Raw genomic sequence first — 226,480 nt, forward strand, 5'->3', positions numbered from 1 at the left:
CAAGTCGACGTTACCGGTGCGCTCGCCGTTGCCGAACAGGCAGCCTTCGGCGCGATCGGCCCCGGCCATCAGGCCCAGTTCGGTGGCAGCGATGCCGGTGCCGCGGTCGTTGTGGCAGTGCAGGCTGATGATCACGCTGTCACGACGGCTGACGTTGCGGCAGAACCACTCGATCTGGTCGGCATACACATTAGGCGTGGAGACCTCCACGGTAGCCGGCAGGTTGAGGATGATCTTGTGCTCAGGCGTCGGGTTCCACACCTCGATGACGGCGTCGCAGACTTCCTTGGCGAATTCCATTTCAGTGGCGCTGAAGGTTTCAGGCGAATATTGGAAGGTCCATTGGGTGTCCGGCTGCTGGGCTGCGTATTTGACGAACAGTTTGGCGGCGTTCACTGCAATGTCCTTCACGCCCTGCTTGTCCTGGTTGAAGACGATGCGGCGGAACGACGGGCAGGTGGCGTTGTACAGGTGGACAATGGCTTTCTTGGCCCCGCGCAGCGACTCGAAGGTGCGCGCGATCAAGTCTTCACGGGCCTGGGTGAGCACCTGGATGGTGGTGTCGTCAGGAATGTGACCCTCTTCGATCAGCGTGCGCACGAAGTCGAAGTCGGTCTGCGAGGCCGATGGGAACGACGCCTCGATCTCTTTCACGCCCACCTGCACCAAGGTCTTCCAGAAGCGCAGCTTCTTCTCGGCATCCATCGGCTCGATCAGCGACTGGTTGCCATCACGCAGGTCCGAACTGCACCAGATCGGCGCCTGGGTGATGGTCTTCGATGGCCAGGTACGGTCAGGCAGGTCGATGGTTGGGAAGGCGCGGTATTTCTGCGAAGGGTCTTTGAGCATGGTCATGGAAGCGTTCCTGTTGTCTGCGGCCGAAAATCGGGCCTGCCGTGTGCTGACGAGATAAAGAGGCGAGGCGATGCGATTTAGCCTGGTAGTCGAGCGCTGACCAGGCAGAGGCTGCGGTGTTGTCGGAGCAGAATGAGGGTTTCGAGGGTTTTCATGCCCTCAAACTTAACCAGTGGGGTAGGGGAAGGCAAGCGTTGCGGAAAAATTGAGATAAATGCTTAAAAAAAGCGTATTTGCAAGATTTTGTGGCTGTTAGTTACTTGATAGGTAGAAATTTTTGCGCTGTCTTTTTCGATGGCGCAACTTGGGAGAAGTCGCGCCAGCAGCTCGGATTTCCGCCTGGTTCACGGCTGGAAAGCGCCGATAAAGATCGCCGGGTCGACCCGCGCGTCATTGAGGCTAACGTTCCAATGCATGTGCGGACCCGTCGCCCGTCCGGTAGAACCGACCCGGCCAACCACTTCGCCGCGACGCAACTGCTGGCCGACCTGCACGTCGATCTTCGACATGTGGCAGAACATGCTGATGAACCCCTGGCCGTGGTCGACGAACACCGTGCGGCCGTTGAAGAAGTAGTCGCCTACCAGGATCACCTTGCCATTGGCAGGCGTCTTGATCGGCGTACCAGCTGGTACGGCGAAGTCCAGCCCGGCGTGGGGGTTGCGTTCTTCGCCGTTGAAGAAGCGGCGTACGCCGAACTTGCTCGACAGCGGCCCGTTGACCGGTTTGTCCAGGATCAGGTTGCTCGGCAGCACCTGGCTGAAGCTGCGGTAGGCCTTGATCTGCTCCGCCAGCTCGCGGTCGATGCGCTTGAGGTCGGCCGGGTTCGGGTTGACCTGCCGGGTGTTCTTGAGGGTGATGCGCTGTTCGGGGTACTGCTTGCTGCCGACGTTGAAGGCCAGGTTGCGCCCGCCCTGAGTCAGCACCGCAGTGCCCGGCTTCTGGGTCAGTGGAATGCCGACGATGGCCAGCCAGTTGTCCTGCTCCTTGACCACCAGCACCGGCTTACCGTCGAAGCGCGCACTGGGCGCTGCCGCCGCCGGTCCGAGGTCGACCACCGCCACGCCACCGGGTACGGGCTTGTTCAGTGTGCGGGTGATGTAGCTGGCCTGGGCACCTGCGGCCAGCAACAGGAGGGAAAGGGCGAGCAGGGGCGTGAACAGGCGGGGCATGTGTCAGTCCAGTAGCGAGAGGGTGACCGGAGTCAGGTGATTGTCTTCGACGCGCACCTGCAGTTCGCCTTCGTTCAGGCGGGCTGTGAGGCGCTGGCCGTTGCGCGTCTGCTCGGCGCTGCGGATGGCCTGGCCATGCTCGTCGAGCACGATGCTGTAGCCGCGCGCCAAGGTGGCCAGCGGGCTGACCACCTGCAGCGTTTGCAGCTGCGCCTGAAAGCGCTGGCGGCGATCCTTGAGCGCGTCGCGCATGGCCCGTGGCAGGCGTTCGGCCAGGCTGTCCAGGCGTTGCCCGAGGAGCTTCAAGGTGCGCCCAGGATGCTGCGCGGCCAGGCGCGTATCGAGCCGGCCGAGGCGCTCGCGGCGCTGGTTGAGGCTGAGCAGGAAGGCCCGGCGCAGGCGCATGTCCAGATCGTCCAGGCGCTGCGCCTGCTGACGCAGCCGTTCGCCTGGATGGCGTAGGCGGCGGGTCAGCGAATCGAGGCGCAGGCGGTCATGGGTGATGCGGTTGCGCATGCGCAGCAGCAGGCGTCGCTGCAGGCCGTCCAGGCGCTGTTGCAGGCCGCTGCTGTCAGGGGCCAGCAGCTCGGCGGCAGCCGAGGGCGTGGGCGCGCGGACGTCGGCGACGAAGTCGGTGATCGAGACATCGGTTTCGTGGCCGACGGCGCTGACGATCGGCGTGACGCAGGCCGCCACCGCGCGCGCCACGGCTTCTTCGTTGAAACACCAGAGGTCTTCCAGCGAGCCGCCGCCACGGGCCAGGATCAGCGCATCGAAACCTTGGCGATCGGCCTGTTGCAGGGCGTGGACGATTTGCCGGATCGCTTCGCGGCCTTGCACGGCAGTGGGAATCAGATTGAGCTCGACCTGCGGTGCGCGGCGACGGAACACGCTGATGATGTCGCGGATCACCGCGCCGGTGGGCGAGGTGATGATGCCGATGCGCTGCGGGTGGGCCGGCAGCGGCCGCTTGCGCTCGGCGCTGAACAGCCCTTCGGCGCCGAGCTTCTCCTTCAAGGCCTCGAAGGCCAGGCGCAGTGCGCCATCACCGGCAGGCTCGACGGTGTCGAGGATCAATTGATAATCGCCGCGCCCTTCGAACAGCGAAACCTTGCCGCGCACCCGCACCGCCAGGCCATCACGCAGGGCCTGGCGCACACGCAGTGCATTCTGCCGGAACAGTGCACAACGCACCTGGGCGCCGCTGTCCTTGAGGGTGAAGTACAGGTGCCCGGAGGCCGGACGGGCGAGGTTGGAGATTTCGCCTTGCACCCAGACACTGCGGAACACGTCTTCGAGCAGCACGCGAGCGCGGCCGTTGAGTTGGCTGACGGTGAGGACGTCGCGGTCCAGGCCGAGTCGTTCGAACGGGTCTTTGATCATCGGCGCATGATACGCGGCTGGCGTGCGATCTGATAGACGTTGCAAAGCGCGCCCGGCCCCTTTCCACCCTTGGCCATTGTCACTACGATGCAGCCTTCAAAGGAATGAGAGGCCAGTGACATGCTCGCCCAGTTACCCTTCGCCGGCCTCGACTGGCTGGCGATCCTGCTGGCCGTCGGCGCGGCCTACATCGTCTTCGGCATTGCCGGCTTTGGCACCGCGCTGGTCGCAGGCCCCGTGTTGATTCACTTCATGCCGCTGTCGCGGATCATCCCGCTGCTGGTGCTGTTGGACTTCGTCGCCGCCTTCGGCAACCTGCTACCGTCACGGCGTGACGTGGTGCGCGGTGAGCTGCTGCGCTTGCTGCCGTTCATGGCCCTGGGCTGCACCCTCGGCGTGCTGTTCCTGCTGCACTTGAAATCCGACGTGCTGTTGTTGCTGATGGGGCTGTTCGTCACCGGCTACGCCCTTTATAGCCTGGCAGTGAAGGTGCGCCCGTCGAACCTCTCTGGCTTCTGGGCCGTGCCGATGGGCACGGTGGGCGGGCTATTCGGGGCGTTGTTCGGCAGTGGCGGGTTTCTCTACGCGATCTACCTGAGCGCGCGACTGCAGGCCAAGGAACAGGTACGCGCCACCCAGAGCGCGCTGATCAGTTGCAGCACGATGGTGCGCCTGTCGCTGTTTTTGCTTGCCGGGGTGTATGCCGACGTCAGCCTGTTGCTGCTCGCCGCGTGTCTGCTGCCGTGCATGTTCGTCGGCCTGTGGATTGGGCGACGGGTGACCTTGAGGCTATCGCGCGAAGCCTTCGTGCGCCTGGTGACCTGGCTGGTGCTGGTCAGCGGCCTGGCGCTGATCGGTCGCTACCTGAGCGGCTGAGCTGTAGAATCGGGTGATTACCGCAGTCTGCAGGCCCGCCTCGTCCATGAACAGCAAAAGCATCATCGTCCCCAAACTGTCCACCGTCCCTGCCCACGAAGCCCGCGCGCGGGCCATCGTGCGCTGGTTGGTGCGCGAGAAGATCGTCGAGGAGCCGCTGAGCACCTGCGCCAGCACCGGCAATCGCATGGGCCACGCCCTGGCTGAAGGCGCGCGCAAGGTCGCACTGCACCCGGAGAAGCTGCCGTTCGGTCAGCCGGTCAATGGCCTGGAAGTGGTGCTCAAGCGCTGCATCTATACGCCGACCGAACACTTTCTCGAAGAAGCCGGCTGCCCGCAGTGCCGCCGCGAAGTCGGCGAGCCGCTGTTCGAAAGCCTCGAAGAGTGGATGCCCGGTGTGAGCGACAATTTCACCTGCCCGCTGTGCGGTCACGAAGACGACATCAACGGTTTCATCTTCTTGCAGCCTTGCGCGTTCTCCAACCTGGGCTTCATTTTCAACAACTGGGGCGAAGCCGGCTTCACCCCGGCCTTCCTCGCCAGCTTCGCCGACTGGCTCGACCAGCCCGTGGCGGTTGTCCATGCTGGGGCCTGACGGCAGCTTGCCGCTCGCAGCGTGCCGCTCGTAGCGTGGGCGTCGATTTGCGTTGAGTGGAACGGGGTGGATGAGTATAATGGCGCGCTTCCATTTTTCCCGCCCGGGAGCCCCCGCGATGCTGCGTATCAGCCAAGAAGCCCTGACCTTCGACGATATCCTCCTTGTACCTGGCTACTCCGAGGTACTGCCCAATGAAGTCAGTCTCAAGACCCGTTTGACTCGTGGCATCGAGCTGAACATCCCGCTGGTTTCCGCTGCCATGGACACCGTCACCGAAGCGCGCCTGGCCATCGCCATGGCCCAGGAAGGCGGCATCGGCATCATCCACAAGAACATGACCATCGAGCAGCAGGCCGGCGAAGTGCGCAAGGTCAAGAAGTTCGAGGCTGGCGTGGTCAAGGACCCGATCACCATCGACGCCGACGCCACCGTGCGCGACCTGTTCGAGCTGACCCGCCTGAACAACATCTCCGGCGTTCCGGTACTGGAGAACGGTGACCTGGTCGGTATCGTCACCTCCCGCGACGTACGCTTCGAAAACCGCCTGGAAGCCCAGGTGCGCGACGTGATGACGCCCAAAGAGCGCCTGGTCACCGTCCGCGAAGGCGCGGACAAGAACGAAGTCCGCGAGCTGCTGCACAAGCACCGCCTGGAAAAAGTCCTGATCGTCGACGACAAGTTCACCCTCAAGGGCATGATGACCGTCAAGGACATCGAGAAAGCCAAGGCCTATCCCCTGGCCAGCAAGGACGACCAAGGTCGCCTGCGCGTCGGTGCTGCGGTCGGTACCGGCAAGGACACCGGCGAGCGCGTCGCTGCCCTGGTTGCCGCTGGCGTCGATGTGGTGGTGGTCGACACCGCCCACGGTCACTCCAAAGGCGTGATCGATCGCGTGCGCTGGGTCAAGGAAACCTACCCGCAGGTGCAGGTGATCGGCGGCAACATCGCCACCGGCGCTGCGGCCAAGGCCCTGGCCGAAGCCGGCGCTGACGCGGTCAAGGTCGGTATCGGCCCAGGCTCGATCTGCACCACCCGTATCGTCGCCGGTGTCGGCGTGCCGCAAATCAGCGCCATTGCCAACGTCGCCGCAGCCCTCGCAGGCACTGGCGTGCCGCTGATCGCCGACGGTGGTATCCGCTTCTCGGGTGACCTGTCCAAGGCCATCGTCGCCGGCGCGTCCTGCGTGATGATGGGCTCGATGTTCGCCGGTACCGAAGAAGCACCGGGCGAAGTCGAGCTGTTCCAGGGTCGGTCGTACAAGGCCTACCGCGGCATGGGCTCGCTGGGCGCGATGGCGCAGGCGCAAGGCTCCTCCGACCGTTACTTCCAGGACTCCTCGGCTGGCGCCGAGAAGCTGGTCCCGGAAGGTATCGAAGGCCGCGTGCCGTACAAAGGCGCACTGGCCGCGATCATCCACCAGCTGATGGGCGGCCTGCGTTCGTCCATGGGCTACACCGGCAGCGCCACCATCGAAGAGATGCGCACCAAGCCGGAATTCGTGCGCATCACCGGTGCCGGCATGGCCGAGTCCCATGTGCATGACGTGCAGATTACCAAAGAAGCGCCTAACTACCGCGTCGGCTGACGCCATCAGCGGCAAGCTTCGAGCTACAAGCTATAAGCGGTGGTCGCGTTGTCGCGACTGCCGCGTTTTCCCCGATCAACTTGCAGCGTGCAGCGTGAAGCTTGCCGCTGCACCAGAGATTGAGTCATGGCCCTCGACATTCACGCCCACCGTATCCTGATCCTCGATTTCGGTTCCCAGTACACCCAGTTGATCGCCCGCCGCGTGCGCGAGATCGGCGTGTACTGCGAACTGCACCCGTTCGACATGGACGATGAGGCAATCCGCGAATTCAATCCGCGCGGCATCATCCTTGCCGGTGGCCCCGAGTCGGTTCACGAAGCCAACAGCCCGCGTGCCCCGCAGGCCGTGTTCGACCTCAACGTGCCGGTGCTGGGCATTTGCTACGGCATGCAGACCATGGCCGAACAGATGGGCGGCAAGGTGGCAGGTTCGGAGCTGCGCGAGTTCGGTTACGCGCGCGTCGACGTGGTCGGCAAGAGCCGTCTGCTCGATGGTATCGAAGACCACATCGACGCCGATGGCGTACTGGGCCTGGACGTGTGGATGAGCCACGGCGACAAGGTTACCCAGATGCCGGCCGACTTCCATGTGCTGGCCAGCACCCCGAGCTGCCCGATCGCCGGCATGTTCGATGATGCCCGCGGCTACTACGGCGTGCAGTTCCACCCGGAAGTGACCCACACCAAGCAAGGCGGTCGCATCCTGTCGCGTTTCGTGCAGGACATCTGCGGCTGCGAAGCCCTGTGGACCCCGTCCAACATCGTCGAAGACGCCATCGCCCAGGTGCGCGAGCAAGTCGGTTCGGCCAACGTCCTGCTGGGCCTGTCCGGCGGCGTCGACAGCTCGGTGGTTGCCGCGTTGCTGCATCGCGCCATCGGCGACCAGCTGACCTGCGTGTTCGTCGACAACGGCCTGCTGCGCCTGCACGAGGGTGATCAAGTGATGGCCATGTTCAAAGAGAACATGGGCGTCAAGGTGATCCGCGCCGATGCTGAAAAGCAGTTCCTCGACAACCTCGAGGGCGAAGCGGACCCGGAGAAGAAGCGCAAAATCATCGGTCGCACCTTCATCGACGTGTTCGACGCCGAAGCCAGCAAGCTTGAAAACATTCAGTTCCTCGCCCAGGGCACCATCTACCCGGACGTGATCGAATCGGCCGGTGCCAAGAGCGGCAAGGCCCACGTGATCAAGTCGCACCACAACGTCGGTGGCCTGCCTGAAGAAATGAACCTCAAGCTGGTCGAGCCGCTGCGTGAACTGTTCAAGGACGAAGTGCGCAAGATCGGCCTGGAGCTGGGCCTGCCGTACGACATGGTCTACCGCCACCCGTTCCCAGGCCCAGGCCTGGGTGTGCGCATCCTCGGCGAAGTGAAGAAGGAATACGCCGACATCCTGCGCCGCGCCGACCACATCTTCATCGAAGAGCTGCGCAAGGCCGACTGGTATCACAAGACCAGCCAGGCCTTCGTGGTGTTCCAGCCGGTCAAGTCGGTGGGCGTCGTAGGCGACGGCCGTCGCTACGCCTGGGTCGTGGCCCTGCGCGCGGTGGAAACCGTGGACTTCATGACCGCACGCTGGGCGCACCTGCCCTACGAGCTGCTGGAAACCGTCAGCGGCCGTATCATCAACGAGATCGAAGGCATTTCGCGCGTCACCTACGACGTATCGAGCAAGCCGCCAGCGACCATCGAGTGGGAATGATCCCGCGTCCGGTCTAGGCCGTCAGCGCAACGCGCTTATCAATAGCCCGCCTAACAGCGGGCTTTTGCTTTTCCGGCATAGCGCACTCACTGCATGCCAGGCGGATGACCGAAATACGCTTTGTAGGCATGGCAGAAATTGGCCGGGTTGGCGTACCCCACCTGATACGCCACCTGCGAAACCTGCCAGCGGCGCTCGAGCAGCAGCAGGCGCGCCAGCTCCATGCGCTGCTCGCGCACGTACTGCAGGATCGAGCGGCCGAATGCCTGGCTGAATGCCCGGCGCAGGGTGCTTTCGCTCACGCCCAGTTGGCGGGCCAGCGCGGCGGCGGTAGGCGGGTTGGCCAGGTTGCTGTCGAGCACATGGCGGGCTTCGAAGGCCAGGTCCCGCAGCCCGCGCGTGGCCTTGCCAGGGCTCGGCTGCTCAGCACCGAAGTGCCTGGCCAGTTCCAGGACGATGGCCAGGCTCACGCTCTCGCAGTGCAGGCGCTTGAGTCCACCGGTGTAGGGGGACAGGTACAACTGTTGCAACAGGCGGCCAACCGTGGGGCACTGTGGCAGTTGGCTGAAGTGCATGCCGTCTGTAGCCAGCTTGAGCAGCGCCAGCAGTCGAGGCTCATCGGCTACCAGCTCACTCAGATAGCCGGCGGCAATGCGTACCCCGGCCATGCGCGCGTGGCTGTGTGCGGGCAGATGGTCCTGGGCTTCGCAGCGCTCACCCAGGCCCAGCAGGTGCAACTGGCCGCTTTGGTAGGTATTGAGCGTGCCATCGACCCGGTGCTGCCAGGTGCCATCGAGTACCTGCACCACGCACAGACTGGGCGGCAGCACCTTGTCGATGCGCAGTGGCTCGGGAAACTGCAGGTTGCAATCGAAGTACTGCAGGCCCTGGTGCACGGTCTGCGCCCAATAGTGGCCCGTGGCGCTACCCATGACCCGCGCCGAGCGCGCATCCAGCACTCCGGCGCTGGCCAGTGAGCCGGGGCGATCATAGGAAAAAGCGGTATCCAGGTAAGGACTGGTCGATGGCATGTGCGCTGGGCGTCCAGGTTGTCGGCGGCATGATGGCAAATGGTAACGCGTGCACATTTTTGGCAACAGGTTTTGTGCGCAGTGGGCTATCTGTTGTGCGACCCGGTCAAGGGGGTTGGCAGTGGCTACCGTGCTGGCTTCAATGTTCGATTGTTTCGCATCAGGACCGAGAAAAGCCATGTTCAACTATCGCAAATGGGTCGCCTTGGCAGTGGCCATGTTCAGCCTTTGTGCAGGTCAGGTACATGCTGAAGAGCGCCCGCAAGTCGCCGAGCAGGTGGTCGCGTATATCGGCGAGCAGGGCGTCAAGGTGTGGACGCTGCGCATTGGCGAGCGCGCTGCCAACGAGGCGCTGGTCCAGGTCGAAGGTGTCGACCACGACTGGAACATGCGCATCCAGAAGATGCAGGTCGAGAAGACCGCCAAGGATACTCGCTACTACACCACCGTCGATGGCCAGAAGTTCGTGACGCTGATCGTCCAGGGCATGTGGGGAGGTGAGTTGTACCTGCCAGGTGAGCCGCAGCCACTGAGTGTGGGCTATTCCGAAGGTGTGTCGCGTCAGGGCAACGCGCAGGCGTTTCTCACCGACTACCTTGCAGCGCAAAAGTGATCGAGGAGCGATGCCATGAGTGAATCCACCGAGCCGCTGCATGAGCTGTCAGGGTCGCTGGGCGCCGACTACGATCAGTCTCGTACGGCCCAGTGTGAGCGAGTGATCACCGAGCTCAAGCAGGTGATCGAGCGCGTGCCTGAGCAAAGCGAGTTCACCAATTCGCGGCGCTACCGCCTGTGGGGGCCTGTATTGCTGGTGGCTTCGCTGGTGTTGCTGGTGACCACCTTCGATCCCCAACGCTTGGGCGTGGTTGCCTTCTGCGGCGTGCTGGTCCTGATCACTGCAGGCTTGACCTGGCAGCACCGCAACGCCGGTACGCAGGTGTTCATGCGCCTGAGCCGTCGGCAGCTGTGGGTCGACACGCTGGATGCACCGGTCGATCTGGCTGAAGTCGAGGACGTCGCGGTCAAGGACGAGGGGCTGGTGATGATGCAGACGCTGGAGATGAGCAGCGAGGCTGCTTTGCCCAAGCACCGGGTGAAGAAGCTGCAGTTCTTCGGTAATCAGGCGATGGTCCTGAAAAAGCCGCGCCCGCAGATTCGTATCCTGTCGGCCGGATTGGCCAGCAATGGTCGCAAGCTGGATAACGACGAAGTGCTGGCGATCTTGGCCGCCTATCGCGACGCCGCCCATGCGCAGCGGCAACTGGAGCTGATGCAGGCAGCCGGATGAACCAGCAGTTGGCTGAAACAGGCCGATGAGCCGGCCTGCAAGCGCCGCCGCGACGCTGCTCAAACGACTCGGCTGGGGCCTGGCCCTGCTGCTGTTGCCGTTGGCGCTGATGGGCTGGAGCCTGGTGCAGCAGTGGCGGGCCGAGCAAGGGCAGGCGCAGACCCAGATCATTCGTCAATGGCTGGTGGCGCCCGAGGATGAACTGCTGCAGGCATTGCCCTGGGCTACGCGCGAGCAGTTACGCGGGCGCGTCGACCCACACGCGGTGTTACAGCGAGAGCTGACCCAGCTCGATGACGACCGGCCTTGGCTCGCAGTGCGCAGCTGGCTGGCTGCGGGGAGCTGCTGGCTTGCCCTGGGTGCGTTGCTCAGCGGCCTGGCTACCGCGCTGAACGTGCGCATCGATGCCTGGCGGGCACTGCGCTCGGCGCGCTACCTGCAAGCGCGCATGGCCGCCAGCTGGCACGCTTTGGGCTGGGGGCTGAGCGTTTATCTGGGCCTGCTGGCAAGTGCGCTTGGCCTGTCGTTGCTCTACGAAATCAGTGCCGGCGTCAGTCACGCGGCAAGCGGCGGGTTGACCGTGCTCTTCGTTGTGCTGCCGCTGGCGACAGTGCTGTTCGCCTGCCTCGGCACGCTGTGGCGTGTGCGCCGGCAGTGGCCAGTCATGCTCGCGCCGCAGGCGAGCTTTCTTGGGCGCACGCTGGATCGACAAGCCGCACCGGCGTTGTGGCAGTGGATCGAGGGTTTGGCCGCGCACTTGCAGGCGCCCGTGCCTGAGCACGTGGTGGTCGGGCTTGATCAAGGCTTGTTCGTGACCAGTGTGCCGATCGTGCTACAGCCCAGTGGGGTGCTGCTGCAGGGGCGTACCTTGTACCTGCCGCTGCCTTGGCTTGGCGCTTTGAGCCAGGACGAGGCTGCCGCGCTGGTAGGGCATGAGCTTGGGCATTTCCGTAGTCGCGACACCGAGCGCGGCAGTGAGATCAATGCGCAGTACAGCCTGATGTGCGCACACTTTGCCGTGATGCTCGGCGCCGAGCAGGGCCCGCACTGGGGGGTACGTCCAGCGCTATGGATGGCCGCGCTGTTCCTGCAGCAGTTTCGCGCCGCGGTGCACCGCTGGGGCCGTGATCAGGAACTGCTGGCTGATCAGGCAGGCGCGCAAGTGGCGGGTGCCAGGCAGTTTGCCCAGGCGCTGCTGCGTGCCATCGCCCTTGCGGGCGTGGTCGAGCGCCTGCTTGACCAGTGCGGTGGTGGCGGCCTGCTGGAGGGGCTGGCGCTCGAGTTGCAACAGGCACCGCTGCAACTGGACGAAACCGTGCTCGAGCTGACCAGCACCCATCCCTTCGATACCCATCCTGCGGTCGCCACACGCCTGGACAACCTCAATGTGCTGCTGGACGCGTCGCTGGTGCAGGCCGCCATGCGCGTGCCAAGCGTTGATGACCGGCGATGGTTCAACCGATTGTGCCAGGCCCTGCCCGCTGATGATTAGCGAGCAATGCGCCGCATACCTTTGGCTTGCAGGCGCGTGTGCAGGTCGCTGACATCAGGCATGCGCCGGCCGTTGATCCACGGCCAGTCGCTGCGCTCGAGGTAGAGAAAGCGGCCGTCGTGCTTGATCGGGGTGCGCCGCAGGGCGCCGTCACGGCCGCGGTGCACCAGCACCTGCTGTCCGTCCACGGCGTCGATCAGGTAGTCGCCAGCGCTGATCAGGCGTAGTTCGATACTGGCCGCGGCCTGCTCGGGCGTGCGCACGGCGGCACGCAGGCGCAGGTTGCTTTTCACGCTCAGCTGACCCTGGTTGGGCAGGGTGATCTGCAGCCCAGGGTCGATATCGAGCATGTCCGGCTGCCCGATGGCTACATCCTCGCAGCGCAAGGTGATAGCGCCTTGCAGGTCGCCGATGCCTGGCACACCTTGGTAGAAGTCGCTGTGGGAATTGCCCACCAGGGCGACCCATTTGCTGGGGCCTCTGAGTGCCTGATCGGCTTCTATCACCTTGTGGGCATAGAAGTTCATCATCTGCTGACGTAAGTTCGCAGGTGTCGCTTCCGCCCACGCCTGCCGGTAGCTGGCCATGCAATCGATCGATTGAATGAAAATGCCGTTCTTCTGCGCTTGCTTGAGCAAGCGGCGGAAGGTGTAGCGTCCGCTCGGGTCGGTGGCGTGACCGATGTCCTGGGCATTCACATAGCGGTCCAGGGCCTGGGGCATACGCCCGGTGCGATTGAACGTGTCCAGGTCGGCCTGCTGGAAATCGGTCATGTAGTGTTCCAGGTAGAGGGTGCGCACCTTCTGCTTGCGCAGGGTGCCCATGTTCTCGATCAGCAAGCGCTTGCTGCCGATACCGCTGTGCGCTTCTGCCACCACCAGCCCGTCGGCGTTCTGATACACACCTTCAAGCATGACTTTTGCCGAGCTGGACGGGGCGAGTTCGGGCACTGCCGGACGCTCGGGCAAGGTCGGGTCGGCAAGGAACTGCGCTGCATCTGTCGCCAGCTGCGTGCGCCTGGCGCGAAACTCGGCCAGGGCGGCTTCGCGCTCAGGGTGGCCGATATCGACATGGGTGCCGCTGAGCACGTTGGAACTCGACGGGCTATTGGCCAGGCTGCTGAGGTCCGGGCGCAGGGCTTCGGGGATTTCGTAGGGCGAAAGTGGCAGCGGCGCCATTCGGCTGCTTGTCGATGAGCGACCCCAGACCTTCAGCCAACTCATCCCGCCGCCGTCGAGTTTGGGACGCGGCACCAACTGCCAGTTGCCTTCGCCGTCCAGGCGAATGATGTGGCAGTTATAGAAGGAGTAGGGGTTGGCGGGGTCGACGATCACCCAATGCTGCAATTCGGCGACGTAGCGCACCTGGTAGGGCAGCGAATCGACCAGTGCGTAGAACTTGCCTTGCTGGGCGTAGATGCCGGCCAGCCTGCCGCTGCCCGCCTGGGTGCTGAGCAGGACATTGGTTTCGAAGGGGGCCAGCAGACGCGAGGTCTGCGTCGGCCAGAACGGCTTCGGTACCCAGGCCTGGGTTTCACTGTGCGCGGTGGCGTCAGGTTCCAGGGGCGCAGGCTCCTGCGTGTCAGTGAAGGGGATTTCGCCGTCCGGCGGCGCCGGACGCGGGGTTTGCGAGGGTTCGGCAAGCTCGCCGGGCGCGCCCAGCAGGAACGTGGCGTTAAACAAGGTTCCGACCGCGGCGAGGATGGCGCCGGTGATCGCAGCTTTGCGCTGCGCGGTAGTCCGAGCATGCACCGCCTGGTCGATGTCCAACCCGACTTCGGCAAGCCCCGCCCCTACAGCCACCAGCGCCACGGGCCAATCAAGCGCAGCGAGCGGGCCGAACACCTGGTCGAAGGCACCCAGGTAGCCGATCCACAGTTGTTTGCGCAGGTCGGCATTGGACTGCAGGGCATGCTCGGCATCATCGCGCATGCGTTGCCGGGCCTGGTCGCGCAGCCAGGTGAACGGGTCTTCGTTCAAGGTCTGGTCGCGCAGGTTGAGCCCGGCATAAGTGTGTTTGCCCCAGCCCTCGTAAAGCAGGTCGGTAAGGTGGTCGAGCCCGACCAGGTCGCCACGTTGGCCGCGGTCTTTCAGGGCGAAGTGGCTGCTGAAACGGGCGCGGTTTTCATCGTAGTTGTTGTTGATCAGCACCCACCAGTACAGCTCGGTGCTGTCGGCGAACAGGTGCAGTGCATCTTCGGCGCCTGGGGTATAGAGCAGCTGTCGCCCGTCCTGCAGGACGATGCGCAGGATGTCGGTGGCCACATACCCACCGATGTCGAAGGTGCACAGGCGCATGCCTGGCGGCGCGGTCACCGAAGCCTGCAACTGCGCCAGCGAAGGCGGCCACGGGGCCCCTGCGAGCAGCGCCTCGGCGACTTCGCCGCAGCACTTGGCAAGCGCGCTGCCAGGCGCCTGGTGTCGGACTTCCAGGACTTTACTCAAGAAGTTGACCTTGCTCAGCGTGCGAAAATCATCCGCATGACTGGCCCAGAAGCTGTCCACCCGCTGGTTGTAATCGGTGCAGAAGTCGATCTGCCAGAAATAGGCGAGCACATCGGCAGGCTTGAGCGCCACCTCGTTATGGGCGTCATAGCTGGCCGCGCCTGGCCCGTCCAGGTAAAAGCCGCTGAGGTAGCTGAGCAAGTCGGCGTTATCGGCGTCTTCGGCGTTGAAGCGGTGCAGGACCAGCTGCGGCAGTGTGAAGGATTGTATGGGCTGCTGGCTGTGGGCCCAGCCGCTGAACGTCGAGGCGCTGTGGGCATTGGCGAAACGGTGCAGGTAAACGCTGTCAGGCTCCAGGTGGCCGAGGCGGTGCTGACGCAGAATGTCCAACGCGACTTCCCGCGCCTGCTGGCGCATGTCCGGACAAGCAGTTACCAGGTCGTTGGCCAGTTGCTGCAAGGTGTGTCGGTCGCTTGGAGAGACCATCGATGTTTGGCTCATGGGGGCGTTGCCTTGGCGGTGAGGAGGGCGCCAGCGTAGGCAGCGCGCCGGGTCGGCGCGCTTCAACTATGTAGTGCCTGGCGGCCGTTGCGCCGTGCTGTGACAACACTTCACTTAATCTTTCGCATTTGCAGGTGTATCGTATTCGCCCTTCATCGCCAGCCAGCTGGCCGCTTGATTGCACAGCACACGAGGTACCCGCACCGATGTCCTTCACCCGTCGACAAATGCTCAAAGGCCTGACCGGGCTGGTAGTGGTGGGCCTGGGCGCCGGTGGCGCCGCGCGCTATTGGCTGGGCAAGGTCGAGGACGACAACGCTGGGCACGACTACGAGCTGATCGCCGCCCCGCTGGACGTCGAGCTGGTGCCCGGCTACAAGACCGAGGCCTGGGCCTTCGGTCCCTCGGCGCCCGGCACCGAATTGCGCGTGCGCCAGGGCACCTGGCTGCGGGTGCGCTTCATCAACCACCTGCCGGTGGAAACCACTATTCATTGGCACGGCATTCGTCTGCCGCTGGAAATGGACGGCGTGCCCTATGTATCGCAGTTGCCGGTCAAGCCGGGCGAGTACTTCGATTACAAGTTCCGCGTGCCGGATGCCGGCAGCTACTGGTATCACCCCCACGTCAGTAGCTCCGAGGAGCTGGGGCGCGGCCTGGTCGGCCCGCTGATCGTCGAAGAGCGCGAGCCGACCGGTTTCGCCCATGAGCGCACCCTGAGCCTGAAAAACTGGCACGTGGACGAGCAGGGTCGCTGGCTGCCGTTCAGCATTCCCCGCGAGGCGGCGCGCAACGGCACCGCCGGGCGCCTGATCACCATCAACGGCCAGGCCGATGCGGTCACCGAATTGCCGGCGGGTCAGGTGGTGCGGGTGCGCCTGCTGAACCTCGACAACACCTGGACCTACCGCATCAACCTCAAGGGCAACTGCGAGGCGCGCATCTATGCGCTGGACGGCAACCCGGTGACCCCGCGGCTGCTGGAGGACGACTATTGGCTGGGTCCTGGCATGCGCGTTTGCCTGGCCATCCGCATTCCCCAGGCAGGCGAGGAGATTTCCTTGCGGGACGGCTTCGTGCGTTTGGGCACCCTGCGCTCGGTGGCCAGCAACCAAGCGCCCGGCCCTTGGCCACCTGCTCTGCCGGCCAACCCCATCGCCGAGCCTGATCTGGAAAACGCCGAGAAGCTGAACTTCAATTTCGAATGGGCGGCGAAGGTGTCGGTCACCACCGACCAAGACCGGCCACCGAGCCTATGGCAGATCAATGGGCAAGCCTGGGACATTACTGACAAGACCTGCGCCGACCGGCCGATCGCCACGCTCAAGAAGGGCCAGAGCTACATCTTCGAACTCAAGAACATGACCCAATATCAGCATCCCATCCACCTGCACGGCATGAGTTTCAAGGTAATCGCCTCGAACCGCCATGACATCAAGGAACCGTGGTTCACCGACACCTACCTGCTGGGCAAGAATGAGCGCGCTCAAGTCGCATTGGTGGCGGATAACCCGGGTACCTGGATGTTCCACTGCCACGTCATCGACCACATGGAAACCGGCCTGATGGCCGCGATCGCGGTGGTCTGATGCGCCCGCGGATCGTCGATCGCAGCCGCGATCAGGAATTCATGCGCATGGCCCTGGCCCTGGCCGCCGAGGGCGCGGCCTTGGGTGAGGTACCGGTTGGGGCGGTGCTGGTGCAGAATGGGCAAGTGCTGGGGCAGGGCTTCAACCGGCCGATCATCGACAGCGACCCTAGCGCCCACGCGGAAATGGTGGCAATTCGCGCAGCGGCAAACGCCGTCGGCAATTATCGACTGCCGGGTAGCACGCTGTATGTGACCCTGGAACCGTGCAGTATGTGCGCAGGGTTGATCGTGCATGCGCGGGTGTCCAGGGTGGTATTCGGCGCTCTGGAACCCAAGGCGGGTATCGTGCAGAGCCAGGGGCAGTTTTTCGGGCAAGGATTTCTCAACCATCGGGTAATGGTCGAGGGCGGGGTGCTTGCCGAGGAATGCGGCCAGGTGCTCAGTGACTTCTTCAAGGCTCGACGCGCCAGCAAGTCAGGCAATGCCGCTGGCGACTGACGGCGCCATGCTCACATCGGCGGCGATTGCTCCGCCGGTTTGTCTTTGTTCACCCCAGGCACATGCAGGTTGCCTTCGGCGACCTCGCCTTCGAGCTGTGGCTGGGTCACCCAGGTGAGGATGTCGTAGTAACGGCGAATGTTGGCGACGAAGTGCACCGGCTCGCCACCACGCGCATAGCCATACTTGGTCTGCCGATACCACTGCTTCTGCGCCAAGCGTGGCAGCATCTTCTTCACGTCGAGCCATTTGTTGGGGTTGAGCTTTTCGCGCTTGGCCAAGGTCCGGGCGTCTTCCAGATGGCCTGAGCCAACGTTGTAGGCGGCCAGGGCGAACCAGGTGCGGTCCGGCTCCTGAATGCTGTCATCGAGCTCGGCCTTGATCTTCATGAAGTACTTGGCGCCGCCTTGGATGCTCTGCCGCGGATCCAGGCGGTTGGACACGCCCATGGCCTGCGCGGTGCGCTGGGTCAGCATCATCAAGCCGCGTACGCCGGTCTTGGAGGTGACCTCCGGCTGCCACATCGATTCCTGGTAGCCGATCGCAGCCAGCAGCCGCCAGTCCACCTGTTCGACCTTGGCGTAGCTCTTGAAGTGTTTTTCGTACTTGGGCAGGCGCTGCTGCAGATGCTGGGCGAAGGTGTAGGCACCGACATAGCCGAGCACATCGACATGGCCGTAATAACGGTCCTTGAGGCGCTGCAAGGTGCCGTTTTTCTGCGACTTGTCGAGAAATTCGTTGATCTCGTTGAGCAGGCTGTTGTCTTCGCCAGCAGCCACCGCCCAACGTTGATCGCGGCTTTCGCCGAGGTCGAAGGCGACTCGGACGTTGGGGAAGTACACCTGGTTCATCGCCAGTTCGTTGGAGTCGACCAGGGTCAGGTCGATCTGGCCCTCATCGACCATGCGCAGCAGGTCGACCACCTCGACGGCGTCGGACTCTTCGTATTGCAGGGCGGGATACTGTTTTTTCAACTCGGCCAGTTGGTCGGCGTGACTGCTGCCCTTGAGCACCATGATCTTCTTGCCGACCAGGCCCTTGGCCTCGGTTGGCCGCGGGCGGCCGTTGCGGTAGATGACCTGCGGCGTCACTTCCAGGTAGGGGTGCGAGTACTTGACCTGGGCCTGGCGCCGCGCACTGCTGACCAGCCCTGCGGCTGCCAGCACCGGGCCGGCGGGCTTACCCAGCGAGCCGTACAGTTCATCGAGGTTGTCAGCGGTTTCGATCTGCAACTTGACGCCAAGATCGTCAGCAAAATGCTGCACCAGTTCGTATTCGAAGCCGGTTTCGCCGTTGCGGTCCTGGAAATAGGTGGCCGGGCTGTTGCGGGTGACCACGCGCAGCACACCGTCCTCCTTCACGCGCTCGAGGGTGCTGGGTTTTTCAACGCAGGCACCGAGCAGCAGAAAGAGACCGGTTGCGAAAAGCCATTTGGCGCAACGCTGGCGCAAAGCAGTGTGGGCGAACATAGGGTGCAGTATACGCAAAGCACTGCCCAAGCCATATCTCTGAATACCAAGCTGCAAGAAACGGCAGGTCGAGAGGCGGACGGCGTTTCCCGAAGTTTGCGCTGAGCCAATTGCCTTTTTTTTGACCTGCAAGTCCGGTTCTGCCGCCCGGCAGCCGTGGCGTAGAGCGGGTGCCGAAAGCTTGCGAATTAGGCTAGAATGCACGGCCTCTAAGCACACCCCTTCCTGAGGCTGTCCCGACGATGTTGATCCTGCGCGGCGCTCCTGCCCTTTCTGCCTTTCGCCACGGTAAATTACTCGAGCAACTGAGCCAGAAAGTTCCCGCTGTTACTGGTTTGTATGCCGAATTCGCCCACTTTGCCGACGTTGACGGCGAACTGACCGCCGACCAGCAGCAGGTGCTGGGCCGTCTGCTCAAATACGGCCCGAGCGTGCCGGTGCAGACGCCAACCGGTCGCCTGTTCCTGGTGGTGCCGCGCCTGGGTACCATCTCGCCATGGGCCAGCAAGGCCAGCGACATCGCCCACAATTGCGGGCTGCAGTCGATTCACCGCCTGGAGCGCGGTATCGCCTATTACGTTGCCGGTGACCTCAGCGAAGCTGACGCGGCGCAGGTCGCCGCCGAATTGCACGACCGCATGACCCAGCGCGTGCTCGCCGAGCTGGAGCAGGCAGCCGACCTATTCAGCCACGCCCAGCCCAAGCCGATGACCTCGGTGGATATCCTCGCCGGTGGCCGCGCCGCCCTGGCCCAGGCCAACATAGACCTGGGCCTGGCCCTTGCCGAAGACGAAATCGACTACCTGGTCAACGCCTTCCAGGGCCTCAAGCGCAACCCGAACGACATCGAGCTGATGATGTTCGCCCAGGCCAACTCCGAGCACTGCCGCCACAAGATCTTCAACGCCAGTTGGGACATCGACGGCCAGGCCCAGGAAAAGAGCCTGTTCGGGATGATCAAGAACACCTACCAGATGCACAGCGAAGGCGTGTTGTCGGCTTACAAGGACAACGCTTCGGTGATCGTCGGTAATGTCGCCGGGCGCTTCTTCCCGAACCCTGAAACCCGTCAGTACGGCGCGGTGCAGGAGCCGGTGCATATCCTGATGAAGGTCGAAACCCACAACCACCCGACCGCCATCGCCCCGTTCTCCGGCGCCTCCACCGGCTCCGGCGGTGAGATTCGCGACGAAGGTGCCACCGGCCGTGGCGCCAAGCCCAAGGCTGGCCTGACTGGCTTCACCGTGTCCAACCTGCGTATCCCAGGCTTCGAACAGCCATGGGAGCAGGCCTACGGCAAGCCCGAGCGCATCGTCGACGCCCTCGACATCATGATCGAAGGCCCGCTCGGCGGCGCGGCGTTCAACAACGAATTCGGCCGCCCGGCGCTGACCGGCTACTTCCGTACCTTCGAGCAGTCCATCGAGACCCCGCACGGTGAAGAAGTACGCGGTTACCACAAGCCCATCATGCTCGCCGGCGGCATGGGCAACATCCGTGAAGACCATGTGCAGAAGGGCGAGATCACCGTCGGTGCCAAGCTGATCGTGCTCGGCGGCCCGGCCATGCTGATCGGCCTGGGCGGCGGCGCGGCCTCGTCGGTGGCCACCGGCGCCAGCTCGGCTGACCTGGACTTTGCCTCGGTACAGCGCGAAAACCCGGAAATGGAGCGCCGCTGCCAGGAGGTCATCGACCGCTGCTGGCAGCTGGGCGACGCCAACCCGATCGCTTTCATCCACGACGTGGGCGCTGGCGGTATCTCCAACGCCTTCCCGGAGCTGGTCAACGACGGCGGCCGCGGTGGCCGCTTCGAACTGCGCAATGTGCCCAACGACGAGCCGGGCATGGCTCCGCACGAAATCTGGAGCAACGAATCCCAAGAACGCTACGTGCTGGCCGTCAGCGCCGCCGACTTCGAGCGCTTCCAGGCCATCTGCGAGCGTGAGCGTTGCCCGTTCGCCGTGGTTGGCGAAGCCACCGAGGAGCCGCACCTGACCGTCAGCGACAGTCACTTCGGCAATACCCCGGTCGACATGCCGCTGGATGTGCTGTTGGGCAAGCCGCCGCGCATGCACCGCTCGGTCACGCGCGAAGCTGAATTGGGCGACGATTTCGACCCCAGCCAGCTGGACCTGGACAACGCCGTGCAGCGCGTCCTCAGCCACCCGGCAGTGGCCAGCAAGAGTTTCCTGATCACCATCGGCGACCGCACCATCACCGGCCTGGTCGCGCGCGACCAGATGGTCGGCCCTTGGCAGGTCCCGGTGGCTGATTGCGCGGTCACCGCCACCAGTTTCGACGTCTACACCGGCGAAGCCATGGCAATGGGCGAGCGCACCCCGCTGGCCTTGCTCGATGCCCCGGCTTCCGGGCGCATGGCGATCGGCGAAACCCTGACCAACCTCGCCGCCTCGCGTATCGACAAGCTGTCCGACATCAAGCTGTCGGCCAACTGGATGTCTGCCGCCGGTCACCCCGGTGAAGATGCCCGACTGTACGACACCGTCAAGGCGGTAGGCATGGAGCTGTGTCCGGAGCTGGGCATCACCATCCCGGTCGGCAAAGACTCGATGTCGATGAAGACCAAGTGGAGCGAGGAGGGCGTCGAGAAGAGCGTGACCTCGCCGCTGTCGTTGATCATCACCGGCTTTGCCCCGGTCACCGATATCCGCAAGACCCTGACCCCGCAGTTGCGCATGGACAAGGGCGAAACCGACCTGATCCTGGTCGACCTTGGCCGTGGCAAGAATCGCATGGGCGCCTCGATCCTGGCGCAGACCTACGGCAAGATCGCAGCGCAAGCCCCGGACGTCGACGACGCCGAAGACCTCAAGGCCTTCTTCGCCGTGATTCAGGGCTTGAACGAAGACGGCCACCTGCTGGCCTATCACGACCGCTCCGACGGTGGCCTGATCACCACCGTGCTGGAAATGGCCTTCGCCGGTCATTGCGGCCTCGATCTGCAACTCGACCCATTGACCGACGACAAGGCCGAAGTGCCGGCCATCCTGTTCAACGAAGAACTCGGTGCGGTCATCCAGGTGCGCCAGGACGCAACGCCCGACGTGCTGGCGCAATTCAGCGCCGCTGGCCTGGGCGAGGAGTGTGTGGCCGTCATCGGTAAGCCGGTCAACAACGCTGAAGTCTCGGTCAGCCTCAATGGCGAAGTGCTGTTCGACGACGACCGTCGCATGCTGCAGCGCCAGTGGGCGGAAACCAGCTACCAGATCCAGCGCCTGCGTGACAACGCCGACTGCGCCGATCAGGAATTCGACCTGCTGCTCGAAGAAGACAACCCGGGCCTTTCGGTCAAGCTCGGCTACGACGTCAACGACGACATCGCCGCGCCCTACATCAAGAAAGGCGTGCGCCCGCAAGTGGCGATCCTGCGGGAGCAGGGCGTCAATGGCCAGGTCGAGATGGCTGCCGCGTTCGATCGCGCAGGCTTCGCCGCCATCGACGTGCACATGAGCGATATCCTCGCTGGTCGTGTCGATTTCGAAGCCTTCAAAGGCCTGGTCGCCTGCGGTGGTTTCTCCTACGGTGACGTGCTCGGTGCCGGTGAAGGCTGGGCCAAGTCGGCGCTGTTCAACAGCCGCGCGCGCGATGCCTTCCAGGCCTTCTTCGAGCGCACTGACAGCTTCGCGCTGGGCGTGTGCAACGGTTGCCAGATGATGTCCAACCTGCACGAGCTGATTCCAGGCACCGAGTACTGGCCGCACTTCGTGCGCAACCGCTCGGAGCAGTTCGAAGCGCGTGTGGCGATGGTCGAGGTGCAGAAATCCAACTCGATCTTCCTCGACGGCATGGCCGGCTCGCGTATGCCGATCGCCATTGCCCACGGTGAGGGGCATGCCGAGTTCGCCAGCGAAGAGGCACTGCTGGAGGCCGATGTGTCCGGTTGCGTGGCGCTGCGTTATGTCGACAACCACGGCAGGGTCACCGAAGCGTATCCGGCCAACCCGAACGGTTCGCCGCGCGGGATCACCGGCCTGACCAGCCGCGATGGCCGAGTGACGATCATGATGCCGCACCCGGAGCGGGTGTTCCGCGCCGTGCAGAACTCCTGGCGTCCAGATGAATGGCAGGAAGATGCAGCGCTGATGCGCATGTTCCGCAACGCACGTGCCTGGGTGAACTGATTGCGTGCACAAGCTCGCGTTCTTCGTTCCGGCCAGCCATGTCGAGGTGGTCAAGGTCGCCGTGTTCGCCGCTGGTGGCGGGCGTATCGGCGACTACGACCACTGCGCCTGGCAGGCCCTTGGCCAGGGCCAGTTTCGCCCGCTGGACGGCAGTCAGCCGTTTCTCGGGCAGGCCGGTGAGGTTGAGGTGGTCGAAGAATGGAAGGTCGAGCTGGTGGTAGCCGACGACCTGATCGTTCAGGTCGTCGCTGCGCTCAAGCAAAGTCATCCGTATGAAACGCCGGCCTATGAAGTCTGGCGTTTGTTGGATCTATGAGTGTGAAGCGCGCAGGGCATGGCTTGGCCAAGCCTGCGCTTCAACCGAGTGGAAAGAGGCCGGTCAATGTCTCGCGTTGTTTGATGAACGATGCCGCATTATCCTTTCCCAGCTCCTCCAGCCTTTTTCGAGCCGCTTGCAAATAGTCCCTGCGCCTTTCACTGAAGCTTCCGCTCGAAGAGCCTTCGCGAATGTTGTCTTCATTGGTCATTGCCCAGGCTTGCACGATGTCGTCTTGCCAGTCAGAAACTGCCGGGTGGACAAAAAAGCTCTTGGCCAGTGTCGCTGGGTCTCTTCCAGTATCTCCATGCCAATACTCATACATGGCCCGACCTACCTGTTCAATCGCATATTGCGCCAAGTACACCGCCAATCCATGAAATGGATGGGTGTCGTGATCTTTAGCCAATTGTGAGTGGGTCGGGTGGACGTCTTCGTCGATGTTTGGGTCTTGGCCTACCAGCAGTTGTAGGTCATCGACGTTATCACCTGCCCATTTCATCAGTTTCTGGAAGACCACGTCGACCAGATAACCCAAGGTCTTGAGTGGCAGGTCGGTGTAATGATTGGCCAGACTGATCGCTTCATACCAAGGGGATGTTGCCGCTTCGTCGCGCACTTGCAGATAGCTCTCCAGTAGTGCCAGCCAGTCAGGATCCTCGTGCTCCCTGAGCAGGATCAGAAGCATCCGCTCGGTGTCACTGCGATCTCCCGGACGCGTAGGCTTGAAGTCAATCGCCTTGGCGGGGAAGAGGAACTTGCCAATCGGCTCGAGCAAACTGCCGAGTACGTCGCTGCTGGAGAACCGGCCTGTGACCAACGGCCATTTATGCGCACAGTCTTTCTCCCTGGTCCATACCAGCACGTCGCCGTGACCCATCTTGCGCAAGCTGAGTTCGAGGAAGTTGGAGTGTGCAAACAGGTCCTCCAGGACATGCAAGCCCTCCCCGAACAGACGCATCCCTTCAGGCGTAGGTCCGGCTATCGAGGCGTCGACGAGCTTCTGGTACATGTAGGACTGGGCGTTGTCGAAATAGCGATACATCGACGTTTCATGCGTCAACTCCATCCACGCATGCTCGGGGCCAACCAGCGGCTCAAAGTCTGGGTCGATCAACTGTGGATCGCCGCCTGTGTCGTACGACAGTGGATTGTCGATATGCTCAGAAGGGCGATAGACGCCCAACACGTGCTCGGTCACCCGAAAGGTATTGCGACCTTCTGCGGTTTCCTGAAGGCTGGTAAAGGCTTTCAAAGCGAGCAAGTCCGCCACTTCGGTGAGTGAGGCTCGGGAGAATTTACTGGGAAAATCTTTTGCAGCATCGGGTGCGCGGGTCAATTTGGGATCGACCAATTGAGAAAAATCCCGCAGCCAATTGCCGAAATAGATCATCTTGCGCTGTTCTGGCGTAAACCCTGCGGAGGCCAATGCCCGTTCTATCGATTCATGGCCATGCGAGTTAGCGGCGCCGCTGCCTTCTCCTGCTGGAAACATTACTCATCCTCCGATTTGGTGCTTGTTGCAGCGGTGGCACTGGGCAGTGCGAGGGTAATGGTTTCCGTAGAACCGTCAGCATCGATGACCGCGATCACCGTGCCGGGCTTGGTCTGCCGATCGAACAGCGCCAACGTGCCGACGTAATTTTTTGCAACTTCCGGCCAGCTGTCATCGGCAACGTTCAGCTGGGCAAAGTCTGCGACGTAGTGGGCAAAGCTCTGCAACAAATCGACCAGAAACGGAAAGCTGGAAGATGCCTGGCTCAGCGCTTGCTCGACGGCGGCAGCGCTGACTTCAATGGTCTGGGAGTTCTGATCGTAACGCGCGCCGGCACTCAGTTCGCTGACGATTCTATAGCGCGGATTATTGAGCCTTTCGCCACGTAGATCGTCGTGTAACTTGGTAAAGTCCGCGGTGGACGAAGCCCCGAAAATAACGCGTAGCACGTACTGAAAGCGTTTTATTTCTGTCGTCCTGGCAAAAGCGGCCAATTGCTCGAGCGGGTGGGTGCACTGGATCGACGAATGGATGAGCACATCTCTGGAAAGCGGCATGCTGTACTCCATGGACAGTAGGGGGAGCAGCAGCATGCTCACTTCGCTGAGCGGCAGGCATTCGGGACGCCTTCCAGTCGCAATGGCTTCCCCTCAGCGCGTATGGGCGCTCCTCAGGCCGTTCCGATTGGCCCACCGTCGTTACGCTGGATGACCACCGTCGAGGCGCGCGGGCGCAGCGTGGTAGCGGCGGGTGTAGGCTCGGTTGCATCAGCGCTGCAGGGCCAGTTTTCCGGGTGTTGAATGTTCACGAACATCGTCTTGTTGTCCGGGGTGAACGTGATTCCGGTCACTTCACAGCCGTTGGGCCCGACGAAGAATCGACGCAGGGCGGCCTGGTTGTGCGCGTTCAATGCAACCTGCTCACCCGTGGCATCGACCAGTTCGCTCGGAATCACTGCCAGCAGTTGGTCGTTGGTGTAGGCGCTGACGCTCTGCTCACTGTTGTCGGTCTGGAACCACAACACACCACGGCTATCGAAGCGCATGCCGTCGGGGCTGGCGAACTGGTTCAACTCGGTCAGCCCCGAGCGATTGATGTCGGCCGTTGCGCCAGCATTGGCTCCGAACACGAAGATGTCCCAGCGCAAGCTCAACTGATCGTCGCTGTCGTGCCAGCGAATGATATGGCCATGACGGTTCGGCCCGCGTGGGTTGGCGGCATCGACCTGGTGGGGCGTGCGCACGCTGTTGTTGGTCAAGGTGAGGTAGGCATCGCCATTGAGTGGGTTGACGGCAGTCCATTCTGGGCGATCCATGGGGGTAGCGCCCACGGCATCGGCCGCCCCGCGGGTATTGAGGATGATGCCTGGCAGATCACCGTACAGCTCGCCCAGCGTGCCGCCGCCAGTGGTCACACTGTCGACGTCGAGCAGCAGCCATGCGCCGCTGCCGTCGGCGTCGAAGCGGGCCACATACAAGTTGCCGTGGTCCAGGTACTTTGCCCCGGTCTGCAGGCGGTCGGCCGGGTGAGCATCGGCGCTGTCCCACACGGCTTCGGACACCCATTTGTAGAGGTATTCGTTGTTCGAGTCATCGCCCATGTACCACACCAGCGGCTTGCCCGGCACTGCCAGGCCTGGGCAGCAGCCTTCGTGGCGCATGCGTCCCAGCGCCGTACGCTTGGTCGCCAGGGTGCTGCTGTCGTAGGGGTCGATTTCGACGATGTAACCGTACGTGCTGGCCTCGTTGCGATAGTCGTCGGTGGCGCTGGCAGCGTGGGCCGTCACATCGAAACGGGCGAATTCATCGGCCACTTCGGTGCTGTCACCGGCTGCGCTTTCCCAGCCGAATTGGCCGCTGGAGGTGCCGACGCCGATGCGACGCTGATCTTCGGGGCGCGAGCCCTTGTTGACGAAGATGCCCGGCCAGTTCTCTTCGCAGGTCAGATAAGTGCCCCATGGGGTGAAGCCGTTGCCACAGTTGTTGTTGGTGCCGCGGCAATGGGTGCCGTCGGCTGAATAGCGGGTTCTGACATGATCGGTGCCGCGCAGTGGGCCGCTCAACGCCATGCGTGAAGCGCTGGTGAATCGGCGGTTGAGCGGGTCGTTGTCGACCACCTGCCAGCGGCCGTCGACCTTGCGCAAACGCACCACGCCAGCGCCGTGGGCGTTGACCTCCTTGCGCACTTCTTCGGCGGGTCGCTTGCCGTTGGCATCCAGCGTCGGGCCGTTGGGGTGCAGGGCTGCCTGATCGATGTACTCGAAGTTGATGGCCAGCAGGCCATCCTCGGAGCTGCCGTCGATGGGGAAGAAGTGCATGCCATCGTGGTGCATGCCCATGGCGTTGGCCTGGTCGGTGGCGCTGTTGCTGCCGTCGGCTTGCCAAGGGCTGGCGGCGCTGTTCAAGGGCGTACCCCATGGCGCCAGTACATACGCGCTGTAGCCTGCGGCGACGACGCAGGCGTCGGTTCGCGAGCCGGCAATGGACGTGAAGCCCAAGGCCAGTTTCGCCTGCTCGGGCTTATGGGGCGGTGGTGCGCCAGCCGAATCGGCATGGGCGGCGCTGCTGTCGATGCAGCCACCCAGGCCGCCTGCGGCAATCATGGCGATGGCTGCGCCCAAGGTGCCACGCATCATGCTCCGGCGACTCAGGTAGGCGTCCATCACGCTGGCCATTGGCAGGTTGCCGCTGTGGTTGCGGTCCAGGTTATCGCCAGTGTCTCGACTCATCGGGTGTCCTTGAGGTGCTGAGTAGAAGACCCGCAACCTTAGGGATTAAATGTGACGTTCATTTGGCATTATTGTGAATGGCCCTGCAGACCTTGAATCTCAATGCCGCGCGCGTGCCGCGATCGCTCGATGTCGAGCGCGGGGCCACGCGCGGTAGTTGCGCTGGTCGGACGGGTGCGCGCGCGTTTACTCCCCCCGGCCTTGCACACTCGAAGCCCACTGCTCACTGCGGCTATGCCCGCTGGTGCGCAGCAAGCCAAGGTCGAGGGCATTTTCGCCGCTGGCCGCGCCTTTGCCTTTGGCAATGTCGGCAATGGCGCTGCCCAGGTCGGCCAGCGAGTTCGAGCCATCGACCGAAACATCACGGCGATAATCCGTGCCGCTCAGGGTTTCCCGGCGGGTGGCGGCAGCGTCCAGTGCCACCGTGCCCTGGGCCGATTGCAAGCGCGCGCCAACCAGGTGCGCCTCGCCGCCGACGCTCAGGGCAATGCCATCACTGGCCTTGAGCAGTGTCTGCTGGGCGACGCTATCGCGCACCTGGTGCGAGACCTCAAGCTCCAAGGTCGGTGAGAACCCCGGGTCGGCCTTGCCCAAGGCTGAGCCGGCCTTTTCCTTGACCTTGCCGCCCAACGGCCCGGCTACCGCGGCGGCAGCATTGATATAGCCCTGCGGGTTACGCTCGTGACTCAGCCGCGCATCGCCTGCAACGGTCACCGTGTTGACATTGTCCTTGCGGCTGGCGACGCGCAGATCACCATCGATGGCGCCAGTGATGCGCCCGGCTTCAAGATTCGCCGCCTCGATACGGGTGTCGCCCAGGCTCTGCAAGGCGATGTCGTCGGCGCGCAGGGTGCTGTTGTTCCAGGTGAGGTTGTCGCGCTTGTCCAGATCGACCTTGGCCCGGGCATGCAGGCCGCGCGTGTCTGTGCCGCCTTTGGCCATGTCGAAGCCTGCGCCGGCACTGATCTCCAGGTTGTCGACCCGCTGCTGATCCGACGAGCCTTCGATCAACATGCCACCGGCGCCGGCGTCGAGCTCGATACGCTCGGCCGACGCCTGCAGGCCTTGCAGGTGGACGGCGATGTCGTCGCGGGCAGCGCTGCTGACGGTCAGCGTGGCGCGGCTGTCGAACAGAGCATCGACCGCTTGTCGCGCGGCTTCGTCCTGCTTGCCGTGGGTGAAATGGCCGCCTAGTGCGCCACCTTTGGTCTCGCCCAGCTTGGCCGACAGCTCAAGGCCACCGCCCAGCTTGCCGCCGGAGGCCGTCTGGCTGTTGCTGGCAGCCAGGACCTGCACACGGGCTTGGCTGTGCAGCGCGATATCGCCTACCTGGGCTTCCCGGCTGCCAATGCGTGTGCCTTCGAGCACCAGGTCGCCGACGCTGCTCAGGCGTACGTCGCCCTTGGCATCGATTTGCGCGACCTGGGCGCTCTGTTGCGCGGCCTGCTGCTTCTCCTGATCCAGGTAGCCTCGAGCGTCCAGCCCGGTGCCGGCAGGGCGGTTGCCGACCTTGGCCCAGGCGTTGCCGTCGAGCTGGCTGGCTTGTCGCTCGGTGCTGTCATTGGCCTGGGACAACGAGAGGGTCCCGCCACTGTGCACCACCACGTCCCCGGCACCGCCATCGAAGCGGGTGCCTTCATAGCGGCCATCGCTGCCCAATTGGATCTGGATCCCCTGTTGGCCATACAGACTGCCGGGCACTGCGGTGCTGCTGGCCGTTCGCTGATCCAGCGAGCCGCCTTTGCCGGTGGCGCGCACGTTGACGTCACTGCCCGTGCTGGTGTCGACGCGCAGATCGCCAGCGAAGGCCAAGCGGTCGATGCCATGGCCCTGAGTATTCTCGGCGGCGCGCATGCTGTGCTGGTCGGCTGCGATCTGCAACGTGCCGGCATTGGCCCGCCACGCGGTGCCCTGGTCGTCGATGCTGCTGGCCTGCACGTGCACCTGCGCACCACCCAGTTCGCTGACTTGGGCAATACCGCGGCGTTGGTTTTCCAGGCGCTTTAAGTGTTCGACCGTCATGTCGGCGCCGACGCTGGGCGCGACCATGGCATCTTCGGGCGCCGCCTGCTGGAAGCGGGCCGCTTCTTCGCCCATGACCAGCCGTTCGATCGGCCGGGTCACGTCGCGGTATTCGACGCTGGCGCCAAGGCTGGCGGACCAATCGCTGCGGACTTCTTCGCGCTCGTGGGTGTCCTGCACCGCGCGGTTCTCGATGCGTTTGGCATTGACCTGCAAAGCCTCGCCTGCGTTGACACGCGCCGCTTCGGTCAGCAACGCATCGGTGTCGATCGTCAGGTTGCCACTGGCCTGCACTTCGCTGCGCTGGACGCTGCTGTCACGCTCGGTCAGCTGGGTACTGTTGTGATGGCCCTCGAACAGGCTGCCCAACCGGTCGATACCGCCGGTCACGGTCAGGCCGCCGCCACTCTGGCTGGTACGAGTGACTGCCTCGCGTTCGTTGCGCGTCGCGCCCAGGGTCACCTGCTGGCCCTTGAGCGCCAGATCGCCAGCGCTGGCCTCAACCTTGGAACCGTCGATGCGCAAGTGCGCTTGGCTGGCGAGCGCCACCGTAGCGCCTTTGAGCACGCTGGCGGTGTGCGTGGTCTCGCGGACCTGCCCGTTCTGGTTCGTGACCTCATAACCGACGCTTGCCGCGTATTGCCGCGAGTCAGGCTTGCCATCTTGTGCCGATTGGGTCTGCTTGGCGCTGGCAGTCAAGCCTCGCTGATGATCGCTGCTCAGGCGTTCAGTGACTGCCTGCGCGTTGCCTAGCGACACATCGCCCTTGGCCTCGACCTGCAGGTGCTTGCCGGCTTCGACCTTGGCGCCATGGATGCGCAGCTCCTCGGCACTGGCCAGGCGCAGGTTGCTCGCCGAGCCAACGTCGCTGACCAGCAGCTGCTGTTGCGCCTGGGTGTTCTCGCGCTTGCTCGCGAACAGGCCGAACAGCTTGCTGTCGCTTTCGCGTGCGGTGGTGCGGCTGTTGGCGTGCTCGGCCTCGATGGCCAACGCGCCTTGCTTGCTGTACAGCACGGCGTCCTGCTGGCCATGCACGGTGCTGCCACTGATGGTGACCTGGTCTGCGCTAAGGTCCAATTTGCCACCGACGTTGATGCTGCTGCCGGTCAGGCTGTTGCCTTCGCTGTCGTTGCCCTTGCGGGCGCCGAAGAAGGTCCCGGAGAGCAGGTCGCCGCGATAGCTCGTGTCATCGCTGCGGTGCTGCAAGGACGTCGCGCCGACCTTCACCTGCTGGGCCTCGAGGGTCATGTCGCCGTCGCTGTGCAAGCGACTGCCTTCGAGGTTCAGGGTGTCCTTGGCGCTGATGTTCATGCGCTCGGCCGTCAGGGTGGTGGGGCGGGCGAACTCGGTATAGCGTTCGGTATCTCGGTCGCCGCGCCACAGGTCCTTGCGGTGACGCAGCTGCTCGCTGACGTGCGCGCTGTCGACGCCCGCGACGATGTCGAGGTTGCCGCCGCTGGTCATGGTCAGCCCGGCACCGGCCCGCACGTCCGCGGCGCGCAGGCGCATATCGGCACCCGACCGCATTGCCAGGCTGTCGCTGGCCTGCAGTTGCACGCCGTGTTGCTGGCGCTCGGTCGTGGCGGTGTCGCGCGCGTAGGTTTCGCGGGTGATGAAAAGGAATTTCTTGCTCCAGTTGTCACGATCGTGGGCGATGTTTTCCCGGGTCTTGGCATCCAGGGTCAAGGCCTTGCCAGCCTTGACCTCGATGGTCCCAGCCCGGCCTTGCACGGCACTCATGCGCAGGTCGTCGGCAGCACTGAGCTGCAAGGCGCCGTGGTCGCTGAGCAGTTCGGCGGCGTCACCCGCGTCTCCTGCGATTTCCAGCAAGCCCGCCGAATGAATGGCGATGCCGTCGTCGGCCTTTAACTTCACCGCACCGGTGCGCACCCCAGCACCCTCGGCGGTGCTGACCACACGAATGCGCCCCGCCCGCATGGCGCCGAACAGGCTGGCATCGATGCTGGAGGCCGTGCCCGGCAAGTGCTCGAGGACCTGCCCGTCGGCGTGGGCGATGCGATTGCGCCCGGCGACCAGGTTCAGGTCATCCTTGGCGCTGAGCAACCCATGTTGGGTCACTTGCGGGGCGATCAGATCGAGTGCGCCCGCGGCGTTGCTCTGCCCGCCGTGCAACACGTGCAGGGCGCCAGTGGCGCTTAGGGTCGAGAAATGCCGCAACTGTTCTTCCTGCAGCTCCGGCGTGCCGACCACGAACCCGGCCCGGGTGGTGTTGATGAAACTGCCGCCGTTGAGCGTGATGCCATTAGGGTTGGCCAGAATGTAGTCGGCCGGGCGGCCGAAAATTTCCTGCGGGCCGGCGATCAGCGAGGCGTTGCTGCTGATGACTTCGTTGAGAATGGTCGAGGCCGCCTGGCCCTGGAACTGCGGGTTGGCGGCCAGCGCCCCGGCCAGTTGCGACTGGCCGTCATGCAAGGCGTTGTTGAGCACCACGCCGGCCTGGGCCACGTTGTAGTCATGGAACTGGTTATGCGAGAGCCCGCTGGCGTTGGGCGGAACGATGTCGATTACCGGCACGCCGTGGTCGTTGTTGATCAGCGGGGTGCCCGCAGGGCCGGTGGCGGGCTCCAGGCCAGCCTCGGCGAACGCACCGGCAGGGGCAAGCAGGGCGAGGAAGATGGCCCAACGCAAGGTATCGGGGCGAACGGCCGGCAACGGCGAATGGTTGTGCATGGTGCGCTTCTCTTTGTTGTTGTGTGGATCAAATGCTCAAGGTGCAGTCGAGCACCCAGAAACCGGGTTCCAGGGCGGCGCGGGGTAGGTCGCTGGACCACAAGGCGCGCTGGTAGTCCAGGCGCAGGCGGGCCTGGGGCAGGGTGAGTTCGACGCCGATCGCGGCGCCGGCAAGGCGCTGTGAGGGTTTGTCTGCGGCCAGCTGAGCCCAGCCGAGATCCAGGCCAAGGTAGGGACGGATGTTCACGGCGCCGGTCCTGGTCGCCGGCAGCGGCCGGCTGAAGGTATTGCGCCAGGCCGCGCCATTGGCGCCGGAGTAGGTGCGCTGGCGGTAGCCGCGCACGGTCGAATCATCACTGACCAGAAGCTGCTCGACCGCAGGCAAGGGTTGCTCGCTGTACTGCAGGGCCAGCTCGCTCTGCCAGCGCCAAGGGGCTTCGGCCGGCCCTTGGCGCAGGTGCAGAAGGTTGGCGCGGTACTTGCGAAAATCCGGACGCAGGCGCTCCACGCCCAGGGGCGCCTGGTCGGCGGCGAACCAATCCACACCTTGGGCAACGCCGATGTAGCCGTTCCAGAGCCCGCCTTCGAGCCACAGCAGGTTGAGGCCGGCCTCGATGCTGGTCAGGGTCGGGCTCTGCTGGGTGACCACGGCGCCGGCACTGCGGTTGACCAACTGCTTGCGGTCGAGCCTGAGGCTGGCGCTGAGCAGGCCCTGCTGGTTGCGCCACAACAGTCGCTCGGCGCTCAGGCCCTGGTAGCTGCTGTGGCCATCGCTGCGTTTGCGGCTGTGGGGCAGGGGAGCGCGATAGCGCAGCTGGCTGGCGTTTAGGGCAAAGGTCCAGGCGCCGTAGGGCACGCTGTAGTACAGGGTGACACCCTGACTTTGCCCGGGTGCGTACAGCACGCTGGATTGCAGCGACACCCGTAGATCGTCATTGATGCCCAATGGGCTGTCCACGCCGAGGCTCAGGGACATCCGGTGGCGGCCGGTCAAGTCGCTGCCACGGTTGTCGAAACGGCTGTCCAGATGCCAACGTGACGCCACCGTGCGTGGTCGCAGCAGCACCCGTGTGCCGCCTGGCAGACTTCCAGGCAGCAAGTCCAGGCTGAGTTCATAGGCGCGCAGGCGGTTGAGCTGGTCCAGGCCTTGTTCCAGCTTGGGAAGATACAGCGGCTGGCCGAGCACGCCAGGAAACGCGCCACCGAGCGAGAGCGGCAGCGAAGGGTCGGCAAGGGCGATGGATTCGACGAAACCCTCGACGATGACGATGTCCAGGGGCGCATGATCCTGGGGCTGCTGGCGCAAATAGGGGCGGCTGGTCGGCAAACCTGCCCGGACATACAGCTCGGTGATGCCGCGCAGCAGGCGATTGATGTCGCTGACGCCCATGCACGGCTGCATCCACTTGCGCAGCTGCGGCGCCAGGGCCTGATCGCTCACCAGCCGATTGCCAGCGACGCGCAGCCCCGACACCGCCCAGCACGGGCTATCCGGCGCCGCAGCGGAGGCCGGTGCGTGGGGCTGGGCCGTGGTTGGCCACTGCCAGCGCTGTAGCCGTTGCCGTTGCTCGAACTGGCGCTGCGACTGCTGCTGGTCGCGCAGTTGCAGGCTGGCCGGATCGTCGGCCATGGCCCTGGCGCTACACAGCAGCGCCGCAAGGGCACAGGCGCGCAGCGCGCAGCAGGCCTGGTCGAAACGGCATGGCATTGAACACCCCGGCAATTGGCGTACGGATCACGTACTCGATTGCATGGATGCTAGGGAAATACCCACCTGTTTAGATGCAGGATTCGGCCTACACAGCGCGTAGGGCAAATGTGTATTTTGGGTATGAAAGGTCTTACAGCACAGCGTCGCTCGCGCGACTCGTCAAGGGCGAATCTCGATCAACGTGCCATCGCGCACCAGGCTCCACACCTCGCGCATGTCCGCGTTGCGCATGGCGATGCAGCCGTCGGTCCAATCGAGCGTATGGAAGTACCACTCCGGGTAATTCTCGTCGATCGGAGTGCCGTGGATCATGATCATGCTGCCGGCGCTCCAGCCCTCGCGAGTAGCACGGGCGGCGTCGCTGATGTTCGGATAGGTGATGTGCATGGCCAGGTTGAACCGGTCGCTCTGCTTGCGCCAGTCCAGCCAGTAGAAGCCTTCGGGGGTCTTCTTGTCGCCCTCGCGCTCCTTGGCGCCCTTGGGTTGTTTGCCCAGCGAGATGCGGTAGGTCTTCAATGGCTCGCCACGGCTGATCAACTGCAAGCGGCGTTCGGACTTGATGACCAGCACCTTGTCGATCAGCGGCTGCATGGCCGTCTGCGATTGCGCCTGGAGCGGCGCCGCCGCTTGCGGCTTGCGAATGATCACTTCGGTGAAAGCCGCTTGGGTCAGCGTGGTGACGCAAAGGCAGCAAAGGGCGAACAACCAGCGCATGAAACAGTACCTGCAAGCTCAAGGGGTGGGCACGACGTTCATCGGCGGCAGGTACTCATGGCCTATCGGGTAGTGCTGCCTGACGCGGTCGCGATAGTAGCATTCTAGTGTGCGGGTGACGGTGCGAAAAGCCAGCTCGCCCCAGGGGATCTCATGCTCCTCGAACAAGCGCACTTCGAGGCTCTCGACTCCGACCGCGAAATCCCGATCGGCCAGCTCGGCGCGAAAGAAGACGTGCACCTGGTTGATGTGCGGCAGGTCGAACAGCTGATACAAGGCCATGTCGCCGACCTGGGCGCAGGCCTCTTCGACGGTCTCGCGGCGAGCGGCCTGATCCAGAGTTTCGGCGTTTTCCATGAAACCTGCCGGCAGCGTCCAGAAGCCACGGCGCGGCTCGATGGCGCGGCGGCACAGCAGCACCTGGCTACCCCAGGTCGGCAGTACCCCGGCGACGATATTCGGATTCTGGTAATGAATGGTCTGGCAAGACTCGCAGACAAAGCGCAGGCGGCTGTCGCCTTCGGGGATTCGCTGGGTGACCGGGTGGCCGCAGGCGCTGCAGAATTTCATGCTGTTCTTCCCTCTGTTTCAGCTTATCTTGGCGTGCCCGGCAGGCTTGCCGCAAGCGCGCAGGGCTTGGGTGCCGCGCAGCTTTTGGTGCATCATGCACGGCAGGCCTTGGAAACGAGAGTGCGCGATGCTGGACGAGCTACTTCGCCGAATGAGCAATCATCAACCTGCTTCGTTGGAAACCGACCGACGGTTCCCCGAGGCAGCGGTACTCTTGCCCATCACCCGTAGCGAAGCGCCCGAACTGGTCCTGACCCTGCGCGCCCAGGGCCTGTCGACCCATGGCGGCGAAGTGGCGTTCCCCGGAGGGCGTCGCGACCCCGAAGACCCGGACCTGGTGTTTACCGCCCTGCGCGAAGCCGAAGAGGAAATTGGCCTGCCGCCAGGCTTGGTCGAGGTGATCGGCCCGCTCAGCCCGTTGATTTCGCTGCATGGCTTGAAGGTAACGCCATTCGTCGGGCTGATCCCGGATTTCGTCGAGTACCGCGCCAATGACGCCGAGATTGCCGCGGTCTTCAGCGTACCGCTGGAATTCTTTCGCCAGGACCCGCGCGACCATACCCACCGCATCGATTACCAGGGCCGCAGCTGGTATGTGCCCAGCTACCGCTATGGTGAATACAAGATCTGGGGGCTGTCGGCGATCATGATCGTCGAGCTGGTCAACCTGTTGTACGACGCGCGAATCAGCCTGCATCATCCGCCTGAGCGCCACATCGAGAAATGAGCAGGGCCGACCCTGCCGTCTGCGTGAACCCTGAGGAGCAACCATGAAATACCGCCTGGGCGACCACCGCGTCGAATGCCATGCCACCAGTTGGGCCGCACCTAACGCGACCTTGATCGGCAAAGTCCGCCTGCAGGCGCGTGCCAGTGTGTGGTTCGGCGCCGTTCTGCGCGGCGACAACGAGCTGATCGACATCGGTGAAGACAGCAACGTCCAGGACGGCAGCGTCATGCACACCGACATGGGCTCGCCGCTGACCCTGGGCAGGGGCGTGACCATTGGCCACAACGCCATGCTGCACGGTTGCCAGGTCGGCGACTACAGCCTGATCGGCATCAACGCGGTGATCCTCAACGGCGCGCGCATCGGCAAGCACTGCATCATTGGCGCCAACGCGCTGATCCCCGAAGGCAAGGAAATCCCCGATGGCTCGCTGGTGATGGGGTCTCCCGGCAAGGTGGTGCGCGAGCTCACCGAGCAGCAGAAGCGCATGCTCGAAGCCAGTGCCGCGCACTATGTGCACAACGCTGAGCGTTATGCCCGCGAGCTGGTGGCGGACGATGAGTGAGGCTGTCCGGGAGCGCCCGGTAGCCTCGCCTTGCGTGAGCATCTGCGCGCTGGACGAGCAGGACGTGTGCACCGGCTGCCAGCGCAGCGTGGCCGAGATCGGCGCTTGGGGACGCATGAACAATGCCGAGCGCCGGCAGGTGCTCGAGCGCTGTCATCAGCGGGCGCTGGCCGCCGGGCTGATAATCGGCGCTTGAACCTCGCCGCGTGGCGAACGGGCTTGTCCGACTGGGGGGCTCGCCGTTAATCTAACGGGCTTGCCCACAGATCACTCGCCATGTTCTATCTCATTGCCTACATCAGCAGCGTCGTGCTGATCAACTACGCCTTCTCCAGCGCCCCGCACCTGGACATCATCTGGTCGTGCTGGGGTGGCCTGGTGTTCATCCTGCGCGACATGGTGCAGACCCGTTATGGTCACGGCGCGCTGGTCGCCATGCTGGTGTCCCTGGTGCTCTCGTATGTGACCTCGGAGCCGGCCATCGCCCTGGCCAGCGCCACGGCTTTCTTCGTTTCCGAGCTGATCGACTGGCTGGTGTTCACCGTCACCCGCCGGCCATTGCGCGATCGCCTGTGGTTGAGCTCGGCGTTGAGCATTCCGGTGGACACGTTGATCTTCTTCGGCATGATCGGCGCCCTCACGCCGGTGGTGATCGGCACCGCCATGGCCTCTAAATTCGCCGGCGTCACCGCGGTCTGGCTGGCCATGGCATTTCGTGCGCGGCGGGCTGCCGTAGCGGGCTGATGGTGTAGAATAGCGGTCCTTTTTCAGCGGGCCATGCCGTGCCTGGCATGGCCCCGGATGCCTTCGAGGACCTGAAATGACCCGTATCGGAACCCCATTGTCGCCAACTGCGACCCGTGTACTGCTCTGCGGCTGTGGCGAGCTGGGCAAGGAAGTGGTGATCGAGCTGCAGCGCCTGGGCGTCGAGGTGATCGCCGTCGACCGCTACGCCAACGCCCCGGCCATGCAGGTGGCGCACCGCAGTCATGTGGTCAACATGCTCGATGGCGTCGCCTTGCGGGCTATCATCGAAGCGGAAAAACCGCACTACATCGTCCCCGAAATCGAAGCCATCGCCACCGCGACCCTGGTCGAACTGGAGAGCGAAGGCTTCACCGTGGTGCCTACCGCTCGCGCCACCCAGCTGACCATGAACCGCGAGGGCATCCGCCGCCTGGCGGCTGAAGAGCTGGACCTGCCGACCTCGCCCTACCACTTCGCCGACACCTTCGCGGACTACGCCAAGGCGGTGGCCGATGTCGGCTATCCGTGCGTGGTCAAGCCTGTGATGAGCTCCTCGGGCAAGGGCCAGAGCCTGCTGCGCAGCGACGCCGACCTTCAGCAGTCGTGGGATTACGCCCAGGAAGGCGGTCGCGCCGGCAAGGGCCGGGTGATCATCGAGGGCTTCATCGATTTCGACTACGAGATCACCCTGCTGACCGTACGCCACGTCGGCGGCACCACGTTCCTCGAGCCCGTCGGCCACCGCCAGGAGAAGGGCGACTACCAGGAGTCCTGGCAGCCGCAGGCAATGAGCGCGAAAGCCTTGGCTGAATCGCAGCGGGTGGCCAAGGCGGTGACCGATGCCTTGGGCGGTCGCGGCCTGTTTGGCGTGGAATTGTTCGTCAAAGGCGACCAGGTATGGTTCAGCGAAGTCTCGCCTCGCCCGCATGACACGGGCCTGGTCACCCTGATTTCCCAGGACCTGTCGCAGTTCGCCCTGCACGCCCGCGCCATCCTCGGCCTGCCGATTCCAGTTGTGCGCCAGTTCGGGCCGTCGGCTTCGGCGGTGATTCTGCCCGAAGGCCAATCGCAGCAGACCAGCTTCGCCAATCTCGGCGCTGCGCTAAGCGAGCCAGACACCGCCATTCGCCTGTTCGGCAAGCCAGAAATAAACGGCACCCGGCGCATGGGTGTGTGCCTGGCGCGCGATGAGTCGGTGCAAGCCGCCCGCGCCAAGGCGACCCGTGCTTCGCAGGCGGTCAAGGTCGAGTTTTGAGCGTGAAGCGGCAAGCTGCAAGCAAGTGCCTGCGCTTGTAGCTTGCCGCTTGCCGCTCAAAGTTCCGTGTCGCGGGTCTCTTTCAGGCACAGCACTGCGATCAGGCTGATCACAGCCGCCGCCGAGACATAGCCGCCCACCCAGCTCAAGCCACCCATGCTCACCAGCTTCTGGGCGAAGAAAGGGGCGGCCGAGGCGCCGACGATGCCGCCCAGGTTGTACGCCGCCGATGCGCCGGTGTAGCGCACATGGGTCGGGAACAGCTCTGGCAGCAGCGCGCCCATTGGCGCGAACGTCACGCCCATCAGGAACAGCTCGATGGCCAGGAACAACGCCACCCCGGTGGTCGATCCGGATGTCAGCAGCGGCTCCATGAGAAAGCCCGAGGCCACCGCCAGCAACCCGCCGACGATCAGTACCGGCTTGCGTCCATAGCGGTCGCTGAGCCAGGCCGACAAAGGCGTCGCCAGGGCCATGAACACCACCGCAAAGCACAGCAGGCCGAGGAAGGTTTCCCGGCTGTAGCCCAACGTGCTTACGCCGTAGCTCAGCGAGAACACCGTCGAGATATAAAACAGCGCATAGCACACCACCATGGCCGCTGCGCCCAGCAGGGTCGGTAGCCAATATTTGGCGAACAGGTCGACCACCGGCATCTTCACCCGCTCGTGGCGGGCGACTGCCTTGGCGAATACCGGGCTTTCTTCAAGCTTCAGGCGCACATACAACCCGACCAACACCAACGCGGCGCTGAGCAGGAACGGGATGCGCCAGCCCCACTCACGAAATTGCTCGTCGCTCAGCGACAAGGCCAGGGTCAGGAACAGCCCGTTCGCCGCCAGGAAGCCGATCGAGGGGCCCAGCTGCGGGAACATGCCGAACCAGGCGCGCTTGCCTTGCGGGGCGTTTTCCGTGGCCAGCAGTGCAGCGCCGCCCCACTCGCCACCCAGGCCCAAGCCCTGGCCGAAGCGCAGCAGGCAGAGGATGATCGGCGCCCACACGCCGATGCTGTCGTAGCCAGGCAGCACACCGATCAGCGTGGTCGACACGCCCATCAGCAGCAGCGAAGCCACCAGGGTCGACTTGCGTCCGATGCGATCGCCAAAGTGACCGAACAGCGCCGAGCCCAGCGGGCGTGCCAGAAACGCGATGCCGAAAGTGAGGAAGGCTGCCAGCATCTGCGCGGTGCCCGACCCGGACGGGAAGAATACCGGGCCGATCACCAACGCGGCGGCGGTGGCATAGACATAGAAATCATAGAACTCGATGGCGGTGCCAATGAAACTGGCAGTGGCGACGCGCGCGGGCGAGTTGACCGGCGCGGTAGGCGCCTGGGCATAGGTGCTGCTGGTTGTCATCAGTAGGTCCCTAACAGTCTGGTTCGCTCCATGGCACTGCGCGCAGGCATAGCCTGGCTTGGCGCTGGAGCGTCTTGTTGTTGTGTCGCTGGACTGACGATAGCCCAAGGGGGATAGGGGCGGGGGCGGGGACTGTTCGGGGTGGTGAAGCAGCGCCGCGGGGCGTGTCAGTACAGCGGACTGGCCGTGTGACGCCGGGTGCGGGTAGCAGGCGGTACGGCGGGGCTGGGTAAGCGTGACCGGAGTATAGCTACCGGGTCACGGTCCACACCAGTACCTTGCTCGCGCAATTGTCCTCGGTTTCGAGGATTTCCAGGCGATAGCGGCCGATTTTCAGGCATACGGCGCTCGCAGGGATGCTCTCCAGGGCTTCGGTGACCAGGCCGTTGAGCGTTTTCGGGCCGCCGTCGCAGGGCAGGTGCCAGCCCAGGGTGCGGTTGATTTCGCGCAGCGAGGCATTGCCTTCGATGACGAAGGTGCCATCGGGTTGTGGCTGTACGTGCGGGTTGTCAAGGCTTTGCTCGTCCTCGAACTCGCCGACGATCTCTTCCAGGATGTCTTCGAGGGTGACGATGCCCAGCACTTCGCCATACTCGTCCACCACCACACCCAAACGCCGCTGTTGCTTGTGGAAATTCAGCAGCTGCATCTGCAGTGGCGTGCTTTCCGGTACGAAATACGGCTCGTAGCAGGCGCCGCGCAGTTGCTCCAGGGTCAGTTCGGCCTTGGGCAACAGGTGGCTGATGAGCTTGGTGTTGAGTATCGCTTCGACCTGGTTGATGTCGTTATGGTAGACCGGCAAGCGGGTGTGGCGGCTGACGATCAACTGCTCGATGACCTGTTCGATCGGGTCGTCGAGGTTGATGCCATCGACTTCGTTGCGTGGCACCAGGATGTCATTGACGGTGATCTTGTCCAGCGACTGCAGGCCATCGAGCAGGCCCGGGCGTGGCGGCTCGGGGTCATCGTCGGCATCGAAGCTGTCATCTTCCTGGGGATGCAGGGCGACTGCCGCAGGCTGCGCGCGCAACGGGCGCTGCAGCAGCTTGGCGACGCCGTCGAACAGGCAAGCGAAGGGCTGCACGATGGCCAGTGGAAACAGGCGCAGGCTCAGGCCCAGGTTGATGAAAGCGTGCGGGTTGCGGCGGGCCAGGCGTCGCGGCAGGAATTCGGTGAATACCAGCAGGGCTGCCACCGCGGCGCCAGACGCCAGCCAGAAGCCGTGCTCGCCGCCCTGGCGCTGGCCGACCAGGCAGGCCAGGCCCAATACCGCCAGTTTGCCCAGGCTGGCGCACAGCACCACGGCTTGCGCTGGCAGCCTGGGTTGGGGTTCATCGCTGCTGCGCGGCACGCCGTGCAGATACAGGCGCGCAGCATCGACCGCGCTGAACAGCGCCGCCCATACCAGCGCCAGCGCCAGGGTCCCGAGTAACGGTGCGTATGGCAGTGTATCCATGGCCTTCGATCAGATATGCAGGATGAATTCGCGGACCAGCTTGCTGCCGAAATAGGCCAGCATCAGCAGGCAGAACCCCGCCAGCGTCCAGCGGATCGCCTTGTGTCCGCGCCAGCCCAGGCGGGTGCGGCCCCACAACAGCACGCTGAAGACCACCCAGGCCACGCAGGCCAGCGAGGTCTTGTGCACCAGGTGCTGGGCGAACAGGTTTTCAAGGAACAACCAGCCTGAAATAAGCGACAGCGACAGCAGGCACCATCCCGCCCAGAGAAACCCGAACAGCAGGCTTTCCATGGTTTGCAGCGGCGGGAAGTTGCGGATCAGCCCTGAGGGGTGCTTGTGCTTGAGCTGGTGATCCTGCAGCAGCAGCAACAGCGACTGGAATACGGCGATGGTGAACAAGCCATAGGCAAGGATCGACAGCAGGATGTGCGCGAGAATACCCGGCTCTTCGTCGATCAGCGGCACCGTGCCGGCCGGGGCGAATTGCGCCAGCAGGGCGGTGATGGCGCCCAGCGGGAACAACAGCACCAGCAGGTTTTCCACCGGAATGCGCAGGCAGGCCAGCAGGGTGAGGGTGATCACGGCCACGGCGATCAGGCTGGCGGCGCTGAAGAAGTCCAGGCTCAGGCCCAGTGGGGTGATCAGTTGGAAGAACAGCGCGCCGCCCTGGGCGAGCACTGCAACCGCACCGAGCAGGCCCAGCAGGCGTTTGTCGGCCTTGCGGCCCTGGGCCAGATTGGCGCCTTGATACAGGGCCGCCGCCATGTACAGGCCGGCAGCGATCAGATTGGGGATGAGGCTTGGAGAAGAGACCATAAGTCCTGGGGTGCAGAGCCCATAAAGGAGTGGAGTTTGGCATAGAGCGCCGCGAGCGGCTAGCGGCTAGCCGCTCGCGCGTGGCTTGCCGAACGGTTACCGCTCGCGGGCGGACTCGGCTATAATCGCCGCCTTGCTGTGCCTTGGGGGTGTGCATTTCCTTCCGCGGCGCCTGACAAACCTCGGCTTTACTGGGCCTGAAAGGATCACCATGTTCGAAAACCTGACCGACCGCCTGTCACAGACGCTGCGCCACGTCACCGGCAAGGCCAAGCTGACCGAAGACAACATCAAGGACACCCTGCGCGAAGTGCGCATGGCCCTGCTCGAGGCCGACGTTGCCCTGCCGGTGGTCAAGGATTTCGTCAATAGCGTTAAAGAGCGCGCCGTCGGCACCGAAGTGTCGCGCAGCCTGACCCCCGGCCAGGCCTTCGTCAAGATCGTCCAGGCCGAGCTGGAAAGCCTGATGGGCGCAGCCAACGAAGACCTCGCGCTGAACGCCGCACCGCCAGCCGTGGTGCTGATGGCGGGCCTGCAGGGTGCCGGTAAGACCACCACCGCCGGCAAGCTGGCGCGCTTTCTCAAAGAGCGCAAGAAAAAGAGCGTGATGGTGGTATCCGCCGACGTCTACCGTCCAGCGGCCATCAAACAGCTGGAAACGTTGGCCAACGACATCGGCGTGACCTTCTTCCCGTCCGACATCAGTCAGAAGCCGGTGGCCATCGCCGAGGCGGCGATCCGCGAAGCCAAGCTCAAGTTCATCGACGTGGTGATCGTCGACACTGCCGGTCGCCTGCACATCGATGCCGACATGATGGACGAGATCAAGGCCCTGCACGCCGCGGTCAAGCCGATCGAAACGCTGTTCGTGGTCGACGCCATGACCGGCCAGGACGCCGCCAACACCGCCAAGGCCTTCGGTGAAGCACTGCCGTTGACCGGCGTGGTGCTGACCAAGGTTGACGGTGATGCCCGTGGCGGTGCTGCGCTGTCGGTACGCGCGATCACCGGCAAGCCGATCAAGTTCATCGGTATGGGTGAGAAGAGCGAAGCCCTCGAACCGTTCCACCCCGACCGCGTCGCCTCGCGCATCCTCGGCATGGGTGATGTGCTCAGCCTGATCGAGCAGGCCGAGCAGACCATCGACAAGGCCAAGGCCGACAAACTGGCCAAGAAGCTCAAGAAGGGCAAAGGCTTCGATCTCGAAGACTTCCGCGACCAGTTGCAGCAAATGAAGAACATGGGTGGCCTCGGCGGCCTGATGGACAAGCTGCCGAGCATCGGTGGGGTCAACCTGTCGCAGATGGGCAATGCCCAGGGCGCGGCAGAGAAACAGTTCAAGCAGATGGAGGCGATCATCAACTCCATGACCCCGGCCGAACGCCGCGATCCCGACCTGATCAGCGGCTCGCGCAAGCGCCGCATCGCCCTGGGTTCCGGTACCCAGGTGCAGGACATCGGCCGGCTGATCAAGCAGCACAAGCAGATGCAGAAGATGATGAAGAAGTTCTCCACCAAAGGTGGCATGTCCAAGATGATGCGCGGCCTCGGTGGCATGCTGCCAGGCGGCGGCATGCCCAAGCTGTAAGCGCTATTCCGGGTGCCTGCCTGCTGTGCGGGCAGGCCCCAGAACCCCCGCCCCGGCGGGATAACCGCCGCCAAACGCGCGGCTCAACCGGCAAATCTGGACGCCACGGCAGGGCCATGGCGAAAAAGGCATTTGCAAATGTCCGTGTATTCCCCGAGAATATGCGGCCTTTTGGGCACCCATGTGCCTATTTGGCATTCAGATTCGCAGTACCGACTATAGGAACAATGTTCACATGGTAACCATTCGTCTTGCCCGTGGCGGCTCGAAAAAGCGCCCGTTCTACCACCTGACCGTGACCAACTCGCGTAACGCCCGTGACGGCCGTTTCGTTGAGCGCGTAGGTTTCTTCAACCCAATCGCTTCTGGCGCTGAAGTCAAGCTGTCGGTCAACCAAGAGCGCGTCACCTACTGGCTGAGCCAGGGTGCACAGCCGTCTGAGCGCGTTGCTCAGCTGCTGAAGGACGCTGCCAAGGCCGCTGCCTGAACAGTATGAACGCGACGCCAGAAAAGGCTGACGACCTCATCGTTGTCGGCAAGATTTTTTCGGTTCACGGCGTTCGCGGCGAGGTGAAGGTGTATTCCTTTACCGATCCGATTGAAAACCTGTTGGATTATCCACGCTGGACGCTTCGGCACGAAGGCACGGTAAAACAGGTCGAGCTGGTCAACGGTCGTGGCTCCCAAAAGGGCCTGGTCGTGAAGCTCAAAGGCCTCGAGGATCGCGACGAAGCCCGTCTTCTGAGCGGTTACGAAATCTGCATACCGCGGAGCCTTTTGCCCAACCTGGCCGCTGACGAGTACTACTGGTACCAGTTGGTAGGTCTGAAGGTCATCAACCAGGACGAACAGCTGTTCGGCAAGGTCGATCACCTGTTGGAGACCGGCGCGAACGATGTAATGGTGGTCAAGCCCTGCGCAGGCAGCCTGGATGATCGCGAGCGTTTGTTGCCCTATACGGCGCAGTGCGTGCTCGGTATCGACCTGGAAGCAGGCGTGATGCGAGTCGAATGGGACGCGGACTTCTAAACGATGGGTAACCTTCGCGTAGACGTCATCACGTTGTTCCCCGAGATGTTCTCGGCCATCACGGAGTACGGCATTACCAGCCGCGCGGTGAAACAAGGGTTGCTTCAGGTGACCTGCTGGAACCCGCGGGACTACACCACAGATCGCCACCATACCGTGGATGATCGGCCGTTTGGCGGTGGTCCGGGCATGGTGATGAAAATCAAGCCTCTGGAAGACGCCCTGGTTAGCGCCAGGCAGGCGACCGGAGCATCGGCGAAGGTGATCTACCTCTCGCCGCAAGGCCGCAAGCTGACTCAGCAGGCGGTCAAAGGCCTGGCCGAACAGGAATCGTTGATCCTGATCGCCGGTCGTTATGAAGGCATCGACGAGCGCTTTATCGAGGCTCATGTCGATGAGGAGTGGTCGATTGGCGACTATGTGCTTTCCGGTGGCGAGCTGCCGGCCATGGTACTGATCGATGCGGTTACACGGCTGCTGCCCGGAGCTTTAGGGCATGTGGACTCGGCGGAGGAAGACTCCTTCACCGACGGTCTGCTCGATTGCCCGCACTACACCCGGCCTGAGGTGTATGCGGATCAGCGTGTTCCCGACGTGTTGCTAAGTGGCAACCATGCACATATCCGGCGTTGGCGGATGAAGCAGTCCCTTGGTAGGACCTTCGAACGGCGCGCCGATCTTCTGGAAAGTCGCTCGCTTTCTGGAGAAGAGAAGAAGCTGCTCGAGGAATATCTCCGCGAGCGGGACGATAGTTAAACGTATCGATGGTGGATCACGTATCCATCTTAGGAGCACAGCATGACCAACAAAATCATCCAGCAGCTCGAAGCCGAGCAGATGAGCAAGGAAATCCCGACCTTCGCACCAGGCGACACCGTTGTCGTTCAGGTTAAAGTGAAGGAAGGTGATCGTTCCCGTCTGCAGGCGTTCGAAGGCGTTGTCATCGCCAAGCGTAACCGCGGTCTGAACAGCGCCTTCACCGTGCGCAAGATCTCCAGCGGCGTAGGCGTTGAGCGTACCTTCCAGACCTACAGCCCGCAGATCGACAGCCTGGCCGTGAAACGTCGTGGTGACGTGCGTAAAGCCAAGCTGTACTACCTGCGCGACCTGTCCGGCAAAGCCGCTCGCATCAAGGAAAAACTGTCCTGAGTACAGTTTGCCCGGTGGCCGAGGCCGCCTAGCGAGAAAAAGCAGCCTTCGGGCTGCTTTTTTGCGTTTGAAAACCTGTTAAAAGTGACAGCCATGACCCCTCGAGACCTGGAAATTCAACGCCGCACCGCGTTGTCGGTAACGCGCGTGACCAAGGCGGTGTTCCCCAATACCACCAACCACCACAACACCTTGTTCGGCGGTACCGCACTGGCGTGGATGGATGAAGTGTCATTCATTGCGGCCACGCGCTTTTGCCGACTGCCGCTGGTGACCGTGTCCACCGACCGCATCGACTTCAAGCACCCGATACCCGCGGGCTCGATCGTCGAGCTGGTAGGTACGGTGGTGAAAGTCGGCAATACCAGTTTGCAGGTCGAGGTCGAGGTGTTGGTCGAGAACATGTACCTGGACGGGCGCGAGCGGGCCATCCATGGCGTGTTCAGCTTCGTCGCCATTGACGAAGACAAGCGCCCGGTGCCGGTGCTGCCACAGCGCTGAGCCAGACGCGGGCCTTGCAGAGCCGCGCCTGCGGTGCAAGGCCCGATTGATCACGACAGCCCCAAGCCGCTGTGAAACACTACGCCCCTCTCCAAGAACCAGCTGCCCCGAATGCCTGCCCTAGACCATCCTCTGATCGACCAATTCCTCGACGCCCTGTGGCTTGAAAAAGGCCTGTCCGACAACACCCGCATGTCCTATCGCAGCGACCTGGCCCTGTTCAACGGCTGGCTGGAGGAGCACGGGATAAGCTTGCCCGATGCCGGTCGCGAGCTGATTCTCGATCACCTCGCCTGGCGCCTGGAGCAAGGCTACAAGCCGCGCTCGACGGCCCGTTTTCTGTCCGGTCTGCGTGGCTTCTTTCGCTATCTGCTGCGCGAGAAGCTGATCGCCGTCGACCCCACCTTGCAGGTCGACATGCCACAGCTGGGTCGGCCGTTGCCCAAGTCATTGTCCGAGGCCGATGTCGAAGCGCTGCTACAAGCGCCGGAGCTGGGCGAGGCGATCGGCCAACGTGACCGCGCCATGCTCGAGGTCCTCTACGCCTGCGGCCTGCGGGTCACCGAGCTGGTCAGCCTGACGCTCGATCAGGTCAATCTGCGCCAGGGCGTAATGCGGGTCATGGGCAAAGGCGGCAAAGAGCGCCTGGTGCCGATGGGCGAGGAGGCCGTGGTGTGGCTGGAGCGCTACCTGCGTAATGGCCGCGCCGAACTGCTCAATGGTCGTCCCAGCGACGTGCTGTTCCCCAGTCAGCGAGGCGAGCAGATGACGCGCCAGACGTTCTGGCACCGTATCAAGCACCACGCGCGGGCCGCGGGAATCGACAAGCCGTTGTCGCCGCATACCCTGCGACACGCCTTCGCCACCCACCTGCTCAATCACGGCGCAGACCTGCGGGTGGTGCAGATGCTGCTCGGCCACAGCGACCTGTCGACCACGCAGATCTATACCCATGTGGCCAAGGCCCGCCTGCAGCAACTGCACGCCCAGCATCACCCACGTGGATGAATGTTTTTCATGTTCCGCCGACCGGTCCATGCCGAGCCCTTCATCGTCAGCGCGATGTGGTAGGCTTGGGCGGTTTGCACCAGGGCCCGTACGGTTGCCGCGTTTTTTCCGCAGGCAACACCCTCCGGCCCTGTTCGCCCTCAGGAGTTTCCCATGCGCGTGACCCAGTTGTTCGCCGCCGCCGCGTTGGCGCTGGCCAGTACCTTTGCCTTTGCCGCAGCCGACAGCACTGCCGGTGCCGAACAGGCAATCCGCAAGTCGTTGCAGAACCTGGAGCTCGACGTGCCGGTGGAAAGCGTGGCCAGCAGCCCGCTCAACGGCCTGTATGAAGTCAAGCTGCAAGGCGGGCGCGTGCTGTACGCCAGCGCTGACGGCCAATACGTGATGCAGGGCTACCTGTACCAGCTGCAGGATGGCAAGCCGGTCAACCTCACCGAGAAGACCGAGCGCGCCGGCGTTGCCAAGCTCATCAATGGCATTCCGGCAGCCGAAACCGTGGTTTACCCGGCCAAGGGCCAGACCAAGTCGCACATAACCGTCTTTACCGACACCACCTGCCCGTACTGCCACAAGCTGCACGCCGAAGTGCCTGAGCTCAACCGCCGCGGTATCGAAGTGCGCTACGTCGCCTTCCCGCGCCAGGGCCTGGGCTCGGCAGGTGACCAGCAGTTGCAGGCGGTATGGTGCTCCAGCGACCGCCGCGCAGCCATGGACAGCATGGTCGAAGGCAAGGAAATCAAGGCCGCCAAGTGCGCCAACCCGGTTGGCAAGCAGTTCGAGCTGGGCCAGCAGATCGGGGTCAACGGCACGCCGGCCATCGTTCTGGAGAGCGGTCAGGTGATCCCGGGTTATCAGCCGGCGCCGCAGGTCGCCAAACTGGCCCTGGCCGGCGCTCAGCAAGCCGCCAAGTAATCAATTCAGTACGCCGTCGTCATGGGGTGACGGCATGTTTCACGGCCGGCGAAGGCGCCGTCCGTTCAATGGGGAGTTCACAGTGAAACCGGTCAAAGTAGGCATCTGTGGGTTAGGGACCGTCGGTGGCGGTACCTTCAATGTACTTCAGCGCAACGCCGAGGAGATTGCCCGCCGTGCCGGGCGCGGTATTGAAGTGGCCCAGATCGCCATGCGCTCGCCCAACCCGAACTGCCAGATTACCGGTACCCCCATTACCGCTGATGTGTTCGAAGTGGCGTGCAACCCAGAGATCGATATCGTCATCGAGCTGATCGGTGGCTACACCGTGGCCCGTGATCTGGTGCTCAAGGCCATCGATAACGGCAAGCATGTGGTCACCGCGAACAAGGCGCTGATCGCCGTGCATGGCAACGAGATCTTTGCCAAGGCTCGCGAGAAAGGCGTCATTGTCGCCTTCGAGGCCGCTGTCGCCGGTGGCATTCCGGTGATCAAGGCAATCCGCGAAGGCCTGTCGGCCAACCGCATCAACTGGCTGGCTGGCATCATCAACGGCACCGGCAATTTCATCCTCACCGAAATGCGTGAAAAGGGCCGCGCGTTCCCGGACGTGCTGGCCGAAGCCCAGGCCCTGGGTTATGCCGAAGCCGACCCGACCTTCGATGTCGAGGGCATCGACGCCGCGCACAAGCTGACCATCCTGGCATCCATCGCCTTCGGTATCCCGCTGCAGTTCGACAAGGCCTACACCGAGGGCATCACCCAGCTGACCACCGCCGATGTGAACTACGCCGAAGCCCTGGGCTATCGCATCAAGCACCTGGGCGTGGCTCGCCGCACTGCCGAGGGCATCGAGCTGCGCGTGCACCCGACCCTGATCCCCAGCGACCGCCTGATCGCCAACGTCAACGGCGTGATGAACGCGGTGATGGTCAACGGCGATGCAGCAGGTTCGACCCTCTACTACGGCGCGGGCGCCGGCATGGAGCCAACCGCTTCGTCGGTGGTTGCAGACCTGGTCGATGTGGTACGAGCCATGACGTCGGACCCTGAGAACCGCGTACCCCACCTGGCCTTCCAGCCAGACTCGCTGTCGGCCCATCCGATCCTGCCGATCGAGGCGTGCGAAAGTGCCTATTACCTGCGCATTCAGGCCAAGGACCACCCTGGCGTGCTGGCGCAGGTGGCGAGCATCCTCTCCGAGCGCGGGATCAACATCGAGTCGATCATGCAGAAAGAAGCTGAGGAGCAGGATGGCCTGGTACCGATGATCCTGCTGACCCACCGGGTTGTCGAGCAAGGTATCGATGATGCGATCGTCGCCCTCGAGGCGCTGCAGGATGTGGTCGGCAAGGTCGTGCGCATCCGCGTCGAACAGCTTAACTAGCGGCAGGCTTCAAGCTGCAAGCTGCAACTAAAGGCAGCGCGCAGTCGAGGCTACGAACAGATTTCATTTAGCGGCAGGCAAGGAACCGCAGCCTCCGAGAGCAACGCCACCGGCTTGTTCCTGTAGCTTGCAGCTCGCAGCTTGCCGCTCAAACCAAAGGTTTGCACCCATGCGCTATATCAGTACCCGCGGCCAAGCACCGGCCCTGAATTTCGAAGACGTGCTGCTCACTGGCCTGGCCAGCGATGGCGGCCTGTATGTGCCTGAAAACCTGCCGCGCTTCACCCAGGAAGAAATCGCTTCCTGGGCCGGCCTGCCTTACCACGAGCTGGCTTTCCGGGTGATGCGCCCGTTCGTCGAAGGCAGCATCGCCGATGCCGATTTCAAGAAGATTCTTGAAAAAACCTACGGCCAGTTCGCCCACGCCGCCGTCGCGCCGCTGCGCCAGCTCAACGGCAACGAGTGGGTGCTGGAGCTGTTCCATGGCCCGACCCTGGCCTTCAAGGACTTCGCCCTGCAGCTGCTCGGCCGCCTGCTCGACCATGTGCTGGCCAAGCGCAACGAGCGCGTGGTGATCATCGGTGCCACCAGCGGTGACACAGGTTCTGCGGCCATCGAAGGCTGCCGCAGCTGCGACAACGTCGACATCTTCATCCTGCACCCGCACCAGCGTGTGTCGGAGGTGCAGCGTCGGCAGATGACCACCCTGTTCGGTGACAACGTTCACAACATTGCCATCGAAGGTAACTTCGATGACTGCCAGGAGATGGTCAAGGCCAGCTTCGCCGACCAGTCGTTCCTCAAAGGCACGCGTCTGGTCGCGGTGAACTCGATCAACTGGGCGCGGATCATGGCCCAGATCGTCTACTACTTCCATGCTGCCCTGCAGCTCGGTGGCCCGGCGCGCTCGGTGGCGTTCTCGGTGCCGACCGGCAACTTCGGTGACATCTTTGCCGGCTACCTGGCGCGCAACATGGGCTTGCCGGTCAGCCAGCTGATCGTCGCGACCAACCGCAACGACATCCTGCACCGCTTCATGAGCGGCAATCAGTACGTCAAGGAAACCCTGCACGCGACCCTGTCGCCGTCGATGGACATCATGGTGTCGTCCAACTTCGAGCGCCTGCTGTTCGACCTGCACGGTCGCAACGGCGCGGCCCTGGCCGAGCTGATGGCCAGCTTCAAGCAAGGCGGTGGCTTCAGTGTCGAACAAGACCGTTGGACCGAGGCGCGCAAGCTCTTCGATTCGCTGGCGGTGAGCGATGAGCAGACCTGCGAAACCATCGCCGAAGTCTTTGCGGCCACCGGTGAAGTGCTCGACCCGCACACCGCGATCGGCGTCAAGGCCGCCCGCGAATGCCGGCGCAGCCTCGATACACCGATGGTGGTGCTGGGTACCGCGCATCCGGTGAAGTTCCCTGAGGCGGTCGAAAAAGCCGGGGTGGGCAAGGCCCTCGAGCTGCCGGCGCACCTGAGCGATCTGTTCAGCCGCGAGGAGCGTTGCACCGTGTTGGCCAACGACCTCAAAGCGGTGCAGGCCTTCGTCAGCCAACATGGCAACCGCGGCAAACCGTTGTAAGCCGCAGGACCGCCCCTGCAGGTGCATTGGCGCCCGCAGGGGCACGCGGGTGACGAGGGGGCTGCAAAGGCCTCGTCAGTCGTTTACCGCGCCATCTTCAGAAATGTCCTATATGAGTGCCTAGGCAACCTGCCTAGAGTGGCCGGTCCTTCCCCCAAGGAGCGGTACATGCGCCAGCCCTACGTACTGATCTGTCAGGCACGCCCATCCCACCAGATACTCCTGCACCAGGCGTGTAACGCCCTGGGGCTGTTCAATGTGCGCGTGGTCAATGGGCTTGTCGAGCTCGACAGCTGCCTGGCGCATGGGGCTCGCGCCGACGTGCTGATCATCGATCACGCCGAAGCCGATGGCCCGGCGCTGCTGGCGCGGGCAGCGGGCAGTCGTGCCGTGGTGTTCGTTGGTCGCGCCGGTGAGCAAGACCTCGCCGATGAAGCCCGGCGCCTTGGCTTGTGGGTGCTGGCCGACTTGCCATGGCCATTGCCGATCGAGCCGTGGCGCGCCGCGCTGCAACGTATCAAAACTGTCACATCGGCCACGCATGCTGGCTGAAACACTGATGGCGCAACGAACTTTCCGTTGCGCTTGTTGGTCAGTTCATTCATATCCCACTACAAGACAAAGCGAGTGATCCGGATGGAAAGAATCTGCAGACTGCTCAACGATGCGCTCAGCCCTTATCAGGCCAGCCTGGACGTCGAGGATGCCAACGGCAACCGTCAGTTGACCGTGTACAACACCCTGGGTGTCGCGGCCTTGCGCCGCACGGTAAGCCAGTACCAGCTACAGGAACAACGCTTGCTCATCGATCTGGTCGACGGCCTGCATCGTGACCTGCAGATCGTCGAAGGGCGCTTGCAGCCGTGTGTGATCGCGGCCCTGCAACAGCGTCAGCAGCCCCAGGGAACCTTTGCTTGAGGGCTTGCTCTTAAACGGTAGGGGCAGCCTGCCAGCGCACCGCTCCGGCACTGGCAGGCTGTCACCGAGAGTCCATGATGACTTTCGATTGGCCCCGGGCGTCCTCCCCAGCGTCCGGGGTTTCTTTTGTCTGCTGTTCACGACCGTCGACGAGCCTCCCGCGGTCCTGCAGATTGGCAGCACGCATTTGCGGGTCAGCCAGTACGCGTACAGGACTGGCAAGCTGTTACGGCGCAAGGCGGGCAGCAGTTCTGCAGCCCGCGCGCACGATTCACTCGCACAATGGCATGCTCGTCCCCGGGGATCTGTGCAAGCGGCGCCGGCAGCACTTGGTCAATGACCCCCTGTCCCAGGCTGGCGCCGCGCCACAGCTTCAGACAGTGCCCGCCTGGCGCAGGCTGGCGATGGCTGCCGGGTCATAGCCCAGGGAGGTCAGCACCTGGTCGGTATGTTCACCCAGGCTTGGCCCGACCCACTCGGCCGAGCCTGGGGTTTGCGACAGCTTGGGCACGATGCCGGGCATCTTGAACGGCTTGCCGTCGGGCAAACGCGCGTGCAGAAACATCTCGCGCGCCAGGTACTGCGGGTCGCTGAACATGTCTTCGGCCGAATAGATGCGGCTGGCCGGTACTTCAGCGTCGGTGAGCACCTGCATCAGTTGCTCCAGCGCCAGGCCATTGGCCCAGCGGTCGATGACCCCATACAGCTCGTCACGGCGGGCGTCACGGCCATCGTTGCTGGCCAGGGCAGGATCGTCGGCCAGGTCGTTGCGGCCAATGGCCTGCATGAGCCGCTTGAAAATGGCATCGCCATTGGCACCGATCTGCACATGCTTGCCATCAGCGCTGGTATGGATGGAGGAGGGCGTGATACCCGGCATGATATTGCCGGTGCGTTCACGAATGAAGCCGAACACATCGAACTCCGGAACCATGCTTTCCATCATCGCGAAGATCGCTTCGTACAGCGCCACGTCCACGACCTGGCCCTGGCCGCCGTTGACTTCGCGATGACGCAGAGCCATCAGCGCGCCGATCACGCCCCACAGCGCCGCGATCGAGTCGCCGATGGAGATGCCCGTACGCACCGGCGGGCGATCGTCGAAACCGGTGATGTAGCGCAGTCCGCCCATGGATTCGCCCACCGCACCGAAGCCCGGCTGGTCCTTCATCGGCCCAGTCTGACCAAAGCCGGACAGGCGCACCATGACCAGGCGCGGATTCAGCGCGTGCAGCACGTCCCAGCCCAGGCCAAGTTTTTCCAGCACGCCAGGGCGGAAGTTCTCGATAAGGATATCGGCTTCGCTGAGCAGGCGCTTGAGCACCTCGCGCCCTTCAGGGTGCTTGAGGTTAAGGGTGAGCGATTGCTTATTGCGCGCCTGCACGAACCACCACAGCGAGGTCCCCTGGTACATCTTACGCCATTTGCGCAGCGGGTCACCGCCGTCCGGCGATTCGACTTTGATCACCTCGGCACCGAACTCGGCGCAGATGCGCGAGGCGAACGGCCCGGCGATCAGGGTGCCGAGCTCGATGACTTTGAGGCCGGCGAGGGGTTTGCTCGGGGTAGACATGTGGCATCCGTGGCAGCGGGTCAGAGGCGTGGTTTTAGCACAGGTGCGCAGCGGCCGAAACGGGTGCGGCGCACGCGTGGGCAGGATCGGGTAGACTAAGCCACTTTTCTTTCCCCACGAAGCCTCTTCGACCATGGCCCAGCCGTCCACGACCTACAAATTCGAACTCAACCTGACCGACCTCGATCGCGGCGTGTACGAAAACGTCCGCCAGACCATCGCGCGTCATCCTTCGGAAACCGAGGAGCGCATGGCCGTGCGCCTGCTGGCCTACGCCCTGTGGTACAACGAGAACCTGGCGTTCGGTCGTGGTCTGTCTGATGTCGATGAAGCTGCATTGTGGGAAAAGAGCCTGGATGACCGCATTCTGCACTGGATCGAAGTGGGCCAGCCGGACGCCGACCGCCTGACCTGGTGCTCGCGCCGCACCGAGCGCACCAGCCTGTTGGCCTACGGCAGCCTGCGGGTATGGGAGGGCAAGGTGCTGAGTGCGGTCAAGGGTCTGAAGAACCTGAGCATCGCCGCCGTGCCGCAAGAGGTGCTGGAAGTATTGGCCAGCGACATGCCGCGCACCATCAAGTGGGATGTGATGATCAGCGAGGGCACCGTCTTCGTTACCGACGACCGCGGCCAGCATGAAGTGCAGCTGCAATGGCTGCTCGGTGAGCGTGGCTGAACCCACTGATTTTTGACTGCTGAAGACCCCATGCGTATCGAACCTCGCCCGCTGCCTGAAACCCTGCCATCACTGGGTAACCTGCCCCCGCTGTTGACCCGTCTGTATGCCGCCCGCGGCGTGCAGTCAGAGGCCGAGTTGGACAAGAGCCTGGCCCGGCTGCTGCCTTACCAGCAGCTCAAGGGCATCGAGGCGGCCGTGGACCTGCTGGTCACGGCGCTGGACCTGCGCCAGCGCATCCTGATCGTCGGTGACTTCGACGCCGATGGCGCGACGGCCAGTAGCGTCGGCGTGCTGGGCTTGCGGCTGTTGGGCGCAGCCCATGTCGACTACCTGGTGCCCAACCGCTTCGAATACGGCTACGGCTTGACCCCGGAAATCGTCCAGGTGGCGCTTGAGCGCCAGCCTGATCTGCTGGTGACCGTGGACAATGGCATCTCCAGCGTCGAAGGCGTCGCCGCCGCCAAGGCCGCTGGGCTCAAGGTGCTGGTGACCGACCACCATTTGCCAGGCCAGCAATTGCCCGAGGCCGACGCCATCGTCAACCCCAACCAGCCAGGGTGCGCATTCGCCAGCAAGTCGCTGGCCGGCGTCGGCGTCATTTTCTACGTATTGATGGCCTTGCGCGCACGTCTGCGCAACCTGGGGCGCTATGTCGATCGGCCACAGCCGAACATCGGTGAGCTGCTCGACCTGGTGGCCTTAGGCAGCGTGGCAGACGTGGTGCCGCTGGATGCGAACAACCGCATCCTGGTGCACCAGGGCCTGGAGCGCATCCGCGCCGGCCGTGCCCGGCCCGGCTTGAAGGCGATCCTGGAAGTGGCGCGGCGCGACCACCGACGTATCACCTCCACCGACCTGGGCTTCATCCTCGGCCCGCGGCTCAACGCTGCTGGCCGGCTCGACGACATGAGCCTGGGCATCGAATGCCTGCTCTGCGACGACCCGGCGCTGGCCCAGGACATGGCCCAGCAGCTCGATGACCTGAACCAGGACCGCAAATCGATCGAGCAGGGCATGCAGCGCGAGGCCCTGGCCCAGCTCAAGGACTTGCCGGTCGAGTCGATGCCCTACGGCCTGTGTCTGTTCGACGCCGAATGGCATCAAGGCGTGATCGGGATCCTCGCCTCGCGCTTGAAGGAGCGTTACCACCGCCCGACCATCGCGTTTGCCGACGCAGGTGATGGCATGCTCAAAGGGTCGGCGCGTTCGGTACCCGGCTTTCATATCCGCGATGCGCTCGATGCCGTCGCCGCCCGCCATCCGCAGTTGATCAGCAAGTTCGGCGGCCATGCCATGGCGGCGGGGCTGTCCTTGCCCGAAGGCAATTTCCCGGCGTTCGCCGAGGCCTTCGATGAGGAGGTTCGACGCCAGCTGCGCGAGGAAGACCTCACCGGCCGGCTGCTGTCAGACGGTAACCTGGCTGTCGAAGAGTTCCACCTGGACCTGGCCAAGGCCTTGCGTCACGCCGGGCCTTGGGGCCAGCACTTCCCCGAGCCGCTGTTCCACGGCGTGTTCCAGTTGGTCGAGCAGCGTGTGGTGGGGGAGCGGCACTTGAAGGTGGTGCTCAAGAGCGAGTGCGGTTCTGTGCGCCTGGATGGCATCGCCTTCGGCATTGATCGCGAGGTCTGGCCCAACCCTACGGTGCGTTGGGTGGAGTTGGCCTACAAGCTGGATGTGAACGAGTTTCGGGGCAACGAGAGTGTGCAATTGATGATTGCGCATATGGAGCCGCGCTGAGACACGGGAGTCGACCTCAGCTCCAGGATATTTTCGGCGCCCGATCTCACGTCGGACCAGTCAGCAATCCCACGGAACCATCCCACCCACCAATCTGGTCTAGTCTGATGAATGACCGGTACCGGGCCAGGGATGTGCAATTAAGTGCCCGGGCCGGATCGCCATTGGAGTTCCTCGGAGGTGTCCTCATGAGCATGCTGCTCGAGCCTTACACCCTGCGTCAGCTGACGCTGCCCAATCGCATCGCCGTATCGCCGATGTGCCAATATTCCGCAGTCGATGGCCTGGCCAACGACTGGCACCTTGTTCATCTAGGCAGCCGCGCCGTGGGTGGCGCAGGGCTGGTCATCACCGAAGCCGTTGCGGTGACTGCCGACGGTCGTATCACTGCCGAAGACCTGGGCCTGTGGGACGACGCTCAGATTACGCCGTTGCAGCGCATTACCCGCTTCATCACCGCCCAAGGTGCGGTGCCGGGTATCCAGCTGGCCCACGCCGGGCGCAAGGCCAGTACCTACCGGCCGTGGCTGGGCAAGCACGGCAGCGTGAAGGTCGAGGAGGGCGGTTGGCACCCGGTGGGCCCGTCGCCAATCGCTTTCGACCCGCAACACACTCCGCCGCGAGCGTTGCACGCCAGTGAAATACAGGATGTCGTCGAAGCCTTCGTCGCCTCGGCCAAACGGGCGCTGGAGGCGGGCTTCAAGGTGGTCGAGGTTCACGCCGCCCATGGCTACCTGCTGCATCAGTTTCTCTCGCCACTGAGCAACCAGCGCCAGGACGAATACGGCAGCTGCTTTGAAAACCGCATTCGCCTGACCCTGCAAGTGGTCGAGGCCGTCCGTGAGGTGTGGCCTGCCGAGTTGCCGCTGTTCGTGCGGGTATCGGCCACCGATTGGGTAGAGGACGGCTGGAATCCGGATGAGACCGTGGAACTGGCCCGCCGCCTGCGGGCATTGGGCGTGGATCTGATCGACGTGTCGTCGGGCGGTACCTCAGCCAATGCCGAAATTCCGACCGGGCCAGGCTATCAGACGCGTTTTGCCGAGCGTGTGCGCAAAGAGGCGGAAATCGCCACCGGCACCGTTGGCATGATCACCGAACCCGCCCAGGCCGAGCACATTCTGCGCACCGGCCAAGCCGATGTCATCCTCCTGGCCCGCGAGCTGTTGCGCGACCCCTATTGGCCACTGCACGCCGACGATGACCTGGGCGGTCACAAGGCCACCTGGCCTGCCCAATATCAACGCGCCACCAGCCGTGCAAGCCCGATTCACGAGTCGGATCTGCGAGATTGAGTCACTACCAAGGCGCTCCCCCCTCGTAGGAGCGAGCGCAGCTCGCGATGCGCCGCGCCAGCGGCGCTCGATCCCCCGCGATGCGCCGCGCAAGCGGCGCTCGATCCCCAAGGCACCCGCCCCCCAAGGCACCGCCTCCCCAGGCGCTGCCCCCAGCCCTAACCCCACCCACCACACCTCAATGCTTGATCATCACATGCCGCACGCAGGTGTAATCCTCCAACCCATACATCGACATATCCTTGCCATACCCCGACTGCTTCTGTCCGCCATGGGGCATCTCGCTGACCAGCATGAAATGCGTGTTGACCCATGTACAGCCATATTGCAGCCGCGCAGCCAGGCGATGGGCACGGCCGGTGTCGCGCGTCCACACCGATGAAGCCAGCCCGTACTCGGAGTCATTGGCCCATCCCAAAGCCTGCTCCTCGGTGTTGAAGCGAGTCACCGAGACCACCGGCCCGAACACCTCGTTGCGCACGATCTCGTCATCCTGCAAGGCGTCGGCCAACACCGTGGGCTCGAAGAAGAAGCCGTCTCCGGCAATCGCCTTGCCGCCGGTGACCAGGCGGATATGCGCCTGGGCGATGGCGCGTTCGACCAGCCCGGCGACCTTGTCGCGATGCTGGGCGCTGATCAGCGGACCGAGTTCGGTATCGGCGCTGTCCTGTGGCCCGGCCTTGAGAGTGGATACCGCCGCGCCCAGGCGCTCGACGAAGTCATCGTAGATGCCCGCCTGCACGTACAGGCGGCAGGCGGCCGTGCAGTCCTGCCCGGCGTTGTAGAAACCGAACGTGCGGATGCCTTCGATCGCGGCGTCGATGTCGGCATCGTCGAACACCAGCACCGGGGCCTTGCCGCCCAGTTCCATGTGCATGCGCTTCACGCTGTGGGCGGTGGCGCCGATGATATGAGCACCGGTTGGAATCGACCCCGTCAGCGACACCATGCGTACCTTGGGGTGGCTGACCAATGGGTTGCCGACCGTCTGCCCGCGGCCGAACAGAATGTTGAGCACACCAGGTGGCAGCAGACCCTTGGCCAGCTCTCCCAGGCGCAGGGCGGTCATGGGCGTCAGCTCCGAAGGTTTGATCACCACGGTATTGCCCGCCGCCAGCGCTGGGGCGATTTTCCACGCCAGCATCATCAGCGGGTAGTTCCATGGCGCGATCGAGGCCACCACGCCGAGCGGGTCGCGGCGGGTCATCGAGGTATGCCCCGGCAGGTACTCGCCGGCTGCCGAGCCGCCCAGGCAGCGGGCGGCCCCGGCAAAAAAGCGAAACACGTCGGCGATGGCCGGAATCTCGTCATTCAGCGCGGCCGCCAGGGGTTTGCCGCAGTTCTGCGATTCGAGCCGGGCCAGCTCTTCGGCGTTGGCTTCAATTGCGTCGGCCAAGGCCAGCAGGGCCGCTGCGCGGTCCTTGGGGCTGCATTGCGACCAGCGGGCGAAAGCCTGGTCGGCGGCGCGTACGGCAGTATCGACCTGGGCCTCGCTGGCTTCGTTGATCTGCGCCAGGGCACTGCCTTCGGCCGGATTGAGCACGGTCCAGGCGGGGCCTTCGCCGGCGACCAGGTGTCCGTTGATCAGCATATGGGTTTGCATGAAAGGCTCCTTGTTCAGGTCATTTGCCGCCGCCGGCAACGCTTTCGCCACCACGGCTCAGGTAATAGGCGCCAAGAATCGGCAGCATGGTCGCCAGCATCACCAGCATGGCGACCACGTTGGTCACGGGTACGTCGCGTGGCCGGCTGAGCTGGTTGAGCAGCCAGATCGGCAACGTCCGCTCGTTGCCGGCGGTGAAGGTGGTGACGATGATCTCGTCGAACGACAACGCGAAGGCCAACATACCGCCGGCCAGCAGCGCCGAGCCCAGGTTGGGCAGGACGATATAGCGGAAGGTCTGCCAGCCATTGGCGCCCAGGTCCATGGACGCCTCGATCAGGCTCTGTGAAGTGCGGCGCAAGCGCGCGATCACGTTGTTGTAGACGATCACCACGCAGAACGTGGCGTGCCCGACCACGATGGTGAACACCCCAGGCTCAATGCCGAGACGCTTGAATGCCGACAGCAGCGCAAGGCCGGTGATGATGCCGGGCAGGGCGATGGGCAGAATCAACAGCAGCGAAATGCTTTCCTTGGCAAAGAACGTGCGCCGGTACAGCGCCGCCGAGGCCAATGTCCCAAGCACCAGGGCAATGAGCGTGGCCAGGCATGCAACCTGCAGCGACAGCGTGATGGCCTCGAGCACATCGGCACGCCCCAGGGCCACGGCGAACCATTTCAAGGTCAGGCCCTTGGGCGGAAAGCTGAAGGCTGCGTCTTCGGTATTGAAGGCATACAAGACGATGATCAGGATCGGGAAGTGCAAGAACACCAACCCTCCCCAGGCTGCCAGGCGTAGGCCCATGGACGCTTTGTCAGAGTGCATCGAAGGCCCCCAGGCGCTTGACGATGGCCAGGTAGACGGCAATCAACACGATTGGCACCAGGGTGAACGCCGCCGCCATCGGCATATTGCCGATCGCCCCCTGTTGCGCGTACACCATGCTGCCGATGAAGTAGCCTGGCGGGCCGATCAGCTGCGGCACGATGAAGTCGCCCAGGGTCAGGGAAAAGGTGAAGATCGAGCCGGCCGCGATGCCGGGTATCGCCAACGGTAACGTCACCAGGCGGAAGGTCTGCCCAGGTTTGGCACCGAGGTCCGCCGAGGCCTGCAGCAACGACGGTGGCAGGCGCTCGAGCGCCGCCTGAATCGGCAGGATCATGAACGGCAGCCAGATATAGATGAACACCAGAAAGCGCCCCAGGTGCGACGTCGACAAGGTACTGCCACCCACCCCCGGCACGCTCAGGACCGCCTGCAGCAACGGCTCCAGATGCAGGTGCTGAACGAACCACTGGGCTACACCGCCCTTGGCCAGCAGCAGAGTCCAGGCATAGGTCTTGACGATGTAGCTCGCCCACATCGGCAGCATCACGGCGATATAGAAAAACGCCTTGGTCCTGCCGCTGGTGTAGCGCGCCATGTAATAGGCGATAGGGAACGCCAGCACCGCGCTGGCCAGCGAGACCGCCACGGCCATCAGCAAGGTACGCACGATGATGTCGAAATTCGCGGGGTTGAACAGCGCGGCGAAGTTACCCAGGGTCAGGGTCGGGGTAACCGCCATGGTGAAGTCGTCGAAGGTGTAGAAGCCCTGCCAGATCAGGTTGAGCAATGAGCCAAGGTAGATGGCGCCGAACCAGGTCAGTGGCGGTATCAGCAACAACGCCAGGTAAAGGTTGGGGCGTCGGTACAACTGATCGCTGAGCGAACGCATGTCAGCGCACCTCGGCCAGGACGGTTTCCGCGAGCGCGATCATGGCTTCGCGCGGCCAGTGCAGCGCTACCTCTTGGCCGCTTTGCCAGGGCTGCGCCTGGTCTTGCCAGCGATCGTTGGCATGGCTGACGGCCAGCAGCTGGCCGCCGTCGAGTAGCACCTCATAGCGCGTGGCGCTGCCTTGGTACTGGATATCGCGTAGCCGGCCGCGGACCGTCACTGCTGCGCCCTGCGCGGGCGATTGAGCCAGACGAATGTGCTCCGGCCGGATGGCGAAGGGCCCCTGACTGCCGCTGAGCCGGTGAGCCAGTTCGCCGCGGATGACATTGGCGCTGCCGACGAATTCGGCGACGAACGTGGTGGCAGGTTTCAGGTACAGATTTCGCGGTGAATCGACCTGCTCGATGCGCCCGCGGTTGAACACCGCGACCCGGTCCGACATCGACAATGCTTCGGTCTGGTCGTGGGTGACGAAGATGAAGGTGATGCCCAGTTGGCGCTGCAGCTTCTTCAACTCCCCCTGCATCTGCTCACGCAGCTTCAGGTCCAGCGCGCCCAGCGGCTCGTCGAGCAACAGTACCCGCGGGCGGTTGACCAGCGCCCGCGCCAGCGCCACCCGCTGGCGCTGGCCACCGGACAACTGCACCGGTTTGCGCTCGCCGAAACCGGCCAGGGCGACCATGGTCAGTGCCTCATCGGCGCGGGCATGCCGCTCTGCCTTGGCCACGCCCTTGACCTTCAAGCCGTAGGCGATGTTGTCGCGCACGTTCATGTGCGGAAACAGCGCGTAGTCCTGAAACACCGTGTTGACGTCGCGCTGGTACGGCGGCACGCCGGCGGCTTCGAGACCGTGGATACGAATCGAGCCGCCGTCAGGTTGCTCGAAGCCTGCGATCAGGCGCAGGCATGTGGTCTTGCCCGAGCCTGAAGGGCCGAGCATGGAGAAGAACTCACCCTCCTGGATGTCGAGACTGACCTGATCGACTGCCTTGACCTCGCCGAAGCTGCGACAAACCTGAGTGAACTGCACGGCTGGCGACATGCGCGGCTCCTGGACATTCAATGTGATCGGCTTCAGCGACCGCCCATGATCGCGATGTAGTCCTGGGTCCACCGGCTGTAGGGCACGAACTTGCCGCCCTGCGCCTGTGGGGTTTTCCAGAAGGCGATCTTGTCGAAGTTGTCGAAACCGTTGGTCCTGCACCCTTCGGCGCCCAACAGTTCACTGGCGCTGCACGCCGCTGGCACCGCTGGCAGCGAGCCGAACCAGGCGGCGACGTCACCTTGCACCTTGGGCTGCAGCGACCAGTCCATCCATTTATAGGCGCAATTGGGGTGCTTGGCCTCGCTGTGCAGCATGGTGGTGTCGGCCCAGCCGGTGGCGCCTTCCTTGGGCACGGTCGAGGCCACCGGTTGGTTTTCGGCCTTGAGGCCATTGACCATGTAGCCCCATGAGCTGCTGGCGACTATCCCCTCGTTCTTCACATCGCTCATCTGCACCGTGGCGTCTTGCCAATAACGGTGGATCAGCGGGTGCTGCTGGCGCAGCAGGGCGAGCACGGCCTGGTACTGGGCTTCATCGAGCTGGTACGGGTCCTTGATGCCCAGTTCGGGCTTGGCCGATTTCAGGTACAGGGCCGCGTCGGCAATGTAGATCGGCCCGTCGTAAGCCTGGACGCGACCTTTGTTCGGTTTGCCGTCGGGCAGGTCTTGCGGTTCGAACACCACGCTCCAGCTGCTCGGCGGCTGCTTGAAGGTGTCGGTGTTGTACAGCAGCACGTTCGGACCCCACTGGTAAGGGGTGCCGTACACCTGCTTGTCGACCACGTACCAGTCGCCATTCTGCAGGCGCGGATCGATGTGCTTCCAGTTGGCGAGCAGGGCGGTATTGATCGGCTGTACCCGCTTGCCGGCGATCAGGCGCAGCGAGGCGTCGCCGGAAGCGGTCACCAGGTCGTAGCCACCCTTGGTCATCAGGCTGACCATCTCATCGGAGGTGGCGGCGGTCTTGACGCTGACCTTGCAGCCGGTTTCCTTCTCGAAACCGCTGACCCAGTCGTAGGCCTTGTCGCTTTCCCCGCGTTCGATATATCCCGGCCAGGCGACGATATCCAGGCGCCCCTCACCGGCGCCGATGGCGTGCGGCAATTCGGCGGCCTGCAGGCTGGTGCTGGCCAGCAAGGCGCTGGTGATGGCGCCGAACAACGCGGTCTTGTGCTCTGACATGGTGTTCCCTCTTGATGGAGATCGAGCCGAGGCAGTTTCAAGCAAGCGATAAAGCGATGGGCCGCTACGAATGGTTGGCGATAACGAGTCTAGTCGGGAATTGGCGCGTCCATGCAACATCCCGAAGCAAATCCCTGGGTGGCGAGGTCCAGGGCAGGGCTTACTCTGGGTTTCTCTTTCGTACCGCGGAGATGTGCGCATGAACACTCGGGGCCTGCTCGATCAATTGCTCAAATCTGGTCAGGAACTGCTCAACAAAAACGCTGGCTCGGGTAGCTCGTCATCGCCTGTCGGTGCCTTGGGCGGGCTGCTCTCCGGAGGCGGCAAAGGGGCGCTGGGCGCCGGCGCATTGGGCCTGCTGCTGGGCAACAAGAAGGCCCGCAAGTACGGCGGCAAGGTGCTGACCTACGGCGGCTTGGCGGCACTGGGCGTGCTGGCCTACAAAGCCTATGGCAACTGGCAGGCCAATCAGGGCACAGGGCAGCGTGGCGAGCCCCAAACCCTCGACCGCCTGCCACCGGCCGAAGCCGAGCAGCACAGCCAGGCGGTACTGCAGGCGTTGGTGGCCGCGGCCAAGTCCGATGGCCATATCGATGAGCGGGAGCGCGCCTTGATCGAAGGCGAGTTCACCCGCTTGGACAGCGACCGTGACTTGCAGCAGTGGCTGCACCAGGAACTGAACAAACCGCTGGACCCGGCCGAGGTGGCCCGCGCGGCGCACACGCCGGAAATGGCCGCCGAGATGTACCTGGCCAGCACCATGATGGTCGATCAGGAAAACTTCATGGAACGTGCCTACCTCGACGAACTGGCCAGGCAACTGCGGCTTGATCCGGCCTTGCGCCAGGAACTGGAGAGCCAAGTGCGCCTGGCTGCGAGTCAATGACGACGGGCTAGTAGCATTCGGCCGCAAAAGCGTAGGAAGCCTGGGCTATACTTCGGCGGTTTTTTCCCGCTCGTTGAGAATTCCTGAGGGCTGAATGTGAAGAACTGGACCTTGCGCCAACGGATCCTGGCAAGTTTTGCCGTGATCATCGCCATCATGCTGCTGATGATCGTGGCCGCTTATTCGCGGCTGCTGGCGATCGAAACAGCCGAGCAGGCGGTAGGTACAGACAGCATTCCGGGCTTGTACAGCAGCTCGATGATCCGCAGCGCCTGGGTCGACAGCTACGTCACCAGCCAACAACTGGTGGGGCTGTCCGACCGACGCGAGATCACCCCGGCGGACATCGAGCTGTTCAAGAGCTTCAACGACCGGCTCAAGCAACACATGGCCAGTTACCAGGCCACCATTCAGGATGCCGAAGACCAGGCGCGTTTCGATGCCTTCACTCAGATGCAAGCCAACTACGTCAAGATCGTCGACCAGGTGTTGGAGACCTACCGCCAGCACGACTATGCGCAAGCGCAGCGACTGATCGCCGACGTGCTGACCCCGGCCTGGGTCGAGGGGCGCAAGCACCTCAACGCAGTGATCGAGCACAACCGGGAGTCGGCCGACGCCGCCACCCACGAAATCGTCAGCGCCGTGGGCACCGCCAAGGGCAGCATGATGGTGTCGCTACTGCTGGCGATCGTTGCGGCGGGCATTTGCGGGCTGCTGCTGATGCGCGCCATCACCGCGCCTGTGCAGCGCGTGGTGCATGCCCTCGACAAACTGCGCTCGGGCGATTTGAGCATGCGCCTGAGCCTGGACCGAAAGGATGAATTCGGCGCCATCGAAAGCGGCTTCAATGAAATGGCCGAGGCCCTGGCCAACCTGGTAGCCCAGGCGCAGCGCTCCTCGGTGCAGGTGACCACGTCGGTCACCGAGATTGCCGCCACCTCCAAGCAACAGCAGGCCACGGCCACCGAGACTGCGGCCACTACCACTGAAATCGGTGCCACGTCGCGGGAAATCGCTGCCACCTCGCGCGACCTGGTGCGCACCATGACCGAGGTCACCAGCGCGGCCGACCAGGCTTCGAGCCTGGCAGGCTCCGGTCAGCAGGGGCTGGCGCGCATGGAGGACACCATGCACCAGGTGATGGGCGCGGCCGACCTGGTCAACGCCAAGCTGGGTATCCTCAACGAGAAGGCCAGCAACATCACCCAGATGGTCGTCACCATCGTCAAGGTGGCAGACCAAACCAACCTGCTCTCGCTCAACGCTGCCATCGAAGCGGAAAAAGCCGGGGAATATGGCCGCGGCTTCGCCGTGGTCGCCACCGAGGTGCGGCGCCTGGCCGACCAGACGGCCGTGGCCACCTACGACATCGAGCAGATGGTCCGGGAAATCCAGTCGGCCGTCTCGGCTGGGGTCATGGGCATGGACAAGTTCTCCGAAGAAGTGCGTCGTGGCATGTTCGAAGTGCAGCAGGTGGGCGAACAACTGAGCCAGATCATTCATCAGGTGCAGGCCCTGGCACCGCGTGTGCTGATGGTCAACGAGGGCATGCAGGCCCAGGCCACCGGCGCCGAACAGATCAACCAGGCCCTGGCCCAGCTCAGCGATGCCAGCACCCAGACGGTGGAGTCGCTGCGCCAGGCCAGCTTTGCCATTGACGAGTTGAGCCAGGTGGCCGCCGGCCTGCGCGGCGGCGTTTCGCGCTTCAAAGTCTGATCGCCATGACCGACCTGCTCACCGACCCGCCCGCCCCGGGCAGCGCCCAGGGCACCCTGTACCTGCAGTTTCGTCTCGATCAGCAGCGCTTCGCGCTGGATGTCGGCGAGGTGATCGAGGTGTTGGCCCGGCGTGCGCTCAAGCCCATCGCCCAGGCACCGGCATGGGTCGCAGGCATCCTCGCCCATCGTGGCGTGCTGGTGCCGGTAGTCGATCTCAGCACCTTGTGCTGTGGCCGCCCGGCCGCCGCGCGCACCAGCACGCGTCTGGTGTTGGTGCGCTACCAGCGCCAGCATGTGCTTGGCCTGATCCTCGAACAAGCGACCGACACTCTGCGCTGCAGGCCGGAGGAATTCCAACCCTACGGCCTGGACAATGCCGATGCGCGTTACCTGGGGCCTGTACGTCAGGACGCGCTGGGTTTGCTGCAGCGTATTGAAGTCGAGCAGCTGCTGCCCGCTGCCGTGCAAGCGTTGTTGTTTCCCGGCCACGGCGCGCAGGTGGCGTCATGAGCGAACAACGGTTTTTCCGTTTTTTGCAGCAGCGTATCGGCCTGGACGTAGAGTCGGTGGGCGCCTCGATGGTCGAGCGTGCGCTGCGCCAGCGTCGCCTGGCAGCCGGCGCCGCCGATATGGATGACTATTGGGTGCAGTTGCAGCAATCGGCCCACGAGCAGCAGGCGTTGATCGAAGCGGTGATCGTGCCGGAGACGTGGTTCTTCCGCTATCCGGAAACCTTCACCGCGCTGCTGGGCCTGGCCCAGCAGCGTGTGGCCGAACTGGCCGGGCAGCGCCCCCTGCGTCTGCTTAGCCTGCCATGCTCCACCGGTGAAGAGCCTTACTCGCTGGCCATGGCGCTGCTCGATGGCGGTCTCGCCCCGAGCGATTTTCACATCGACGGTATCGACATCAGCCCCAGTTCCATCGGTAAGGGGGTGCAGGGCGTGTATAGCCGCAATTCGTTTCGCGGCGCCGAACTGGGCTTTCGTGAGCGGCATTTTCGCGAATGCCAGGAAGGCCACCAGCTCGATGAGCGCGTGCGCCGCCAAGTGCATCTGCAAGTGGGCAACGTGCTCGATCCGGCCCTTGCCAGCCGCAATGGCCTGTACGACTTCGTGTTCTGTCGCAACTTGTTGATCTATTTCGACGTGCCGACTCAGCAGCGCGTTTTCGAGGTGCTCAAGTGCCTCGCCCAGCCACAGGGGGTGCTGTTCATCGGCCCTGCCGAGGGCAGCCTGCTGGCCCGACTGGGCATGCGGCCGCTGGGCATCGCCCAGTCGTTCGCCTATGTGCGCCAACCTCACGAAGCCGCCGCTGCGCAGCCGGTAGCGGCGCGCAGCGTGCCGCCAGCGTTGGCGCCGATTCGGCCCCGAGCGCTGCCGACGCGGCCGTTGCGCGCGGGAGCGCCAGCCCCGATGGCCAGTGCGGCCGAACCACGCGAGGGTGAAAGCGAGCTCTTGGCCAGCATTGCCCGCCAAGCCAATGCCGGCGACAGCGCACAGGCCCGCGCCAGCTGCCAGCGCTACCTGCGACAGTTTCCGGCCAAGGCCCAGGTCTATTACTGGTTGGGTTTGCTGAGCGACACCGAGGGCGATACCCAGCAAGCCGTGAGCCATTACCGCAAGGCGTTGTACTTGCAACCTCAACACCCCGAAGCCTTGCTGCACCTGGCCAGCTTGCTCGCCGCCCAGGGCGATGCGGCCGGCGCTCGGCGCCTGCAGGAACGGGCGGCGCGGGCCGGGCGGGAGTCTGAACGATGAAAGCCGAAGACCCGATCGAGGCCATCGACAGCTTGACCCAGGACGATGAGCGCATCGACGACTGCTGGAACCGCATCGGTGTGCACGGCAACAAACAGTGCCCGTTGCTGGCGCGGCACATCCATTGTCGTAATTGTGAGGTCTATGCGGCCGCCGCCACGCGGCTGCTCGACCGCTATGCGCTGGTCGAAGGCGAGCAAGCTGATGTGAGCGTCCGCGAGCAACCTGCGGGCGGGCGTTCGCTGCTCTTGTTCCGCTTGGGCGAGGAGTGGCTGGCACTGGCCACGGCGTGCCTTGCCGAAGTCGCCCCGTTGCAATCGGTGCATTCGCTGCCGCATCAGCGCTCGCGCCTGTTGCAGGGGGTAGCCAATGTGCGTGGTGCCCTGGTGCCGTGCCTGTCGCTGAATGAATTGCTCGGTGTGCCCGAGCCTCCTGAACAGGCCCGCAGCGTTCGGGCGCTGCCGCGCATGCTGATCCTGGCAGCCGCTGCGGGGCCGGTGGTCCTGGCCGTCGATGAAGTCGATGGCATTCATCGCCTCGACGCCGCGCTGGAGCAGGCAAGCGAAGACGATGCAGCGTTCACCGCCGCCGTGGTGCAATGGCGTGGCCGCAGCGTGCGCGTGCTGGACGAAAACCATCTACTGTCTGCCGTGCAGCGGAGCTTGTCATGACCCCTGAGCAAATGCGCGATGCCTCGCTGCTCGAACTGTTCAATCTGGAGGCCGAGGCGCAGACCCAGGTGCTCAGTAGCGGGCTGATGGCGCTGGAGCGCAATCCGACCCAGGCCGATCAGCTCGAAGCCTGCATGCGCGCTGCTCACTCGCTCAAGGGGGCGGCGCGTATCGTTGGCCTCGATGCCGGCGTGAGCGTCGCCCACGTCATGGAAGATTGCCTGGTGGCGGCGCAGGAGGGCCGGTTACGCTTGAGCGCCGAGCACATCGATGCGCTGCTGCGCGGCAGTGACTTGCTGATGCATATCGCAACGCCCGGTGATGCGAACGGCCAAGGGCAGGTGGCGGATTTTCTGCAGCAAATGAGCCGCTTGCTGGATCCCGGTGTGGTCGTAGCCCCGGCCCCGGCTGCCGTGGCAGCACTGCCAGCGCCGGCCGTGGAACCGCCGCGCTCGCCAGCGCCGGCGCCTTCCGAGGTCCCCGCGACTGCGCCAGCCACCGCGCCGCCGGCCAAAGCCGGCAAGCGTGCCGCCGAGGGCGCAGAGCGGGTGCTGCGGGTGACGGCTGACCGCCTCAACAGCCTGCTTGACCTGTCGAGCAAGTCGCTGGTCGAAACCCAGCGGCTGAAACCGTACCTGGCCACCCTGCAGCGCCTCAAGCGCATGCATGGCCAGGGCATGCGTTCGCTTGACGGGCTGAAGAGCCAGCTCGAAGGCAGCGGCCAAAACCCCGAGGTACTCGAGGCCTTGGCCCAGACCCAGCGCCTGCTGGCGGAAACCCAACAGATTCTGCAGCAGCAGGCATCCGACCTCGACGAGTTCGGTTGGCAGGCCAGCCAGCGCGCCCAGTTGCTCTATGACACGGCGCTGGCCTGCCGCATGCGGCCGTTCGCCGATGTGCTCAGCGGCCAGAGTCGAATGCTTCGCGACCTGGGGCGTTCGTTGGGCAAGCAGGTGCAGTTGCAGGTAGAGGGCGACAAGACCCAGGTCGACCGCGATGTGCTGGAAAAGCTCGAGGCACCGTTGACCCACCTGCTGCGCAATGCCGTCGACCACGGAATCGAACTGCCCGAGCGGCGCTTGCTGGCGGGCAAGCCGGCAGAGGGCAGCATCCGGCTGCGCGCCTCGCACCAGGCCGGATTGCTGCTGCTCGAACTGAGTGACGACGGCGCCGGTATCGACCTTGAACGGCTCACGCGCACCATCGTCGAGCGCGGCTTCTCGCCGGCCGATACCGTGGCACAGATGAGCGAAGAGGAGTTGCTGAGCTTCCTGTTCCTGCCAGGCTTCAGCTTGCGTGGCCAGGTGACCGAGGTGTCCGGCCGCGGTGTCGGCCTGGACGCTGTGCAGCACATGGTGCGCGAGCTGCGCGGGTCGGTGGAACTGACGCAAGTGCCGGGGCAGGGCTGTTGCTTCCGCGTGCAAGTGCCGTTGACCCTGTCGGTGGTCCGCAGCCTGGTCGTGGAGGTCGGCGGTGAAGCCTATGCGTTCCCATTGGCGCATATCGAGCGCACCCTGGAAGTGGCGGCCGAAGACATCGTGCAGATCGAGGGGCGCCAGCATTTCTGGCACGAGGGCCGACACATAGGCTTGGTGGCGGCCAGCCAACTGCTCAACCGTCCGGCCGACCTGGGCCAAGCCAGCAGTCTGCGCGTGGTGGTGATCCGTGAGCGCGAGCATCTCTATGCGGTGGCGGTCGAGCGCCTGGTGGGTGAACGGGTGCTGGTGGTGATGCCGCTCGACCCGCGCTTGGGCAAGGTTCAGGATATCTCTGCCGGGGCGTTGCTCGACGATGGTTCGGTGGTGCTGATCATCGACGTCGAAGACTTGCTGCGTTCGGTGGAAAAGTTGCTCAGCACTGGTCGCCTGGAACGCATCGCGCCCGGTGCCCAAGGCGCGCGCGGGGCCAGCCGGCAGCGCATCCTGGTGGTCGATGACTCGCTCACCGTGCGCGAGCTGCAGCGCAAGCTGCTGAGCAACCGCGGCTACGAAGTGGCGGTCGCCGTGGACGGCATGGATGGCTGGAACGCCTTGCGCGGCGAGCACTTCGACCTGCTGATCACTGACATCGACATGCCGCGCATGGATGGCATCGAGCTGGTCACCCTGGTGCGTCGCGACCAGCGGTTGCAGTCACTGCCGGTAATGGTGGTGTCGTACAAGGACCGCGAGCAGGATCGTCAACGTGGCCTGGATGCCGGCGCCGACTATTATTTGGCCAAAGCCAGCTTTCACGACGATGCCTTGCTCGATGCCGTGGTGGAATTGATCGGAGGTGCTCAGGGATGAAGCTTGCCATCGTCAACGATATGCCCATGGCCGTCGAGGCGTTGCGCCGGGCACTGGCGTTCGAGCCGGCGCACGAGGTGATCTGGGTCGCCGGCAACGGTGACGAGGCGGTGCGCAAGTGCGCCGAACACACCCCGGATCTGATCCTCATGGACCTGATCATGCCGGTGATGGACGGCGTCGAGGCGACCCGGCGCATCATGGCGCAGTCGCCGTGCGCCATCGTCATTGTCACGGTCGATCGCAAGCAGAACGTGCATCGGGTGTTCGAAGCCATGGGCCATGGCGCCCTGGATGTGGTGGACACCCCGGCGCTGGGGGCGGGCGACCCACGCGAAGCCGCAGCACCCCTGCTGCGCAAGATCCTCAACATCAGCTGGCTGATTGGCCAGCAACGGCCCGGTGCGAGCAAAGCGATGGCCAGCCCTGCGCGCGCCAGCTCGCAGCGCAGCGCTCTGGTGGCCATCGGGTCGTCCGCGGGCGGCCCTGCCGCGCTGGAGGTGTTGCTCAAAGCCCTGCCGCGTGATTTCCCGGCGGCCATCGTGCTGGTCCAGCATGTCGACCAAGTGTTTGCGGCCGGCATGGCCGAGTGGCTCGCCAGCGCCAGCGGGCTGCCGGTGCGCCTGGCCCGCGAAGGTGAGCCACCGCAACCTGGGCAGGTGCTGTTGGCCGGTACCAATCACCATATTCGCCTGCTGCATAACGGCCAGTTGGCCTACACTGCCGAACCTGTCAATGAGATCTACCGCCCCTCGATCGATGTGTTTTTCGAGAGCGTGGCGCGCCACTGGAGCGGCGATGCGGTAGGCGTGCTGCTGACCGGCATGGGCCGTGATGGCGCCCAGGGCCTGAAGCTGATGCGCCAGCAAGGTTTTCTGACCATTGCCCAGGACCAGTCCAGCAGTGCCGTCTACGGCATGCCCAAGGCCGCTGCAGCTATCGATGCAGCGGTTGAAATCCGCCCGCTAGAGCGAATTGCCGGGCGCTTGATGGAAATCTTTGCAAAATGACGACTTGTATTGAAAGGCGCCGCGAGGGCGGCCGTGGTCAGGTGAATGGCAATGACTGATCTACCGATCGAAGGCTTCGCGACGCCCAATGAGAATTCGGCCATGGTGCTGCTGGTGGACGACCAGGCGATGATTGGCGAAGCGGTGCGACGCGGCCTGGCCCGTGAGGAGAACATCGATTTTCACTTTTGCGCCGACCCCCACCAGGCGGTGGCCCAGGCCATGCGCATCAAACCCACGGTAATCCTCCAGGACCTGATCATGCCAGGCCTGGACGGCCTGACCTTGGTGCGTGAATACCGCAACAACCCGGCCACCCAGGATATCCCGATCATCGTCCTGTCGACCAAGGAAGACCCCTTGGTCAAGAGCGCAGCCTTCGCCGCCGGGGCCAACGATTACCTGGTCAAGCTGCCGGACACCATCGAACTGGTCGCGCGCATCCGCTACCACTCGCGCTCCTACCTGACCCTGTTGCAACGCGACGAAGCCTACCGCGCCTTGCGCGTCAGCCAGCAGCAACTGCTCGACACCAACCTGATGCTGCAGCGGCTGATGAATTCCGATGGCTTGACCGGGCTGTCCAACCGCCGTCACTTCGACGAATACCTGGAGCTGGAATGGCGCCGGGCCATGCGGGAGCAGCAGCAGTTGTCGTTGCTGATGATCGATGTCGATTACTTCAAGCGCTACAACGACAGCTTTGGCCATTTGGCGGGCGACGAGGCGCTGCGGCGGGTTGCCGAAGCCATTCGCAGCTCGTGCTCGCGGCCCACGGACCTGCCGGCCCGTTATGGCGGTGAAGAGTTCGCCCTGGTGCTGCCCAACACCTCGCCCGGCGGCGCGCGCCTGGTCGCCGAAAAGCTGCGTCAGACCGTGCTGGGTCTGAACATCGCCCACAGCGCGCCGACGGCCGACGCACTGCTGACCGTGAGCATCGGCCTGGCCACTCAGACCCCGGCCATTGGCAGCCATTGTCGCCAGTTGATTTCGGCAGCGGACAAGGGCCTGTACCTGGCCAAGAACAGCGGCCGCAACCAGGTCGGCATCGCCTGAGCGTGCCCCTGCTGGGCGCGCTCCCACGCACCGCCCGGCGGGTCTGCCTTCGTGCTGCGGACTGGGTTATACTCGCGGGCTTTTCACCGAATTCGCACGAGAGCCGCCGCCCATGGAAATCCAACCGATCCTCAATACCATCAAGGACCTCACCGAGCGTTCCCAGTCCATTCGGGGGTATCTTTGACTACGATCACAAGCATGACCGCCTGATCGAAGTCAACCGCGAGCTGGAAGACCCCAACGTCTGGAACAAGCCCGAGTACGCTCAGGCCTTGGGCCGCGAGCGCGCCATGCTGGCGCAGGTGGTCGAGACCCTGGACAAGATGGCCAATGGCCTGTCCGACTGCAAGGATCTGCTCGACATGGCTGTCGAGGAACAGGACGAAAGCGCCGTCGGCGACGTCGTGACCGAGCTGCAAGGCCTTGAAGAGAGCCTGGCCCAGCTTGAGTTCCGTCGCATGTTCAGCGGCGAGATGGACATGAACAACGCCTATCTGGACATCCAGGCCGGCTCCGGTGGTACCGAAGCCCAGGACTGGGCCAACATCCTGCTGCGCATGTACCTGCGCTGGGCCGACAAGCGCGGTTTCGACGCCACCATCATCGAGCTGTCCGAAGGTGAGGTCGCCGGCATCAAAGGCGCCACCGTGCACATCAAGGGCGAGTACGCCTTCGGCTGGCTGCGCACCGAGATCGGCGTCCACCGCCTGGTGCGCAAGAGCCCGTTCGACTCCGGCGCGCGTCGCCACACCTCGTTCTCGGCGGTGTTCGTCTCGCCCGAGATCGACGACAAGGTCGAGATCGACATCAACCCGTCCGATCTGCGCATCGACACCTACCGCTCCTCCGGTGCCGGTGGCCAGCACGTCAACACCACCGACTCGGCGGTGCGGATCACCCACGTGCCGACCAACACCGTGGTGGCGTGCCAGAACGAGCGCTCCCAGCACGCCAACAAGGACACCGCCATGAAGATGCTGCGGGCCAAGTTGTACGAGCTGGAAATGCAAAAGCGCAACGCTGCCTCCCAAGCCCTGGAAGACAGCAAGTCGGACATTGGCTGGGGCCACCAGATTCGCTCCTACGTGCTGGATGACTCGCGGATCAAGGATCTGCGCACCGGCGTCGAGCGCAGCGACTGCCAGAAAGTCCTGGACGGCGACCTCGACCAATACCTGGAAGCGAGCCTCAAGCAGGGCCTGTAAGCCGTTCACCACCGCCGCGCCGCCGGGCTGACCGGCTGGCGCGTGCCCGGCCCGCACAGGGCCCCGAATACCTGATGGAAAAAATGACGACATGAGCGACCTGAAGACCGAATCGCAAGACCTGCAACAGGAAGAGAACGCCCTGATCGCCCTGCGCAAGGAAAAACTTGCCGCAGAGCGAGCCAAGGGCAATGCCTTCCCCAACGACTTCCGTCGCGACAGCTACTGCAACGACCTGCAGAAGCAGTATGCGGACAAGACCAAGGAAGAGCTGGAAGCAGCCGCGATCCCGGTCAAGGTTGCCGGCCGTATCATGCTCAACCGCGGCTCGTTCATGGTCATCCAGGACATGACCGGGCGCATCCAGGTCTACGTCAACCGCAAGACCCTGCCCGAACAGACCCTGGCGGCAGTCAAGACCTGGGACCTGGGTGACATCATCAGCGCCGAAGGTACCCTGGCCCGTTCCGGCAAGGGCGACCTGTACGTCGAGATGAGCGACGTGCGCCTGCTGACCAAGTCGCTGCGCCCGCTGCCCGACAAGCACCACGGCCTGACCGACACCGAACAGCGCTATCGCCAGCGCTACGTCGACCTGATGGTCAACGAAGATACCCGCCACACCTTCCGAGTGCGCTCGCAGGTGATTTCGCACATTCGCAAGTTCCTCACCGAGCGCGACTTCCTCGAAGTCGAGACGCCGATGCTGCAGACCATTCCTGGCGGCGCGGCGGCCAAGCCATTCGAAACCCACCACAACGCCCTGGACATGGCCATGTTCCTGCGTATCGCGCCGGAGCTGTACCTCAAGCGCCTGGTCGTAGGGGGTTTCGAGAAGGTGTTCGAGATCAACCGCAACTTCCGCAACGAAGGCGTCTCGACCCGGCACAACCCTGAATTCACCATGCTCGAGTTCTACCAGGCCTACGCCGACTACCGCGACAACATGGACCTCACCGAGGAACTGTTCCGCGAGCTGGCGCAATTGGTATTGGGCAGCACCGATGTGCCCTACGGTGACAAGGTATTCCACTTCGGCGAGCCGTTCGTGCGCCTGTCGGTGTTCGATTCGATCCTCAAGTACAACCCGCAATTGACCGCCGCCGATCTGCAAGACGTCGAGCGCGCCCGCGACATCGCCAAGAAGGCCGGTGCCAAGGTGCTTGGCCATGAAGGCCTGGGCAAGCTGCAGGTGATGATTTTCGAAGAGCTGGTCGAACACAAGCTGGAGCAGCCGCACTTCATCACCGAATACCCGTTCGAAGTATCGCCGCTGGCCCGTCGCAACGACGACAACCCGGCAGTGACCGATCGCTTCGAGCTGTTCATCGGTGGCCGCGAGATCGCCAACGCGTACTCCGAGCTCAACGACGCCGAAGACCAGGCCGAGCGCTTCCTGGCGCAAGTAGCGGAAAAGGATGCCGGTGACGACGAAGCCATGCACTACGATGCCGACTTCGTCCGTGCGCTGGAATACGGCATGCCGCCAACTGCAGGCGAAGGCATCGGTATCGACCGTCTGGTCATGCTGTTGACCAATTCCCCGTCGATCCGCGACGTCATCCTGTTCCCGCACATGCGCCCGCAGGCCTGACCCGAAAAAGCCGCCGCAAGGCGGCTTTTTTTCAGCTGCAAGCCACAAGCCAAAGCCAACATCGATACTGCAGCACACGCCCGCTGCTCTTTCTTGCAGCCTGCAGCTCGTAGCGTGCAGCTGTCTCCAGAGGTAAGCCCAGTGACACCCGCAATGCCTGATCAAGGCGCCGCCGGCATCGCCACCGCCGTCGCCGAAAGCGTGCAATACCAAGGCCGCAAGACTGCCCGTCAAGGCAGCGAACAGCGCCGTCAGTTGATCCTCGATGCGGCCATGCGCATCGTCGTGCGCGATGGCGTGCGCGGCGTTCGCCATCGCGCGGTGGCCGCCGAGGCCGGTGTGCCGTTGTCGGCCACCACCTACTATTTCAAGGATATCGAAGACCTGCTCACCGACACCTTCGCCCGCTACGTCGAGCGTAGCGCCGACTACATGGCCAAGCTCTGGGCCAACACCGAAGGCGTGCTGCGCCAACTGCTCGCCCAGGGCGATGGCAGTGCACGGGCACGGGCGCGCCTGGCCGACGACATCGCGCGCATGACCGTCGACTACGTCCAGCGCCAGTTGCACACCCGCCGCGATTTCATGATGGCCGAGCAGGCCTTCCGCCAGGAAGCCCTGTTGTGCCCGCGCCTGGCCGAACTGGTCTGCGCCCACGAGCAGATCCTGCTGCACGGTGCGCGGCAGTTGCTGCAAGTGGTCGGCTCCAAGCAGCCCGAACAGGACGCCCACATGTTGACGGCGATTATCGAGCAGATGGAATATCAGGGGCTGCTCAAGGATGCCGATGCGCAGGCCGATGGGCAGATGCTCGCTATGCTTACCCGCTACCTGCATCTGGTGCTGGCAGCGACCTGAGCCGAGAACGATTGATCAAGGAGAGCCTGATGAAAGCCTGGCGTGTGGTGTTGTTGACGTTGTCATTCCTGCTCCTGGGTGGTTGTCTGGTGACTTTCCACGAACCGCTGGCCAGCCACCAGGCAGCGCCCAAGGGCCTGGTCGGTACGTGGAGCAGCAAGGATGCCTGGGGCGAGCCGCTCAAGCTGACCATCAGTCGCGGCGCTGGCGATGCCTACAAAGCCGTGGCCAAAGCCCAGGGTAAGGCGCCTGAGCACTACAGCTTCACCGTTTCGCGCCATGGCAACCGCTGGTACCTGTCGGCGGCTGTGCCCAAGCGGCTGGGCGGCAACTTCCTGATTGGCGGCTTCGACATCGTCGATGGCAAGCAACTGGTCATCTACAACCTCGACCTCGAGCAGGTGCAGCAGGCAATCGACAAGAAGGAGCTGAGCGGACGCAGCATCCAGGTGCCTGACGACAATGGCGATGGCGTGCTGATCGACAGTCCGCCGGCCCGGGTGCTGGCGTATCTGGACGACCCGGCCAATTCCGACCTGTTCGTCGAAGTGGCGCGGTTCCAACGCTCCGGTCAGTAGCCATCGGTGCAGACCCAGCAAGGTTTGTCGCGTGATCTAGAAAGGAGTCCACGGTGGACGAGTATCAGCAAACCATACGCACCTTGTCCGACCGCATCGTCGCGGCGCAGACCCCGATTCGGGTCCTGGATGCGGTCAAGTGGGACGAAAACATCCGTCAGGGCTTTCTCAAAGCCAAAGGCAAGGAGCCGCCTGCGGTCAACCGCGAGTACTACCAGGCCCGTCCGCTGGCATTCGATTCCAGTGCGGTGAAGGCCGAATTTCAGGCCATCGAGCGCGATATCATTCGCAGGCTGGGCCAATTCAACCCGGTCGGGCAGATCATGAAGCGCATGTGCCGCGAGTACCGCATGGTCGTGCGCATGCTCGAGGCGCGCGGCACCGAAGATTTCGGCTTGATCTCGCAGGAGTTGTACGGCGCCGCGTCCGATGCCTTTCACGCAGGCGATCCGACCCTGGCCGACCTGGGCCTGATGCTGTCGGACTACCTGAACAACATCGACGGGCGCGGCGACCTGAAGGATGAGCCGAAGAACCTCACCGCCAAGGAGGCGGTGGACATCCTCCAGCGCCGCCTCAACAAGGTGTTCGGCGAGGCCGAGGGCACCATCCGCGTGTTCGAGTCCGACGGCATCGTCGCCGATGCGGCGGCCGGCGCCGACTACATCAAGGTGCGCGCTGACGCGGTGTTCAACGACCGCGACGTGCGCGCCCTCGAAGTGCACGAAGGCCTGGTGCACGTGGGCACCACGCTCAATGGCCTGAACCAGCCGATCTGCACGTTTCTGGCCAAGGGGCCGCCGTCTTCAACGGTGACCCAGGAAGGCCTGGCCATCCTGATGGAGGTCATCGCCTTCGCCTCCTACCCCAGCCGCTTGCGCAAGCTGACCAACCGCACCCGCGCCATTCACATGGTCGAGGAGGGTGCTGATTTCCTTCAGGTGTTCAACTTCTTCCACGACCAAGGCTTCGACGTCGAGCAAAGCTACAGCAACGCCAGCCGGGTGTTCCGTGGCTCGGTGCCCGACGGCCTGCCGTTCACCAAGGATTTGTCCTACCTCAAGGGTTTCATCATGGTTTACAACTACATTCAGTTGGCCGTGAAGAAGGGCAAGCTCGAACAGATCCCGCTGCTGTTTTGCGGCAAGACCACCCTCGAAGACATGCGCACCCTGCGCCAACTGGTCGAAGAAGGGCTGGTCGAACCGCCCAAGTACCTGCCCGAACAGTTCCGCGACCTCAACGCGCTGTCGGCCTGGATGTGCTTTTCCAACTTCCTCAACCATTTGAGCCTCGATCGCATTGAAGCCGACTACGCGAATATTCTCTAAGCGCTGCCGCCAGCTCGCGGCGGGCATGCTGCTGCTCGCGCTGGGCGGGTGCAGCAGCTTGTTGTTCTACCCCGAGCCCGGCCAGGCCTTCACCCCTGAGCGGGCCAAGCTGGCGTACCGCGACGTCACCCTGACCACCAGCGATGGGGTACGTTTGCATGGCTGGTGGCTGCCGGCCAAAGCCGGCGTCGCGGTCAAGGGCACGGTGCTGCACCTGCACGGCAATGGCGGCAACTTGCCGGGCCACCTGGGCGGCAGCTACTGGTTGCCTGAGCAGGGCTATCAGGTGCTGATGATCGACTACCGCGGCTACGGGCTGTCGCAGGGCAAGCCGCGCTTGCCGCAGGTCTACCAGGACATCGCGGCCGCCATGAGCTGGCTGGAGCAGGCACCGCAGGTGAAAGGCAAGCCCCTGGTCTTGCTCGGGCAAAGCCTGGGCGGCGCCATGGCCATCCATTACCTGGCGCAGCACCCCGAGCAACGCCAGCGCTTCGCCGCCCTGGTGTTCGACGGCGTGCCGGCCAGCTATCGGGCGGTGGGCCGTTATGCCCTGAGCACCTCGTGGATGACCTGGCCGCTGCAGGTGCCGCTGTCCTGGCTGGTGCCGGACGGCGACAGTGCGATCCGCTCGATCGAGCAGCTGAGCAGCCCCCCGAAACTGTTCTTCCACAGCATCGACGACGACCTGGTGCCGATGCAAAGCGCTATCACCCTGTATCAGCACGCGCCACCTCCACGTGTGCTGCAACTGACCCGCGGCGGCCACGTGCAGACTTTCGCCGATCCGCTATGGCGGCAGGTGATGCTGCGTTTTCTCGATGACCCCAGCCACTTCAACGGCCTGCGGCGGCTCGCCGAAGTGCCCAACTACCCCGATGAGAACAACGCGCAATGAGTGACGAACGCAATGCCATCCCTCTGATCCTGACCGGTGTTGGCAGCATCGTCGTGACGGTGGGGGCCCTCTGGTACTACGGCTACCTGCATTTCGCCAAGCCCGAGGATGCGCTGCTGTTGCAGGACTTCACCATGCTCAAGACCATTCCCGGCGAGGATTACAAGGTGTCGCTCGACCCGGCGGCGCAGGTGGCCCAGTGCGTGGACGGCGTTCTGGTGTTGTTCGATACCCAGCAAAAAGGCCTGACCGGTGTGCTGGTGGATGGGCGCAAGCGGGCGGTGCGCTGCATGGGCCAGGAAACCCCCCAGCAAAGCCAATGAGCTGAAGCGCTTGGCAGCAGACGAAAAAAACCCCGCGTTTTCGCGGGGTTCTCGTTCAGCGAACCGGGTGTGTTACTTGCCCTGGCTCGAACGCGGTGCCACTGGCTGGTTGTCGTTGGAGATGGTCACTTCCACGCGACGGTTCTGGGCACGGCCCGAATTGCTGCCGTTATCAGCCACCGGATACTCTTTGCCGTAGCCTTGAGCGACAATGCGCGCTGGGTCGACACCGGCACGTACCAGGGCCATGCGCACGCTGTTGGCACGGCGCTCGGACAAGCTCTGGTTGTAGCTGGCCGAACCGACGCTGTCGGTGTAACCCTCGACGATCACCTTACGCTCAGGGTTTTCCTGGAGGAACTGAGCCAGCTTGGTGATGTTCGGGTAAGCGTTGCTCTTGAGCTCGGCCTTGTTGAAGTCGAACAGCACGTCGCCGAAGGTCACCAGGGTACCGCGGTCAGTCTGTTTGGCGTTCAGGCTGTCCTGCAGCTTGGCGATCTGGGCGTCACGGGCGTCCAGCTTGGCCTGAGCGCGCTGTGCTGCGGCGTTCTTCAGCTCGTTCTCGGCCGAGCGCAGGGCGATGGTCTGCTTGGCCACTTCGACGCGCTGGTTGGTCAGGTAAGCCAGCTGATCGACTTTGTCCGAGTCATCGCGGTCCATGTAGGCTTTGTCGGCCTTGTTCAGCCAGTCCTGGGCGTCCTTGGTTTCAAGGGCAGCCACTTTGCTGGCCTGCGGATCGCTTTGCAGTGCCGAGAAGTTGGTACGGGCCGACTCCAGGTTAGGGTTCGGGTCGTGCGAGCAAGCAGCGAGACCGACGCTCAGGGCCAGCAGGGCGGGAATCATGACGTAATTGCGCATAGTGTTCATCCTTTGATCGATAACGAAGGCTTGACGGCGAGGCGGCGCTTACTGGGCGCTGCGCAGGCCTTCCTGACGTACGTCCTGAACGCCTTGGCGGGCATCCTGTACGGCCTTCTGGGCCTTGGCCGCCTGGGCTTTGCGTTCGGCGACGCGGGCATCCCACTCGGCTTGTTCGGCCAGTCGCTTGGCTTCGTCATACTTCTTGTCGTGCATGGCGATTTCAGCTTGCTTGAACTTGTCCTGCGCAGCTTTCATTTCCACGGCAGCGAACTCGGTACCACCGGCGCTGACGGCGGAGTTCACCGCAGACTGGGTCACAGCGTACTGCTCGGTGGGCGGGTTGCCCGCACAGCCGGCCAGAACCAGGCTACTGCCCAGGGCCAGCGCGGCCAGCTTGATCCCGCGCAGGTGGGTGGATGAGAGTTTCGAAGTGCGGGTCTTCATGGTGGTCAGCTCCATTGGATCACTCCTGATAACGACGATGTCCGTAGCAGTCCATCGCTTAATCCTGGCATTGCCTGCGCTGGCGCTTGGGCTCCAACCTGGCAGGTGTGCTGGGTTTTAGCGTGATGGCTATTGGCTCGGACTTGAACGTTTTTTGAATAGTTCCGAAAAAAGTCGCTGAGCTGGCTATCTATTTCTGACTAACCGGTCAGCGGTTTTGCCCAGGAACTTCTGCGTATCAAGGCGGTATGCCGGACCCGTTGCAGGCCCGGCCAGTGGGGCTGGAAGATCAGTTTTCGTGATCGCCGCCGGTGTTGCTCAGATCGTGCAGGTGGCGTCGCGACAGCGCCAGAAAGCGCGGCGTAGAGCCGATGTCCTCGAATAACGGATCACCTTCTTCGTCAGTGGCGATGACTCTCTGGCCTTGCACATACGGGAAACTGGCCTCCAGCTCTTCCAGGGCGGCGGCTACCAGTTCGCCGAGCAGCTCCTCGGCCGTGCGCTTGGGGTACATGTCGATCAAGGCGGCCAGGCGCGCTTCGGACTCCAGGTCCAGATGCAAGGTATGGCCGGTGCGGCTCAGGGTGCCGGCGGCGTTTTGTTCCCAGTGCTGGGCGAGTTCGCGGATTTTCATGATGACCTCTGTCAACGCCTCGGTAGGCTGCATTGCATCGGACTGCGCTGGGTTGATTTTAGTTTGCTTTGCACACGGTGGCTTGCCAGCGCGCCTTGCCTGTGGGCACTCTTGGGCCAGTGAGGTTTCCTGGTGGAGCGCGGCGCAGCCGCGCCGAAGAGAGGGCCAATGGCTGATATCGATGTGCGCTTGCGTGAAGATGTTCATGTATTGGGTGAGTTGCTGGGCGATACCATTCGCGAGCAATACGCCGAAGCGTTCCTGCAGAAGATCGAGGACATCCGCCACAGCGCCAAGGCCGACCGCCGTGGCCCCGGCGAAAAACTCAGCTCGACCCTGGCCGACCTTGCCGACGAAGACCTGCTGCCGGTGGCGCGAGCGTTCAACCAATTCCTCAATCTCGCCAACATCGCCGAGCAGTATCAGCTCATTCGCCGTCGGGATCCTGGCCAGGCGGCGCCTTTCGAAGCGCGAGTGCTGCCTGAGCTGCTGGCGCGCCTCAAAGCCGCGGGGCACACGCCGCAGGCGCTGGCCCAGCAACTGGCGACGCTGGATATCCAGCTGGTGCTTACCGCCCACCCGACCGAGGTCGCGCGGCGCACGTTGATCCAGAAATACGATGCCATCGCCGCACAATTGGCAGTGCAGGACCATCGCGATCTGACCGATGCCGAGCGCGAACAGGTGCGTGAGCGCCTGCGCCGACTGATCGCCGAGGCCTGGCACACCGAAGAGATTCGCCGCACCCGGCCGACCCCTGTGGACGAAGCCAAGTGGGGCTTTGCCGTCATCGAACACTCGCTTTGGCACGCCGTACCCAGCCATCTGCGCAAGGTCGATGCGGCGTTGTTCGAGGCCACAGGCCAGCGCTTGCCGTTGCAAGCGGCGCCCATCCGCTTCGCCTCCTGGATGGGCGGTGATCGCGATGGCAACCCCAACGTCACCGCCCCGGTGACTTGCGAGGTACTGCTGCTGGCGCGCTGGATGGCGGCGGATCTGTTCCTGCGCGACGTCGATGCACTGGCGGCCGAACTGTCCATGCAGCAGGCCAGCAGCGCGCTGCGCGAACAGGTTGGCGACAGCGCCGAGCCGTATCGGGCGGTGCTCAAGCAGCTGCGCGAGCGCCTGCGCGCGACCCGCGCCTGGGCCCATGCCGCGCTCAGCAGCCAGCAGGTGCCGAGCGCCGAGGTGCTGGAGGACAACCGCGACCTGATCACCCCGTTGCAGCTGTGTCACCAGTCGCTGCACGACTGCGGCATGGGCGTGATCGCCGATGGCCCGCTGCTCGACAGCCTGCGCCGGGCGGTGACCTTTGGCCTGTTCCTGGGCCGGCTGGACGTGCGCCAGGACGCGGCCAGGCATCGCGATGCGCTGAGCGAAATCACCGAGTACCTTGGCCTTGGCAGCTATGCCGAGTGGGACGAAGAGCAGCGCGTGAGCTTCCTGCTGAGCGAGCTGGAGAACCGCCGGCCGCTGTTGCCAAGGCACTTCCAACCGCAGGCAGAAACGGCTGAAGTGCTTGCCACCTGCCGTGAAATCGCGGCGGCGCCGGGGGCATCGCTGGGTTCCTATGTGATTTCCATGGCAGGGGCGGCCTCCGATGTGCTGGCTGTGCAACTGCTGCTCAAGGAGGCCGGCCTGACCCGGCCGATGCGCGTGGTGCCGCTATTCGAAACCCTCGCCGACCTGGATAACGCCGGGCCTGTGATCGAGCGGCTGCTCGGCCTGCCCAGCTACCGCGCCAGCCTGCACGGGCCGCAGGAAGTGATGATTGGCTATTCCGATTCGGCCAAGGATGCCGGCACCACGGCGGCGGCCTGGGCACAGTATCGAGCCCAGGAAAACCTGGTGCGCATCTGCCGCGCCCACGAGGTCGAACTGCTGCTGTTCCATGGCCGTGGCGGCACGGTCGGTCGCGGCGGCGGGCCGGCGCACGCGGCGATCCTGTCGCAGCCACCAGGCTCGGTAGCCGGGCGTTTCCGCACCACCGAACAAGGCGAGATGATCCGCTTCAAGTTCGGCTTGCCCGGCATTGCCGAACAAAACCTCAACCTTTACCTGGCCGCGGTGCTGGAGGCCACATTGCTGCCACCGCCTCCGCCAGAGCCTGCCTGGCGCACGCTGATGGACCAACTGGCCGCCGATGGGGTCAAGGCCTATCGCGATGTGGTGCGCGAGAATCCTGACTTCGTCGAGTATTTCCGGCAATCGACTCCCGAGCAGGAACTTGGCCGCCTGCCGTTGGGCAGCCGCCCGGCCAAGCGCCGCGCCGGCGGTATCGAAAGCCTGCGAGCGATCCCGTGGATCTTCGGTTGGACGCAGACGCGCCTGATGCTGCCAGCCTGGCTGGGCTGGGAGACTGCCCTGAGCAATGCCTTGGCCCGCGGCCAGGGTGAATTGCTGGCGCAGATGCGTGAACAGTGGCCGTTCTTCCGCACCCGCATCGACATGCTGGAAATGGTCCTGGCCAAGGCCGACGCGCAAATTGCCGAAGCCTACGACCAACGTCTGGTGCAACCGCAGCTGCTCGCTTTGGGTGCACAGCTGCGCGACCTATTGTCGCAGTGCTGCCAAGTGGTGCTAGGCCTGACGGGCCAGCCGGTGCTACTGGCGCACAGCCCCGAGACCCTGGAATTCATCAGCTTGCGCAACACCTACCTGGACCCGCTGCACCGTCTGCAGGCCGAGTTGCTGGCACGCTCGCGCAGCCGCGAAGCCGCTCTGGATAGCCCATTGGAGCAGGCCTTGCTCGTCACCGTCGCGGGTATCGCTGCGGGGCTGCGCAACACCGGTTGAACGTGGCAGGCGCGGTCGCTGGCGGTGCGCTGGGCAGAGCGCCGCTTGAGGCCTGGGCAACGGTTGCGCCAGGCGCAACCGCCGCTGAAGGTGGGCCGCAATGACGCACGGCTGCCCCTTTGGGGCGCTTGTCTGGCTGCCGGGCGCTGTGTATCTTGAGCAGCCTTCTGACCGATTTGTGGTCATACCCGATTTTCCGGACTTGGCCTCGCTTGCCGAATCCATTGAATTTCATACAAAAATTTGAGGAGCACGAGATGCGTGTAATTCTGCTGGGAGCTCCCGGGGCCGGTAAAGGTACTCAGGCAAAGTTCATCACCGAAAAGTTCGGTATTCCCCAGATCTCCACCGGTGACATGCTGCGTGCCGCCGTCAAGGCCGGTACCCCGCTGGGTCTGGAGCTGAAGAAAGTCATGGACGCCGGCCAACTGGTTTCCGATGAGCTGATCATCGGCCTGGTCAAGGAGCGCATCGCCCAGCCGGACTGCGCCAAGGGCTGCCTGTTCGATGGTTTCCCGCGCACCATCCCGCAAGCTGAAGCCATGGTCGCCGCCGGCGTCGATATCGATGCAGTGGTCGAGATCGCCGTCGATGACGAAGAGATCGTCGGCCGCATGGCGGGCCGTCGCGTGCACCTGGCCTCGGGCCGCACCTACCATATTCAGTACAACCCACCGAAGGTCGAAGGCAAGGATGACGTCACCGGCGAGGAGCTGATCCAGCGCGACGACGACAAGGAAGAAACCGTGCGCCACCGCCTCTCGGTTTATCACAGCCAGACCAAGCCGCTGGTGGACTTCTACCAGAAGCTGTCGGCCGCTAACGGTGGCAAGCCCAAGTACAGCCATATCGAAGGCGTGGGCTCGGTCGAGGCGATCACGGCCAAGGTGCTGGCTGCCCTGAGCTGATTCGCGCTCAGATTCTGTGGTCGCTTGTCCATGCAAGCGACCCTGCCGTATCGCTGACACCCTGGGGCCGCTTCGCGGCCCTATTGCGATCGGTCCGATGCCCCGGCAAGGGCGCTCCCCAAGGGACCGCGGCTGCTCTATACTGCCGCTCTTTTCTCGCACCTGGATACCCGTTCGATGACCACCCTGTTGGCCCTGGATACCGCCACCGAAGCCTGTTCCGTCGCCTTGCTGCATGACGGCAAGGTGACCAGCCATTACGAGGTGATCCCGCGCATGCATGCGCAGAAGCTGCTGCCGATGATCAAGCAGCTGCTGGCCGACGCTGGCGTGCCGCTCAGTGCTGTCGATGCCATCGCGTTTGGCCGTGGCCCCGGGGCATTCACCGGTGTGCGCATCGCCATCGGTGTGGTTCAAGGCCTGGCATTCGCCCTTGAGCGGCCTGTGCTGCCGGTATCGAACCTGGCCGCCTTGGCCCAGGGCGCGTTGCGCGAGCACGGCGCGCAGCAGGTCGCAGCGGCCATCGACGCACGCATGGATGAGGTGTATTGGGGTTGCTATCAGGCCAACGGTGGCGAGATGCGCCTGCAGGGTCGCGAAGCGGTGCTGCCACCTGAGCAGGTGGCCTTGCCGGCCGGCGGCAGCGGCGAGTGGTTCGGTGCAGGCACCGGCTGGAGCTATGCCGAGCGCCTGGCAGTGCAGGCCACGGCCAGCAACGCCACGGCCTTGCCACATGCCCTGGACATTCTCAGCTTGGCCGGCTTTGCGTGGGCGCGCGGCGAGGCGATCGTTGCCGAACAGGCGCAGCCGGTGTACCTGCGTGACAACGTGGCCACCCCCAAAGCGCGCTAAGGCTGTTCGTCGGTTATCGCGGATGTCGATAAACCTTTGACACAAACTGTGGTCCAGTTATCAGGTAAGCATTAGCGATGGACCTCTGATGCTGCTAGATTGCCATCATTGGTCCCGAGTGCTTCCCCATGCGTATCGACGGCTTTTCATCGCAGTCTTATCCAGTCAAGCGCACGCCGCGCAAACCCGTGGTGCGCGATGAAAGTATCGAGGACGCCGAGCTCATCGAAGACAGTGAAGTCGCTCCGCAAGCCGCCGCGCAACGGCGCACCGCGGGGTTGCCGGCACGTCAGCAGGACATGGTGTTTCCGCGTGCCCGCGACCGGCGCACGGCCACTGCGTTGGCCAGTTACCTGAGCACCGCCGGGTTCACCGACTGGGACATGGATGTGATGGGGCTCGACCTGTACATTTGAGCGATGACTTCGACTCTGCCGTATTACCTGGGCTGTCCGTCCTGGAGCGAAAACGCCTGGCGCGACTATCTTTACCCCGCTCAAGCCTCGACCAACGACATGCTTGGCTTTTACAGCCAGGTGTTCAATGCCGTCGAAGGCAACACCACCTTCTATGCCCGTCCCGCCCCTGGCACGTTGTCGCGCTGGGCGCAGACCATGCCCGCGGATTTTCGCTTCACCGCCAAATTCCCCCGCGATATCAGTCACGAAGGCGACCTGCGCGAGCAGCTCGAAGCCGCGTCGGATTTCACTCGTCTGCTCGCGCCCCTGGGGCAGCGCGTCTCGCCTTACTGGTTACAGCTGTCGGCCGCGTTCGGCCCGCCGCGGCTAGGTGAGCTTTGCCAGTTCCTCGATGACATCGGCGTGCCGGTCGCGGTGGAGGTGCGCCATCCGGCCTTCTTTGCCAAAGGCGAAGAGGAACGGCTGCTCAACCGCTTGCTGCACGAGCGCGGGGTAGAGCGCATCTGCCTCGATTCGCGCGCGCTGTTCAGCTGCACCTCACGCGACCCTGCGGTGCTGCATGCGCAGTCGAAAAAGCCCAAGGTGCCGACGCGTCCGGCGGCGTTCAGCCAACACCCGCAGGTGCGCTTCATCGGTCAGCCGCAGGTGGCGGGCAATGAGCCATTTCTGACGCCCTGGGTAGACAAGATCGCGCTGTGGATCGAGGAGGGGCGCAGCCCCTATATCTTCTTGCACACTGCCGATAACCATCAGGCCGCCGCGCTGGCGCAGCGTTTTCATCAACGCTTGATGGCACGCTTGCCAGGTCTTGCCGCTTTGCCTGAATTGCCGCGCGCGCCCGAGGTCGAACAACTGGGGCTACTCTGAGCCTTCCCTGACCCGGAGATTGTGACCATGGATGTACAGACCCTGCGAGCCGAGGCGTTCAAGGCGCTGCACCAGCGCGACGGCGCGTTCGTCATGCCCAACCCGTGGGATGCCGGCTCTGCCAGGTTGCTGGCCAGCCTCGGTTTCGAAGCCTTGGCCACCACCAGCGCCGGGCTGGCGTACAGTCTGGGTCGGCCGGACGCAGAAGGCGCGGTCAGCCTGGACGATACGCTGGACAATGCCGGTGCCATCGTCGATGCCACACCCTTGCCCGTCGCCGCTGACCTTGAAAACGGTTTTGGTGACTTGCCCGAAGACTGTGCACAGGCGATCTTGCGAGCGGCCGAAACCGGTTTGGTCGGCGGCTCGATCGAGGACGCCAGCGGCCGTGCCGACGCACCGATCTACGATATCGAATTGGCCGTAGCCCGTGTACGCGCGGCGGTACAAGCCGCGCGTAGCTTGCCGTTCCCCTTTACCCTGTGCGCCAGGGCTGAAAACCTGTTGCATGGCCGCCTCGATCTGGACGACACCATCCTGCGCCTGCAAGCCTTCGCCGAGGCCGGGGCCGATGTGCTGTATGCACCGGGGCTGCGCAGCGCCGAAGAGGTGCGCGCAGTGGTTCAAGCACTGGCGCCCAAGCCGGTCAACGTGCTGATGGGGCTGGCCGGGGTGCCGCTCTGCGTCAACCAGCTGCAGGACTTGGGCGTGCGCCGCATCAGCGTCGGCTCGTCGCTGGCCCGCGCCGCGCTTGGGGCGGTACAGCGCGCGGCGCTGGAGATCCGGGAGCAGGGCACGTTCAGCTACAGCGAGCAGGCCTTGCCATTCGATCAGCTCAACGACCTGTTTCGCCGCTAAGCCGGCATGCGCAGTTTCCTGGCGCTGTGTAGCCTGCTTGCAGTGCTGGCGGGGCTGGCCTGGTATTACGGCTGGCGCTTTCCGGACGCCTGGAACCCTTGGGCGCCGCTGGATGTGCGCCAGCCACCAAACGGCTTGACGGCTTACAAACTGTCGCGGCTGCGCGATGATCCGGCGCTATGCCGCCAGGCACTGGAGCGCGCCGAGCTGCAGTTTCGTGCCCAGGCCGACAGCCCGGCGACGGCTAAATGCCCGTTGCAGAATGTGTGGCGAATCGAACGAGGCCAGGCCCGCTTGAGCAGCAGCTTCATCGCCAGTTGCCCATTGGCCGTGGCGTACGCGCTGTTCGAGCGCCATGGCATGCAGCCCGCGGCGCAGCGGGTATTCGGCCAGCCGGTGGCGCAGGTCGATCACCTGGGCAGCTTTGCCTGTCGCAATGTCTACAACCGTCAGCAGGGGCGTTTGAGCCAGCACGCCACTGCCAATGCGCTGGACATCAGCGGTTTTCGCTTACGCGACGGCCAGCGTATCGTACTGGCTCGCGACTGGCAGGCAGGTGGGCAGAAAGCCGAGTTTCTAAGGCAGGTCCGCCAAGCGGCGTGCGACAGTTTCAGCACAGTGTTGGGGCCTGACTACAATGCCGCCCATCACAATCACTTTCATCTGGACATGGGGCGCTGGCAGGTCTGCCGCTGACTTCAGGCGTAGGCGCGCACGTTGTTCAGCACTACCGGGCGCGCCCAGTGCGTGTCGAACTCCAGATCGTGTTGCTGCCTGGCCAAGGTCGCCTCGTCGAACGGCAGCGGCGCGGGGTCGAGCAAGTGGGTTTCGAATTCAGCGATCGGCAGGTGCAGTGGGCGGGTCGCTGGAGCCGGGCCTGGCTCCGCCAGCGGCTGACCCTGGCTCATCACCACGGGGCGCAGCCAGCTGTTGCTGAGGTCAAGCTGGCGTTGCTGCTGGATCATCTCGGCGACGCTGAAGGGCTCTGGCGCCGGCTCGAGCAGTTGCGCGTCGAGTTCGGCCTTGGGCAGAAACAGCGGTTCAGGCGGCGCTACCATGGTGTCTTGCACCGGGCAGTTGCGCTGCAGTTCGATCATCGCCAACGCTCTGGCGCCGCCAATCGGCTCGCCGCTGTCGCGGTCGTATTGCGCCATGGCCTGGCACACGCTGTCAGGTGCTTCATCAGGCTGCTCAGCCATCGCGCGGGCAAAAAAATCCTGCCACAGGTGGCTGACGCCGCCGAGGGCCTGAGTGTTTTGCCGACCGAAGTTGCCGACTGGCGACAAATAGGTCAAACCGATGGGAAGCGTTTCAGACATGGCAGTCGCGCGCGTTGAGCTCTGGCAGAATAGCGGGATATTGCCTGTATCGGCCGCGGCCGATGATTCATTAAGGCTTCATTCATATTTTAGAGTGCAGGGTGTGATGCAAGAGCAGGAGCAGGGCGCAGGTCTGAGGGTCGAGGCGCTGACGCCGCAATACACCGAGCAGGCAATGAGCTGGGCGCAGCGCTTGGGCCTGCCGTTGGTCGATGCCAGCGCAGGCTTTGCCGTGCAGGTCGGGCCAGAGGGCCTGCAGATTCAACAACTCGGGCCACAGGCGCCAGGACCGGTGCGGGTCGACTTCGTCGAGGGCCAGGCGGCCCACCGGCGCCAGTTCGGTGGTGGTAATGGGCAGATGATCGCCAAGGCCGTGGGCATCGCCCAAGGCGTGCGCCCGCGCGTGCTCGATGCCACTGCGGGCTTGGGCAAGGACGCCTTCGTGCTGGCCAGCCTGGGCTGCCAGATGACCTTGATCGAGCGCCAGCCGCTGATCGCCGCCTTGCTGGAGGACGGCCTGGCGCGAGCCTCCGAGGACCTGGAAGTGGCTCCGATCGTGGCGCGCATGCACCTGCTCAGCGGCAACGCCATCGAGCGTATGCGTGCCTGGGAAGGGGAGCCACCGCAGGTGATCTACCTCGATCCGATGTTCCCCCATCGTGACAAGAGCGCCTTGGTGAAGAAGGAGATGCGCGTATTTCGGCCCCTGGTCGGCGACGACCTGGATGCGCCGGCCTTGCTCGAGGCGGCCTTGGCGCTGGCCAGCCATCGGGTGGTGGTCAAGCGGCCGCGCAAGGCGCCGATCATCGACGGGCCCAAGCCGAGCCATAGCCTGGAAGGCAAGTCGAGCCGTTATGACATCTACCCGAAAAAGGCGCTCAAGGCTTGAACGCGCGAATGAACAGCGCAACCACCTCGCGTACATGCAGCTCGGCCTCGGCGCTGGCCAGCGGCGCGGCGCAGCCGAGCAGCAAGCGGTAATCCGGCGCACCCTTGACCAGGCAGAAAAAGTGCTCGGCGGCGCGCAGCGGGTTGGCGATGCGCAGCAGTCCGCGCTGGTCGATCCCGCGCAGCAGCGCCTCCATGCCGGCCAGCACCCGCTTGGGCCCGGCCTCGTAGAAGTACTGGCCCAGGCTCGGGTCCTGACTGCCTTGGGCCATGATCAGGCGGGTCAGTTTGACCGCCTCATCGCTGCTGATCAGCGCCTGAAAACCACGGGCAATGGTCAGCAGCACCTCTTCCAGCGCAGCCCCTTCAGGGTACTCGAACAGCAGATCGGGCAGCTGGTTTTGGCAGGTTGCCATGACCGCTGAGCCGAACAGGGTCTGTTTGTCGGTGAAGTGGCTGTAGACCGTGAGTTTTGAAACACCTGCCGCCGCAGCGACCGCATCCATGCTGGTGTTGGCGTAGCCCAGGCTGAGGAACAGGGCCTTGGCTGCTTCGAGTATCGCCTCGCGCTTGGCCAGATCCTTGGGCCGCCCGGGGCCGGTGGGTGCGTCGTTGGACATTGCGATCCGCGTCTGATTGAAGGGGCGCCCATCTTACAGGCTGCAAAGGTCTGCGGCTGTAGGCGACAGCGCCTGGTTATTGTTGGATTTGTTTGGGACGCCGGCTTCCCGGCCTCGGTTCCCTGATTTAATATACTGGCCAGTATAAATATTAAAAGTGCACTTCGCGAAAGGATGCCCCATGCTGCGCCATGCCTTGTCCCTTGCTTTGCCTGCCGCTGCTGCCGTGCTCCTGGCAGCCTGTGGCCAGGAGGTCGCGGCGCCTGTCGCGCCTCGCCCCGCGCTGGTGGTGCAGCCGCAGCCGGCGGCCGCTGCTGCTGACAGTTATCCTGGTGAAGTGCGCGCGCGGCAGGAGCCGGAACTGGCATTTCGGATTGGCGGCAAGGTCGTCCGCCGCTTGGTCGAGGAGGGGCAGCGGGTCAAGGTCGATCAGCCGTTGGCCGAGCTTGATCCGCAGGATGTACGCCTGCAGCTTGAAGCCAATCGCGCGCAGCTGGCCGCCGCTCAAGCCAACCTGGCGATGGTGCGCAGCGAGCACGAGCGCTACCAGAAACTGCTCGAACGGCAGATGGTCAGCCGCTCGCAATTCGATAACGCAGAGAACCTCTATCGCGCAGGCATGGCCCGGTTGCAACAGGCCAAGGCCGAATTCGACGTGGCCGGTAACCAGGCGCAATACGCGGTGCTGCGTGCGCCGCAGGCCGGCGTGGTGGCCAAGCGCCAAGTCGAAGTGGGTCAAGTGGTGGCCGCCGGGCAGACGGTATTTACCTTGGCCGCCGATGGCGAGCGTGAGGTGGCCATCAGCCTGCCGGAACAGCAGTTCGCCCGCTTCGCCGTCGGCCAGCCGGTCAGCGTCGAATTATGGTCGCAGCCCGATGCGCGCTTCGCTGGGCGCATTCGTGAATTGTCGCCAGCGGCCGATCCGCGCTCTCGCACATTTGCTGCGCGCATCGCGTTCGATTCGGCCAAGGTTCCCGCGCAATTGGGCCAGAGTGCGCGGGTCTTCGTCGCCCATGCCGGGGTGATCGCCCTCGCTGTGCCGCTGTCGGCGGTGACGGCCGAAGACGGCCAGGCTTACGTCTGGCGCGTCAATCAGGACAGCCGCGTCGAGCGTGCGCCGGTGCGCCTGGGAGCCTATGGCAGCGAGACGGTGCCGGTGCTCGACGGCCTCTCGGCTGGTGACTGGATCGTCGCGGCGGGCGGGCATGTGCTGCGCGAGGGGCAGCAGGTGCGGCCGGTGGACCGCAGCAATCGTGCGGTGACGCTGACGGTCAAGGAGTAAGTCGCGATGGGTTTCAACCTTTCCGCCTGGGCGTTGCGCAATCGCCAGATCGTACTGTTCCTGATGATACTGCTCGCAGCCATTGGTGCCATGTCCTACACCAAGCTCGGGCAGAGCGAGGACCCGCCGTTCACCTTCAAGGCCATGGTCGTGCGTACCCTGTGGCCTGGCGCCACCGCGGAGGAGGTGTCGCGCCAGGTCACCGAGCGCATTGAGAAAAAGCTGATGGAAACCGGTGAGTACGAGAAGATCGTGTCGTTCTCGCGCCCGGGTGAATCGCAGGTCACCTTCATGGCGCGCGACTCGCTGCGTTCCAGCGCCATCCCCGAGCTGTGGTACCAGATCCGCAAGAAGGTTGCGGACATTCGCCACACTCTGCCGCCAGAGATCCAGGGCCCGTTTTTCAACGACGAGTTCGGCACGACCTTCGGCAATATCTACGCATTGACCGGGCAGGGTTTCGATTATGCCGTGCTCAAGGACTATGCCGACCGTATCCAGATCCAGCTGCAGCGGGTCAAGGATGTGGGCAAGGTCGAGCTGCTCGGGCTGCAGGACGAGAAGATCTGGATCGAGCTGTCGAACCTCAAGCTGGCGACCCTGGGTGTGCCGCTGCAGGCCGTGCAGCAAGCGCTGCGCGAGCAGAACGCGGTCAGCAGCGCGGGCTTTTTCGAGACCCCCAGCGAGCGCCTGCAACTGCGAGTGAGCGGGCGTTTCGACAGCGTCGAGCAGATTCGTCAGTTCCCCATCCGGGTCGCTGATCGCACCCTGCGCATCGACGATGTCGCCGAGGTTCATCGCGGCTTCAACGACCCGCCAGCGCCGCGCATGCGTTTCATGGGCGAGGACGCCATCGGCCTGGCTGTTTCGATGAAGGACGGCGGCGATATCCTGGCGCTGGGCAAGGCCCTGGAAGGTCAGTTCGAGCGCCTGGCCAGCAATCTGCCTGCCGGCATGGAGCTGCGCAAGGTGTCCGATCAGCCGGCGGCGGTCAAGGCCGGCGTCGGCGAGTTCGTCCAGGTACTGATCGAGGCGCTGGTGATCGTGTTGCTGGTGAGCTTCTTCTCCCTGGGCCTGCGCACGGGCCTGGTGGTAGCGCTGGCGATCCCGCTGGTACTGGCCATGACCTTCGCGGCGATGCACTACTTCGGGATCGGCCTGCACAAGATCTCCCTGGGGGCCCTGGTACTGGCGCTGGGGCTGTTGGTGGACGACGCGATCATCGCCGTGGAAATGATGGCGATCAAGATGGAACAAGGCTTCGACCGCCTCAAGGCGGCGAGCTACGCCTGGACCAGTACGGCGTTTCCGATGCTGACCGGCACCCTCATCACCGCCGCAGGCTTCTTGCCGATTGCCACGGCAGCCTCCAGCACGGGCGAGTACACCCGCTCGATCTTCCAAGTCGTGACCATCGCGCTGTTGACTTCCTGGGTAGCGGCGGTGCTCTTCGTGCCGTACCTGGGCGAGCGCCTGCTGCCTGATCTGGCCAAGCTGCACGCGGCCCGCCATGGCCGCGACGGCCATGCCCCGGACCCGTATGGCACGCCGTTCTACCAGCGCGTGCGGCGGGTGGTGGAGTGGTGCGTGCGGCACCGCAAGACGGTGATCGTGCTGACCATCGCCGCCTTCGTTGGCAGCATCCTGTTGTTCCGCTTCGTGCCGCAGCAGTTTTTCCCAGCCTCCGGGCGCCCTGAACTAATGGTCGATCTCAAGCTCGCCGAAGGCGCCTCGCTGGCCAATACCGCCGAGCGGGTCAAGCAGCTCGAAGCCCTGCTGCGCGAGCAGCAGGGCATCGACAACTATGTGGCCTACGTGGGGACCGGTTCGCCACGTTTCTATCTGCCCCTGGACCAACAGCTGCCGGCGGCAAGCTTTGCCCAGTTCGTGGTCCTGGCTGATTCGATGGAGGCGCGCGAGCGCTTGCGCAGTTGGCTGATCACTACCGTCGAACAGCAGTTTCCGGATTTGCGTGCGCGGGTCACGCGCCTGGAAAACGGACCGCCCGTTGGTTACCCGGTGCAGTTCCGCATCACCGGCGAACACATCGAAAAAGCCCGTACCCTGGCCCGTGAAGTGGCTGACAAGGTCCGCGAAAACCCGCATGTGGTGAATGTGCACCTGGATTGGGAAGAGCCGAGCAAAGCGGTCTTCCTGGCCATCGATCAGGACCGTGCGCGTGCGCTTGGGGTCAGCACGGCGCACGTGTCGAGCTTCCTGCAAAGCTCGCTCACCGGCAGCACGGTCAGCCAGTACCGCGAAGACAATGAACTGATCGAGATCCTTTTGCGCGGCACTCCGCGCGAGCGCGGCGAGCTGGCAGACCTGGGCAGCCTGGCGCTGCCCACCGACAACGGCCAGAGCGTGACGCTGTCGCAGGTAGCGACCCTGCAGTATGGTTTTGAAGAAGGCATCATCTGGCACCGCAACCGTCTGCCGACGGTGACCGTGCGCGCCGATATCTACGACAAGGAGCAGCCGGCCAGCCTGGTCAAGCAAATCTTGCCGACGCTGCAGCAGATCAAGGCAGCGCTGCCTGATGGCTACTTGCTGGAAGTGGGCGGCACGGTCGAAGATGCCGAACGCGGGCAACGCTCGGTCAATGCCGGCATGCCGCTGTTCATCGTGGTGGTGCTGAGTCTGCTGATGATTCAGCTGCGCAGTTTCTCGCGCACGGTGATGGTGTTCCTCACCGCGCCGCTGGGGCTGATCGGCGTGACCCTGTTCCTCCTGGTGTTCCGTCAACCGTTCGGTTTCGTCGCCATGCTCGGCACCATCGCCCTGGCAGGAATGATCATGCGCAATTCGGTCATCCTGGTGGATCAGATCGAGCAGGACATCGCCTCGGGGCTGGACCGCTGGCAGGCGATCATCGAGGCCACGGTGCGGCGCTTCCGGCCGATCGTGCTGACCGCGCTGGCGGCCGTGCTGGCGATGATCCCGTTGTCGCGTAGCGTGTTCTACGGACCGATGGCGGTGGCAATCATGGGCGGCCTGATCGTGGCCACGGCGCTGACCTTGCTGTTCCTGCCAGCGCTGTACGCTGCCTGGTTCAGGGTGAAGAAGCGCTGAGCCTGAAAAGGGCGAGCGCTGGCGCTCGCCCTCGCTAGGTGATGCTCAGGGTTACCAATCGACGCAAGCGCTGGTGAGGCCTACGCACGGACCGTGCATGCGCGCGGGACGTGGGGCGACCCATGCATCAGGCTCGGCCACGAACGTGGTGCGCCATTCCAGGCGGTCGCCGTTGCGCCCGTTGCTGTTGATCCGATAACGCACTCGCACCTCATAGCGACGACCGGCTTTTACGTGATTGTCATCGATGATGAAGCTGAACGTCTGCGGCAGCGCCAGTGCGCCGTTTCGCTTCAGGGTGACGACAGGGTGCATAAACAACTTCCCCTCTGCTGCGCCCCTGCCTTGCAGCTCCTCGCTGAGAACCAGTTCATAACCTGCCGAGGCATCGGGTGCCATGCCCTTCAGGTCGTTATGGTCTATGCAGATCTGCACGCTGGATTGGTCGGACATTGTTGAAGCTCCTGGTGGATAGGCGCTTCAAGCATGCAAGCGATCGGTTAGCGATGGAGGATGGAAGTCACGCCCGGGCTGGATGTCCGTCACGCGGAGCAGGACGCTTGGTGGTGGTGCTGCAAGGCGTATTGAACGTCCTTGCAGCGGTCTTGCGCGACGTTAAAGCGCGCCGAAGACTTTCTTGGCCAGGCTGGTGGCGGCCTGTGCGGGGTTTTGGCGGATGCTTTGCTCTTGCTTGGCGATCATTTCGAACAGGCCGTCGAGCGCTTTCTCGGTGACGTAGTTCTCGATGTTGGCGTCATTCTTGATCAGACCCAAGCCTTTGGCCTGACCGGCGAAGGCGTTGTATTGCTGGGCGACGCCGACCTGGTCGGTGGCCTGTTTGACGATGGGCAGGAACTTGGCGCGGATCTGTTCGCGGCTGCTCTTGTTCAGGTACTGGGTAGCCGAATCGGCGCCGCCGCTGAGAATGCCCTTGGCATCGGTCACGGTCATCTTCTTCACGGCGTCGACCAGAATGGCCTGGGCCTGCGGCACCGCGGCCTCGGCGGCTTTGTTCATGCTGGTTTCCAGGGCTTCGACCTGGTCACCCTTGCCGAACATTTTCATGGCCTTGGCGGCCTTGCCCAGGTTGCCCGGCAGCTCGATGCGCACATCGGGGTTATTGCTGAAACCACCCGGTGTACTCAGTTGCTTGACGGCAACCTGGGCGCCTTGGGTGAGGGCGTCCTTCAGGCCGGCGCTGGCATCGGACTGGCTCAGGTCGCCCAGCGAAAGGGCGAGGGCGCTGGCTGACAGCAGCAGGCCGGCGCACAGTGTGGTAAAGCGCAGGGAGGCGCGGATCATGGGTTGTTCCTTGAAGTGAATGAGGCTATCGCACCGGGTCAACTTTGACCCGCACCGGCTGCTGGTCGCTGCCATCGAGCGTCACGCCGTGGTGTTCGGTATTGATGAACAGCAATTTGCCAGCCATCTCGATACGCGCACTGAGCGCATAGCGGTGACCTGGCTTGACCTGGGCACGGTCGTAGTCAAGGTGGAACGGCAGCGGCACATTGCCGTTGATCGGGCCGGCCTGGCGGGCCAGGGTCACGGCAGGCGCGTCCATCAGCGAGACGTCTTGCAACTCGACGCTCAGGGTCGCATTGGGCGGCAGGGCGATGCGCTGCAAGTAGAAAACTTCGCCATCCAGGCTTGCCTGGTCAGAGGGGCTGTGGCTGGAGCAGGCTGCGAGCAGGGATGCGCAACACAGCATAAAGAGCTTTTTCATGGAATCTCCGTAGACCTTGAAGCTGGCTTGTGACCAGCTCCAGGACTTTAGCGGATTTTCCGCGTGCAGTGGTCAGTCCAGACGGTTGCCGCCGTGGATGCCTTCAGGCACGTTACCGCCGTGGATACCGGCAATCGCACTGGCCACCTTGTCCACGACCACTCGCTGAGTGCCACAGGCATCAGGCAGATCGACCCGATGCTCAGTGGTGTTGATGTACAGCAGTTTGCCATCCTGTTCGATACACACCGCCAGCGCATAGCTGTGCCGCGGGTCGATCTGGTTGGCATCGAAGCTCAGCGACAGCCTGGCTGGCAGCAAACCTGCGCAGCGCACGTTCAACTGGGCCAGCGCGACCGAGGGCGCGTCAGCCAGGGAAACATCGAGCAAGCTGAGCTGAATCTGCGCGGCGGCTGGCAGCACATTGTCAGCGGTCGAGACGATTTCAACATCGATGGATTTCAGTAGCGTCATGTTGGAACTCCTTGAGGGGATCGAGCGCGATGATGCTGATCCCTCTCGAAGGTCGGGCGCAGGCTGAACGGTTACCCTTGGACCGTATCGACCGGCTCGTCGCGATGCAGCGCTACCTGGCGAATCGACAACCGCAGCTCTGCCGACAGCACCCGTTTGGCGACGCCTTCGGCCAGTTCGCCGAGCTTGGCGTGGTAGCCAAGCTTGCCGCTGTCATCGGCGCGCAGCACACCTTGCTCGATCAGCGTTTCAATGAAATGACGGAACAGGGTCTTGTCGAAGAATTCCGGCGCATTGAGGCCATGCAGAATCGACAGGCGCTGGGCCATGGTCACGCACAGCGCTTCGAGTTCTTCGGCGTTCAGGCTGTGCTGGCCACTGTTGAGCAACAGCGACGTCGCCATGTAGAAGCGTTGCAAGGTCTGGGTGATGGTGCGAGCCAGCAGCGTCAGCAGCACGAAAGGGCGCGAACTTGGGGCGGGGCGCATGTACACGTCGTTCTCGACGCGCAGCAGGCCGTGCTCGACCAGTGCCGCCAGCCATTGATCGATGACCTCATCGAGCTGCTCAGGGGGCCAGCGCAGGAACAGTTCGGCTTGCAGGTAGGGGTACAGGGCATGCACATACTGGCCAAGCAACTCGCGGCTCATGCGCGAACTACTGAGGAAGAAACTCGCCAGCAGCGCCGGCAGGGCGAAGATGTGCAAGACGTTGTTGCGGTAATAGGTCATCAGCACCGCATTGGCTTCATCCAGGTAGAGGATCCGGCCCAGCGCATCGTTCTGTTCAGCCAGCAGGTCCATGCCGCGCACGTGCTCGATCAGCGCATGGCCGTCGCCTTCAGGCAGGGTGGTGTGCGCCGAATACGGGACTTGCCGGAGCAAGGCAAGGTAGAGGTCGAGAACCTTAGTCAACGCGCGTTCGTCCAGGGCCAGTCGGCTGGTGGAAAGCAGGGCCAAGGCCACCAGATTGACCGGGTTGACCGCAGCGGCCTCGTTGAGATGACGGGCGACGGTCTGGCCCAGGCGCGCAGTGGTTTCGTTCAGCCAGGCCGGACGGTACTGCGGGCCCAGCGCCTGCTCGCGCCAGCCAGGCTGCTGCTGGTCGAGGAACGCGGCCAGGCGGATGGGCTCGCCAAAGTTGACAGCCACCTGGCCAAAGCGCTGCTTGAGGGCGCCGATGACCTTGAAGATGTCGAAGATCGATTCTTTCTTCTTGCTCGCACCGCGCAGCTCGCCGAGATACGTGCGGCCTTCAAGTACCCGCTCATAGCCGATGTAGACCGGAACGAAGACAATGGGTGTGCGTGAGGAACGCAGGAAGCTGCGTAAGGTGATCGCCAGCATCCCCGGGCGTGGCTGCAGCATCCGTCCGGTGCGCGAGCGGCCGCCTTCGACGAAGTACTCTACCGGGAAGCCCTTGGTGAACAGGGTGTGCAGGTACTCGTTGAACACGGCGGTGTACAACGGGTTGCCCTTGAAGGTACGGCGCATGAAGAAGGCACCGCCGCGGCGCAGCAGGCCGCCGATCACCGGCATGTTGAGATTGATGCCGGCGGCGATGTGCGGTGGCGTGAGGCCGTTGCGAAACAACAGGTAGGACAGCAGCAGGTAGTCGATATGGCTGCGGTGGCAGGGCACGTAGATGACTTCGTGACCCGGCGCGATGCCTTGGACCTGCTCGATGTGGTTGACCTTGATGCCGTCGTAGATCTTGTTCCAGAACCAGCTGAGCACCACTTCCAGGAAGCGGATCGCGGTGTAGGTATAGTCCGAGGCGATCTCGTTGGCGTAGTGCAGGGCCTTGGCTTCGGCCTTGGCTGGCGCCACCTGGTCGCGCTGCGCCTGCTCGGCGATCGCCTGGCGCACCAGCGGCGCGTGGATCAGGCCCTTTACCAGGTTGCGCCGGTGCGAGAGATCGGGGCCGATGACGGCGGTCTTGAGGTTGCGAAAGTGCACTCGCATCAAGCGCTGGGCCATGCGCACGGTGCGCTCATGGCCTTTGTTGTGCTGCACCAGTTCGCGCAGGTGAATCGGCGCTGAAAACTGCACGCGGGTCTTGCGTCCCAGAATCAGTACGGTCAGCAGCCGGCGCAGGCGCCCGGTCACCGCCCAGCTGTCGGCGAACAGCAATTTCCACGGGCTGCTCTCGCTGGCTGGGGTCTGCCCCCAGAATACGCTGACGGGAATGATCTGCGCGTCTTCCTCGGCGTGCTGACTGATGGCTGCGACCAGGCGCTCGAGCGTCGGCGGGGCGCCGCGTTTGTCGTGGCGTCCCAGCCAGTCCGGCTCGGGGGTCAGGTAGAAGAATGCGGCAGGCTCATGCAGTGCGCCAACTGCCACGGGCAAGACCGGGCGAGGCAGCCCCGCTTTGGTGCATTCGTGGTCGAGCACCGCCAGGTCGGTGAGCGAAGGCGAAGGCAGGGCGTAGAACACCGGCCGGCTACGGTCCAGGTTGAGGCTCATCGACGACTGGTTGATGGTTTCGGAACGCACCCACAGGTACATCAAGCGGCGCAGGGCGCCGAAGATCAGACGGCGCAGGGGGGAACGGGTCATGGGGTGAGTGGCCTGGAAATGATTATGTAAGGATGAACAGGTATTTAGTCTGCCGTATCGCTGCAAGTTCAGCAAAAGACCGTAAATACCGGGACGGTCATGAAAATATTTTGTTCTGTGTCATATACTCGGCCTGCCGCTTGCAGGATATTTCGCCAAGCGGCGTCGACGCAGGGAGGACCCCCTGCGTCTGCAAGGCGATCTTCACAATAAAAAATCCGGAGTAGTTCAGATGTCGTCTCGTGAGACTGGGAATGTTAAGTGGTTCAACGATGCCAAAGGCTATGGCTTCATTCAGCGCGAAGGTGGGGCGGATGTATTCGTCCACTATCGGGCGATCCGCGGTGAGGGGCATCGTACCCTGGTCGAAGGACAGCGTGTGGAGTACGCCTGCGTGCAGGGCCAGAAAGGCCTGCAGGCCGAGGACGTGGTCGGCCTGTAACCGGCCTCGAGCCACAAGCCTCTAGCCTCAAGCTGCAAGTGACCGTGTACTTGCAGCCTGATGCCATCCAGCTTTCAGCTTGCAGCTCAAGCCGTGCGCCAGGTGATTTCTTCTTCGCCGTCGGCGCTGATGCGGATCCAGCGGTCGGCATCTTCTTCGCCATCTTCCTCGACCCAGCCACCCGGTGCGCAGCGGACTTCCACGTTCAATGCAGCGAACGCGGCGCGGGCGCAGGCGACGTCGTCGACCCAGGGGGTCTGGTCGCTTTCCAGGTAGAGGCTGTTCCATTTCCCTACAGCCTTGGGTAACCAAGTGACCTTGATGTTACCGGCCAGGCACTTGAAGGTCTGACCCTTCTGTTGCCATTCGCTGCACGTGCCGATGGCCTGGCCAAGCCACTGGGCAATCTGGCGGTGGTCGACGTCGGCGTCTTTGAGGTAAATCTCGATATCAGGTTGGCGCATGAAGACTCCGGTGTGTACTCAGTGCTGGCGCAGGAAGTAGTCGTATCGCATGGAAACCGTGACCTCGAAAGGCTCAGGCTGTTCAATGACCCTGGCGCGCTTCTCGGCGCTGGCGCGCCAACCGTGCGGCGTCATTGCCAGCAGGTCGGCCCGCGCGCCGCGGTCGGCCAGGCTCAAGCGAAACGCCAACGTTTCGCTGTGCGCATGCACCATGCCTTCGGGCACCAGGGCCAGGTGCTTGTCATCGGCATAGGGGCGCACTTCATCGTAAAGCACTTCGCGCAGTTCCATCAGATGGCCGCTGGTCGGGCCAACCCGCATCAACCCACCGCCGGGGCTGAGCAGGCGCTGGGCTTCGTCCCAGTCCAGCGGGCTGAACACGCTGGCGATGAACTGACAGCTGGCGTCGGCCAGCGGCACGCGGGCCATGCTGGCGACCATCCAGGTAATCTCTGGGGCGCGACGGCAGGCACGCTTCACCGCTTCACGGGAAATATCCAACGCGTAGCCCGCCGCTTTTGGTAACGCCTCGCCAAGCTGGGCAGTGTAATAGCCTTCGCCGCAGCCGATGTCCAGCCAGGTCGCAGGCTCGCGCTCGGCGGCCAGTTGCGCCAGGCGCTGGGCGACCGGGGCATAGTGTCCGGCGTCGAGAAAGGCGCGGCGTGCCTCGACCATGGCCTGGTTGTCGCCCGGGTCGCGGCTATTCTTGTGCTGGACCGGCAGCAGGTTCAGGTAACCCTGGCGGGCTCGGTCGAAGCGATGACCCGCCGGGCAGACCACGCCATTGTCGAGTTGAGTCAGGGCCGCTTGGCAAAGAGGGCAGGCGAGCATCAGGCGAGCAACCGGACCAGGGTCTGGTAGTAGATTTCGCTGAGCAGGTCGAGGTCGCTGGCCAGGATGCGCTCGTCGACCTGGTGAATGGTGGCGTTGACCGGGCCAAGCTCGACCACCTGCGTGCCCATGGTGGCGATGAAACGGCCATCGGAGGTCCCGCCGCTGGTCGAAGGCTGGGTGTCGCGGCCGGTCACCCCTTTGATGCTGGCCGCCACCGCATCGAGCAGCTCGCCCGGTTCGGTCAGAAACGGCAGGCCCGACAACGCCCAGTCGATCGACCATTCAAGGGCGTGCTTGTCGAGGATCGCCGCTACCCGCGCCTGCAGGCCTTCGACGCTCGATTCGGTGGAGAAACGGAAATTGAACAACGCCGTCAGCTCGCCCGGCACGACATTGGTGGCGCCGGTGCCCGAGTTGAGGTTGGAGATCTGGAAGCTGGTTGGCGGAAAGAACGCATTGCCTCGATCCCAGTGCTCGGCTGCCAGCTCCGCCAGGGCCGGGGCCGCCAAGTGGATCGGGTTGCGCGCCAGGTGCGGATAGGCCACATGGCCTTGCTTGCCGCGTACGGTCAGCTTCGCACCGAGCGAGCCACGGCGACCGTTCTTGACCACATCGCCGAGCACCGTGGTGCTCGATGGCTCGCCGACGATGCACCAGTCCAGGCGCTCGTTACGCGCCTTGAGGCGCTCGACGACGGCTTTGGTGCCATGGTGCGCAGGCCCTTCTTCATCGCTGGTGATGAGGAAGGCAACTTTGCCACGGTGGTTGGGATAGTCCTGCACGAAGCGTTCGCTGGCGATCACCATCGAAGCCAGGCTGCCTTTCATGTCGGCAGCGCCACGCCCGCAGAGCATGCCATCGGCGTCGATCAGCGCTTCGAACGGCTCATGCTGCCACTGCTGCACCGGGCCGGTCGGCACCACGTCGGTGTGGCCGGCAAAGCACAGCACCGGCCCGTCCTGCTCGCCGTGGGTGGCCCAGAAGTTGTCGACGTCTTCGATGCGCATGGGCTCGAGCTGGAAGCCTACGGCGCCCAGGCGGTTCATCATCTGCGCCTGGCAATCGGCATCGATGGGGGTGACCGAGGGGCGACGGATCAAGTCGCAGGCCAGTTGCAGGGTAGGCGAGAGCTCGGCAGGGGCCGTCATGGGGAACTCCGGGGCAAGGCAAGGCGGGGAAATCTAAGGGGCGTTATCTTATATCAAAGCGATGAAGCGTTGGGGCCGCTGTGCAGCCCTTTCGCGACCTGAGGCCGCCCCTGCAGGGTGGACGGCCCCAAGCACATCAAGCCTGCTGCGGTTCTGCAGCTTTTTCTGCGGGTTTGGGCAGCGACGACAGAAACGCCATCACCAATGCCGCCACATACGGCAGCGACTGCACCAGCAACATCGCCACCCAGAAGCGCATGTCGGAGCTTGGCAGCCCCTGCACCAGGCATATCCCGGCCGCTGCGCCCCACAACAGCAACATGATGAACAGCTCTTCGCGCGCTTCTGAAATCGCCACCAGCAACCCATGACTGTCGGCATTCTTCGGCGTGCGGAAGAACGGCATGCTGCTGGTGAAGAAGCCATACAGCACGGCCTTGGCGATAGTGTGCGACAACGCAAGGCCAGCCAGCGCGGCGGCGAAAGCGTCCTTGAGGTCGACCCCCACCGCGCGGCGGTAGAGGAAAATGATCTTGCCGACCTTGAAGAAGAACAGCGCCAGCGGCGGGATGGCGAAGATCATCAGCGGCGGATCGACCCGGTGCGGCACGATGATCATCGCCGCCGACCACAACAGCGCGCCCACGGTGAAAAAGATGTTCATGCCGTCGGCCACCCATGGCAGCCAGCCGGCCAGGAAGTGGTAGCGCTGGCCGCGGGTCAGTTCGCTGCCTTTGCCGCGCAGCAAGGCGCCGGCATGGTGCTTGATGATCTGGATGGCGCCGTAGGCCCAGCGGAAACGTTGCTTCTTGAAGTCGATGAAGGTGTCGGGCATCAGGCCCTTGCCATAGCTGTTGTGCGCGTAGGCGGCCGACAGGCCCTTCTCGAACACCCGCAGGCCGAGCTCTGCGTCTTCGCAGATGCACCACTCGGCCCAGCCCAGCTCTTGCAGGACGCTGCGCCGGGTCATGGTCATGGTGCCGTGCTGGATGATCGCATCGCGGTCGTTGCGCGTGACCATGCCGATGTGAAAGAACCCCTTGTACTCGCTGTAGCACAGCTTCTTGAACGCGCTTTCGTGCTGGTCGCGGTAATCCTGCGGCGACTGCACCACGGCGATCTTCGGATCGGCGAAGTGCGGCACCATGTGCTTGAGCCAGTTGCGATCGACGCAGTAGTCCGAGTCGATCACGGCAATCACCTCGGCATCCTTGGCCGTATGCGGCAGCAGGTAGTTCAGGGCGCCCCCCTTGAAGCCGGCCAGCGGTGCGACGTGGAAGAACTTGAAGCGCTCACCGAGCTGCTCGCAGTGGGCCTTGAGCGGCTCCCACACGGCAGGGTCCTTGGTGTTGTTGTCGATCACCAGCACTTCGTAGTCGGGATAATCCAGAGCGGCGAGGGCATCTAGGGTCTGCTTGACCATCTCCGGTGGCTCGTTGTAGCAGGGGACGTGCACCGACACCTTGGGCCGGTAGGCGCTGTCGCCCTGCACCGGGAGAAACTCGCGGCGGCGCTTGTGGATCCACACCGCCTCGGCCAGCTCATGCGCTTCGGTCAACAGCACGATGAACACGCCCAGCGCACCGAGCGCCAGCAACATTCCCACGGTCAGGCTGAACCAGGTGCTGTATTGCTGGCTGTAGTCATAGGCGATCCACACCAGTACCGATCCGCACAGGAAGGTGATGAAGGTCAGGAACGTACGCCCACGCTGGCGCAGGGCAGAGCCGTCGATCAGCAGTACGGTCAGGGCGATCATGGCCAGGACCACCGAGGCGACCGCCAGCGCTCGCCACTGGGGAATCGCCACCACCGGCCCTTCGAAGTTGAATTTCTGCTGCCGTTCGGCGTTGAACACCCCCCAGTAGGCGCCCACCGAACCTTCGTCACTGGCCTTCCAGGGCTGGTCGTAGGCTTCGATGACGAAATAGTTGTAGCCGCGGCGGTTCAAGGTGTTGACCAGCGTACGCAGGTAGATGGCCTGGTCGGCCTGGGTGGCATCGGCGCCACCGCGCATGCGGCCATTGCTGGGCCAACCGACCTCCGACAGCAGCAGCGACTTGTGCGAGAACTGCTGGCGCAGTTCGCGCGCGCGGTCGAGCACGAATTGCACCGAGTCTTTCATCGGCACGAATTCCCAATAGGGCAGGATGTGCGCGGCGATCAGGTCGACGTGCTGGCCCAGCTCGGGGTTTTCCTTCCAGATGTGCCACTGTTCACTGGTGGTGACCGGCACTTTCACCGCTGCGCGGACCCGGTCCAGGTAGGCGATCAGCTCCTGCGCGGTGACCTCCTCGCGAAACAGCGCTTCGTTGCCCACCACCACCCGCACCACGCTGCGCGAATGGTTGGCGAGCTCGATGCCCTTGGCGATCTCGCGCTCGTTGCGCTCCAGGTCCTTGCTGATCCAGATGCCCAGCGTCACTCGCAGGCCAAGCTCTTCGGCCAGGCGCGGAATCTCTGCCTGGGTGCCCTCGACGGTGTAGATACGGATGTTGTCGGTGAGCTTGTTCATCTGCTCAAGATCCTGACGCATCTCGTCTTCAGTGGGGTACTGACCTTTCTGCGGGCTTTCGCCGAGGCGAAACGGCGAATACGAAAATCCTGAGATCTGTTCGGGCCAGGCAGGCGCGGACACCGGGCGATTGATCAGTGCCCAGAACCCGGTGAACAGTGCGGCAATGGCCAGGACCACCACCAGATTGAGGCCGAATTTGCGAGATGACATTGTGAACCGTTTTGATCTGAGGGATAGGACATTAAAGCAGTAATGATGGGGTCTTTCCTAACGATGGAGGTCAACGCCATCACTGGCCTATAATGCGCGCCGTTTTTGCGTCAGAGCCCAGGGGTACCGACATGAGCACAGAAGATCCACGCTTCGCTGGCGTTGCCCGGCTGTATGGCGAGCAAGGGCTGCAGCGCCTGGCCAACGCCCATGTGGCCGTGGTCGGCATTGGCGGCGTCGGCTCGTGGGCTGCCGAAGCGCTGGCACGCAGTGGCGTGGGCGAGATCACCCTGTTCGACCTGGACGACGTCTGCGTCAGCAACACCAACCGTCAGGCTCACGCGCTGGAAGGCCAGGTGGGCCGGCCCAAGGTCGAGGTGATGGCCGAGCGCCTGCGGGCGATCAATCCGGCGCTCAGCGTGCATGCGGTAGCGGATTTCGTCACCCGCGACACCATGGTCGAGTACATTCACGAAGACCTCGATGCGGTGATCGATTGCATCGACAGCGTGATGGCCAAGGCTGCGCTGATCGCCTGGTGCCGGCGCCGCAAGATCGCCGTGGTCACCACCGGCGGCGCCGGCGGGCAGATCGACCCCACGCAGATCCAGGTCGGCGACCTCAACAAGACCTTCAACGACCCCCTGGCCTCGCGAGTACGCTCGACCTTGCGCCGCGACTACAACTTCTCGCGCAACGTCAGCCGCAACTATGGGGTGCCCTGTGTGTTTTCCAGCGAGCAGCTGCGCTACCCCAAGGGCGATGGCAGTGTGTGCCTGCAAAAAAGCTTCGTCGGCGAAGGCGTACGGCTGGACTGCGCCGGGGGCTTCGGTGCGGTGATGATGGTAACCGCGACCTTCGGCATGGTCGCGGCGAGCAAGGCGATCGAGAAGCTGGTGGCGGGGGCGCGGCGGCCCTCTGAGCGGGTCAAGCCTGAGTAAGGACCAGGCTTCACTCGGTCATCCGCGCCGCCCCCGGCACGCGGGCTCGCTAGCCGGGCCCTGTCAACTGCGCCATGCGCAGCAACACCGCATGCAGGCCATTGCTGCGTGAGGGCGACAATTGTCGTGCCAGCCCCAGCTGGGTGAACCAGTCACGCAGATCGAGCTCCGCCAATTGCGTGCTGGGCAAGCCTTGCACCCTTACCAGCAACAGTGCCAGCAAGCCGCGTAGCAGGCGCGCATCGCTGCTGGCCTTGAAGCGCCATTGCCCCTCGACCTGGTCGGCCACCAGCCACACCCGGCTCTCACAGCCGTGCACGCGGTTGGCCTCGGTCTTGTCAGCGTGATCCAGCGGCTCGAGCTGCTCGCCCCACTGCATCAGCAGCCGGGCGCGTTGCTCCCAGGCCTGGCACTGGGCAAACGCTTGCAGCGCTTGCTGCGCCGGTGCCGACAAGCTCATCGCAGCAGCTCCAGGCTTTGGTCCAGTGCAGTGAAGAAGCGTTGCAGGTCATCGCTGTCGTTGTACAGCCCCAGTGACACGCGAATCGCCCCCTGCAGCCCCAGCCCGTTGAGCAACGGCATCGCGCAGTGATGCCCGGCGCGCACCGCGATACCTTGCTCGGTGAGCAAATGGGCGATGTCGGCATTGTGCACGCCGTCGATGACGAAGCTGGCCAGCGCGGCCTGGGGCGCACCCAGCAGGCGTACCCCCTCGCGGTCACCCAGGCCACGTAGCAGGTGCTGGTGCAGGCTGGCTTCGTGGGCCTGCACGGCATTCGGGTCAAGACTGGCCAGGTAGTCCAGCGTCGCGCCCAGTCCGATCACCCCGGCAATCGGCGGGGTGCCGGCCTCGAAGCCCAGCGGCGCAGGGCGGAAACTGGCGCTCTGATAGTCAGCCAGCTGCACCATTTCGCCTCCGAACTGCCAGTGACGTAACATGGCCAAGGCCTGGCGCTGGCCGTACAGCACGCCGACCCCGTCCGGGCCGTACAGCTTGTGGCTGGAGAACACATAGAAATCGCAATCGAGTTGCTGCACGTCATGGCGACCATGCACCACGCCCTGGGCACCGTCGACCACACTCAGAGCACCTTGGGCACGGGCGTGGGCCAGCAGCGCCGGCAGCGGTTGCCAGGTCCCCAGCACGTTGGACAGCTGGCTGATGGCGAGCACGCGGGTGCGCGGGCCGATCAGTTGCAATGCCTGCTCCAGATCGACCTGGCCCTGGGCGTTGAGCGGCAAGACCACCAGGCGCAGGTTGCGCCGTTGCGCCAGCTGTTGCCAGGGCAGCAGGTTGGCGTGATGCTCCAGGGCACTGATGGCAATCTCATCACCTGCCTCGAAACGGTGCTCCAGGCCGTAGGCCAGCAGGTTCAGCGCCGAGGTGGCCCCGTGGGTGAAGACGATCTGCTGGGCGTCTGCGGCGTTGAGCCAGGCTGCCACCTTGTCGCGGCTGGTTTCGAAGGCCTGGGTGGCCAAGGCGCCTGGCAGGTGCTGGGCGCGGTGGACGTTGGCGGCGCCGTGGCCGTAGTAGTGGCTCAGGGCGTCGAGCAGCGCTTGCGGCTTCTGCGTGGTGGCAGCGCTGTCCAGGTAGGTCTGGTGCTGCCGTTGCAGGGCGGCGATAGCGGGGAAATCGGCGCGCCAGGGAGAGGGCTGGAACATGTTCGCGGGGCCTGGAATGAAAATCGGGTCTGGCGCGTGAACGCCAGACCCGATCTTAACACTTCGAGCCCTTCAGGGTTTTCAGTTGTGGGCGTGCAGCGCCTCGTTCAGCTCGATGGCCGACTTGTGCGTCTTGCACTCCACCGCGCCATTGAGCGAGTTGCGACGGAACAGCAGGTCGGTCTGGCCCGCCAGATCGCGCGCCTTGACCACTTTGACCAGCTCGTTGTGCTCGTCGAGCAGGTTCACCTTGGTGCCAGCGGTGATGTACAGGCCCGCCTCGACCGTGTTGCGATCGCCCAGCGGAATGCCGATGCCTGCGTTGGCGCCGATCAGGCAGCCTTCGCCGACCTTGATCACGATGTTGCCGCCACCGGACAGGGTGCCCATGGTCGAGCAGCCACCGCCGAGGTCCGAGCCCTTGCCGACGAACACGCCCGCGGACACGCGGCCTTCGATCATGCCGGGGCCTTCGGTACCGGCGTTAAAGTTGACGAAGCCTTCGTGCATGATGGTGGTGCCTTCGCCGATGTAGGCGCCCAGGCGCACACGGGCGGTGTCGGCGATACGCACCCCGGCCGGGACCACGTAGTCGGTCATCTTCGGGAACTTGTCTACCGAGAAGACTTCCAGCAGCTCGCCTTTCAGACGGGCTTCGAGTTGCAGCTCGGCCAATTCGCTCAGGTCGACCGCGCCCTGGTTGGTCCAGGCCACGTTCGGCAGCAGCGGGAAGATGCCGGCCAGGCTCACGCCGTGCGGCTTGACCAGGCGGTGCGACAGCAGGTGCAGCTTGAGGTAGGCCTCTGGGGTCGAGGTCAGTGCAGCGTCTTCAGCCAGTACGGTGGCAACCAGCGGCTTATGGCTTTCGGCCAGGCGGGTCAGCAAGGCAGCCTGAGCGGCGTCGACGCCCTTGAGGGCTTCGGCCAGCTTGCCGGCCTGAGCATTGCTGAACGCGATGGCCTGGTTGCCACCTTCGTAGCCGAGGATCGGCGCGACTGCAGCCACCAGCTCTGCGCTTGGGTTGAGCAACGGCTGGGCGTAGAACACTTCCAGCCAGGTGCCCTGACGGTTCTGGGAGCCGACACCGAAGGCCAGGCTGAACAGGGTATTGGACATGTAATTACCTCGTGCGAAATGGAGTAGGGGGCTCAAGCCAGCGCTGCGGCGTACAGGTCGGGCTTGAAGCCGACCAGGGTGCGCTCGCCAAGGTCGAGCACCGGGCGCTTGATCATCGACGGCTGGGCGTGCATCAGCTCCACGGCCTTGGCCTGATCGATGTCGGCCTTGCTGGCGTCATCGAGCTTGCGGAAGGTGGTACCGGCACGGTTGAGGATGACTTCCCAGCCGTGCTCGTCACACCAGCGGTTCAGGCGTTCGCGGTCGATGCCTTGGGTCTTGTAATCATGGAATTCGTAGGCGATGCCCTGGTCTTCTAGCCAGGTACGTGCCTTCTTCATGGTGTCGCAGGCTTTGATGCCGTAAAGCGTGTAGGTCATTGTGCACATTGAGGCCACAGGCTGCCTCAATTCTCCGTTGTCGATGTCAGTCGCGCGATTATGCGGGAACGACTGCCCGAGCGCCACGGCTGTGGCCGTCGCAAGCGACCGGGCGTGGGCCGACGTTGCCTTTCGCACGCGGTGCAAGCCGGTGCAGTAGTTGCCCACTGCGAGCGCGGGGCGAGCAGCTGCGACTTTTGTGCAGCGGCTTGTTGCAAAGGTTGTGTCTTAACATGTCGATTGGAATCGCCCAGGTGTCGCCAGACGCCTGTCGCGTTGTTACTGGATTCAGAGGAAACCTCGCCGTATGCAGTCCGCTTATACCGTTCTCATCCTGCTGATGCTGGTGAGCGTCTCCAAGCTGGTCGGGAGGGTGCTTCCGGTGCCGTTGCCGTTGGTGCAAATTGGCGCCGGCGCGCTGCTGGCCTGGCCGACCCTGGGTTTTCACGTCACCCTCAACCCTGAGCTGTTTCTCTTTCTCTTCTTGCCGCCGCTGCTGTTCGCCGATGGCTGGCGCATCCCCAAGCGCGAGCTGTGGCGCCTGCGCGGGCCAGTGGTGGCGTTGGCGGTGGGGCTGGTGCTGTTCACGGTGATCGGCGCCGGTTTTTTCATTCACTGGATCCTGCCCGATATCCCGTTGCCGGTGGCCTTCGCCTTGGCGGCAGTGCTGTCGCCGACCGATGCCGTGGCGGTGTCGGCCATCACCCAGGGCCGGCTGCCGACGCCTTTGATGCACATGCTGCAAGGTGAGGCGCTGCTCAATGACGCGTCGGGTCTGGTGACCTTCAAGTTCGCCCTGGCCGCGGCCATCACCGGTGTGTTCTCCCTGGCCGACGCCAGCCTCACCTTCGCCCTGGTCGCGCTGGGCGGGCTGGCCCTGGGCGTTGCCTTGAGCTGGCTGCTGGGCCGCTTGCGCATGTGGATGATCGCCCGGGGCTGGGACGACCCAGCGACCCACGTCGTATTCATGCTCCTGCTGCCATTCGCTGCCTACGTGCTGGCCGAGCGCCTGGGCGCCTCGGGGATTCTCTCTGCAGTGGCCGCTGGCATGATGCAGAGCTGGCTCGACTTGCTGCCGCGCCAGACCAGCACCCGCTTGCTCAACCGCAGCGTGTGGTCGTTGCTGGAGTTTGCCTTCAACGGGCTGATCTTCCTGCTGCTGGGCTTGCAGTTGCCGGACATCGTCAAGGCGGTGGCCAGCCACGAAACTTCCTTGTGGCCGACCCTGGCCTATCGCTGTTTCGATGTGTTGGCGATCTTCGCTGTGCTCATCGTGCTGCGCTTCGTCTGGGTGCAGAGCATCTGGCGCAGCATTGGGGTGATTCGCCGCTGGCGCGGCAAGCCGGCGTTGGTGCTGGTACCCACGGCCCGTTCCTGCTGGTTGCTGACCCTCGGCGGCGTACGTGGCGCGGTGACCTTGGCGGGGGTCATGTCGGTGCCTTTGTTGATCGCCCCTGGCAGCGCATTTCCAGAGCGCGACCTGCTCATCTTCATCGCCGCAGGGGTGATCCTGCTGTCGCTGATCGGCGCCTGCGTGGCCCTGCCGCTGTTGTTGCGCGGCGTCGACAAGAGCCCCGATGAGCGCCTGCAGCAGGAAGTCGACGCGGCGCGCAAGCTGACCGCCGAAGCGGCCATCCATGCCTTGGAAGCCGAAGAGGTCATCGACGCTGGTACGGCGCCAGATGCCGCGCAGGCAACCCTGGCGACCGAGCTCAAGGCACGCTTGATGGCCGAGTACCGCGAAGCACTGGAGAGTTTCGACGACACCGATGAGGCGCGCGCCCTGGCCCAGCAAATGGATCAGCTTGAGCGGCGCCTGCGCTTGAAGGCGCTGCGGGCCCAGCGTCTGGAGCTCTACGAGCTGCACCGCAGGCATCGGGTCGGTGATGAAGTCGTGCGCAAGGTGCTGGGCGAGTTGGACATGGCAGAGGCCAACCTGGGGCAGGGCAGGTAGCGCAGGGGTCGCTGCCAGCGGGGCGCTGTGCGCGCCCCGCGTCCATCAACGGCCTTGCAGGAACGCGCGGATCCGTTCCGCCGCCTCGATGCATTCGGCCAGCGGCGCGACCAGGGCCATGCGCACGCGCCCAGCGCCGGGGTTGACGCCGCCGACTTCCCGCGACAGGTACGAGCCTGGCACCACGGTCACGTGCTGGGTTTCATACAGATCGCGGGTGAACGCCGCATCATCGCCCGGCACCTTGGCCCACAGGTAGAAGCTGCCATCTGGACGCTGCACGTCGAGTACCGGTTGCAGGATGTCCAGCACCGCATCGTACTTGGCACGGTACTGATCACGGTTGTCGCGCACATGCGCTTCGTCCTGCCAGGCCGCGATGCTGGCCAGCTGGGTTTGCACCGGCATGGCGCAGCCGTGGTAGGTGCGATACAGCAGGAACGGCTTGATGATGCTGGCATCGCCTGCCACGAAGCCCGAGCGCAGGCCTGGCAGGTTGGAGCGTTTGGACAGGCTGTGGAACACCACGCAGCGGGCGAAATCGCGGCGGCCAAGCTCAGCGCAGGCGCTCAACAGGCCAGGTGGCGGCGCGTCTTCGTCGAAATACAGCTCGCTGTAGCATTCATCGGCGGCGATCACGAAGTCGTGCTCGTCGGCCAGGGCGATCAGTTTCTTCAAGGTGTCCATCGGCACCAGGGCGCCGGTGGGGTTGCCTGGCGAGCACAGGAAAAGAATCTGACAGCGCCGCCAGATTTCGGCCGGCACGGCGTCGAAGTCGGGGTTGAAACCGTTGTCTTCCAGGCACGGCAGGTAATGTGGCGTGGCGCCGGCCAGCAGGGCCGCACCCTCGTAGATTTGGTAGAACGGATTAGGGCTGACCACCAAACCGTCCTCAGCGCGATTGACCACGGCCTGGGTGAAGGCGAACAGCGCCTCGCGGGTGCCATTGACCGGCAGAATATGGCGCTCGGCGTCCAGCCAGCCGGCCGGCACGGCAAAGCGCCGCTCGCACCATTGACCGATCGCCTGGCGTAGGGCGGGCAGCCCCAGGGTGCTCGGGTACACCGCCAGCTTGTCGAGGTTATCGGCCATGGCCTGGGCGACGAAAGCCGGCGACTGGTGCTTCGGCTCGCCGATCGACAGGGCGATGGCACGCTTGTCGGCCGCAGGCTTCACGCAGCCCAGCAGGGCGCGCAGTTTCTCGAACGGGTAGGGCTGAAGCTGGGTCAGGGCATGGTTCATCGGCGCAAGGTCTCGTCAATCGTCTAATCGTTAAATAGTCAGGCGGGTCGGGCTGGCTTCACTGGCCTGGCCGGCCTGCAACTGCTGCACGATGGCTTCCTGCAGGCGGCTGCACAGCTGCGGATCGGACAGCGGCTGGTTGTCGGCATCGGTGATGAAGAACACGTCTTCCACGCGTTCGCCGAGGGTGGCGATCTTGGCATTCTGCAGCGACAGGTCGAACTCCAGGAAAATTCGCCCAAGCCGCGCCAGCAGGCCGGGGCGGTCGGGTGCGGTGATCTCGAGAATGGTCACGGCGCGCTGCGCATCGTTGAGGATGGTCACCTGCGGTGGGAAGGTGAAGTGCTTGAGCTGGCGCGGCACCCGGCGCTGGATGATCGTCGGGTAGTCCTCCGGTGTGCGCAGTGCCTCGGTCAGGCCGTCCCGAATCTGCTTGACCCGCTGCGGGTTGTCGCCGATCGAGCCGCCATCGTTATCGAGCACGATGTAGGTGTCGAGGGTGAACTGGCTGCTGGAGGTGATGATCCGCGCGTCGTGAATGTTCAGGTTCAGCTGCGACATGGCCGCCACGGTCACGGCGAAGAAATCGTGCTGGTCGGGGGCGTAGATGAAGATCTGCGTGCCGCCTTCGAATTCGCGCTGGGTGGTTTCCTTGATCAGCACCAGCGGCCCGCCATCGGCCGGTTGCTGCAAGATGGCATCGCTGTGCCAGGCCACATCGGCCGCATCGTGCTTGAGGAAGTAGTCATCGCCCAGTTGCGACCATAGCTGTTCGACGTCGTCTGGGTCGGTGCCGCCGCGCACCAGAATGTCCAGCGCCGCCGATTGCGTCTGGCGGATCTGCTCCTCGCGATCCAGTGGGTTTTCCAGGCCTCGGCGCAGCGCGCGCTTGGTTTCCGAATAAAGCTGGCGCAGCAGGCTGGCGCGCCAGGAATTCCACAAGCTGGGATTGGTGGCGTTGATGTCGGCCACGGTCAGCACATAGAGGTAGTCCAGGCGCGTCTCGTCGCCCACATGCAGAGCAAAGTCGTTGATCACCTGTGGGTCGGAGAGGTCTTTGCGCTGGGCGGTGGTCGACATCACCAGGTGATTTTGCACCAGCCAGACGATCAGGCGGCTGTCCCAGGCGGGCAATTGGTGGCGCTCGCAGAACTTCTGCGCATCCACTGCGCCGATCTCGGAATGATCGCCCTGACGGCCCTTGCCGATGTCGTGGTACAGGCCAGCCAGGTAGATCAGTTCGGGTTTGGGCAGGCGACCCATGAGCTTGCTGGCCAACGGGAATTTTTCCGACACCGGGGTGTACTGCAATTTGCGCAGGTGCTTGATCAGGTTCAGGGTGTGCGCATCGACGGTGTAGATATGGAACAGGTCGTGCTGCATCTGCCCGACGATCAAGCCAAACTCCGGCAGGTAGCGGCCCAGGATGCCGTAGCGGTTCATGCGCCGCAGGTTGCGGTGGATGCCGATCTCGCACTTGAACAGCTCGATGAACAGGCTGGTGTTGCGGATGTCGTTGCGGAAGCTGTCGTCGATCAGGTGCCGGTGCTCACGCAGCAGGCGCACGGTATCGGCACGCACGCCCTTGATCTCCGGGTGCTGGGCCATCAGCACGAAGATCTCCAGCATGGCGAAGGGCGTGCGCTTGAAGACGTTCGGCTTGACCGCTTCGATGTAGCCATCGTGCAGGCGAAAGCGCGTGTTGAGCGGCTGGGTGGCACCGCTGTCGTCGTCTGCCAGAATGACTTCTTCGAAGTGCTGGATGATCAGATCGCACAGCTGGCTGATGCTCATCACCACCCGGTAGTACTGCTGCATGAACTGCTCGATGGCGCGCTTGGGATTGTCGTCGCAGTAGCCGAGCAGGTCGGCGATGCTGCGCTGGTGGTCGAACAGCAGGCGGTCCTCGGCGCGCCCGGCGAGCATATGCAGGGCATAGCGCACCTTCCACAAGAAGTCCTGGGAGGACGCCAGCAGCTCGTTCTCGCTTTCCAGCAGGAAGCCCTCGCCGGCCAGGGCGTGCAGGTTCAACGTGCCGTACTGACGGCGTGCCACCCACAGCACGGTCTGGATATCGCGCAGGCCGCCAGGCGAGCCCTTGACGTTGGGCTCGAGGTTGTATTCGGTGTCGTTGTACTTGTGATGGCGGGCCTTCAGCTCGGCGCGCTTGGCCAGGAAGAATTCCTTGCTCGGCCACATGTGCGCGGTGCTGGTCGCCTCGAGCATGCGCTGACGCAGCGCCTCGGGGCCGGCGATGGTGCGGCTTTCCATCAGGTTGGTGATCACCGTCAGGTCGGCGCGGGCCTGTTCGCCGCACTCATCGACCGTGCGCACGCTTTGCCCGACTTCAAGGCCAATGTCCCAGAGCAGGGTCAGGAAGCGTTCGATCGCTTCGCGGTACAGCTCGTGTTCGGCAGCGCCGAGCAGAATCAACAGGTCGATGTCCGAGTGCGGATGCAGCTCGCCACGGCCATAGCCGCCGACCGCGACCAAGGCGATACCGCTTGGCTCGCCCCAGTCGAACTGGTTCCAGGCCTGTTGCAGGATGTTGTCGACCAGCCACGCGCGCGCCTGGATCAGCGGGCGGATCTCGCCACCTGCGCGAAAACGCTTGTCGAGCACCTCGCCGGCCTGGCGGATGGCTTTCTTGAAGGCGGCGATGGGGCTCGCCTTGAGGGCCAGTTCCGCTTGGAACTGACCGCGGTCGAACAGCTCGGGATCCACCTGGGGCATCGCGTCGCGTTCCTGTATGAGGGTTGCCCTTGGCTGCTATCAGGCCGAGGTGCGCGGGATGGTGTCGTCCTTGCGCAGGGTGAAAATCTCGTAGCCCGTGGCAGTCACCACCAGGGTATGTTCCCACTGCGCCGAGAGCTTGCGGTCCTTGGTGATGGCGGTCCAGCCGTCGCCCAGCACCTTGGTGTCGGCCTTGCCCTGGTTGATCATCGGCTCGATGGTGAAGGTCATGCCCTCCTTGAGCTCCATGCCGGTGCCGGCGCGGCCATAGTGCAGGATCTGCGGCTCCTCGTGGAACACCTTGCCGATACCATGGCCGCAGAACTCACGCACCACGGAGAAGCCGTTCTTTTCGGCGTGCTTCTGGATCACCTCGCCGATGTCGCCCAGGCGGCAGCCCGGCTTGACCAGCTCGATGGCCTTGTACATGCATTCCTGGGTGACCTTGGACAGGCGCTCGGCCCAGACCGGCACGGTGCCGACATGAAACATGCGGCTGGTGTCGCCGTGATAGCCGTCCTTGATCACGGTGACGTCGATGTTCAGCGTATCGCCGTCCTTGAGTGGCTTGTCATTGGGAATGCCATGACACACCACGTGGTTGATCGAGGTGCAGATCGACTTCGGGTAGCCCTTGTAGTTGAGCGGCGCCGGGATAGCCTGCTGGACGTTGACGATGTAGTCGTGGCACAGGCGATCGAGCGCTTCGGTGGTGACGCCAGGCTTGACGTGCTCTTCGATCATCTCCAGCACTTCGGCGGCCAGGCGGCCGGCGATGCGCATCTTTTCGATGTCTTCTGCGGTCTTGATGGTAACGGTCATTACAGGCTCTCTACGGCGCCGCGAACGGCGCGAACAAACGGGAAAGCCCCTATTCTATCAGAGCGTCGAGGATCAAGCTGCAAGCTCCAGGAAGAAGGGGGTCGCCTGCGGCCCGCTTTTCCTTGCAGCTTGCAGCCTGAAACTTGCAGCGCTTTCGCAGGTTCCGTTCGCTTGCGGTCTGTGGTATAACATGCGCCGCTTTCGGGGACGTCCCCGCAAGCTTAAACCCACACACGTGTCGACACGATGGCCTGGGTGCCCCGAATTCATGAATTCGCGGGTTGGTCATTGGGACGCGTGGAGGCCCAACCCGACTTATCAAGGAACTATCATGTCCCAAGTCAACATGCGCGATATGCTGAAGGCCGGTGTGCACTTCGGCCACCAGACCCGTTACTGGAACCCGAAAATGGGCAAGTACATTTTCGGCGCGCGTAACAAGATCCACATCATCAACCTGGAAAAAACCCTGCCAATGTTCAACGAAGCGCTGGCTTTCGTAGAGCGTCTGGCCCAGGGTAAGAACAAGATTATGTTCGTCGGCACCAAGCGTTCCGCCGGCAAGATCGTTGCCGAGCAAGCTGCTCGCGCAGGTTCGCCATACGTTGATCACCGTTGGTTGGGCGGCATGCTGACCAACTACAAGACCATCCGCGCCTCGATCAAGCGTCTGCGCGACCTGGAAACCCAGGCCGAAGACGGCACCTTTGCCAAGCTGACCAAGAAAGAAGCCCTGATGCGTTCGCGCGATCTGGAAAAACTGGACCGCAGCCTGGGTGGTATCAAGGACATGGGCGGCCTGCCTGATGCCCTGTTCGTGATCGACGTTGACCACGAGCGCATTGCCATCACCGAAGCCAACAAGCTGGGCATCCCGGTCATCGGCGTTGTCGATACCAACAGCAGCCCAGAAGGCGTTGACTACGTGATCCCAGGTAACGATGACGCCATTCGCGCTATCGAGCTGTACATGACTTCGATGGCTGACGCCATCATCCGCGGCCGCAACAACGTTGCCGGCGGCACTGAAGTCTACGCTGAAGAAGCGGCTGCACCGGCTGCCGAGTAATAGACCCTAGCGTCTACTTGGCACGCGAAAAGGGGGCTTTGCCCCCTTTTTGCCACCTTGAAATCCTGCTGTCAGCAACGCCCCATCATCATGGGCGAGCTGATATAAAGGCAGCGATTTGCAGAATTTAACGCCCGTGACGAGCGGGTGGAATGGTTGAAAAACTTTCCAAGAGGATTTTGAAATGGCAGCAATTACTGCGGCGCTGGTCAAAGAACTGCGCGAGCGTACCGGCGAAGGCATGATGGATTGCAAAAAGGCCCTGGAAAAGGCCGGCGGCGACATCGAAAAAGCCATTGACGACATGCGTGCCTCGGGCGCCATCAAGGCCGCCAAGAAGGCTGGCAACGTCGCTGCTGAAGGCGCTATCGCCGTCAAGACCGACGGTAAAACCGCCGTCCTGCTGGAAGTGAACTCGCAGACCGACTTCCTGGCCCTGCAAGACGACTTCAAGACGTTCGTTGCCGAAAGCCTGGAAGAAGCCTTCGCCCAGAAGCTCACCGACGCAGCGCCGCTGATCGCCTCGCGTGAAGCTGCACGTGAAGCCCTGGTCGCCAAGTGCGGCGAGAACGTCAACATCCGTCGCCTGGTGCGCGTCGAAGGCGACGTGGTCGGCGCCTACCTGCACGGCAACAAGATCGGCGCAGCCGTCGTCCTGAAAGGCGGTGATGTCGAGCTGGCGAAGAACATCGCCATGCACGTCGCTGCTTCGAACCCAGAGTTCCTGGACTCGTCGGAAATCTCCGCCGAAGCCATCGAGCGCGAGAAGGGCGTCTTCCTGCAGCTGAACGCTGACAAGATCGCTGGCAAGCCAGAGAACATCGTTGAGAACATGATCAACGGTCGTATCACCAAGTTCAAAGCCGAAGCCTCGCTCAAAGAGCAAGCTTTCGTCATGAACCCGGAAGTCAAAGTGGGCGAACTGGCCAAGAAAGCCGGCGCTGAAATCGTATCCTTCACCTACTTCAAGGTTGGCGAAGGCATCGAGAAGCCAGTCGACGACTTCGCTGCTGAAGTTGCCGCTCAGGTAGCAGCTGCCAAGCAGTAAGACAGCCCGTCTGTCGCCCCGAAGAGGCTGCCCGCTCACGCGCGCAGCCTCTTTGTCAAAACGGCAAAAGGTTTATCCAACCTGGCGCCGCTGGCACCCGAACGGTGCCGCGCTACAGTTAGCGTGCCGAAACCGGCTCGCACGAATTTTCTAAGTACGCCGCAGGAGAGACTCGCAATGGCTCAGCAGGTGAGTGGTCGCCAACCTCGCTATAAACGCATTTTGCTCAAACTTAGCGGCGAGGCCCTGATGGGCTCGGAAGACTTCGGGATCGACCCGAAGGTGCTCGATCGCATGGCCCTCGAAGTTGGCCAGTTGGTAGGGATCGGTGTCCAGGTCGGCCTGGTGATCGGTGGCGGCAACCTGTTCCGCGGCGCTGCACTCAGCGCAGCTGGCATGGATCGTGTCACCGGCGACCACATGGGCATGCTGGCCACCGTGATGAACGGCCTGGCCATGCGCGATGCGCTGGAGCGCTCGAACATCCCGGCCCTGGTCATGTCGGCCATTTCCATGGTGGGCGTCACCGACCATTACGATCGCCGCAAAGCGATTCGCCACCTCAACTCCGGGGATGTGGTAATTTTCTCTGCCGGTACCGGCAACCCGTTCTTCACCACCGATTCCGCAGCCTGCCTGCGCGCCATCGAGATCGATGCCGACGTGGTGCTGAAGGCGACCAAGGTCGATGGCGTGTACACTGCCGACCCATTCAAGGATCCGCATGCCGAGAAGTTCGATCGACTGACCTACGACGAGGTCCTGGATCGCAAGCTGGGTGTGATGGACCTGACCGCAATCTGCCTGTGCCGTGACCACAAGATGCCATTGCGGGTATTCAACATGAACAAGCCTGGCGCCCTGCTGAACATCGTGGTGGGCGGCGCTGAAGGTACTCTGATCGAGGAAGGCCAAGCATGATCAACGACATCAAGAAAGACGCGCAGGAGCGCATGACCAAGTCGCTGGAAGCCCTGGGTCGCAACCTGGCGGCCATCCGCACCGGCCGCGCTCACCCAAGCATCCTGGATACCGTCAAGGTCACTGCCTGGGGCAGCGAGATGCCGCTGAACCAGGTGGCAGCGATCACCGTCGAAGACGCCCGTACCCTGAAGATCGTCGCCCACGACAAGAACCTCAGCGCGGCCATCGAAAAAGCCATCCTGACTTCTGATCTAGGTCTGAACCCTTCCAGTGCCGGTACCACCATCCGCGTACCGATGCCGGCGCTGACCGAAGAAACCCGTAAAGGCTATACCAAGCAGGCGCGTGGCGTTGCAGAAGACGGCAAGGTGGCGGTGCGTAACGTGCGTCGTGATGCCATGACCGACTTGAAAAAGCTGTCCAAGGACAAGGCAATCAGCGAAGACGAAGAGCGTCGTGCTGGTGACGAGCTGCAGAAGCTGACCGACAAGTACATCGCCGAGATCGACAAGGCGCTGGAAGCCAAGGAAAAGGACCTGATGGCCGTCTAAGGCCGGGGTTTTTCAATGGAAAAGTCCAAGCTGGCGGCACCGTCCTCGGTGCCGCGTCATGTCGCGATCATCATGGATGGCAACAACCGCTGGGCGAAGAAACGCTTGCTGCCTGGCGTCGCCGGGCACAAGGCGGGCGTCGATGCGGTGCGCGCGGTGATTGAAGTGTGCGCCGAGGCCGGGGTCGAGGTGTTGACCCTGTTCGCCTTCTCCAGCGAGAACTGGCAGCGCCCGGCCGATGAGGTAGGCGCGTTGATGGAGCTGTTCTTTTCGGCGTTGCGCCGCGAAGCGCGGCGCCTCAACGACAACGACATCAGCCTGCGTATCATCGGTGACCGTTCACGCTTTCATCCCGAGCTGCAGGCTGCCATGCGCGAGGCCGAGTCGCTGACGGCGGGCAACAACCGCTTCATCCTGCAGATCGCCGCCAACTACGGTGGCCAGTGGGATATCGCTCAGGCCGCCCAGCGCCTGGCGCGAGAGGTGCAAGCCGGTCACCTGCGTCCCGATGACATCACCCCGGGCTTGCTGCAGACCTGCCTGGCCACGGGCGAGTTGCCGTTGCCCGACCTGTGCATCCGCACCGGTGGCGAGCACCGCATCAGCAACTTCCTGTTGTGGCAACTGGCGTATGCCGAGTTGTATTTCTCCGACCTGTACTGGCCGGATTTCAAACACGAGGCCATGCGCAAAGCCCTGGCCGATTTCGCTTCGCGCCAGCGCCGCTTTGGTAAGACCAGCGAGCAGGTCGAGGCTGGAGCTCGTGCTTAATGCTTAAACAACGCATCATTACTGCGCTGATCCTGCTGCCGGTGGCATTGGGCGGCTTCTTCCTGCTCAATGGCGGGGATTTTGCCCTGTTCATCGGCTTCGTGGTGACCCTCGGTGCCTGGGAGTGGGCGCGCCTGGCCGGGCTGATGGCCCAGCCGTTGCGCATCGCCTACGCCGCGTTGGTGGCCGGCGCGCTGATGGTGCTCTACCTGATGCCCGACCTTGCGCCCTGGGTGCTGGGGGCCGCGGTGATCTGGTGGGGGCTGGCGACCTGGTTGGTACTGACCTACCCACGTAGCAGCGAGCTGTGGGCCAGCGCTGCCTGCAAGCTGCTGATCGGGCTGTTGATCCTGCTGCCGGCCTGGCAGGGCCTGCTGCTGCTCAAGCACTGGCAGTTGGGCAACTGGCTGATCCTCTCGGTCATGGTGCTGGTCTGGGCGGCTGACATCGGCGCCTATTTCTCCGGCCGCGCCTTCGGTAAGCGCAAGCTGGCGCCGCAGGTCAGCCCTGGCAAAAGCTGGGAAGGCGTTTACGGTGGTCTGGCGGTCAGCCTGCTGATCACCCTGGTGGTGGGCATCACCCGCCACTGGAGTGTCGGGCAGATCCTGCTGGGCCTGCTGGGTGCTGCCTTGGTGGTCATGTCGTCGGTGATCGGTGATCTGACCGAAAGCATGTTCAAGCGCCGCGCCGGCATCAAGGACAGCAGCAATCTGTTGCCAGGTCACGGTGGCGTACTTGACCGCATCGACAGCCTGACGGCGGCCATTCCAGTGTTCGCCGTGCTGCTTTGGGCTGCCGAATGGGGTGTCATGTGAGCGACATGCAACGCATAACCGTGCTGGGTGCGACGGGCTCGATCGGCCTGAGCACGCTGGATGTGATTGCCCGCCATCCCGAGCGTTACAAGGTATTTGCCTTGAGCGGCTACTCGCGCGTCGACCAGCTGCTGGCGCTCTGTGTGCGGCACGCCCCGCAGTACGCCGTAGTGCCCACTGCCGACGCCGCTGCGCGCTTGCGCGATGGCCTGGCCCATGCGGGCTGCACGACCCAGGTCCTCGAAGGCGAGGCAGGGTTGTGTGAAGTGGCCGCGGCGCCTGAAGTGGATGCAGTCATGGCGGCCATCGTCGGGGCTGCCGGCTTGCGTCCTACCTTGGCCGCCGTCGAAGCCGGCAAGAAAGTGCTGCTGGCCAACAAAGAAGCGTTGGTGATGTCCGGCGCACTGTTCATGGAGGCGGTGAAGCGCAGTGGTGCGGTATTGCTGCCAATCGACAGTGAGCACAATGCGATCTTCCAGTGCCTGCCGGGTGATTATGCTCGCGGCCTGCGCCACGTTGGCGTTCGTCGCATCCTGCTGACCGCCTCGGGCGGGCCGTTCCGCGAGACACCAAGCGCAGCCTTGCACGACGTCACGCCCGAGCAGGCCTGCGCCCATCCCAACTGGTCGATGGGGCGCAAGATTTCCGTCGACTCGGCCAGCATGATGAACAAAGGCCTGGAGCTGATCGAGGCGTGCTGGCTGTTCGATGCGGCGCCGGCCAAGGTCGAGGTGGTGGTGCATCCGCAAAGCGTGATCCACTCGCTGGTCGACTACGTGGATGGCTCGGTGCTTGCGCAGCTAGGTAACCCGGACATGCGCACGCCGATCGCCAACGCCCTGGCCTGGCCTGAGCGGATTGACTCCGGGGTGGCACCGTTGGACCTGTTCGCCATTGCCCGCCTGGATTTCCAGGCGCCTGACGAACAGCGCTTTCCTTGCCTGCGCCTGGCGCGCGAGGCGGCGCAAGCCGGCAACAGCGCGCCTGCCGTGCTCAACGCGGCCAATGAGATTGCTGTCGAGGCATTTCTTGAGCGGCGTATCCGTTTTCCAGAGATCGCGGGTATGATCGAGCAGGTGCTCAGCCAGGAACCGGTGGTGCCGGTGCCTTCGCTGGACGCCGTGTTCGCTGCCGACCAACGTGCCCGCGAGCTGGCGCGCGAGTGGTTGAGGCGCCACGGCCGTTGAGGTCGTGCGCATGTCCAGGGTTCTGCTGAACGTCATTCGGAGAAAGATATGACCGCGCTCTACATGATTGTCGGCACCCTGGTGGCCCTGGGTGTGCTGGTGACCTTTCACGAATTCGGCCACTTCTGGGTGGCTCGCCGCTGCGGCGTGAAGGTGCTGCGTTTCTCCGTGGGCTTTGGTACGCCACTGCTGCGTTGGCATGACCGGCAGGGTACTGAGTTCGTGGTAGCGGCCATCCCTCTGGGCGGCTACGTCAAGATGCTCGACGAGCGCGAGGGTGATGTGCCAGCAGCGCTGGCTCATCAGTCCTTCAACCGCAAATCGGTGCGCCAGCGCATCGCCATTGTCGCGGCTGGGCCGATCGCCAACTTTTTGCTGGCCATCGTGTTCTTTTGGCTGCTCGCCATGTTGGGCACCCAGCAGGTGCGCCCGGTGATCGGCGCCGTGGAACCTGCGAGCCTCGCGGCCTCGGCCGGTCTGGCTGCGGGGCAGGAAATTGTTTCCATTGATGGCAAAGCGACCAGCGGTTGGTCGGCGGTGAACCTGCAACTGGTCCGCCGCCTGGGTGAGAGCGGCACCCTGCAGGTGGGCGTGCGCGACGAAGGCGCCAGCGCCGAGCGCGTGCTGCAGGTGAAACTCGACCAGTGGCTCAAAGGGGCTGACGAGCCCGATCCGATTCAGTCCCTCGGGCTGCGCCCATGGCGCCCAGCGGTGGCGCCGGTGTTGGCCGAGATCGATCCCAAAGGCCCGGCCGCTGCTGCTGGTCTGAAGTCCGGCGACAAGTTGCTGGCACTCGACGGCGCCGTTCTCAGCGACTGGCAACAGGTGGTAGACCGCGTACGCGCGCGTCCCGACGCCCAGGTCGTGCTGCGCGTCGAGCGCGATGGCGCAGCCCTGGAGGTGCCGGTTGCCTTGGTCAGAAAGGGCGAGGGCAAGGCCGCCGGAGGCTACCTGGGGGCGGGCGTGAAAGGCGGCCAGTGGCCTGCCAGCATGCTCCGCGAGGTCAGCTACGGCCCGCTCGACGCAGTCGGCGAAGGGCTCTCGCGGACCTGGAACATGAGCGTGCTGACCCTTGAGTCGCTGAAGAAAATGTTGTTCGGCGAGCTCTCGGTAAAAAACTTGAGTGGACCGATAACCATTGCTAAAGTGGCGGGCGCTTCAGCCCAGTCCGGCGTGGGGGATTTCCTGAATTTCCTGGCCTACCTGAGCATAAGCCTGGGGGTTCTTAACCTGTTGCCCATCCCGGTATTGGATGGGGGGCATTTGCTGTTTTATCTGGTCGAGTGGGCGCGCGGTCGTCCGCTGTCGGATCGGGTGCAAGGTTGGGGGGTCCAGATCGGTATCAGTTTGGTCGTAGGGGTGATGTTGCTCGCCCTGATCAACGATCTGGGTCGACTATAAAAGATTCGCTCAATTGCGAACCTGCTGCCCTCGTGCGGCAGGTTGTTTATTGCCAGTTGGAATAAAAGGACTTCATGAAACGTCTGCTGCTAACTGCGGTCATGTCCGCACTGATGATCGCTGAAGTTCACGCCGAGTCCTTCACCATCTCCGATATTCGTGTCAACGGCCTGCAGCGGGTATCCGCTGGCAGCGTGTTCGGCGCCTTGCCCCTGAACGTGGGTGATCAGGCCGACGACCGCCGTCTGGTGGATTCGACCCGTTCGCTGTTCAAGACCGGCTTCTTCCAGGACATTCAGCTGAACCGTGATGGCAACGTGCTTATCATCAACGTGGTCGAGCGTCCGTCGGTGTCGAGCATCGAGATCGAAGGCAACAAGGCGATCAGCACTGACGACTTGATGAAAGGCCTGAAACAATCGGGTCTGGCCGAAGGCGAGATCTTCCAGCGCGCCACCCTCGAGGGTGTGCGTAACGAGCTGCAGCGCCAGTACGTGGCCCAGGGTCGCTACTCGGCTGAAGTCGACGCCGAGGTCGTGCCGCAGCCGCGCAACCGCGTTGCCCTGAAAATCAAGATCAACGAAGGTACTGTCGCTGCCATCCAGCACATCAACGTGGTCGGCAACAACGTCTTCGACGATGACGAGCTGTCCCAGCTGTTCGAGCTGAAAACCACCAACTGGCTGTCGTTCTTCAAGAACGACGACAAGTACGCCCGTGAAAAGCTCTCCGGTGACCTCGAGCGCCTGCGTTCCTATTACCTGGACCGCGGCTACATCAACATGGACATCGCCTCCACTCAGGTGTCGATCACCCCGGACAAGAAGCACGTCTACATCACCGTCAACATCAACGAAGGTGAGAAGTACACCGTTCGCGACGTCAAGCTGTCCGGCGACCTGAAGGTGCCTGAAGACCAGGTCAAGTCGCTGCTGCTGGTGCAGCCCGGCCAGGTGTTCTCGCGCAAGGTGATGACCACCAGCTCCGAGTTGATCACCCGTCGCCTGGGCAACGAAGGCTATACCTTCGCCAACGTCAACGGCGTACCGCAACCGAACGACCAGGATCACACCGTCGACATCATGTTCGTCGTCGATCCGGGCAAGCGTGCCTACGTCAACCGCATCAACTACCGCGGCAACACCAAGACCGAAGACGAAGTGCTGCGCCGCGAAATGCGCCAGATGGAAGGCGGCTGGGCTTCGACCTACCTGATCGATCAGTCCAAGACTCGCCTGGAGCGCCTGGGCTTCTTCAAGGAAGTCAACGTCGAGACGCCAGCGGTACCAGGTACCGATGACCAGGTCGACGTCAACTACAGCGTCGAAGAGCAGGCTTCCGGTTCGATCACCGCCAGCGTCGGCTTTGCCCAGAGCGCTGGTCTGATCCTCGGCGGCTCGATCAGCCAGAGCAACTTCCTCGGTACCGGTAACAAAGTGTCGGTCGGCCTGACTCGCTCGGAATACCAGACCCGCTACAACTTCGGTTTCGTTGACCCCTACTTCACCGCAGACGGTGTGAGCCTGGGCTATAACGCTTTCTACCGCAGCACCGACTACGACGACCTCGACGTCGACGTGGCCAGCTATGCGGTGGACAGCCTGGGCGCCGGTGTCAGCCTGGGCTACCCGATCAGCGAAACCTCGCGCCTGACCTACGGCCTGAGCGTGCAGCAAGACAAGATCAAGACCGGTAAATACACCGTTGACGAGATCTTCGACTTCCTCGACAAGGAAGGCGACAACTTCACCAACTTCAAGGCCTCGATCGGTTGGTCCGAATCGACCCTGAACAAAGGTGTGCTGGCAACCCGTGGTCACTCCCAGAGCCTGACCCTGGAGAGCACCATTCCTGGCAGCGACCTGTCGTTCTACAAGCTCGACTACCGTGGCCAGCTGTTCAAGCCAATCACCAGCAACTACACCCTGCGTCTGCACACCGAGCTTGGCTATGGTGACGGCTTCGGTGGCACCTCGGGTCTGCCGTTCTACGAGAACTACTACGCGGGTGGCTTCAACTCCGTGCGTGGCTTCAAGGACAGCAGCCTCGGTCCACGCAGTACGCCGAGCCGTGGGGAAGGCAACCCAGGCGGCAAGCCTGGCACCATCGCCGACCCGGATCAGGATCCGCTGCCGTTCGGTGGTAACGTGTTGGTGCAGGGTGGTGTAGAGCTGCTGTTCCCCTTGCCGTTCGTCAAGGATCAGCGTTCGCTGCGCACTTCCGTGTTCTGGGATGTGGGTAACGTGTTCGACACCAATTGCGGCAGCAAGCCCGATTGCCAGAAGGTCGGTTTCTCGGGCATGGCCAGTTCGGTCGGCCTGGGTGTGACCTGGATCACCGCCCTGGGCCCGTTGAGCTTCAGCCTGGCGATGCCGGTGAAGAAGCCGGACGATGCCGATACCCAGGTGTTCCAATTCTCTCTGGGCCAGACCTTCTAAGGTCGGCCCTCGTTTAACGACAACGGTTTATCCAGGAGTGCATCGTGCGTAAATTGGCTCAACTGGCCGTAGTGGCCGCGGCGCTGGTCGCCACCCCGGCTTTCGCTGAAATGAAAATTGCCGTGCTGAACTATCAGATGGCGCTGCTCGAATCCGACGCCGCCAAGAAATACGCGGTCGATGCCGAGAAGAAATTTGGCCCGCAGCTGACCAAGCTGAAAAGCCTGGAAAGCAGCGCCAAAGGCATCCAGGATCGCCTGATCAAGGGCGGCGACAAGATGCAGCAGCCAGAGCGCGAGCGACTTGAGCTGGAATTCAAGCAGAAAGCCCGTGACTTCCAGTTCCAGTCCAAGGAATTGAACGAAGCCAAGGCCGTTGCCGATCGAGACATGCTCAAGCAGCTCAAGCCAAAGCTGGATAACGCCGTTCAGCAGGTTATCACTGATGGTAAATACGACTTGGTGCTCGAGCGTGGCGCGGTCGTGGATGTCAAGCAGAGCTACGACATCACTGGCGAGGTCATCAAGCGTATGAACGCTCGTTGATATGACCGTGACCATGACGCTCGGCCAGCTGGCTGAGGCCCTCGGTGCCACTTTAAAAGGCTCCGAGGCACTGCACATCACCGGGCTGGCCACCTTGCAGGAGGCCGGCCCTGGTCAATTGAGCTTCCTCGCCAATCCGCAGTACCGCAAGTACCTGGACACCTGCCAGGCTGAAGCGGTGTTGCTCAAGGCTGCCGATGCCGAAAGCTTCGAAGGCAACGCCCTGATCGTCGCCGATCCTTACCAGGCCTACGCGCGTATCTCCCACCTGTTCGATCCCAAGCCCAAGGCTGTAGCGGGAATTCATCCCAGCGCCGTGGTGGCGGAGGATGCACAGGTCGACGTTAGTGCCAGTATCGGTCCCTTCGCAGTGATCGAAAGCGGCGCGCGCATCGAAGCCAATGTCAGCGTCGGTGCGCACTGCTTCATCGGTGCCCGTTGCGTGGTGGGCGAGGGCGGCTGGCTGGCGCCGCGGGTGACGCTGTATCACGACGTCATCATTGGCAAGCGCGTGGTCATTCAGTCCGGTGCGGTGATCGGCGGTGAGGGCTTCGGCTTCGCCAACGAGAAGGGCGTATGGCGCAAGATCGCCCAGATCGGTGGGGTGACGATCGGTGACGACGTCGAAATCGGGGTCAACACTGCAGTCGACCGCGGCGCGCTGTCCGACACGCGGATTGGCAACGGCGTCAAGCTCGATAACCAGATCCAGATCGCCCACAACGTGCAGATCGGTGATCACACCGCCATGGCGGCGTGCGTGGGCATTTCCGGCAGTACGCGTATCGGCAAGCACTGCATGTTGGCCGGCGGCGTAGGCCTGGTGGGGCATATCGATATCTGCGATAACGTATTCATCTCCGGCATGACCATGGTGACCCGATCGATTACCGAACCGGGTTCCTACTCATCCGGTACGGCGATGCAGCCGTTGGCGGATTGGCGCAAGAGCGCCGCACGTATTCGTCAGCTCGATGACATGGCCAAGCGTCTCCAACAGCTGGAAAAACGTGTCGATACCGTGACCTCAGGTGGCCAGCCGACATCAGAAGGCTGATACCATTTCTGAGCAAGAGTGAACCGTCGCTAGCTGGCTCCTCTTTGGATTGCAAAAGGAGCGTGTGGTCAGCACCTGCGCTCCCTATTCTTATTACAGGCTTCCCCCCGAAATGATGGACATCAACGAGATTCGCGAATACCTGCCTCACCGCTACCCGTTTCTGCTGGTAGATCGCGTGACGGATCTGGACTTCGAGGCCCAGAGCATTCGTGCCTACAAGAATGTCAGCATCAACGAGCCGTTCTTCAACGGTCATTTCCCGGCGCACCCGATCATGCCGGGCGTTCTCATCATCGAAGCCATGGCGCAAGCCGCCGGCATCCTCGGTTTCAAGATGCTCGACGCCAAACCGGCCGACGGCACCCTGTACTACTTCGTAGGCTCCGACAAGCTGCGTTTCCGTCAGCCAGTACTGCCGGGTGACCAGCTGGTACTCGAAGCCAAGTTTCTTAGCCGCAAGAGCATGATCTGGAAGTTCGAATGCCGCGCCCTGGTCGACGGCAAGCCGGTGTGTTCGGCTGAGATCACCTGCGCGGAACGCTCCCTATGAGTTCGATTGATCCACGGGCGATCATCGATCCGTCGGCCAAGCTGGCTGACGGCGTCGAGGTTGGCCCGTGGTCGATCGTCGGCCCTGACGTCGAGATCGGCGAGGGCACCGTCATCGGTCCGCATGTCGTGCTCAAGGGGCCGACGCGCATAGGCAAGCACAACCGCATCTATCAGTTTTCATCGATTGGCGAAGATACCCCTGACCTCAAGTACAAGGGCGAGCCGACGCGCCTGGTCATTGGCGATCACAACGTGATCCGTGAAGGCGTGACCATTCACCGCGGCACCATTCAGGACCGCGCTGAAACCACCTTGGGTGATCACAACCTGATCATGGCCTACGCCCATATTGGCCACGACAGCGTCATCGGCAACCATTGCATCCTGGTCAACAACACCGCTCTGGCCGGGCACGTGCATGTGGGCGATTGGGCGATCCTGTCCGGTTTTACCCTGGTGCACCAGTACTGCCACATTGGCGCCCACGCGTTTTCCGGCATGGGTACGGCCATTGGCAAGGATGTGCCTGCATTCGTCACGGTCTTCGGTAGCCCCGCCGAGGCTCGCAGCATGAATTTCGAAGGTATGCGTCGTCGCGGTTTCAGCGACGAAGTCATCCATGCCTTGCGTCGCTCCTACAAAATCGTCTACCGCCAGGGGCTGACCGTGGAAGAAGCGATCAAGGAACTGGACGAGCTGGCCACCAAGCACCCGCAGGTCGATGTGTTCCGCAAGTCGATCGTGAACTCTGCTCGCGGCATCACGCGCTGACATGGCTCGGCTTTGCGTAGCCCTGGTCGCGGGTGAGGCCAGCGGCGATATCCTTGGTTCCGGCCTGATGCGTGCGCTCAAGGCGCGCCACCCGGATGTGCGTTTCATCGGTGTCGGCGGTCCGTTGATGGAGGCCGAAGGCCTGCAGTCGTACTTCCCGATGGAGCGCCTGGCAGTGATGGGCCTGGTGGAAGTGCTGGGCCGGCTGCGCGAGCTGCTCAAGCGGCGCAAAGACCTGATCCAGACCCTGCTGGTCGAAAAACCGGATGTTTTCATCGGTATCGATGCCCCGGATTTCACCCTCAATATCGAGTTGAAGTTGCGCCAGGCCGGGATCAAGACCGTGCATTATGTCAGCCCATCGGTCTGGGCCTGGCGGCAAAAGCGCGTGCTGAAGATTCGCCAAGGCTGTGACCTGATGCTCACCCTGTTGCCCTTCGAGGCGCGGTTCTACGAAGAGCAGGGCGTGCCAGTGCGTTTCGTCGGCCACCCGCTGGCCGACACCATCGAGTTGAGCGCCGATCGCCAGGCCGCGCGCGCCGCGCTGGGCCTGCAAAGTGGGCCACTGGTGGCCTTGATGCCGGGTAGCCGCGGCGGTGAAGTCGGGCGCCTGGGCGCGTTGTTCCTCGACGCCGCCGAGCGCCTGCGCGAGCAGGTGCCCGGGGTGCGCTTCGTGTTGCCCTGTGCCAATGCCGCGCGCCGCGCCCAGGTCGAACAGATGCTCGAAGGCCGCGACCTGCCACTGACCTTGCTCGATGGCCAGTCCCACCAGGCCCTGGCCGCCTGTGACGCGGTACTGATCGCCTCGGGAACCGCCACACTGGAGGCCTTGCTGTACAAGCGGCCGATGGTGGTAGCGTATCGACTGGCGCCCGTGACCTACTGGATTCTCAAGCGCCTGGTCAAAAGCCCCTACGTGTCGTTGCCCAACCTGTTGGCCCAGCGCGAGCTGGTGCCTGAGTTGCTGCAGGATGCTGCCACCCCTGAAGCGCTGGCGCGCACCCTGGCGCCGCTGGTCACTGATGGCAGTCGCCAGACCGAGCGTTTCGACGAGATCCACCGCACCCTGCGCCGGGACGCCTCCAACCAGGCGGCCGAGGCGGTGCTGGCATTGCTCGAGAGCCGCTGAGATGCAGATGGGACTGGACTTCAATCTGGTGCAAGACCTGGTCGCCGGGGTCGATGAAGTCGGCCGTGGCCCATTGTGTGGGGCCGTGGTGACAGCCGCGGTGATTCTCGACCCGAGCCGGCCGATCCTGGGGCTCAACGACTCGAAGAAACTCACCGAGGCCAAGCGCGAAGCGCTGTTCGAGGAAATCTGTGCCAAGGCCTTGAGCTTCTGTATTGCCCGCGCCGAGGTCGAGGAGATCGACCAGCTGAACATCCTGCATGCCACCATGCTGGCGATGCAGCGCGCGGTACATGGGTTGCACATCACGCCCAAGCTGGCACTGATCGATGGCAACCGCTGCCCGGCGCTCGCGGTGCCATCGGCGCCGGTCGTGCAGGGCGATGCCAAGGTGCCGGCAATCGCTGCGGCGTCGATCCTGGCCAAGGTCACGCGCGACCGGGAGATGAGCGCATTCGAGCTGATCTATCCCGGTTATGGCATGGGCGGGCACAAGGGCTATCCGACCCCCGTGCATCTCGAGGCCCTGGCGCGGCTTGGTCCTACCCCGATTCATCGGCGCTCGTTCGCACCGGTGCGGGCGGCCTGGGAAGCGCGCGACAGCATCACCGCCTCCTTGCTCTGAGCCGTCATCGGCCGCCTGCGTGCTCCTGGCGGCCAAGCGGGCGCAAATCCCCCGCGCATTTACGTTACAATCCCGCGCTTGTCGTTCAGCACTGCTACAGGACTTTCCATGTCGGTTCCCTTCGTTCACCTGCGCGTCCACTCCGAATTCTCGCTGGTCGACGGCCTGGTGCGGATCAAGCCGCTGGCCAAGGCGCTGGCGGGGCTGAACATGCCGGCGGTGGCGATCACCGACCAGAGCAACATGTGCTCGTTGGTCAAGTTCTACAAGACCGCCATGGGCGCTGGGATCAAACCGATCAGCGGCGCCGACCTGTGGCTGGCAGGCAGCGATGCCGATGCGCCGTTGTCGCGCATCTGCTTCCTGGCCATGAATCCGCAGGGCTACCGTAACCTGACCGAGTTGATTTCCCGAGGCTGGACCGAAGGCCAGCGCAACGGTCTGGTGGTGATTCAGCGCGACTGGATCGCCCCGGCCAGCGAAGGCCTGATCGCCCTGTCGGCGGGCAAGGAGGGGGACATCGGCATGGCCCTGCTGGCCGGCCGCGAGCGCGAAGCCGAAGTGTTGCTGCGCGACTGGATGGACATGTTCCCCGAGCGCTTCTACGTCGAAGTGCAGCGCACCAATCGTGCGCGCGATGAAGACTATGTGCATGCGGCCGTGGCCCTGGCCGATCGTTTCGACGCGCCACTGGTGGCGACCAACGATGTGCGTTTCATCAAGCAGTCCGACTTCGATGCCCACGAAACCCGTGTGTGCATCGGCGAAGGCTGGACGTTGGACGACCCACGGCGGCCGCGCAACTACAGCGACCAGCAGTACCTGAAATCGGCCGAGGAAATGGCCGAGCTGTTCAGCGACCTGCCCGATGCTCTGGCCAACACCGTCGAGATCGCCAAGCGCTGCAATATTCAAGTGCAGCTGGGCAAGTACTTCCTGCCGGACTTCCCGACGCCTAACGGCATGGGCATCGACGATTACCTGCGCCATGTTTCCCATGAGGGCCTCGAGGAGCGCCTGGCAGTCCTGTGGCCGAAGGAAACGACGCCCAATTACGAAGAAAAGCGCCAGGTGTACCTGGATCGCTTGAAGTTCGAGCTGGATATCATCATCCAGATGGGCTTTCCCGGCTACTTCCTGATCGTGATGGACTTCATCAAGTGGGCCAAGAACAACGACGTGCCGGTCGGCCCGGGCCGGGGTTCGGGTGCAGGCTCGCTGGTGGCCTACGTGCTGAAGATCACCGACCTCGACCCGCTGGCCTATGACCTGCTGTTCGAGCGCTTCCTCAACCCGGAACGGGTTTCCATGCCCGACTTCGACGTCGACTTCTGCATGGACGGCCGTGACCGGGTGATCGATTACGTGGCCGAAGCCTACGGGCGCAATGCGGTCAGCCAGATCATCACGTTCGGTACCATGGCGGCCAAGGCGGTGGTGCGCGATGTGGCGCGGGTGCAGGGCAAGTCGTATGGCCTGGCCGACCGGCTGTCGAAGATGATTCCGTTCGAAGTGGGCATGACCCTGGAAAAGGCCTTCGAGCAGGAAGAGATCCTGCGCGATTTCCTCAAGGGTGACGAGGACGCCCGCGAGATCTGGGACATGGCGCTCAAGCTCGAAGGCGTCACCCGTGGTACCGGCAAGCACGCCGGCGGCGTGGTCATCGCCCCGACCAAGTTGACCGACTTCTCGCCCATCGCCTGCGATGAAGAGGGCGGCGGCCTGGTGACCCAGTTCGACAAGGACGACGTTGAGGCCGCGGGCCTGGTGAAGTTCGACTTCCTCGGCCTGCGCACCCTGACCATCATCAAGTGGGCGATGGAGATCATCAACCGCGAGCAGGCCAAGAGCGGCCTGCCCGACCTCAATATCGACTTCATTCCGCTCGATGATCGCAAGACCTACGAGCTGCTGCAGAAAGCCGAAACCACGGCGGTATTCCAGCTCGAATCGCGGGGCATGAAGGAGCTGATCAAAAAGCTCAAGCCCGACTGCCTGGAAGACCTCATCGCCCTGGTGGCGTTGTTCCGCCCGGGCCCGTTGCAGTCCGGCATGGTCGATGACTTCATCAACCGCAAGCACGGCCGCGCCGAGCTTGCCTATCCGCACTCCGACTACCAGTACGAGGGCCTGAAGCCGGTGCTGGCACCGACCTACGGCATCATTCTGTATCAAGAACAGGTGATGCAGATTGCCCAGGTCATGGCCGGCTATACCCTCGGCGGCGCCGACATGCTGCGTCGTGCCATGGGTAAGAAAAAGCCCGAGGAGATGGCCAAGCAGCGCGGCGGTTTCATCGAAGGCTGCGTGGCCAACAATATCGATGCGGATCTGGCGGGCAACATCTTCGACCTGGTGGAAAAGTTCGCCGGCTACGGCTTCAACAAATCCCACTCGGCCGCCTATGGCCTGGTGTCGTACCAGACCGCCTGGCTGAAGACCCATTATCCGGCGCCGTTCATGGCTGCGGTGCTCTCGGCAGACATGCACAACACCGACAAGGTGGTGGTGCTGGTCGAGGAAGTGCGCAGCATGAAGCTGCGCCTGGATGCACCGGACGTCAACTTTTCCGACTTCAAATTCACCGTCAACAACGATGGGCGCATCGTCTATGGCCTGGGTGCGATCAAGGGCGTCGGCGAGGGGCCGGTGGAGGCGATCGTCGAAGCGCGGGCCCAGGGCGGCCCGTTCAAGGACCTGTTCGATTTCTGCGAGCGCATCGACCTCAAGCGGGTCAACAAGCGCACCCTCGATGCGCTGGTGCGCAGCGGCGCACTGGACCGCCTCGGTCCGCACTTCCATGACGAGATCAAGGCTTACCACGCCAATATCGACCGCAACCGGGCGACTCTGTTGTCGGCCCTCGGCGAAGCCATCAAGGCTGCCGAGCAGGCTGCCCACACCGCCGACAGTGGCCACGTCGACCTGTTCGGCGGGATGTTCGACGCCGCCGACGTGGATGTCTACGCCAACCACCGCAAGGTCCGCCCGCTGACCCTCAAGGAGCGCCTCAAGGGCGAAAAGGACACCCTGGGCCTGTACCTGACCGGTCACCCGATCGATGAGTACGAAGCCGAAATCCGTCGTTTCGCCCGCCAGCGCATCGTCGACCTCAAGCCAGCGCGCGATACCCAGACCATCGCCGGGATGATCATCGCCCTGCGGGTGATGAAGAACAAGAAAGGCGACAAGATGGGCTTCGTCACCCTCGATGACCGCTCCGGGCGCATCGAAGCATCGCTGTTCGCCGATGCCTTCATGGCAGCGCAGGCATTGCTGCAGACCGACGCCATGGTGGTGGTCGAAGGCGAGGTCAGTAACGATGATTTCTCCGGCGGCCTGCGCCTGCGAGTGAAAACCGTGATGACCCTGGAGGACGCCCGGACCAAGCTGGCCGAAAGCCTGCGGCTGAAAGTCGCGCACGAGGCGCTCAAGGGCGATCGCTTGAAATGGCTGGGCGAACTGATCACCCGGCACCGCGGCGCCTGCCCGATTACCCTGGAATACACCGGCAGCGATGCCAAGGCCATGTTGCAGTTCGGCGAGCAGTGGGCGATCGACCCCGCCGATGGGCTGATTCAGGCGCTGCGTGACCAGTTCGGACGTGAGAACGTCTTCCTGCAATATCGTTGAACCGACGAAATTTAATCTCGACCTCTATGCGCCTGATCCCTTAAGGTATGGCGCCAAACGGATCAACCGGCCGGCCGCCTGGCCGTAGACCCAAGACGGATGACTATGAACCCGAATTTTCTCGATTTCGAACAGCCGATTGCCGACCTGCAAGCCAAGATCGAAGGCCTGCGCCTGGTAGGCAACGACAATTCGCTGAACATCAGCGATGAAATTTCCCGTCTGCAGGACAAGAGCAACACCCTGACCGAAAGCATCTTCGGCAACCTGACCAGCTGGCAGATCGCCCGCCTGGCCCGTCACCCACGTCGTCCCTACACCTTGGACTACCTGGAGCACATCTTCACCGAGTTCGAAGAGTTGCACGGCGATCGCCACTTCTCCGACGACGCCGCCATCGTCGGTGGTACCGCGCGCCTGGATGGCAAGCCAGTGATGGTCATCGGCCACCAGAAGGGCCGCGAAGTGCGTGAGAAGGTTCGCCGCAACTTCGGCATGCCGCGCCCGGAAGGCTATCGCAAGGCCTGCCGCCTGATGGAAATGGCCGAGCGTTTCAAGATGCCGATCCTGACCTTCATCGACACCCCTGGCGCCTACCCTGGCATCGACGCCGAAGAGCGCAACCAGAGCGAGGCGATCGCCTGGAACCTGCGCGTCATGGCGCGCCTGAAAACCCCGATCATCGCCACGGTGATCGGTGAGGGTGGTTCGGGCGGTGCGCTGGCCATCGGCGTATGCGACCAGCTGAACATGCTGCAGTACTCCACCTATTCGGTGATCTCGCCTGAGGGTTGCGCCTCGATCCTGTGGAAGACCGCCGACAAGGCCGCCGATGCCGCCGAGGCGATGGGCATCACCGCCGAACGCCTCAAGAGCCTGAACATCGTCGACAAGGTCATCCAGGAGCCGCTGGGCGGCGCCCACCGTGACCCGGCACAGATGTCGGCAAGCATTCGTGCCGACCTGGTGGAGCAGCTCGACATGCTCGGCAAGCTCGACCACGACACGTTGTTGACCCGTCGTTACGACCGCCTGATGAGCTACGGTCTCTGATAGATCGCGGGGGTCGCACGCGGCCCCCGGCAAGCTGCCGCCAAGTGAGGCGTCAATGATCAACCTCACCCCCTGGCTTCACGCCCCCGCCTGGTACATCGCCTTCTCCGGTGGCCTTGACTCCACCGTCCTTCTGCACCTTCTGGCCCACCACGCCCGCAATCACCCAACACCCCCGCTTCGCGCCGTGCACATCCATCATGGGCTGCAATCGGCGGCTGATGCCTGGCCCGCGCATTGCCAGGCTATCTGTGACCCGCTCGGCATCGAGCTGCAGGTCATTCCTGTGCGCGTCGGGCCGGGCGCCAGCCGTGAACAGGCTGCGCGCGATGCCCGCTATGCCGCCTTCAAGCAACTGCTCGGCCCCGGTGATGTGCTGTTCACCGCCCAGCACCGTGACGATCAGGCCGAAACCGTGCTCCTGCGGCTGCTGCGCGGAGCTGGCTTGCGAGGTCTGTCGGCAATGCCTGGGCAACGCAGCTTGGGGCAGGGGTATCTGGCCCGGCCATTGCTGGATACTTCTCGCCAGCGCCTGCACGACTACGCCTGCGCGCATCGATTGCAGTGGATCGAGGATCCAAGCAACGCCGATCTTGGTTTCGATCGCAATTACCTGCGCCGCGAGGTGATGCCGCGCCTGCAGCAGCGCTGGCCCCAGGCGAGCCAGAATCTGGCGCGTGGTGCCCAGCACCTTGGCGAAGCGCTCGGCCTGCTCGATGAATTGGCCATGGGCGACCTGGCTGCGGCAGAGCAGGGCGCCGCGCTGCGCTGGGCGGGTATCGATTCGCTGGACCTGGACGTGCTCAAAGCCTTGTCGGCGGCGCGTCAACGCAATGCCTTGCAGTATTGGCTGAGCCAGCGTTCACGTCTGCCGGACACTCGGCACTGGGCGGGATGGGCAAGCCTGTGCGCCGCCGCGGGTGACGCCCAGCCGATCTGGCGCCTGGCCGATGGCCAACTGGTGCGCAGCCAGGGGCGGGTCTGGTGGCTCAGCGGCGATTGGTTGTCACCGGTCGGCGGCAGCCACGCCTGGGTCGACCCCGGCACGCCGCTGGGTTTGCCAGGCAATGGCCAGGTGCGCGTCATCGCTGGCCAGTCCCTGCGCCCCTTGCACATCGCCTACCGCCAGGGCGGTGAGGTGCTGGACGTCCCGGGCCGTGGCCGTCGCGACCTGAAGCGGCTGCTCAACGAACTGCAGGTGCCGCACTTCGTGCGCCCGCGGCTGCCATTGCTCTACCAGGGCGAGCGCCTGCTGGCGGTGGCCAATCTGCCGGCGCTGGGTCAGGCCGATTGCCAGCTCCATTGGGATCCGCCGACGAACGCGCAAGGTTTGAGCTGAAGGGTACATTCGGGTAGACTACCCTCCCTTCTTGATACAGCTTCTGTGGCTTCCTCCGGAAACACAGCAGTTGCCGATTACCAAGCAGTTTTTTGCTGGGCTGATTCTGAAAATGACGAGCGAGCTCCATGCCGGGGATACCCTGGTCTGTACAGACGCGGCAGTTTTTCGAGATGCACTGTGATTGACGCAGGTGATCGGGGGCTTCGGCCTTCCTTCGCTTTCTCCGGCGGCGCTGACCGCCTTAACGCAGACTTCTAGGGTTTTTCATGACGCGCTACATATTCGTCACGGGCGGTGTTGTTTCTTCATTGGGGAAAGGCATTGCCTCGGCTTCCCTGGCGGCCATCCTGGAAGCGCGGGGCCTGAAGGTCACCATGCTCAAGCTGGATCCGTACATCAACGTCGATCCGGGCACCATGAGCCCGTTCCAGCACGGTGAAGTGTTCGTCACCCACGATGGTGCCGAGACCGACCTCGACCTGGGTCACTACGAGCGGTTCATCCGCACCACCATGACCCAGAACAACAACTTCACCACCGGCCGTATCTACGAGCACGTGCTGCGCAAGGAGCGCCGGGGTGATTACCTGGGCGCAACCATCCAGGTCATTCCGCACATCACCGACGAGATCAAGCGTCGCATCATCAAGGGCGCCGGCGATGCCGACGTGGCCCTGGTAGAGATCGGCGGTACCGTGGGCGACATCGAATCGCAGCCATTCCTCGAGGCGATCCGCCAGCTGCGCGTCGAAGTCGGTTCCAAGCGCGCCATGCTGATGCACCTGACCCTGGTGCCGTACATCGCCACCGCGGGCGAGACCAAGACCAAGCCGACCCAGCACTCGGTGAAGGAGCTGCGTTCGATCGGCCTGCAGCCCGATGTGCTGATCTGCCGCTCCGACCACCCGGTCGATGCCTCCTCCCGGCGCAAGATCGCACTGTTCACCAACGTCGAAGAGCGTGCGGTGATTTCGCTGGAAGACGTCGACACCATCTACAAGATCCCAGGCGTGCTGCATGCCCAGGGCCTTGACGACTTCGTCGTCGAGCGCTTCGGCCTGCAATGCAACAGCGCCGACTTGTCCGAGTGGGACAAGGTGGTGGACGCCAAGCTCAACCCTGAGCAGGAAGTCACCATCGCCATGGTCGGCAAGTACATGGAGCTGCTCGATGCCTACAAGTCGCTGATCGAAGCGATGAGCCATGCCGGCATCACCAACCGTACCAAGGTCAACCTGCGCTACATCGACTCCGAAGACATCGAAAACCAGGGTACCAGCCTGCTCGAAGGCGCCGATGCCATCCTGGTGCCGGGTGGTTTCGGCCTGCGCGGTGTCGAAGGCAAGATCACCGCGGTGCAATATGCCCGCGAAAACAAGGTGCCATACCTGGGTATCTGCCTGGGCATGCAGGTCGCGGTAATCGAGTTCGCCCGTAACGTGATGGGCTGGAAAGACGCCAACTCCACCGAGTTCGACCGCAACAGCGGCCACCCGGTAGTGGGCCTGATCACCGAATGGGCTGACGCCACCGGTGCCGTCGAAACCCGTACCGAAGCCTCTGACCTGGGCGGCACCATGCGTCTGGGTGCGCAGGATTGCCAGCTGGCGGCCGGCTCCAAGGTCCACGATTGCTATGGCAAGGACGTGATCACCGAGCGTCACCGTCACCGCTACGAGGTCAACAACAACCTGCTGCCACAGCTGGTCGATGCCGGCCTGCTGGTCTCCGGCCGCTCCGAGGACGGTGCGCTGGTCGAAGTGGTCGAATCCAAGGACCATCCATGGTTCGTGGCTTGCCAGTTCCACCCGGAGTTCACCTCGACCCCACGTGACGGTCATCCGCTGTTCAGCGGTTTCGTCAAGGCGGCGTTGGCGCAGAAGAACAAGGCCTGATTATTTCCGGTCTTTGCCGAGCTTTCCGACGGTTAAAGCCGCGCGAAGCTCATTTCTCGGGTAAAGTACGCCCCGATCTACCCCTGACCGCTCGGTCAGGGGTTGCTGCTGCCAGGCCTGCCCGCTGCGTTCCCGCCTGGTGAACGACAAGAATTCCCTAAGCTGCGTTGTTTTCGTCAATTCTGGAGTGCTTACAACAATGGCAAAAATCGTCGACATCAAAGGTCGTGAAGTTCTCGATTCGCGTGGCAACCCCACCGTGGAAGCCGATGTTCTGCTCGACAACGGCATCATCGGCAGCGCTTGCGCGCCGTCCGGTGCTTCCACCGGCTCGCGCGAAGCGCTGGAGCTGCGTGATGGCGACAAGAGCCGTTACCTGGGCAAGGGCGTGCTCAAAGCCGTCGGCAACATCAACGGCCCGATCCGCGACCTGCTGCTGGGCAAGGATCCTTCCGACCAGAAGGCCCTGGACCGTGCCATGATCGAGCTGGACGGTACCGAGAACAAGGCCAAGCTGGGCGCCAACGCCATCCTGGCGGTGTCGCTGGCTGCCGCCAAGGCTGCTGCTCAGGACCAGGACCTGCCGCTGTACGCGCACATCGCCAACCTCAACGGCACCCCGGGTCAGTACTCGATGCCGGTCCCGATGATGAACATCATCAACGGTGGCGAGCATGCCGACAACAACGTCGACATCCAGGAATTCATGGTTCAGCCTGTTGGCGCCAAGACCTTCTCCGACGGCCTGCGCATGGGCACGGAAATCTTCCATCACCTCAAAGCCGTGCTCAAGGCCCGTGGCCTGAATACCGCAGTCGGTGACGAAGGTGGTTTCGCGCCTAACCTGGCGTCCAACGAGGATGCCCTGGGCGCCATCGCCGAGGCGGTCGAGAAAGCCGGTTACAAGCTCGGCACCGACGTGACCCTGGCGCTGGACTGCGCCGCGTCCGAATTCTACGAAGACGGCAAGTACAACCTGTCCGGTGAAGGCAAGTCGTTCGACGCCGAAGGCTTCGCCGACTACCTCAAGGGCCTGACCGAGCGCTTCCCGATCATCTCGATCGAAGATGGCCTGGACGAGTCCGACTGGGCCGGTTGGAAGATCCTCACCGACAAGATCGGCGAGAAGGTGCAGCTGGTCGGCGACGACCTGTTCGTCACCAACACCAAGATCCTCAAGGAAGGCATCGAGAAGGGCATCGGTAACTCGATCCTGATCAAGTTCAACCAGATCGGTTCGCTGACCGAGACCCTGGAAGCCATCCAGATGGCCAAGGCTGCAGGCTACACCGCGGTGATCTCGCACCGTTCCGGTGAAACCGAAGACTCGACCATTGCCGACCTGGCGGTGGGTACCGCTGCGGGCCAGATCAAGACCGGTTCGCTGTGCCGCTCTGACCGCGTTTCCAAGTACAACCAACTGCTGCGTATCGAAGAGCAGCTGGGTGCCAAGGCGGTTTACCGTGGTCGTGCCGAGTTTCGCGGCTAAGCAAGAGATGGTAAAAAGACAGCAGCCGAGGCGGGCGGAACTTTCACGCTGAAATGTTCGTCCCTTCATGCGGGTTTCTGTCGACGAAGCCTGGCCTCGGCCAGGCTTCGTGCTATATGACGCCCACCTGCGGCTGTCTTTAACCTGGATACCTCGATGCGCAGTCCCTATTGGTTGTTCCTTGTCCTGCTTCTGTTGCTGGCTGGCCTGCAGTACCGCCTCTGGGTGGGTAACGGCAGCCTGGCGCAGGTGGCCGAGCTCAAGCAGCAGATCGACGAACAGCATGCCGAGAACGAGCGGCTGCTGGAGCGTAATCGCGTGCTCGATGCCGAGGTGCTGGAGTTGAAAAAAGGTATGGAGACCGTCGAAGAGCGGGCTCGACATGAACTGGGGATGGTCAAAGAGGGCGAAACCCTCTTCCAGCTGCCGCAAAAATGAGTGAAACCCTACCGGCCTTCTGGGCCGTCATTCCTGCTGCGGGCATCGGTGCCCGCATGGCTGCCGACCGCCCCAAACAGTACCTGGAGCTGGCCGGGCAGACCATTCTCGAACACAGCCTCGATTGTTTTCTCGATCACCCTGCGCTCAAGGGTGTTGTGGTGAGCGTGGCCGAACACGATCCCTACTGGGCCACCTTGCCCTGTGCTAGGGATGTGCGCATCCAGCGGGCCGCCGGTGGCGCAGAGCGTGCCGATTCGGTGCTCAATGCCTTGTTGCTCCTGCATGCCCAGGGTGCCGATGACAGCGACTGGGTCCTGGTGCATGATGCCGCGCGGCCGAACCTGGCGCGCAGCGACCTGGACAAGCTGCTGCTGGAGCTGGCCGACGATCCGGTTGGCGGCCTGTTGGCGGTCCCCGCGCGCGATACGCTCAAACGCGCCGATGCCAGCGGCCGCGTCGCGGCCACCGTCGACCGCAGCACCATCTGGCAAGCGTTCACGCCGCAGATGTTTCGTCTGGGCGCGTTGCACCGGGCGCTTGCCGAGAGCCTGGTGTCCGATGTGACGGTCACCGACGAGGCTTCGGCCATCGAGTGGTCGGGTCAAGCACCCAGGCTTGTCGAAGGGCGCAGCGACAATATCAAGGTCACCCGCCCGGAAGACCTGGACTGGTTGCGCCAACGCTGGACGGGGCGCCGCTGAGGTTCTGTGCGCCTGCCAAAGATGCTTGCAGCTCAAGCCTGGCGATATTCGGGTAAGCCCGCCAGGCCTTCCTTGAGGTAGTCCACCAGGCGCCTGACTTTCGGCGACAGGTGCCGCTGTTGCGGATACAGCGCCCACACCGCTGTGTTCGGCGGCTGATGGCTTTCCAGCAGCGACACCAAAGCGCCGCTGCGCAGGTGCTCACGCACGTAGTAATCCGGCAACTGACACAAGCCCATGCCCAGCAGCGCCGCGTCCAGCACTGCCTGGCCGCTGTTGCAGCGCCAGTTGCCCTGCACCCGTTGGCTGATCTCGCGGCCATCCTGTTGCAACGCCCACAGGTCCGAGCTCCCGATCAGGCAGTTGTGACGGGCCAGCTCCGACAGGCTGTGAGGGCGCCCGTAACGTTCCAGGTAGGCGGGCGATGCGCACACGTACATGCGCCGGGGGGCAAGACGTGATGCCACCAGTCGCGAATCGGCCAGGCGGCCGAGGCGAATAGCCAGGTCCATGCCCTCGTGCAGCAAGTCCAAGGTCCGGTTACTCAGTTCGACCTCGACGCGCAACTGCGGATACAGCGCCATGAAGCGCGTTACCAGTGGCACGATGAAGCGCTCGCCGTAGGCCACGGCGCAAGTCATGCGCAACAGCCCCTTGGGTTCACTGGCCAGATCGCCCATCGCCCGCAGCGCTTCCTCGCGACCGTCCTGCAACCGTTGGCAGTGCTGAAGAAAAGTCTGCCCGGCTTCGCTCAGGGTTACGCGCCGGGTGCTGCGATAGAGCAGTCGGGTTTGCAGGCGCTCTTCAAGCCGGGCGATCTGCCGGCTGATGTGCGATGACGATACGCCCAAGCGCTCGGCTGCTGCGGTGAACTGGCCAGACTCGGCGACCGCCACAAACTCATCGATACCCTCCCAGCGGTGACTCATTGATTATCCCTGTACGGCAATAATGTTTTGGCTTTGGCCTGATTATTCATCAAATGTGCCTGGATTACACTGCAGATCCAAATGTTGTCCAATTGGAGACCCCCGTGATGATCAAGTCCCGCGCTGCCGTTGCCTTCGAGGCCAAGAAACCCCTGGAAATCGTCGAAGTCGACGTCGCCATGCCCAAGGCCGGTGAAGTGCTGCTGCGCGTGGTCGCCAGCGGTGTCTGCCACACCGATGCCTACACCCTGTCCGGTGCGGACCCAGAGGGCATCTTCCCCTCGATCCTCGGGCACGAAGGCGGTGCGATCGTCGAAGCCGTGGGCGAAGGGGTGACGTCGGTGGCTGTCGGCGATCACGTCATTCCGCTGTACACCCCAGAGTGCGGCAAGTGCAAATTCTGCGTGTCCGGCAAGACCAACCTGTGCCAGGCCATTCGTGCGACCCAGGGCAAGGGGCTGATGCCTGACGGCACCACGCGCTTCTCTTACGAAGGCCAGCAGTTGTTCCACTACATGGGTACCTCGACCTTCTCCGAATACACCGTGCTGCCGGAGATCTCGGTTGCCAAGATTCAGAAGGAAGCACCGCTGGAGAAAGTGTGTCTGCTGGGCTGTGGCGTAACGACAGGGATTGGGGCGGTGCTCAACACGGCCAAGGTCAAGCCAGGTGACACCGTCGCCATCTTCGGCCTGGGCGGCATCGGCTTGTCGGCGGTGATCGGTGCGGTCAAGGCCAAGGCTGCGCGCATCATCGCCATCGACATCAACCCAGCCAAGTTCGAAATCGCCCGTCAGCTCGGCGCCACCGACTGCATCAACCCGAAGGACTACGACCGCCCGATTCAGGAAGTGATCGTCGACCTGACCGATGGCGGCGTGGACTTCTCGTTCGAATGTATCGGCAACGTGCAGTTGATGCGCGCTGCCCTGGAATGCTGCCACAAGGGCTGGGGCGAGTCGGTGATCATCGGTGTTGCCGGTGCCGGCCAGGAAATCGCCACCCGTCCGTTCCAGCTGGTCACCGGTCGCGTCTGGCGGGGTTCGGCGTTCGGCGGTGTGCGCGGGCGCAGCGAGCTGCCGAGCTATGTGGAAATGTCGGAGAAGGGCGAGATCCCGCTGGATACCTTCATCACCCATACCATGGGCCTGGAAGACATCAACAAGGCATTCGACCTGATGCATGAAGGCCAGAGCATTCGTAGCGTCATCCATTTCTGAGGTTGCCATGAGCCTGGATAACATCTCCTGCCAGAAAAGTTTCGGTGGCTGGCACAAGCGTTACCGGCATCACTCCAAGGTGCTGGGTTGTGACATGGTGTTCGCGGTCTATCTGCCTCCACAGGCCGAGCAGGGCGCCAAGCTGCCGGTGCTGTACTGGCTGAGCGGGCTGACCTGTACCGATGAGAATTTCATGCAGAAGGCCGGCGCCCAGCGCCTGGCTGCCGAGCTTGGCCTGATCATCGTCGCGCCCGACACCAGCCCGCGTGGCGAGCAGGTGCCGGGCGATCCGGATGGCGCGTGGGACTTCGGCCTCGGCGCCGGGTTCTATCTCAATGCCACGCAACAGCCGTGGGCGCAGCACTACCGGATGCATGACTATGTAGTGCAAGAGTTGCCGGCGTTGATCGAGGCGCACTTCCCGGCCTCGGAGCAGCGCAGTATCAGCGGCCACTCCATGGGCGGCCATGGCGCACTGGTGTGCGCTTTGCGCAACCCCGGTCGCTATCGCTCGGTGTCGGCGTTCTCGCCGATCAGCAACCCGATGGATTGCCCGTGGGGCGAGAAGGCCTTCAGTCGCTTCCTCGGTGAAGATCGCGCCCGCTGGCGCGAGTGGGATGCCAGCGTGTTGCTCGCCGAGACTGCATCAGGCGCCTGCCCGCCGCTGTTGGTCGACCAGGGCGACCGCGATGATTTCCTGGAGAAGCAGCTCAAACCCGAGGCGCTGGAACAGGCCGCCCGCAAAGGCGGCCACGAGCTGACTCTGCGCCTGCAGCCGGGCTACGACCATAGCTATTACTTCATCGCCAGTTTCATCGACGAACACCTGCGCCATCACGCCATGGCGCTCGGCCGGCTCTAGGAGGTGGCAAGCTGCAAGCCGCATGCTACAAGCTGCAAGTGAAATCAGATCCGCTTTTACTTCTAGCTTCTAGCTTGCAGCTCGCCTTGCAGCTTGCAGCTGCAAATGCAGGTAGAATCAGGCCCTGTCTCAATCAGGGCTTTTTTTATGCGTATTGGCCACGGCTACGATGTGCACCGTTTCTGCGACGGTGATTTCATTACCCTGGGTGGGGTGCGAATTTCCCATAAATACGGCCTGCTGGCCCATTCCGATGGCGACGTGCTGCTGCACGCGTTGAGCGATGCCTTGCTCGGCGCTGCGGCGCTGGGGGACATCGGCAAGCATTTTCCCGACACCGACCCACAGTTCAAGGGCGCCGACAGCCGCGTGCTGCTGCGCCATGTCATCGGCATCATCCACGCCAGGGGCTGGCGCGTGGGCAACGTCGACGCCACCATCGTCGCCCAGGCCCCCAAGATGGCGCCGCATATCGACACCATGCGGCAGCTGATTGCCCAGGACCTGCAGGTCGAGCTCGACCAGGTCAACGTCAAGGCCACCACCACCGAGAAGCTCGGCTTCACCGGCCGGGAGGAGGGCATCGCCGTGCACGCTGTCGCCCTGCTGCTCACAGCATGACCGAACAGGAACTGCTGGGCCCACGGGCATCGGGCGAGGCATTGGGCACGGCCGTGCTCAAAGCCGTGGCCGACGACTTTCAGGTCGACGAAGTGCTGGACATCCCGCTTTCAGGCCAGGGCGAGCATCTGTGGCTATGGGTGGAAAAGCGCGACCTCAATACCGAGGAAGCTGCTCGGCGCCTGGCGCGCGCTGCCGGCGTGCCGGTGCGCGCCATCAGCTATGCCGGGCTCAAGGACCGTCAGGCCCTGACCCGGCAATGGTTCAGCCTGCACCTGCCGGGCAAGGCCGACCCCGACCTGTCGCGCGCCGAGGACGCCACCTTGCGGGTACTCAAGCAGGTGCGTCACCAGCGCAAGCTGCAACGCGGTGCCCATTCGGCCAACGGTTTTACCCTGCGCTTGACCGGCCTTGGCGCCGATCACAAGGCCCTCGACCAGCGCCTTGAATCGCTCAAGCAGCACGGCGTGCCCAACTATTTCGGCAGTCAGCGCTTTGGCCACCTGGGCGGCAACGTCCACGATGCGCTCGACTGGGCCACGCGCAAGGCACTGCCCGAACAACGCAACGTGCGCTCGCGTCTGCTCTCGGCGGCCCGCAGCTATGTATTCAACCAGCTGCTGGCTGCGCGCGTGGCCGACGGCAGCTGGCAGCGGGCGCAGGTCGGCGACCTCTTGGCATTCACCGACAGCCGTAGTTTTTTCCCGGCAGGTGAGCAGGAGTGTTCTGATCCGCGCCTGGGAATCCTCGATTTGCACCCCACCGGTCCGATGTGGGGCGAAGGCCCGTCGCCCGCTGGCGGCGCGACCTTGGCACTGGAAACCGCGATCGGTGCACGCAACCAGGCATTGTGCGACTGGCTCGCGTATGCGGGCATGAGTCACGAACGGCGCATCCTGCGGCTCCCTATTGGCGGGCTGACGTGGCATTATCCTGAGCCTGATATCCTGCAACTGGAATTCGTCCTTCCGGCCGGATGCTTCGCCACCGTGGTGGTGCGCGAACTCGTCGATCTGGTGCCGGCAGGGCAGACGGACAGCCCATGCGTATTCTGATTTCAAATGACGACGGTGTGACAGCACCGGGCCTCGCCGCGCTGCACGGTGCGCTGAAGGATTATGCCGAGTGCGTGGTGATCGCCCCGGACCAAGACAAGAGCGGCGCCGGCAGCTCGCTGACGCTGGATCGGCCGCTGCACCCGCAGACGCTTGCCAACGGCTTCATCAGCCTCAATGGCACGCCGACCGATTGCGTGCACCTGGGGCTCAACGGCCTGTTGCCGGACCCGATCGACCTGGTGGTGTCGGGCATCAACCTGGGGGCCAACCTCGGGGACGACGTGATTTACTCCGGCACGGTCGCCGCTGCATTGGAGGGGCGTTTTCTCGGCGGCACTTCACTGGCGTTCTCGCTGGTGTCACGCTCGCCCGACAACCTGCCCAGCGCTGCCCACATTGCGCGTCGATTGGTCGAAGCCCTGCCGCGCCTGCACCTGCCGCCGCGCACCGTGCTCAACGTCAATATTCCCAACTTGCCGCTGGCCCATATCCGCGGCATCCAGCTCACCCGTCTCGGCCACCGCGCCCGGGCGGCGGCGCCGACCAAGGTGGTCAACCCGCGCGGCAAGGAAGGTTACTGGATCGCGGTGGCTGGCGATGCCGAGGATGGCGGGCCGGGCACCGATTTCCACGCGGTCATGCAGGGCTACGTGTCGATCACGCCGTTGCAGCTCGACCGCACCTTCATCGACGCCTTCGAGCAGCTCGACGGTTGGCTGGAGGGCCTGCTCTGATGCGTGACCAGGACGATCTGCAGCGCCGTGGTGGCATCGGCATGACTTCCCAACGGACCCGCGAGCGCTTGATCCAGCGCCTGTGCGAAGAAGGGGTATCGAACCCCAAGGTGCTCGACGTCATTCGCCGGACGCCGCGTCACCTGTTCGTCGACGAAGCGCTGGCCCATCGCGCCTACGAAGACACCGCGCTGCCCATCGGGCACAACCAGACGATCTCCCAGCCGTTCATGGTGGCGCACATGAGCGAGCTGCTGCTCGAAGCAGGGCCGTTGGACAAGGTGCTGGAGATTGGTACTGGCTCCGGCTACCAGACCGCGATTCTGGCCCAACTGGTCGAGCGCGTGTTCTCGGTGGAGCGGATCAAGGTCCTGCAGGATCGCGCCAAGGAGCGCCTGGTCGAATTGAACCTGCGCAACGTGGTGTTTCGCTGGGGCGATGGCTGCGACGGCTGGCAGGCCCTGGCGCCGTACAACGGCATCATCGTCACTGCGGTAGCCGCCGAGGTGCCGCAGGCGCTGCTCGACCAGCTGGCCCCAGGTGGCCGCATGGTGATTCCAGTCGGCCCCGCCGGTGAGGTGCAGCAGCTGATGCTGATCGTACGCGAGGAGCATGGCTTCTCGCGGCGGGTGCTGGGCGCGGTGCGTTTCGTACCTCTGCTGAACGGCCCGCTGGCCTGATCGTCCAGGAAATTTTCAGCTGTAACGAATTCCTGCGCCAAGGCCCGGTCTATCTGGCGGGGCCCTGGCCCTGCCAATGCCGTCTGGCTTGGTTATAATGCAACAATATTGCATTAGATCGTCTTTTCGTTTTCGGCACCATGAGGGGAGCGCGGGTGGGGCATACAGTCATTGGGCAGCGCAAAGATCGCTGGGCTTTCAAGCTTCTGGTGATTGTGTTCGCCATGGGTACGCTGCTTACAGGCTGCTCCAGCACAGGCTCCAGCGGCGCGCGCGTGGTCGACCGCAGCGCAACGCCCAAGCGCCCGACAGTGACTTCCGGTCAGTACATCGTCAAACCTGGCGACACCTTGTTCTCGATCGCCTTTCGCTATGGCTGGGATTACAAGGAGCTGGCTGCCCGCAATGGCATAGGTGCTCCATACACCATTCGTCCAGGCCAGGCGATTCGTTTCAGCAGCGGTTCGAGCGGCACCACCACGGTCGTCTCCAGCCCATCGTCGTCGAGCAAGACCACGGTCACTCGTCGCCCGGCAGGAACGGCTATCGGCACCCCCGCCAGCGGCACGAAGCCGGCGTCAACTTCACCCGCAGCGCCTACTACGGTGGTTACCACGGTGCCCGCCGCAGAGCGGGCGGTGGGCGGTTGGACATGGCCTGCCAATGGGGTGCTGATTGGAAAATTCGCTTCAAACGGTAGTTTGAATAAAGGCATTGATATCGCCGGTGATTTGGGACAGCCTGTTTTTGCTGCGTCAGGTGGTACAGTGGTCTACGCCGGGAGTGGCTTGAGGGGCTACGGCGAACTGATCATCATCAAGCACAGCGATACCTACGTCAGTGCCTACGGTCACAACCGCAGGCTGTTGGTTCGGGAGGGGCAGCAGGTCAAAGCAGGGCAGTCGATTGCTGAAATGGGGTCCACGGGCACTGATCGGGTGAAGTTGCATTTCGAGATTCGCCGCCAGGGCAAACCCGTCGATCCGCTCCAGTTCCTGCCACGTCGTTGATCGTTGTACCCGCCTGTTCCTCGGACGTAGAGGGGACAGGCTTCTGCGCTGCCAGGGATCCAGGCGTCGCAAGAGTCTGAGTTCGAACTCAGCAAAGGACTATAACAATGGCTCTCAATAAAGAAGCGCCGGAGTTTGACATCGACGATGACGTCCTCCTGATGGAGACGGGCATCGTTTTGGAAACGGATGTGGTGTCAGACGAACCTGCTGTACCTTCGGTTCGGACCAGAGCCAAATCGGGCTCTTCGCTCAAGCAACACAAGTATATCGATTACAGTCGGGCGCTGGACGCCACGCAGCTGTACCTCAACGAAATCGGCTTCTCGCCGCTGCTTTCTCCCGAGGAGGAAGTGCATTTCGCCCGCTTGTCGCAGAAGGGTGATCCTGCCGGTCGCAAGCGCATGATCGAAAGCAACCTGCGCCTGGTGGTGAAAATCGCACGTCGCTACGTCAACCGCGGCCTGTCCCTGCTCGATCTGATCGAAGAAGGCAATTTGGGCCTGATCCGCGCAGTCGAAAAATTCGACCCCGAACGCGGTTTCCGCTTCTCGACCTATGCGACCTGGTGGATTCGCCAGACCATCGAGCGGGCGATCATGAACCAGACCCGCACCATCCGCCTACCGATTCACGTGGTCAAGGAACTGAACGTCTACCTGCGCGCAGCCCGCGAGCTGACTCAGAAGCTTGATCACGAGCCGTCTCCGGAAGAAATCGCCACACTGCTGGAAAAGCCCGTCGCCGAGGTCAAGCGCATGCTCGGCCTCAATGAACGCGTCTCTTCGGTGGATGTATCGCTCGGCCCGGACTCCGACAAGACGCTGCTCGACACCTTGACTGATGATCGCCCAACCGATCCCTGCGAGTTGCTGCAAGACGATGACCTGTCCCAGAGCATCGACCAGTGGCTGGGTGAGCTGACCGACAAGCAACGTGAGGTGGTAGTGCGCCGCTTCGGCCTGCGCGGGCATGAAAGCAGCACGTTGGAGGACGTAGGGCTTGAGATTGGCCTGACCCGTGAACGCGTGCGGCAGATCCAGGTCGAGGGCCTCAAGCGTCTGCGTGAGATCCTCGAGAAGAACGGCTTGTCCAGCGAGTCGCTGTTCCAATAGCGGTTTGTCTCGCAGCGCCAAACGCCCCGTACAGACGGGGCGTTGTTGTTTCTGGGATCTAAGCCTGTCATCGCGCGCTGTTGCGAGAGAACCGAGTACTGTGAACAGCGCTACCGCTGATGCATTGCATGTAAGCCATTGCTTACGAATGTTGTAAGCCATCAGTGTAACTAGCAGTAAATAAAAGCCGTTCCCATCTGTTAGATATTCGTATCATATTGAAAATGCTAGCTATTTTGGATATGTGGAAATGTGTTCCTGGCAATATCTTGTGAGATCTGTAGGTTTGCCAGCCACGGGGAACTCGCTAGTATTCGAACTGTGCACACGGACATGCACAGGCCTTCAGGGAGAAAGCCAGGGACATCGCACGACGCGATTTCATCAGGACGATGTTTGGGACAAGCAGGGACTACGGAAAAAATGTGGGCGGGTCAAACCGCCCCTTTTTTTGCCTGCACGAAATGGAAAAAGGCCCGTTGCGGGCCTTTTCTGTATCTGGGCGCTTAGCGCTGCAGGTCGGCAATCTTGCCTGGCTTGCCATCCCACTCTTCTGCGTCGGGCAGGGCGTCCTTACGCTCGGTGATGTTTGGCCAGATCTCTGCCAGCTCGGCATTGAGCTCGATGAAGTTCTCCATGCCAGCCGGAATCTCGTCTTCCGAGAAAATCGCCTGGGCTGGGCATTCTGGCTCGCACAGTGCGCAGTCGATGCACTCGTCCGGGTGAATCACCAGGAAGTTCGGGCCTTCGTAGAAGCAGTCCACCGGACAGACTTCCACGCAGTCGGTGTATTTGCATTTGATGCAGTTGTCGGTGACGACGAAGGTCATTTCTAGTTCTCTCCTCAGGCGACGGCGGCGGCCCTTCCTCTCGGGGCCGCGCGGTTTACGGGTATGTGGCTGCAGGCCAGGCTAATAACCTGCAGCACCAGCAAACCGCGGCGGATTCTAACAGCTTGTTGTGGACGCCGTTATAACAGGTTCTTTAGTTGATATAGCATTTCGATAGCTTGACGCGGGGTCATGTCATCGAGATTGAGCTTGCCCAAGGTGTCGATGGCCGGATGCGGCAGGCTGGCGAACAAGTCGCTTTGATGCGGTACCTGGGGCTCGTCCTTGGTTTTTTTGGTCACCGGTGCTTCACGGGGCAGGCTGGTGGTTTCCAGACGGCCCAGATGCTCGCGCGCGCGCAGGATCACCGCTGCCGGCACACCGGCCAGTTGCGCCACCGCCAGGCCGTAACTCTGGCTGGCAGGCCCAGGCAGCACGTGGTGCAGGAAGACGATGCGTTCGTTGTGTTCGGTGGCGTTGAGGTGCACGTTGGCTACCAGCGGCTCGCTCTCAGGCAGCACGGTGAGTTCGAAGTAGTGGGTGGCGAACAGCGTGTAGGCGCGCACCTGGGCCAAGCGCTCGGCAGCTGCCCAGGCCAGCGACAGACCGTCGAAGGTGCTGGTGCCGCGGCCGACTTCGTCCATCAGCACCAGGCTGCGATCGGTGGCATTGTGCAAGATGTTGGCGGTCTCGCTCATCTCGACCATGAACGTCGAGCGCCCGCCTGCCAAGTCATCGCTCGATCCGATCCGGGTGAAAATGCGATCGACCAGCGACAGCTCGCAGCTGGCAGCAGGCACGAAGCTGCCGATGTGTGCCAGCAGCACGATCAGTGCGGTCTGGCGCATGTACGTGGACTTACCGCCCATGTTCGGACCGGTGATGATCAGCATGCGCGTGCTGTTGTCCAGACTTAGGTCGTTGGCCACGAACGGCGTGGTCAGCACCTGCTCGACCACCGGGTGGCGGCCCTGCTCGATACGCAGGCATGGCTCATCGGTGAAGCGCGGGCAGTTCAGATCCAGGTTGAGCGCACGTTCGGCGAGGTTGCTCAGCACATCCAGCTCGGCCAGCGCGGCAGCACTGTCTTGCAGCGGCGCCAGATGACTGATGAGGGTTTCGAGCAGCGCATCGTAGAGCATCTTTTCCCGCGCCAGGGCACGGCTCTTGGCCGACAAGGCCTTGTCCTCGAAAGCCTTGAGCTCTGGCGTGATGAAGCGTTCGGCGCCTTTGAGGGTCTGGCGGCGAATGTAGTCGCCAGGCGCCTGTTCGGCCTGCTTGGTCGGCAGCTCGATGAAGTAGCCATGCACGCGGTTGTAGCCGACCTTGAGGTTGGCCAGGCCGGTGCGGGCTTTTTCTCGCGCTTCCAGGTCTATCAGGAATTGCCCGGCGTTCTCGCTGATCGCCAGTAGATCGTCCAGTTCGTTGTCGTAGCCAGCCTTGAGCACGCCGCCATCGCGGATGACCGCAGGCGGATTGTCGATGATGGCGCGCTCGAGCAGGCTGGCGAGCTCAGGGTAGGTGCCGGTGATGGCGGCCAGACGCGCCAGGTGCGGCGCCTCCAGCTCGGTCATGGCGTTCTGCAGCTCGGGCAGGGCACCCAAGGCATCGCGCAGCCGCGCCAGATCGCGCGGGCGGGCATTGCGCAGGCCGATACGCGCCAGGATGCGTTCGATGTCACCGATTTCCTTGAGCTGCGGCTGCAGTTTCTCGAAGCGATAGCCATCGAGCAGGCAGCGAATCGAGTCCTGGCGGGCCTGCAGCACCTTGAGGTCGCGCAACGGCCGATTCAGCCAGCGGCTCAGCAAGCGGCTGGCCATCGCGGTCTGGCAGCGGTCGACGACCGATTGCAGGGTGTTGTCGCGGCCGCCGGCCAGGTTGATGTCCAGTTCCAGGTTGCGACGGCTAGCGCCGTCGAGGATCACTGTGTCGTCCAGGCGCTCGTGGCGCAGGCTGCGCAGATGCGGCAGGGCAGTGCGCTGGGTTTCCTTGGCATAAGTCAGCAGGCATCCGGCGGCGCCGATGGCCAGGGTCAGCTTGTCACAGCCAAAGCCCTTGAGGTCCTTGGTCGCAAACTGCTGGCACAGCGCTTTGCGTGCAGAGTCGCGGTCGAAGTCCCACGGCGCGCGGCGGCGTGCGCCGGGCCGTTTCTCGGCGGGCAGGTCGCGCGGCCAGTCGTCGGGGATCAGCAGCTCGACCGGGCTCAGCCGCTCGAGCTCGGCCAGCAGGCTTTCCCAGCCTTTGATTTCCTGCACGCTGAAGTTACCGCTGGTGATGTCCAGCACCGCCAGGCCGAACAGGCGCTCATCGCCCAACAGGGCGGCGATCAGGTTGTCGCGTCGTTCATCGAGCAGTGCTTCGTCACTGACCGTGCCTGGCGTGATGATCCTCACCACCTGCCGCTCGACCGGGCCCTTGCTGGTTGCCGGGTCGCCGATCTGCTCGCAGATCACCACCGATTCGCCCAGCTTGACCAGCTTGGCCAGGTAGCCCTCCAGGGAATGGAACGGAATTCCGCACATGGGGATGGACTGGCCGGCCGACTGACCGCGCGCGGTCAGCGTGATGTCCAGCAGTTTTGCGGCTTTCTTCGCATCTTCGTAGAAGATTTCGTAGAAGTCGCCCATGCGGTAGAACATCAGCTGGTCCGGGTGCTGGTTCTTCAGCTTCCAGTACTGCTGCATCATTGGAGTGTGTGCGGAAAGATCAGACATTCAGGGCCTTACAGGGGGGATCTGGTTGGCGATTTCGAAACCGGCAATGGTACAGGCTTTTTGCCGCGGATGCAGGCGCGCAGACGCATTGCATTTGCTGACGCAACTCTGCATTATGCACGTTATGCAAAAACGCAACGTAGCCTCCGTCCTCAGAGCATTGCTCGATCGCCACGGCCTGTCGCCGACAGAGCTGCACCGGCGTACGGGTATCCCTCAATCCACGCTGTCGCGCATCTTGAGCGGCAAGATCGTCGACCCTTCGGATAAACATGTCTCGAAGATCGCCGACTATTTCGCTGTCAGTACCGAGCAGTTGCGCGGGCGCGCCGAACTGGGCGAATCGCGCGAGCCTGCAGCGCAGGTCCAAGGTCATGCGCATCTCAGCGACATCAGCCTGTGGGACGACGAAACCCCCGTCGAGGATGACGAGGTGTCGGTACCCTTTCTTCGCGAGGTTGAATTGGCAGCAGGATCAGGAAGATTCGTCATCGAAGAAAGCGAGCGTGCACGGTTGCGCTTCGGCAAACGGAGCCTGCGTCATAACGGCGTGCAATTCGACCAGGCCAAGTGCGTCACGGTGCGCGGCAACAGCATGCTGCCGGTGCTGCGCGATGGCGCAACGGTTGGGGTCAATACCGGCAAGTGCTCGATCGGCGACATCATCGATGGTGACCTGTATGCGATCAATCACAATGGCCAATTGCGGGTGAAGCAGGTTTATCGTTTGCCCACTGGCATTCGCCTGCGCAGTTTCAATCGCGACGAACACCCTGATGAAGACTACAGCTTCCAGCAAATGCAGGACGAGCAGATCAGCCTGCTTGGCCATGTGTTCTGGTGGGGGATGTACGCCCGTTGATCCTTTGTTGATGCCAGTTGGTTGGGGGGTATGGGCATCAGGGTATGGCTTGAGATATTGGGCGTCTGGGCGATCGAGCGCCGCCCGCGCGGCGCATCGCGAGCTGCGCTCGCTCCTACGTTTGTTTCGGGCCAATTATTCCTGTGGCATTTGCGCGCGACCGCCTTGTTGGTACGACGCGATATCGCGCCATGCGCCAAGGCGTACGCGCGCAAATCCCCAAACGTAGGAGCGAGCAGAGCTCGCGATGCGCCGCGCGAGCGGCGCTCGATCTCCCCACCGTTGATGCGCGTCTTGGGGGTGTGGGGATTCGGGTTTTGCTGCAATGGGTAGGGCGGGAGCGTGTTGTTGCCGTTGAGATCGAGCGCCGCCCGCGCGGCGCATCGCGAGCTGCGCTCGCTCCTACCGTTTGTTTCAGGCCAATAACGTTTGTGACAGGCGCCGCGACCGCTTTGTTGGTACGACGCGATATCGCGCCATGCGCCAAGGCGTACGCGCGCAAATCCCCAAACGTAGGAGCGAGCAGAGCTCGCGATGCGCCGCGCGAGCGGCGTTCGATCTCCCCATCGTTGATGCGCGTCTCGGGGGTGTGGGGATTCGGGTTTTGCTGCAATGGGTAGGGCGGGAGCGTGTTGTTGCCGTTGAGATCGAGCGCCGCCCGCGCGGCGCATCGCGAGCTGCGCTCGCTCCTACCGTTTGTTTCAGGCCAATAACGTCTGTGACAGGCGCGCGCGACCGCCTTGTTGGTACGACGCGATATCGTGCCGTGCGCCAAGGCGTACGCGCGCAAATCGCACAGGATAATTGGCCGCAAACAAACGTAGGAGCGAGCGCAGCTCGCGATGCGCCGCGCGGGCGGCGCTCGATCGCGCAGGCGCTGCACAGCCCAAGGCGAACCTACTTACCCCCTAAAAGTAACCGCCATCACCCGCCAAGGCGGGTTTTTTTTCGTCCCCAGAAAACTCCTACAAACCGCGGTGTGCATAGCCTGCATGCATATCAGCAAAATTAAACGCATAGAAATATGAAAAAATGCATTGACTGCATATGCATGAGTGCATAGCCTGTGTCTCAAGCCGGACAGAAACCGGTTGTTACACAGGCAGCGATGGACAGGCCTCAACTGTCCAGAGGGTTGGCAACTGGCCCGGGTGTGCAGCGTAAAGCACCACGATCAGTTATCTGGCGGGCAGGCAGCCGCGGTCGGAGTCATCAATTTGAAGCGTAACCGCGCGGCGTCACCAGTCGTGGCCGGCGGTTGAACCACGCATTACTGAAAAGCCTGGCAAGCCGGGCTTTTTGGAATGCCGAGTTGCTGCACGCAGACAGTCGTGCCAATACCCCCACCACCTGCCTGCAGGCCACCCCAGCAGGCATCACACAGGAGACAGGACAGTGACGACCGAGCAACAAGCGTTACTGGAGATGCCGCTCTGGCTGGTAATCGTCCTGGCATTGCTGGGCGGCCTGAGCGGTGAAATGTGGCGAGCCGACGAGGCCGGCGCCACCGGTTGGTCGCTGCTGCGCAGGCTGGCGCTGCGCTCAGGGGCCTGCATGGCCTGCGGCGTATCGACAGTGATGTTGCTGTATGCCGGCGGCGTGTCGATCTGGGCGGCCAGTGCACTGGGCTGCATGACCGCCGTTGGCGGTGCCGACGTGGCCATGCGGCTTTATGAGCGCTGGGCGATCCGCCGCCTGGGGCTGCGTGACAACGCGGCTGACGACGAACGAAAAGGAGTATGAGCATGAGTGAATTGGCCACCTTGCACACCGCAGTGACCGCCACCATTCGCGAGGCGATTCCTGAGCTGGCATCGGTTGATGCCTACACAGCTGTAGGAAGCGCCCCTGAACGCCCGGCCTTGCGCCATGGCATCGTGCGCATGACGGCCGATGCGGCGCCGCGTGATGGGCGTTCGGTACTGATTGCCACATTCGAGGCCGACATCAGCGCCGACAGTGCCAACCCTGAAGCACGCTTGCAGGGCAGTCTGCTCGCTGCACAGTTGATGGACCTGCTGCGCCAGCAGCATTGGGCGCTGGACTTCGTCGAGGCCAGCCGCAACGTGCAGGCGCAATTCGAAGGCAGCGCCTGGACCGTGCGCTGGGACCAGCCGGTGCTGCTTGGCGATGCGCGCTGGAGCTGGCCGGATCAACCCCCGGGCAGTTTGGTGCTGGGCTTTGCGCCGGACATCGGCTTGGGCAATGAAACGCACTACGTCGCTCCCGAGGCGCTGCCATGAGCTACGTCAGCGCCATGCACGACCGCATGTTGGCGTGCCTGGTGATTCCGTGCCGGGTGGTGGCGGTGGACCTCGCCGCCGCCAGAGTGCGGGTCTCCGATGGCAGCGGCTGGACCAGCGCCTGGCTGCGCTGGCATGCCCAGGCTGCAGGCCCGGCACGGCATTGGCGAGCGCCCGGTCTGGGCGAGCAGGGCGTGCTGCTCAGCCCCAGTGGAGAGCCGGCCCAAGGCACCTTTCTGCCCGGCCTGTATGGCACTGCAGGCAACGCGCCGGACAACCGCGAGCACGTCGAAGTCTGGCGTTTTGCCGATGGCGGGTCGCTCAGCTACGACTGGCAGGCCAGCCACTATGCCATCCAGCTGCCCGGCGGCAGCGCCACCATTACCGTCGGCGCCAGCACCGTGCAGGTCAGCGACGCTGCAATCAGCCTGCAGGCGGCGGCGATCAGCCTTGCCGGCAAGGTCGCCATCGACGGGCCGCTGCAGGTCAGCGGCGATATCCATGGCGCGGGGCGGATCGTCGACACGGCCGGCAACACCGCTAATCACAAACATTGAAACGAGCCCGTAAGGGCTCTTTTTTCATCAGGAGAGTGCCATGCATAGCCATGACCCAGGAGGCGCACCATGATCGGCATGGACCGCCGTACCGGCCAGCCCCTGGCCGGCATCGAGCATCTGCGCCAGTCCATCGAAGACATTCTCACCACGCCGCTGGGCAGCCGGCGCATGCGACCAGACTATGGCAGCCAGTTGCGCCGTTTCGTCGACCTGCCCGTCACCGACGGCTGGAAAAGCGCCGTGCAGGCTGAGGTAGCGCGTGCGCTGGGCCGCTGGGAGCCGCGTTTGCAACTGCAACGCGTCAAGGTCGTCGCCGTGCTCGATGGCCAGGTCAGTCTGGCCCTGAGCGGCCGTTATCTGGGTGATCAAGCGCTCATGGAGGTGAGCGTATGAGCCAGGTCGACCTGTCGAATCTGCCGGCCCCGCAGTTGCTCGAGGACGTGGATTTCGAAACCCTGTATGCGGCCGATCTGCAGACCTTTCGCCAGTACCTGGGCGAGGCCTGGACGGCCAATCTGGAAAGCGACCCGGTGACCAAGCTGCTCGAGGTCGGCGCCTATCGCAAACTGCTCAATCGGGCACGTATCAACGATGCAGCCAAGGCCTTGCTGCTGGCCTACGCCCAGGGCACCGATCTTGACCAACTGGCCGCCAACGTCAGCGTGCAGCGCCTGGTGATCCAGGCCGAAGACCTGACCCGCGTGCCGCCGGTGCCAGCCATGCTGGAATCCGACGATGCCCTGCGCGAGCGCGTGCAGTTGGTCTATGAAGGCCTGACCACCGCAGGTCCGCGCAACAGTTACATCCTGCATGCCCGCAACGCTTCGGGGCAGGTGGCTGACGCCACCGCCGAAAGCCCGTCGCCGGCAGTGGTGGATGTCACCGTGCTGGGCCTGGAGGGCGACGGCCAGGCCAGTGCCGAACTGCTGGCCCAGGTCGCCGCCTACCTTAACGATGACGACATCCGCCCGGTTGCCGACCGCCTCAATGTGCGCAGTGCTCAGGTCCTGCCTTACCGCATCGACGCCGTGCTGTACCTGGCCGACAACGGCCCTGAATACGAGGCGATCCTGGCCGAATGTCAGCGCCGTCTGCAGGCCTGGATCAACCCGCGTCGCCGACTGGGCGTGGAGGTATCGCGTTCGGGCATCGATGCGCAGTTGCACATCGACGGGGTCAGCCGCGTCGAACTCAGCGGCTGGAGCGACATCCGCCCGAGCAAGGCCCAGGCGGCCTGGTGCGAAGGCTTCACCCTCAAGCGGGGTAGCTGACATGCAAAGCCTGCTGCCCCTCAACCGCACCGCGCTGGAGCGCGCCATCGAAGCGGCCGCCGACGAGGATCTCAAAGCCAGCCTGCGCTTGCTCTACAACCCCGACGACTGCCCGGCGCACTTGCTGTATCACCTCGCCTGGGCCTGGTCGGTGGACCGCTGGGAAGACAGCTGGAGCGAGGAGATCAAGCGCTCGGTGATTCGCTCGGCGTTTTTCGTACATGCGCACAAGGGCACCATCGGGGCGCTGCGCCGAGTGGTGGAGCCGTTTGGCTATCTGATTGAAGTGCACGAGTGGTGGCAAACCACGCCACCAGCCCAAGCTGGCACTTTCGCATTGAAGATCGGCGTTTCCAATGCGGGTATCAGCGAGAGCACCTATCAGGAGTTGTCTTCGCTGATCGACGACGCCCGGCCAGTCAGTCGCCAGTTAAACGGGCTTGTGATCAGCCTTGAAAGCCGTGGCGCCATCCATCTCGGCTGCGCGATTCAGGATGGCGACGAGCTGGACATCTACCCGCTTGCACCTCGTGACCTAGAGGTCATCGGCGCCATTGGCCGCGGTGGCCGCGAACATACATTAGATACCTTGGATATTGCTCATGGTTGATCAAAATTCTCAGTTCTACGCCATCCTCACGAACGTGGGTGCGGCGAAGCAAGCCAACGCCGATGCCTTAGGTATCGCTTGGAAAATCACACAGATGGCAATCGGCGACGCCAATGGCGCTGACCCGACCCCTAACGCTACTCAGACCAGCCTGATCAATGAATGGCGGCGTGCCCCATTGAACCAGTTGAAGGTGGATGATCAGAACAATGCGATCATCATTGCCGAGCAGGTTATTCCCGCCGATGTGGGCGGTAAGTGGATCAGGGAAATCGCACTTTACGATGCCGACGGTGACATGGTTGCTGTGGCCAATTGCGCGCCTACCTACAAGCCCTTGTTAAGCCAGGGCTCCGGCCGCACTCAGGTGGTACGGATGAATCTTGTGGTCAGCAGTGCCAGTAACGTTCAGTTGAAGATCGATCCAGCGGTCGTGCTGGCGACACGCGAATGGGTCAGCGAGGAACTTGCACGCCAAGACTTCAAACCGTCCGTGCTGGCGGCGACTACCGCAAATACCACGCTGAGCGGTTTGCAAACAGTTGATGGTGTAGCGCTGTTCGCTGGCGCGCGGGTATTAGTGAAGGATCAGTCTGAGGCAAAGGATAACGGCATTTATGACGTCACCACCGGCGCCTGGCGCCGTAGTAACGATGCCGATACTGACGCCAAGGTAACACCTGGACTGCTCGTTCTTGTGGAAAAAGGGGTAGCCAATGGCGACAGTGCCTGGCAACTGACAACCGATGCTCCGATAACGCTCGGGGTTAGCGCGCAAACTTACGAAATGGCATTTGGCCGAACTGGGATTGTCTCGGGCACGTATAGAAGCGTTACGGCTGACAAATATGGCCGAGTGATTGCGGCCAGCAACCCGACCACCGTCGCGGGTTATGGCATCACGGATGTTTTCACGTCAACTCAGGTGACTACAGCGCTCACTCTCAAAGCGAATATCGCTAACCCTGTCTTCACTGGCACCGCAAAGGCGGTGACGGCTGCTCGGGAGGACAACAGCACTCAGTTGGCGACTACACAATTTGTCAAAGATGTTGGCTTCAATCTGCCAGTCGGCCAAGCTGGTTTGGCTGATGGGCAGACGCTGACCCAGGCTTATGCCGGCAAGTACACAACAATGAGTGGTTCGGGGACTTGGTCTGCAACGGCCAATCTGGCCGCGAGCGGTGTTGCCAACGGAGCAGTCTTCATTTTGTCGGTTGGGTCAGGCAAAGGCACGATCACGGTAGCTGCGCCAGGAAACGGGGCTGGCTACATCAGTGTCGGTTCGAGCGCTTATCAGTCCCTGACGATCACTCATCTCGATCCTCCGTTAATACTGACCTGCGTTGAAAACGGCATTTATGCAGTGGTTGCCGGTGGCGCTACAAGTTTGACTTCAAGCCAGTTCCCGATAAGAGGGAGAGTTTTATTCTCGAAAGCGGGGATCTACCAGTGGCAGGTGCCCGCCAATGTGACACGCGTACTCGTCGAGTTGCGTGGAGGGGGAGGAAGCGGTGCATTTGGAGCTGCTGAGACAGGCGCAGGCGGTGGCGGAGGGGGCGGTATTTGCAGTCGACTATGCGCCGTAGTACCTGGCGACAGCATTAACGTCACGGTGGGTGCTGGTGGCCGTGCCGTTGATGCTGTGAATAGCGCAGGCCGGGCAGGAGCCACATCTTCTTTTGGGACTTTCTGTTCTGCAACAGGCGGTGCCGCAGGATTGCTGATCAACGGCGCGGGCGGTGGCGTGGGCGTTGGTGGTGACTTCAATGCTTCGATGGGGTCAGGCTCACCCCCGGTACGCAATGGCAATAACTCCGGGGCATGGGGAGGGGCTGGCGGCGGCAGCGAGTCGATTTACGCCGCCAACGATTCCTCCACCTTGACACAGCCGGGCATGGGCGGTGCCGGACGCACAATTACGACATCCCAACCAGGTGCCGATGGTTGCGTTTTCATCACTTACTAAAGGGACCTGATATGTGGGCTCATGTTGTAAACGGCCTAGTGGCTGATGTGACTAATGTGGATCCAAGTGATCGCTATCACCCTGATCTTGTTTGGCTGCCCTGTAGCGAAGATACAAAGCCGGGGTGGCTTTTTGAACAGGGAAAATTTCAGTTCGACTCGCAGTTGCATCATGCTGATCTTATAGCCATGCAGCGAATCTGGCGCGATGCTCGATTACAAGCAACTGAATGGTTGGTGATGCGTCATCGCGATGAGTTGGCAATGACAATCTCCGCTACGTTGACCGCGCAGCAGTATTCCGAGTTGTTAAATTATCGGCAACATCTACGAGACTGGCCAACTTCGGCCAGTTTTCCTGATCAGTCATCAGCCCCCGCGCCACCCGAGTGGCTGGCTTTGCAAACCTCATAACGCCCCGCACCGCCGGGGCGTTCTCTTTTCCAACCCCACCTCCAGGCCTTGCACTCGCGGGGCCTTTCATACCCTACATCCGGAGTAAACCTACATGAGTGGATTCTTCCACGGCGTCACCGTGACCCATGTCGACACCGGCGCGCGCAGCATCGCGTTGCCGTCGTCCTCGATCATCGGCCTGGTCGACACGTTCAGCGAAGTTGCTGGCGTCACGGCCAAGGCCAACGAATTGGTGCTGATCACCAGTGAGCGCGAGGCGGTGGCCGCTTTCGGTGAAAACGCCGCCATCACCCGGGCCTGCCGGGCCATCTATACCCGCGCCAAAGCTGTGATCGTTGCCTGCGGCGTGGCCAGGCTCGAAGATGCCGCCGAGCAGACCGCTGCGCTGATCGGCGCGGTGCAAGCTGACGGCAAGCGCACCGGGCTGCAGGCGTTGCTCGACGGCAAGAGCCGCTTCAATGCCCAGCCCCGCCTGCTGGTCGCGCCGCGCCACAGCGCCACCCAGGCCGTGGGCAGCGCATTGGTCGCCCTGGCCGACAAACTGCGCGGCATCGCCATCATCGACGGCCCTGATACCACAGACCAGGCAGCCCTCGACTACGCCAAGAACTTCGGCGCCAAGCGCGCCTTCCTGGTCGACCCAGGCGTGCGGTACTGGGACAACGCTGAAGAGGCCACCGTCGATGCACCGGCCTCGGCCTGGGTCGCAGGCCTGTTCGCCTGGACCGACAGCGAGTACGGCTTCTGGGCCTCGCCGTCGAACAAAGAGTTCGTCGGTATTACCGGGACCACCCGCCCTGTGGAGTTCCTCGATGGCGACGACAGCTGCCGCGCCAACCTGCTGAACAACGCCAACATCGCCACCATCATCCGCGACGACGGTTTCCGCCTGTGGGGCAACCGCACCTTGTCCAGCGACCCGAAATGGGCCTTCGTCACCCGCGTGCGCACCCTGGACATCGTCATGGACGCCATCCTCTACGGCCACAAATGGGCCGTCGACCGCGCCATCACCGCCACCTACGTCAAGGACGTCACCGAGGGCCTGCAAGCGTTCATGCGCGACCTCAAGAACCAGGGCGCGATCATCAACTTCGAGGTGTTCGCCGACAGCGAGCTGAACACCGCCAGCCAACTGGAGCAGGGCAAGGTGTACTGGAACATTCGTTTCACCGACGTGCCGCCTGCCGAAAACCCCAATTTCCGTGTTGAAGTCACTAACCAGTGGCTGACCGAAGTTCTCGATTCCGCCGCTTGAGGAGCGCAACCACATGGCAATGATCCCCGAAACCCTGGCCAACCTGAACCTGTTCGTCGACGGCGTCAGCTTCCAGGGCGATGTACCGAGCCTGACCCTGCCCAAACTCACCCTGAAGATGGAAGAGCACCGTCCTGGTGGCATGGACATGCCCGTGGAAATGGACTTGGGCATGGAAAAACAGGAAGCGGCCTTTACCACCAGCGGTGTGCGCCGCGAAGCGCTGAAGTTTTTCGGCCTGGCCGATGGCAGTGGCTTCAACGGCTCCTTCCGCGGTGCCTTCAAAGGCCTCAAAGGCAAGATCAACCCAGTGGTGGTCACCCTGCGCGGCACCCTCAAGGAGATCGACATGGGCGACTGGAAATCCGGTGACAAGGCCGAGATCAAGCACAGCGTCGGGCTCAGCTACTACAAGCTCGAAGTCGATGGCCGGGTGATCTACGAGATCGATGCGTTGGGCATGCGCCGGGTCATCGACGGCGTCGACCAGTTGGCCAGCCAGCGTGCGGCACTTGGTTTGTGAGGAGATGAACATGGCTCAAGCGAAGCAACAACCGCAGTGGCTGACCCTCGGCGCCGACCGCGTGACCGTGCGCCTGTCGCGTCCCAGCCAGGCCAATGGCGTGCAGGTCGACAGCCTGTCATTGCGCGCCCCGACCGTGCGCGATATTCGCAGTGCCCAGGCCGGTGCGGGCGGTGATGACGAAACCCGTGAACTGAACCTGTTCGCCTCCCTGGCCGAAGTCGGCATCAAGGACCTCGAGGCCCTGGCACTGAAAGACTACAGCCGTTTGCAAAACGGCTATTTTCGCCTGGTGCAGGACGACGAACTTTGATCCGGCTCGGCAAAAGGCCGCTGCAAGGCGGCTGGCCAAGGAGCTGAACTTTTCCGCGAGCGAAATCATGACCATGTCGTACAGCGACATGGTCTGGTGGCTCGCGCCGTGACCAGGAGAAACCCATGGCGAACACACAGGTGTTCCCGCTCGGGCTCGGCGTCACCCTGATCAACCCGCTAGGCCATGCCATCGCGCTGCTGCGCCGGGAGGTCGAACGCTTGCGCAGGCAAGCCGAGGGCACCCGGCTCGGCAGGCTGATCGGCGAGGTGGCGCACTTGGGGGTAGAGCTCGGCAAGCTGGACCAGGTCGAACAAGCGGCGGATCCAGAGCGCCAGCCGCACGCGCAGACGCAGGTCAAGCCACTGCGTGAACAGCTCACGCAAATCGAACGTCTACGTCAGCATTATCAGAGGCTGGACCGCGTCATTGCCGGTCTGGCGCAACTCAAACCGTTGCACGCACGGCTTACAGTGGAGGTCTGGCGCGCGTATGCAACGCCAGCCTCTGCCCAGGCCGCCACTGCCACTACCACGGTCGCTGCCGCCCACGCAGCTGCGCCGGCGGCGGTCGCGACGCAGCCCGCTGCCTTGCCAGCGCTGCTGGGGCGCGGAGCGGTTGCCGTCGCGGGGCTTGGCCTTGCCACCTATGGCGTGCGTAGAGGTGCGCGTCATGTGCTCGAGCGGCAACCCGTCGCCACCCAGCGACGCATGGCCAGGGTGGCAGGTGCAAGCTGGCGCACCCACCGCGTCGACGCCCTTGGCAAGGCGGCCAAGGCTTTATTGGAAGGAGAGGACGGCCAGGCGCGAGCCCAAGGCGTCGGCGCTGCGGCCGGTGAAATCGGTGGCAGCGTGCTGGGAGCCGCGCTGTCCTTGTTGAGCAGGAATCGCTTCGCCCGAAGACACGGCGCCACCCTTGGCGCCCATCTTGGCGAGGCGCTTGGAACCCGAACGGCGCGGATGTTGTACGGCTGGGTAACCGCGCCCGTCGATGTGCAGCCCAATCCTCAGGGCGTGCCTGTCGAGGATGTTGCAACCGCTGCCGATGCAGTGCCCAGCGCTGCGCCAGCGCCGCAGCGATCAGCCACCTCGACCGGGGCGGCTGCGGGTGTGGTCGCCGGTGCCCTGACCGTGGCGGGGGTTGCCGCTTACCGCAAAGGGCAAGGCCTGCCGCGCAACACGCGCCGACGCCTGTCCAAGGTCACCCGTGAACAGTGGCAGGCGCACCGCGTCGATACGCTGGGCAAGGTCGGCAAGGCGTTGATCACCGCAGAGGATGGCGAAGAGCGTGCGCAGGGCGTGGGCGCTGCGCTGGGCGAGATGGCCGGGCGACTGTTGGGCGCCGCGTTGCCACGCCTGACCAAGAGCCGCGCGGCCCGGAAATACGGTGCCGACGTCGGTGCGTATCTAGGCGAAGCGCTGGGCAGCCTGGGCGGTGCGGGCCTGTTCAAGTTGGCCACTGCGCCGGCCAGCACGCCTGCGCCCTCACAGCAGGACGAACAGGGTGCTGCTGAGCCAGGCATCGCCAGTCAGGCGGCGCCGCAAGCACGCGTGGCGCCGCCCGCTGTTCAACAGCCCGCGGCCGAAAGCGCTCTGGCTCAGGAGGCGCTGGCCCTGGCCGGCTCGGTGGTTCCAGGCGCAGGCGGTGTGCTCAAGCGGGTCCCTCTCGCTGCTGTAGTGGGCACCTCCCTAGAGGTGCTCGATACCTATGACAGCGACGCCCCACGCGCTGAGAAAATCGAACGTTACGCCAGTGCTGGCGGCGGTCTGAGTGGCAGCTTGGCCGGTGCAGCGGCGGGTGCGGCGATTGGCTCGGCGGTGCTGCCGGTAATCGGCACGGCCCTGGGCGGCATCGTCGGCGGGGTGTTGGGCAGCATGGGCGGTGAAGCCGCAGGCAGCTGGTTGGGCCGGGCGGTGGCCGTACTCGGTGGTGAGCCGTCGGCGGTGACCCAACAGCAATCCGGCACGCCAACGCCGGCGCTGCCGATCCCCGTCGATAGCGGTCGTCTGCCCGCGTCAAGCGCTAGCGCAACTTCCACTGCCACACCCCATGCAAGCGCAACCGCCACGGCCGTAACGCAGGCCGATGCACGCGCAGTCGGCAGCGCCGCTGCAGGTACGGACGCGCTACCTGCCCATGCGCCGGCACTGCCTGCCAGCAATCAGTCACTGCCGACCCACGCGCCCACCATCAACCAGCAATTCACCTTCACCGCCAACATGCCGGTGACCTTCAACAACAGTCTCGATGATCCAGGCACCGTGCAGCAACTGGAGGCGACGGTCCGGCGGGTGCTCGATGAGCTCATGCGCCAGGCGCGCTCGGTGCAGATGGTCGATCAACCACAGCCATGAGGAGGTGCCATGACTTACCTGGAACAGCTGCAGGGCGGCTTGCATGCGCTGGTCAGGGCAGGCGAGGAGGGGCGTCGGCGTGCCGATGCCATGCTCGGCCCGATGAACCAGGCCGTCGGCCATGTCCGCGAGGCCGCCAGCGAACTTGAGGCACTGCCTTGGATCGGGCCACAAATCGGTCAGCGTCTGCAACGCACCCTGCGCGCCATCGACGCGGCCAAGCAGCGTGTCGACCGCGTGATCGGCAAGTACGACCAGACCGTGGAAGTGGTGCGCAAGGTACGCGACCGGGTCAATGTCTTTGCCGAGCATTTGGGCAAGGTCGGCGCGGCCATGAGGCGGGTGCTCGGCGATGCCCGTGCGGTGGCCAACGGCGCGCTCTCGGCGCTGGGCTTGGCGCCGCTGGCAACACCTGTCGCCGAGGCCGTCACGCCGTATGCGCACCTGTTGGTGCTGCAGCCGCTGGCCGCCAACGCCGCGCCGTATTACTTCAACCTCGACACCGCCGCCTTCGACCAGTTGCGCCGGCAAACCCGCTTTCGCTGGGCCGGGCAAGAGCGTCTGAGCCGGGAAAATGCGCAGCAAGCGGTCAGCCTGGGCGAAGAAAGCATCACCCTGCGCGGCGCCATATTCCCCGGTTTCAAAGGGGGCTTGGGTCAACTGCAGGCGCTGCGCGGCGTCGGCCGCCAGCTGTTGCCCCTGACCCTGACCACCGGCTACGGCGAGGTACTGGGCACCTGGTGCCTGACCAGCATCGAAGAAGAGCAGGGTGCCCTGCTGGCTGGCGGCATTCCCCGTAAACAAGGTTTCACACTGGAGTTCGTCAGTTATGGACAAGACCTGCAAGACGTCTGAGGGCGATCTGCTCGACACCCTCTGCCACCACTACTACGGCCACCTGGACGGTAGCGTCGAGGCTGTGCTGCAAGCCAATCAGGGCCTGGCTGACCAAGCGCAGCCGTTTCGCGCCGGCGTGAACATCCGCTTACCGGTCATGGCGCGGGCGCAGGCCAACGTCGTGCAGCTGTGGGACTGAGGCCATGCGACCGCAATTTCGCATTCACGCCAACGGCCGCGAAATCACCGCGCTGATCAACGACCGCTTGTTGCTGCTGCGCACCACCGACAAACCGGGCATGCAATCGGATGACTTCGAACTGCGCATCGATGCCCGCGACGCGGTGCTGGCACTGCCCGCCCGCGGCGCGCTGATCGAGCTGCACATGGGCTACGCCGACCAGTCGCTGACCCGCCTGGGGCGCTATACGGTCGATGAGGTCGAACTCTCGGGCCCGCCCGACACGTTGGTGATCCGTGGCAAGGCCAGCGACCTGCGCGGCACGGGCAGAAGCATCCGCAGCGGCAGCTGGGAGGCACAGCCGCTGCAACGCATCGTCAACGACATCGCCGCGCGCAATGGCTGGCAGGCGGCTTGCCCGGTCCTGACGCCGGTGCCACGGATCGATCAGCTCAATGAGTCGGATTTCAACTTCATCACCCGCCTGGCGCGTCAGTACGACTGTACCGCCAAGCTCGCCGAGGGCCGCTTGCTGGTGCTGCCGCGCCAGGGCGGGCAAAGCGCCAGCGGTCAGCCGCTGGATGTGCTGGTCATCGAGCATAGCGCTGTGAGTCAGTGGCACCTGCGGCTGGACGACAAAGCGGCGCGCCGCGCTGTGCGTACTCGTCATCAGGACCCTGGCAGCGGCGAATGCAAAACAGTCGAACTGCTCGATGAGGCGGCGGCCGAAGGCCAGCGCCCAGTGCACACCGACCCTCACCTGTATCCCAACCGCGCAGCCGCCGAGCAGGCCGCACGGGCGCGTCTGGCCAGCTTCAATCGTGACACCGCCCAGTTGCGCCTGGTCATGCCGGGACGCACCGACCTGTTCGCCGAACGCAGCATCGACTTGCAAGGGTTCGTTGCCGGCGTGGACGGGCAGTACCAGATCGACTCGGTCGAGCAACTGTTCACCGGCTCGGGCTGGACCACGACCGTGCAAGCCAACGGCGGCAAAGCCGGCAAGGCCAACGCCAAAGGCGCAGCCCAAACGGGCCAGGCGGTGATCAAAGCCCGTTGAGCGGGCCATGAAGGAGTAACCCCATGCTAAGCGAAACGCAATTGCTGCAGATTCTGCCGAACGCCCGCCCCGTCGCGGGCGTTTTCGTGGCTGCACTCAACGCCACATTGCCGCGTTGGGAGATCGACAACCCCAGGCGCGTGGCAGCCTTCATCGCCCAGGTCGGTCATGAGTCCGCCCAGTTCCGTTACCTCAAGGAGCTGGGCAGCGACCGTTACCTGGCGCGCTACGATACAGGCCCGCTGGCCGTGCGGCTGGGCAATACACCGCAAGCCGATGGCGATGGTCAGCGCTATTGCGGGCGTGGCCTGATCCAGGTCACCGGGCGCAACAACTACCAGGCCTGCAGCCGCGCGCTGTTCGGCGACGAACGCCTGCTCGCGCAACCGCAATTGCTCGAGCAGCCGCGCTGGGCCTGTGAGTCAGCGGCCTGGTTCTGGCATTCGCGGGGGCTCAATGCCCTGGCGGACCAAGGCGCGTTCAACCGCATCACGCGGCACATCAACGGCGGTCTCAATGGCCTGGAGGAGCGCCTGAAACTGTGGGCACGGGCTCGCGAGGTGCTGTGTTGAGCCGCGTGCACGCTGGCCTGGTGGCGCTTTTGCTGGGCGTTTGCGTGGCCCTCACCTGGCGCCTGCAGGATTGGCGCTACGGACAGCGGCTGGCGCAGCAGGCCCAGGCCCAGGCCGCTGCCCAGGCAGCCCGCCTGGGTGCCGACCAGACCCAGCGCGAGGCCCTCGCGCAACGCCTGCAAGACAGCGAAACCCGTCATTTCAAGGAGCTCGCCGATGCGCAACAGACTCAGGCTCGCCTGCGTGATCGCCTGGCTACTGCCGATCTGCGCCTGTCGGTCCTGGTCGACCGCAGCGCCCTCTGCAGTGCAGTGCCTGCCGCCACCGCCACCACCGGCCTGGATCATGCAACCGTACGTGCCGGACTTGAGCCGGCGCATGCTCGACGCATTATCGCCATCACCGATGAAGGCGACCGCGGACTGATCGCGCTGCGCGCCTGCCAGGCGTATGTGCAGCAGGTGAGTGGCGTCAGGCACTGACTGCAGCTGCAGCACGCTGGCGGCTATCCCACTTCCTGCACACTGATGCTACGGTGTCTGCACTCACCCCAGGACCAGCCCAAGGAACCGTCCATGGACCCGATTACCGTCCTTTCCACCCGTCTGGGCGCGCATCTGCGCGAGCGCGATGCCCAGGTAACCACCGCCGAATCCTGCACCGGCGGTGGGATCGCCGAGGCCATTACCCGTGTGCCGGGCAGTTCGGCCTGGTTCGAGGCAGGCTACGTGACCTATTCCAATGCGCAGAAGACCCGCCAGTTGCAGGTACCGCACGCGCTATTCGCCGAGGTGGGCGCGGTCAGCCGCGAGGTGGTCGAAGCCATGGCCCGCGGCGCCCAGGCCGCCAGCGGCGCACGTTTTGCCGTGGCGGTCAGCGGCGTTGCCGGGCCCGATGGTGGCTCGCCCGCCAAGCCGGTGGGCACGGTCTGGCTGGCCTGGGCCGATGGCCCGCAGGTGCATGCCGAGCGCCGGCACTTCGACGGTGACCGCGAGGCGGTGCGACGGCAGACGGTGATCGCGGCATTAGAAGGCTTGTTACACCTGGGCATCGAGTAAATCGACGACAGGGGTTTGCTCGCGCGCCTGCCTGTGGAATAATACTGGCTACTTATACAGGTATTCCCGGCCATCAGGGCCAAGTCGAACACGTGAGGATTTCAATGGACGACAACAAGAAGCGCGCCTTGGCTGCGGCCCTGGGTCAAATCGAACGCCAATTCGGTAAAGGCGCTGTCATGCGCATGGGTGACCATGAGCGTCAGGCCATCCCTGCCATCTCCACCGGCTCGTTGGGCCTGGACATTGCTTTGGGCATTGGCGGTTTGCCTAAAGGCCGTATCGTGGAAATCTACGGTCCGGAATCTTCGGGTAAAACCACGCTGACCCTGTCGGTCATCGCCGAAGCCCAGAAGAGCGGCGCCACCTGCGCCTTCGTCGACGCCGAGCACGCCCTCGACCCAGAGTACGCCGGCAAGCTGGGCGTCAACGTCGACGATCTGCTGGTGTCGCAGCCGGACACTGGCGAACAGGCACTGGAAATCACCGACATGCTGGTGCGCTCCAACGCTGTCGATGTGATCATCGTCGACTCCGTGGCCGCCCTGGTGCCCAAGGCGGAAATCGAAGGCGAGATGGGCGACATGCACGTCGGCCTGCAGGCCCGCCTGATGTCCCAGGCGCTGCGCAAGATCACTGGTAACATCAAGAACGCCAACTGCCTGGTCATCTTCATCAACCAGATCCGTATGAAGATCGGCGTTATGTTCGGCAGCCCGGAAACCACCACCGGTGGTAACGCGCTGAAGTTCTATGCCTCGGTTCGTCTGGACATCCGTCGTACCGGCGCGGTGAAAGAAGGCGACGAGGTGGTGGGTAGCGAAACCCGTGTCAAAATCGTCAAGAACAAGGTCTCGCCGCCGTTCCGTCAGGCCGAGTTCCAGATTCTTTACGGCAAAGGCATCTACCGCAACGGCGAGATCATCGACCTGGGCGTGGCTCAGGGCCTGGTCGAGAAATCCGGCGCCTGGTACAGCTACCAAGGCAACAAGATTGGCCAAGGTAAAGCCAACGCGGCCAAGTACCTGCAGGAAAACCCGGCCATCGGTACAGAGATCGAGCGCCAGATTCGCGAGAAGCTGCTGAACTCGGGCGCCGTCGCTGCTGCAGGCAAAGCTGCTGCCGCTGAGGCAGGAGCCGAAGACAAGGCTGACGCCGAAGCCGGCGTCTGATAGCTGTTGGTATGTCCGTCGTCCTCGACACTCCCGTCGCTGTCCGGCGGACCGCCATGGACCTGCTCGCGCGACGCGAGCATGGTCGCGTCGAGCTGACCCGCAAGCTGCGTCAGCGTGGCGCCCCGGACGAGTTGATCGAGCCTGCGCTCGATCGGCTGGCCGAGGAGGGGCTGCTTAGCGAGGCGCGCTATCTGGAAAGCTTCATTCGCTATCGCGCCAACGCTGGGTATGGTCCAGCGCGCATTCGCGAAGAGCTTGGTCAGCGGGGGCTGGATCGCGCTGACATCGCGCAGGCGCTGACTGAAAGCGGCTTGGATTGGGCTGCGCTGTTACGAGAAACGTGGCAGCGCAAGTTCGCTGGGCAGTACCCGCACGATCCCAAGAGCCGCGCTCAGCAAACCCGGTTTCTGGCCTATCGTGGCTTCCCTATGGATTTAATCGGGCGGCTGCTCAGCGGCCGCGATCTAGACGATTAGCCAGACGACGCGTCAGTAAATGGCCCCAATGCCGTTCACACGGCATGGGGCCATTTTTTTGCCTGCGCAATCTCAGCTGGCTTTCAGCGCCTCACGCGCCCGCTGGGTGCTGTGCGTGGGCTCGCGGTTAGCCCAGTTCTCCGAAAGGTTGATGAAGTCGATCAACTCCCGCAAACGCCCCTGATCGCGGCCGGTGAAGGCAAAGGTCAGTCGGGTCAGGTGGCTATAGCTGCCGGTTTCGTGTTCTGCGCCACTGTCGGCGTGTTGCTGGAAATGCCCACTCAAGCGCAGGTCGGCGAAGTTTTCTTCGATATCGACGAGTGCGGCTTCGCTGAGCCGGTGCTGCATGCGGATCACGAACTGATTGTTCAGCCAGCGGCTGGAATGGTAGTTGCGGTAGAACTGATTGATTTCCTCGACCGCGTCGTCGGCGCTGTGGACCAGCCGTACCAGCTTCAGGTCGCTCGGGAGAATGTAGCGATTCTCTTCCAGTTGGCGGCTGATAAAGGCCAGACAATCCTGCCAGAATGTGCCGCCTGGCGAATCCAGCAGCACCACGGGCACCAGCGGGCTTTTGCCGGTCTGGATCAGCGTCAGCACTTCAAGGGCTTCATCCAGCGTGCCAAAGCCGCCTGGGCAGAGCACCAGGGCATCGGCCTCCTTGACGAAAAACAGTTTGCGAATGAAGAAGAAATGAAACGGCAGCAGGCGGTCGGTGCCATCGACCGTGGCATTGGCATGCTGCTCGAAGGGCAGGGTGATATTGAACCCCAGGCTATGATCGCTGCCAGCGCCCTCGTGGGCGGCGGCCATGATCCCGCCCCCGGCGCCGGTGATGACCATCAGCTCGGCGTGCGCCAAGGCCGCGCCAAGCTCGCGCGCCAACGCGTACATCGGGTGCTCCCTGGGGGTGCGCGCTGAGCCGAACACGGTGACCTTGCGCCGCCCGCGGTAACGTTGCAGGGTGCGGAACGCATGGTCCAGCTCGCGCAGGGCCTGCAGGGTGATCTTGGCGCTCCAGCGGTCGCTGTCATCGTGTGCCATGCGCAGCACCGTCAGCAGCATATCGCGGTACAACGGCAGGTTCGGGCTGCCGGGGGCCACCAGTTGCAGCTGTTGATCGACCGCCGCCAGGTCGATGCCGTGCTCTTTGAAATGATTGAACAAGTGTTCGTTCGATTGATGGGGCATTAAGCGTCTCCTTCTGCAGCAAAACCTCTGACCGAGCCGATGGTGGGGCTCGGCCGCGACACTGCATGTGTCGCTGGCTGCCTGGCCCGAGTAGGCGTCTCGGGCAGTGCAGTAGGCCTGCAAGGCCTTGGTGCAGGTGTCAGTCCATCATTTTGTTTTTTCGCGTCTTCGCTATCAATCTAGACCGTTGCGGGTGATCGTGCAGACGCGCAGCGCTTGGCCGCTCGTCGGCCAGCCGCCTGGGGCGCATTGAGTTTGGTTAACTGGGAAGGCGAAACGTGTCGATGCGCGAGGTAGCGTCATGCATCGCTTGGTGATCGAAGTGGACGGGCAGCTCTATCAGCAGTTGGAGAGTGCCGCCCAGGTCCATCATGTGAGCCTGGAGGCCGAATGCCGGCGCAGGCTGGCAGTGCTGGAATGTCAGTCACACTACCTGCAGGTCTTGCTGGCTGAAATGCGCGCCGACGAACAATGCCGGCGCGCCGAGCGAGAGCGCGTCAGCTGATCACTTCTTGCTGTTGCCGGCCGTGCAGCTGGCGGCATCGAATGCCTGGTCCATCACGGGCTCATTGGTCTTGTAGACCGTGAAGCGGTAGACCATCACCGCGCCTTTGGACATCAAGTTACGGAAACCGCTGTTGCGGCATACGCTGTCACCCAGCTGGCTGCGCACCTGGGCCGGATTGTCCTGCATGCGCGCGGCGTGTTCGGGGCGCACGCTCAGGTGATTGACCAGCGCCTTGCCTTCGACGGTGTAACCCTGGTCGAGAATGTCTTCGTTGATGGCGCGTGGCGTACCGACACTGCTTTGCGTGGCCACCTTCTGCAGCATCTTGTTGAGCTCGAACTCCTGCTTGGAGGCCGCCTGGGCTGCCAGTGGCAGGGTGAGCAACAGGCTCAGGGCCGGAACGATAACACGCAGCATGAATCTCTCCTGGTTCAATGACTGGCGCTTCGACATGTGCCGGCGCCGGGCGTTCCGTGAAAACCGCAGCGGTACAGGCCGGTTCACGGCGGCCGCTGCCAGCGATTATAGGGATTGGGCGAGTCGGCTGCACGGTCAAATGGCCCTTGCTCTGGTAGACTGGCGCTTTGTATCTGCCGAGTCCTTGCAGTGCCCACGTTCAATTCGTCCCCAGGCTTGCCCGCATGAGCCACGCAGTAGCTCGCCTGCGCGCCGAGCGTCTGGCCCGTAGCATCAAACCTTTTGTCGCCCGTGGTTCGCGCGCCGAACGCTGTAGCGACTGCCGGGTGATTGCCACCCACTGCCTGTGCCAGTGGAAGCCCAAGGTGCAAGCCGACGCCGGCGTGTGCCTGCTCATGCACGACACCGAGCCATTGAAGCCGACCAATACCGGCTGGCTGATCGCCGACCTGATCGAAGACACCTCGGCATTCGGTTGGCTACGTACCTCAGTGGACGAGCGCTTGCTGGCGCTGCTCGATGATCCGCAGTGGCAGCCTTTTATCGTCTTTCCAGGCGAATTCGTCGCCCAGGAGCGGGTGGTCACCGAGGTGATCCGCCAGCCGGGCAAACGCCCGCTGTTCATTCTGCTGGACGCCACCTGGACCGAAGCGCGCAAGATGTTTCGCAAGAGCCCGTATCTGGATCGCTTTCCGGTACTGAGCCTGCAGGCCGAGCAGATGTCGCGCTATCGCTTGCGTCGTTCCAAACGCGACGACCACTTCTGCACCGCCGAGGTGGCGGCCATGTGCCTGGACCTGGCTGGCGACAGTACAGCGTCGCAGGCCCTGGACGCCTACCTGGACGTCTTCAGTCTGCACTACCTGAGCGGCAAGCGGCGCCTGCCCCTCGATGAGCAGGATGCCACCCACCAACGGTTGCATACCTTCCTATAGTCCAAGGGGCAGGCGCGCGGCTTTGCGCCATAATGATCGGGCTGCTGGCCAGGGTGGGCGAGACGGCGAGTGGTTGGCTTGACCACCGGCGGCCGTGCTCGGCATCCTTGGCGCCGATTCCCCGCCAGGCGCTGAACCCCTGTATACGCCTGGGATAGAACAGGATCCACAGATCGATGGCCACATACGAAGTCCTGATTGCCGATGACCACCCGCTGTTTCGCAGCGCCTTGCGCCAGGCCGTGACCCTGGGCCTGGGCGCCGATGTGCGCCTGGTCGAAGTGGCGAGCATCGCCGAACTGGAAACCCGCCTGAGCGAAAAAGCCGACTGGGATCTGGTCCTGCTCGACCTCAACATGCCAGGCGCCTACGGCTTCTCCGGGCTGGTGCTGCTGCGCGGGCAATACCCGCAGATTCCGGTGGTGATGGTCTCGGCTCAGGAAGAGGCGGCCGTCGTGGTGAAATCCCGCGAGTTCGGCGCCAGCGGCTTCATCCCCAAGTCCAGTGGTCTGGAGACGATCCAGGACGCGGTGCGCAAGGTGCTCGATGGCGAAGTCTGGTGGCCACCGCAGGCGTTCGAGAAGGTCGATGTCTCGGCCGAAGCCAAGGCCGCCAGCGAAGGCCTGGCCAGCCTTACGCCGCAGCAGTTCCGCGTGCTGACCATGGTCTGCGAAGGCTTGCTCAACAAGCAGATCGCCTACGAGCTGAATGTGTCTGAAGCGACCATCAAGGCCCATGTGACGGCGATCTTCCGCAAGCTGGGCGTGCGCACCCGAACCCAGGCCGCGTTGCTTCTGCAACAACTTGAATCGGTTGCCAGCAGCTGAACCGCCCGCGCTTCACGCTTTTTTGACCCTTGCCGCACTAGTCTGCTGGCCTTTTTTGTCGGTAAGTGATGCCCATGACACCTTCGCCATTCAAAGGCCAGACTGGCCTGAAACGCATTTTCAACGCCGCAGGCTACTCGCTGGACGGGCTGCGCGCCGCGTTCAAGGGTGAAGCGGCGTTCCGCCAGCTGGTGCTGCTCAACGTGCTGTTGATCCCGATCGCCTTCTGGTTACCGGTCAGCCGCGCCGAACGGGCGATCATGATCGCCGTGTGCCTGCTGGGCCTGATCGTCGAGTTGTTCAACTCGGCGGTGGAGGCGACCATCGACCGCATCTCGCTGGAGCGTCACCCGTTATCCAAGAACGCCAAGGACATGGGCAGCGCCGCGCAGTTCGTGGCGTTGACCATGGTCGCGCTGGTCTGGGGCGTGATTCTGCTCTAAGCGATGGGCGGCAGGACGATTTCGTCGCTGCGGGTAAATCCTGCAGTGAAGTTACGGCATAGCTCGAGGAACTCGCGCATCGCCGAAGTCTGGTACTTCTGCTTGTGCCAGATGAAGTAGAACTGGCGCATGAGGTCCAGCTCCGGGGTCTCGACCGCAACCAGGCTGCCACGACGAAAGGCATCACGCAGGGCCAGGCGCGAGATGCAACCAATGCCCAGGCCCGACTCCACCGCACGTTTGATCGCCTCGGTGTGCTCCAGCTCCAGACGGATGTTCAAGCTGGTGCGGTGATGACGCATGGCCTGATCGAAGGTCAGGCGTGTGCCCGAGCCCTGCTCGCGCAAAATCCAGGCTTCCTGGGACAACGCCTCGATGTCGGCGCGTCCGGCAGTGGCCAGCGGGTGCTGCGGCGCGCAGAACACCACCAGCTCGTCCTCAACCCACGGTTGGACTTCCAGGTCCGGGTGGCTGCAGTCACCCTCGATCAGACCCAGATCAATTTCGTAGTGCGCGACTTGATGCACGATATGCGCGGTGTTCTGCACATGTAGCTTGACCTGGCTCTCCGGGTGAACCTGCATGAAACTGCCGATCAGCAGCGTTGCCAGGTAATTGCCGATGGTCAGGGTGGCACCCACCGCCAGCGAGCCGAAGCCGGACTTGCCGTTGAGCAGGTCTTCGATTTCCTTGGCCTGGTCAAGCAGGGCCACTGCCTGAGGCAGCAACTGATGGCCGAGCGCATTCAGTGCCAGGCGCTTGCCGGCCCGGTCGAACAGCTGGCAGCTGGACTGGCGCTCCAACTCGGTAATGGAAGTACTGGCCGCCGATTGCGAAAGCGCCAGGACACTGGCGGCCCGCGACACGCTCTGGTGCTGGGCAACGGCGACGAATACCTGAAGCTGACGAAGTGTAAATCGCATATCTATATAACCGATAACACATATCTTGATAATTCAGTTAACAGATATTCTCGCTGCCCCTAAACTATCGCGCAACTGCGCGTCTTGCGCGCTGCGTTTTTTTCAGGAGCCCCATCGATGAGCAACATGAACCACGAACGTGTCCTCAGTGTGCATCACTGGAACGACACCCTGTTCAGCTTCAAGTGCACCCGCGACCCGGGCCTGCGCTTCGAGAACGGTCAGTTCGTGATGATCGGCCTGCAACAAGACAATGGCCGTCCGCTCATGCGCGCCTATTCCATCGCCTCGCCCAACTGGGAAGAGCACCTGGAGTTCTTCAGCATCAAGGTGCCGGATGGCCCGCTGACTTCGCAGCTGCAGCACTTGAAGGAAGGCGACGAGATCATCATCAGCAAAAAGCCTACCGGTACTCTGGTGCTCGATGACCTCAAACCCGGCAAGCACCTGTATCTGCTGAGCACCGGCACCGGCCTGGCACCGTTCATGAGTGTCATCCAGGACCCGGAGACCTACGAGCGTTTCGAAAAGGTGATCCTGGTTCACGGCGTGCGTTACGTCAATGAAGTCGCCTATCGCGAGTTCATCACCGAGCACCTGCCGCAAAACGAGTTCTTCGGTGAGTCGGTGCGTGACAAGCTGATCTACTACCCAACCGTGACCCGCGAGCCGTTCGAGAATCAGGGCCGTCTGACCGACCTGATGCGCAGTGGCAAGCTGTTCAGCGACATCGGCCTGCCGCCGATCAACCCCGAGGACGACCGCGCGATGATCTGCGGCAGCCCGAGCATGCTCGACGAAACCAGCGAAGTGCTCGACAGCTTCGGCCTGAAGGTGTCCCCGCGCATGCGCGAGCCAGGCGACTACCTGATCGAGCGTGCTTTCGTCGAAAAGTGATTCAGCAGGCAGCACAAACAAACGCGGACTCAGGTCCGCGTTTTTTTGTGGGTCATTCAAAGGGCTGGGTCGGCTCAGTCGGCCGCGACCACTTCGAGTACGCGAATCTGCTCGGGGTGCGGGTAGTGCCAGCGCACTTGCACGTCCCAGAGCTTCACCCCATACACCCGCTCTGCGGGCGGCACCTGATAAGCCGGGCGCGGATCCTGCGCCAGGCATTGCTCGATCAGCTCAACCAGTGGCTGCTGCAAGCGCAGCGCGTGTTCGCGGGCCTGGGGCAGGGCGCTGTCGCTCCAGTGCACGGCGATCGCTGGCGGCGCAGCGCTGGCCATGGTGTTGGTCGCTTCGCTGAGGCTATCGGCGTAGGGCACGTAGGGCTTGATATCCAGCACTGGCGTACCGTCAAGCAGATCCACCCCTGACAGCAGCAAACGCCCGGCTTCAACGCCCTCCAGCCGCACGACCGACTGACCAATCCCGTTCGGGCGATGGGTGGCGCGGGTGGCGAATACTCCCATGCTCTTGTTACCGCCCAGGCGCGGCGGGCGGACCTTCAAGCGTGGCTTGTCCTCAAGGGCCTGATGGAACAGAAACAGCAGCCAGACGTGGCTGACCTGCTCCAGGCCCGCTACGGCATCGCCTTGATCGAACGGCGGCAGCAGCTCCAGCACGGCCCGCGCTGCCGGCGCCAGCTGAGGCTGGCGCGGAATGGCGAACTTTTCCTTGAAGCAGGAGCGGACGATGCCGACCGGTGTCACCGTATGCTGCATGCTGGCTCAGCCACGCACGCGCAGGGTCAGGCCCTTGAGGAAATTGCGCAGCAACTGGTCGCCGCAGGGCCGGTAGTTGTCGTGCCCGACTTTGCGGAACAACGCGCTGAGCTCCGGCTTGGACACCGGGAAGTTGACCGACTTGAGAATGGCATGCAGGTCTTCTTCCTTGAGTTCGAAGGCTACCCGCAGCTTTTTCAGGATGGTGTTGTTGGTCACCGGCAGCTCGACCGGCTGTGCCGGGCGGCTGTCATCCTTGCCGCGACGCAGCGTCACCAGGCCATCGAGAAAATGCGCCATGACCCGCTCGGGGCAGCGCACGAAGCCTGCCTCGTCTTCTTTCTTCAGGTACGTGGCAAGCACGATGGGGTTAACCTCGAGGCCGGACAGCGCAATGATCTCTGCCATCTTGGCGTCGTTCACCTTGAGCATGTAGCGCAGGCTGCGCAGGACATCGTTGTGGTTCATTGCTGCAAAAATCCTGTTTGTGAGCCACGCCAGGGCGTGGCGCATTGCTTAGAAACGTTCTGTGGCGGCGACGTAGCGCCAGTGCCCGACCGGCAGCTTGCCCATCGACACGCCTCCCAGGCGAATACGGCGCATACCCAGCACCTCCAGGCGCAGGTAGGCGCACAGCTCGCTGAGCTGGCCAGGCTGGGGGTTTTTCACGACCATGCGCAGGTGGGTTTCGTTCTGCCAACTGGCCTTGGCCTTGGGCAGCTCGCGGTCGTTGCGGGTGGCACCACGGGCCAGGCGTTCAAGGGCTTGCGGGGTGGTTTCGCCGCGCACTTCGATGATGTATTCCTGCTCCATGCGGCGCAGGTCGGCGTCGATCTTGCGGGTCACCCGCCAGTCCTGGGTGAACACCTGCAAGCCGCTGGCGCCGCGCTCCAGCGGTGCCAGGCAGGTCAGCCGGGCAAAGTGCCCGTGCAGTGGCCTTACGCCTTCGCGATGGGCATCACTGAGATTGCCCATGTTGAGACTGGCACGTGCGCTTTCACTGTCGCTGCCAGCTGGCTGATGCATCAGCAAGGTGACCGGCTCCAGCGCTTCGGCACGAGCGCCGGGCAGCAATTCGACGCGCTGCTGCTCGACTTTGAACTGCGGTTGCTCGACCACCACGCCATCGACCGTGACCCAACCCCCCTCGATGTACAGCTCGGCATCACGGCGGGAACAGCCAAGCTGTTCGATGAGGCGTTTGGACAGGCGGATGGGTTCGGACATGGGGCACTTCGCGGGGCAGGTAAAGAGGTGCATTGTACCTGCCTGGGCAGGGTTGATGAGCGCAATCTGTGGCAAACGCGTCATTTTCGCTGCCGGTCGTTACCGATCAGTGATAGGGCGGGGTGTCGTGTCGCGCGCGCTCAACGGCGCAACTACCGCTCAGAGCAATAAAAAAAGCCCTGCAAGTGAGCAGGGCTTATCGTCGTTCGAGCGCTTAGAGCGGCTCGGCCCACATGTCGTATTCGTCGGCATCAACGATGCGGCAGCGCACCTTGTCGCCTGGCTTGAAGCCATGATTGCCGTCGATGAACACGCTACCGTCGATTTCCGGGGCATCGAAGAAGCTGCGGCCCACCGAACCCTGCTCTTCGACTTCGTCGATCAGTACTTCGATTTCCTTGCCGATACGCTGTTGCAGACGCGCGGCGCTGATCGCCTGCTGGTGCGCCATGAAGCGGTCCCAGCGCGCCTGCTTGACGTCGTCTGGCACCTCATCGAGGCCCAGCTCGTTGGCGGGGGCGCCTTCGACCGGCGAGTACTGGAAGCAGCCAACGCGGTCGAGCTGGGCTTCGGTGAGCCAGTCGAGCAGGTACTGGAAGTCTTCCTCGGTTTCGCCGGGGAAACCGACGATGAACGTCGAGCGGATCACCAGCTCAGGGCACTGCTCGCGCCACTGCTTGATGCGCGCCAGGGTACGGTCTTCGAACGCCGGGCGTTTCATCGACTTGAGCACCTTGGGGCTGGCGTGCTGGAACGGAATGTCCAGGTATGGCAGGAGCTTGCCGGCCGCCATCAGTGGGATCACGTCGTCGACGTTAGGGTAGGGGTACACATAATGCAGGCGCACCCATGCGCCCAGGCTGCTCAAGGCTTCGCACAACTCGAGCATGCGCGTCTTGACCGGCCGCCCGTTCCAGAAGTCGGTCTTGTACTTGACGTCGACGCCATAGGCGCTGGTGTCCTGGGAGATCACCAGGATCTCCTTGACGCCCGCCTTGACCAGGCGCTCGGCCTCGCTCAGCACCTCGCCGACCGGACGGCTGACCAGCTTGCCGCGCATCGATGGGATGATGCAGAAGCTGCAGCTATGATTGCAGCCTTCGGAAATTTTCAGGTAGGCGTAGTGGCGCGGCGTCAGCTTGACGCCCTGGGGCGGTACCAGGTCGATGAGCGGGTTGTGGTCCTGACGCGGTGGCACCACTTCGTGCACGGCGTTGACCACCTGCTCGTACTGCTGCGGGCCGGTGACCGACAGCACGCTTGGGTGCACATCGCGGATGCTGCCTTCTTCGACACCCATGCAGCCGGTGACGATGACCTTGCCGTTTTCCTTGATCGCCTCACCGATCACTTCCAACGATTCGGCCTTGGCGCTGTCGATGAAACCGCAGGTGTTGACCACCACGACATCGGCATCCTCGTAGGTGGGCACGACTTCATAGCCTTCCATGCGCAGCTGGGTCAGGATGCGCTCGGAATCGACCAGGGCCTTGGGGCAGCCCAGGCTGACGAAACCAACCTTGGGGATGGCGGGAGTGGTGGACATGACTAACCTCGGTATTGAATGCCGTTCGCCCGGCCGCTAACGGGGGCGATCTGACGGGCGCTTGGCGCGCCTCTGATCAAAAAGTGCGCAATTCTAGCGAGCGCAAGGTCGATTGACCAGCACAAAAGCGACGAACGCTGCGCTATGCTTCGCGCCATTGTGCCTGGGCTGCTGGAGGGCCCTGGCGCAGGCGTGAATTCTATTGGCCCCAGGGGCCGTTTGCAGGAGTGTTCGATGGTTCAGGCAAGCAGTCACGCCGAGGGCGGGCACACGAGCAAGCAGGGCGCATCGCGCTCGCTGGGCGTGCTGGTGGCGGCGGTCGGCGTGGTTTATGGCGATATCGGGACCAGCCCGCTGTATACCCTCAAGGAAGTCTTTTCCGGCGGCTATGGTGTGCCGGTCAACCATGATGGGGTGCTGGGCATCCTGTCGCTGATCCTCTGGTCGCTGTTGTGGGTCGTGTCGTTCAAGTACGTCATGTTCATCCTACGCGCCGACAACCAGGGCGAGGGTGGCACCATGGCGTTGACCGCACTGGCGCGGCGGGCTACGGCGGCGCACCCGAGGTTACGTACACTGATGGTGATCTGCGGGCTGATCGGCGCCTCGTTGTTCTACGGCGACAGCATGATCACCCCGGCAGTGTCGGTGCTCTCGGCGGTGGAAGGCATGGGTCTGGCGTTCGATGGCATCGACCACTGGGTGGTGCCGATTTCCCTAGTAGTCTTGGTGGCCTTGTTCCTGGTGCAGAAACACGGCACCGACAAGATCGGCAAGCTGTTCGGCCCGATCATGGTGTTGTGGTTCATCGCCCTGGCCGCGCTGGGGGTACACGGGATCGTGCAGAGCCCGGAAGTGCTCAAGGCGTTCAATCCAGGCTGGGCGGTGAATTTCTTCGTCGTCCATCCCGGCATGGGCGTTGCCATTCTCGGCGCTGTGGTGCTGGCGTTGACCGGTGCCGAGGCGCTGTACGCCGACATGGGCCACTTTGGCCGCAAACCGATTGCCCGCGCCTGGTTCGCCCTGGTGCTGCCGGCCTTGGTGCTCAACTATTTTGGTCAGGGCGCGTTGCTGCTGCAGAACCCCGAAGCGGCACGCAACCCGTTCTATCTGCTCGCACCAGCCTGGGCACTGTTGCCGATGGTGGGCCTGGCGACCATGGCCACGGTGATCGCCTCCCAGGCGGTGATCTCCGGCGCTTTCTCGCTGACACGGCAGGCCATCCAGCTCGGCTACATTCCGCGCATGCACATCCAGCACACCTCCAGTGACGAGCAGGGGCAGATCTACATCGGTGCGGTGAACTGGACGCTGATGATCGGTGTGGTGCTGCTGGTGATCGGTTTCGAATCCTCCGGCGCCCTGGCAGCGGCCTACGGCGTAGCGGTGACCGGGACCATGTTGATGACGACCATTCTGGTGGCGTCGGTGATGTTGCTGTTGTGGAAATGGCCACCGCTGCTGGCGGTGCCGATTCTGCTCGGGTTCCTGCTGGTCGACGGCCTGTTCTTCGCCGCCAACGTGCCCAAGATCGTCGAGGGCGGCGCCTTCCCGGTGCTGGCCGGTGGCGTGTTGTTCCTGCTGATGAGCACCTGGAAGCGTGGCAAGCAGATCCTGGTCGAGCGTATCGACGAGGGGGCGTTGCCGCTGCCGGTGTTCATCGCCAGCATCCGCGTGCAGCCGCCGCATCGCGTCGAGGGTACCGCGGTGTTTCTCACCGCGCGGGCTGACGCCGTGCCCCATGCGCTGCTGCACAACCTGTTGCACAACCAGGTCCTGCACAGCCAGGTGGTGTTGCTGACCGTGGTCAGCGAAGACCGTCCGCGGGTGCCGGAGCATGAACGCTTCGAGGTCGAGGCCTATGGCGATGGCTTCTTCCGCGTGCTGCTGCATTTCGGCTTCATGGATGAGCCGGACGTGCCGGCGGCGTTGCGCCTGTGCCATCTGGACCAGCTGGACTTCAGCCCGATGCGCACCACGTACTTCCTCAGCCGGGAAACGGTGATCGCCTCGCGCCTGGAAGGCATGTCACGCTGGCGCGGCAACCTGTTCGCGTTCCTGCTGAAGAATGCCAACGGTAACCTGCGCTTTTTCAATCTGCCGCTGAACAGGGTGATCGAATTGGGCACGCAGGTGGAAATCTAGCGATCGATGCCGGGGCTGCCTGACAGCCCCGGCAATCTGCACTTATTGCTGGGCCGCCACGCTGGACTTGCCTTGACGCGTCTCGATCTCATCGATCAGACGCTTGGCCAATGCCGGATAGTTTTCATCGAAGTGATGCCCGCCGGGCAACTTCATGCGCTCGCCCACCGCAGTTTGGGCGGTGCAGCCGCTCTCGTCGGCTTCCTCGACGCCATAGATGCACACCACTTTGGATGCTGGCAGCTTGGCCATCTCAGGCCCGGTCGGCGCCTCCTGGCCCTCTTTGCCCAGCCAGCCTTCGACCTCGATCTCGAAGCTGCCGCTGCGGGCGAACGCCAGCAACATCACGGCATCGATGCGCTGCTGGTCTTCAGCCGGCAGGCGGTTGTAGATCGCCGGCAAAACGTCGGCGCCGAACGAATAGCCGGTCAGCACGAAACGTTTGGTGCCCCATTTCTGCCGGTAGTGCTGCATCAGTTCCGACAGGTCTGCTGCGCTTTGCTCGGCTGACTTGTGTTGCCAGTAATAACGCAGGGTATCGATGCCCACCACGGGGTAGCCGAGCTTGGCCATCTCGCCGGCCACGTCACGGTCCAGGTCACGCCAGCCGCCGTCACCGGAGAGAAACAGGGTAACGGTGTCGGTAGTCTGCCCGGCGGGCACCTCCACCACGGGAATGGCCAGGGCATTGCCGTCATGGCCAACCAGGGCCTGGGTCAGTTGCGCCTTGAGCACCTGCGGCAGGTGAATGTCATAGTCGCTGATGCTGGTTTCGGCGTTGCCCTGATCGCGTACGAACGCCGCGCTGGCATCGTCAGGGTTGTCGTTCCAGGCGACGTTCCAGTGGCCATGGGCGGCGGACTTGGGCAGGGCATCGCCGCAGCCGGGCTGTTCCACGCTGAAGCCCACCGAGATTGCGCGTGCCTTGTCATTGGTTTGGCCCGCCAGCCAGCGCCAAGCCTGGGCGGCACCTGGCCCGATGCCTGCGACCACAGTGGGCGTGTCTGAGAGCTGGCTCAGGGCTTGGCTCATGGCCTGTCGCTGCTTGCCGCAGTCGCCAGGCGGCAGGATGACCTGCACCAATTGCGCCTCGCCGGCCTGGCTCAGGTCCAGCAGTTGTTTGGCGGTCAGAGCCTGATCTTCAGGGACGCCGATCGCCACCCGCGCCTTGGCATGGACGCCTGGGGTGACACGGGTCAGGTGGGTGGACTCAAGCGTCAGCTGCTCAAGGCGCGCCTGCGGCGCCGGGCGGGTCCACAGCCAGAAGGCACCAGCGCCGGCCAAGGCGACGAAAAGCAGGGGAATCAACACATACAGCCAATAGCGTCGGATCATCAACGTTTCACCAATCCAGTCAAGCCGCCTGCAATCAGGGCGGCGGTATCAGCCAGTGCCACCAGCGGGTCGAGCCCGGCCGGCACGGCCATGTAGCGAGGTTCCCAGTCTGGCTGGAACTTGTCCTTGAAACGGCGCAGACCCTGGAAGTTGTAGAGCTGCTCACCGCGGCGGAACACCATCGAGCCCAGGCGCTGGGTCAAGGGCGCGCCGCGCCGTGGCTGCAGGCCGGAAAGCGGCACCATGCCCAGGCTGAAGCGCCCGTAGTCATGGCTTTTGTAGTGCAGGATCAAACCCACCATCAGGTACTCCATGGTCAGTTTCGGTGCCTCTGGGTGCGCGCGCATCAGGTCGAGGCTGGCCAATTCGTTGCCATGGGTTTCCAGCAGGTTGGCAAAGGCCACCGGCCGGCCCTGGAAGCGGATCAGGGCAATGCGAAAATGCTGCAGGTACTCAGGGCTGAAGCGGCCCAGCGAGAAGCCTTTTTCGCGCACGTTCTTGCCGCCGAGCCAGGCATCGGAAATGCCCTTGAGCTCGGCCAGTGGCGCTTGGCCGGGTTCGTGGATCTCCAGGCTCAGGCCGTCGCGACCGCCGCGGTTCCAGGTGTAGCGCAGGTCCTTCATCTCTTTGCCTTTGGCCTCGATGTCGAAGCGCCGCAGGTCGACCCGCGCTTCCTCGCCAAGCTTGAGCGCGGTCAGGCCGATGTCCATGTAGAACGGCAGGTTCTCCGCACGCACCTGGTAAAAAACCGGGCGCGCGTGATGCAAGTCGCACAGGTCGCGGAACTGCCAGATCATCTCGGCGCGTTCCTGGGCCGGGCCGATCGGATCGTACAAGGCCACCAGGCTGCGACCACGGCGGGCGTACATCAGGAAGGCATTGCCGTTGGGGTGGAACAGCAGCGCCTTGTCCCCGGTCAGGGCCAGGCCGCCGTCGGGTTGGTCGGACGCCAGCAGGATACGGTGGGCCTGTTGCAGCTCCTGTTCATCCGGCAGGTGAATGACCGGGCGTGCGGTACGCAGCAGCCAGGTCAGCGCTACGATCACCAGCAGCACCGCGCTGCCCATGGCGGCGCGCAAGCCGCGTGGTGCGTCAGCATCGAGGGTGAACTGCCACCACAGTTGGTGGCTGTACGGAACGTCCTGGTAGGCGAACAGCAGCAGCCACACCGAGGCGCCAAGCACGCAGGCGCTGGCCACCAGGTACACCGGGGAGAACGGCAGTTCGAGCAGCCGGCTCGGTCGGTAGAACGAGCGGCGGAACACGGCCAGCAGCGCGGCGGTGAAGGTCAACAGGCAGGCCTCTTCCCAGTCGAAGCCTTTGAGCAGCGACAGCAGCGCGCCGACCAGCAGCAGCACCGTGGTCAGGAGCCACGCCGCCGACAGGCGCCGGCGCAGGCCCTGGGCCAACAGCAGGCACAGTACGCCGATCAGGCTGGCGCCAAAGTGCGAGGCATCGATCAGTCGGTGTGGAACCAGAAAGCCCATGTGTTCCAGGCGCGTATCGATCTCCGGGGTGGCACCGGAAAACAGCAGCACCACACCAGAGAGAAACACCAGGATGGCCAGGATCGGTGCAGCCAGCCCCGAAGCGGCCCTGATGGCGTGTTGCGCGAACAGCAGTCGCTTGGCTTCATTGGCCAGCAGCAGCACACAGGCTACCAACAAAGGCAGCACGACGTAGATCAATCGATACAGCAGCAGCGCCGCGGCCAGCGGAGCGGCGCCCAGCTGATCGGCGAACGCGGCCAGCAAGATCGCTTCGAACACGCCAACGCCGCCGGGCACGTGGCTCAGTACCCCGGCAGCCAGGGCCAGCAGGTAGACCAGCACGAAGGCGCCGAAGGGTGGGGCTTGCGGCAGCAGCAGGTAAAGCACGGTGGCGGCTGCGGCAACGTCCAGCGCCGTGATGAGCAGTTGCAGGGCCGCGAGGCGGCCTTTAGGCAGGCGCAGGGTGCGTCGCCCCAGTTGCACCAGCAAGCTGTCGGCCAACGGTTGCTCGGCCAGGCGCCGGCGATACAGCCCGATCACCAGCATCGCGGTCACCAGCAGGACACCGACGGCGATCGCGGCCAGCAACGAGGGGGGCAGGCGCAGTGCAGTGGCCGCTGCCGGCAGGTTGCTCAAGGTGGCCACAGCCGCCAGCGGTGGCAACGCGCAGCCCAGGGACAGGCTGGCGAACACGGTCATGCGCGCGACTTCGCTGGCCCCTATCCCCTGGCGGGCGTATAGACGATAACGCACTGAGCCCCCGGACAGCATCGACAAGCCGATCGCATTGCCAATGGCAAAGGCACTGAAGCCGCCCATGATCAAGGTGCGGGCCGGCAGTTTGACGGAGGCGTAACGGCTGGCAGACCACTCGTAGCCCAGCAAGATGACGAACCCGAGTACCGTGGCCATTACTGCACCAAGCAGTGACTGCGCCGGGACTTCCAGCATGGCATCGTGCAGGGCGTAGATGTCCAGTTCGCTCAGCAAGTGCCGGCAGGCGATCAGCGCCAGGGTAAACAGCAACAGCGTCACGGCCAGCCCGATGGGCTGACGGTAACGGCTGATGCGTTCCAGCCAAGGCAGGCGTTGGGCAGCAGCGGGCAGCGCCGAAGCTAGCGGCGGTTGGGGTTCTGGAGTCTGGGAAGTCATGAGTTACCTCGTGTCAGGTGCGCGAGGAAGGGGAGAGCGGCGGCCAAGTGGAAGTCCCTTTGATAAACATATCCAGATATTACTCCGGGCAACATGACTTGCAGTCGTCCGAGAGGGTTAAAGATAGTTCATCCTTGAGGCGGCGGCTCAAGCAGGGAAGGTTGCAGGTTTTCAGATGCTTGAATGCAACAAACCCCGCGCTGCTGTTACACAGGCGGGGTTCGTTCTGACGAATATGGTTGCGGGAGCCGGATTTGAACCGACGACCTTCGGGTTATGAGCCCGACGAGCTACCAGGCTGCTCCATCCCGCGTCAGTGGGGCGCATTCTACAGCCATGCGGCGCGTTGTCAATCATTAACCGTTGATTTGCAAAGTTTTACGACAGCGGCGTATAGGCACGTAAAAACAACAAACCCCGCGCTGCTGTTACACAGGCGGGGTTCATTCTGACGAATATGGTTGCGGGAGCCGGATTTGAACCGACGACCTTCGGGTTATGAGCCCGACGAGCTACCAGGCTGCTCCATCCCGCGTCAGTGGGGCGCATTCTACAGCTATAGGGCGATGTGTCAAACGCTAATCCTTGATTTAGCGAAAGTTTTTGCGATTGGCTGTTTTTTGAACGCACAAAGAAAAAGGCCACTGCGTGAACAGTGGCCTTTTCTCGAATCTGGTTGCGGGAGCCGGATTTGAACCGACGACCTTCGGGTTATGAGCCCGACGAGCTACCAGGCTGCTCCATCCCGCGCCTGTGAGATCGAATTCTACGGATTTCTGTACAGGTGTCAAGTACTTATCTACGAAAAGCCCTGACGGTTCAACTGCTTAGCACGGGTGATGGAGCTGTGGGCCAGGGGCGGCGGGGGTTACAGGCCGATTATCAGCGCGGGCTGTAATCGGTGAAGCCGTATGCGCTAATATCTGTATGAATTTACAGTACTGACGGTCGTCCATGTCCTTGCGCAAAATCATCCACATTGACTGTGACTGCTTTTACGCCGCCATCGAGATGCGCGATGACCCGCGCCTGGCTGGGCGCCCCATGGCTGTCGGTGGGTCAGCGGACCGTCGTGGGGTCATCGCTACCTGTAATTATGAAGCGCGCGCTTACGGGGTGCGCTCGGCCATGTCGTCACGCCACGCGCTGAAGCTGTGCCCCGACCTTGAGATCGTCAAGCCGCGCTTCGAAGCCTACCGCGAAGCCTCACGCGACATTCACGCGATTTTTCGCGACTACACCGAATTGATCGAGCCGCTGTCGCTGGATGAGGCTTATCTGGATGTCAGCGACAGCCAATGGCACGGCGGCAGTGCGACCCGCATCGCTGAAGATATTCGTCGACGGGTCGCGCGCACCCTGCATATCACCGTCTCGGCCGGCGTGGCGCCGAACAAGTTCCTAGCCAAGATCGCCAGCGATTGGCGCAAGCCCAACGGCATCTTCGTGATCACCCCTGATCAGGTCGAGGCCTTCGTGGCGGCGCTGCCCGTGGCCAAGCTGCATGGTGTCGGCAAGGTCACTGCCGAGAAGCTCAACCGCCTGGGTATCGACACCTGCCTGGACCTGCGCGAATGGTCGCGGCTGGCCCTGGCGCGCGAGTTCGGCACTTTTGGTGAGCGCCTCTGGGGGTTGGCGCGCGGCATCGACGACCGTGCGGTGCACAACGATAGCCGCAGGCAATCGGTCAGTGTCGAAAATACCTACGACAACGACTTGCCGGATCTGGCCAGCTGCCTTGAGCGCTTGCCCGAGCTGCTGCAGAGCCTGAACACCCGCATCGAACGAATGGACAGCAGCTACAGGCCAGACAAACCGTTCGTCAAGGTCAAGTTCCATGATTTCAGCCAGACCACCCTGGAACAGGCCGGGGCAGGCCGCGACCTGGAAAGCTACCGACAGTTGCTGCGCCAGGCCTTTGCCCGGGGTGGCAAACCGGTGCGTCTGCTGGGCGTCGGGGTAAGGCTGCGCGACCTGCGCGGCGCCCATGAACAGCTGGAGTTGTTTCCCGGGCCATGAAAAAAGGGCCGTGAACGGCCCTTGCATGACGGCATTGCGCGATCGCTATTGCGCGCCTGGATCGGCGACCAGTCGGCCGGTGGCCTTGGTCAATGCGCGCAGGAAGTCCTCTTGCAGCTCTGGATCGTTGCGGGTCAGTTCGATCAAGCTCTGCTCCATCTCACTGGCTTCCTCTTCCAGGCCCAGCTCGGACAAGCGCTTGACCCGGTGCACCCACTGACCGACGTCGTCATCTTCGAGGTCATCGAAGATCAGCTCATGGGCCTCGCGCAACTTGTTGCGCAAGGTTGCACTGACCAGCAGGCTGGCATCGCCGCGCACACCATAGTCTTCATCGACCACCTGCAAGTGCAGGGTGCCGACGTTGTTCAAGTGCTGCTCAGAGAACGGGCTGTCCAGCAGGTTCAGGCGCAATACACCGTTCCTGTCAGTAGTCAGTTCATGGGTTTTCTTGCCCGCTTTGACTTCGACCAGGCGCTCGCTCCAGGGCATGCTGGTGAAGTCCTCGCGCTGGTCTTTCTGGACCTCACTGATACTTGCCAGGTTCTGCTGGGCACGGCCGTTCGACGCCGCATTCATGAACGGGTTCAGGCCATCAATGCCATAGCTGAGCCAGTCGTGGGTCACGCTCGGGGGCAGATTGCCCAGGGCGAAGACGTTGACCACGTTGGCGCCGATGCCGGCCACCACGGCGATCGCACCCAGCGGTATCTCGTAGATTTCCCGCCAGGGCTGGTAGGGCGTATAGCGGTCGTAGCTGCGGGTGACCTCGTACTCGGTGACTTCGAAGCGCTTCTGCTCATGGATGCGCACACGCCGTTGCGGAAGCTCCATCACCTTCGGCTCGCCGACATCGATCTGCAGGGTATGCTCGAGCAGTTTGCGCTCGACGCGCTCTTCATGGTCGCTGCGCTGGGACATCTGGTTGGCGCAACCGCTGACGAGCAGGACGCCGCTCAACGCGGCGCCCCCCAGGGTAAAGGTACTTCGCTTGGACATGATCACTCGTGCATTGTTTATCAGCGGCGAACGCGCGCCTGCAGGAAGGTCAGCACCTCGTTGAGCGGCAGCGGCTGGGCGTCCTGCTCGGTGCGGTGCTTGTACTCCAGGTTGCCATCGGCCAGGCCGCGGTCGCTGACGACGATGCGGTGCGGAATGCCGATCAGTTCCATGTCGGCAAATTTGATGCCGGGGCTGGTCTTCTTGTCGCGGTCATCGAGCAGCACCTCGAAGCCGGCTGCGGTCAATTCGGCGTACAGCTTGTCGGTCGCCTCGCGAACCACCTCGGTTTCGTAGCGCAGCGGTACCAGGGCGATCTGGAAGGGTGCCAGGGCATCGTTCCAGATGATGCCCTTGTCGTCGTAGCTCTGCTCGATGGCGGCAGCCACCACGCGCGACACGCCAATCCCGTAACAGCCCATCGACAACACCACTGGCTTGCCGTTTTCGCCCAGCACCTGGCACTTGAGCGCTTCGCTGTACTTGGTGCCGAGCTGGAAGATGTGACCTACCTCGATACCGCGCTTGATGACCAGGGTGCCCTGGCCGTCCGGGCTTGGATCGCCCTCGACGACATTGCGCAGGTCGGCCACCTGTGGCACGGGCAGGTCACGCTCCCAGTTGACGCCAAAGTAGTGCTTGTCGTCGATGTTGGCGCCGATGCCGAAGTCGCTCATCAGGGCGACCGAGCGGTCGATGACGATTTCCAAAGGCAGGTTCAGTGGGCCAAGAGAGCCGGCGCCAGCGCCGATGGCGTCGCGCAGTTCGGCATCGGTGGCCATGACCAGCGGGTCAGCCACCTGTTCCAGCTTGGCAGCCTTGATTTCGTTGAGCTCGTGGTCGCCGCGCACGATCAGGGCAATCAGCTTGCCCTCTTCGGCACCGCGCACGATCAGGGTCTTGACAGTCTTTTCGATCGGCAGGCCGTGGTTTTCGACGAGCTGGGCGATGGTCTTGGCCTGCGGGGTATCGACCAAACGCAGCTCTTCGGTCGGGGCAGGGCGCACGGTTTCACGCGGTACGGCTTCGGCCTTTTCGATATTGGCGGCGTAATCGGAGCTGTCGCTGAAGATGACGTCGTCTTCGCCCGACTCGGCCAAGACGTGGAATTCGTGGGAATAGCTGCCACCGATGGAGCCGGTGTCGGCTTGCACAGGGCGGAAGTCCAGGCCCAGGCGGGTGAAGATGTTGGTGTATGCCTGGTGCATGCGGTCGTAGGTTTCCTGCAGCGAACCCTGGTCGGCATGGAACGAGTAGGCGTCCTTCATGATGAATTCGCGGCCGCGCATCAAGCCGAAGCGTGGACGGATCTCGTCACGGAATTTGGTCTGGATCTGGTACATGTTGAGCGGCAGCTGTTTATAGCTGGACAGCTCGTTGCGCGCCAGGTCGGTGATGACCTCTTCGTGGGTCGGGCCGACGCAGAAGTCGCGCTGGTGGCGGTCCTTGAGGCGCAGCAGCTCCGGACCGTATTGCTCCCAACGGCCAGATTCCTGCCACAGCTCGGCCGGCTGGATGCTTGGCATCAGCACTTCCAGGGCGCCGGCAGCGTTCATTTCCTCGCGCACAACGTTTTCGACCTTGCGCATCACTCGCAGGCCCATCGGCAGCCAGGTGTACAAGCCGGAGGCCAGCTTGCGGATCATGCCGGCCCGCAGCATGAGCTGATGGCTGATGACCACTGCATCGGCAGGGGTTTCTTTCTGAGTGGCGAGCAAATATTGACTGGTGCGCATGGTTAGCCGTGTCGATTGCCTAAGACATTGAAATAGCCCCGCATTGTACGGGGGCGAAACGAAGGCGTACAGAATGCCCCAGGGCGTGGCTGTTGTCAGCCAAGAAAAAGCCCGGCGTGCATGCCGGGCTGTTTCAGGTGCTTTGCACGGTAAGCCAGGCTTACAGGATGCTCAGCGGGTACTCGACGATCAGGCGCAGCTCGTCCAGCGAGGGCGAACCATAGTAGACACCATCGGAAGAGCGGTAGGTGGCTTGACGCACGCGGAAGCTGAGGTCCTTGGCAGGGCCTTCTTGCAGCACGTACTTGATGTCGATGTCGCGTTCCCATTCCTTGCCATTGCTGGTGCCAGCGACGTTAGCGTCGGTACCACGCACGTAACGGGTCATGAAGGTCAGGCCGGGGATGCCGAATTCGGCGAAGTTCAGGTCGTAGCGAGCCTGCCAGGATTTCTCGTCTTCGGCGTTGAAGTCCGAACGGGCCACGGAGTTGCCGAGGAATACGGTGCCGCCGCCGTCTACGCCATAGCCATAGTCGCCATCACCGTGTACGCGCTGGTGCACGAGGGTGAAGGTGTGGGCGCCGATGTTCCAGGCAGCCGACAGGCTGAAGGCGGTGTTGTCCAGCTTGTCGCCATCATACGCTCGGTATTTGGCGCTGCCCTCGCTCTTGGTGTCATAGATGTTGAAGTCGAACACCAGACCTTGTTTCTCGGAAAGCGGTACGGCCCAGTTCACGTTGCCGTAGTACTTGCGCCAGTAGTCTTCTACCTTGGAGTAGTAGAGGCTGGTGCTGAGGCTTTCATTGAAAAGGTAAGTACCACCGACCACGTTGGCTTCGGTCAGACGCAAGCTGTCGCGGAACGTTTGTGCCTGCGCGTTCATCCCGGTGAAGTGACCGGCGTGCAGCGTCAGGTTTTCAATTTCATTGCTGGTGATCAGCGCGCCTTCGGCAACTTCAGGCAGCAAGCGGCTGTCATCGGTGGCGAACACTGGCAGGGCCGTGAACTGGTTGCCGTATTTGAGCACAGTGTTGGAGATGCGCAGTTTAACGGCGCCACCGGCTTCGGAGTAGTCATCCTGCGAGCGACCATCGGAGCCAGTTGGGAACAGGCCGGTGCCAGCGCGGCCTTTACCACTGTCGAGTTTCAGCCCGAGCATGCCGATGGCATCGACGCCGAAGCCCACGGTGCCTTGGGTGAAGCCGGACTCGAAGGTGCCCAGGAAGCCCAGGCCAGTTTCTTCCGAACGGCTTTTGCGATCGCCGGTGATCGGGTCGCGATCGTTGTTCCGAGCATCACGGCTGAAGTACAGCATGCGAGTCTTGACATTCAGCTTGCTGTCTTCGATGAAACCTTTGGATTCGTCCTGGGCCGAGGCGAAGGCCAGTTGCGAGGTCCCTGCCGAAACGGCCAGGGCGATCATGCTCCACTTCATCACGCGCATCGTGATTTGCTCCTTTGGTTTTAGGAAGAGTACCGCTGCGCCCAAGTTATTTAGTTATATGGGTACAGCTCTTTCTTGTTATGTCGGCGGAAGGTATAGCACGCTGACTGTTGTTGGCGATATGGCAAAAATGATCCTTTTGGGAACTTTATGCGCATGCCGCTTACAGGTATTTCCATGTCGCAAATCACGTCCCGGGTTGGCGGGCCGTACAACGCCAGCGCTGTGCTGTTGCCGTCACAATTGTGTAATTACAGTTGCAGGCTAAGCGGACTCCCTGGTGTATCCATCTCGCTGTTGTTATTTGTCGCGTCATCCTGCCAATGCAGGTGTCGTGCCGACTTCCCGCAAGGAGAATGCAACAAGCGTGCTCAAATCTGTCGGCCATTCATGAAATTTTCACAAATGCTGGCGCAATGCCCGTGAAAACGCCGGAAATAAAGGCTGGGCGTTGTCTGATGGTGTGCCAAGACTTTGCCTGTATCGAGCTCATCAAGCTGTCATAAAAGTCAATGTGTTACCGCCGACAGTTGATCCTGAATCGTTACCGTGGGTAGAAGCGTAGTGCGGCCCCATGGGTAGGCGTCATTTTGGTGCGAAAAGTAGCGCGGTGTTACCGCTGCGGTGCAAATGCCGGCATTGAATGAACTTAAAGCGTGCAGCGCGGCGTTGCCGCATGCCGGCCGGCCTTGGTCGCGGTATCCTAGGCGCATATGTCGAGTGACGGGAGACTCACCGTGTTTGAAATGGATTCGCGTTTGCAACAGGACGCCCTGCTGCTGGGTGACTTTGCGCTGTGTCGGTTGCTGCTTAGCAAAGACGCCAATTTTCCGTGGTTCATCCTGGTGCCAAGGCGCGCAGGCGTCAGCGAGCTGTTCGACCTCAGCGAGCAGGATCAGGCGCAGCTATGGAAAGAAACCACCTACCTGGCTGAGGCACTGAGTATCGAGTTCGCCGCGGACAAGATGAACGTCGCCACGCTGGGCAACATGGTCAGCCAGCTGCATATGCATGTCATCGTCCGGCACCAGGGCGATGCTGCCTGGCCTGCGCCGGTGTGGGGCAGGGTGCCGGCGACAGCCTATACGGCCGAGCAGGTGCAAGGCATTCGCCAGCGGCTGCGCACGCGGTTGACCCACGACTTTCAGGAGGCCTGAGATGTCGGCAGATAGGCGTATCATCGAGTTGGAAACTCGCCAGGCCTTCCAGGACGACACCATTCAGGCACTGAACGATGTGGTTGCCGAGCAGGGGCGGGTGATCGAGCGTCTGCAATTGCAGATGGCCGAGCTGATCAAACGTTACGAAGAAATGGTCGGGCAGTACGGCAATGAAGGCGAAGAGGCGCCGCCGCCGCATTATTGAGACAAGATTCGCCCCGCCGTTGCAGCGGGGCGACCCGTTCAGCGGCGGTTGACGGCAACCACATCCTCGGCCTGCAGGCCTTTGTCCCGGTGCATCACCGAGAACTCCACGCGCTGGCCCTCGACCAGTATGCGGTGGCCTTCGCCTCGAATCGCGCGAAAGTGCACGAAGATATCATCGCCCGAGTCGCGGGAAATGAAGCCGAAGCCTTTGGAGGTGTTGAACCACTTCACGGTACCGGTATCGCGTTTGCCTGCTTCCCCGGGGATGCCCTGACTGGCGCGCGCTTTCTTGCCACTGCGGGCGAAGCTGGCCAGCAGGTGCAGGGCCACGGCCAGCGCGGCGCAGACCAGTGCCGCCAGGTTGCCCATTTCCGGGCGTGCCAGCAGTGTCAGGGTTTGCAGCACGACGGCGACGACCAGCAAAGCGCAGGCCAGGTACTGCAGCTGTTGCCGCGCGCCGCGGTAATACAGCGGCACGACCGGGGCCAGCAGCAGGTTGAGCAGGCCGAGCAAGGCCAGGTAGACCGCGTCAGGTTGCTGCAGGAAGGGTGAAGCATCGGTTTTCAGGCTGGGCATGAACGACAGCAGCAAAGCCGCAACGCCCGTCACCAGGTGGACGATCTTGAACATGGGTTGGCTCACAGTTGATAAGGCCGATCACAGGAAGAGCTGGCGGCACGGTGCGCATGAGGTGTAGAGCGCGAACACGGCAAAGCCAGCCTATGCACCCGGCAATAGCAGTCCGCACGGGTGGCACGGTGCCTATTTAACCGCAAACCCCGGGGCTTCTCAAACCGCAGGCGCTCGATGCCGATGACCTGCGTCAGGCGATGGGCATACCGCAGCAACTGTTGATACAGTGTGCAAGACCTGTTTGATCATCAGTCCTTCAGCCAAAAGGAGCACTTCATGGCAATCGATATCGGTATCAGTGAAGAAGATCGCAAGTCCATCGTCGATGGGCTGTCCCGCCTGTTGTCAGACACCTACGTGCTGTACCTGAAAACCCATAACTTCCATTGGAATGTCACCGGGCCGTCGTTCCGAACCCTGCACTTGATGTTCGAGGAGCAGTACAACGAGCTGGCGCTGGCGGTCGACTCGATTGCCGAACGCATTCGGGCGCTGGGCTTCCCGGCACCGGGTTCCTATGCCTTCTATGCCCGTCATTCCTCGATCGAGGAGGAAGAGGGCGTGCCAGCGGCCGACGAGATGATCCGCCAGCTGGTCCAGGGCCAAGAGGCTGTGGTCCGCACCGCCCGGAGTATTTTCCCGGTGGTGGACAAGGTCAGCGACGAGCCGACGGCCGACTTGCTGACCCAGCGTATGCAGGTGCACGAAAAGACCGCGTGGATGCTGCGGGTTCTGCTCGACGGTAAATGATCGGCAATGCCCAGTGGCCCATCCGGATGCCCGGCTGAAGCTTTCAGCCGGGCGTTTTCATTTGTGCAGGAAGGCTTTGCCGCTGCTTCCAATGCGTCGGTCAGCGCTTCATGAACGCTCGGTTTATTGAGCTGATGAGGTGCGTGATGCAAGCAGTCAAGCGTGCGACGGCGCTGGGGCGCTGGCCTGGCAAGCAATGCATCGACCCGTTTCGGGCCGATTTCGATATGCAGCAGATTCAACCGGTGTCGCGCTCGGTTCGGTTGAACGGTTTTTCCACTTGCCTGCGGCTTGAGGCGGTGTATTGGGGTATCCTCGAGCAGATCGCAGCCGCCAATCGCTGTTCGGTGAGTGCGGTGTTGTCCTACGTCGATCGCGAAGTGCACCTGCGCCAGGGCGGGGTGCGCAACTTCAGCGGGCTGATCCGGGTGATCTGTGTCGCCTGGCTGCTCGATCCGCCCGCAGCACGCTGATCGCCCCGTGTGCTGCGCAGTGCTGGTTAACCATATATAATCGCGCTTTTTGCTGCCCAGGCAGCCTGCGTTGTGGTTGACGAGAGACGTTCATGCCCCTTTATGACTACCAATGTGCTTCCTGCGATCACCGGCTGGAGGCATTGCAGAAGATCAGCGCCGCGCCGCTGATCGATTGCCCGGCTTGCCAAGCGCCGGCATTGAAGAAACTGTTGTCGGTCCCAGGCTTTCGCCTCAGCGGCACGGGCTGGTACGAAACCGACTTCAAGACCGGGGCAAAAAAGAACCTGGCAGGCGGCGACAAGGCCGACTGAGTTGAATTGCAGTAGCCGGGTCTTGCAGTATTAGCCCTCTGGGCGGTCAAGGCCTCCATCGAATACACGAATCACGAGAAGCGAAACCACCATCATGATGCGCAGCCATTATTGCGGCCAACTGAACGAGAGCCTGGACGGCCAGGAAGTCACCCTATGCGGCTGGGTCCATCGTCGCCGCGACCACGGCGGGGTGATCTTCCTCGACATCCGTGACCGCGAAGGCATGGCCCAGGTCGTGTTCGATCCCGATCGCGCTGAAACCTTCGCTGCCGCCGACCGCGTGCGCAGCGAGTACGTCGTGCAGATCACCGGCAAGGTTCGCAGGCGTCCGGACGGCGCGGTGAACGCCAACATGGCGTCCGGTGCCATCGAGATCCTCGGCTATCAGCTCAATGTGCTCAACGAAGCGGAAACGCCACCGTTCCCGCTCAACGAATACTCCGACGTCGGCGAGGAAACCCGCCTGCGCTACCGTTTCATCGATCTGCGTCGCCCGGAAATGGCCGACAAGCTGCGCCTGCGCTCGCGCATCACCAGCAGCATCCGCCGCTTCCTCGACGAAAACGGCTTCCTCGACGTGGAAACGCCGATCCTTACCCGTGCCACGCCTGAAGGCGCGCGTGACTACCTGGTGCCAAGCCGCACCCACGCCGGCAGCTTCTTCGCCTTGCCGCAGTCGCCACAGCTGTTCAAGCAGCTGCTGATGGTCGCCGGGTTCGACCGCTACTACCAGATCGCCAAGTGCTTCCGCGACGAAGACCTGCGTGCTGACCGCCAGCCCGAATTCACCCAGATCGACATCGAGACCAGCTTCCTCGACGAAGCCGAGATCATGGGCCTGACCGAAGGCATGATCCGCAAGCTGTTCAAGGAAGTGCTGGACCTGGAATTCGGCGAATTCCCGCACATGACCTTCGAAGAAGCCATGCGCCGTTACGGCTCCGACAAGCCTGACCTGCGCAACCCGCTGGAACTGGTCGACGTTGCCGACCAGCTCAAGGACGTCGACTTCAAGGTCTTTGCCGGCCCGGCCAACGATCCCAAGTGCCGCGTCACCGCGCTGCGCCTGCCAGGCGGCGCCAGCATGCCGCGCAGCAAGATCGACGAGTACACCAAATTCGTCGGTATCTATGGCGCCCGTGGCCTGGCCTACATCAAGGTCAACGAGCGTGCCAAGGGCGTCGAGGGTCTGCAGTCGCCGATCGTCAAGAACATCCCTGAAGCCAACCTCAACACCATCCTTGACCGCGTGGGCGCCGTGGACGGTGACATCGTGTTCTTCGGTGCCGACAAGTTCAAGGTCGTCAGCGAGGCGCTGGGCGCTCTGCGTATCCGCCTGGGTCACGACTTCGAGCTGCTGACCTGCGAGTGGGCGCCGATGTGGGTCGTCGACTTCCCGATGTTCGAAGAAAACGAAGACGGCAGTTTCAGCGCGCTGCACCACCCGTTCACCGCACCCAAGTGCACGCCGCAGGAGCTTGAGGCCAGCCCGGCCACTGCCCTGTCGCGTGCTTACGACATGGTGCTCAACGGTACCGAACTCGGGGGTGGCTCGATCCGTATCCACCGCAAAGAGATGCAGCAAGCAGTATTCCGTCTGCTGGGCATCGAGGCAGAGGAACAGGAAGAGAAATTCGGCTTCCTGCTCGACGCCCTGAAGTTCGGTGCGCCGCCGCACGGTGGTCTGGCCTTCGGCCTGGACCGTCTGGTCATGTTGATGACCGGCGCCCAGTCGATCCGCGAAGTGATCGCCTTCCCGAAAACCCAGAGCGCTGCCGACGTGATGACCCAGGCCCCAGGTCAGGTCGACGCCAAGGCCCTGCGCGAGCTGCACATCCGACTGCGCGAGCAGACCAAGGTCGAGTAATCGGCTGCGGGCGCATCCGCCGGGTGCGTCTCGGCGCTACGGCGCAGTCTTCCCACGTTCCGCCCTTCGGGGCGGAACCTGTTTCTGTTGCAAGAATTTGGAGTCGTTATGGCTGGTCATTCCAAGTGGGCGAACATCAAGCACCGCAAAGAGCGCCAGGATGCCAAGAGAGGCAAGATCTTCACCAAGTGGATCCGTGAACTGACCGTCGCCGCCAAGCAGGGTGGCGCCGATCCTGCCTCCAACCCGCGGCTGCGCCTGGCGCTGGACAAGGCCCTGGGCGCCAACATGAGCCGCGACATCATCGACCGCGCCGTGGCCCGGGGCGCGGGGACCAACGAGAGCGACAACGTCGAGGAGCTCAGCTACGAAGGCTACGGTCCGGGGGGCGTAGCGATCATGGTCGAAGCCATGACCGATAACCGCAACCGCACTGCCGCCGCCGTGCGTCATGCCTTCTCCAAATGCGGTGGTAATCTGGGTACCGATGGCTCGGTTGCCTACCTGTTCGAGCGCAAGGGTCAGATCAGTTTTGCCCCAGGCGTCGACGAAGATGCGCTGATGGAAGCTGCGATGGAGGCCGATGCCGACGACGTGGTGGGCAACGACGATGGCTCGTTCGAGGTGTTCACCTCGTTCAACAGCTTTTATGCCGTGCGCAATGCGCTGGAGGAGGCAGGTTTCAAAGCCGCCGACGCAGAGATCGTCATGCAGCCGACCACCAGTGCCGAGCTTGATCAGGACGGTGCTGAAAAGGTGCTCAAGCTGATCGACATGCTGGAAGACCTGGACGATGTGCAAAACGTCTACTCCAATGCGCAGATCAGCGACGAAATCATGGAACAACTCGGCTAAGGTCGCTCCAGGCCAGTGCTTATTGAATAAACAGGCCTTATGACTCTGATTCTTGGTATCGACCCCGGCTCGCGCATCACCGGCTACGGCGTTGTTCGCCAATCCGCCCGCGGCTGCGAGTACGTGGCGTCCGGTTGCATCCGCACCGGCAGCGGCGAGCTGCACGAACGCCTGCAGATCGTCTTTCGCGGGGTTGCAGAAATAATCGCCCAGCATGGCCCGGTCACCATGGGTATCGAGCGGGTGTTCATGGCGCGCAACGCCGATTCTGCGCTCAAGCTTGGCCAGGCGCGCGGGGCGGCCATCGTCGCCGCTGCCGAGGCGGGGCTCGAGATCGCCGAATACAGTGCCAGCCAGGTCAAGCAGGCCGTTGCAGGCAGTGGTGGAGCCAATAAGGAACAGGTCATGCTGATGGTCATGCACTTGCTCAAGTTGACCCAAAAGCCCCAGATCGATGCTTCCGATGCCCTGGCCATCGCCCTGTGCCATGCCCATACCCGCTCCAGTCTGGTGCCCCATGGCTTGTCCACGGCGCGGCGGCGCGGCGGGCGCTTGCGTCTTTGAGCGCTTCATGCGCTGATACATATTTTGTCCGGGGGAACCGTTCACCGGGCGCATTTGCTGATAGGGTTGAGCGGTCTTCGACCGGCTCCCCGAGAGGAAGGAACGGAACGTGATTGGACGTTTGCGCGGCACCCTGGCGGAAAAACAGCCGCCGCACCTGATTATCGATGTCAACGGCGTCGGCTATGAGCTGGAAGTGCCGATGACCACGCTGTATCGGCTGCCGAAGGTCGGTGAGCCGGTGACGGTGCATACCCACCTGGTAGTGCGCGAAGATGCCCATCTGCTGTACGGCTTCGCCGAAAAACGCGAGCGTGAGCTGTTTCGCGAGCTGATCCGGCTCAATGGCGTGGGGCCGAAACTGGCGCTGGCGCTGATGTCGGGCCTTGAGGTCGACGAACTGGTGCGTTGCGTACAGGCCCAGGACACGTCTGCGCTGGTGCGAGTGCCAGGCGTGGGCAAGAAGACTGCCGAGCGTCTTCTGGTCGAGCTTAAAGACCGCTTCAAGGCCTGGGAAACGTCTCCTGCGATGTTCACGCTCGTGTCCGACGGCCCGCTGCCGGCGGCCAGCGAATCCACGGCCGAGGCCGACGCGGTCAGCGCCCTGGTCTCGCTAGGCTACAAGCCGCAAGAGGCCAGCAAGGCCATCGCCGCGATCAAGGACAAGGCCGGCCTGAGCAGCGAAGAGCTGATTCGCCGCAGCCTTAAAGGGATGATTTCCAAGTGATCGAAGCCGACCGCCTGATCGCCGCCAGCGGCCGCGACCGCGAAGAAGTGCAAGACCGCGCGATCCGCCCGCTGCGCCTTGACGAATACATTGGTCAGCCGGTGGTGCGCGAACAGATGGCGCTGTTCATCCAGGCTGCGCGAGGGCGTGGCGAGTCGCTCGACCATACGCTGATCTTCGGGCCGCCGGGCCTGGGCAAGACCACCTTGGCCAACATCATCGCCCAGGAAATGGGCGTGTCGGTCAAGAGTACCTCAGGGCCGATCCTCGAGCGTCCGGGCGATCTGGCCGCGATGCTGACCAACCTCGAGCCGCACGACGTGCTGTTCATCGATGAGATCCATCGCCTGTCACCGGTCGTCGAAGAGGTACTCTACCCGGCGATGGAAGACTTCCAGCTCGACATCATGATCGGCGAAGGCCCCGCTGCGCGCTCGATCAAGCTCGATCTGCCGCCATTCACCCTGGTCGGTGCCACCACGCGTGCCGGCATGCTTACCAATCCACTGCGCGACCGCTTCGGTATCGTGCAGCGCCTGGAGTTCTACAGCGACAAGGACCTGGCCACCATCGTCAGCCGCTCGGCCAACATCCTCGGCCTTGCCATCGAGGACCAGGGTGCCTACGAAATCGCCCGCCGCGCCCGCGGCACGCCACGCATCGCCAACCGGCTGCTGCGCCGCGTACGCGACTACGCCGAGGTGCGCGGCAAGGGCCAGATCACCAAGGCCGTGGCGGACATGGCGCTGAACCTGCTGGACGTCGACGAGCGCGGCTTCGATCACTCCGACCGGCGCCTGCTGCTGACCATGATCGAGAAGTTCGACGGTGGTCCGGTCGGTGTCGACAACCTGGCCGCAGCCATCAGCGAAGAGCGTCACACCATCGAGGACGTCCTCGAGCCGTACCTGATTCAACAGGGCTACATCATGCGTACGCCTCGCGGGCGTGTGGTCACCCGTCACGCCTACCTGCATTTCGGCCTCAACGTGCCGGGCAGCCTGGGCGGCGCTAGCGAATTTTCCGATCCAGGCGATGAATGACAGATCGAAATGGGCTTTTCGTGGTCCTACCGCTGGCATGCAGACAGTGCGCTGGCATAACGACATTAATGTAGCAAAAACAGTTGCCGAGGCGGATTGGCAAGCTGAGGAGTAAGCACTAGAGTATGCGCGCGCAAAATGCCCTGGAACCGTTTGCACACCGTTGTCGCGTCTATTACGAAGATACCGATGCTGGCGGCGTGGTGTACTACGTCAATTACTTGAAATTCATGGAGCGCGCGCGTACCGAACGCTTGCGGCACCTGGGCTTTTCCCAGTCGCAACTGGCCGAGGACAACCTGCTGTTCGTGGTCCATTCCAGCGAGGCGCGCTACCACGCGCCGGCCCGCCTGGACGACGCGCTGCGGGTCACCGCGCACGTAATTGAACTCAATCGCGCCAGCCTGCGCTTCGTGCAGCAGGTCTGGCGAGAACAGGATGACACGCTGCTCTGCGAAGGGCAGTTTCTGGTGGCTGCCGTGCGCGCCGATACTTTTAAACCCCGAGCCATACCTCCCCAGCTGCGCGACGCCTTTGCGGCAGACGGCTCGGGTACTCAATCGATTGCAGGAGAATAAGCGTGGAAGCTAACGTCGTCGACCATACCTCCATGTGGAGTCTGGTCAGCAATGCCAGCGTGGTGGTGCAGCTGGTTATGCTGACCCTGGTGGCCGCCTCGGTCACTTCATGGATCATGATTTTTCAGCGCAGCACCATGCTGCGCGCCGGTCGTCGTGCGCTGGATGCCTTCGAGGAACGCTTCTGGTCGGGTATCGACCTGTCCAAGCTGTACCGTCAGGCAGGCAGCAACCCAGACCCGGACTCCGGGGTAGAGCAGGTATTCCGCGCAGGTTTCAAGGAATTCTCGCGTCTGCGTCAGCAGCCGGGCGTGGATCCCGATGCGGTAATGGAAGGCGTAGGTCGGGCCATGCGCGTGGCCATCTCGCGTGAAGAAGAAAAACTCGAGCAGAGCCTGCCGTTCCTGGCTACCGTGGGTTCGACCAGCCCCTACATCGGCCTGTTCGGTACCGTGTGGGGCATCATGAACTCCTTCCGTGGCCTGGCCAGCGCCCAGCAAGCGACCCTGGCCACCGTGGCCCCCGGCATCGCCGAGGCGCTGATCGCCACCGCGATCGGCCTGTTCGCGGCCATCCCCGCAGTCATCGCCTACAACCGGTTCGCCGCGCGCAGCGAAGTACTGATCGGTCGTTACTACACCTTCGCCGACGAATTCCAGGCGATCCTGCACCGCAAAGTGCACACCAGCGAAGAGTAATCAGGTACAAGCCCATGGCCCGAGTTCGCCACAAACGCAAGCCCGTCGCCGAGATGAACGTGGTGCCCTACATCGACGTGATGCTGGTGCTGCTGGTCATCTTCATGGTGACCGCGCCGATGCTCAACCAGGGCGTCAAGGTCGACCTGCCCAAGGTTTCCAGCGAAGCCCTGCCGCAGGACAACAACGTCCAGATCCTCACCATTTCGATCAAGGCCGACAAGACCTACTACTGGAACCTTGGCAGTGAAGTCGACACCGACAAGCAGATGGACAAGGCCATGACCTTGCCCGACATGACCAGCGCGGTGACCAAGATCATTGCTGCCGGTCGTGACCAGGGCAAACAGACCCAGGTCTTCATTCGTGGCGACAAGGCTGTTGACTACGGCGCCGTGATGGGCGCCATGGGCGGGTTGCAGAAGGCCGGTGTCGGTAACGTTGGCCTGATCACCGAGGCGCCCTGATGCAACAGCGAGAGCCATCCGCCTCGGAAAGCTACTTCTGGCCCAGTGTCTGGGCCATTGGCCTGCATGTGCTGGTCTTTGCCATGCTGTTCGTCAGCTTTGCCATGACGCCTGAACTGCCGCCTTCCAAGCCGATCGTTCAGGCTACGCTGTATCAGCTGAAGTCCAAGAGTCAGGCGACGACCCAGACCAACCAGAAGATTGCCGGGGAAGCGAAGAAAACCGCCGCGCGCCAGACCGAAGTCGAACAGCTGGAACAGAAGAAAGTCGAACAGGAGGCCATCAAGGCCGCGGAACAAAAGAAAGCCGACGCCGCTCAAAAGGCCGAACAGGCACGCGAAGCTGCCGAGGCGAAAAAGGCCGAGGAAGCTGCCAAGGCTGCTGAAGCGAAGAAGGCCGCCGAGTCCAAGAAGGCCGAGGAGGCGAAGAAGGCTGCCGAGAAACAGCAGGCCGACATCGCTAAGAAGAAGGCCGAGGAAGAGGCCAAGAAGCAGGCCGAGGAAGAAGCCAAGAAACAGGCAGCCGAAGAGGCCAAGAAAAAGGCCGCTGAAGACGCCAAGAAAAAAGCAGCCGAGGACGCCAAGAAGAAAGCGGCGGCCGAGGAGGCGAAGAAGAAGGCAGCTGAAGAGGCGAAGAAAAAGGCCGCTGCAGATGCCCAGAAGAAAAAGGCGCAGGAAGCTGCACGCAAGTCGGCCGAAGACAAGAAAGCCCAGGCCTTGGCCGAGCTCTTGTCTGACTCCACCGAGCGCCAGCAGGCGCTGGCTGACGAGCAGGGCGACCAGGTGGCCGGCGATTTCGACGACCTGATCCGTATGCGCGCAGCCGAAGGTTGGGCCCGTCCGCCGTCTGCACGTAAAGGCATGACAGTGACGTTGCAGGTGAACATGTTGCCCGACGGCACTATCACCGGTGTTACCGTCACCCGCTCCAGCGGCGACGGTCCGTTTGACAGTTCGGCCGTTGCGGCAGTGAAGAACATCGGTCGTCTGACCGAGATGCAGGGTATGAAGCCGAGCGATTTCAACCGATATCGTTCGTTCAAGATGACATTTACACCTGAGGATCTAGCGTTGTGATTAAACTCCTTCGAGGAATGCTGGTCATGCTCTGCTGCGTGGCTGGCATGGCCATGGCAGAGGAAAAGAACATCCTGGTCACCAGCGGCAGCGATCGGGCCACGCCCATCGCCGTAGTGCCGTTCGGTCTGCAGGGTGGCAGCGTGCTGCCGGAAGACATGGCCGACATCATCGGCAACGATCTGCGCAACTCGGGCTACTACTCGCCGATTCCGCGGCAGAACATGATCAGCCAGCCCAGCCAGGGCAGCGAAGTCATCTTCCGCGACTGGAAAGCTTTGGGTGCGCAGTACGTCATGGTCGGCAGCATCGTGCCGTCAGGTGGACGTCTTCAGGTGCAGTACGCCCTGTTCAACGTCGCCACCGAGCAGCAAGTACTGACCGGCAGCGTCGCGGGCAGCGTCGATCAACTGCGCGACATGTCGCACTACATCGCCGACCAGTCGTTCGAAAAGCTCACCGGGATCAAGGGCGCGTTCTCCACGCGCATGCTGTACGTGACCGCCGAACGCTTCTCGACCAACAATACCCGTTACACGCTGCAGCGTTCGGATTATGACGGCGCGCGTGCGGTGACCCTGTTGCAGTCGCGCGAGCCGATCCTGTCGCCCCGCTTCGCACCCGACGGCAAGCGCATCGCCTATGTGTCGTTCGAGCAGAAGCGTCCACGTATCTTCATCCAGCACATCGATACCGGTCGCCGTGAGCAGGTGACCAACTTCGAAGGCCTGAACGGTGCACCAGCCTGGTCGCCGGATGGCTCGCGTCTGGCATTCGTGCTGTCCAAGGATGGCAATCCGGACATCTATGTCATGAACGTCGCCTCGCGCCAGATCAGCCGGGTTACCGCAGGCCCTGGCATCAACACCGAGCCGTTCTGGGGCAAGGATGGCAACACCCTGTACTTCACCTCCGACCGTGGCGGCAAGCCGCAAATCTACAAGCAGTCGGTCAGCGGTGGCAGCGCCGAGCGTGTGACATTCGTGGGTAACTACAATGCCAACCCGAAACTTTCGGCGGACGAAAAGACCCTGGTAATGATTCATCGTCAGCAGGGCTTCACCAACTTCAAAGTGGCGGCGCAAGACTTGCAGCGCGGAAGTGTAAAGATTCTCTCGGAAACAAGTCTTGATGAGTCGCCCACTGTTGCGCCCAACGGCACCATGCTAATCTACGCCACCCGCCAGCAGGGCCGGGGAGTCTTGATGCTCGTGTCGCTTAACGGCCGTGTGAGGCTCCCACTTCCTACCGCTCAAGGCGAAGTCAGAGAACCGTCCTGGTCCCCTTACCTGAACTGATTGCGGCGTAACACGTTTTGCTTAACACACTGGGGTTTCATTAGGAGTTTCACGATGGAAATGCTGAAGTTTGGTAAATTTGCTGCGCTGGCTCTGGCCATGGCCGTAGCTGTAGGTTGCTCCTCCAAAGGCGGTGACAACGCTGGTGAAGGCGCTGTCGATCCTAACGCTGGCTACGGTGCCAACGCTAACACTGGCGCTGTCGACGGCTCCCTGAGCGAAGAAGCCGCCCTGCGCGCAATCACCACCTTCTACTTCGAATACGACAGCTCGGACCTGAAGCCAGAAGCCATGCGCGCTCTGGACGTTCACGCCAAGGACCTGAAAGCCAACGGCAACCGTGTTGTTCTGGAAGGTAACACCGACGAGCGCGGCACCCGCGAGTACAACATGGCTCTGGGTGAGCGTCGTGCGAAAGCCGTTCAGCGCTACCTGGTTCTGCAGGGCGTTTCCCCTGCTCAGCTGGAACTGGTCTCCTACGGCGAAGAGCGTCCAGTTGCCACCGGCAACGACGAGCAGTCCTGGGCTCAGAACCGTCGCGTAGAACTGCGTAAGTAAGTTCCTATGCGTATGTGCCGTCGTGCTGTAACCGTCCTCGCACTCAGCCTGCCGCTTTCGGCGTGGGCTGCGGTTCCTGTAGTTGATGACAACGGGGGTGCCTATGCACCTTCCGGTTATGGCACGAGCGGCGCCTATGCCGGCGCAGGGGCATCGACCCCTGCCTCGGCACAGGGCCAGCTGTTCATGCAGCTGCAACAGATGCAGGATCAAATCTCCCGCCAGCAAGGCATCATCGAAGAGCTCCAAAACGATGTGTCGCGCATGAAGCAGGAAAACCTGGAGCGTTACCAGGACCTTGATCGCCGCATCAACAGTGCCGCCGCGCCTGGCGCGTCGTCTGACAATTCCTCAGCCGGTGGTGCAGCCAATGCCACTGCCGGTGCCGCAGCAGGTGCCGCTGGCGCTGCTGCACAACAACCGGCCGCCAGTAGCGAGCCGGGTGATCCGGCGAAAGAAAAGCTCTACTACGATGCCGCTTTCGACCTGATCAAGCAGAAAGACTTCGACAAGGCCAGCCAGGCATTCACTGCCTTCCTGCGCAAGTACCCTAATAGCCAGTATGCCGGTAATGCTCAATACTGGTTGGGCGAGGTGAACTTGGCCAAGGGTGACTTGCCCGCTGCCAGCCAGGCTTTTGCCCAGGTCAGCCAGAAATATCCGAAGCACAGCAAGGTGCCGGATTCGCTCTACAAGCTGGCTGATGTCGAGCGCCGCATGGGCCATACCGACAAGGTCAAGGGCATTTTGCAGCAAGTCATCACCCAGTATCCTGGCACCTCCGCAGCGCAACTCGCGCAGCGTGATCTGCAGAAGCTTTAAGCTGCACGCGTACGAAAAACCCGCGCCAGTCGCGGGTTTTTTCGTTACAATCGCTGCCCTTTTACAAATACGCTGTAGCGGATAACGCCATGTCGAGTCCGCGACAGTGCCTGACGGAGGCGGACAGCCTGTTTAGCTGTCACGCCCGTGGCGAGCATGCAAGACACATTACGCATCACCGAAGTCTTTTACTCTTTGCAGGGTGAAACACGAACGGCTGGGCTGCCCACGGTTTTCGTGCGCCTGACCGGTTGCCCCCTGCGCTGCCAATACTGCGACAGTGCCTACGCCTTTACCGGCGGCACCCTGCGTACCCTGGATTCACTGCTTGAGCAGGTGGCCGGCTTCAAGCCGCGTTATGTCTGCGTGACGGGCGGCGAGCCGTTGGCCCAGCCCAACGCGGTGCCGCTGTTGCAGCGCCTGTGCGATGCCGGCTACGAAGTGTCGCTGGAAACCAGCGGGGCGCTCGACATTTCCACCACCGACCCGCGCGTCAGTCGCGTGCTGGACCTCAAAACCCCAGGCTCGGAAGAATCGCACCGTAACCGCTATGAGAACATCGAGCTGCTGACCCGTAACGATCAGGTCAAGTTCGTCATTTGTTCCCGTGAAGACTACGACTGGGCGGTGTCCAAATTGATCCAGTACAACCTGGCCGAGCGGGCTGGTGAAGTTCTGTTCTCGCCCAGCCATCACCAGTTAAATGCCAGCGACCTGGCCGACTGGATCGTTGCCGACAACCTGCCCGTACGCTTTCAGATGCAGCTGCACAAGCTGCTGTGGAACGACGAACCTGGACGCTGAGGAGCACACAACATGACTGATAAACGTGCGGTAATTCTGCTTTCTGGCGGGCTCGACTCCGCGACCGTGGTGGCGATGGCCAAGGCCGAAGGCTACAGCTGCTACACCATGAGTTTCGACTACGGCCAGCGCCACCGCGCCGAGCTGAACGCAGCGGCACGCGTTGCCCGCGATCTGGGCGTGGTCGAGCACAAGGTCATTGGCCTGAACCTCGACGGTATTGGCGGCTCGGCGTTGACCGACACCAGCATCGATGTACCGGAAACCCCCGGTGAGGGCATTCCCGTCACCTACGTGCCGGCCCGTAACACGGTATTCCTGGCGCTGGCCCTGGGCTGGGCCGAGGTGATTGAGGCCCGTGACATTTTCATTGGCGTCAATGCCGTGGATTACTCCGGTTACCCGGATTGCCGCCCCGAGTTCGTCGAAGCGTTCGAGCGCATGGCCAATCTCGCGACCAAGGCGGGCGTAGAAGGACAGGGCTTTCGCATTCAGGCGCCATTGCAGAGCATGAGCAAGGCGCAGATCGTTCAAGCGGGCATGTCCCGGGGCGTTGACTACAGCCTGACCGTTTCGTGCTACCAGGCCGACGATGACGGTCGCGCCTGCGGTAAATGCGACAGCTGCCGCCTGCGTGCTGACGGTTTCAACGCGGCTGGCGTTGCCGACCCGACCCGTTACGCTTGAAAAAAACCTGATGGAGTGTTGATTTCTCGTTAGAAATCAGTATTATACGCGCCATCTAACGGGTCGTTAGCTCAGTTGGTAGAGCAGTTGGCTTTTAACCAATTGGTCGTAGGTTCGAATCCTACACGACCCACCATACCTTCAAGCGGTTGCCAGCTCAGCGCAGGCAGTCGCTCAACGAAAAAGCCCGCCTTAGCGGGCTTTTTCGTGTCTGCTGAAACAGCTGCCCGGCTAAAGCGCTTGGCGCGTCTCGCGCATCCGGCTGGCTGCACGCTTGTGCACTTTGAGCTGCGGATACACCGCTTGAGGTGCGTGCTGATGGCTTTCGATGAGTTGCACAAAGGCTTCAGGCTGGTCGAGCGGCAGGCTTCTCAGGAAATCGCAGTCAAGGTTCCACCATTGGCTGTCCAGCAGGCGCTGGATGATCTCGGCGCTGTGGCGGTACCTGATGATCTTCGCCGGGTTTCCGCCGACGATCGCATAAGGCGGTACATCCCGCGTCACCAGCGCCCGCGTGGCGATAATGGCGCCTGTGCCCACGGTCACGCCTTCGAGCACGGTCGCCCCATGACCCATCCACACATCGTGGCCGACGCTGGCCCAGCTGACCGGTGGTGTGTAGGACAAAGGTCCATTTTCGTACTGAAAGGGGTGCGTGCTGACCCAGCTGGTGGGATGCGTGTGTTTTTCCTGGCCCACCGTGCAGTCCGAGCCAATCGAGCAGAAGCGCCCAATCTTGGCGACCACCGAGAGTGTCGCCCCGCTTCTGATGTAGGTATGTGCACCAATGGAAAGAGAGGGCGACTCGATCCGAATGTGCCCAAGGCTGACGCCCTGTTCGACCGTGACGCTGGCTCGGGAGCTGAAGGTTTCACGCCCGCCCGCTGCCTTGCCGCCCAATTGGCGAAAAGCGTTCTTGAACTGCCTTTCCTTGAATACTGTGAACATGTGGTTGTCCATCTCCCGAATACCGGCGCTATGTTAGCAGGCCTGCTGGCTGGCTATTCGGCCCATTCGGGGTCGCCAGTGAATACGACGGTGATCCAGCGGTCCGGCCCTTCGCCGCCGACGGCCTCACCAATTTCATTGCGCCACGCGTCCCATTGTTCGATGGTTTTGGCCGGCATGTGCTTGGGCACGATGAAGTACAGCTCGATCTCGCGGGAGCGCCCGACCTTGGCCACATACGCCCGGTATGACTGCAGGCCGTGCTTGGTCACGAAGGCCTGGGCGACGGCATCTACGTGCAGCTTCAAATCGCCGGGTGTGACCAGGAAGATCTCGCCTAGCGCTTGGCGTACGACCGATAGCGGCAGGGGGATGATGACCAGGCATACCAGTGCGAGCACAGTCGGGTCGATGTACGGCGACAGCCATTGCCATTGTGTGCCCTGCACGGCGAAGCCGAAGCCGAAGGCGATGAGCAATGCGGCGGTGATGCTGGCCGACATCACCCAGCCTTTGACATCCATGCGCACGAAATCCGAATTCAACGTGCGATTGGCCCGCGCCTCGACTACCGCAATGGTGGCGCAGGCGATCACCGTGAGCACGGCGTAGACCATGGCGATACCGAACTCCAGGTGCCGGCCGCCCTCCAGTACGCTGCTCACCGCATTGATCAGCGCATAGACCGCCACGCCGCTCAGTAGAATCCCGTTCAGGGCCAGTACCATCGGTTCCAGATGCCAGAAACCCATGGTGAAGCGCTCTCGCAGCTTGCGCGAGAGCTGCAGGCTGGTGGCATGCGAGGTGATCAGCTTGACCACCACCAGCGACAGGCCACTCATGCTGGCGTCAACCAGCGAGTACACGCCATCGAATACGATGGAGAACGAGCCTGAGGCCAAGCCGAACGCGATGCCGATGACGGCGATGAACAAGGTGACGGCGATCGAAGTGCGCAACAGGCCCTGTTCGCTGGTGAGGTCGAAGAACGATGGGGTGTGCTGGGATTTCATGGAATGAACTCAGTCGAAGCAAGATAACTGTCTGCAGGCTTGCGCGGCTACACGCGAAATTGCGCCATCAACGCCTGCTGCTGGTTGGCCAGGTTGTTCAGCGCCTGGCTGATGCGCGCCGACTCCTCGGCTTGGCCGGAAAGCGATTCGGTGACATCGCGTATGCCCGCCACGTTACGGTTGACCTCTTCGGCGACGGCACTTTGCTCCTCGGCGGCCGAGGCGATCTGCAGGTTCATGTCGCTGATCACGGCAACCGCTTGGCCGATCCGCTCCAGCGCCGGCAATGCCTGCTCCATGCGCGTCGCGCTGGACTGCGCCTGGCGCTGACCTTCATGCATGGCGCCGACCACATCCTGGGTACCTTGTTGCAAACCCTCGATGACCTGGCGGATCTCTTCCACCGAGACCTGGGTCCGCTGCGCCAGGCTGCGTACTTCGTCGGCAACCACGGCGAAGCCACGCCCGGCTTCGCCAGCACGCGCCGCTTCGATCGCGGCATTGAGGGCCAGCAGGTTGGTCTGCTCGGCGATAGCGCGGATCACCTCCAGTACCGAGCCGATCTGCTCGCTGCGTTGTTCCAGGGCACGGGCCTCGTCCATCGCCGTGTCCATGCCGGCGGCCAACTGGTCGATGCTCTGGCGCGTGGTGGCGATCAGTTGCAGGCCTTCCTGGCTGGCCTGATCGGCGCCGCGCGCCGCGTGCGCGGCCTTGGCAGCATTGTGGGCGACATCCTGGGCGGTTGCGCTCATTTCGTTGGCAGCGGTGGCGACCTGCTCGATTTCGCGCTGCTGCTGGTGCATGCCGGCGCTGGTCTGGCTGGCGATCAACGCCGATTGGTCGGCCGTGCCACGCGCATCGAGCACGCAGTCCTTGACCTGGGCGATCACCGGTTGCAGCTTGTCGAGGAAGCGATTGAACCAGCCAGTCAGTTGGCCGAGTTCATCTTCGCGGGCGTAATCCAGGCGGCGAGTCAGGTCGCCTTCGCCGCTGGCGATGTCCTTCAGGCGAGCCGCCACGGCGAGGATCGGGCGAGTGACGCCACGCGCGGTCAGCCACACCAGCAACAGGCCAAGCACGGCCGCCGCAATACCGATCAGCAAGCCGGTGAGGTTGGCGCGCTGGCTGTGGGCGTCGAGGCGTTGATTGAGGGCTAATGCAGGAGCTTGCAGCACGGCCTCTGGCAGCTCCAGCTGCACCTGCCAGGGCGCGGCATCGGGGATGGGGCTGAAGGGGCGTGAGACCCTGAGCATGCCTTCGGCGACCTGTGCGTCCAGCGGCTGACCCAGCTTGCTCGGGTCGCGGCTGTGCCCGGCGAGCAGGCCGGCGGCGCTGACGATGCTGACCTGGCCCTGGCCGTCAAACAGCTCCTGGCGGCTGTCGAGGCTCAGCTGCTGCAGGTTGTCGAGCCCGATATCCAACCCGATCACGCCGATCACCTTGCCGTCTTGCAACAGCGGCAAGGCGATGCTGGTCATCAACACCTGATGCCCGTTGACGTCATCCAGGTAAGGCTCCAGCACACAGGCCTTGGCGGTTTGCTGCGGGCAGGTGAGCCAGCGGTTCTTGGCCAGGCCGTTGCTGCCGGGGGTCGCGTCGCCGAGCATCGACTCGGGCATCGCCTCCAACTCCAGGGTGCCGGGAGTCGATTGCGACCAGTACAGCGAAAACCGCCCACTGTCGTTGCTCGCCTTGGCTTGCTGGCCAATGAACTGCTGGTCCTGCTGGTCCAGGGCATCAGGCTCGAACACCAGGTACAAGCCGATCACGTTCGGGTTGCCAGCCAGGCTCGCGCGTGCCTGACGAGTCAGTTCGTCGCGCACATCGCTGCCGCCCCTGGCCTTGAGCACCTGCACCAGACGAGCGAAGCCGTTGCCGTATTGGTAGGCATCCATGAAATAGCGCTGGATGCGCAAGGTCTGGGTTTCGGCCTGGGCTTGCAGGCGTAGGCGGGCGCTGTGGTCGAGCATCTCGCTGCTGGCCTGGCTGACCAGCACGGCGCTGCGACGCGCCTGGGTCAATGAGGTGACGACCAACAACGCGACAATGGCCAGCAGGCACAGTCCGGCAAGCAGGGTGATCTTCCATTGGATGGAAAGGCGGCGCAGCGGCATCTGGAATTTCCTTTCAAGCAAGACAACGCCCGCGTTCAAGCGCGGGCGTTATCGATGGCCAGTGTCATTCAGCAATATAGTTCGGTGGCGCGACGCGGAACGCCTTGGTCAGCCAGACCAGGTGCAGCAACCCCAGCAATGCCCAGATGCCGCCGAAGATCAGCGAGTGTTCATTAAGGTCGAGCCAGAGCTTGGCGATGATGCAGAAGCCGATGGTCGGCAACACCAGGTACTTCACCTTGTTCGCCAGCCCCTGGCGCTTGCCTTCGCGCATGTAGCAGTGGCTGATCACCGACAGGTTGACGAAGCTGAACGCCACCAAGGCACCAAAGTTGATGATCGAGGTGGCGGTGACCAGGTCGAAGAAGATCGCCGATAGGGCGATCACGCCGACCACGGCGATGTTCACCACCGGCGTCTTGTAGCGTGCGTGCAGGCGGGCGAACACGCCACTGGGGATGACATTGTCGCGGCCCATCACATACAGCAGACGCGACACGCTGGTTTGCGACGCCAGGCCCGAAGCGATGGTGTTGATTACCGTACAGGCGATGAAGATCGACTGGAACAACTTGCCGCCGACATACAGCGCGATTTCCGGCAGCGCCGCTTCCGGATCATGAAAGCGTGCATTGCTGGGGAAGTACGCCTGCATGAAGTACGACACCAGGATGAACACCACGCCGCCAATCAGCGCGGTGAGGAAGATCGCTCGCGGAATGGTCTTGCCAGGGTCCTTGGTTTCTTCCGACAGGCAAGTGACCGCGTCGAACCCCAGGAACGAGAAGCACAGAATCGTCGCGCCGGCAGCCAGCGCGCCAAGCTGCGTGTGCTCATCGCCGAATGGCGTCAGGCTCCACGTGGTGCCCAGCCCCTCGCCATGGCCCAGGCCGCGCACGCACAGGTAAATGAATACCGACATGATCGCCAATTGCACCAGCACGAACAGCAGGTTGAAGTGGGCGACCAAGTTGATGCTGCGCATGTTGATCAGGCTGATCAGGCCAACGAAACTGGCCACCCAGACCCATGCCGGCACCTCAGGAAACATTGCCGACAGGTACAGCTTGGCCAGCAAGGCGTTGACCATCGGCAGCAACAGGTAGTCGAGCAGTGACGACCAGCCCACCAGAAAGCCGACATGCGGGTTGATGGCCCGTTGCGTGTAGGTATAGGCCGAGCCGGACTGCGGGAAGCGGCGCACCAGGGTGCCGTAGCTCACCGCCGTGAACAACACGCCGGCCAGGGCCAGCAGGTAGGCGCTAGGCACATGCCCGGAGGTGATGCCAGAGACGATGCCGAAGGTGTCGAACACGGTCATGGGCGTGAGATACGCCAGGCCGATGATCACCACATGCCAGAGGCGCAGGGATTTGCGGAATTGGCCGCTGCCGGGGGCGTTCGAGTCAGGCTGCATGCAAGTGTGGCTCCATGTTGTTCACCGTTGTTGTTAGGAGCGATAGAAGGCGCGTATCAGGCGCCGGCTTCAGGCTGGCAGTGCCTTGGTGAGGAGAGTGAAGCGTGCAGGCAGGGGCATCCGAGCATCATGACGGCGCGACTTTTCTTCTTCGTGGATCGGGCGCTGAGCGAGGTGATGAAAATAAAAAACGATGCATAGGAAGGTGTCAAGTTAAACATGACAAGATGTGTCTGATTGGAAACATTTATCGATTCCGCAAGGCACTTACTCGACCGGGACAGGGGCTTCAGCTGTATTGAGTCGACATAAATGTCCGTAAAAATTAACGACAGAAATGCAGTGGGGTTGTGTAGGACGGTTCCCAAATCTCTGTGCTCGCCTGCGGCGGCCATCACCTCGCCAGGCGTGCGGTGATATTCTTCCCAGCCACGCGCGGCGCCCGCCGCCACCCCGCCCATATGGACATCGTTCGGTTCTATTCATGAAGAAATCAGTAAGCATCCTCGGCGGCTTGGCCGTCGCCATCGCCGTTGCCACCACCGCTGGCGCCTGGTACATCGGCGAACAACTGCCTGCCCAGCTGGACGACGCCATCGGTGCCAGCAATCAGCAGCTGAAAAAAGCGGTCGACAGCTACGGCGGCAGCATGACAGTGGAGCTGGTATCGCTCGACCGGCACTTCTTCAGCAGCACAGCGCGTTATCGGCTCAAGGCCCGGGACATCAACCTTGGATCCGACGAGCTGCTGAGCTTCGACCTTGGCGTGACCGATCATATCGAGCATGGTCCGTTTCCCTGGTCGCGGGTCAAGGCCTTGAAATTGATGCCGGTGTTAGCTGCCAGTAACAGCGCGCTGGACAAGGATTCGGTCACGGCGCCGTGGTTCGCCGCAGCCGCAGAGCAAGCGCCGATCCGTGCGCACACTAGCCTGGGCTTGACCGGCAACGTCGACAGCTTGATCAGTGTCGCGCCGCTTAAGTACACCCAGGACGACGGCAGCCGCTTCGATTTTTCCGGCATGACCCTGGAGGTCAGTGGTGACGAAGGCGGCAAGCATTCGGCATTCCATGGCAGCGCCGATCGCTTCGAGATGAAGCTGGTCGAGACCGATCAGCCTCCTTTGGGCATCGAGCTGTCTGGCCTGAAGATTGGCGGCAACCTTGCCCAGAGCAAGCATGAGGCTGTTTACGTCGGCAATGTCGATCTGCTCCTGGCCGAAGTCAAGGCGACCCTGGGGCCGCGCCAGCAAGTGCTGCTACTCAAAGGAGTCGAGCAGAGCACCTTGCAGACCCTCGACGGAGCCGACACGGTCGGTGCCCGTGCAGACTACCGGGTCGCCGATATCACTTGGGATGGGCGGGCAGTGGGCAGCGCGCAGATGGGTGTCAGCGTGAAATCCCTCGACGCGTCGGCGCTGCAGTGGCTGTCGCAGTGGTACCAGGCGCATCTGCCTGAGTTCGAGGCGGCCCAGGCTGAAGGCCAGCCGGTGCCGCAGATTCAGATGGACGCGGCGGAGAAAGCCAGATTCCAGCAGGCGCTGCAGCAGTTGCTGGCGGCCAAGCCCAAGCTTGCCATCGAGAATCTGGCACTGCGTACCGCCAACGGCGAGAGCCGCTTCGACCTGTCGATGGATTTCACTGCCCCGACTTCCTTTGACCTGCCGGCCGATCAACTGAGCCAGCAGGTGATCAGCCAGGTGAAGAGCAAGCTGTCGCTGTCCAAGCCGATGATTGGCGATCTGGCGACGCTGCAAGCCTTGCTCGAAGGACAGACCGATGCCCAGGCGATTGCCTCGCAATCGGGCCAGGCTGGTGAGATGGTCGGCCTGATGGCCGTGCAAAGCGGCTTGGCCACCGTGCAAGGCAACGACGTGGTGTCGAGCTTGCACTATGCCAATGGCATGGTCGATTTCAACGGCAAACAAATGACTGTGGAGCAGTTTGCGCTGTTTTTGGGCATGCAGTTCGCCGCGTTGCAGCCGCAGGGTTGAGCGGCTGATAGGCATGCGCCTGTTCGCCACTCAAGCTGATGGCGAACAGGCCGCTCAGCCAGCGCAAAAAGCGCTTTTGAATTGCCGGGATTGTCTGTAGCCTTCGCCATCCGATAATAATCCGCGCCCGCAGAGGCCGTGGCGGCTTGCCGTCCGGCACCCTTAGCCGATCTGTCAGGGCCGGGTGATACACTCGATTCGATGCGCGTGCGCGCCTGCAGGTCCAGCGATCATGACCCAGATTTCCGAACGCCTGTTGGTTCAGGCCCACCTCGATGCCATTCAGCCCAACCCGCTGTCCGCCGAGCAGGAGGCTGAATACCGTGCGGCCATCGCTGCCGAGCTCAAAGCCCAGAATGCGGTGCTGGTGGCGCATTATTACTGCGACCCGGTGATCCAGGCGCTGGCTGAAGAAACCGGCGGGTGCGTGTCCGATTCGCTGGAAATGGCGCGCTTCGGCAAGAACCACCCAGCCGAGACGGTGATCGTCGCCGGTGTGCGCTTCATGGGCGAAACCGCGAAGATTCTCACCCCACACAAGCGCGTGCTGATGCCGACCCTCGAGGCAACCTGCTCGCTCGACCTGGGCTGCCCGGTCGAAGCGTTCTCGGCGTTCTGCGACCAGCATCCGGAACGCACCGTGGTGGTATACGCCAACACCTCGGCGGCGGTGAAGGCGCGCGCCGACTGGGTAGTGACCTCAAGCTGCGCACTGGAAATCGTCGAAAGCCTGATGGACAACGGCGAGACCATCATCTGGGGGCCGGATCAGCACCTGGGTCGCTACATCCAGAAGCAGACCGGCGCCGACATGCTGCTGTGGGATGGCGCCTGCATCGTCCATGAGGAGTTCAAGTCGCGCCAATTGGCCGACATGAAGGCCCTGTACCCGGACGCTGCGATCCTGGTGCACCCTGAATCGCCTGAAGCGGTGATCGCGCTGGCCGACGCGGTGGGCTCCACCAGTCAGCTGATCAAGGCTGCGCAAACCTTGCCGAACAAGACCTTCATCGTCGCCACCGACCGCGGCATCTTCTACAAGATGCAGCAGTTGTGCCCTGACAAGGAATTCGTCGAAGCACCCACGGCCGGTAATGGCGCTGCCTGCCGCAGTTGCGCCCACTGCCCGTGGATGGCGATGAACACCCTGGAGCGGGTGCTCGATTGCCTGCGCAGCGGCAGCAACGAGATCTTCGTCGACCCGGCGCTGGTGCCCAAGGCGCTCAAGCCGTTGAACCGCATGTTGGACTTCACCCAGGCTGCGCGCCTGAAGCTGTCCGGTAACGCTTGAACTGAGCGGGGCCGCAACAGCGGCCCCAGCAGCATCAGCGCCCCATCATGTCCTGCACCATGCGCTTCTGCTCCATGATCTCGCGCTGGCGTTGGTCGATCTGCGAGGCCAGCGGGAAGTTGCTGCCGGCTCGGCGCTTGGCGTAGTCAAGCTGCTGGATCGCCTGATCGAAATCCCCCACCAAGGTGAAGTACTCTGCCCGTGCCCGGTGCAGGCCGATGGTATTGCCTGAGAGGCCACGCACTTCAGCCATGTCATACCAGACGTCCGGATCATCGGGACGGCTCTTGAGCAAGTCGTTTAGGACCTTTTCCGCTTCGGCCGGCTTGTTCTGCTTGACCAGCAGATCGGCGCGCACCTGTTTCAGCGGGTAGTTGCCCGGATACAGCCCCTGCATGCGCTCGGCGCGCTGTTGCGCATCGGCCAGGCGGTTGTTGGTGATGTCCAGGTCGATCTGCGCCAGGTTGTAGGTGATGTCGTTCGGCGCTTTGGCCAGCAGCGGCTTGAGGTTCTCCCGTGCGTCGTTGAGCTGCCCGCCCTTGATCTGCGCCAGGGCCAGGCCATAGCGTGCGGCATCGAGCTTGGGGTCTTCGTCAAGCTGGGCGCGAAAGCGCTTGGCGGCGAGGCCCGGCGTGCCTTCGTAGGTGAGGGCGACACGGGCGCGGATCAGCTGATAACGCTGGCTGTCCTCGACCCCGCCCTTGGGTGCTTGCTCGGCACGGTTGCGGGTATCGGCGATGCGCGATTCGGTCACCGGGTGCGTCAGCAGAAATTCCGGTGGCTTGGCGTCGAAGCGGTACTGGCGCGCCAGCCGCTCGAACATGGTCGGCATGTTGCGCGGGTCGTATCCAGCCTTTTCCAGGTTCTGGATGCCCACACGGTCGGCTTCCTGTTCGTTCTGCCGGGAAAAGCGGCGCTGTTCCTGGATCGCTGCCGCCTGGGTGCCGGCGATCATGCCGATGCCCGCATCGCCAGCTCCGCCTGCGGCCAGCACGATACCGGCCAGCAGCGCCGCCATCATCGGCAGTTGCATGCGTTGCTGGGCTTCGATCCCGCGGGCGAAGTGGCGTTGCGACAAGTGCGCCAGTTCGTGCGCCAGTACCGAGGCATACTCGCCTTCGGTCTGGGCATTGAGGAACAGTCCGCCGTTGACCCCGACGATGCCGCCGGGTGCGGCGAAGGCATTGAGTTCACGGCTGTCGATGAGGATGAATTCAAGACGCCGGTCCTGCAGCTGGCTGGTTTCGGCCAGGCGGTACACCGTGGTCTCGACGTAATCCTTGAGTTGCGGGTCGTTGAGCTGATTGACCTGGCCACGCAGCAGGCTCAGCCAGGCGCGGCCAAGCTGGTGTTCCTGCTGGGGCGAGACGATCGCGGAGCTGGCATCGCCCAGTGACGGCAGGTCGTCGGCGTGGCTGGGCAGGGCCATCAGGCAGGCCAGCGTCAGCAGAGTAGGGCGCAGTAGATTCATGCACAGGCTCACGTCGGTCAAAAAGGCTTACTGTAGCCGGGTCGCGCGATGCCGACCAGTGGCGGTATGCTAGCGGGCTTTTCCCAGACTTTTCGCCTCGCCCGGAGATGCGCCTGATGAGTGACACCCTGACCTGCGACGCCGAACTCGATGCCAAAGGGCTGAACTGCCCGCTGCCGCTGCTCAAGGCCAAGATGGAACTCAACCGCCTGGCCAGCGGCGCGGTCCTGAAGATCGTCGCCACCGACGCAGGTTCGCAACGCGACTTCCGCACGTTCGCCCAGCTGGCAGGTCACACGCTGCTGCACGAGACGGCCGAGGCCGGCACCTATACCTACTGGCTGCGCAAAGCCTGAGTCTGTCCAAGGATCGTCAATGTTCAAAGTGCTTCGCGACTGGATGCAACGCTACTTCTCCGATGAGCAGGCGGTGGTGCTGGCGGTCTTGCTGTTCCTGGCCTTCACGGTCGTGCTTACCCTCGGTGGCATGCTTGCACCGGTGCTCGCGGGCATGGTCCTGGCGTTCCTGATGCAAGGGCTGGTCAATGCGTTGGAGCGCCTGCGGGTACCGACCCGCTTGGCAGTGTTCGTGGTGTTCGCCTTGTTCATGGGGGCACTGGCAGTGTTTCTGCTGGTGCTGGTGCCGCTGCTGTGGCACCAGCTCATCACCCTGTTCAACGAGCTGCCAGGCATGCTCGGCAAGTGGCAGTCGCTGTTGCTGCTGTTGCCCGAGCGCTACCCACACCTGGTGTCGGACGAGCAGGTGCTGCATGCGATCGAATCGGTGCGGGGCGAGATCGGCAAGTTCGGCCAATGGGCGCTGACGTTCTCGCTGTCGAGCCTGCCGCTGCTGGTCAACGCCATGATCTACCTGGTGCTGGTGCCGATCCTGGTGTTCTTCTTTCTCAAGGACCGCGAGTTGATCGGCCGCTGGGTCAGCGGCTACTTGCCGCGCCAACGTACCTTGCTCAATCGGGTGGGCAACGAGATGAACCGGCAGATCGCCAATTACATACGCGGCAAGGGCATCGAGATTCTGATCTGCGGCATCGCGACCTACATCGCCTTCATCACCTTGGGCCTCAACTACGCTGCGTTGCTGGCATTGCTGGTCGGCTTGTCGGTGGTGGTGCCTTATGTCGGCGCTGTGGTGGTGACCGTACCGGTGACACTGATCGCGCTGTTCCAGTGGGGCTGGGGCGATCAGTTCATTTACCTGATGACCGTGTATGCAATCATTCAGGCGCTCGACGGCAACGTGCTGGTCCCGCTGCTGTTCTCCGAAGCGGTGAGCCTGCACCCGGTGGCGATCATCTGCGCGGTTCTGCTATTCGGCGGCCTGTGGGGCTTTTGGGGCATCTTTTTCGCCATTCCGCTGGCGACCCTGATCAAGGCCGTACTGGACGCCTGGCCGCGCCAGGAGCCCAGCGTCTCGCCGCTGCTTTAGCGTGATCAAGGCCGCTCTGGGGGCAAGCTCAAGCCTTGTTGAGGCTTTGCGCAGCCGCCAGCACGGCATCCACATGCCCCGGCACTTTCACTCCACGCCATTCCTGACGCAGTACACCGTCCTTGTCGATCAGGAAGGTGCTGCGGTCAACGCCCAGGTACTCCTTGCCGTACAGCTTCTTCAACTTGATTACATCGAACAGTTGGCACAAGGCTTCGTCCTTGTCGCTGATCAACTCGAAAGTGAAGCCCTGCTTGGCCTTGAAGTTCTCGTGCGACTTGATGCCGTCGCGCGAAATGCCGAAGACCACGGTATTGGCAGCGGCGAAAGCTGGCTGCTGGTCGCGAAAGCCCTGGCCTTGGGTGGTGCAACCCGGGGTGCTGTCCTTGGGGTAGAAGTACAGCACCACTTGCTGGCCCTTGAGCGCGCTCAGGCTGACGGTCTGGCCGTTGGTGGCCTGGGCCTGGAAGTCGGCGACCGGTTGGTCGATTGCTACAGCCATGGTCGGCTCCTTATACGGGATTCTGCGGGCGCCACGGTTCGATCAGGGCGTCGAGGTTCAACGCGTCGGCGAAGTCCAGGAACTGGTCACGCAGCCAGCTGATCTGGGTGCCGGCCGGCAGGATGACGGTGAATTGAGCATTGAGCATGCTGCTGCCGGTTTGCGGCGCCAGGTAGGTGTCGCAGGTCATGGCGTCGAGTTCGACGCGGTGGTCGAGGAAGAACTGGCACAGCTCGCTGATGATGTCCGGGCGGTAGGCGGCGCTGACGTAGGCCACGTAGGGCAGGGCCTGGGGGCGGACTTCCTGGTCGGCGCTGCGCACCACATCGAGGGTCAGGCCATGCTTCTTGCCCAGGCCAGGCAGGGTGGCTTCGAGGCGCGCCAGGGCGTCCCAGCTGCCACCGACCTGCAGCACCAGGGCGCTGGTCTCGCCGTGGCGGCTCAGGCGCGAGGTGACCACGGCGCAGCGGTTTTCGAAAGCAGCGCGGCTGAGCACGTTGGCCAGCTCCATCGGGTTTGGACCCAGGGCGCTGATGACAAGGAATTGTTCGCGGACGGTGGGGGTGGACATGCAGCATTCCTAAAGCGATGAGCGGTCGGTGCAGGACAGGCGAAAGCCTCCTGTCGGCAGGGCCCTGGGCTCGCATGCGAGGACGTGGACGCTGGCCGTGGAGCAGGGTCGGCGGCCCGGCGGGCCGTGCTGCACCGATCAAAGGATCAAGGGTAGCGAAATAAGCCGCCGAGGGGAATGCTCCGCCCGCCTGCTTCGCTTGTGCAAGGTCGATGCCCCCAGTACCATTACCGCTCTCTTTTTCCGGCAGGAGCAGTTACATGATTGCGGGCAGTATGGTGGCGTTGGTCACACCCATGGATGCACAAGGGCGTCTTGATTGGGCAAGCCTCGACAAACTTGTAGACTTCCACCTGGAAAACGGCACCCACGCGATCGTCGCTGTTGGCACCACCGGTGAGTCGGCCACGCTGGATGTCGAAGAACACATCCTGGTCATCAAGCACGTGGTCGAGCGTGTCAAGCACAGCAAGAAGCCGATCCCGGTCATCGCCGGCACCGGCGCCAACTCCACTGCCGAAGCCGTGCACCTGACGCAAAACGCCAAGAACGCCGGTGCCGATGCCTGCCTGCTGGTCGTCCCGTACTACAACAAGCCGACCCAGGAAGGCCTGTACCAGCACTTCAAGCACATTGCCGAAGCCGTCGACATTCCGCAGATCCTCTATAACGTGCCGGGCCGCACCTCGTGCGACATGCAGGCCGAGACCGTGATCCGTCTGTCGACCGTGAAGAACATCATCGGTATCAAGGAAGCCACCGGCGACCTGGTCCGTGCCAAGGCCATCCTGGACGGCGTCGACCCAGACTTCATCGTCATGTCCGGCGACGACCCGACCGCCGTCGAGCTGATCCTCATGGGCGGCAAGGGGAATATTTCCGTCACCGCCAACGTCGCCCCGCGCGAAATGGCCGATCTGTGCGAGGCCGCCCTTGCGGGCAATGCCGAGAAGGCCCGCGCGATCAACGACAAACTCATGCCGCTGCACAAAGACCTGTTCTGCGAAGCCAACCCGATCCCAGTGAAATGGGCGCTGGTGGAAATGGGCCTGATGCACAGAGGGATTCGCCTGCCGCTCACCTGGTTGAGCGAAGGGTGCCACGATAAAGTCCGTACTGCCTTGCGCCAGTCCGGCGTACTGGTTTAAGAGGAAGTACACCGCATGAAGCGACTGGCTGGTCTTTCCGCACTCGCCCTGATTATCTCCAGCACCAGTGGGTGTGGCTGGCTGTGGGGCGAAGATGGCTATTTCCGTGACCGCGGCAGCGATTACCTGCAAGCTCACCCGACTGCGCCCATGCAACTGCCGGCCGATGCCAGCAGCGCCAAGCGCCTTGACCCATTGCTGCCGATTCCACGCAACGTCGCCGACGACAGCGCCACCGGCGAGTTCGAAGTGCCGCGCCCGCAGCCGCTGGCGGCCGGCGTCCAGGCCAGCGACTACAGCCTGCAGCGCAGCGGCAACAGCCGCTGGGTCATGGCTCAGCACGCACCGGCCGAAGTCTGGCCGGTAGCGCGTCAGTTCTTCGAGGACAACGGCTTCCGGATCGCCGAAGAGCGTCCGCAGACCGGCGAATTCAACACCACCTGGCAGCGTTTCGATGAGCTCTCGGCCTCGCTGGGCCAGCGCCTGGCGAGCACCGCCAGCAGCGGCGATAGCGAAGTGCGCGTGCGTGTACGCATCGAGCCAGGCGTGCAGCGCAACACCTCCGAGGTGTACATCGTCAGCGTCGAGCGCCCGGCCGGCAGCAGCGCCGACACGGCGTTCCCGGCATCGTCGGTGAACAGCGGTGCCGATGCCCTGCTGGTCGACGAAATGCTCGCCAGCATGAACCGCAGCGCCGAGAAAGGCGGTTCGGTATCGCTGCTGGCCGCGCGCGACTTCGATGCGCCAAGCCGCGTCAGCCTGAGCGAAGACGGCAGCGGTAACCCGGTGCTGTTCCTTGGCGCCGACCTGGACCGCGCCTGGTCTGGCGTAGGCCGTGCCCTGGAGCAGGGTGGCGAGTGGCGCGTCGAAGACATCAACCGCAGCCTTGGCCTTTACTACATCAACCTGTCGGAAAAGCCTGAAGACAAGCACAACGAGCCCGGCTTCTTCGGCCGCATGTTCGGCAGCGAACCGACCAAGGAAGAACGCGAAGCGCGTGCCGAGCGTTACCAGGTGCGCCTGAGCAAGGTCGGCGAGAGCGTGCAGGTCACCGTCGAGAAGAACATCAACACTGTGGCCCCGGCCGATGTCGCCCGCCGCGTGCTGAGCGCCATTCAGGACAACCTGGGTTAAGTGCGTTTCGCAGTACTCGGAAGCGGGAGCCAGGGAAATGGCACGCTGATCGCCAGTGGTGACACTTTCATCCTGGTCGACTGCGGCTTTTCCCTGCGTGAAACCGAACGGCGCCTGGCGCTGCTCGGGGTTTCAGCAGCACAGCTGAGCGCGGTGCTGGTCACCCATGAACATGCCGATCACGTGCATGGGGTGGGGTTGCTGTCACGGCGCTACAATGTACCGGTCTACCTCAGCCAAGGGACCTTGCGCGGCATGCGCAAGCCGGTTGAGGCGGCCGGTTTTCTCGCTTGTGGCGAGCGTTTGCAGCTCGGCAATCTGCAAGTATGCGCCGCGCGTGTCGAGCACGATGCCTTCGAGCCGCTGCAGTACGTGTTCAGCGACGGCCAGCGGCGCTTCGGCATGCTCACCGACCTGGGCTCGTACGATGCGTTGCTGCTGGAGCGCTACCAGGGCCTGGACGCACTGCTGATCGAGGCCAATCACTGCCGTGACCTGCTGGCCCGCGGTCACTACCCGGCCTTCTTGAAACAGCGCGTGGGCGGCATGCGCGGGCATTTGAACAACCACCAGGCCGCGCGCCTGGTGCAAGAGTTGGGCTGGAACAACCTGCAGCACCTGGTGCTGGCCCACCTCAGCAGCAAGAACAACCTGCCACACGTGGCCCGCCAGTGCTTCGTCGACACCCTTGGGTGCGACCCGGACTGGCTCCAGGTGGCGAATCAGGAACACGGGCTCGACTGGCGCGAAATCGCCTAGCCCAACACCTCAAGCAAGCGGAGCCCAATCATGGAAAAACGCGACGAACTCTACCGCGGCAAGGCCAAATCGGTTTACCAGACCGACGACGCCGACCGCTTGATCCTGCTGTTCCGTAACGACACTTCGGCGTTCGACGGCAAGCGCATCGAACAGCTCGACCGCAAAGGCATGGTCAACAACAAGTTCAACGCCTTCATCATGCAGAAGCTCGAGGAAGCCGGCGTGCCGACCCAGTTCGACAAGCTGCTGGGCGACAACGAGTGCCTGGTCAAGAAGCTCGACATGATCCCGGTCGAGTGCGTCGTGCGCAACTACGCCGCTGGCAGCCTGGTCAAGCGTTTGGGCGTGGAGGAGGGCATCAAGCTGGAGCCGTCCACCTTCGAGCTGTTCCTGAAGAACGACGAGAAGGGCGACCCCTTCATCAACGAATCCCACGTTGTCGCGTTCGGCTGGGGCACCGCCGAGCAGCTGGTCGAAATGAAGAAGCTGTCGCTGAAAGTCAACGAAGTGCTGAGCAAGCTGTTCGACGACGCCGGCCTGCTGCTGGTCGACTTCAAGCTGGAATTCGGCGTGTTCCACGGCCAGATCGTCCTGGGCGATGAATTCAGCCCGGACGGCTGCCGCCTGTGGGACAAGGAAACCCGCAAGAAGATGGACAAGGACCGCTTCCGTCAGGGTCTGGGCGACGTGATCGAAGCCTACGAAGAAGTTGCCAAGCGCCTGGGCGTGCCGCTGTAAGCTGCACGCGCACGCAAGCGCCTGATACCACGCGAGTTTTTTTGAAAAAAGATTTGCCTTTCAGGAAAACGCTGGTATGATGCGCGGCATTGGAGAGATGCCGGAGTGGTCGAACGGGACGGATTCGAAATCCGTTGTACTGGCAACAGTACCTAGGGTTCAAATCCCTATCTCTCCGCCATATTAAAGGCCCCGAGCGCTGTATAGCCCTCGGGGCTTTTTTCGTTTGGGGGAATTTTGGGGGAATGGGGGAGCGTGTAATTCCCCCATGCGTTCGCTATCATTCCGCCATGGCCTACTACGAAAAGCGCGGTGATGCCTGGCGTGCCCAGATCCGCCGCAAAGGATATCCAACCCTTTCCGCCACCTTTGACACCAAGGCAGAAGCCCAGCGATGGGCTGCCGAGATTGAGGGTGACATGTCCCGTGCGCGCTTCGTCGACATGCGCGAGGCCGAAAGCACCACCTTGGCTGAAGCCCTGGATCGTTACCTGTCGGAGGTGACATCCACAAAGAAGGGCGCCAAGCAGGAAGGGGTCCGCATCAAGAAGTGGAAAGAGCACAAGCTGGCCGGCAAGGGTTTGGCTGCCATTCGCTCGAGCGACATGGCCGCCTACCGCGATGCTGAGCTTAAGGAAGGGAAGTCGACGGCGACAGTGCGCCTGAACCTGGCGGTGATCAGCCACCTCTACACGGTGGCCACCAAGGAATGGGGAATCGAGGGGCTGACCAACCCGTGCCGAGCGATCCGCATGCCTAAGGGCAGCAAGGAGAGAGATCGCCGGCCAACACCGGCGGAGCTAACCGGACTGTACAAGGCGGCCGCTCAGATGAATGCCCAGCTTCCGGTATTCATTGAATTGGCGGTGGAGACAGCGATGCGACGGTCTGAGCTGCTGATGCTGCGCCGCGACCAGGTGCGCGGCAAAGTGGCTTATCTGGAGGACACTAAGAACGGCGAGAGGCGGGCTGTGCCGCTGTCCTCCCGGGCGATTGCCCTGCTGGAGGGCCTGCCCACGCCGATCGGTGGCGGACGGTACTTCAGCTTGGCACTCAATACGATCAGCAACTACTTTCCGCGGGCCTGTGTGGCCGCAGGGATTGAAGGTCTACGCCTTCACGACCTGCGCCATGAGGCGACTAGTCGTTTCTTCGAGCGCGGCTTCACCATGATGGAGGTCGCGAGTATCACGGGTCACAAGACCCTGGCGATGCTCAAGCGCTACACCCACCTCAGCCCGCAGCACCTCGCCGAAAAGCTCGGCTAGATTACAAAAGCTAGCTGAAACGTAATCTCACGCGACAAACGGATTGGCTTTTGATGGCACATGGCCTAGATTCCACTTTAAGTGGAACGGATCCATGTGTAGAATCCGCAAACTTTTCGTCGCGGTCGGCGAATGGATTCGTGTGCTAGGGTGAGTATGGATTTCGAGATCGTTACTGAAATTTCAGCAGAGTCGGT

The 226,480-nt window shown here is 63.1% G+C and carries 213 protein-coding genes, 5 tRNA genes and 1 pseudogene (2 of these 219 only partly in view); 148 read left to right on the plus strand and 71 right to left on the minus strand.

The genetic code is table 11. From position 1 onward, the window contains the following. The 3 genes from leuA to xseA all read right to left on the minus strand — a co-directional run. Positions 1-855, minus strand: the 5' portion of a protein-coding gene (gene leuA, locus FS665_RS07030) for a 2-isopropylmalate synthase (protein ID WP_145185399.1). Its footprint begins 819 nt before the window's first position; only the first 855 of its 1,674 coding nucleotides appear in the window; it begins with the start codon at positions 853-855; its stop codon lies off the left edge, out of view. A gap of 344 nt (positions 856-1,199) precedes the next feature. Further along, positions 1,200-2,027 (minus strand): M23 family metallopeptidase, encoded by an 828-nt coding sequence (locus FS665_RS07035; protein WP_145185402.1) that lies wholly within the window; start codon positions 2,025-2,027, stop codon positions 1,200-1,202. Between the two features lie 3 nt (positions 2,028-2,030). Further along, positions 2,031-3,410, minus strand: coding sequence for an exodeoxyribonuclease VII large subunit (gene xseA, locus FS665_RS07040; RefSeq protein WP_145185405.1), 1,380 nt, complete (start codon positions 3,408-3,410; stop codon positions 2,031-2,033). 120 nt (positions 3,411-3,530) lie between these two features. Here xseA and FS665_RS07045 point away from each other — a divergent pair, with 120 nt between their 5' ends. From FS665_RS07045 to guaA, 4 genes are all read left to right on the plus strand, one after another. After that, positions 3,531-4,286 carry a sulfite exporter TauE/SafE family protein gene (locus FS665_RS07045; protein WP_145185408.1) on the plus strand — a complete coding sequence of 252 codons (756 nt, stop codon included), beginning with the start codon at positions 3,531-3,533 and terminating at the stop codon, positions 4,284-4,286. A gap of 46 nt (positions 4,287-4,332) precedes the next feature. Then, entirely contained in the window at positions 4,333-4,881 is a 549-nt protein-coding gene (locus FS665_RS07050) for a sugar ABC transporter ATPase (RefSeq protein ID WP_145185410.1), read from the plus strand. 118 nt (positions 4,882-4,999) lie between these two features. Continuing rightward, positions 5,000-6,469 (plus strand): IMP dehydrogenase, encoded by a 1,470-nt coding sequence (guaB, locus tag FS665_RS07055; protein ID WP_145185413.1) that lies wholly within the window; start codon positions 5,000-5,002, stop codon positions 6,467-6,469. 126 nt (positions 6,470-6,595) lie between these two features. Then, the gene (gene guaA, locus FS665_RS07060) at positions 6,596-8,173 is read left to right on the plus strand and encodes a glutamine-hydrolyzing GMP synthase (protein ID WP_145185416.1); all 1,578 of its coding nucleotides are present in this window, start codon (positions 6,596-6,598) and stop codon (positions 8,171-8,173) included. Between the two features lie 86 nt (positions 8,174-8,259). Here guaA and FS665_RS07065 read toward each other — a convergent pair whose 3' ends face one another. Further along, entirely contained in the window at positions 8,260-9,204 is a 945-nt protein-coding gene (locus FS665_RS07065; RefSeq protein ID WP_145185419.1) for an AraC family transcriptional regulator, read from the minus strand. 178 nt (positions 9,205-9,382) lie between these two features. On the opposite strand from FS665_RS07065, the gene FS665_RS07070 reads away from it, so the two are divergent. The 3 genes from FS665_RS07070 to FS665_RS07080 are packed head-to-tail and all read left to right on the plus strand — an operon-like array spanning position 9,383 to position 11,984. Continuing rightward, entirely contained in the window at positions 9,383-9,817 is a 435-nt protein-coding gene (locus tag FS665_RS07070) for a hypothetical protein (protein WP_145185422.1), read from the plus strand. A gap of 15 nt (positions 9,818-9,832) precedes the next feature. After that, positions 9,833-10,492 carry a hypothetical protein gene (locus FS665_RS07075; RefSeq protein WP_145185425.1) on the plus strand — a complete coding sequence of 220 codons (660 nt, stop codon included), beginning with the start codon at positions 9,833-9,835 and terminating at the stop codon, positions 10,490-10,492. Between the two features lie 25 nt (positions 10,493-10,517). Then, entirely contained in the window at positions 10,518-11,984 is a 1,467-nt protein-coding gene (locus FS665_RS07080; RefSeq protein ID WP_145185428.1) for a M48 family metallopeptidase, read from the plus strand. Here the strand turns inward: FS665_RS07080 and FS665_RS07085 are convergent. Then, on the minus strand, positions 11,981-14,929 hold the full coding sequence (locus FS665_RS07085; protein ID WP_145185431.1) for a membrane-targeted effector domain-containing toxin: 2,949 nt from the start codon (positions 14,927-14,929) through the stop codon (positions 11,981-11,983). The genes FS665_RS07080 and FS665_RS07085 overlap by 4 nt on opposite strands. A gap of 206 nt (positions 14,930-15,135) precedes the next feature. On the opposite strand from FS665_RS07085, the gene FS665_RS07090 reads away from it, so the two are divergent. Together FS665_RS07090 and tadA are read left to right on the plus strand one after the other, a co-directional pair. After that, entirely contained in the window at positions 15,136-16,518 is a 1,383-nt protein-coding gene (locus FS665_RS07090; RefSeq protein ID WP_145185433.1) for a multicopper oxidase family protein, read from the plus strand. Then, the gene (gene tadA, locus FS665_RS07095; protein ID WP_145185436.1) at positions 16,518-17,018 is read left to right on the plus strand and encodes a tRNA adenosine(34) deaminase TadA; all 501 of its coding nucleotides are present in this window, start codon (positions 16,518-16,520) and stop codon (positions 17,016-17,018) included. The genes FS665_RS07090 and tadA overlap by 1 nt, the downstream gene beginning before the upstream one ends. An 11-nt stretch (positions 17,019-17,029) precedes the next feature. Here the strand turns inward: tadA and mltF are convergent, their stop codons facing one another. Continuing rightward, positions 17,030-18,487, minus strand: coding sequence for a membrane-bound lytic murein transglycosylase MltF (gene mltF / locus FS665_RS07100; RefSeq protein WP_145185439.1), 1,458 nt, complete (start codon positions 18,485-18,487; stop codon positions 17,030-17,032). A gap of 242 nt (positions 18,488-18,729) precedes the next feature. Here mltF and purL point away from each other — a divergent pair, with 242 nt between their 5' ends. Continuing rightward, positions 18,730-22,629, plus strand: coding sequence for a phosphoribosylformylglycinamidine synthase (gene purL, locus FS665_RS07105; protein WP_145185442.1), 3,900 nt, complete (start codon positions 18,730-18,732; stop codon positions 22,627-22,629). Positions 22,630-22,633: 4 nt separating this feature from the next. Beyond that, positions 22,634-22,945 carry an NGG1p interacting factor NIF3 gene (locus tag FS665_RS07110; protein ID WP_145185445.1) on the plus strand — a complete coding sequence of 104 codons (312 nt, stop codon included), beginning with the start codon at positions 22,634-22,636 and terminating at the stop codon, positions 22,943-22,945. A gap of 40 nt (positions 22,946-22,985) precedes the next feature. On the opposite strand, the gene FS665_RS07115 is transcribed toward FS665_RS07110, so the two are convergent. From FS665_RS07115 to FS665_RS07145, 7 genes are all read right to left on the minus strand, one after another. After that, entirely contained in the window at positions 22,986-24,440 is a 1,455-nt protein-coding gene (locus FS665_RS07115; RefSeq protein WP_145185448.1) for an HET-C-related protein, read from the minus strand. Continuing rightward, positions 24,440-25,033: a hypothetical protein gene (locus FS665_RS07120; RefSeq protein ID WP_145185452.1), complete on the minus strand. Its 594-nt coding sequence runs from the start codon at positions 25,031-25,033 to the stop codon at positions 24,440-24,442. Before FS665_RS07120 ends, FS665_RS07115 begins: the two co-directional genes overlap by 1 nt. 77 nt (positions 25,034-25,110) lie before the next feature. After that, positions 25,111-27,168, minus strand: coding sequence for a PhoX family phosphatase (locus tag FS665_RS07125; protein WP_145185455.1), 2,058 nt, complete (start codon positions 27,166-27,168; stop codon positions 25,111-25,113). Between the two features lie 186 nt (positions 27,169-27,354). Beyond that, positions 27,355-31,881, minus strand: a complete 4,527-nt coding sequence (locus FS665_RS07130) for a hemagglutinin repeat-containing protein (protein ID WP_145185458.1) — start codon at positions 31,879-31,881, stop codon at positions 27,355-27,357. 28 nt (positions 31,882-31,909) lie between these two features. After that, complete coding sequence (locus tag FS665_RS07135) at positions 31,910-33,589, minus strand: ShlB/FhaC/HecB family hemolysin secretion/activation protein (protein ID WP_145185461.1); 1,680 nt, start codon at positions 33,587-33,589, stop codon at positions 31,910-31,912. Between the two features lie 162 nt (positions 33,590-33,751). Beyond that, entirely contained in the window at positions 33,752-34,306 is a 555-nt protein-coding gene (locus tag FS665_RS07140; RefSeq protein WP_145185464.1) for a murein L,D-transpeptidase family protein, read from the minus strand. Positions 34,307-34,324: 18 nt separating this feature from the next. Then, complete coding sequence (locus tag FS665_RS07145) at positions 34,325-34,876, minus strand: NUDIX hydrolase (protein ID WP_145185467.1); 552 nt, start codon at positions 34,874-34,876, stop codon at positions 34,325-34,327. A gap of 127 nt (positions 34,877-35,003) precedes the next feature. On the opposite strand from FS665_RS07145, the gene FS665_RS07150 reads away from it, so the two are divergent. The 5 genes from FS665_RS07150 (at position 35,004) to purT (ending at position 38,173) form a co-directional block, all read left to right on the plus strand. Next, entirely contained in the window at positions 35,004-35,603 is a 600-nt protein-coding gene (locus FS665_RS07150; protein WP_145185470.1) for a CoA pyrophosphatase, read from the plus strand. 43 nt (positions 35,604-35,646) lie between these two features. Beyond that, positions 35,647-36,171 carry a gamma carbonic anhydrase family protein gene (locus FS665_RS07155; protein ID WP_145185473.1) on the plus strand — a complete coding sequence of 175 codons (525 nt, stop codon included), beginning with the start codon at positions 35,647-35,649 and terminating at the stop codon, positions 36,169-36,171. Next, on the plus strand, positions 36,164-36,367 hold the full coding sequence (locus tag FS665_RS07160) for a DUF1289 domain-containing protein (RefSeq protein ID WP_145185476.1): 204 nt from the start codon (positions 36,164-36,166) through the stop codon (positions 36,365-36,367). Before FS665_RS07155 ends, FS665_RS07160 begins: the two co-directional genes overlap by 8 nt. A gap of 80 nt (positions 36,368-36,447) precedes the next feature. After that, complete coding sequence (locus FS665_RS07165; RefSeq protein WP_145185479.1) at positions 36,448-36,915, plus strand: VUT family protein; 468 nt, start codon at positions 36,448-36,450, stop codon at positions 36,913-36,915. Positions 36,916-36,991: 76 nt separating this feature from the next. After that, positions 36,992-38,173 carry a formate-dependent phosphoribosylglycinamide formyltransferase gene (gene purT / locus FS665_RS07170; protein WP_145185482.1) on the plus strand — a complete coding sequence of 394 codons (1,182 nt, stop codon included), beginning with the start codon at positions 36,992-36,994 and terminating at the stop codon, positions 38,171-38,173. 56 nt (positions 38,174-38,229) lie between these two features. On the opposite strand, the gene FS665_RS07175 is transcribed toward purT, so the two are convergent. The 3 genes from FS665_RS07175 to FS665_RS07185 form a co-directional block, all read right to left on the minus strand. Further along, positions 38,230-39,531: an MFS transporter gene (locus FS665_RS07175; RefSeq protein WP_145185485.1), complete on the minus strand. Its 1,302-nt coding sequence runs from the start codon at positions 39,529-39,531 to the stop codon at positions 38,230-38,232. A gap of 250 nt (positions 39,532-39,781) precedes the next feature. Further along, a complete protein-coding gene (locus FS665_RS07180) occupies positions 39,782-40,987 on the minus strand; it encodes a transporter associated domain-containing protein (RefSeq protein WP_145185488.1) in 1,206 nt (401 codons plus the stop codon). A 9-nt stretch (positions 40,988-40,996) separates the two neighbouring features. Next, the gene (locus tag FS665_RS07185) at positions 40,997-41,806 is read right to left on the minus strand and encodes an inner membrane protein YpjD (RefSeq protein WP_145185491.1); all 810 of its coding nucleotides are present in this window, start codon (positions 41,804-41,806) and stop codon (positions 40,997-40,999) included. A gap of 211 nt (positions 41,807-42,017) precedes the next feature. On the opposite strand from FS665_RS07185, the gene ffh reads away from it, so the two are divergent. From ffh to FS665_RS07245, 12 genes are all read left to right on the plus strand, one after another. After that, positions 42,018-43,394, plus strand: a complete 1,377-nt coding sequence (gene ffh, locus FS665_RS07190; protein ID WP_145185494.1) for a signal recognition particle protein — start codon at positions 42,018-42,020, stop codon at positions 43,392-43,394. A gap of 235 nt (positions 43,395-43,629) precedes the next feature. Continuing rightward, positions 43,630-43,881, plus strand: coding sequence for a 30S ribosomal protein S16 (gene rpsP, locus FS665_RS07195; RefSeq protein ID WP_008094480.1), 252 nt, complete (start codon positions 43,630-43,632; stop codon positions 43,879-43,881). A gap of 5 nt (positions 43,882-43,886) precedes the next feature. Beyond that, on the plus strand, positions 43,887-44,423 hold the full coding sequence (gene rimM, locus FS665_RS07200) for a ribosome maturation factor RimM (RefSeq protein WP_145185497.1): 537 nt from the start codon (positions 43,887-43,889) through the stop codon (positions 44,421-44,423). Positions 44,424-44,426: 3 nt separating this feature from the next. Next, a complete protein-coding gene (trmD, locus tag FS665_RS07205; RefSeq protein ID WP_008094486.1) occupies positions 44,427-45,179 on the plus strand; it encodes a tRNA (guanosine(37)-N1)-methyltransferase TrmD in 753 nt (250 codons plus the stop codon). Between the two features lie 42 nt (positions 45,180-45,221). After that, positions 45,222-45,572 carry a 50S ribosomal protein L19 gene (rplS, locus tag FS665_RS07210; RefSeq protein WP_011535315.1) on the plus strand — a complete coding sequence of 117 codons (351 nt, stop codon included), beginning with the start codon at positions 45,222-45,224 and terminating at the stop codon, positions 45,570-45,572. A 93-nt stretch (positions 45,573-45,665) separates the two neighbouring features. After that, complete coding sequence (locus tag FS665_RS07215) at positions 45,666-46,073, plus strand: acyl-CoA thioesterase (protein WP_145185500.1); 408 nt, start codon at positions 45,666-45,668, stop codon at positions 46,071-46,073. Between the two features lie 111 nt (positions 46,074-46,184). Continuing rightward, positions 46,185-47,081, plus strand: a complete 897-nt coding sequence (xerD, locus tag FS665_RS07220) for a site-specific tyrosine recombinase XerD (RefSeq protein WP_145185503.1) — start codon at positions 46,185-46,187, stop codon at positions 47,079-47,081. Positions 47,082-47,234: 153 nt separating this feature from the next. Next, a complete protein-coding gene (locus tag FS665_RS07225; RefSeq protein WP_145185506.1) occupies positions 47,235-47,993 on the plus strand; it encodes a DsbC family protein in 759 nt (252 codons plus the stop codon). Positions 47,994-48,075: 82 nt separating this feature from the next. Further along, positions 48,076-49,380 carry a homoserine dehydrogenase gene (locus FS665_RS07230; protein WP_145185509.1) on the plus strand — a complete coding sequence of 435 codons (1,305 nt, stop codon included), beginning with the start codon at positions 48,076-48,078 and terminating at the stop codon, positions 49,378-49,380. Positions 49,381-49,549: 169 nt separating this feature from the next. Beyond that, a complete protein-coding gene (gene thrC / locus FS665_RS07235; RefSeq protein WP_145185512.1) occupies positions 49,550-50,959 on the plus strand; it encodes a threonine synthase in 1,410 nt (469 codons plus the stop codon). Positions 50,960-51,127: 168 nt separating this feature from the next. Next, a complete protein-coding gene (locus tag FS665_RS07240; RefSeq protein ID WP_145185515.1) occupies positions 51,128-51,511 on the plus strand; it encodes a histidine kinase in 384 nt (127 codons plus the stop codon). A gap of 84 nt (positions 51,512-51,595) precedes the next feature. Further along, positions 51,596-51,877 (plus strand): DUF3509 domain-containing protein, encoded by a 282-nt coding sequence (locus FS665_RS07245; protein WP_145185518.1) that lies wholly within the window; start codon positions 51,596-51,598, stop codon positions 51,875-51,877. A 373-nt stretch (positions 51,878-52,250) separates the two neighbouring features. Here FS665_RS07245 and FS665_RS07250 read toward each other — a convergent pair whose 3' ends face one another. Beyond that, positions 52,251-53,450: a CaiB/BaiF CoA-transferase family protein gene (locus FS665_RS07250; RefSeq protein WP_145185521.1), complete on the minus strand. Its 1,200-nt coding sequence runs from the start codon at positions 53,448-53,450 to the stop codon at positions 52,251-52,253. A 133-nt stretch (positions 53,451-53,583) separates the two neighbouring features. On the opposite strand from FS665_RS07250, the gene FS665_RS07255 reads away from it, so the two are divergent. From FS665_RS07255 to FS665_RS07265, 3 genes are all read left to right on the plus strand, one after another. Then, positions 53,584-54,126 (plus strand): YaeQ family protein, encoded by a 543-nt coding sequence (locus FS665_RS07255; RefSeq protein WP_145185523.1) that lies wholly within the window; start codon positions 53,584-53,586, stop codon positions 54,124-54,126. A 30-nt stretch (positions 54,127-54,156) separates the two neighbouring features. Further along, positions 54,157-55,866, plus strand: a complete 1,710-nt coding sequence (gene recJ, locus FS665_RS07260) for a single-stranded-DNA-specific exonuclease RecJ (RefSeq protein ID WP_145185526.1) — start codon at positions 54,157-54,159, stop codon at positions 55,864-55,866. Between the two features lie 188 nt (positions 55,867-56,054). Next, the gene (locus tag FS665_RS07265) at positions 56,055-57,161 is read left to right on the plus strand and encodes an NADH:flavin oxidoreductase/NADH oxidase (RefSeq protein ID WP_145185529.1); all 1,107 of its coding nucleotides are present in this window, start codon (positions 56,055-56,057) and stop codon (positions 57,159-57,161) included. A gap of 178 nt (positions 57,162-57,339) precedes the next feature. Here the strand turns inward: FS665_RS07265 and FS665_RS07270 are convergent, their stop codons facing one another. From FS665_RS07270 to ydcS, 5 genes are read right to left on the minus strand one after another with little or no spacing between them, the layout of a single operon-like run. After that, the gene (locus tag FS665_RS07270; protein ID WP_145185532.1) at positions 57,340-58,764 is read right to left on the minus strand and encodes a gamma-aminobutyraldehyde dehydrogenase; all 1,425 of its coding nucleotides are present in this window, start codon (positions 58,762-58,764) and stop codon (positions 57,340-57,342) included. A 19-nt stretch (positions 58,765-58,783) separates the two neighbouring features. Continuing rightward, the gene (locus FS665_RS07275) at positions 58,784-59,590 is read right to left on the minus strand and encodes an ABC transporter permease (RefSeq protein ID WP_145185535.1); all 807 of its coding nucleotides are present in this window, start codon (positions 59,588-59,590) and stop codon (positions 58,784-58,786) included. Further along, positions 59,580-60,482: an ABC transporter permease gene (locus FS665_RS07280; protein WP_145185538.1), complete on the minus strand. Its 903-nt coding sequence runs from the start codon at positions 60,480-60,482 to the stop codon at positions 59,580-59,582. The genes FS665_RS07275 and FS665_RS07280 overlap by 11 nt, the downstream gene beginning before the upstream one ends. A gap of 1 nt (position 60,483) precedes the next feature. Beyond that, a complete protein-coding gene (locus FS665_RS07285) occupies positions 60,484-61,524 on the minus strand; it encodes an ABC transporter ATP-binding protein (RefSeq protein ID WP_145185541.1) in 1,041 nt (346 codons plus the stop codon). A 32-nt stretch (positions 61,525-61,556) separates the two neighbouring features. Then, positions 61,557-62,708, minus strand: coding sequence for a putative ABC transporter substrate-binding protein YdcS (ydcS, locus tag FS665_RS07290; protein ID WP_145185544.1), 1,152 nt, complete (start codon positions 62,706-62,708; stop codon positions 61,557-61,559). A gap of 199 nt (positions 62,709-62,907) precedes the next feature. Between ydcS and FS665_RS07295 the strand changes: the two genes are divergently transcribed. From FS665_RS07295 to FS665_RS07365, 15 genes are all read left to right on the plus strand, one after another. Next, positions 62,908-63,594: a tellurite resistance TerB family protein gene (locus tag FS665_RS07295; protein WP_145185546.1), complete on the plus strand. Its 687-nt coding sequence runs from the start codon at positions 62,908-62,910 to the stop codon at positions 63,592-63,594. Positions 63,595-63,690: 96 nt separating this feature from the next. After that, on the plus strand, positions 63,691-65,313 hold the full coding sequence (locus FS665_RS07300) for a methyl-accepting chemotaxis protein (protein WP_145185549.1): 1,623 nt from the start codon (positions 63,691-63,693) through the stop codon (positions 65,311-65,313). 5 nt (positions 65,314-65,318) lie between these two features. Continuing rightward, a complete protein-coding gene (locus FS665_RS07305; RefSeq protein ID WP_145185552.1) occupies positions 65,319-65,825 on the plus strand; it encodes a chemotaxis protein CheW in 507 nt (168 codons plus the stop codon). Next, positions 65,822-67,072 carry a protein-glutamate O-methyltransferase CheR gene (locus FS665_RS07310; RefSeq protein ID WP_145185556.1) on the plus strand — a complete coding sequence of 417 codons (1,251 nt, stop codon included), beginning with the start codon at positions 65,822-65,824 and terminating at the stop codon, positions 67,070-67,072. The genes FS665_RS07305 and FS665_RS07310 overlap by 4 nt, the downstream gene beginning before the upstream one ends. Then, positions 67,069-67,743, plus strand: coding sequence for a chemotaxis protein CheW (locus FS665_RS07315; protein WP_145185559.1), 675 nt, complete (start codon positions 67,069-67,071; stop codon positions 67,741-67,743). The genes FS665_RS07310 and FS665_RS07315 overlap by 4 nt, the downstream gene beginning before the upstream one ends. Next, a complete protein-coding gene (locus FS665_RS07320) occupies positions 67,740-70,031 on the plus strand; it encodes a hybrid sensor histidine kinase/response regulator (RefSeq protein ID WP_145185562.1) in 2,292 nt (763 codons plus the stop codon). Before FS665_RS07315 ends, FS665_RS07320 begins: the two co-directional genes overlap by 4 nt. After that, positions 70,028-71,041 (plus strand): chemotaxis response regulator protein-glutamate methylesterase, encoded by a 1,014-nt coding sequence (locus tag FS665_RS07325; protein ID WP_145185565.1) that lies wholly within the window; start codon positions 70,028-70,030, stop codon positions 71,039-71,041. Before FS665_RS07320 ends, FS665_RS07325 begins: the two co-directional genes overlap by 4 nt. Positions 71,042-71,092: 51 nt before the next feature. Continuing rightward, positions 71,093-72,097 (plus strand): Wsp signal transduction system regulator diguanylate cyclase WspR, encoded by a 1,005-nt coding sequence (wspR, locus tag FS665_RS07330; protein ID WP_145185568.1) that lies wholly within the window; start codon positions 71,093-71,095, stop codon positions 72,095-72,097. A gap of 112 nt (positions 72,098-72,209) precedes the next feature. Beyond that, a protein-coding gene (gene prfB, locus FS665_RS07335; RefSeq protein ID WP_145185574.1) for a peptide chain release factor 2 occupies positions 72,210-73,305 on the plus strand; the annotation gives its coding sequence in 2 pieces (ribosomal slippage) (positions 72,210-72,281 and positions 72,283-73,305; 1,095 coding nt in all). Positions 73,306-73,396: 91 nt separating this feature from the next. After that, entirely contained in the window at positions 73,397-74,899 is a 1,503-nt protein-coding gene (gene lysS / locus FS665_RS07340; protein ID WP_145185577.1) for a lysine--tRNA ligase, read from the plus strand. Positions 74,900-75,052: 153 nt separating this feature from the next. After that, positions 75,053-75,757, plus strand: a complete 705-nt coding sequence (locus tag FS665_RS07345; RefSeq protein WP_145185580.1) for a TetR/AcrR family transcriptional regulator — start codon at positions 75,053-75,055, stop codon at positions 75,755-75,757. A gap of 29 nt (positions 75,758-75,786) precedes the next feature. Then, positions 75,787-76,335: a hypothetical protein gene (locus tag FS665_RS07350; RefSeq protein ID WP_145185583.1), complete on the plus strand. Its 549-nt coding sequence runs from the start codon at positions 75,787-75,789 to the stop codon at positions 76,333-76,335. Between the two features lie 53 nt (positions 76,336-76,388). Beyond that, the gene (locus FS665_RS07355; protein WP_145185586.1) at positions 76,389-77,666 is read left to right on the plus strand and encodes a flavohemoglobin expression-modulating QEGLA motif protein; all 1,278 of its coding nucleotides are present in this window, start codon (positions 76,389-76,391) and stop codon (positions 77,664-77,666) included. Next, positions 77,638-78,561: an alpha/beta hydrolase gene (locus FS665_RS07360; RefSeq protein WP_145185588.1), complete on the plus strand. Its 924-nt coding sequence runs from the start codon at positions 77,638-77,640 to the stop codon at positions 78,559-78,561. The genes FS665_RS07355 and FS665_RS07360 overlap by 29 nt, the downstream gene beginning before the upstream one ends. After that, entirely contained in the window at positions 78,558-78,884 is a 327-nt protein-coding gene (locus tag FS665_RS07365) for a hypothetical protein (RefSeq protein WP_145185591.1), read from the plus strand. The genes FS665_RS07360 and FS665_RS07365 overlap by 4 nt, the downstream gene beginning before the upstream one ends. 72 nt (positions 78,885-78,956) lie before the next feature. Here FS665_RS07365 and FS665_RS07370 read toward each other — a convergent pair whose 3' ends face one another. From FS665_RS07370 to FS665_RS07380, 3 genes are all read right to left on the minus strand, one after another. Beyond that, positions 78,957-79,742, minus strand: a complete 786-nt coding sequence (locus FS665_RS07370; RefSeq protein ID WP_145185593.1) for an OmpA family protein — start codon at positions 79,740-79,742, stop codon at positions 78,957-78,959. A gap of 48 nt (positions 79,743-79,790) precedes the next feature. Next, the gene (locus tag FS665_RS07375) at positions 79,791-80,204 is read right to left on the minus strand and encodes a DUF4398 domain-containing protein (RefSeq protein ID WP_145185596.1); all 414 of its coding nucleotides are present in this window, start codon (positions 80,202-80,204) and stop codon (positions 79,791-79,793) included. A 274-nt stretch (positions 80,205-80,478) separates the two neighbouring features. Continuing rightward, positions 80,479-80,823 (minus strand): pilin assembly protein, encoded by a 345-nt coding sequence (locus tag FS665_RS07380; protein ID WP_145185599.1) that lies wholly within the window; start codon positions 80,821-80,823, stop codon positions 80,479-80,481. Between the two features lie 168 nt (positions 80,824-80,991). Between FS665_RS07380 and ppc the strand changes: the two genes are divergently transcribed. From ppc to FS665_RS07415, 7 genes are all read left to right on the plus strand, one after another. Then, positions 80,992-83,619, plus strand: a complete 2,628-nt coding sequence (gene ppc / locus FS665_RS07385) for a phosphoenolpyruvate carboxylase (RefSeq protein ID WP_145185602.1) — start codon at positions 80,992-80,994, stop codon at positions 83,617-83,619. 257 nt (positions 83,620-83,876) lie between these two features. Next, complete coding sequence (gene adk / locus FS665_RS07390; RefSeq protein ID WP_145185605.1) at positions 83,877-84,527, plus strand: adenylate kinase; 651 nt, start codon at positions 83,877-83,879, stop codon at positions 84,525-84,527. 177 nt (positions 84,528-84,704) lie between these two features. Then, complete coding sequence (gene tsaB, locus FS665_RS07395) at positions 84,705-85,379, plus strand: tRNA (adenosine(37)-N6)-threonylcarbamoyltransferase complex dimerization subunit type 1 TsaB (protein WP_145185608.1); 675 nt, start codon at positions 84,705-84,707, stop codon at positions 85,377-85,379. A 128-nt stretch (positions 85,380-85,507) separates the two neighbouring features. After that, positions 85,508-85,795: a hypothetical protein gene (locus tag FS665_RS07400; RefSeq protein ID WP_145185611.1), complete on the plus strand. Its 288-nt coding sequence runs from the start codon at positions 85,508-85,510 to the stop codon at positions 85,793-85,795. Positions 85,796-85,798: 3 nt separating this feature from the next. Beyond that, the gene (locus FS665_RS07405; protein WP_145185614.1) at positions 85,799-86,665 is read left to right on the plus strand and encodes a DUF72 domain-containing protein; all 867 of its coding nucleotides are present in this window, start codon (positions 85,799-85,801) and stop codon (positions 86,663-86,665) included. A 27-nt stretch (positions 86,666-86,692) separates the two neighbouring features. Continuing rightward, complete coding sequence (locus FS665_RS07410) at positions 86,693-87,523, plus strand: oxaloacetate decarboxylase (protein WP_145185617.1); 831 nt, start codon at positions 86,693-86,695, stop codon at positions 87,521-87,523. Positions 87,524-87,529: 6 nt separating this feature from the next. Continuing rightward, positions 87,530-88,219: an extensin family protein gene (locus tag FS665_RS07415; RefSeq protein WP_145185619.1), complete on the plus strand. Its 690-nt coding sequence runs from the start codon at positions 87,530-87,532 to the stop codon at positions 88,217-88,219. Between the two features lie 2 nt (positions 88,220-88,221). On the opposite strand, the gene FS665_RS07420 is transcribed toward FS665_RS07415, so the two are convergent. Then, positions 88,222-88,842, minus strand: coding sequence for an energy transducer TonB (locus FS665_RS07420; RefSeq protein WP_145185622.1), 621 nt, complete (start codon positions 88,840-88,842; stop codon positions 88,222-88,224). Between the two features lie 106 nt (positions 88,843-88,948). Here FS665_RS07420 and FS665_RS07425 point away from each other — a divergent pair, with 106 nt between their 5' ends. Beyond that, on the plus strand, positions 88,949-89,731 hold the full coding sequence (locus tag FS665_RS07425) for a class I SAM-dependent methyltransferase (protein WP_145185625.1): 783 nt from the start codon (positions 88,949-88,951) through the stop codon (positions 89,729-89,731). On the opposite strand, the gene FS665_RS07430 is transcribed toward FS665_RS07425, so the two are convergent. Then, a complete protein-coding gene (locus tag FS665_RS07430) occupies positions 89,721-90,350 on the minus strand; it encodes a TetR/AcrR family transcriptional regulator (RefSeq protein ID WP_145185628.1) in 630 nt (209 codons plus the stop codon). The genes FS665_RS07425 and FS665_RS07430 overlap by 11 nt on opposite strands. 181 nt (positions 90,351-90,531) lie before the next feature. Here FS665_RS07430 and FS665_RS07435 point away from each other — a divergent pair, with 181 nt between their 5' ends. Continuing rightward, positions 90,532-91,632 carry an efflux RND transporter periplasmic adaptor subunit gene (locus FS665_RS07435; RefSeq protein WP_145185631.1) on the plus strand — a complete coding sequence of 367 codons (1,101 nt, stop codon included), beginning with the start codon at positions 90,532-90,534 and terminating at the stop codon, positions 91,630-91,632. Positions 91,633-91,638: 6 nt separating this feature from the next. Beyond that, on the plus strand, positions 91,639-94,704 hold the full coding sequence (locus tag FS665_RS07440; RefSeq protein ID WP_145185634.1) for an efflux RND transporter permease subunit: 3,066 nt from the start codon (positions 91,639-91,641) through the stop codon (positions 94,702-94,704). A 51-nt stretch (positions 94,705-94,755) separates the two neighbouring features. On the opposite strand, the gene FS665_RS07445 is transcribed toward FS665_RS07440, so the two are convergent. The 5 genes from FS665_RS07445 to plsB all read right to left on the minus strand — a co-directional run bounded on the left by FS665_RS07445 (position 94,756) and on the right by plsB (position 99,462). After that, positions 94,756-95,157: a hypothetical protein gene (locus FS665_RS07445; protein WP_145185637.1), complete on the minus strand. Its 402-nt coding sequence runs from the start codon at positions 95,155-95,157 to the stop codon at positions 94,756-94,758. A gap of 162 nt (positions 95,158-95,319) precedes the next feature. Beyond that, a complete protein-coding gene (locus FS665_RS07450; RefSeq protein WP_145185640.1) occupies positions 95,320-96,006 on the minus strand; it encodes a DUF4197 domain-containing protein in 687 nt (228 codons plus the stop codon). Between the two features lie 25 nt (positions 96,007-96,031). Further along, positions 96,032-96,430 (minus strand): YbaY family lipoprotein, encoded by a 399-nt coding sequence (locus FS665_RS07455; protein ID WP_145185643.1) that lies wholly within the window; start codon positions 96,428-96,430, stop codon positions 96,032-96,034. A 72-nt stretch (positions 96,431-96,502) separates the two neighbouring features. Next, positions 96,503-96,904: a YbaY family lipoprotein gene (locus FS665_RS07460; RefSeq protein WP_145185646.1), complete on the minus strand. Its 402-nt coding sequence runs from the start codon at positions 96,902-96,904 to the stop codon at positions 96,503-96,505. A gap of 71 nt (positions 96,905-96,975) precedes the next feature. Then, positions 96,976-99,462, minus strand: coding sequence for a glycerol-3-phosphate 1-O-acyltransferase PlsB (gene plsB / locus FS665_RS07465; protein WP_145185649.1), 2,487 nt, complete (start codon positions 99,460-99,462; stop codon positions 96,976-96,978). A 232-nt stretch (positions 99,463-99,694) separates the two neighbouring features. On the opposite strand from plsB, the gene FS665_RS07470 reads away from it, so the two are divergent. Further along, positions 99,695-99,904, plus strand: a complete 210-nt coding sequence (locus tag FS665_RS07470; protein ID WP_003252255.1) for a cold-shock protein — start codon at positions 99,695-99,697, stop codon at positions 99,902-99,904. An 86-nt stretch (positions 99,905-99,990) separates the two neighbouring features. Here FS665_RS07470 and FS665_RS07475 read toward each other — a convergent pair whose 3' ends face one another. From FS665_RS07475 to FS665_RS07490, 4 genes are all read right to left on the minus strand, one after another. Further along, on the minus strand, positions 99,991-100,368 hold the full coding sequence (locus FS665_RS07475; protein WP_145185652.1) for a hypothetical protein: 378 nt from the start codon (positions 100,366-100,368) through the stop codon (positions 99,991-99,993). Between the two features lie 18 nt (positions 100,369-100,386). Then, positions 100,387-101,199, minus strand: coding sequence for a putative RNA methyltransferase (locus FS665_RS07480; RefSeq protein WP_145185655.1), 813 nt, complete (start codon positions 101,197-101,199; stop codon positions 100,387-100,389). Then, positions 101,199-102,350: a succinyl-diaminopimelate desuccinylase gene (gene dapE, locus FS665_RS07485; RefSeq protein ID WP_145185658.1), complete on the minus strand. Its 1,152-nt coding sequence runs from the start codon at positions 102,348-102,350 to the stop codon at positions 101,199-101,201. Before dapE ends, FS665_RS07480 begins: the two co-directional genes overlap by 1 nt. A gap of 136 nt (positions 102,351-102,486) precedes the next feature. Next, on the minus strand, positions 102,487-105,078 hold the full coding sequence (locus FS665_RS07490; RefSeq protein WP_145185661.1) for a glycosyltransferase: 2,592 nt from the start codon (positions 105,076-105,078) through the stop codon (positions 102,487-102,489). Positions 105,079-105,209: 131 nt separating this feature from the next. Between FS665_RS07490 and tcdA the strand changes: the two genes are divergently transcribed. Continuing rightward, entirely contained in the window at positions 105,210-106,019 is an 810-nt protein-coding gene (gene tcdA / locus FS665_RS07495) for a tRNA cyclic N6-threonylcarbamoyladenosine(37) synthase TcdA (protein WP_145185664.1), read from the plus strand. A gap of 49 nt (positions 106,020-106,068) precedes the next feature. Here the strand turns inward: tcdA and FS665_RS07500 are convergent, their stop codons facing one another. The 4 genes from FS665_RS07500 to FS665_RS07515 all read right to left on the minus strand — a co-directional run bounded on the left by FS665_RS07500 (position 106,069) and on the right by FS665_RS07515 (position 109,177). Beyond that, positions 106,069-106,479 carry a SufE family protein gene (locus FS665_RS07500; protein ID WP_145185667.1) on the minus strand — a complete coding sequence of 137 codons (411 nt, stop codon included), beginning with the start codon at positions 106,477-106,479 and terminating at the stop codon, positions 106,069-106,071. Continuing rightward, positions 106,476-107,681: a cysteine desulfurase gene (locus tag FS665_RS07505; protein WP_145185670.1), complete on the minus strand. Its 1,206-nt coding sequence runs from the start codon at positions 107,679-107,681 to the stop codon at positions 106,476-106,478. Before FS665_RS07505 ends, FS665_RS07500 begins: the two co-directional genes overlap by 4 nt. An 81-nt stretch (positions 107,682-107,762) precedes the next feature. Next, entirely contained in the window at positions 107,763-108,797 is a 1,035-nt protein-coding gene (dapD, locus tag FS665_RS07510) for a 2,3,4,5-tetrahydropyridine-2,6-dicarboxylate N-succinyltransferase (protein ID WP_145185675.1), read from the minus strand. A gap of 32 nt (positions 108,798-108,829) precedes the next feature. Continuing rightward, on the minus strand, positions 108,830-109,177 hold the full coding sequence (locus FS665_RS07515) for an ArsC family reductase (protein ID WP_178108304.1): 348 nt from the start codon (positions 109,175-109,177) through the stop codon (positions 108,830-108,832). A gap of 307 nt (positions 109,178-109,484) precedes the next feature. Between FS665_RS07515 and FS665_RS07520 the strand changes: the two genes are divergently transcribed. Continuing rightward, on the plus strand, positions 109,485-111,131 hold the full coding sequence (locus FS665_RS07520) for a Na+/H+ antiporter (RefSeq protein ID WP_145185683.1): 1,647 nt from the start codon (positions 109,485-109,487) through the stop codon (positions 111,129-111,131). A 45-nt stretch (positions 111,132-111,176) separates the two neighbouring features. Here FS665_RS07520 and dapC read toward each other — a convergent pair whose 3' ends face one another. The 3 genes from dapC to map are packed head-to-tail and all read right to left on the minus strand — an operon-like array spanning position 111,177 to position 115,928. Continuing rightward, on the minus strand, positions 111,177-112,373 hold the full coding sequence (dapC, locus tag FS665_RS07525) for a succinyldiaminopimelate transaminase (protein WP_145185685.1): 1,197 nt from the start codon (positions 112,371-112,373) through the stop codon (positions 111,177-111,179). Between the two features lie 30 nt (positions 112,374-112,403). Beyond that, positions 112,404-115,106: a [protein-PII] uridylyltransferase gene (locus tag FS665_RS07530; RefSeq protein WP_145185688.1), complete on the minus strand. Its 2,703-nt coding sequence runs from the start codon at positions 115,104-115,106 to the stop codon at positions 112,404-112,406. Between the two features lie 39 nt (positions 115,107-115,145). Next, entirely contained in the window at positions 115,146-115,928 is a 783-nt protein-coding gene (gene map, locus FS665_RS07535) for a type I methionyl aminopeptidase (RefSeq protein WP_016712936.1), read from the minus strand. 331 nt (positions 115,929-116,259) lie between these two features. Between map and rpsB the strand changes: the two genes are divergently transcribed. The 22 genes from rpsB to ispD all read left to right on the plus strand — a co-directional run bounded on the left by rpsB (position 116,260) and on the right by ispD (position 141,368). Then, on the plus strand, positions 116,260-116,997 hold the full coding sequence (gene rpsB, locus FS665_RS07540) for a 30S ribosomal protein S2 (RefSeq protein ID WP_060512637.1): 738 nt from the start codon (positions 116,260-116,262) through the stop codon (positions 116,995-116,997). A 184-nt stretch (positions 116,998-117,181) separates the two neighbouring features. Then, positions 117,182-118,045: a translation elongation factor Ts gene (gene tsf / locus FS665_RS07545; protein WP_145185691.1), complete on the plus strand. Its 864-nt coding sequence runs from the start codon at positions 117,182-117,184 to the stop codon at positions 118,043-118,045. A gap of 177 nt (positions 118,046-118,222) precedes the next feature. Continuing rightward, the gene (gene pyrH / locus FS665_RS07550) at positions 118,223-118,966 is read left to right on the plus strand and encodes a UMP kinase (protein WP_088513366.1); all 744 of its coding nucleotides are present in this window, start codon (positions 118,223-118,225) and stop codon (positions 118,964-118,966) included. Further along, positions 118,963-119,520 carry a ribosome recycling factor gene (frr, locus tag FS665_RS07555; protein ID WP_145185719.1) on the plus strand — a complete coding sequence of 186 codons (558 nt, stop codon included), beginning with the start codon at positions 118,963-118,965 and terminating at the stop codon, positions 119,518-119,520. Before pyrH ends, frr begins: the two co-directional genes overlap by 4 nt. A 15-nt stretch (positions 119,521-119,535) precedes the next feature. After that, on the plus strand, positions 119,536-120,291 hold the full coding sequence (uppS, locus tag FS665_RS07560; protein ID WP_145185722.1) for a polyprenyl diphosphate synthase: 756 nt from the start codon (positions 119,536-119,538) through the stop codon (positions 120,289-120,291). Beyond that, positions 120,291-121,106, plus strand: coding sequence for a phosphatidate cytidylyltransferase (locus FS665_RS07565; protein ID WP_145185725.1), 816 nt, complete (start codon positions 120,291-120,293; stop codon positions 121,104-121,106). Before uppS ends, FS665_RS07565 begins: the two co-directional genes overlap by 1 nt. Further along, positions 121,103-122,293 carry a 1-deoxy-D-xylulose-5-phosphate reductoisomerase gene (gene ispC / locus FS665_RS07570; RefSeq protein WP_145185729.1) on the plus strand — a complete coding sequence of 397 codons (1,191 nt, stop codon included), beginning with the start codon at positions 121,103-121,105 and terminating at the stop codon, positions 122,291-122,293. Before FS665_RS07565 ends, ispC begins: the two co-directional genes overlap by 4 nt. A 48-nt stretch (positions 122,294-122,341) precedes the next feature. Further along, complete coding sequence (rseP, locus tag FS665_RS07575) at positions 122,342-123,694, plus strand: RIP metalloprotease RseP (RefSeq protein ID WP_145185732.1); 1,353 nt, start codon at positions 122,342-122,344, stop codon at positions 123,692-123,694. A 74-nt stretch (positions 123,695-123,768) separates the two neighbouring features. After that, positions 123,769-126,132, plus strand: coding sequence for an outer membrane protein assembly factor BamA (bamA, locus tag FS665_RS07580; protein ID WP_145185735.1), 2,364 nt, complete (start codon positions 123,769-123,771; stop codon positions 126,130-126,132). A gap of 44 nt (positions 126,133-126,176) precedes the next feature. Then, complete coding sequence (locus FS665_RS07585; protein ID WP_145185738.1) at positions 126,177-126,677, plus strand: OmpH family outer membrane protein; 501 nt, start codon at positions 126,177-126,179, stop codon at positions 126,675-126,677. A gap of 1 nt (position 126,678) precedes the next feature. Next, positions 126,679-127,734, plus strand: coding sequence for a UDP-3-O-(3-hydroxymyristoyl)glucosamine N-acyltransferase (lpxD, locus tag FS665_RS07590; protein ID WP_145185741.1), 1,056 nt, complete (start codon positions 126,679-126,681; stop codon positions 127,732-127,734). Positions 127,735-127,846: 112 nt separating this feature from the next. Next, positions 127,847-128,287 (plus strand): 3-hydroxyacyl-ACP dehydratase FabZ, encoded by a 441-nt coding sequence (fabZ, locus tag FS665_RS07595; RefSeq protein ID WP_003252314.1) that lies wholly within the window; start codon positions 127,847-127,849, stop codon positions 128,285-128,287. Next, the gene (gene lpxA, locus FS665_RS07600; RefSeq protein ID WP_145185744.1) at positions 128,284-129,060 is read left to right on the plus strand and encodes an acyl-ACP--UDP-N-acetylglucosamine O-acyltransferase; all 777 of its coding nucleotides are present in this window, start codon (positions 128,284-128,286) and stop codon (positions 129,058-129,060) included. The genes fabZ and lpxA overlap by 4 nt, the downstream gene beginning before the upstream one ends. 1 nt (position 129,061) lies before the next feature. Next, entirely contained in the window at positions 129,062-130,189 is a 1,128-nt protein-coding gene (gene lpxB / locus FS665_RS07605; protein ID WP_145185747.1) for a lipid-A-disaccharide synthase, read from the plus strand. A gap of 1 nt (position 130,190) precedes the next feature. Beyond that, positions 130,191-130,814 carry a ribonuclease HII gene (gene rnhB / locus FS665_RS07610; RefSeq protein ID WP_145185750.1) on the plus strand — a complete coding sequence of 208 codons (624 nt, stop codon included), beginning with the start codon at positions 130,191-130,193 and terminating at the stop codon, positions 130,812-130,814. Between the two features lie 108 nt (positions 130,815-130,922). Continuing rightward, entirely contained in the window at positions 130,923-134,447 is a 3,525-nt protein-coding gene (gene dnaE, locus FS665_RS07615) for a DNA polymerase III subunit alpha (protein WP_145185753.1), read from the plus strand. A gap of 105 nt (positions 134,448-134,552) precedes the next feature. Further along, positions 134,553-135,500, plus strand: a complete 948-nt coding sequence (gene accA / locus FS665_RS07620) for an acetyl-CoA carboxylase carboxyl transferase subunit alpha (protein ID WP_145185756.1) — start codon at positions 134,553-134,555, stop codon at positions 135,498-135,500. 55 nt (positions 135,501-135,555) lie between these two features. Beyond that, positions 135,556-136,839 carry a tRNA lysidine(34) synthetase TilS gene (gene tilS, locus FS665_RS07625; RefSeq protein WP_145185759.1) on the plus strand — a complete coding sequence of 428 codons (1,284 nt, stop codon included), beginning with the start codon at positions 135,556-135,558 and terminating at the stop codon, positions 136,837-136,839. Positions 136,840-137,108: 269 nt separating this feature from the next. Continuing rightward, the gene (locus tag FS665_RS07630; protein WP_145185762.1) at positions 137,109-138,737 is read left to right on the plus strand and encodes a CTP synthase; all 1,629 of its coding nucleotides are present in this window, start codon (positions 137,109-137,111) and stop codon (positions 138,735-138,737) included. 199 nt (positions 138,738-138,936) lie between these two features. Then, a complete protein-coding gene (gene eno, locus FS665_RS07635; RefSeq protein WP_145185765.1) occupies positions 138,937-140,226 on the plus strand; it encodes a phosphopyruvate hydratase in 1,290 nt (429 codons plus the stop codon). A 156-nt stretch (positions 140,227-140,382) separates the two neighbouring features. Beyond that, positions 140,383-140,664, plus strand: coding sequence for a cell division protein FtsB (gene ftsB, locus FS665_RS07640; protein WP_145185768.1), 282 nt, complete (start codon positions 140,383-140,385; stop codon positions 140,662-140,664). Then, positions 140,661-141,368: a 2-C-methyl-D-erythritol 4-phosphate cytidylyltransferase gene (ispD, locus tag FS665_RS07645; protein WP_145185771.1), complete on the plus strand. Its 708-nt coding sequence runs from the start codon at positions 140,661-140,663 to the stop codon at positions 141,366-141,368. The genes ftsB and ispD overlap by 4 nt, the downstream gene beginning before the upstream one ends. 32 nt (positions 141,369-141,400) lie before the next feature. Here the strand turns inward: ispD and FS665_RS07650 are convergent, their stop codons facing one another. Then, positions 141,401-142,297, minus strand: coding sequence for a LysR substrate-binding domain-containing protein (locus FS665_RS07650; protein WP_145185774.1), 897 nt, complete (start codon positions 142,295-142,297; stop codon positions 141,401-141,403). Between the two features lie 107 nt (positions 142,298-142,404). On the opposite strand from FS665_RS07650, the gene FS665_RS07655 reads away from it, so the two are divergent. The 8 genes from FS665_RS07655 to rpoS all read left to right on the plus strand — a co-directional run bounded on the left by FS665_RS07655 (position 142,405) and on the right by rpoS (position 149,597). Next, the gene (locus FS665_RS07655) at positions 142,405-143,517 is read left to right on the plus strand and encodes an S-(hydroxymethyl)glutathione dehydrogenase/class III alcohol dehydrogenase (protein ID WP_145185777.1); all 1,113 of its coding nucleotides are present in this window, start codon (positions 142,405-142,407) and stop codon (positions 143,515-143,517) included. 7 nt (positions 143,518-143,524) lie between these two features. Continuing rightward, complete coding sequence (gene fghA, locus FS665_RS07660) at positions 143,525-144,379, plus strand: S-formylglutathione hydrolase (RefSeq protein WP_145185780.1); 855 nt, start codon at positions 143,525-143,527, stop codon at positions 144,377-144,379. Positions 144,380-144,526: 147 nt separating this feature from the next. Continuing rightward, on the plus strand, positions 144,527-145,000 hold the full coding sequence (ispF, locus tag FS665_RS07665) for a 2-C-methyl-D-erythritol 2,4-cyclodiphosphate synthase (RefSeq protein ID WP_145185784.1): 474 nt from the start codon (positions 144,527-144,529) through the stop codon (positions 144,998-145,000). Beyond that, positions 144,997-146,055 carry a tRNA pseudouridine(13) synthase TruD gene (gene truD / locus FS665_RS07670; RefSeq protein WP_145185787.1) on the plus strand — a complete coding sequence of 353 codons (1,059 nt, stop codon included), beginning with the start codon at positions 144,997-144,999 and terminating at the stop codon, positions 146,053-146,055. The genes ispF and truD overlap by 4 nt, the downstream gene beginning before the upstream one ends. Beyond that, positions 146,043-146,792, plus strand: a complete 750-nt coding sequence (surE, locus tag FS665_RS07675) for a 5'/3'-nucleotidase SurE (RefSeq protein WP_145185790.1) — start codon at positions 146,043-146,045, stop codon at positions 146,790-146,792. Before truD ends, surE begins: the two co-directional genes overlap by 13 nt. A 41-nt stretch (positions 146,793-146,833) precedes the next feature. Next, a complete protein-coding gene (locus tag FS665_RS07680; RefSeq protein WP_178108310.1) occupies positions 146,834-147,472 on the plus strand; it encodes a protein-L-isoaspartate(D-aspartate) O-methyltransferase in 639 nt (212 codons plus the stop codon). Positions 147,473-147,627: 155 nt separating this feature from the next. Next, positions 147,628-148,482 carry a peptidoglycan DD-metalloendopeptidase family protein gene (locus FS665_RS07685; protein ID WP_145185793.1) on the plus strand — a complete coding sequence of 285 codons (855 nt, stop codon included), beginning with the start codon at positions 147,628-147,630 and terminating at the stop codon, positions 148,480-148,482. Positions 148,483-148,589: 107 nt separating this feature from the next. Next, the gene (gene rpoS, locus FS665_RS07690) at positions 148,590-149,597 is read left to right on the plus strand and encodes an RNA polymerase sigma factor RpoS (protein WP_008099655.1); all 1,008 of its coding nucleotides are present in this window, start codon (positions 148,590-148,592) and stop codon (positions 149,595-149,597) included. A 506-nt stretch (positions 149,598-150,103) separates the two neighbouring features. Here rpoS and fdxA read toward each other — a convergent pair. Further along, positions 150,104-150,427, minus strand: a complete 324-nt coding sequence (gene fdxA / locus FS665_RS07695; protein ID WP_145185797.1) for a ferredoxin FdxA — start codon at positions 150,425-150,427, stop codon at positions 150,104-150,106. Positions 150,428-150,567: 140 nt separating this feature from the next. Beyond that, positions 150,568-153,141 (minus strand): DNA mismatch repair protein MutS, encoded by a 2,574-nt coding sequence (gene mutS, locus FS665_RS07700; protein ID WP_145185800.1) that lies wholly within the window; start codon positions 153,139-153,141, stop codon positions 150,568-150,570. Positions 153,142-153,265: 124 nt separating this feature from the next. Between mutS and FS665_RS07705 the strand changes: the two genes are divergently transcribed. The 21 genes from FS665_RS07705 (at position 153,266) to recX (ending at position 170,879) form a co-directional block, all read left to right on the plus strand. Then, complete coding sequence (locus FS665_RS07705; protein ID WP_145185803.1) at positions 153,266-154,003, plus strand: S24 family peptidase; 738 nt, start codon at positions 153,266-153,268, stop codon at positions 154,001-154,003. A gap of 1,395 nt (positions 154,004-155,398) precedes the next feature. Beyond that, complete coding sequence (locus FS665_RS07710; protein ID WP_145185806.1) at positions 155,399-155,746, plus strand: phage holin family protein; 348 nt, start codon at positions 155,399-155,401, stop codon at positions 155,744-155,746. Positions 155,747-155,748: 2 nt separating this feature from the next. Beyond that, entirely contained in the window at positions 155,749-156,246 is a 498-nt protein-coding gene (locus FS665_RS07715) for a hypothetical protein (protein WP_145185809.1), read from the plus strand. Continuing rightward, positions 156,243-156,803 (plus strand): phage baseplate assembly protein V, encoded by a 561-nt coding sequence (locus tag FS665_RS07720; RefSeq protein WP_145185812.1) that lies wholly within the window; start codon positions 156,243-156,245, stop codon positions 156,801-156,803. Before FS665_RS07715 ends, FS665_RS07720 begins: the two co-directional genes overlap by 4 nt. Positions 156,804-156,872: 69 nt before the next feature. Next, on the plus strand, positions 156,873-157,199 hold the full coding sequence (locus tag FS665_RS07725; RefSeq protein WP_145185814.1) for a GPW/gp25 family protein: 327 nt from the start codon (positions 156,873-156,875) through the stop codon (positions 157,197-157,199). Further along, positions 157,196-158,077: a baseplate J/gp47 family protein gene (locus FS665_RS07730; protein ID WP_145185817.1), complete on the plus strand. Its 882-nt coding sequence runs from the start codon at positions 157,196-157,198 to the stop codon at positions 158,075-158,077. The genes FS665_RS07725 and FS665_RS07730 overlap by 4 nt, the downstream gene beginning before the upstream one ends. Position 158,078: 1 nt before the next feature. Further along, positions 158,079-158,687, plus strand: coding sequence for a phage tail protein I (locus tag FS665_RS07735; RefSeq protein WP_145185820.1), 609 nt, complete (start codon positions 158,079-158,081; stop codon positions 158,685-158,687). Further along, the gene (locus FS665_RS07740) at positions 158,680-160,656 is read left to right on the plus strand and encodes a phage tail protein (RefSeq protein ID WP_145185823.1); all 1,977 of its coding nucleotides are present in this window, start codon (positions 158,680-158,682) and stop codon (positions 160,654-160,656) included. The genes FS665_RS07735 and FS665_RS07740 overlap by 8 nt, the downstream gene beginning before the upstream one ends. Then, positions 160,635-161,069 carry a phage tail assembly chaperone gene (locus tag FS665_RS07745; RefSeq protein ID WP_256675061.1) on the plus strand — a complete coding sequence of 145 codons (435 nt, stop codon included), beginning with the start codon at positions 160,635-160,637 and terminating at the stop codon, positions 161,067-161,069. The genes FS665_RS07740 and FS665_RS07745 overlap by 22 nt, the downstream gene beginning before the upstream one ends. A 94-nt stretch (positions 161,070-161,163) precedes the next feature. Beyond that, positions 161,164-162,330, plus strand: a complete 1,167-nt coding sequence (locus FS665_RS07750; protein WP_145185826.1) for a phage tail sheath family protein — start codon at positions 161,164-161,166, stop codon at positions 162,328-162,330. Between the two features lie 13 nt (positions 162,331-162,343). After that, the gene (locus FS665_RS07755) at positions 162,344-162,853 is read left to right on the plus strand and encodes a phage major tail tube protein (RefSeq protein ID WP_145185829.1); all 510 of its coding nucleotides are present in this window, start codon (positions 162,344-162,346) and stop codon (positions 162,851-162,853) included. Positions 162,854-162,863: 10 nt separating this feature from the next. Beyond that, positions 162,864-163,166 carry a phage tail assembly protein gene (locus FS665_RS07760; RefSeq protein WP_145185832.1) on the plus strand — a complete coding sequence of 101 codons (303 nt, stop codon included), beginning with the start codon at positions 162,864-162,866 and terminating at the stop codon, positions 163,164-163,166. Between the two features lie 125 nt (positions 163,167-163,291). After that, positions 163,292-165,520, plus strand: coding sequence for a hypothetical protein (locus FS665_RS07765; protein ID WP_145185835.1), 2,229 nt, complete (start codon positions 163,292-163,294; stop codon positions 165,518-165,520). A gap of 9 nt (positions 165,521-165,529) precedes the next feature. Further along, positions 165,530-166,375 carry a phage tail protein gene (locus FS665_RS07770; protein WP_145185838.1) on the plus strand — a complete coding sequence of 282 codons (846 nt, stop codon included), beginning with the start codon at positions 165,530-165,532 and terminating at the stop codon, positions 166,373-166,375. Next, positions 166,350-166,556 carry a tail protein X gene (locus FS665_RS07775; RefSeq protein ID WP_145185841.1) on the plus strand — a complete coding sequence of 69 codons (207 nt, stop codon included), beginning with the start codon at positions 166,350-166,352 and terminating at the stop codon, positions 166,554-166,556. Before FS665_RS07770 ends, FS665_RS07775 begins: the two co-directional genes overlap by 26 nt. A gap of 4 nt (positions 166,557-166,560) precedes the next feature. Next, positions 166,561-167,598: a phage late control D family protein gene (locus tag FS665_RS07780; protein WP_145185844.1), complete on the plus strand. Its 1,038-nt coding sequence runs from the start codon at positions 166,561-166,563 to the stop codon at positions 167,596-167,598. A gap of 23 nt (positions 167,599-167,621) precedes the next feature. Then, complete coding sequence (locus FS665_RS07785; protein ID WP_145185847.1) at positions 167,622-168,170, plus strand: glycoside hydrolase family 19 protein; 549 nt, start codon at positions 167,622-167,624, stop codon at positions 168,168-168,170. Beyond that, positions 168,167-168,652 (plus strand): lysis system i-spanin subunit Rz, encoded by a 486-nt coding sequence (locus FS665_RS07790; RefSeq protein ID WP_145185850.1) that lies wholly within the window; start codon positions 168,167-168,169, stop codon positions 168,650-168,652. The genes FS665_RS07785 and FS665_RS07790 overlap by 4 nt, the downstream gene beginning before the upstream one ends. Before the next feature lie 93 nt (positions 168,653-168,745). Beyond that, on the plus strand, positions 168,746-169,228 hold the full coding sequence (locus tag FS665_RS07795) for a CinA family protein (protein WP_145185853.1): 483 nt from the start codon (positions 168,746-168,748) through the stop codon (positions 169,226-169,228). 104 nt (positions 169,229-169,332) lie between these two features. Beyond that, on the plus strand, positions 169,333-170,400 hold the full coding sequence (gene recA, locus FS665_RS07800; RefSeq protein ID WP_145185856.1) for a recombinase RecA: 1,068 nt from the start codon (positions 169,333-169,335) through the stop codon (positions 170,398-170,400). Between the two features lie 11 nt (positions 170,401-170,411). After that, positions 170,412-170,879, plus strand: a complete 468-nt coding sequence (gene recX, locus FS665_RS07805; RefSeq protein ID WP_145185859.1) for a recombination regulator RecX — start codon at positions 170,412-170,414, stop codon at positions 170,877-170,879. A gap of 72 nt (positions 170,880-170,951) precedes the next feature. Here the strand turns inward: recX and FS665_RS07810 are convergent, their stop codons facing one another. Further along, positions 170,952-172,070 carry an LOG family protein gene (locus tag FS665_RS07810; protein ID WP_145185862.1) on the minus strand — a complete coding sequence of 373 codons (1,119 nt, stop codon included), beginning with the start codon at positions 172,068-172,070 and terminating at the stop codon, positions 170,952-170,954. Between the two features lie 301 nt (positions 172,071-172,371). On the opposite strand from FS665_RS07810, the gene FS665_RS07815 reads away from it, so the two are divergent. Beyond that, positions 172,372-172,575 (plus strand): hypothetical protein, encoded by a 204-nt coding sequence (locus FS665_RS07815; protein WP_145185865.1) that lies wholly within the window; start codon positions 172,372-172,374, stop codon positions 172,573-172,575. Here FS665_RS07815 and FS665_RS07820 read toward each other — a convergent pair whose 3' ends face one another. Next, complete coding sequence (locus FS665_RS07820; protein WP_145185868.1) at positions 172,576-172,995, minus strand: quorum-sensing-regulated virulence factor family protein; 420 nt, start codon at positions 172,993-172,995, stop codon at positions 172,576-172,578. It abuts the gene before it with no gap. 224 nt (positions 172,996-173,219) lie between these two features. On the opposite strand from FS665_RS07820, the gene FS665_RS07825 reads away from it, so the two are divergent. The 3 genes from FS665_RS07825 to FS665_RS07835 all read left to right on the plus strand — a co-directional run bounded on the left by FS665_RS07825 (position 173,220) and on the right by FS665_RS07835 (position 175,200). Next, on the plus strand, positions 173,220-173,930 hold the full coding sequence (locus FS665_RS07825) for a tRNA-uridine aminocarboxypropyltransferase (protein WP_145185871.1): 711 nt from the start codon (positions 173,220-173,222) through the stop codon (positions 173,928-173,930). 176 nt (positions 173,931-174,106) lie between these two features. Then, positions 174,107-174,757 carry a response regulator transcription factor ErdR gene (gene erdR, locus FS665_RS07830; RefSeq protein WP_145185873.1) on the plus strand — a complete coding sequence of 217 codons (651 nt, stop codon included), beginning with the start codon at positions 174,107-174,109 and terminating at the stop codon, positions 174,755-174,757. A gap of 74 nt (positions 174,758-174,831) precedes the next feature. Further along, positions 174,832-175,200, plus strand: a complete 369-nt coding sequence (locus tag FS665_RS07835) for a diacylglycerol kinase (protein ID WP_145185876.1) — start codon at positions 174,832-174,834, stop codon at positions 175,198-175,200. On the opposite strand, the gene finR is transcribed toward FS665_RS07835, so the two are convergent. Continuing rightward, positions 175,197-176,123: a LysR family transcriptional regulator FinR gene (gene finR, locus FS665_RS07840; protein WP_145185879.1), complete on the minus strand. Its 927-nt coding sequence runs from the start codon at positions 176,121-176,123 to the stop codon at positions 175,197-175,199. The genes FS665_RS07835 and finR overlap by 4 nt on opposite strands. A gap of 117 nt (positions 176,124-176,240) precedes the next feature. On the opposite strand from finR, the gene fpr reads away from it, so the two are divergent. After that, positions 176,241-177,020, plus strand: coding sequence for a ferredoxin-NADP reductase (gene fpr / locus FS665_RS07845; protein ID WP_079229370.1), 780 nt, complete (start codon positions 176,241-176,243; stop codon positions 177,018-177,020). 74 nt (positions 177,021-177,094) lie between these two features. Here fpr and tsaA read toward each other — a convergent pair whose 3' ends face one another. The 4 genes from tsaA to rimO all read right to left on the minus strand — a co-directional run bounded on the left by tsaA (position 177,095) and on the right by rimO (position 180,563). After that, entirely contained in the window at positions 177,095-177,790 is a 696-nt protein-coding gene (gene tsaA / locus FS665_RS07850; RefSeq protein WP_145185882.1) for a tRNA (N6-threonylcarbamoyladenosine(37)-N6)-methyltransferase TrmO, read from the minus strand. A 6-nt stretch (positions 177,791-177,796) separates the two neighbouring features. Next, complete coding sequence (locus FS665_RS07855; RefSeq protein WP_145185885.1) at positions 177,797-178,258, minus strand: DUF1456 family protein; 462 nt, start codon at positions 178,256-178,258, stop codon at positions 177,797-177,799. A gap of 48 nt (positions 178,259-178,306) precedes the next feature. Continuing rightward, on the minus strand, positions 178,307-179,017 hold the full coding sequence (locus FS665_RS07860) for an rRNA pseudouridine synthase (protein WP_145185888.1): 711 nt from the start codon (positions 179,015-179,017) through the stop codon (positions 178,307-178,309). Positions 179,018-179,231: 214 nt separating this feature from the next. Beyond that, the gene (rimO, locus tag FS665_RS07865) at positions 179,232-180,563 is read right to left on the minus strand and encodes a 30S ribosomal protein S12 methylthiotransferase RimO (RefSeq protein WP_145185892.1); all 1,332 of its coding nucleotides are present in this window, start codon (positions 180,561-180,563) and stop codon (positions 179,232-179,234) included. 234 nt (positions 180,564-180,797) lie between these two features. Here rimO and FS665_RS07870 point away from each other — a divergent pair, with 234 nt between their 5' ends. Further along, positions 180,798-182,708 (plus strand): potassium transporter Kup, encoded by a 1,911-nt coding sequence (locus tag FS665_RS07870; protein ID WP_145185895.1) that lies wholly within the window; start codon positions 180,798-180,800, stop codon positions 182,706-182,708. Between the two features lie 42 nt (positions 182,709-182,750). Here FS665_RS07870 and FS665_RS07875 read toward each other — a convergent pair whose 3' ends face one another. The 5 genes from FS665_RS07875 to FS665_RS07895 all read right to left on the minus strand — a co-directional run bounded on the left by FS665_RS07875 (position 182,751) and on the right by FS665_RS07895 (position 187,435). Continuing rightward, positions 182,751-184,043, minus strand: a complete 1,293-nt coding sequence (locus FS665_RS07875; RefSeq protein WP_145185898.1) for a virulence factor family protein — start codon at positions 184,041-184,043, stop codon at positions 182,751-182,753. After that, positions 184,043-186,685 (minus strand): bifunctional lysylphosphatidylglycerol flippase/synthetase MprF, encoded by a 2,643-nt coding sequence (gene mprF / locus FS665_RS07880; RefSeq protein ID WP_145185901.1) that lies wholly within the window; start codon positions 186,683-186,685, stop codon positions 184,043-184,045. The genes FS665_RS07875 and mprF overlap by 1 nt, the downstream gene beginning before the upstream one ends. 236 nt (positions 186,686-186,921) lie before the next feature. Then, positions 186,922-186,998 (minus strand) — tRNA-Met (locus tag FS665_RS07885). Between the two features lie 145 nt (positions 186,999-187,143). Next, positions 187,144-187,220 (minus strand) — tRNA-Met (locus tag FS665_RS07890). A gap of 138 nt (positions 187,221-187,358) precedes the next feature. Next, a tRNA-Met gene (locus FS665_RS07895) sits at positions 187,359-187,435 on the minus strand. Positions 187,436-187,645: 210 nt separating this feature from the next. Here FS665_RS07895 and dinB point away from each other — a divergent pair. Then, entirely contained in the window at positions 187,646-188,704 is a 1,059-nt protein-coding gene (gene dinB / locus FS665_RS07900) for a DNA polymerase IV (RefSeq protein ID WP_178108311.1), read from the plus strand. A 45-nt stretch (positions 188,705-188,749) separates the two neighbouring features. Here dinB and FS665_RS07905 read toward each other — a convergent pair whose 3' ends face one another. The 3 genes from FS665_RS07905 to FS665_RS07915 all read right to left on the minus strand — a co-directional run bounded on the left by FS665_RS07905 (position 188,750) and on the right by FS665_RS07915 (position 192,883). Continuing rightward, entirely contained in the window at positions 188,750-189,703 is a 954-nt protein-coding gene (locus FS665_RS07905) for a hypothetical protein (RefSeq protein WP_145185907.1), read from the minus strand. A 20-nt stretch (positions 189,704-189,723) separates the two neighbouring features. Next, complete coding sequence (locus tag FS665_RS07910) at positions 189,724-191,439, minus strand: proline--tRNA ligase (protein WP_145185910.1); 1,716 nt, start codon at positions 191,437-191,439, stop codon at positions 189,724-189,726. Between the two features lie 160 nt (positions 191,440-191,599). Continuing rightward, positions 191,600-192,883: an OprD family porin gene (locus FS665_RS07915; RefSeq protein ID WP_145185913.1), complete on the minus strand. Its 1,284-nt coding sequence runs from the start codon at positions 192,881-192,883 to the stop codon at positions 191,600-191,602. Between the two features lie 737 nt (positions 192,884-193,620). Between FS665_RS07915 and FS665_RS07920 the strand changes: the two genes are divergently transcribed. Then, the gene (locus tag FS665_RS07920; protein WP_145185916.1) at positions 193,621-194,040 is read left to right on the plus strand and encodes an HIT domain-containing protein; all 420 of its coding nucleotides are present in this window, start codon (positions 193,621-193,623) and stop codon (positions 194,038-194,040) included. 1 nt (position 194,041) lies between these two features. Next, positions 194,042-194,248 (plus strand): SlyX family protein, encoded by a 207-nt coding sequence (locus tag FS665_RS07925; protein WP_145185919.1) that lies wholly within the window; start codon positions 194,042-194,044, stop codon positions 194,246-194,248. Between the two features lie 38 nt (positions 194,249-194,286). Here the strand turns inward: FS665_RS07925 and FS665_RS23810 are convergent, their stop codons facing one another. After that, positions 194,287-194,880, minus strand: coding sequence for a cold-shock protein (locus tag FS665_RS23810; RefSeq protein WP_145185921.1), 594 nt, complete (start codon positions 194,878-194,880; stop codon positions 194,287-194,289). Between the two features lie 279 nt (positions 194,881-195,159). Here FS665_RS23810 and FS665_RS07935 point away from each other — a divergent pair, with 279 nt between their 5' ends. The 18 genes from FS665_RS07935 to FS665_RS08020 all read left to right on the plus strand — a co-directional run bounded on the left by FS665_RS07935 (position 195,160) and on the right by FS665_RS08020 (position 208,603). Beyond that, entirely contained in the window at positions 195,160-195,633 is a 474-nt protein-coding gene (locus FS665_RS07935; protein ID WP_145185924.1) for a Dps family protein, read from the plus strand. Between the two features lie 146 nt (positions 195,634-195,779). Continuing rightward, entirely contained in the window at positions 195,780-196,106 is a 327-nt protein-coding gene (locus FS665_RS07940) for a ribbon-helix-helix domain-containing protein (RefSeq protein WP_145185927.1), read from the plus strand. Between the two features lie 92 nt (positions 196,107-196,198). Beyond that, positions 196,199-196,420 (plus strand): FmdB family zinc ribbon protein, encoded by a 222-nt coding sequence (locus FS665_RS07945; protein WP_145185930.1) that lies wholly within the window; start codon positions 196,199-196,201, stop codon positions 196,418-196,420. 94 nt (positions 196,421-196,514) lie between these two features. Beyond that, the gene (aspS, locus tag FS665_RS07950) at positions 196,515-198,290 is read left to right on the plus strand and encodes an aspartate--tRNA ligase (RefSeq protein WP_145185933.1); all 1,776 of its coding nucleotides are present in this window, start codon (positions 196,515-196,517) and stop codon (positions 198,288-198,290) included. 108 nt (positions 198,291-198,398) lie between these two features. Next, positions 198,399-199,145, plus strand: coding sequence for a YebC/PmpR family DNA-binding transcriptional regulator (locus tag FS665_RS07955; RefSeq protein WP_145185936.1), 747 nt, complete (start codon positions 198,399-198,401; stop codon positions 199,143-199,145). Between the two features lie 39 nt (positions 199,146-199,184). Then, positions 199,185-199,709 (plus strand): crossover junction endodeoxyribonuclease RuvC, encoded by a 525-nt coding sequence (gene ruvC / locus FS665_RS07960; RefSeq protein ID WP_145185939.1) that lies wholly within the window; start codon positions 199,185-199,187, stop codon positions 199,707-199,709. Between the two features lie 109 nt (positions 199,710-199,818). Beyond that, complete coding sequence (ruvA, locus tag FS665_RS07965) at positions 199,819-200,436, plus strand: Holliday junction branch migration protein RuvA (RefSeq protein WP_145185942.1); 618 nt, start codon at positions 199,819-199,821, stop codon at positions 200,434-200,436. Further along, positions 200,433-201,479, plus strand: a complete 1,047-nt coding sequence (ruvB, locus tag FS665_RS07970; protein ID WP_145185945.1) for a Holliday junction branch migration DNA helicase RuvB — start codon at positions 200,433-200,435, stop codon at positions 201,477-201,479. Before ruvA ends, ruvB begins: the two co-directional genes overlap by 4 nt. Before the next feature lie 125 nt (positions 201,480-201,604). Further along, positions 201,605-202,057, plus strand: a complete 453-nt coding sequence (gene ybgC, locus FS665_RS07975; protein WP_145185948.1) for a tol-pal system-associated acyl-CoA thioesterase — start codon at positions 201,605-201,607, stop codon at positions 202,055-202,057. Positions 202,058-202,059: 2 nt separating this feature from the next. After that, the gene (gene tolQ, locus FS665_RS07980) at positions 202,060-202,755 is read left to right on the plus strand and encodes a protein TolQ (RefSeq protein ID WP_010952367.1); all 696 of its coding nucleotides are present in this window, start codon (positions 202,060-202,062) and stop codon (positions 202,753-202,755) included. Between the two features lie 14 nt (positions 202,756-202,769). After that, positions 202,770-203,222: a protein TolR gene (tolR, locus tag FS665_RS07985; protein WP_008090221.1), complete on the plus strand. Its 453-nt coding sequence runs from the start codon at positions 202,770-202,772 to the stop codon at positions 203,220-203,222. Further along, positions 203,222-204,298: a cell envelope integrity protein TolA gene (gene tolA, locus FS665_RS07990; RefSeq protein ID WP_145185951.1), complete on the plus strand. Its 1,077-nt coding sequence runs from the start codon at positions 203,222-203,224 to the stop codon at positions 204,296-204,298. Before tolR ends, tolA begins: the two co-directional genes overlap by 1 nt. Before the next feature lie 26 nt (positions 204,299-204,324). Next, a complete protein-coding gene (gene tolB / locus FS665_RS07995) occupies positions 204,325-205,596 on the plus strand; it encodes a Tol-Pal system beta propeller repeat protein TolB (RefSeq protein WP_371921239.1) in 1,272 nt (423 codons plus the stop codon). A 54-nt stretch (positions 205,597-205,650) separates the two neighbouring features. Beyond that, positions 205,651-206,154, plus strand: coding sequence for a peptidoglycan-associated lipoprotein Pal (pal, locus tag FS665_RS08000; protein WP_145185957.1), 504 nt, complete (start codon positions 205,651-205,653; stop codon positions 206,152-206,154). Between the two features lie 6 nt (positions 206,155-206,160). After that, complete coding sequence (ybgF, locus tag FS665_RS08005; protein ID WP_145185960.1) at positions 206,161-206,976, plus strand: tol-pal system protein YbgF; 816 nt, start codon at positions 206,161-206,163, stop codon at positions 206,974-206,976. Positions 206,977-207,132: 156 nt separating this feature from the next. Further along, positions 207,133-207,780: a 7-carboxy-7-deazaguanine synthase QueE gene (gene queE, locus FS665_RS08010; RefSeq protein ID WP_145185963.1), complete on the plus strand. Its 648-nt coding sequence runs from the start codon at positions 207,133-207,135 to the stop codon at positions 207,778-207,780. 12 nt (positions 207,781-207,792) lie between these two features. Further along, positions 207,793-208,467, plus strand: coding sequence for a 7-cyano-7-deazaguanine synthase QueC (gene queC / locus FS665_RS08015; RefSeq protein WP_145185966.1), 675 nt, complete (start codon positions 207,793-207,795; stop codon positions 208,465-208,467). Between the two features lie 60 nt (positions 208,468-208,527). Next, a tRNA-Lys gene (locus FS665_RS08020) sits at positions 208,528-208,603 on the plus strand. A gap of 95 nt (positions 208,604-208,698) precedes the next feature. Here the strand turns inward: FS665_RS08020 and FS665_RS08025 are convergent. The 6 genes and pseudogenes from FS665_RS08025 to FS665_RS08045 all read right to left on the minus strand — a co-directional run bounded on the left by FS665_RS08025 (position 208,699) and on the right by FS665_RS08045 (position 214,420). After that, positions 208,699-209,415: a CatB-related O-acetyltransferase gene (locus FS665_RS08025; RefSeq protein ID WP_178108305.1), complete on the minus strand. Its 717-nt coding sequence runs from the start codon at positions 209,413-209,415 to the stop codon at positions 208,699-208,701. Between the two features lie 53 nt (positions 209,416-209,468). Beyond that, positions 209,469-210,428, minus strand: a complete 960-nt coding sequence (locus FS665_RS08030) for a cation diffusion facilitator family transporter (RefSeq protein ID WP_145185969.1) — start codon at positions 210,426-210,428, stop codon at positions 209,469-209,471. Positions 210,429-210,475: 47 nt separating this feature from the next. Next, positions 210,476-211,231, minus strand: a complete 756-nt coding sequence (locus FS665_RS23885; protein ID WP_371921244.1) for a methyl-accepting chemotaxis protein — start codon at positions 211,229-211,231, stop codon at positions 210,476-210,478. 102 nt (positions 211,232-211,333) lie between these two features. After that, a pseudogene (locus FS665_RS23890) lies at positions 211,334-212,542 on the minus strand (HAMP domain-containing protein); the annotation flags it as partial. Between the two features lie 64 nt (positions 212,543-212,606). Next, a complete protein-coding gene (locus tag FS665_RS08040) occupies positions 212,607-213,959 on the minus strand; it encodes an APC family permease (RefSeq protein WP_145185975.1) in 1,353 nt (450 codons plus the stop codon). Between the two features lie 56 nt (positions 213,960-214,015). Continuing rightward, positions 214,016-214,420, minus strand: coding sequence for a hypothetical protein (locus FS665_RS08045; protein WP_145185978.1), 405 nt, complete (start codon positions 214,418-214,420; stop codon positions 214,016-214,018). A 23-nt stretch (positions 214,421-214,443) separates the two neighbouring features. Between FS665_RS08045 and FS665_RS08050 the strand changes: the two genes are divergently transcribed. Further along, positions 214,444-215,952, plus strand: coding sequence for a YdgA family protein (locus FS665_RS08050; RefSeq protein WP_145185981.1), 1,509 nt, complete (start codon positions 214,444-214,446; stop codon positions 215,950-215,952). A gap of 232 nt (positions 215,953-216,184) precedes the next feature. Then, positions 216,185-217,243, plus strand: a complete 1,059-nt coding sequence (gene nadA, locus FS665_RS08055) for a quinolinate synthase NadA (RefSeq protein ID WP_145185984.1) — start codon at positions 216,185-216,187, stop codon at positions 217,241-217,243. 34 nt (positions 217,244-217,277) lie between these two features. On the opposite strand, the gene FS665_RS08060 is transcribed toward nadA, so the two are convergent. Beyond that, the gene (locus FS665_RS08060; RefSeq protein ID WP_145185987.1) at positions 217,278-218,714 is read right to left on the minus strand and encodes a M48 family metalloprotease; all 1,437 of its coding nucleotides are present in this window, start codon (positions 218,712-218,714) and stop codon (positions 217,278-217,280) included. 116 nt (positions 218,715-218,830) lie between these two features. On the opposite strand from FS665_RS08060, the gene FS665_RS08065 reads away from it, so the two are divergent. Together FS665_RS08065 and FS665_RS08070 are read left to right on the plus strand one after the other, a co-directional pair. Then, complete coding sequence (locus tag FS665_RS08065; protein ID WP_145185990.1) at positions 218,831-219,070, plus strand: sulfurtransferase TusA family protein; 240 nt, start codon at positions 218,831-218,833, stop codon at positions 219,068-219,070. A gap of 19 nt (positions 219,071-219,089) precedes the next feature. Continuing rightward, positions 219,090-220,160, plus strand: coding sequence for an AI-2E family transporter (locus tag FS665_RS08070; protein ID WP_145185993.1), 1,071 nt, complete (start codon positions 219,090-219,092; stop codon positions 220,158-220,160). Between the two features lie 28 nt (positions 220,161-220,188). On the opposite strand, the gene FS665_RS08075 is transcribed toward FS665_RS08070, so the two are convergent. Together FS665_RS08075 and FS665_RS08080 are read right to left on the minus strand one after the other, a co-directional pair. Beyond that, positions 220,189-220,662, minus strand: coding sequence for a peroxiredoxin (locus tag FS665_RS08075; protein WP_145185996.1), 474 nt, complete (start codon positions 220,660-220,662; stop codon positions 220,189-220,191). A 10-nt stretch (positions 220,663-220,672) separates the two neighbouring features. Beyond that, entirely contained in the window at positions 220,673-221,233 is a 561-nt protein-coding gene (locus FS665_RS08080; protein WP_145185999.1) for a glycine cleavage system protein R, read from the minus strand. A 260-nt stretch (positions 221,234-221,493) separates the two neighbouring features. On the opposite strand from FS665_RS08080, the gene dapA reads away from it, so the two are divergent. The 7 genes from dapA to FS665_RS08115 form a co-directional block, all read left to right on the plus strand. Next, the gene (gene dapA / locus FS665_RS08085) at positions 221,494-222,381 is read left to right on the plus strand and encodes a 4-hydroxy-tetrahydrodipicolinate synthase (protein ID WP_145186002.1); all 888 of its coding nucleotides are present in this window, start codon (positions 221,494-221,496) and stop codon (positions 222,379-222,381) included. 15 nt (positions 222,382-222,396) lie between these two features. Next, a complete protein-coding gene (bamC, locus tag FS665_RS08090) occupies positions 222,397-223,515 on the plus strand; it encodes an outer membrane protein assembly factor BamC (protein WP_145186005.1) in 1,119 nt (372 codons plus the stop codon). Continuing rightward, positions 223,516-224,274 (plus strand): MBL fold metallo-hydrolase, encoded by a 759-nt coding sequence (locus FS665_RS08095; protein WP_145186008.1) that lies wholly within the window; start codon positions 223,516-223,518, stop codon positions 224,272-224,274. 30 nt (positions 224,275-224,304) lie between these two features. Continuing rightward, complete coding sequence (gene purC / locus FS665_RS08100) at positions 224,305-225,015, plus strand: phosphoribosylaminoimidazolesuccinocarboxamide synthase (RefSeq protein WP_016392503.1); 711 nt, start codon at positions 224,305-224,307, stop codon at positions 225,013-225,015. 91 nt (positions 225,016-225,106) lie between these two features. Beyond that, a tRNA-Ser gene (locus FS665_RS08105) sits at positions 225,107-225,196 on the plus strand. A 109-nt stretch (positions 225,197-225,305) separates the two neighbouring features. Next, complete coding sequence (locus FS665_RS08110) at positions 225,306-226,283, plus strand: site-specific integrase (protein ID WP_145186011.1); 978 nt, start codon at positions 225,306-225,308, stop codon at positions 226,281-226,283. Between the two features lie 156 nt (positions 226,284-226,439). Continuing rightward, positions 226,440-226,480, plus strand: partial view of a hypothetical protein gene (locus tag FS665_RS08115; protein ID WP_145186015.1) — the beginning only. 517 nt of this gene lie beyond the right edge of the window; the window shows 41 of its 558 coding nt (coding positions 1-41); it begins with the start codon at positions 226,440-226,442; its stop codon lies beyond the right edge, outside the window.

Origin of the sequence: Pseudomonas sp. URMO17WK12:I11 (assembly GCF_007677725.1) — a bacterium.
GTDB lineage: Bacteria > Pseudomonadota > Gammaproteobacteria > Pseudomonadales > Pseudomonadaceae > Aquipseudomonas.

Bases quoted from the DNA above. Each gene is read 5' to 3' on its own strand.
- FS665_RS07035 (WP_145185402.1), bottom strand. From the start codon at position 2,027: ATGCCCCGCCTGTTCACGCCCCTGCTCGCCCTTTCCCTCCTGTTGCTG.
- xseA (WP_145185405.1), bottom strand. From the start codon at position 3,410: ATGATCAAAGACCCGTTCGAACGACTCGGCCTGGACCGCGACGTCCTC.
- FS665_RS07045 (WP_145185408.1), top strand. From the start codon at position 3,531: ATGCTCGCCCAGTTACCCTTCGCCGGCCTCGACTGGCTGGCGATCCTG.
- FS665_RS07050 (WP_145185410.1), top strand. From the start codon at position 4,333: ATGAACAGCAAAAGCATCATCGTCCCCAAACTGTCCACCGTCCCTGCC.
- guaB (WP_145185413.1), top strand. From the start codon at position 5,000: ATGCTGCGTATCAGCCAAGAAGCCCTGACCTTCGACGATATCCTCCTT.
- guaA (WP_145185416.1), top strand. From the start codon at position 6,596: ATGGCCCTCGACATTCACGCCCACCGTATCCTGATCCTCGATTTCGGT.
- FS665_RS07065 (WP_145185419.1), bottom strand. From the start codon at position 9,204: ATGCCATCGACCAGTCCTTACCTGGATACCGCTTTTTCCTATGATCGC.
- FS665_RS07070 (WP_145185422.1), top strand. From the start codon at position 9,383: ATGTTCAACTATCGCAAATGGGTCGCCTTGGCAGTGGCCATGTTCAGC.
- FS665_RS07075 (WP_145185425.1), top strand. From the start codon at position 9,833: ATGAGTGAATCCACCGAGCCGCTGCATGAGCTGTCAGGGTCGCTGGGC.
- FS665_RS07080 (WP_145185428.1), top strand. From the start codon at position 10,518: ATGAGCCGGCCTGCAAGCGCCGCCGCGACGCTGCTCAAACGACTCGGC.
- FS665_RS07085 (WP_145185431.1), bottom strand. From the start codon at position 14,929: ATGAGCCAAACATCGATGGTCTCTCCAAGCGACCGACACACCTTGCAG.
- FS665_RS07090 (WP_145185433.1), top strand. From the start codon at position 15,136: ATGTCCTTCACCCGTCGACAAATGCTCAAAGGCCTGACCGGGCTGGTA.
- tadA (WP_145185436.1), top strand. From the start codon at position 16,518: ATGCGCCCGCGGATCGTCGATCGCAGCCGCGATCAGGAATTCATGCGC.
- mltF (WP_145185439.1), bottom strand. From the start codon at position 18,487: ATGTTCGCCCACACTGCTTTGCGCCAGCGTTGCGCCAAATGGCTTTTC.
- purL (WP_145185442.1), top strand. From the start codon at position 18,730: ATGTTGATCCTGCGCGGCGCTCCTGCCCTTTCTGCCTTTCGCCACGGT.
- FS665_RS07115 (WP_145185448.1), bottom strand. From the start codon at position 24,440: ATGTTTCCAGCAGGAGAAGGCAGCGGCGCCGCTAACTCGCATGGCCAT.
- FS665_RS07120 (WP_145185452.1), bottom strand. From the start codon at position 25,033: ATGCTGCTGCTCCCCCTACTGTCCATGGAGTACAGCATGCCGCTTTCC.
- FS665_RS07125 (WP_145185455.1), bottom strand. From the start codon at position 27,168: ATGAGTCGAGACACTGGCGATAACCTGGACCGCAACCACAGCGGCAAC.
- FS665_RS07130 (WP_145185458.1), bottom strand. From the start codon at position 31,881: ATGCACAACCATTCGCCGTTGCCGGCCGTTCGCCCCGATACCTTGCGT.
- FS665_RS07135 (WP_145185461.1), bottom strand. From the start codon at position 33,589: ATGCCATGCCGTTTCGACCAGGCCTGCTGCGCGCTGCGCGCCTGTGCC.
- FS665_RS07140 (WP_145185464.1), bottom strand. From the start codon at position 34,306: ATGCGCTGGTTGTTCGCCCTTTGCTGCCTTTGCGTCACCACGCTGACC.
- FS665_RS07145 (WP_145185467.1), bottom strand. From the start codon at position 34,876: ATGAAATTCTGCAGCGCCTGCGGCCACCCGGTCACCCAGCGAATCCCC.
- FS665_RS07150 (WP_145185470.1), top strand. From the start codon at position 35,004: ATGCTGGACGAGCTACTTCGCCGAATGAGCAATCATCAACCTGCTTCG.
- FS665_RS07155 (WP_145185473.1), top strand. From the start codon at position 35,647: ATGAAATACCGCCTGGGCGACCACCGCGTCGAATGCCATGCCACCAGT.
- FS665_RS07160 (WP_145185476.1), top strand. From the start codon at position 36,164: ATGAGTGAGGCTGTCCGGGAGCGCCCGGTAGCCTCGCCTTGCGTGAGC.
- FS665_RS07165 (WP_145185479.1), top strand. From the start codon at position 36,448: ATGTTCTATCTCATTGCCTACATCAGCAGCGTCGTGCTGATCAACTAC.
- purT (WP_145185482.1), top strand. From the start codon at position 36,992: ATGACCCGTATCGGAACCCCATTGTCGCCAACTGCGACCCGTGTACTG.
- FS665_RS07175 (WP_145185485.1), bottom strand. From the start codon at position 39,531: ATGACAACCAGCAGCACCTATGCCCAGGCGCCTACCGCGCCGGTCAAC.
- FS665_RS07180 (WP_145185488.1), bottom strand. From the start codon at position 40,987: ATGGATACACTGCCATACGCACCGTTACTCGGGACCCTGGCGCTGGCG.
- FS665_RS07185 (WP_145185491.1), bottom strand. From the start codon at position 41,806: ATGGTCTCTTCTCCAAGCCTCATCCCCAATCTGATCGCTGCCGGCCTG.
- ffh (WP_145185494.1), top strand. From the start codon at position 42,018: ATGTTCGAAAACCTGACCGACCGCCTGTCACAGACGCTGCGCCACGTC.
- rpsP (WP_008094480.1), top strand. From the start codon at position 43,630: ATGGTAACCATTCGTCTTGCCCGTGGCGGCTCGAAAAAGCGCCCGTTC.
- rimM (WP_145185497.1), top strand. From the start codon at position 43,887: ATGAACGCGACGCCAGAAAAGGCTGACGACCTCATCGTTGTCGGCAAG.
- trmD (WP_008094486.1), top strand. From the start codon at position 44,427: ATGGGTAACCTTCGCGTAGACGTCATCACGTTGTTCCCCGAGATGTTC.
- rplS (WP_011535315.1), top strand. From the start codon at position 45,222: ATGACCAACAAAATCATCCAGCAGCTCGAAGCCGAGCAGATGAGCAAG.
- FS665_RS07215 (WP_145185500.1), top strand. From the start codon at position 45,666: ATGACCCCTCGAGACCTGGAAATTCAACGCCGCACCGCGTTGTCGGTA.
- xerD (WP_145185503.1), top strand. From the start codon at position 46,185: ATGCCTGCCCTAGACCATCCTCTGATCGACCAATTCCTCGACGCCCTG.
- FS665_RS07225 (WP_145185506.1), top strand. From the start codon at position 47,235: ATGCGCGTGACCCAGTTGTTCGCCGCCGCCGCGTTGGCGCTGGCCAGT.
- thrC (WP_145185512.1), top strand. From the start codon at position 49,550: ATGCGCTATATCAGTACCCGCGGCCAAGCACCGGCCCTGAATTTCGAA.
- FS665_RS07240 (WP_145185515.1), top strand. From the start codon at position 51,128: ATGCGCCAGCCCTACGTACTGATCTGTCAGGCACGCCCATCCCACCAG.
- FS665_RS07245 (WP_145185518.1), top strand. From the start codon at position 51,596: ATGGAAAGAATCTGCAGACTGCTCAACGATGCGCTCAGCCCTTATCAG.
- FS665_RS07250 (WP_145185521.1), bottom strand. From the start codon at position 53,450: ATGTCTACCCCGAGCAAACCCCTCGCCGGCCTCAAAGTCATCGAGCTC.
- FS665_RS07255 (WP_145185523.1), top strand. From the start codon at position 53,584: ATGGCCCAGCCGTCCACGACCTACAAATTCGAACTCAACCTGACCGAC.
- recJ (WP_145185526.1), top strand. From the start codon at position 54,157: ATGCGTATCGAACCTCGCCCGCTGCCTGAAACCCTGCCATCACTGGGT.
- FS665_RS07265 (WP_145185529.1), top strand. From the start codon at position 56,055: ATGAGCATGCTGCTCGAGCCTTACACCCTGCGTCAGCTGACGCTGCCC.
- FS665_RS07270 (WP_145185532.1), bottom strand. From the start codon at position 58,764: ATGCAAACCCATATGCTGATCAACGGACACCTGGTCGCCGGCGAAGGC.
- FS665_RS07275 (WP_145185535.1), bottom strand. From the start codon at position 59,590: ATGCACTCTGACAAAGCGTCCATGGGCCTACGCCTGGCAGCCTGGGGA.
- FS665_RS07280 (WP_145185538.1), bottom strand. From the start codon at position 60,482: ATGCGTTCGCTCAGCGATCAGTTGTACCGACGCCCCAACCTTTACCTG.
- FS665_RS07285 (WP_145185541.1), bottom strand. From the start codon at position 61,524: ATGTCGCCAGCCGTGCAGTTCACTCAGGTTTGTCGCAGCTTCGGCGAG.
- ydcS (WP_145185544.1), bottom strand. From the start codon at position 62,708: ATGTCAGAGCACAAGACCGCGTTGTTCGGCGCCATCACCAGCGCCTTG.
- FS665_RS07295 (WP_145185546.1), top strand. From the start codon at position 62,908: ATGAACACTCGGGGCCTGCTCGATCAATTGCTCAAATCTGGTCAGGAA.
- FS665_RS07305 (WP_145185552.1), top strand. From the start codon at position 65,319: ATGACCGACCTGCTCACCGACCCGCCCGCCCCGGGCAGCGCCCAGGGC.
- FS665_RS07310 (WP_145185556.1), top strand. From the start codon at position 65,822: ATGAGCGAACAACGGTTTTTCCGTTTTTTGCAGCAGCGTATCGGCCTG.
- FS665_RS07315 (WP_145185559.1), top strand. From the start codon at position 67,069: ATGAAAGCCGAAGACCCGATCGAGGCCATCGACAGCTTGACCCAGGAC.
- FS665_RS07320 (WP_145185562.1), top strand. From the start codon at position 67,740: ATGACCCCTGAGCAAATGCGCGATGCCTCGCTGCTCGAACTGTTCAAT.
- FS665_RS07325 (WP_145185565.1), top strand. From the start codon at position 70,028: ATGAAGCTTGCCATCGTCAACGATATGCCCATGGCCGTCGAGGCGTTG.
- wspR (WP_145185568.1), top strand. From the start codon at position 71,093: ATGACTGATCTACCGATCGAAGGCTTCGCGACGCCCAATGAGAATTCG.
- lysS (WP_145185577.1), top strand. From the start codon at position 73,397: ATGAGCGACCTGAAGACCGAATCGCAAGACCTGCAACAGGAAGAGAAC.
- FS665_RS07345 (WP_145185580.1), top strand. From the start codon at position 75,053: ATGCCTGATCAAGGCGCCGCCGGCATCGCCACCGCCGTCGCCGAAAGC.
- FS665_RS07350 (WP_145185583.1), top strand. From the start codon at position 75,787: ATGAAAGCCTGGCGTGTGGTGTTGTTGACGTTGTCATTCCTGCTCCTG.
- FS665_RS07365 (WP_145185591.1), top strand. From the start codon at position 78,558: ATGAGTGACGAACGCAATGCCATCCCTCTGATCCTGACCGGTGTTGGC.
- FS665_RS07370 (WP_145185593.1), bottom strand. From the start codon at position 79,742: ATGCGCAATTACGTCATGATTCCCGCCCTGCTGGCCCTGAGCGTCGGT.
- FS665_RS07375 (WP_145185596.1), bottom strand. From the start codon at position 80,204: ATGGAGCTGACCACCATGAAGACCCGCACTTCGAAACTCTCATCCACC.
- FS665_RS07380 (WP_145185599.1), bottom strand. From the start codon at position 80,823: ATGAAAATCCGCGAACTCGCCCAGCACTGGGAACAAAACGCCGCCGGC.
- ppc (WP_145185602.1), top strand. From the start codon at position 80,992: ATGGCTGATATCGATGTGCGCTTGCGTGAAGATGTTCATGTATTGGGT.
- adk (WP_145185605.1), top strand. From the start codon at position 83,877: ATGCGTGTAATTCTGCTGGGAGCTCCCGGGGCCGGTAAAGGTACTCAG.
- tsaB (WP_145185608.1), top strand. From the start codon at position 84,705: ATGACCACCCTGTTGGCCCTGGATACCGCCACCGAAGCCTGTTCCGTC.
- FS665_RS07400 (WP_145185611.1), top strand. From the start codon at position 85,508: ATGCGTATCGACGGCTTTTCATCGCAGTCTTATCCAGTCAAGCGCACG.
- FS665_RS07405 (WP_145185614.1), top strand. From the start codon at position 85,799: ATGACTTCGACTCTGCCGTATTACCTGGGCTGTCCGTCCTGGAGCGAA.
- FS665_RS07410 (WP_145185617.1), top strand. From the start codon at position 86,693: ATGGATGTACAGACCCTGCGAGCCGAGGCGTTCAAGGCGCTGCACCAG.
- FS665_RS07415 (WP_145185619.1), top strand. From the start codon at position 87,530: ATGCGCAGTTTCCTGGCGCTGTGTAGCCTGCTTGCAGTGCTGGCGGGG.
- FS665_RS07420 (WP_145185622.1), bottom strand. From the start codon at position 88,842: ATGTCTGAAACGCTTCCCATCGGTTTGACCTATTTGTCGCCAGTCGGC.
- FS665_RS07425 (WP_145185625.1), top strand. From the start codon at position 88,949: ATGCAAGAGCAGGAGCAGGGCGCAGGTCTGAGGGTCGAGGCGCTGACG.
- FS665_RS07430 (WP_145185628.1), bottom strand. From the start codon at position 90,350: ATGTCCAACGACGCACCCACCGGCCCCGGGCGGCCCAAGGATCTGGCC.
- FS665_RS07435 (WP_145185631.1), top strand. From the start codon at position 90,532: ATGCTGCGCCATGCCTTGTCCCTTGCTTTGCCTGCCGCTGCTGCCGTG.
- FS665_RS07440 (WP_145185634.1), top strand. From the start codon at position 91,639: ATGGGTTTCAACCTTTCCGCCTGGGCGTTGCGCAATCGCCAGATCGTA.
- FS665_RS07445 (WP_145185637.1), bottom strand. From the start codon at position 95,157: ATGTCCGACCAATCCAGCGTGCAGATCTGCATAGACCATAACGACCTG.
- FS665_RS07450 (WP_145185640.1), bottom strand. From the start codon at position 96,006: ATGATCCGCGCCTCCCTGCGCTTTACCACACTGTGCGCCGGCCTGCTG.
- FS665_RS07455 (WP_145185643.1), bottom strand. From the start codon at position 96,430: ATGAAAAAGCTCTTTATGCTGTGTTGCGCATCCCTGCTCGCAGCCTGC.
- FS665_RS07460 (WP_145185646.1), bottom strand. From the start codon at position 96,904: ATGACGCTACTGAAATCCATCGATGTTGAAATCGTCTCGACCGCTGAC.
- plsB (WP_145185649.1), bottom strand. From the start codon at position 99,462: ATGACCCGTTCCCCCCTGCGCCGTCTGATCTTCGGCGCCCTGCGCCGC.
- FS665_RS07470 (WP_003252255.1), top strand. From the start codon at position 99,695: ATGTCGTCTCGTGAGACTGGGAATGTTAAGTGGTTCAACGATGCCAAA.
- FS665_RS07475 (WP_145185652.1), bottom strand. From the start codon at position 100,368: ATGCGCCAACCTGATATCGAGATTTACCTCAAAGACGCCGACGTCGAC.
- FS665_RS07480 (WP_145185655.1), bottom strand. From the start codon at position 101,199: ATGCTCGCCTGCCCTCTTTGCCAAGCGGCCCTGACTCAACTCGACAAT.
- dapE (WP_145185658.1), bottom strand. From the start codon at position 102,350: ATGACGGCCCCTGCCGAGCTCTCGCCTACCCTGCAACTGGCCTGCGAC.
- FS665_RS07490 (WP_145185661.1), bottom strand. From the start codon at position 105,078: ATGTCATCTCGCAAATTCGGCCTCAATCTGGTGGTGGTCCTGGCCATT.
- tcdA (WP_145185664.1), top strand. From the start codon at position 105,210: ATGAGCACAGAAGATCCACGCTTCGCTGGCGTTGCCCGGCTGTATGGC.
- FS665_RS07500 (WP_145185667.1), bottom strand. From the start codon at position 106,479: ATGAGCTTGTCGGCACCGGCGCAGCAAGCGCTGCAAGCGTTTGCCCAG.
- FS665_RS07505 (WP_145185670.1), bottom strand. From the start codon at position 107,681: ATGTTCCAGCCCTCTCCCTGGCGCGCCGATTTCCCCGCTATCGCCGCC.
- dapD (WP_145185675.1), bottom strand. From the start codon at position 108,797: ATGTCCAATACCCTGTTCAGCCTGGCCTTCGGTGTCGGCTCCCAGAAC.
- FS665_RS07515 (WP_178108304.1), bottom strand. From the start codon at position 109,177: ATGACCTACACGCTTTACGGCATCAAAGCCTGCGACACCATGAAGAAG.
- FS665_RS07520 (WP_145185683.1), top strand. From the start codon at position 109,485: ATGCAGTCCGCTTATACCGTTCTCATCCTGCTGATGCTGGTGAGCGTC.
- dapC (WP_145185685.1), bottom strand. From the start codon at position 112,373: ATGAACCATGCCCTGACCCAGCTTCAGCCCTACCCGTTCGAGAAACTG.
- FS665_RS07530 (WP_145185688.1), bottom strand. From the start codon at position 115,106: ATGCCCCAGGTGGATCCCGAGCTGTTCGACCGCGGTCAGTTCCAAGCG.
- map (WP_016712936.1), bottom strand. From the start codon at position 115,928: ATGACCGTTACCATCAAGACCGCAGAAGACATCGAAAAGATGCGCATC.
- rpsB (WP_060512637.1), top strand. From the start codon at position 116,260: ATGTCCCAAGTCAACATGCGCGATATGCTGAAGGCCGGTGTGCACTTC.
- tsf (WP_145185691.1), top strand. From the start codon at position 117,182: ATGGCAGCAATTACTGCGGCGCTGGTCAAAGAACTGCGCGAGCGTACC.
- pyrH (WP_088513366.1), top strand. From the start codon at position 118,223: ATGGCTCAGCAGGTGAGTGGTCGCCAACCTCGCTATAAACGCATTTTG.
- frr (WP_145185719.1), top strand. From the start codon at position 118,963: ATGATCAACGACATCAAGAAAGACGCGCAGGAGCGCATGACCAAGTCG.
- uppS (WP_145185722.1), top strand. From the start codon at position 119,536: ATGGAAAAGTCCAAGCTGGCGGCACCGTCCTCGGTGCCGCGTCATGTC.
- FS665_RS07565 (WP_145185725.1), top strand. From the start codon at position 120,291: ATGCTTAAACAACGCATCATTACTGCGCTGATCCTGCTGCCGGTGGCA.
- rseP (WP_145185732.1), top strand. From the start codon at position 122,342: ATGACCGCGCTCTACATGATTGTCGGCACCCTGGTGGCCCTGGGTGTG.
- bamA (WP_145185735.1), top strand. From the start codon at position 123,769: ATGAAACGTCTGCTGCTAACTGCGGTCATGTCCGCACTGATGATCGCT.
- lpxD (WP_145185741.1), top strand. From the start codon at position 126,679: ATGACCGTGACCATGACGCTCGGCCAGCTGGCTGAGGCCCTCGGTGCC.
- fabZ (WP_003252314.1), top strand. From the start codon at position 127,847: ATGATGGACATCAACGAGATTCGCGAATACCTGCCTCACCGCTACCCG.
- lpxA (WP_145185744.1), top strand. From the start codon at position 128,284: ATGAGTTCGATTGATCCACGGGCGATCATCGATCCGTCGGCCAAGCTG.
- lpxB (WP_145185747.1), top strand. From the start codon at position 129,062: ATGGCTCGGCTTTGCGTAGCCCTGGTCGCGGGTGAGGCCAGCGGCGAT.
- rnhB (WP_145185750.1), top strand. From the start codon at position 130,191: ATGCAGATGGGACTGGACTTCAATCTGGTGCAAGACCTGGTCGCCGGG.
- dnaE (WP_145185753.1), top strand. From the start codon at position 130,923: ATGTCGGTTCCCTTCGTTCACCTGCGCGTCCACTCCGAATTCTCGCTG.
- accA (WP_145185756.1), top strand. From the start codon at position 134,553: ATGAACCCGAATTTTCTCGATTTCGAACAGCCGATTGCCGACCTGCAA.
- tilS (WP_145185759.1), top strand. From the start codon at position 135,556: ATGATCAACCTCACCCCCTGGCTTCACGCCCCCGCCTGGTACATCGCC.
- FS665_RS07630 (WP_145185762.1), top strand. From the start codon at position 137,109: ATGACGCGCTACATATTCGTCACGGGCGGTGTTGTTTCTTCATTGGGG.
- eno (WP_145185765.1), top strand. From the start codon at position 138,937: ATGGCAAAAATCGTCGACATCAAAGGTCGTGAAGTTCTCGATTCGCGT.
- ftsB (WP_145185768.1), top strand. From the start codon at position 140,383: ATGCGCAGTCCCTATTGGTTGTTCCTTGTCCTGCTTCTGTTGCTGGCT.
- ispD (WP_145185771.1), top strand. From the start codon at position 140,661: ATGAGTGAAACCCTACCGGCCTTCTGGGCCGTCATTCCTGCTGCGGGC.
- FS665_RS07650 (WP_145185774.1), bottom strand. From the start codon at position 142,297: ATGAGTCACCGCTGGGAGGGTATCGATGAGTTTGTGGCGGTCGCCGAG.
- FS665_RS07655 (WP_145185777.1), top strand. From the start codon at position 142,405: ATGATCAAGTCCCGCGCTGCCGTTGCCTTCGAGGCCAAGAAACCCCTG.
- fghA (WP_145185780.1), top strand. From the start codon at position 143,525: ATGAGCCTGGATAACATCTCCTGCCAGAAAAGTTTCGGTGGCTGGCAC.
- ispF (WP_145185784.1), top strand. From the start codon at position 144,527: ATGCGTATTGGCCACGGCTACGATGTGCACCGTTTCTGCGACGGTGAT.
- truD (WP_145185787.1), top strand. From the start codon at position 144,997: ATGACCGAACAGGAACTGCTGGGCCCACGGGCATCGGGCGAGGCATTG.
- surE (WP_145185790.1), top strand. From the start codon at position 146,043: ATGCGTATTCTGATTTCAAATGACGACGGTGTGACAGCACCGGGCCTC.
- FS665_RS07680 (WP_178108310.1), top strand. From the start codon at position 146,834: ATGACTTCCCAACGGACCCGCGAGCGCTTGATCCAGCGCCTGTGCGAA.
- rpoS (WP_008099655.1), top strand. From the start codon at position 148,590: ATGGCTCTCAATAAAGAAGCGCCGGAGTTTGACATCGACGATGACGTC.
- fdxA (WP_145185797.1), bottom strand. From the start codon at position 150,427: ATGACCTTCGTCGTCACCGACAACTGCATCAAATGCAAATACACCGAC.
- mutS (WP_145185800.1), bottom strand. From the start codon at position 153,141: ATGTCTGATCTTTCCGCACACACTCCAATGATGCAGCAGTACTGGAAG.
- FS665_RS07705 (WP_145185803.1), top strand. From the start codon at position 153,266: ATGCAAAAACGCAACGTAGCCTCCGTCCTCAGAGCATTGCTCGATCGC.
- FS665_RS07715 (WP_145185809.1), top strand. From the start codon at position 155,749: ATGAGTGAATTGGCCACCTTGCACACCGCAGTGACCGCCACCATTCGC.
- FS665_RS07720 (WP_145185812.1), top strand. From the start codon at position 156,243: ATGAGCTACGTCAGCGCCATGCACGACCGCATGTTGGCGTGCCTGGTG.
- FS665_RS07725 (WP_145185814.1), top strand. From the start codon at position 156,873: ATGATCGGCATGGACCGCCGTACCGGCCAGCCCCTGGCCGGCATCGAG.
- FS665_RS07730 (WP_145185817.1), top strand. From the start codon at position 157,196: ATGAGCCAGGTCGACCTGTCGAATCTGCCGGCCCCGCAGTTGCTCGAG.
- FS665_RS07735 (WP_145185820.1), top strand. From the start codon at position 158,079: ATGCAAAGCCTGCTGCCCCTCAACCGCACCGCGCTGGAGCGCGCCATC.
- FS665_RS07740 (WP_145185823.1), top strand. From the start codon at position 158,680: ATGGTTGATCAAAATTCTCAGTTCTACGCCATCCTCACGAACGTGGGT.
- FS665_RS07750 (WP_145185826.1), top strand. From the start codon at position 161,164: ATGAGTGGATTCTTCCACGGCGTCACCGTGACCCATGTCGACACCGGC.
- FS665_RS07755 (WP_145185829.1), top strand. From the start codon at position 162,344: ATGGCAATGATCCCCGAAACCCTGGCCAACCTGAACCTGTTCGTCGAC.
- FS665_RS07760 (WP_145185832.1), top strand. From the start codon at position 162,864: ATGGCTCAAGCGAAGCAACAACCGCAGTGGCTGACCCTCGGCGCCGAC.
- FS665_RS07765 (WP_145185835.1), top strand. From the start codon at position 163,292: ATGGCGAACACACAGGTGTTCCCGCTCGGGCTCGGCGTCACCCTGATC.
- FS665_RS07770 (WP_145185838.1), top strand. From the start codon at position 165,530: ATGACTTACCTGGAACAGCTGCAGGGCGGCTTGCATGCGCTGGTCAGG.
- FS665_RS07775 (WP_145185841.1), top strand. From the start codon at position 166,350: ATGGACAAGACCTGCAAGACGTCTGAGGGCGATCTGCTCGACACCCTC.
- FS665_RS07780 (WP_145185844.1), top strand. From the start codon at position 166,561: ATGCGACCGCAATTTCGCATTCACGCCAACGGCCGCGAAATCACCGCG.
- FS665_RS07785 (WP_145185847.1), top strand. From the start codon at position 167,622: ATGCTAAGCGAAACGCAATTGCTGCAGATTCTGCCGAACGCCCGCCCC.
- FS665_RS07795 (WP_145185853.1), top strand. From the start codon at position 168,746: ATGGACCCGATTACCGTCCTTTCCACCCGTCTGGGCGCGCATCTGCGC.
- recA (WP_145185856.1), top strand. From the start codon at position 169,333: ATGGACGACAACAAGAAGCGCGCCTTGGCTGCGGCCCTGGGTCAAATC.
- recX (WP_145185859.1), top strand. From the start codon at position 170,412: ATGTCCGTCGTCCTCGACACTCCCGTCGCTGTCCGGCGGACCGCCATG.
- FS665_RS07810 (WP_145185862.1), bottom strand. From the start codon at position 172,070: ATGCCCCATCAATCGAACGAACACTTGTTCAATCATTTCAAAGAGCAC.
- FS665_RS07815 (WP_145185865.1), top strand. From the start codon at position 172,372: ATGCATCGCTTGGTGATCGAAGTGGACGGGCAGCTCTATCAGCAGTTG.
- FS665_RS07820 (WP_145185868.1), bottom strand. From the start codon at position 172,995: ATGCTGCGTGTTATCGTTCCGGCCCTGAGCCTGTTGCTCACCCTGCCA.
- FS665_RS07825 (WP_145185871.1), top strand. From the start codon at position 173,220: ATGAGCCACGCAGTAGCTCGCCTGCGCGCCGAGCGTCTGGCCCGTAGC.
- erdR (WP_145185873.1), top strand. From the start codon at position 174,107: ATGGCCACATACGAAGTCCTGATTGCCGATGACCACCCGCTGTTTCGC.
- FS665_RS07835 (WP_145185876.1), top strand. From the start codon at position 174,832: ATGACACCTTCGCCATTCAAAGGCCAGACTGGCCTGAAACGCATTTTC.
- finR (WP_145185879.1), bottom strand. From the start codon at position 176,123: ATGCGATTTACACTTCGTCAGCTTCAGGTATTCGTCGCCGTTGCCCAG.
- fpr (WP_079229370.1), top strand. From the start codon at position 176,241: ATGAGCAACATGAACCACGAACGTGTCCTCAGTGTGCATCACTGGAAC.
- tsaA (WP_145185882.1), bottom strand. From the start codon at position 177,790: ATGCAGCATACGGTGACACCGGTCGGCATCGTCCGCTCCTGCTTCAAG.
- FS665_RS07855 (WP_145185885.1), bottom strand. From the start codon at position 178,258: ATGAACCACAACGATGTCCTGCGCAGCCTGCGCTACATGCTCAAGGTG.
- FS665_RS07860 (WP_145185888.1), bottom strand. From the start codon at position 179,017: ATGTCCGAACCCATCCGCCTGTCCAAACGCCTCATCGAACAGCTTGGC.
- rimO (WP_145185892.1), bottom strand. From the start codon at position 180,563: ATGTCCACCACTCCCGCCATCCCCAAGGTTGGTTTCGTCAGCCTGGGC.
- FS665_RS07870 (WP_145185895.1), top strand. From the start codon at position 180,798: ATGGTTCAGGCAAGCAGTCACGCCGAGGGCGGGCACACGAGCAAGCAG.
- FS665_RS07875 (WP_145185898.1), bottom strand. From the start codon at position 184,043: ATGATCCGACGCTATTGGCTGTATGTGTTGATTCCCCTGCTTTTCGTC.
- mprF (WP_145185901.1), bottom strand. From the start codon at position 186,685: ATGACTTCCCAGACTCCAGAACCCCAACCGCCGCTAGCTTCGGCGCTG.
- FS665_RS07905 (WP_145185907.1), bottom strand. From the start codon at position 189,703: ATGTCCAAGCGAAGTACCTTTACCCTGGGGGGCGCCGCGTTGAGCGGC.
- FS665_RS07910 (WP_145185910.1), bottom strand. From the start codon at position 191,439: ATGCGCACCAGTCAATATTTGCTCGCCACTCAGAAAGAAACCCCTGCC.
- FS665_RS07915 (WP_145185913.1), bottom strand. From the start codon at position 192,883: ATGCGCGTGATGAAGTGGAGCATGATCGCCCTGGCCGTTTCGGCAGGG.
- FS665_RS07925 (WP_145185919.1), top strand. From the start codon at position 194,042: ATGTCGGCAGATAGGCGTATCATCGAGTTGGAAACTCGCCAGGCCTTC.
- FS665_RS23810 (WP_145185921.1), bottom strand. From the start codon at position 194,880: ATGTTCAAGATCGTCCACCTGGTGACGGGCGTTGCGGCTTTGCTGCTG.
- FS665_RS07935 (WP_145185924.1), top strand. From the start codon at position 195,160: ATGGCAATCGATATCGGTATCAGTGAAGAAGATCGCAAGTCCATCGTC.
- FS665_RS07940 (WP_145185927.1), top strand. From the start codon at position 195,780: ATGCAAGCAGTCAAGCGTGCGACGGCGCTGGGGCGCTGGCCTGGCAAG.
- FS665_RS07945 (WP_145185930.1), top strand. From the start codon at position 196,199: ATGCCCCTTTATGACTACCAATGTGCTTCCTGCGATCACCGGCTGGAG.
- aspS (WP_145185933.1), top strand. From the start codon at position 196,515: ATGATGCGCAGCCATTATTGCGGCCAACTGAACGAGAGCCTGGACGGC.
- FS665_RS07955 (WP_145185936.1), top strand. From the start codon at position 198,399: ATGGCTGGTCATTCCAAGTGGGCGAACATCAAGCACCGCAAAGAGCGC.
- ruvC (WP_145185939.1), top strand. From the start codon at position 199,185: ATGACTCTGATTCTTGGTATCGACCCCGGCTCGCGCATCACCGGCTAC.
- ybgC (WP_145185948.1), top strand. From the start codon at position 201,605: ATGCGCGCGCAAAATGCCCTGGAACCGTTTGCACACCGTTGTCGCGTC.
- tolR (WP_008090221.1), top strand. From the start codon at position 202,770: ATGGCCCGAGTTCGCCACAAACGCAAGCCCGTCGCCGAGATGAACGTG.
- tolA (WP_145185951.1), top strand. From the start codon at position 203,222: ATGCAACAGCGAGAGCCATCCGCCTCGGAAAGCTACTTCTGGCCCAGT.
- tolB (WP_371921239.1), top strand. From the start codon at position 204,325: ATGCTCTGCTGCGTGGCTGGCATGGCCATGGCAGAGGAAAAGAACATC.
- pal (WP_145185957.1), top strand. From the start codon at position 205,651: ATGGAAATGCTGAAGTTTGGTAAATTTGCTGCGCTGGCTCTGGCCATG.
- ybgF (WP_145185960.1), top strand. From the start codon at position 206,161: ATGCGTATGTGCCGTCGTGCTGTAACCGTCCTCGCACTCAGCCTGCCG.
- queE (WP_145185963.1), top strand. From the start codon at position 207,133: ATGCAAGACACATTACGCATCACCGAAGTCTTTTACTCTTTGCAGGGT.
- queC (WP_145185966.1), top strand. From the start codon at position 207,793: ATGACTGATAAACGTGCGGTAATTCTGCTTTCTGGCGGGCTCGACTCC.
- FS665_RS08025 (WP_178108305.1), bottom strand. From the start codon at position 209,415: ATGTTCACAGTATTCAAGGAAAGGCAGTTCAAGAACGCTTTTCGCCAA.
- FS665_RS08030 (WP_145185969.1), bottom strand. From the start codon at position 210,428: ATGAAATCCCAGCACACCCCATCGTTCTTCGACCTCACCAGCGAACAG.
- FS665_RS23885 (WP_371921244.1), bottom strand. From the start codon at position 211,231: ATGCACCAGCAGCAGCGCGAAATCGAGCAGGTCGCCACCGCTGCCAAC.
- FS665_RS08040 (WP_145185975.1), bottom strand. From the start codon at position 213,959: ATGCAGCCTGACTCGAACGCCCCCGGCAGCGGCCAATTCCGCAAATCC.
- FS665_RS08045 (WP_145185978.1), bottom strand. From the start codon at position 214,420: ATGGGCGGGGTGGCGGCGGGCGCCGCGCGTGGCTGGGAAGAATATCAC.
- FS665_RS08050 (WP_145185981.1), top strand. From the start codon at position 214,444: ATGAAGAAATCAGTAAGCATCCTCGGCGGCTTGGCCGTCGCCATCGCC.
- nadA (WP_145185984.1), top strand. From the start codon at position 216,185: ATGACCCAGATTTCCGAACGCCTGTTGGTTCAGGCCCACCTCGATGCC.
- FS665_RS08060 (WP_145185987.1), bottom strand. From the start codon at position 218,714: ATGAATCTACTGCGCCCTACTCTGCTGACGCTGGCCTGCCTGATGGCC.
- FS665_RS08065 (WP_145185990.1), top strand. From the start codon at position 218,831: ATGAGTGACACCCTGACCTGCGACGCCGAACTCGATGCCAAAGGGCTG.
- FS665_RS08070 (WP_145185993.1), top strand. From the start codon at position 219,090: ATGTTCAAAGTGCTTCGCGACTGGATGCAACGCTACTTCTCCGATGAG.
- FS665_RS08075 (WP_145185996.1), bottom strand. From the start codon at position 220,662: ATGGCTGTAGCAATCGACCAACCGGTCGCCGACTTCCAGGCCCAGGCC.
- FS665_RS08080 (WP_145185999.1), bottom strand. From the start codon at position 221,233: ATGTCCACCCCCACCGTCCGCGAACAATTCCTTGTCATCAGCGCCCTG.
- dapA (WP_145186002.1), top strand. From the start codon at position 221,494: ATGATTGCGGGCAGTATGGTGGCGTTGGTCACACCCATGGATGCACAA.
- bamC (WP_145186005.1), top strand. From the start codon at position 222,397: ATGAAGCGACTGGCTGGTCTTTCCGCACTCGCCCTGATTATCTCCAGC.
- purC (WP_016392503.1), top strand. From the start codon at position 224,305: ATGGAAAAACGCGACGAACTCTACCGCGGCAAGGCCAAATCGGTTTAC.
- FS665_RS08110 (WP_145186011.1), top strand. From the start codon at position 225,306: ATGGCCTACTACGAAAAGCGCGGTGATGCCTGGCGTGCCCAGATCCGC.